This window comes from Streptomyces sp. NPDC051310 (genome assembly GCF_044455245.1).
Classification (GTDB): domain Bacteria; phylum Actinomycetota; class Actinomycetes; order Streptomycetales; family Streptomycetaceae; genus Streptomyces.
Genome location: NZ_JBITEO010000005.1, coordinates 167280 through 363570 on the forward strand (window position 1 = coordinate 167280; position 196291 = coordinate 363570).

Annotated in this window: 187 protein-coding genes and 3 pseudogenes (1 of these 190 running past the window's edge); 76 read left to right on the plus strand and 114 right to left on the minus strand. The window is 72.6% G+C overall.

From position 1 onward, the window contains the following. Positions 1-313, minus strand: the 5' portion of a protein-coding gene (gene mshB, locus ACIA79_RS09840; protein ID WP_399427643.1) for an N-acetyl-1-D-myo-inositol-2-amino-2-deoxy-alpha-D-glucopyranoside deacetylase. It extends 572 nt beyond the left edge of the window; only the first 313 of its 885 coding nucleotides appear in the window; the start codon lies at positions 311-313; its stop codon lies off the left edge, out of view. A gap of 73 nt (positions 314-386) precedes the next feature. After that, on the minus strand, positions 387-581 hold the full coding sequence (locus ACIA79_RS09845; RefSeq protein ID WP_031078461.1) for a hypothetical protein: 195 nt from the start codon (positions 579-581) through the stop codon (positions 387-389). Between the two features lie 157 nt (positions 582-738). Here ACIA79_RS09845 and ACIA79_RS09850 point away from each other — a divergent pair, with 157 nt between their 5' ends. Continuing rightward, positions 739-2865 (plus strand): prolyl oligopeptidase family serine peptidase, encoded by a 2127-nt coding sequence (locus tag ACIA79_RS09850; RefSeq protein ID WP_399427645.1) that lies wholly within the window; start codon positions 739-741, stop codon positions 2863-2865. Positions 2866-2896: 31 nt separating this feature from the next. Here ACIA79_RS09850 and ACIA79_RS09855 read toward each other — a convergent pair whose 3' ends face one another. The 12 genes from ACIA79_RS09855 to ACIA79_RS09910 form a co-directional block, all read right to left on the minus strand. Next, complete coding sequence (locus ACIA79_RS09855) at positions 2897-4006, minus strand: ABC transporter ATP-binding protein (protein WP_399427646.1); 1110 nt, start codon at positions 4004-4006, stop codon at positions 2897-2899. Next, complete coding sequence (locus ACIA79_RS09860) at positions 3987-4973, minus strand: ABC transporter ATP-binding protein (protein WP_399427647.1); 987 nt, start codon at positions 4971-4973, stop codon at positions 3987-3989. The genes ACIA79_RS09855 and ACIA79_RS09860 overlap by 20 nt, the downstream gene beginning before the upstream one ends. 6 nt (positions 4974-4979) lie before the next feature. Then, on the minus strand, positions 4980-5942 hold the full coding sequence (locus ACIA79_RS09865; protein WP_399427648.1) for an ABC transporter permease: 963 nt from the start codon (positions 5940-5942) through the stop codon (positions 4980-4982). Beyond that, positions 5935-6858 carry an ABC transporter permease gene (locus tag ACIA79_RS09870; RefSeq protein ID WP_399427649.1) on the minus strand — a complete coding sequence of 308 codons (924 nt, stop codon included), beginning with the start codon at positions 6856-6858 and terminating at the stop codon, positions 5935-5937. Before ACIA79_RS09870 ends, ACIA79_RS09865 begins: the two co-directional genes overlap by 8 nt. Before the next feature lie 28 nt (positions 6859-6886). Then, positions 6887-8503, minus strand: a complete 1617-nt coding sequence (locus ACIA79_RS09875) for an ABC transporter substrate-binding protein (protein ID WP_399427650.1) — start codon at positions 8501-8503, stop codon at positions 6887-6889. Positions 8504-8688: 185 nt separating this feature from the next. Further along, positions 8689-9837: an ABC transporter ATP-binding protein gene (locus ACIA79_RS09880; protein ID WP_399427651.1), complete on the minus strand. Its 1149-nt coding sequence runs from the start codon at positions 9835-9837 to the stop codon at positions 8689-8691. Next, positions 9830-10885 (minus strand): ABC transporter ATP-binding protein, encoded by a 1056-nt coding sequence (locus ACIA79_RS09885; protein ID WP_399427652.1) that lies wholly within the window; start codon positions 10883-10885, stop codon positions 9830-9832. Before ACIA79_RS09885 ends, ACIA79_RS09880 begins: the two co-directional genes overlap by 8 nt. A gap of 13 nt (positions 10886-10898) precedes the next feature. Then, complete coding sequence (locus ACIA79_RS09890) at positions 10899-11828, minus strand: ABC transporter permease (RefSeq protein WP_399427653.1); 930 nt, start codon at positions 11826-11828, stop codon at positions 10899-10901. A 31-nt stretch (positions 11829-11859) separates the two neighbouring features. Next, positions 11860-12783 carry an ABC transporter permease gene (locus tag ACIA79_RS09895; protein WP_399427654.1) on the minus strand — a complete coding sequence of 308 codons (924 nt, stop codon included), beginning with the start codon at positions 12781-12783 and terminating at the stop codon, positions 11860-11862. Positions 12784-12958: 175 nt separating this feature from the next. After that, positions 12959-14602: an ABC transporter substrate-binding protein gene (locus ACIA79_RS09900; RefSeq protein ID WP_399427655.1), complete on the minus strand. Its 1644-nt coding sequence runs from the start codon at positions 14600-14602 to the stop codon at positions 12959-12961. A 652-nt stretch (positions 14603-15254) separates the two neighbouring features. Beyond that, positions 15255-17162, minus strand: coding sequence for a translational GTPase TypA (typA, locus tag ACIA79_RS09905; RefSeq protein WP_399427656.1), 1908 nt, complete (start codon positions 17160-17162; stop codon positions 15255-15257). Between the two features lie 362 nt (positions 17163-17524). Beyond that, positions 17525-19822 carry an ABC transporter family substrate-binding protein gene (locus tag ACIA79_RS09910; RefSeq protein WP_399427657.1) on the minus strand — a complete coding sequence of 766 codons (2298 nt, stop codon included), beginning with the start codon at positions 19820-19822 and terminating at the stop codon, positions 17525-17527. A gap of 257 nt (positions 19823-20079) precedes the next feature. Here ACIA79_RS09910 and ACIA79_RS09915 point away from each other — a divergent pair, with 257 nt between their 5' ends. From ACIA79_RS09915 to ACIA79_RS09940, 6 genes are all read left to right on the plus strand, one after another. Beyond that, positions 20080-20310: a hypothetical protein gene (locus ACIA79_RS09915; protein ID WP_399427658.1), complete on the plus strand. Its 231-nt coding sequence runs from the start codon at positions 20080-20082 to the stop codon at positions 20308-20310. A 141-nt stretch (positions 20311-20451) separates the two neighbouring features. After that, complete coding sequence (locus ACIA79_RS09920) at positions 20452-21291, plus strand: hypothetical protein (RefSeq protein ID WP_399427659.1); 840 nt, start codon at positions 20452-20454, stop codon at positions 21289-21291. A 15-nt stretch (positions 21292-21306) separates the two neighbouring features. Beyond that, positions 21307-23214: a fumarate reductase/succinate dehydrogenase flavoprotein subunit gene (locus tag ACIA79_RS09925; RefSeq protein ID WP_399427660.1), complete on the plus strand. Its 1908-nt coding sequence runs from the start codon at positions 21307-21309 to the stop codon at positions 23212-23214. Further along, a complete protein-coding gene (locus ACIA79_RS09930; protein ID WP_399427661.1) occupies positions 23211-24002 on the plus strand; it encodes a succinate dehydrogenase/fumarate reductase iron-sulfur subunit in 792 nt (263 codons plus the stop codon). The genes ACIA79_RS09925 and ACIA79_RS09930 overlap by 4 nt, the downstream gene beginning before the upstream one ends. A gap of 10 nt (positions 24003-24012) precedes the next feature. After that, positions 24013-25254, plus strand: a complete 1242-nt coding sequence (locus ACIA79_RS09935; protein ID WP_399427662.1) for a hypothetical protein — start codon at positions 24013-24015, stop codon at positions 25252-25254. Beyond that, positions 25251-25967 (plus strand): PspA/IM30 family protein, encoded by a 717-nt coding sequence (locus ACIA79_RS09940; protein ID WP_399427663.1) that lies wholly within the window; start codon positions 25251-25253, stop codon positions 25965-25967. Before ACIA79_RS09935 ends, ACIA79_RS09940 begins: the two co-directional genes overlap by 4 nt. A 135-nt stretch (positions 25968-26102) precedes the next feature. On the opposite strand, the gene ACIA79_RS09945 is transcribed toward ACIA79_RS09940, so the two are convergent. The 5 genes from ACIA79_RS09945 to ACIA79_RS09965 all read right to left on the minus strand — a co-directional run bounded on the left by ACIA79_RS09945 (position 26103) and on the right by ACIA79_RS09965 (position 31127). After that, the gene (locus tag ACIA79_RS09945) at positions 26103-28604 is read right to left on the minus strand and encodes a SpoIIE family protein phosphatase (protein WP_399427836.1); all 2502 of its coding nucleotides are present in this window, start codon (positions 28602-28604) and stop codon (positions 26103-26105) included. Positions 28605-28786: 182 nt separating this feature from the next. Next, positions 28787-29233: an ATP-binding protein gene (locus ACIA79_RS09950; protein WP_399427664.1), complete on the minus strand. Its 447-nt coding sequence runs from the start codon at positions 29231-29233 to the stop codon at positions 28787-28789. 312 nt (positions 29234-29545) lie between these two features. Next, positions 29546-29950 carry a (deoxy)nucleoside triphosphate pyrophosphohydrolase gene (locus ACIA79_RS09955; protein WP_399427665.1) on the minus strand — a complete coding sequence of 135 codons (405 nt, stop codon included), beginning with the start codon at positions 29948-29950 and terminating at the stop codon, positions 29546-29548. 43 nt (positions 29951-29993) lie between these two features. After that, positions 29994-30173 carry an SPOR domain-containing protein gene (locus tag ACIA79_RS09960; RefSeq protein ID WP_399427666.1) on the minus strand — a complete coding sequence of 60 codons (180 nt, stop codon included), beginning with the start codon at positions 30171-30173 and terminating at the stop codon, positions 29994-29996. Between the two features lie 201 nt (positions 30174-30374). Continuing rightward, positions 30375-31127 carry a GntR family transcriptional regulator gene (locus ACIA79_RS09965; RefSeq protein WP_399427667.1) on the minus strand — a complete coding sequence of 251 codons (753 nt, stop codon included), beginning with the start codon at positions 31125-31127 and terminating at the stop codon, positions 30375-30377. Between the two features lie 284 nt (positions 31128-31411). Between ACIA79_RS09965 and ACIA79_RS09970 the strand changes: the two genes are divergently transcribed. Then, complete coding sequence (locus tag ACIA79_RS09970) at positions 31412-32755, plus strand: glycoside hydrolase family 18 protein (RefSeq protein ID WP_399427668.1); 1344 nt, start codon at positions 31412-31414, stop codon at positions 32753-32755. Positions 32756-32803: 48 nt separating this feature from the next. Here the strand turns inward: ACIA79_RS09970 and ACIA79_RS09975 are convergent, their stop codons facing one another. Together ACIA79_RS09975 and ACIA79_RS09980 are read right to left on the minus strand one after the other, a co-directional pair. Beyond that, on the minus strand, positions 32804-33910 hold the full coding sequence (locus ACIA79_RS09975; protein ID WP_399427669.1) for a DUF4190 domain-containing protein: 1107 nt from the start codon (positions 33908-33910) through the stop codon (positions 32804-32806). A gap of 442 nt (positions 33911-34352) precedes the next feature. Further along, positions 34353-35927 (minus strand): S8 family peptidase, encoded by a 1575-nt coding sequence (locus ACIA79_RS09980; RefSeq protein ID WP_399427670.1) that lies wholly within the window; start codon positions 35925-35927, stop codon positions 34353-34355. A 199-nt stretch (positions 35928-36126) separates the two neighbouring features. Between ACIA79_RS09980 and ACIA79_RS09985 the strand changes: the two genes are divergently transcribed. The 5 genes from ACIA79_RS09985 (at position 36127) to ACIA79_RS10005 (ending at position 39331) form a co-directional block, all read left to right on the plus strand. After that, a complete protein-coding gene (locus ACIA79_RS09985; RefSeq protein ID WP_399427671.1) occupies positions 36127-37227 on the plus strand; it encodes a pyridoxal-phosphate dependent enzyme in 1101 nt (366 codons plus the stop codon). Positions 37228-37372: 145 nt separating this feature from the next. Next, positions 37373-37621 (plus strand): SCO4226 family nickel-binding protein, encoded by a 249-nt coding sequence (locus ACIA79_RS09990; protein WP_399427673.1) that lies wholly within the window; start codon positions 37373-37375, stop codon positions 37619-37621. A gap of 776 nt (positions 37622-38397) precedes the next feature. Next, positions 38398-38667, plus strand: coding sequence for a type II toxin-antitoxin system Phd/YefM family antitoxin (locus ACIA79_RS09995; RefSeq protein ID WP_100828042.1), 270 nt, complete (start codon positions 38398-38400; stop codon positions 38665-38667). Next, positions 38660-38923, plus strand: coding sequence for a type II toxin-antitoxin system RelE/ParE family toxin (locus ACIA79_RS10000; protein ID WP_399427675.1), 264 nt, complete (start codon positions 38660-38662; stop codon positions 38921-38923). The genes ACIA79_RS09995 and ACIA79_RS10000 overlap by 8 nt, the downstream gene beginning before the upstream one ends. 96 nt (positions 38924-39019) lie before the next feature. Then, complete coding sequence (locus tag ACIA79_RS10005) at positions 39020-39331, plus strand: DNA-binding protein (protein WP_399427676.1); 312 nt, start codon at positions 39020-39022, stop codon at positions 39329-39331. Between the two features lie 125 nt (positions 39332-39456). On the opposite strand, the gene ychF is transcribed toward ACIA79_RS10005, so the two are convergent. Next, positions 39457-40545, minus strand: a complete 1089-nt coding sequence (gene ychF / locus ACIA79_RS10010) for a redox-regulated ATPase YchF (protein WP_391812976.1) — start codon at positions 40543-40545, stop codon at positions 39457-39459. Between the two features lie 174 nt (positions 40546-40719). On the opposite strand from ychF, the gene ACIA79_RS10015 reads away from it, so the two are divergent. Then, complete coding sequence (locus ACIA79_RS10015) at positions 40720-41361, plus strand: DUF6542 domain-containing protein (protein ID WP_399427677.1); 642 nt, start codon at positions 40720-40722, stop codon at positions 41359-41361. A gap of 193 nt (positions 41362-41554) precedes the next feature. Here the strand turns inward: ACIA79_RS10015 and ppgK are convergent, their stop codons facing one another. Together ppgK and ACIA79_RS10025 are read right to left on the minus strand one after the other, a co-directional pair. Continuing rightward, positions 41555-42298: a polyphosphate--glucose phosphotransferase gene (ppgK, locus tag ACIA79_RS10020; protein ID WP_399427678.1), complete on the minus strand. Its 744-nt coding sequence runs from the start codon at positions 42296-42298 to the stop codon at positions 41555-41557. Between the two features lie 30 nt (positions 42299-42328). Then, a complete protein-coding gene (locus ACIA79_RS10025) occupies positions 42329-43375 on the minus strand; it encodes a 4-hydroxy-3-methylbut-2-enyl diphosphate reductase (RefSeq protein ID WP_399427679.1) in 1047 nt (348 codons plus the stop codon). A 178-nt stretch (positions 43376-43553) separates the two neighbouring features. Here ACIA79_RS10025 and xseA point away from each other — a divergent pair, with 178 nt between their 5' ends. The 3 genes from xseA to ACIA79_RS10040 all read left to right on the plus strand — a co-directional run bounded on the left by xseA (position 43554) and on the right by ACIA79_RS10040 (position 45840). Beyond that, positions 43554-44783, plus strand: coding sequence for an exodeoxyribonuclease VII large subunit (xseA, locus tag ACIA79_RS10030; protein ID WP_399427680.1), 1230 nt, complete (start codon positions 43554-43556; stop codon positions 44781-44783). Positions 44784-44905: 122 nt separating this feature from the next. Further along, complete coding sequence (locus tag ACIA79_RS10035) at positions 44906-45151, plus strand: exodeoxyribonuclease VII small subunit (protein ID WP_399427681.1); 246 nt, start codon at positions 44906-44908, stop codon at positions 45149-45151. 98 nt (positions 45152-45249) lie between these two features. Next, the gene (locus tag ACIA79_RS10040) at positions 45250-45840 is read left to right on the plus strand and encodes a malonic semialdehyde reductase (protein WP_399427683.1); all 591 of its coding nucleotides are present in this window, start codon (positions 45250-45252) and stop codon (positions 45838-45840) included. Positions 45841-45918: 78 nt separating this feature from the next. On the opposite strand, the gene ACIA79_RS10045 is transcribed toward ACIA79_RS10040, so the two are convergent. Next, on the minus strand, positions 45919-46455 hold the full coding sequence (locus tag ACIA79_RS10045; protein WP_399427684.1) for a DUF4245 domain-containing protein: 537 nt from the start codon (positions 46453-46455) through the stop codon (positions 45919-45921). A 130-nt stretch (positions 46456-46585) separates the two neighbouring features. On the opposite strand from ACIA79_RS10045, the gene glpX reads away from it, so the two are divergent. After that, positions 46586-47617, plus strand: a complete 1032-nt coding sequence (glpX, locus tag ACIA79_RS10050) for a class II fructose-bisphosphatase (RefSeq protein ID WP_399427685.1) — start codon at positions 46586-46588, stop codon at positions 47615-47617. 129 nt (positions 47618-47746) lie between these two features. On the opposite strand, the gene ACIA79_RS10055 is transcribed toward glpX, so the two are convergent. Together ACIA79_RS10055 and ACIA79_RS10060 are read right to left on the minus strand one after the other, a co-directional pair. Beyond that, positions 47747-48121, minus strand: a complete 375-nt coding sequence (locus ACIA79_RS10055) for a WhiB family transcriptional regulator (RefSeq protein ID WP_399427686.1) — start codon at positions 48119-48121, stop codon at positions 47747-47749. 229 nt (positions 48122-48350) lie between these two features. Then, positions 48351-49016: a DUF1707 domain-containing protein gene (locus ACIA79_RS10060; RefSeq protein WP_399427687.1), complete on the minus strand. Its 666-nt coding sequence runs from the start codon at positions 49014-49016 to the stop codon at positions 48351-48353. A 185-nt stretch (positions 49017-49201) separates the two neighbouring features. On the opposite strand from ACIA79_RS10060, the gene ACIA79_RS10065 reads away from it, so the two are divergent. Continuing rightward, complete coding sequence (locus ACIA79_RS10065) at positions 49202-50869, plus strand: fumarate hydratase (protein WP_399427688.1); 1668 nt, start codon at positions 49202-49204, stop codon at positions 50867-50869. Positions 50870-50932: 63 nt separating this feature from the next. Here the strand turns inward: ACIA79_RS10065 and ACIA79_RS10070 are convergent, their stop codons facing one another. Continuing rightward, a complete protein-coding gene (locus ACIA79_RS10070) occupies positions 50933-52471 on the minus strand; it encodes a ricin-type beta-trefoil lectin domain protein (RefSeq protein ID WP_399427689.1) in 1539 nt (512 codons plus the stop codon). Between the two features lie 106 nt (positions 52472-52577). On the opposite strand from ACIA79_RS10070, the gene ACIA79_RS10075 reads away from it, so the two are divergent. The 3 genes from ACIA79_RS10075 (at position 52578) to ACIA79_RS10085 (ending at position 57222) form a co-directional block, all read left to right on the plus strand. Beyond that, positions 52578-53978 (plus strand): class II fumarate hydratase, encoded by a 1401-nt coding sequence (locus ACIA79_RS10075; RefSeq protein WP_399427690.1) that lies wholly within the window; start codon positions 52578-52580, stop codon positions 53976-53978. Between the two features lie 82 nt (positions 53979-54060). Then, entirely contained in the window at positions 54061-54765 is a 705-nt protein-coding gene (locus ACIA79_RS10080; protein WP_399427691.1) for a DUF402 domain-containing protein, read from the plus strand. 234 nt (positions 54766-54999) lie between these two features. Further along, positions 55000-57222: a SpoIIE family protein phosphatase gene (locus tag ACIA79_RS10085; protein WP_399427692.1), complete on the plus strand. Its 2223-nt coding sequence runs from the start codon at positions 55000-55002 to the stop codon at positions 57220-57222. 73 nt (positions 57223-57295) lie between these two features. Here ACIA79_RS10085 and ACIA79_RS10090 read toward each other — a convergent pair whose 3' ends face one another. Beyond that, positions 57296-59518, minus strand: coding sequence for a transglycosylase domain-containing protein (locus ACIA79_RS10090; protein ID WP_399427693.1), 2223 nt, complete (start codon positions 59516-59518; stop codon positions 57296-57298). A gap of 220 nt (positions 59519-59738) precedes the next feature. On the opposite strand from ACIA79_RS10090, the gene ACIA79_RS10095 reads away from it, so the two are divergent. The 5 genes from ACIA79_RS10095 to ACIA79_RS10115 all read left to right on the plus strand — a co-directional run bounded on the left by ACIA79_RS10095 (position 59739) and on the right by ACIA79_RS10115 (position 63207). Continuing rightward, a complete protein-coding gene (locus ACIA79_RS10095) occupies positions 59739-60689 on the plus strand; it encodes an SPFH domain-containing protein (RefSeq protein WP_399427694.1) in 951 nt (316 codons plus the stop codon). Next, complete coding sequence (locus ACIA79_RS10100) at positions 60635-60901, plus strand: hypothetical protein (RefSeq protein ID WP_399427695.1); 267 nt, start codon at positions 60635-60637, stop codon at positions 60899-60901. The genes ACIA79_RS10095 and ACIA79_RS10100 overlap by 55 nt, the downstream gene beginning before the upstream one ends. A 64-nt stretch (positions 60902-60965) precedes the next feature. Next, positions 60966-61955, plus strand: coding sequence for an endonuclease/exonuclease/phosphatase family protein (locus tag ACIA79_RS10105; protein WP_399427696.1), 990 nt, complete (start codon positions 60966-60968; stop codon positions 61953-61955). A 44-nt stretch (positions 61956-61999) separates the two neighbouring features. Further along, a complete protein-coding gene (locus ACIA79_RS10110; RefSeq protein ID WP_399427697.1) occupies positions 62000-62533 on the plus strand; it encodes a PadR family transcriptional regulator in 534 nt (177 codons plus the stop codon). Then, complete coding sequence (locus tag ACIA79_RS10115; protein ID WP_399427698.1) at positions 62530-63207, plus strand: ABC transporter ATP-binding protein; 678 nt, start codon at positions 62530-62532, stop codon at positions 63205-63207. The genes ACIA79_RS10110 and ACIA79_RS10115 overlap by 4 nt, the downstream gene beginning before the upstream one ends. Positions 63208-63551: 344 nt before the next feature. Here ACIA79_RS10115 and ACIA79_RS10120 read toward each other — a convergent pair whose 3' ends face one another. Next, complete coding sequence (locus tag ACIA79_RS10120; protein ID WP_399427699.1) at positions 63552-63683, minus strand: hypothetical protein; 132 nt, start codon at positions 63681-63683, stop codon at positions 63552-63554. Positions 63684-63815: 132 nt separating this feature from the next. On the opposite strand from ACIA79_RS10120, the pseudogene ACIA79_RS10125 reads away from it, so the two are divergent. Beyond that, positions 63816-64073: pseudogene (locus tag ACIA79_RS10125) on the plus strand (FtsX-like permease family protein); the annotation flags it as partial. A gap of 454 nt (positions 64074-64527) precedes the next feature. Continuing rightward, complete coding sequence (locus ACIA79_RS10130; protein WP_399427700.1) at positions 64528-64719, plus strand: hypothetical protein; 192 nt, start codon at positions 64528-64530, stop codon at positions 64717-64719. Positions 64720-64747: 28 nt separating this feature from the next. On the opposite strand, the gene ACIA79_RS10135 is transcribed toward ACIA79_RS10130, so the two are convergent. Next, positions 64748-65698, minus strand: coding sequence for a hydrogen peroxide-inducible genes activator (locus ACIA79_RS10135; protein ID WP_399427701.1), 951 nt, complete (start codon positions 65696-65698; stop codon positions 64748-64750). Positions 65699-65829: 131 nt separating this feature from the next. Here ACIA79_RS10135 and ACIA79_RS10140 point away from each other — a divergent pair, with 131 nt between their 5' ends. Continuing rightward, complete coding sequence (locus ACIA79_RS10140; protein ID WP_399427702.1) at positions 65830-66384, plus strand: peroxiredoxin; 555 nt, start codon at positions 65830-65832, stop codon at positions 66382-66384. Between the two features lie 19 nt (positions 66385-66403). Next, on the plus strand, positions 66404-66937 hold the full coding sequence (locus ACIA79_RS10145; RefSeq protein ID WP_399427703.1) for an alkyl hydroperoxide reductase: 534 nt from the start codon (positions 66404-66406) through the stop codon (positions 66935-66937). A gap of 89 nt (positions 66938-67026) precedes the next feature. On the opposite strand, the gene ACIA79_RS10150 is transcribed toward ACIA79_RS10145, so the two are convergent. From ACIA79_RS10150 to ACIA79_RS10165, 4 genes are all read right to left on the minus strand, one after another. Beyond that, entirely contained in the window at positions 67027-68358 is a 1332-nt protein-coding gene (locus tag ACIA79_RS10150; protein ID WP_399427704.1) for an AI-2E family transporter, read from the minus strand. A 117-nt stretch (positions 68359-68475) separates the two neighbouring features. Next, positions 68476-69183 carry a transglycosylase SLT domain-containing protein gene (locus tag ACIA79_RS10155; protein WP_399427705.1) on the minus strand — a complete coding sequence of 236 codons (708 nt, stop codon included), beginning with the start codon at positions 69181-69183 and terminating at the stop codon, positions 68476-68478. 371 nt (positions 69184-69554) lie between these two features. Next, positions 69555-70877 carry a PhoH family protein gene (locus ACIA79_RS10160; RefSeq protein WP_399427706.1) on the minus strand — a complete coding sequence of 441 codons (1323 nt, stop codon included), beginning with the start codon at positions 70875-70877 and terminating at the stop codon, positions 69555-69557. Positions 70878-71150: 273 nt separating this feature from the next. Beyond that, positions 71151-71912, minus strand: a complete 762-nt coding sequence (locus ACIA79_RS10165; RefSeq protein ID WP_399427707.1) for an isoprenyl transferase — start codon at positions 71910-71912, stop codon at positions 71151-71153. A 158-nt stretch (positions 71913-72070) separates the two neighbouring features. Between ACIA79_RS10165 and mgrA the strand changes: the two genes are divergently transcribed. Further along, positions 72071-73108, plus strand: coding sequence for an L-glyceraldehyde 3-phosphate reductase (gene mgrA, locus ACIA79_RS10170; protein ID WP_399427708.1), 1038 nt, complete (start codon positions 72071-72073; stop codon positions 73106-73108). A 354-nt stretch (positions 73109-73462) separates the two neighbouring features. Here mgrA and ACIA79_RS10175 read toward each other — a convergent pair whose 3' ends face one another. Both ACIA79_RS10175 and ACIA79_RS10180 read right to left on the minus strand, forming a co-directional pair. Then, entirely contained in the window at positions 73463-74971 is a 1509-nt protein-coding gene (locus ACIA79_RS10175) for a DUF2079 domain-containing protein (RefSeq protein ID WP_399427709.1), read from the minus strand. A gap of 90 nt (positions 74972-75061) precedes the next feature. Beyond that, entirely contained in the window at positions 75062-75898 is an 837-nt protein-coding gene (locus ACIA79_RS10180) for a prepilin peptidase (protein ID WP_399427710.1), read from the minus strand. 80 nt (positions 75899-75978) lie between these two features. On the opposite strand from ACIA79_RS10180, the gene ACIA79_RS10185 reads away from it, so the two are divergent. Beyond that, positions 75979-76344: a DUF192 domain-containing protein gene (locus ACIA79_RS10185; RefSeq protein WP_399427711.1), complete on the plus strand. Its 366-nt coding sequence runs from the start codon at positions 75979-75981 to the stop codon at positions 76342-76344. On the opposite strand, the gene ACIA79_RS10190 is transcribed toward ACIA79_RS10185, so the two are convergent. The 23 genes and pseudogenes from ACIA79_RS10190 to ACIA79_RS10300 all read right to left on the minus strand — a co-directional run bounded on the left by ACIA79_RS10190 (position 76331) and on the right by ACIA79_RS10300 (position 94842). Then, complete coding sequence (locus tag ACIA79_RS10190; RefSeq protein WP_399427712.1) at positions 76331-77152, minus strand: hypothetical protein; 822 nt, start codon at positions 77150-77152, stop codon at positions 76331-76333. The genes ACIA79_RS10185 and ACIA79_RS10190 overlap by 14 nt on opposite strands. A 56-nt stretch (positions 77153-77208) precedes the next feature. Beyond that, on the minus strand, positions 77209-78339 hold the full coding sequence (locus tag ACIA79_RS10195; RefSeq protein ID WP_399427713.1) for a hypothetical protein: 1131 nt from the start codon (positions 78337-78339) through the stop codon (positions 77209-77211). Positions 78340-78347: 8 nt separating this feature from the next. Then, the gene (locus tag ACIA79_RS10200) at positions 78348-79223 is read right to left on the minus strand and encodes a hypothetical protein (RefSeq protein ID WP_399427714.1); all 876 of its coding nucleotides are present in this window, start codon (positions 79221-79223) and stop codon (positions 78348-78350) included. After that, positions 79220-79552 (minus strand): hypothetical protein, encoded by a 333-nt coding sequence (locus ACIA79_RS10205; protein WP_399427844.1) that lies wholly within the window; start codon positions 79550-79552, stop codon positions 79220-79222. The genes ACIA79_RS10200 and ACIA79_RS10205 overlap by 4 nt, the downstream gene beginning before the upstream one ends. Positions 79553-79676: 124 nt before the next feature. Then, positions 79677-80021, minus strand: a pseudogene (locus ACIA79_RS10210) (polymorphic toxin-type HINT domain-containing protein); the annotation flags it as partial. Positions 80022-80195: 174 nt separating this feature from the next. Further along, on the minus strand, positions 80196-80564 hold the full coding sequence (locus ACIA79_RS10215; RefSeq protein ID WP_399427715.1) for a hypothetical protein: 369 nt from the start codon (positions 80562-80564) through the stop codon (positions 80196-80198). Between the two features lie 7 nt (positions 80565-80571). Beyond that, positions 80572-82110: a restriction endonuclease fold toxin-2 domain-containing protein gene (locus ACIA79_RS10220; protein ID WP_399427717.1), complete on the minus strand. Its 1539-nt coding sequence runs from the start codon at positions 82108-82110 to the stop codon at positions 80572-80574. Positions 82111-82299: 189 nt separating this feature from the next. Next, positions 82300-82653 carry a hypothetical protein gene (locus ACIA79_RS10225; RefSeq protein WP_399427718.1) on the minus strand — a complete coding sequence of 118 codons (354 nt, stop codon included), beginning with the start codon at positions 82651-82653 and terminating at the stop codon, positions 82300-82302. Positions 82654-82712: 59 nt separating this feature from the next. Continuing rightward, positions 82713-83144 (minus strand): protein-tyrosine phosphatase family protein, encoded by a 432-nt coding sequence (locus ACIA79_RS10230; protein WP_399427719.1) that lies wholly within the window; start codon positions 83142-83144, stop codon positions 82713-82715. Positions 83145-83209: 65 nt separating this feature from the next. Continuing rightward, positions 83210-83851, minus strand: coding sequence for an OmpA family protein (locus ACIA79_RS10235; protein WP_399427720.1), 642 nt, complete (start codon positions 83849-83851; stop codon positions 83210-83212). Then, positions 83851-84444, minus strand: a complete 594-nt coding sequence (locus tag ACIA79_RS10240; RefSeq protein WP_399427721.1) for a hypothetical protein — start codon at positions 84442-84444, stop codon at positions 83851-83853. The genes ACIA79_RS10235 and ACIA79_RS10240 overlap by 1 nt, the downstream gene beginning before the upstream one ends. A gap of 32 nt (positions 84445-84476) precedes the next feature. Next, positions 84477-85130: a pilus assembly protein TadG-related protein gene (locus tag ACIA79_RS10245; RefSeq protein WP_399427722.1), complete on the minus strand. Its 654-nt coding sequence runs from the start codon at positions 85128-85130 to the stop codon at positions 84477-84479. Further along, entirely contained in the window at positions 85127-85369 is a 243-nt protein-coding gene (locus ACIA79_RS10250) for a hypothetical protein (protein WP_399427723.1), read from the minus strand. Before ACIA79_RS10250 ends, ACIA79_RS10245 begins: the two co-directional genes overlap by 4 nt. Before the next feature lie 171 nt (positions 85370-85540). Next, on the minus strand, positions 85541-86470 hold the full coding sequence (locus tag ACIA79_RS10255; RefSeq protein ID WP_399427724.1) for a response regulator: 930 nt from the start codon (positions 86468-86470) through the stop codon (positions 85541-85543). Positions 86471-86491: 21 nt separating this feature from the next. After that, positions 86492-87760 (minus strand): sensor histidine kinase, encoded by a 1269-nt coding sequence (locus ACIA79_RS10260; protein ID WP_399427725.1) that lies wholly within the window; start codon positions 87758-87760, stop codon positions 86492-86494. Further along, positions 87760-88650: a DUF5936 domain-containing protein gene (locus ACIA79_RS10265; protein ID WP_399427726.1), complete on the minus strand. Its 891-nt coding sequence runs from the start codon at positions 88648-88650 to the stop codon at positions 87760-87762. Before ACIA79_RS10265 ends, ACIA79_RS10260 begins: the two co-directional genes overlap by 1 nt. A gap of 15 nt (positions 88651-88665) precedes the next feature. Continuing rightward, on the minus strand, positions 88666-89604 hold the full coding sequence (locus ACIA79_RS10270) for a type II secretion system F family protein (protein WP_399427727.1): 939 nt from the start codon (positions 89602-89604) through the stop codon (positions 88666-88668). A 143-nt stretch (positions 89605-89747) separates the two neighbouring features. After that, entirely contained in the window at positions 89748-91088 is a 1341-nt protein-coding gene (locus ACIA79_RS10275) for a CpaF family protein (protein ID WP_399427728.1), read from the minus strand. A 16-nt stretch (positions 91089-91104) separates the two neighbouring features. Then, the gene (locus ACIA79_RS10280) at positions 91105-91467 is read right to left on the minus strand and encodes a TadE family protein (RefSeq protein ID WP_399427730.1); all 363 of its coding nucleotides are present in this window, start codon (positions 91465-91467) and stop codon (positions 91105-91107) included. A 3-nt stretch (positions 91468-91470) separates the two neighbouring features. Continuing rightward, positions 91471-91848 carry a TadE family protein gene (locus ACIA79_RS10285; RefSeq protein WP_399427732.1) on the minus strand — a complete coding sequence of 126 codons (378 nt, stop codon included), beginning with the start codon at positions 91846-91848 and terminating at the stop codon, positions 91471-91473. A 41-nt stretch (positions 91849-91889) separates the two neighbouring features. Further along, entirely contained in the window at positions 91890-93140 is a 1251-nt protein-coding gene (locus ACIA79_RS10290; RefSeq protein ID WP_399427733.1) for a CpaE family protein, read from the minus strand. Positions 93141-93147: 7 nt separating this feature from the next. Further along, on the minus strand, positions 93148-93867 hold the full coding sequence (gene cpaB, locus ACIA79_RS10295) for a Flp pilus assembly protein CpaB (RefSeq protein WP_399427734.1): 720 nt from the start codon (positions 93865-93867) through the stop codon (positions 93148-93150). Between the two features lie 114 nt (positions 93868-93981). Continuing rightward, on the minus strand, positions 93982-94842 hold the full coding sequence (locus ACIA79_RS10300) for a hypothetical protein (protein WP_399427837.1): 861 nt from the start codon (positions 94840-94842) through the stop codon (positions 93982-93984). A gap of 340 nt (positions 94843-95182) precedes the next feature. Here ACIA79_RS10300 and ACIA79_RS10305 point away from each other — a divergent pair, with 340 nt between their 5' ends. Next, complete coding sequence (locus ACIA79_RS10305; RefSeq protein ID WP_399427735.1) at positions 95183-96877, plus strand: chitinase; 1695 nt, start codon at positions 95183-95185, stop codon at positions 96875-96877. A gap of 4 nt (positions 96878-96881) precedes the next feature. On the opposite strand, the gene ACIA79_RS10310 is transcribed toward ACIA79_RS10305, so the two are convergent. Next, positions 96882-97307 (minus strand): hypothetical protein, encoded by a 426-nt coding sequence (locus ACIA79_RS10310; protein ID WP_399427736.1) that lies wholly within the window; start codon positions 97305-97307, stop codon positions 96882-96884. A gap of 11 nt (positions 97308-97318) precedes the next feature. Next, positions 97319-98611 (minus strand): Nramp family divalent metal transporter, encoded by a 1293-nt coding sequence (locus ACIA79_RS10315; RefSeq protein ID WP_399427737.1) that lies wholly within the window; start codon positions 98609-98611, stop codon positions 97319-97321. A gap of 186 nt (positions 98612-98797) precedes the next feature. On the opposite strand from ACIA79_RS10315, the gene ACIA79_RS10320 reads away from it, so the two are divergent. Next, the gene (locus ACIA79_RS10320; protein WP_399427738.1) at positions 98798-100141 is read left to right on the plus strand and encodes a M14 family metallopeptidase; all 1344 of its coding nucleotides are present in this window, start codon (positions 98798-98800) and stop codon (positions 100139-100141) included. A gap of 97 nt (positions 100142-100238) precedes the next feature. Here the strand turns inward: ACIA79_RS10320 and ACIA79_RS10325 are convergent, their stop codons facing one another. The 3 genes from ACIA79_RS10325 to ACIA79_RS10335 are packed head-to-tail and all read right to left on the minus strand — an operon-like array spanning position 100239 to position 102501. Beyond that, the gene (locus tag ACIA79_RS10325; RefSeq protein ID WP_399427739.1) at positions 100239-100643 is read right to left on the minus strand and encodes a RidA family protein; all 405 of its coding nucleotides are present in this window, start codon (positions 100641-100643) and stop codon (positions 100239-100241) included. After that, entirely contained in the window at positions 100640-101401 is a 762-nt protein-coding gene (locus tag ACIA79_RS10330) for an IclR family transcriptional regulator (protein WP_399427740.1), read from the minus strand. Before ACIA79_RS10330 ends, ACIA79_RS10325 begins: the two co-directional genes overlap by 4 nt. Next, positions 101398-102501, minus strand: a complete 1104-nt coding sequence (locus tag ACIA79_RS10335; RefSeq protein ID WP_399427838.1) for a sugar kinase — start codon at positions 102499-102501, stop codon at positions 101398-101400. Before ACIA79_RS10335 ends, ACIA79_RS10330 begins: the two co-directional genes overlap by 4 nt. 166 nt (positions 102502-102667) lie before the next feature. Between ACIA79_RS10335 and ACIA79_RS10340 the strand changes: the two genes are divergently transcribed. Further along, a complete protein-coding gene (locus ACIA79_RS10340; protein WP_399427741.1) occupies positions 102668-103948 on the plus strand; it encodes an amino acid deaminase in 1281 nt (426 codons plus the stop codon). A gap of 12 nt (positions 103949-103960) precedes the next feature. Next, positions 103961-105580, plus strand: coding sequence for an amidohydrolase family protein (locus ACIA79_RS10345; RefSeq protein WP_399427742.1), 1620 nt, complete (start codon positions 103961-103963; stop codon positions 105578-105580). 51 nt (positions 105581-105631) lie between these two features. Here ACIA79_RS10345 and mptB read toward each other — a convergent pair whose 3' ends face one another. Both mptB and ACIA79_RS10355 read right to left on the minus strand, forming a co-directional pair. Beyond that, complete coding sequence (gene mptB, locus ACIA79_RS10350) at positions 105632-107050, minus strand: polyprenol phosphomannose-dependent alpha 1,6 mannosyltransferase MptB (protein WP_399427743.1); 1419 nt, start codon at positions 107048-107050, stop codon at positions 105632-105634. 102 nt (positions 107051-107152) lie between these two features. Further along, positions 107153-107956 (minus strand): SDR family NAD(P)-dependent oxidoreductase, encoded by an 804-nt coding sequence (locus ACIA79_RS10355; RefSeq protein WP_399427744.1) that lies wholly within the window; start codon positions 107954-107956, stop codon positions 107153-107155. Between the two features lie 90 nt (positions 107957-108046). On the opposite strand from ACIA79_RS10355, the gene ACIA79_RS10360 reads away from it, so the two are divergent. Together ACIA79_RS10360 and ACIA79_RS10365 are read left to right on the plus strand one after the other, a co-directional pair. After that, the gene (locus tag ACIA79_RS10360; protein ID WP_399427745.1) at positions 108047-109258 is read left to right on the plus strand and encodes a pyridoxal phosphate-dependent aminotransferase; all 1212 of its coding nucleotides are present in this window, start codon (positions 108047-108049) and stop codon (positions 109256-109258) included. A gap of 82 nt (positions 109259-109340) precedes the next feature. Continuing rightward, positions 109341-109757: a hypothetical protein gene (locus ACIA79_RS10365; protein ID WP_399427746.1), complete on the plus strand. Its 417-nt coding sequence runs from the start codon at positions 109341-109343 to the stop codon at positions 109755-109757. A gap of 317 nt (positions 109758-110074) precedes the next feature. On the opposite strand, the gene ACIA79_RS10370 is transcribed toward ACIA79_RS10365, so the two are convergent. Further along, positions 110075-111901, minus strand: coding sequence for a phosphoenolpyruvate carboxykinase (GTP) (locus tag ACIA79_RS10370; RefSeq protein WP_399427747.1), 1827 nt, complete (start codon positions 111899-111901; stop codon positions 110075-110077). Between the two features lie 203 nt (positions 111902-112104). Here ACIA79_RS10370 and ACIA79_RS10375 point away from each other — a divergent pair, with 203 nt between their 5' ends. Both ACIA79_RS10375 and ACIA79_RS10380 read left to right on the plus strand, forming a co-directional pair. After that, positions 112105-112845 carry a hemolysin III family protein gene (locus ACIA79_RS10375; RefSeq protein ID WP_399427748.1) on the plus strand — a complete coding sequence of 247 codons (741 nt, stop codon included), beginning with the start codon at positions 112105-112107 and terminating at the stop codon, positions 112843-112845. Positions 112846-112854: 9 nt separating this feature from the next. Beyond that, on the plus strand, positions 112855-113505 hold the full coding sequence (locus ACIA79_RS10380) for a TetR/AcrR family transcriptional regulator (RefSeq protein ID WP_399427749.1): 651 nt from the start codon (positions 112855-112857) through the stop codon (positions 113503-113505). Between the two features lie 13 nt (positions 113506-113518). On the opposite strand, the gene ACIA79_RS10385 is transcribed toward ACIA79_RS10380, so the two are convergent. The 5 genes from ACIA79_RS10385 to ACIA79_RS10405 all read right to left on the minus strand — a co-directional run bounded on the left by ACIA79_RS10385 (position 113519) and on the right by ACIA79_RS10405 (position 122385). Further along, entirely contained in the window at positions 113519-115897 is a 2379-nt protein-coding gene (locus tag ACIA79_RS10385; RefSeq protein ID WP_399427839.1) for a galactose oxidase-like domain-containing protein, read from the minus strand. A 77-nt stretch (positions 115898-115974) separates the two neighbouring features. Next, the gene (locus ACIA79_RS10390) at positions 115975-117177 is read right to left on the minus strand and encodes a glycosyltransferase (protein WP_399427750.1); all 1203 of its coding nucleotides are present in this window, start codon (positions 117175-117177) and stop codon (positions 115975-115977) included. Next, positions 117174-118808, minus strand: a complete 1635-nt coding sequence (locus tag ACIA79_RS10395; protein ID WP_399427751.1) for an ArnT family glycosyltransferase — start codon at positions 118806-118808, stop codon at positions 117174-117176. The genes ACIA79_RS10390 and ACIA79_RS10395 overlap by 4 nt, the downstream gene beginning before the upstream one ends. Beyond that, the gene (locus ACIA79_RS10400; protein ID WP_399427753.1) at positions 118805-120061 is read right to left on the minus strand and encodes a glycosyltransferase; all 1257 of its coding nucleotides are present in this window, start codon (positions 120059-120061) and stop codon (positions 118805-118807) included. Before ACIA79_RS10400 ends, ACIA79_RS10395 begins: the two co-directional genes overlap by 4 nt. Positions 120062-120333: 272 nt before the next feature. Beyond that, entirely contained in the window at positions 120334-122385 is a 2052-nt protein-coding gene (locus tag ACIA79_RS10405) for a thioredoxin domain-containing protein (RefSeq protein ID WP_399427754.1), read from the minus strand. Between the two features lie 147 nt (positions 122386-122532). Between ACIA79_RS10405 and ACIA79_RS10410 the strand changes: the two genes are divergently transcribed. Next, complete coding sequence (locus ACIA79_RS10410) at positions 122533-125796, plus strand: tetratricopeptide repeat protein (RefSeq protein ID WP_399427755.1); 3264 nt, start codon at positions 122533-122535, stop codon at positions 125794-125796. Between the two features lie 88 nt (positions 125797-125884). On the opposite strand, the gene ACIA79_RS10415 is transcribed toward ACIA79_RS10410, so the two are convergent. Next, on the minus strand, positions 125885-126106 hold the full coding sequence (locus ACIA79_RS10415; RefSeq protein ID WP_399427756.1) for a hypothetical protein: 222 nt from the start codon (positions 126104-126106) through the stop codon (positions 125885-125887). 1 nt (position 126107) lies between these two features. Further along, positions 126108-126989 carry a mycothiol conjugate amidase Mca gene (gene mca / locus ACIA79_RS10420; RefSeq protein ID WP_399427757.1) on the minus strand — a complete coding sequence of 294 codons (882 nt, stop codon included), beginning with the start codon at positions 126987-126989 and terminating at the stop codon, positions 126108-126110. 120 nt (positions 126990-127109) lie between these two features. Here mca and ACIA79_RS10425 point away from each other — a divergent pair, with 120 nt between their 5' ends. Together ACIA79_RS10425 and greA are read left to right on the plus strand one after the other, a co-directional pair. Beyond that, a complete protein-coding gene (locus ACIA79_RS10425) occupies positions 127110-127520 on the plus strand; it encodes a DUF4307 domain-containing protein (protein ID WP_399427758.1) in 411 nt (136 codons plus the stop codon). 173 nt (positions 127521-127693) lie between these two features. Beyond that, positions 127694-128191: a transcription elongation factor GreA gene (gene greA, locus ACIA79_RS10430; protein ID WP_399427760.1), complete on the plus strand. Its 498-nt coding sequence runs from the start codon at positions 127694-127696 to the stop codon at positions 128189-128191. A 111-nt stretch (positions 128192-128302) separates the two neighbouring features. Here greA and ACIA79_RS10435 read toward each other — a convergent pair. Beyond that, a pseudogene (locus ACIA79_RS10435) lies at positions 128303-128419 on the minus strand (ABC transporter permease); the annotation flags it as partial. A 242-nt stretch (positions 128420-128661) separates the two neighbouring features. Further along, positions 128662-129891: a threonine ammonia-lyase gene (ilvA, locus tag ACIA79_RS10440; RefSeq protein ID WP_399427761.1), complete on the minus strand. Its 1230-nt coding sequence runs from the start codon at positions 129889-129891 to the stop codon at positions 128662-128664. 123 nt (positions 129892-130014) lie between these two features. Between ilvA and ACIA79_RS10445 the strand changes: the two genes are divergently transcribed. From ACIA79_RS10445 to ACIA79_RS10455, 3 genes are read left to right on the plus strand one after another with little or no spacing between them, the layout of a single operon-like run. After that, entirely contained in the window at positions 130015-130575 is a 561-nt protein-coding gene (locus tag ACIA79_RS10445) for a MarR family winged helix-turn-helix transcriptional regulator (RefSeq protein WP_399427762.1), read from the plus strand. Between the two features lie 31 nt (positions 130576-130606). Then, a complete protein-coding gene (locus ACIA79_RS10450) occupies positions 130607-131098 on the plus strand; it encodes a sigma factor-like helix-turn-helix DNA-binding protein (RefSeq protein WP_399427763.1) in 492 nt (163 codons plus the stop codon). Next, positions 131095-131343, plus strand: a complete 249-nt coding sequence (locus ACIA79_RS10455) for a hypothetical protein (protein WP_399427764.1) — start codon at positions 131095-131097, stop codon at positions 131341-131343. The genes ACIA79_RS10450 and ACIA79_RS10455 overlap by 4 nt, the downstream gene beginning before the upstream one ends. Before the next feature lie 210 nt (positions 131344-131553). Here ACIA79_RS10455 and ACIA79_RS10460 read toward each other — a convergent pair whose 3' ends face one another. Continuing rightward, complete coding sequence (locus tag ACIA79_RS10460; RefSeq protein WP_399427765.1) at positions 131554-132708, minus strand: cystathionine gamma-synthase; 1155 nt, start codon at positions 132706-132708, stop codon at positions 131554-131556. 57 nt (positions 132709-132765) lie between these two features. Between ACIA79_RS10460 and ACIA79_RS10465 the strand changes: the two genes are divergently transcribed. Both ACIA79_RS10465 and msrA read left to right on the plus strand, forming a co-directional pair. After that, the gene (locus ACIA79_RS10465; RefSeq protein WP_399427766.1) at positions 132766-133869 is read left to right on the plus strand and encodes a hypothetical protein; all 1104 of its coding nucleotides are present in this window, start codon (positions 132766-132768) and stop codon (positions 133867-133869) included. Positions 133870-133965: 96 nt separating this feature from the next. Continuing rightward, positions 133966-134625, plus strand: a complete 660-nt coding sequence (gene msrA, locus ACIA79_RS10470) for a peptide-methionine (S)-S-oxide reductase MsrA (protein ID WP_399427767.1) — start codon at positions 133966-133968, stop codon at positions 134623-134625. Here msrA and ACIA79_RS10475 read toward each other — a convergent pair. Next, on the minus strand, positions 134565-134963 hold the full coding sequence (locus tag ACIA79_RS10475; protein WP_399427768.1) for a DUF1330 domain-containing protein: 399 nt from the start codon (positions 134961-134963) through the stop codon (positions 134565-134567). The two genes, msrA and ACIA79_RS10475, sit on opposite strands and share 61 nt — an antisense overlap. 71 nt (positions 134964-135034) lie before the next feature. Continuing rightward, positions 135035-136084, minus strand: coding sequence for an NAD(P)-dependent alcohol dehydrogenase (locus tag ACIA79_RS10480; RefSeq protein WP_399427769.1), 1050 nt, complete (start codon positions 136082-136084; stop codon positions 135035-135037). 127 nt (positions 136085-136211) lie between these two features. Between ACIA79_RS10480 and ACIA79_RS10485 the strand changes: the two genes are divergently transcribed. Beyond that, complete coding sequence (locus tag ACIA79_RS10485) at positions 136212-137072, plus strand: helix-turn-helix domain-containing protein (RefSeq protein ID WP_399427770.1); 861 nt, start codon at positions 136212-136214, stop codon at positions 137070-137072. Positions 137073-137142: 70 nt separating this feature from the next. On the opposite strand, the gene ACIA79_RS10490 is transcribed toward ACIA79_RS10485, so the two are convergent. Both ACIA79_RS10490 and ACIA79_RS10495 read right to left on the minus strand, forming a co-directional pair. Next, positions 137143-138405 (minus strand): Ig-like domain-containing protein, encoded by a 1263-nt coding sequence (locus tag ACIA79_RS10490; protein ID WP_399427771.1) that lies wholly within the window; start codon positions 138403-138405, stop codon positions 137143-137145. A gap of 190 nt (positions 138406-138595) precedes the next feature. Further along, a complete protein-coding gene (locus ACIA79_RS10495; RefSeq protein WP_399427772.1) occupies positions 138596-138910 on the minus strand; it encodes a hypothetical protein in 315 nt (104 codons plus the stop codon). Positions 138911-139055: 145 nt separating this feature from the next. On the opposite strand from ACIA79_RS10495, the gene ACIA79_RS10500 reads away from it, so the two are divergent. Continuing rightward, positions 139056-139376 (plus strand): hypothetical protein, encoded by a 321-nt coding sequence (locus ACIA79_RS10500; protein ID WP_399427773.1) that lies wholly within the window; start codon positions 139056-139058, stop codon positions 139374-139376. 42 nt (positions 139377-139418) lie between these two features. On the opposite strand, the gene hutH is transcribed toward ACIA79_RS10500, so the two are convergent. From hutH to ACIA79_RS10525, 5 genes are all read right to left on the minus strand, one after another. Next, on the minus strand, positions 139419-140960 hold the full coding sequence (gene hutH / locus ACIA79_RS10505; RefSeq protein WP_399427840.1) for a histidine ammonia-lyase: 1542 nt from the start codon (positions 140958-140960) through the stop codon (positions 139419-139421). A gap of 64 nt (positions 140961-141024) precedes the next feature. Then, positions 141025-142257, minus strand: a complete 1233-nt coding sequence (locus ACIA79_RS10510; protein WP_399427774.1) for a diguanylate cyclase domain-containing protein — start codon at positions 142255-142257, stop codon at positions 141025-141027. A 110-nt stretch (positions 142258-142367) separates the two neighbouring features. After that, on the minus strand, positions 142368-143156 hold the full coding sequence (locus ACIA79_RS10515; protein ID WP_399427775.1) for an enoyl-CoA hydratase/isomerase family protein: 789 nt from the start codon (positions 143154-143156) through the stop codon (positions 142368-142370). Positions 143157-143194: 38 nt separating this feature from the next. Beyond that, complete coding sequence (locus tag ACIA79_RS10520; protein ID WP_399427776.1) at positions 143195-144448, minus strand: adenylate/guanylate cyclase domain-containing protein; 1254 nt, start codon at positions 144446-144448, stop codon at positions 143195-143197. A 108-nt stretch (positions 144449-144556) separates the two neighbouring features. After that, on the minus strand, positions 144557-145447 hold the full coding sequence (locus ACIA79_RS10525) for a biotin--[acetyl-CoA-carboxylase] ligase (RefSeq protein ID WP_399427777.1): 891 nt from the start codon (positions 145445-145447) through the stop codon (positions 144557-144559). A gap of 109 nt (positions 145448-145556) precedes the next feature. On the opposite strand from ACIA79_RS10525, the gene ACIA79_RS10530 reads away from it, so the two are divergent. The 4 genes from ACIA79_RS10530 (at position 145557) to ACIA79_RS10545 (ending at position 148391) form a co-directional block, all read left to right on the plus strand. Beyond that, positions 145557-147161: an acyl-CoA carboxylase subunit beta gene (locus ACIA79_RS10530; protein WP_399427778.1), complete on the plus strand. Its 1605-nt coding sequence runs from the start codon at positions 145557-145559 to the stop codon at positions 147159-147161. A gap of 11 nt (positions 147162-147172) precedes the next feature. After that, a complete protein-coding gene (locus ACIA79_RS10535) occupies positions 147173-147382 on the plus strand; it encodes an acyl-CoA carboxylase epsilon subunit (protein WP_399427779.1) in 210 nt (69 codons plus the stop codon). Between the two features lie 207 nt (positions 147383-147589). Further along, on the plus strand, positions 147590-147718 hold the full coding sequence (gene mmpB, locus ACIA79_RS10540; RefSeq protein ID WP_399427780.1) for a morphogenic membrane protein MmpB: 129 nt from the start codon (positions 147590-147592) through the stop codon (positions 147716-147718). Between the two features lie 67 nt (positions 147719-147785). Next, positions 147786-148391 carry a Maf family protein gene (locus ACIA79_RS10545; RefSeq protein ID WP_399427781.1) on the plus strand — a complete coding sequence of 202 codons (606 nt, stop codon included), beginning with the start codon at positions 147786-147788 and terminating at the stop codon, positions 148389-148391. A gap of 100 nt (positions 148392-148491) precedes the next feature. Here the strand turns inward: ACIA79_RS10545 and ACIA79_RS10550 are convergent, their stop codons facing one another. Beyond that, positions 148492-148920, minus strand: a complete 429-nt coding sequence (locus tag ACIA79_RS10550; RefSeq protein ID WP_399427782.1) for a hypothetical protein — start codon at positions 148918-148920, stop codon at positions 148492-148494. Positions 148921-149265: 345 nt separating this feature from the next. On the opposite strand from ACIA79_RS10550, the gene ACIA79_RS10555 reads away from it, so the two are divergent. Together ACIA79_RS10555 and ACIA79_RS10560 are read left to right on the plus strand one after the other, a co-directional pair. Further along, positions 149266-151026, plus strand: a complete 1761-nt coding sequence (locus ACIA79_RS10555) for an acetyl/propionyl/methylcrotonyl-CoA carboxylase subunit alpha (protein WP_399427784.1) — start codon at positions 149266-149268, stop codon at positions 151024-151026. Between the two features lie 116 nt (positions 151027-151142). Then, a complete protein-coding gene (locus ACIA79_RS10560) occupies positions 151143-151727 on the plus strand; it encodes a TetR/AcrR family transcriptional regulator (RefSeq protein ID WP_399427785.1) in 585 nt (194 codons plus the stop codon). 276 nt (positions 151728-152003) lie between these two features. Here the strand turns inward: ACIA79_RS10560 and ACIA79_RS10565 are convergent, their stop codons facing one another. Both ACIA79_RS10565 and ACIA79_RS10570 read right to left on the minus strand, forming a co-directional pair. After that, a complete protein-coding gene (locus tag ACIA79_RS10565) occupies positions 152004-152936 on the minus strand; it encodes a DeoR/GlpR family DNA-binding transcription regulator (RefSeq protein WP_399427841.1) in 933 nt (310 codons plus the stop codon). A gap of 214 nt (positions 152937-153150) precedes the next feature. Continuing rightward, entirely contained in the window at positions 153151-154731 is a 1581-nt protein-coding gene (locus ACIA79_RS10570; RefSeq protein ID WP_399427786.1) for an NAD(P)H-quinone dehydrogenase, read from the minus strand. On the opposite strand from ACIA79_RS10570, the gene ACIA79_RS10575 reads away from it, so the two are divergent. The 4 genes from ACIA79_RS10575 (at position 154730) to ACIA79_RS10590 (ending at position 159618) form a co-directional block, all read left to right on the plus strand. Beyond that, the gene (locus ACIA79_RS10575) at positions 154730-155167 is read left to right on the plus strand and encodes a gamma-glutamylcyclotransferase (RefSeq protein ID WP_018889198.1); all 438 of its coding nucleotides are present in this window, start codon (positions 154730-154732) and stop codon (positions 155165-155167) included. The two genes, ACIA79_RS10570 and ACIA79_RS10575, sit on opposite strands and share 2 nt — an antisense overlap. A gap of 238 nt (positions 155168-155405) precedes the next feature. Further along, positions 155406-156230, plus strand: a complete 825-nt coding sequence (locus ACIA79_RS10580; protein ID WP_399427787.1) for a purine-nucleoside phosphorylase — start codon at positions 155406-155408, stop codon at positions 156228-156230. A gap of 271 nt (positions 156231-156501) precedes the next feature. Next, positions 156502-158142: a phospho-sugar mutase gene (locus tag ACIA79_RS10585; RefSeq protein WP_399427789.1), complete on the plus strand. Its 1641-nt coding sequence runs from the start codon at positions 156502-156504 to the stop codon at positions 158140-158142. A 276-nt stretch (positions 158143-158418) separates the two neighbouring features. Then, complete coding sequence (locus ACIA79_RS10590; protein WP_399427790.1) at positions 158419-159618, plus strand: hypothetical protein; 1200 nt, start codon at positions 158419-158421, stop codon at positions 159616-159618. Between the two features lie 17 nt (positions 159619-159635). Here ACIA79_RS10590 and ACIA79_RS10595 read toward each other — a convergent pair whose 3' ends face one another. The 3 genes from ACIA79_RS10595 to ACIA79_RS10605 all read right to left on the minus strand — a co-directional run bounded on the left by ACIA79_RS10595 (position 159636) and on the right by ACIA79_RS10605 (position 161684). After that, complete coding sequence (locus ACIA79_RS10595; protein WP_399427791.1) at positions 159636-160223, minus strand: PH domain-containing protein; 588 nt, start codon at positions 160221-160223, stop codon at positions 159636-159638. Positions 160224-160238: 15 nt separating this feature from the next. Next, a complete protein-coding gene (locus ACIA79_RS10600; protein ID WP_399427792.1) occupies positions 160239-160874 on the minus strand; it encodes a class F sortase in 636 nt (211 codons plus the stop codon). Positions 160875-160991: 117 nt separating this feature from the next. After that, entirely contained in the window at positions 160992-161684 is a 693-nt protein-coding gene (locus tag ACIA79_RS10605; RefSeq protein ID WP_399427793.1) for a hypothetical protein, read from the minus strand. Positions 161685-161943: 259 nt separating this feature from the next. Between ACIA79_RS10605 and deoC the strand changes: the two genes are divergently transcribed. The 3 genes from deoC to ACIA79_RS10620 are packed head-to-tail and all read left to right on the plus strand — an operon-like array spanning position 161944 to position 165222. Beyond that, the gene (gene deoC / locus ACIA79_RS10610) at positions 161944-162888 is read left to right on the plus strand and encodes a deoxyribose-phosphate aldolase (RefSeq protein ID WP_399427794.1); all 945 of its coding nucleotides are present in this window, start codon (positions 161944-161946) and stop codon (positions 162886-162888) included. 5 nt (positions 162889-162893) lie between these two features. Continuing rightward, entirely contained in the window at positions 162894-164327 is a 1434-nt protein-coding gene (locus ACIA79_RS10615) for an aldehyde dehydrogenase family protein (protein WP_399427795.1), read from the plus strand. Beyond that, positions 164320-165222: an aldehyde dehydrogenase family protein gene (locus ACIA79_RS10620; RefSeq protein WP_399427796.1), complete on the plus strand. Its 903-nt coding sequence runs from the start codon at positions 164320-164322 to the stop codon at positions 165220-165222. The genes ACIA79_RS10615 and ACIA79_RS10620 overlap by 8 nt, the downstream gene beginning before the upstream one ends. An 83-nt stretch (positions 165223-165305) precedes the next feature. On the opposite strand, the gene ACIA79_RS10625 is transcribed toward ACIA79_RS10620, so the two are convergent. Beyond that, entirely contained in the window at positions 165306-165653 is a 348-nt protein-coding gene (locus ACIA79_RS10625) for a hypothetical protein (RefSeq protein WP_399427797.1), read from the minus strand. A 67-nt stretch (positions 165654-165720) separates the two neighbouring features. Between ACIA79_RS10625 and ACIA79_RS10630 the strand changes: the two genes are divergently transcribed. Next, entirely contained in the window at positions 165721-166437 is a 717-nt protein-coding gene (locus ACIA79_RS10630; RefSeq protein ID WP_399427798.1) for a uridine kinase, read from the plus strand. A 201-nt stretch (positions 166438-166638) separates the two neighbouring features. Here the strand turns inward: ACIA79_RS10630 and ACIA79_RS10635 are convergent, their stop codons facing one another. Then, entirely contained in the window at positions 166639-167361 is a 723-nt protein-coding gene (locus ACIA79_RS10635; RefSeq protein ID WP_399427799.1) for a SigE family RNA polymerase sigma factor, read from the minus strand. A gap of 148 nt (positions 167362-167509) precedes the next feature. On the opposite strand from ACIA79_RS10635, the gene afsQ1 reads away from it, so the two are divergent. The 5 genes from afsQ1 (at position 167510) to ACIA79_RS10660 (ending at position 171248) form a co-directional block, all read left to right on the plus strand. Next, the gene (afsQ1, locus tag ACIA79_RS10640) at positions 167510-168187 is read left to right on the plus strand and encodes a two-component system response regulator AfsQ1 (RefSeq protein ID WP_199819673.1); all 678 of its coding nucleotides are present in this window, start codon (positions 167510-167512) and stop codon (positions 168185-168187) included. Continuing rightward, positions 168184-169713, plus strand: a complete 1530-nt coding sequence (locus ACIA79_RS10645) for an ATP-binding protein (protein ID WP_399427800.1) — start codon at positions 168184-168186, stop codon at positions 169711-169713. Before afsQ1 ends, ACIA79_RS10645 begins: the two co-directional genes overlap by 4 nt. Then, on the plus strand, positions 169700-170335 hold the full coding sequence (locus ACIA79_RS10650) for a hypothetical protein (RefSeq protein ID WP_399427801.1): 636 nt from the start codon (positions 169700-169702) through the stop codon (positions 170333-170335). The genes ACIA79_RS10645 and ACIA79_RS10650 overlap by 14 nt, the downstream gene beginning before the upstream one ends. 100 nt (positions 170336-170435) lie before the next feature. Continuing rightward, positions 170436-170978 carry a VanZ family protein gene (locus tag ACIA79_RS10655; RefSeq protein ID WP_399427802.1) on the plus strand — a complete coding sequence of 181 codons (543 nt, stop codon included), beginning with the start codon at positions 170436-170438 and terminating at the stop codon, positions 170976-170978. 69 nt (positions 170979-171047) lie between these two features. Continuing rightward, positions 171048-171248 carry a PspC domain-containing protein gene (locus tag ACIA79_RS10660; protein WP_399427804.1) on the plus strand — a complete coding sequence of 67 codons (201 nt, stop codon included), beginning with the start codon at positions 171048-171050 and terminating at the stop codon, positions 171246-171248. 69 nt (positions 171249-171317) lie between these two features. Here the strand turns inward: ACIA79_RS10660 and ACIA79_RS10665 are convergent, their stop codons facing one another. Both ACIA79_RS10665 and ACIA79_RS10670 read right to left on the minus strand, forming a co-directional pair. Further along, positions 171318-171638, minus strand: coding sequence for a hypothetical protein (locus ACIA79_RS10665; protein ID WP_399427805.1), 321 nt, complete (start codon positions 171636-171638; stop codon positions 171318-171320). 145 nt (positions 171639-171783) lie between these two features. Continuing rightward, positions 171784-172920, minus strand: coding sequence for an adenosine deaminase (locus tag ACIA79_RS10670; RefSeq protein WP_399427806.1), 1137 nt, complete (start codon positions 172918-172920; stop codon positions 171784-171786). A 100-nt stretch (positions 172921-173020) separates the two neighbouring features. On the opposite strand from ACIA79_RS10670, the gene ACIA79_RS10675 reads away from it, so the two are divergent. Further along, positions 173021-173794 carry an alpha/beta hydrolase gene (locus ACIA79_RS10675; protein WP_399427807.1) on the plus strand — a complete coding sequence of 258 codons (774 nt, stop codon included), beginning with the start codon at positions 173021-173023 and terminating at the stop codon, positions 173792-173794. A 32-nt stretch (positions 173795-173826) separates the two neighbouring features. Here ACIA79_RS10675 and ACIA79_RS10680 read toward each other — a convergent pair whose 3' ends face one another. Further along, entirely contained in the window at positions 173827-174798 is a 972-nt protein-coding gene (locus ACIA79_RS10680) for a LysR family transcriptional regulator (protein ID WP_399427808.1), read from the minus strand. Positions 174799-174860: 62 nt separating this feature from the next. Here ACIA79_RS10680 and ACIA79_RS10685 point away from each other — a divergent pair, with 62 nt between their 5' ends. From ACIA79_RS10685 to ACIA79_RS10695, 3 genes are all read left to right on the plus strand, one after another. Continuing rightward, positions 174861-176150, plus strand: a complete 1290-nt coding sequence (locus tag ACIA79_RS10685) for an MFS transporter (protein WP_399427809.1) — start codon at positions 174861-174863, stop codon at positions 176148-176150. A gap of 55 nt (positions 176151-176205) precedes the next feature. Beyond that, positions 176206-176880: a L,D-transpeptidase family protein gene (locus tag ACIA79_RS10690; protein ID WP_031068684.1), complete on the plus strand. Its 675-nt coding sequence runs from the start codon at positions 176206-176208 to the stop codon at positions 176878-176880. Between the two features lie 70 nt (positions 176881-176950). Beyond that, positions 176951-177925, plus strand: a complete 975-nt coding sequence (locus tag ACIA79_RS10695; RefSeq protein ID WP_399427810.1) for a sigma-70 family RNA polymerase sigma factor — start codon at positions 176951-176953, stop codon at positions 177923-177925. On the opposite strand, the gene ACIA79_RS10700 is transcribed toward ACIA79_RS10695, so the two are convergent. From ACIA79_RS10700 to ACIA79_RS10760, 13 genes are all read right to left on the minus strand, one after another. Continuing rightward, the gene (locus tag ACIA79_RS10700) at positions 177858-178211 is read right to left on the minus strand and encodes an STAS domain-containing protein (RefSeq protein ID WP_399427811.1); all 354 of its coding nucleotides are present in this window, start codon (positions 178209-178211) and stop codon (positions 177858-177860) included. The genes ACIA79_RS10695 and ACIA79_RS10700 overlap by 68 nt on opposite strands. 92 nt (positions 178212-178303) lie before the next feature. Continuing rightward, the gene (locus ACIA79_RS10705) at positions 178304-178636 is read right to left on the minus strand and encodes a Uma2 family endonuclease (RefSeq protein ID WP_399427812.1); all 333 of its coding nucleotides are present in this window, start codon (positions 178634-178636) and stop codon (positions 178304-178306) included. 189 nt (positions 178637-178825) lie between these two features. Beyond that, positions 178826-180103: a thymidine phosphorylase gene (locus ACIA79_RS10710; protein WP_399427813.1), complete on the minus strand. Its 1278-nt coding sequence runs from the start codon at positions 180101-180103 to the stop codon at positions 178826-178828. Between the two features lie 25 nt (positions 180104-180128). Further along, positions 180129-180521 carry a cytidine deaminase gene (locus ACIA79_RS10715; RefSeq protein WP_399427814.1) on the minus strand — a complete coding sequence of 131 codons (393 nt, stop codon included), beginning with the start codon at positions 180519-180521 and terminating at the stop codon, positions 180129-180131. Then, on the minus strand, positions 180518-181789 hold the full coding sequence (locus ACIA79_RS10720) for an ABC transporter permease (RefSeq protein WP_399427816.1): 1272 nt from the start codon (positions 181787-181789) through the stop codon (positions 180518-180520). The genes ACIA79_RS10715 and ACIA79_RS10720 overlap by 4 nt, the downstream gene beginning before the upstream one ends. After that, entirely contained in the window at positions 181786-182895 is a 1110-nt protein-coding gene (locus tag ACIA79_RS10725; protein ID WP_399427817.1) for an ABC transporter permease, read from the minus strand. The genes ACIA79_RS10720 and ACIA79_RS10725 overlap by 4 nt, the downstream gene beginning before the upstream one ends. After that, a complete protein-coding gene (locus ACIA79_RS10730; protein WP_399427842.1) occupies positions 182892-184478 on the minus strand; it encodes an ABC transporter ATP-binding protein in 1587 nt (528 codons plus the stop codon). Before ACIA79_RS10730 ends, ACIA79_RS10725 begins: the two co-directional genes overlap by 4 nt. A 192-nt stretch (positions 184479-184670) precedes the next feature. Then, positions 184671-185714 carry a BMP family protein gene (locus tag ACIA79_RS10735; protein WP_399427818.1) on the minus strand — a complete coding sequence of 348 codons (1044 nt, stop codon included), beginning with the start codon at positions 185712-185714 and terminating at the stop codon, positions 184671-184673. Positions 185715-186008: 294 nt separating this feature from the next. Beyond that, entirely contained in the window at positions 186009-187235 is a 1227-nt protein-coding gene (locus tag ACIA79_RS10740) for an amidohydrolase (RefSeq protein WP_399427843.1), read from the minus strand. A 182-nt stretch (positions 187236-187417) separates the two neighbouring features. Beyond that, entirely contained in the window at positions 187418-188470 is a 1053-nt protein-coding gene (locus tag ACIA79_RS10745) for a hypothetical protein (RefSeq protein WP_399427820.1), read from the minus strand. After that, positions 188467-189354: an N-acetylneuraminate synthase family protein gene (locus ACIA79_RS10750; protein ID WP_399427821.1), complete on the minus strand. Its 888-nt coding sequence runs from the start codon at positions 189352-189354 to the stop codon at positions 188467-188469. Before ACIA79_RS10750 ends, ACIA79_RS10745 begins: the two co-directional genes overlap by 4 nt. A gap of 12 nt (positions 189355-189366) precedes the next feature. Beyond that, positions 189367-190602 carry a cytidylyltransferase domain-containing protein gene (locus ACIA79_RS10755; RefSeq protein ID WP_399427822.1) on the minus strand — a complete coding sequence of 412 codons (1236 nt, stop codon included), beginning with the start codon at positions 190600-190602 and terminating at the stop codon, positions 189367-189369. After that, positions 190599-191870 (minus strand): DUF6716 putative glycosyltransferase, encoded by a 1272-nt coding sequence (locus tag ACIA79_RS10760; RefSeq protein WP_399427824.1) that lies wholly within the window; start codon positions 191868-191870, stop codon positions 190599-190601. The genes ACIA79_RS10755 and ACIA79_RS10760 overlap by 4 nt, the downstream gene beginning before the upstream one ends. A 166-nt stretch (positions 191871-192036) precedes the next feature. Between ACIA79_RS10760 and ACIA79_RS10765 the strand changes: the two genes are divergently transcribed. Beyond that, on the plus strand, positions 192037-193011 hold the full coding sequence (locus tag ACIA79_RS10765) for a glycosyltransferase family 2 protein (protein WP_399427825.1): 975 nt from the start codon (positions 192037-192039) through the stop codon (positions 193009-193011). Further along, entirely contained in the window at positions 193008-194408 is a 1401-nt protein-coding gene (locus ACIA79_RS10770) for a polysialyltransferase family glycosyltransferase (protein WP_399427826.1), read from the plus strand. The genes ACIA79_RS10765 and ACIA79_RS10770 overlap by 4 nt, the downstream gene beginning before the upstream one ends. 24 nt (positions 194409-194432) lie before the next feature. Here the strand turns inward: ACIA79_RS10770 and ACIA79_RS10775 are convergent, their stop codons facing one another. The 3 genes from ACIA79_RS10775 to ACIA79_RS10785 all read right to left on the minus strand — a co-directional run. Then, complete coding sequence (locus tag ACIA79_RS10775) at positions 194433-195254, minus strand: MerR family transcriptional regulator (RefSeq protein ID WP_399427827.1); 822 nt, start codon at positions 195252-195254, stop codon at positions 194433-194435. Between the two features lie 37 nt (positions 195255-195291). Next, positions 195292-195951: a leucine efflux protein LeuE gene (leuE, locus tag ACIA79_RS10780; protein WP_399427828.1), complete on the minus strand. Its 660-nt coding sequence runs from the start codon at positions 195949-195951 to the stop codon at positions 195292-195294. Positions 195952-196012: 61 nt separating this feature from the next. After that, a partial coding sequence (locus tag ACIA79_RS10785; protein WP_399427829.1) for a methylmalonyl-CoA mutase family protein occupies positions 196013-196291 on the minus strand: 279 nt, incomplete at its 5' end.

Genomic DNA, 196291 nt, shown 5'->3' on the forward strand with positions numbered 1-196291 from the left:
GGGGGGCACCCATCATGCCCGAGTCGCGGAAGCGGCCCGGGCCGCCCAGGAAGCGGTGGTCGGTGACGCCCAGCTCCTTCATCGCGGCGGCCAGTTCGCCGACGCGATGGGGACCGAGCCGGTCCTCCCGGTCGGGTGCCAGGTGGGCGAGGCCGGGCGGGATGACCTCGCCCTCCTCGCCGCGTGTGCAGGTCACGAGGGTGACCTGGGCGCCCTCGGCCGCGTACTTGGCCATGGTGGCGCCGTTGTTGATCGACTCGTCGTCGGGGTGCGCGTGCACCAGCAGCAGACGACGGGCGGGCAGTTCCGTCATACGGACACCCTAGGCGGTGTCCCGCCGGCCCGGCCCGACCGACGGGGCACCCCCGAGAAGCCGTCCGGGGGCCTCAGAACTTGATGCCACCGATCATGCTGGCCACGTTGGTGGTCAGCTCGCTGATGGTGGGGGCGATGGAGGAACTGGCCAGGTAGAACCCGAGCAGCATGCAGACCGCCGCGTGCCCGCCCTTCAGGCCGGACTTCTTGATCAGCAGGAAGACGACGATCGCCAGCAGCACCACCGCCGAAATCGAGAGTGCCACGGCGGTTCACCTCCATACATATTCGGTCCGGACCGGGCAGCGAGCATGTGCCGGATGGTTCATACCCACCCGGTGCTACGGATCATAACTATCCGTTCCCAGGCATCGATCGGTGCACAGCAGCACATGGGGGCGCACGACCGCTAGTTTCGGACGCATGACCTCCAGGCAGCAGCTCTCGTTCCCCCGCCAGTACGCCAGGACCCAGCGCTACTCACTGGGCGCACCCCGGGCGTTCACCGTCTCGCCCGACGGCCGGCGCGTGGTCTTCCTCCGCTCCCCCGGCGGCACGCAGCGCGCGCACCACCTGTGGGTGCTCGACCTCGACGGCGAGGTGCGCGAGCGCCCGGCCGCCGACCCCGGGGCCCTGCTGGGCGGCGCCGAGGAGGAGTTGTCCGAGGAGGAGCGGGCGCGCCGCGAGCGCAGCCGGGAGGGTGCGGGCGGCATCGTGGCCTACGCGGTGGACGCGGCCGTGGAGTTGGCGGCGTTCGCGCTGTCCGGGCGGCTGTTCGCGGCGGAGCTGCGGGCCGGCACGGCGCGTGAACTGCCCGCGCGCGGACCGGTGATCGACCCGCGCCCCTCGCCGGACGGGCGGCACATCGCGTACGTGGCGCAGGGCGCGCTGCGGGTGACCGGTGCGGAGGGCGAGGGCGACCGCGCGCTGGCGGAGCCGGAGGAGGCGGGTGTCACCTACGGGCTCGCGGAGTTCGTCGCGGCGGAGGAGATGGGCCGCTCGCGCGGTTTCTGGTGGGCGCCGGAGTCGGACCGGCTGCTGGTCGCGCGGGCCGATGACAGCGCCGTGCGGCGCTGGTGGATCCCGGACCCGGCGCATCCGGACCGCGCGCCGGCCGAGGTGGCGTACCCGGCGGCCGGGACGGCCAACGCGGAGGTGCGGCTCTTCCTGATGGGTCTGGACGGGTCGCGCGCGGAGGTCGGGTGGGACCGGGAGCGCTACCCGTACCTGGCGCGGGTGCACTGGTCGCCGGCCGGGGCGCCGCTCCTGCTGGTGCAGAGCCGCGACCAGCGCACACAGCTGTACCTGGCCGTGGACACGGAGTCCGGGACGACGCGGACGGTGCACGTGGACGAGGATCCGGACTGGCTGGAACTGCTGGCCGGTTCGCCGGCCTGGGCGCCGGACGGGCGGCTGGTGCGGATCGCGGACGAGGGCGGGGCGCGGGTGCTGGCGGTGGGCGACCGCACTCTGACCGGCGCCTCGACGCACCTGCGGGCGATTCTGGACATCGGGGACAACGACGTCCTCGTCCAGGCGTCGGCGGGCGAGGAGGCCCGCGACCCGGAAATTGGCGAGATTCATGTGTACCGGGTCAATGAACTCGGCGTCGAGAGACTGTCGGAAGGCCCGGGTGTCCACACGGCGGTGCGGTGCGGCGCGGTCACCGTGCTCGCGTCGGCGCGCCCCGCCTCGCCGGGGTGGGAGGTGCGCGTGCTGCGGGACGGCCGGCAGGTGGCCGGGATCGCGTCGTACGCCGAGACCCCGGTGCTCTCGCCCCGGCTGACGCTCACCGAGTCGGGCCCGCACCGCATCCCGTGCGCCGTGCTGCTGCCGAGCACGTACGAGGAGGGTGACGGACCGCTGCCGGTGCTGCTGGACCCGTACGGCGGGCCGCACGGGCAGCGGGTGGTGGCCGCGCACAACGCCTACCTGACGTCGCAGTGGTTCGCCGAGCAGGGCTTCGCGGTGGTCGTGGCGGACGGGCGGGGCGCGCCGGGCCGCTCACCCGCCTGGGAGAAGGCGATCAGGGACCGGCTGACGCTGGCGCTGGACGACCAGGTCGAGGCGCTGCACGGGCTGGCGGACCGCTTCCCGCTGGACCTCGGCCGGGTGGCGATCCGGGGCTGGTCGTTCGGCGGCTACCTGGCCGGGCTGGCGGCGTTGCGCCGGCCGGACGTCTTCCACGCGGCGGTGGTGGGCGCGCCGCTGACCGACCAGCGGCTGTACGACACGCACTACATGGAGCGGTACCTCGGCCTGCCGCAGGAGGCACCGGAGGTGTACGAGGCGAACTCGCTGGTGTGGGACGACGGTCTGGTGCAGCCGCAGGAGCCGGCGCGGCCGATGATGCTCGTCCACGGCCTGGCGGACGACAACGTGGTGGTGGCCCATACGCTGCGGCTGTCGTCGGCGCTGCTGGCGGCGGGGCGGCCCCATGAGGTGCTGCCGCTGACGGGCGTGACGCACATGACGCCGCAGGAGCAGGTGGCGGAGAACCTGCTGCTGCTCCAGGTGGACTTCCTGAAGCGGAGCCTCGGGATGACGTAGGCGGGCAGCGGGCGGCGCCCCGGCCGGTCCGTCACCCGGGATCGAGGACCGGTCCGGCGAGCCGGCCGGGCAGGCTCCCGGCGGCCGGCTTCTCCTCCGCGAAGTGGCACGCGGAGTCGTGCCGCGCCGGGCCCGGCAGCGGCGCCGGCCACGCCGGGACCGCCAGCGGCGGGACCTCCGCGGCGCACTTGTCCCGCGCCTTCCAGCAGCGGGTGCGGAAGCGGCAGCCGGACGGCGGATCGGCGGGGGACGGCACGTCACCGGTGAGCAGGATGCGGTCGCGCCGGTCCCGGGCCGCCGGGTCGGGCACGGGGACGGCCGACAGCAGGGCCTGGGTGTACGGGTGCGTGGGGTGGTCGTAGATCTCGGTGTCGGTGCCGATCTCGACGATCCTGCCGAGGTACATCACGCCGACCCGGTCGGAGATGTGCCGCACGACGGACAGGTCGTGGGCGATGAAGAGGTAGGAGAGGTCGAACTCGTCCTGGAGCCGGGCCAGCAGGTTGATCACCTGGGCCTGCACCGACACGTCCAGGGCGGACACCGGCTCGTCGGCCACGATGATCTCGGGCCGCAGGGCCAGGCCGCGGGCGATGCCGATGCGCTGGCGCTGGCCGCCGGAGAACTGGTGCGGGTAGCGGTTGATGTGCTCGGGGTTGAGGCCCACCACGTCGAGCAGCTCGCGCACCCTGCGGCGCCGGTCGCCCCTGGGGGCCACCTCGGGATGGATGTCGAAGGGCTCGCCGATGATGTCGCCGACGGTCATCCGGGGGTTCAGGGACGTGTACGGGTCCTGGAACACCATCTGGATGTTGCGGCGCACCGCCTTCAGCGCGCGCCCGGACAGCCTGGTGATGTCCTCGCCCTTGTAGAGGATCCGCCCGGCCGTGGGGCGCTCCAGGTGGACGAGCATCCTGGCGACGGTGGACTTGCCGCAGCCGGACTCGCCCACGATGCCGAGCGTCTCGCCCCGGTCCAGGGTGAAGTCGACGCCGTCGACCGCCCGGACGGCGCCGATCTGCTTCTTGAGGACGATGCCCCGGGTAAGGGGGTAGTGCTTGACGAGCCCGCGCACTTCCAGCAGCGGCGTCCCGGGCGCGGTCGCCCCCCGCACGGGCGGCTCAGGGGGCGGTGGTGTCATGGAGGGTCTCCTTCCAGAAGTGGCACGCGCTGCGCCGGTCCTCGGAGACCTCGTACAGCGGCGGTTCCTCGGTGCGGCACACGTCCTGGGCGCGCGGGCAGCGGGGGTGGAAGGCGCAGCCGGGCGGGATGGCGAGCAGGTTCGGCGGCAGGCCCTGGATGGCGTACAGCTCCTTGCCCTTGTGGTGCAGGCGCGGGATCGAGTCGAGCAGGCCCTGGGTGTACGGGTGGGCGGGTGCCTGGTAGACGTCGTGGACGGGGGCGGTCTCGACGATCCGGCCCGCGTACATGACCGCGATCCTGTCGGCGACGTCGGCGACGACGCCCAGGTCGTGGGTGATGAGGATCAGGCCCATGCCCAGCTCGCTCCGCAGCTCGGCGAGCAGGTCCATGACCTGGGCCTGGACGGTGACGTCCAGGGCGGTGGTCGGCTCGTCGGCGATGATCAGGTCCGGTTCCAGCGCCATGGCCATCGCGATCATGATCCGCTGGCGCATGCCGCCGGAGAACTGGTGCGGGTACTGGCCGGCCCGTTCACGGGCCGCGGGGATGCGGACCCGGTCCATCAGCTCCACGGCCCGGGCGCGGGCGGCCTTCTTCGACATGCCCCGGTGGACCACGAACATCTCGCCCAGCTGGTCGCCGACGCTGAGCACCGGGTTCAGCGCCGACAGGGCGTCCTGGAAGACCATCGCCATCCCGGCGCCGCGGATCCGGCGCCGGGCGTCCTCCTTGAGCGGGAGCAGGTCGCGCCCCTGGAAGAGGATCTCGCCGCCCGTGATACGGCCGGGCGGGGTGTCGAGGATGCCCATGACGGCCTGGGCGGTGACGGACTTCCCCGAGCCCGACTCGCCGAGCACGGCCAGGGTCTCGCCGGAGTCGACCGCGAAGGAGACGCCGTTGACGGCGTGCGCCACCCCGTCGCGGGTGCGGAACTCGACGTACAGGTCGCGGACTTCGAGCAGCATGGGGGCCTACCGGAGCTTGGGGTCGAGGGCGTCGCGCACCGCGTCGCCGAGCATGATGAACGCGAGCACGGTGATGCTCAGGGCGCCGGCCGGCCACAGCAGCATGTGCGGCGCGTTGCGGATCTGCGGGGCGGCGTTGGAGATGTCGATGCCCCAGGAGACGGTCGGCGGCCGCAGCCCGACGCCCAGGAAGGAGAGCGTGGCCTCCAGGGCGATGTACGTGCCCAGGGCGATGGTGGCCACGACGATGACGGGTGCGACGGCGTTGGGCGCGACGTGGCGCAGCAGCATGCGCCCGCTGCCCGCGCCGAGCGCCCGCGCCGCCTGGACGTAGTCGTGCTCCCTGGCGGTGAGGACGGCGCCGCGGGCGATGCGGGCGACCTGGGGCCAGCCGAGCAGCACGATGAAGCCGACGACCGGCCACACGGTGGAGCTGGTGACGACGGAGAGGAAGACCAGGCCGCCCAGGACGACGGGGATGCCGAAGAAGACGTCGGCGGCGCGCGAGAGCAGGGCGTCCCACCAGCCGCCGTAGAAGCCGGCGAGCCCGCCGAGGAGGCTGCCGAGCAGCGCGGCGCCGAGGGTGGCGCAGACGCCGACGGTGATGGAGGCGCGGGCTCCGTGGATGGTGCGGGTGTAGACGTCGCAGCCCTGGGTGTCGTACCCGAACGGGTGGCCGGGGGCAGCGCCCGCCTGCGACTTGGACAGGTCGCACCGCAGGGGGTCGCCGCCGGCGAGGATCTGCGGCCAGAGGGCGATCAGGACGAGGAGGACGATGAGGAGGGCGGAGACGAGGAAGACGGGGTTGCGGCGCAGCTGGTGCCAGGCGTCGCTGCCCAGGGACCGGGGGCGGCCGGTGGCGTCGGGGGCGCCGGCCTCCAGGGTCTCCGCCTCGCTCAGCGCCAGGTCCATGGCGCCTCCCGCGCCGGCCGGGGCGATGATGTCCTTCGCGGGGTCGCGCTCAGGCATAACGGATCCTCGGGTCCAGTACCGCGTACAGCAGGTCGACGAGCAGGTTGGCCACCAGGAACACGATCACGAGGATCGTCACGAAGCCGACGACGGTGGGTGAGTTGTTGCGCAGGATGCCCTGGTAGAGCTGGTAGCCGACGCCGTGGATGTTGAAGATCCGCTCGGTGACGATGGCGCCGCCCATGAGGGCGCCGATGTCGGCGCCGATGAAGGTGACGACGGGGATGAGGGAGTTGCGCAGCACGTGGCGGGTGATGACCCGGTGGCGCGGCAGGCCCTTGGCGACGGCGGTGCGGACGTAGTCGGCGCGGACGTTCTCGGCGATGGAGGTGCGGCTGAGCCGGGTGACGTAGGCGAGCGACACGAGGGCGAGGACGGTGCCCGGCAGGATCAGCTCGTCGAGGCGGGCGTCGATGGAGACCGACGGGCTCACCCAGCCCCATTTCACCCCGAACAGGAACTGCAGCAGGTATCCGGAGACGAACGTCGGCACTGAGATGACGACGAGGGTGAGCACCAGCAGGCCGGTGTCGAGGGGGCGGCCGCGCTTGAGGCCGCTGATGACGCCGAAGGTGATGCCGATGACGATCTCGATGGCGACGGCGACGAGGGTGAGCCGCAGGGTGACGGGGAAGGCCGACGCCATCAGCTCGGTGACCTGCTGGCCGTTGAAGGCGGTGCCGAAGTCGCCCTGGAAGATCTGCCCCATGTAGTGCAGGTACTGCTTCCACAGGGGCTGGTCGAGGTAGAGGTCGTGGCGGATGCGGGCGGCGGTGGCCGGGTCGGGGGCGCGGTCGCCGAAGAGGGCCGCGACCGGGTCGCCGAGCGCGTACACCATGAAGAAGATGAGGAAGGTGCTGCCGATGAACACCGGGATCATCTGGAGCAGCCGCCGGATCACGTAGCGTCCCATGGGGGCTCCGGTCGTCGGTCGCGGGGGTTCAGCTGACCTTGATCCGGTCGTAGACCGGGACGCTGAACTGGTTCAGGGCCACGTCGGAGAGCCGCTCGGAGTAGCCGGCGCTGCCGTTCTGGTACCAGAGCGGGATGACCGGCATCTGCTCGCCGAGGACCCGTTCGGCGGCCTGGAAGTCGTTCACCGCCGCGGCCGGGTCGGATGCGCGGTTGGCCCGGTCGACGAGGGCGTCGAACCGTGGGTCGCTGAACTTGCCGTAGTTGGCGGAGCCGCCGGTGTAGTACAGCGGCTGGAGGAAGTTCTGGATGAGCGGGTAGTCGGCCTGCCAGCCGGAGCGGAAGGGGCCGCTCATTTTGTAGGTCGTCGTGCGGTTGCGGTAGTCGGCGAAGGTGCCGACGGGGTCGACCGTGCAGACCGCGCCCTTGCCCAGCGTGTTGTTGACGCTGTTGCAGACGGCGTCCATCCAGGCGCGGTGGGAGCCGGTGTCGACGTTGGAGCTGAGCGTGAGCCGGCCGCCGGGCAGGCCGCCGCCCTCCTCGATGAGCCTCTTCGCCTCGCGGGGGTTGTACGTGCAGGCGTCGCCGCACAGGTCGCGGTAGCCGCCGTCGCCACCGAGCGCCGGGGAGGTCCAGTCCTTCGCGGGGGTGCGGGTGCCCTGGTAGATCTGCCGGGTGATCTCGGCCCGGTCGATGGCCATGGACAGGCCGCGGCGGACCTTCTCCATGCCCGGCTTGGACCACTCCGGCCGGTACATGGGGAAGGCGAGGGTCTGGATGATGAGGGCGGGCTGGTTGATGTAGCGGTCGCCGAGGTCGCTCGCGACGTTCTTGAGCGCTTGCGCGGGTACGTCGTCGACGAGGTCGAGGTTGCCGGCCATCAGATCGGTGTAGGCGGTGTTGTTGTCGGTGTAGACGTTGAGGTCGACGCCGCCGTTGCGCGCCTTGTCGGGGCCCGGGTAGGCGTCCCAGCGGCGCAGCTTCATGCCGGCGCCCTTCCGGTAGGACGTCACCGTGTAGGGGCCGTTGCCGACGGGCTTGTTCAGCCAGCCGGCGTGGTCGGTGAAGAAGGAGCGGGGCAGGGGTACGAACGCCTGGTACCCGAGGGTCTCCGGCCAGGTGGAGAACGTGTCCTTCAGGGTGGCGGTGAAGGTCCGGGCGTCCTTGACGACGAGTCCCTTCATCGTCCGGGCCCGGGGGTCGCCGGAGGCGGGGTGGACGTCGTCGTAGCCCTCGATGTTGCTGAAGAAGGGCGCGTTGTTCTGCTTGTTGTCGATGTGGGCGCCGTAGTTCCAGGCGTCGACGAAGGAGCGGGCGGTGACCGGCTCGCCGTTGCTGAAGGTCCAGCCCTTCTTGAGGGTGACCGTGAAGGTCCGGGAGTCGGCCGTCTCGATCTTCTCGGCGACCATGTCCTCGGCCTCGCCGGTCACGGGGTCGTACCGCTTGAGGCCGCGGAAGAGGAGGTCGAGGACCTTGCCGCCCTGGACCTCGTTGGTGTTGGCGGGCTCGATGGGGTTCTGGGGGTCGCCCCAGGAGGAGCGCACGATGCCGTCGGCACCGCCGGCTGTGCCGCCGCCGCAGCCGGTCGCCGCGAGGACGACGGCCACGGCGCAGGCGGCCGACCTGACGTGCGTGGCTCCGCGCATGGGGTGCCTCCCGGTGGTCCTCGGTCTCGCCCTAGGCCCACATACCACCCCATACGGTGCGCGAGCGCACGCCGTACCCGTCCGTCCGGGCACGGCACCACCCGCATGCGGGAGGGTGCCGTACACGCGCGGGTGCCCCGGGCCGCTGACGGCCCGGGGCACCCGCGTTCACGTGGACCGGTGGGTCACGCCGCGTGGACGACGTCCTTCTCCTCGGCGAAGTGGCACGCCGACTCGTGCGCCGCCGGGGTGTCGGCGCCGCGGAATCGCTCCGGGATCGCCAGCAGCGGGACCTCGGTGGCGCACTTGTCCTGCGCCTTCCAGCAGCGGGTGCGGAAGCGGCAGCCGGACGGCGGGTTCGCCGGCGAGGGGACGTCTCCGGTGAGGATGATCCGCTCGCGGCCCTCGCGGGCCTCCGGGTCCGGCACGGGCACCGCCGACAGCAGCGCCTGCGTGTAGGGGTGCGTCGGGTGGTCGTAGATCTGCGTGTCCGTACCGATCTCGGCCATCTTGCCGAGGTACATCACGCCGACCCGGTCGGAGATGTGCCGCACGATCGACAGGTCGTGCGCGATGAAGATGTAGGACAGGTTGAACTCGTCCTGCAGCTTCTCCATCAGGTTGATCACCTGCGCCTGCACCGACACGTCCAGAGCGGACACCGGCTCGTCGCAGATGATGATCTCGGGGTTGAGCGCGAGGCCGCGGGCGATGCCGATGCGCTGGCGCTGACCGCCGGAGAACTGGTGCGGGTAGCGGTTGATGTACTCGGGGTTCAGGCCGACCACGTCGAGCAGCTCCTGCACCTTGCGGCGCCGGTCGCCCTTGGGGGCCACCTCGGGGTGGATCTCGAAGGGCTCGCCGATGATGTCGCCGACGGTCATCCGGGGGTTCAGGGACGTGTACGGGTCCTGGAACACCATCTGGATGTTGCGGCGCACCGCCTTCAGCGCGCGGCCGGACAGCCTGGTGATGTCCTGGCCCTTGTAGAAGATCTCGCCCGCGGTGGCGGTCTCCAGCATCATGAGCACCTTGGCGACCGTGGACTTGCCACAGCCGGACTCGCCCACGATGCCGAGCGTCTCGCCCTGGTAGAGGTCGAAGGAGACCCCGTCCACGGCCTTGACCGCGCCGATCTGCTTCTTGAACAGGATGCCCTGGGTCAGCGGGAAGTGCTTGACCAGGTTGCGTACCTGCAGGATCGGCTCGCCGCGCTCGACGGGGGCCTCGATCGCCTCGACGGCCGCCGTCTCGCCGGCCGGCTCCACGGTCTCCACCTCGGTGACGTTCGGGGTCGGGTCCACGGCGTCGTCCTTCTTGCTGATCTCAGCCATGGATCGTCTCCTTCCAGAAGTGGCACGCGCTGCGGCGGCCCGGCAGTTCGGAGCCGTCCTGCTCCGTGACCGGCACCAGGGCCGGGGAGTCCGTACGGCAGATGTCCTGCGCCCGGATGCAGCGCGGGTTGAAGGCACAGCCGGACGGCACGTGCAGCAGGTTGGGCGGCAGACCCTTGATCGCGAAGAGCTCCTGGCCCTTCTGGTCCAGGCGCGGGATCGAGTCGAGCAGCCCGCGGGTGTACGGGTGGGCGGGCCGCTTGTAGAGCTCGTGGATCGGTGCCTGCTCGACGATCCGGCCCGCGTACATGACCGCGATCTTGTCCGCGACGTCGGCGACCACGCCGAGGTCGTGGGTGATCAGGATCAGACCCATGTTGTACTCGCGCTGGAGCTCCGCGAGCAGGTCCATGACCTGGGCCTGGACGGTCACGTCGAGCGCCGTGGTGGGCTCGTCCGCGATGATCAGGTCCGGCTCCAGAGCCAGCGCCATGGCGATCATGATGCGCTGGCGCATACCGCCGGAGAACTGGTGCGGGTAGTCGTCGACGCGCTGCCTGGCCGCGGGGATCTTGACCCGCTCCATCAGCTCGATGGCCTTGACCTTGGCGTCCTTCTTGGACATCCCCTGGTGGACGCGGAACATCTCGCCCAGCTGGTTGCCGACGGAGAAGACCGGGTTCAGGGCCGACAGGGCGTCCTGGAAGATCATGGCCATCTTGGGCCCGCGGAGCTTGCGGCGCTCGTTCTCGGGCAGCGTCAGGATGTCCTGGCCGTGGAAGAGGATCTCCCCCTTGGCGACCCGCCCGGGGGGCGAGTCGAGGATGCCCATGATGGCCTGCGCGGTGACGGACTTGCCGGAGCCGGACTCGCCGAGCACGGCGAGCGTCTCACCCGCCCGCACGCTGTAGTTGACGCCGTTGACCGCCTTGACGACGCCCTCACGGGTCTTGAACTCGACGTGCAGATCGCGCACTTCGAGCACGGGGGTCTCGTCGTCCGCGTCCGGCCGGCGGGGCACTTCAGCGGTGACCTCGGTAGCAGTCATGTGTGCCGCCCTCCTAGCGCAGCTTCGGGTCAAGGGCGTCACGCAGCCCGTCGCCGACGAAAACGAAACCGAGGACCGTCAGCACGATCGCGATACTCGGGTAGACCCACAGGTAGTCCTTGACTCCCAGGAAGTCCTTGGCGGCGGCGAGCATGTTGCCCCACTCCGGCACCTCCGGGCTGACGCCGACGCCCAGGAAGGACAGCGACGCCTCGGCCACGATGGCGCTGCCGACGCTGAACGCGGCGTAGGCCATCACGGCGGAGATGGAGTTGGGCAGGATGTGCCGCAGGATGATGCGCCTGGTCCCGGCGCCCAGTGCCCTCGCGGCCAGTACGTAGTCGGCCTCGCGCACGGAGAGGATCGAGCTGCGCAGAAGTCGCGAGACGGTCGGCCAGGAGAACAGGGCCAGCGAGATGATCACCGGGGCCACGCCGCGGCCCATGGCGATGATGATGACGATGGCGCCGATGAGCAGCGGGAAGGCGAAGAAGACGTCGGCGACGCGCATGAGCACCGAGTCGGTGGCCTTGCCGAAGTAGCCGGCCAGCGCACCGACGATGATGCCGATGGTGCAGGCCAGGAAGATCGACGCGAGGCCGACCTGGACGGCGATGCGGGAGCCGTAGACGATCCGGGAGAACTGGTCGCGGCCGAGGGCGTCGGTGCCGAGCCAGTGCGCACCGCTGGGCGCCTGCAGCGTCGCGTTGAGGTCCTGGTGGTACGGGTCCTGCGGGGCGATCAGCGGAGCGAAGATCGCGGTGATGAAGAGTGCCGACACCAGCACCAGGCCGACGACGGCCAGCTTGTTGGCCATGAAGCGGTGGCGGATCTCGCCCAGCTGGGTGATGCGGGCGACGGCGGGCTCGGCCCCGGTGGATGCGGCTGCCGTTTGAGCGGTCGCTTTCCCCGGCCCGGCTGTGCTCTTGGTGAGCTCGGTCATGGGTGTGACTCCTAGAACGGGCTGCCTGGTATCAGGCGAGACGGATGCGTGGGTCGAGGACCGCGTACAGCAGGTCGACCAGCAGGTTCAGCAGGACGAACACGGCGACGCCGAAGGTCACCACGCCGATGATGATCGGGTTGTTCTGCTGCTGGACCGCTTGCACCAGCGCGAGCCCGATGCCGTCCCAGTTGAAGATCGCTTCGGTGATGAGGGCACCACCGAGCAGCGTGCCGAAGGAGATGCCGATGTAGGTGACCACCGGGATGATCGAGTTGCGCAGCACGTGCTTGAACAGGACGGTGCGCTTCGGCAGGCCCTTGGCGATGGCGGTCTTGACGTAGTCCGCCTTCAGCACCTCCAGCATGGTGCCGCGCATGAGCCGGGCGACCAGGGCCGCGTCGAGGATGGCGAGTGTCACGGCTGGTAGCACCAGGGAGTTGAGTGTCCCGTCGGAGATGAGCGGGAACCACTCCAGCTTCACGACGAAGGCGGACTGGAGGATCATGCCGATGACGAAGGACGGGAAACCCACGGCCAAGGTCGTGAGCAGCGTGATCAACACGTCCCAGAACGAGTACCGGAACAGCGCCGCGATGAGTCCCGCGAACGTACCCAGCGCGATGTCGATGATGATGGCGGCGACGGCCAGCTGCGCGGTGTTCCCGAGCTTCGGCTTCAGCACCTCCGTCACCGGCCGCCGCTGGGTGTAGTCCTCACCCAGGTCGCCCTGGGCCAGGTTCTTGACGAAGTTTCCGTACTGCACGGGGAGCGGGTCGTTGAGTCCGTAGCGCTCCCGCAGCTCTTCCACGACGGCGGGATCTCGCGCCTTGTCGCCTCCGAGTGAGCCCACGGGGTCGCCGGGGAGGACGAACAGACAGCCGAAGAGGACAACAGTCGCACCGAAGAGAACGACCACCATCTGCCCGAGCCGCCGGATCACGTATCTGCCCACGATGCCTCCTTCACATACTGAGCGGGGGGTTGGCGGCTTCATCCGATCGGGAGAGCGGCCGCTGCGGGCGCCGGTCACGGAATGCGCCCGTGGCTGAGCGAAGGCCGTGGGGGGCCGGAGAAGTTACTCCGACTCCCCCACGACCTTCGCTGGACTTGCTATGAGGAGGTGTTCGCTACTTGAGCGTGATCTCCGCGAGGGTCGGGTCCTCGAAGAAGTCCATCTGGACGTTGTCGAACTTCGTGGTGTTGGCCAGGCGGTACTGCGAGCGCTTCCAGAGCGGGATCAGACCCTGCTCGGTGTCGATGGCCAGCTTCTCGGCCTCCTGGTACAGCTTGGCGCGCGCGGCGTCGTCCTTGGTCGCACGGGCCCGCTTCAGCAGGTCGTCGAACTTCGGGTTGCTGTAGCGGCCGCGGTTGTCACCGAGGGCCTTGCCCGTGCCCGGCTCCGGGTTGATCGAGCCGGTGGAGAGCAGCGGGTACAGGAAGTTGTCCGCCGTCGGGTAGTCCGCACCCCAGGCCGAACGCCACAGACCGTTGGCGCTCTTCTCCTGCTGGGTGGCCAGCGCCTCCTTGAACGGCTTGCCGTCCAGCTTGACGTTGAGGCCCAGGACGTCCTTCAGCTGCTGCGCGATGGCCTGGACCCACTCTTCGTGGCCGGCACCGGTGTTGTAGCCGAAGTTGATCGTGGTGCCCGGCTTCAGGCCGGCCTTGGCGGCCAGCTCCTTCGCCTTCGCCTTGTCCTGCTTGACGCAGGTGGTGCAGACACCGTCCTGGTACACGTCGGCGAACGACGGCGGCAGGACCGAGGTGGCGGGCTTCATCATGCCCTGGAAGACGCCCTTGGCGATGGCCTCGCGGTCGATCGCGTACGAGATCGCCTTACGGGCGTCGACCGAGTTGAGCGGCGCGTTGTGGTTGAACGACACCAGGTAGTTGATACCGCTGGTGTCCGCCTCGACCCACTGGTTCTTCGGCGCGTACTTGGCCTTGGCGACCGGCAGCTGCGGCGTGGGCATACGGGCCCAGTCGAACTGGCCCGACTGGAAGCCCTGGTACTCCAGGTTGGCGCTGTTGGCCGGGTTCAGGATGCTGAGCTCGACCTTGTCCAGCTTGGCCTTGGTCAGACCGTAGTCGTCATTGCGGACGAGGACGATCTTCTTGTTGTGCTCCCACGAACCCTCCATCTTGAAGGGACCGTTGCCGATGGGGGCGTCGTTGTACTTCTTGTTGTCGCCGGCGCCGGCGACCTTCGGCACGGGGCTGAAGACCGGGTGGACCGTCTTCTTGTCGAACTCGAAGTCCGCCTCGGTGAGGACGACCTTGAGCGTGTTGGCGTCCACGGCGGTCACGCCGGCGAACTTCTCGGTCTTGCCGCCGTTGAGGTCCGCGTAGCCCTGGATACCGGCGAGGTGGTACGAGACGTCGGAGGCCGTGGCCTTGGACGCTACGCGCGTCCAGCCGCGGACGAACGCCTCGGCGTCCACCGGCTCACCGTTGCTGAACTTCGTGCCGGCCTTGACCTTGAAGGTCCAGGTCTTGCCGTCGTCGCTGGTGGTCGCCGACTCGGCCAGGGCCGGGACGAGCTCACCGTTCGCCTTGACCTTGTACAGGCCGGTGAACAGGTTGTGGGCGACCAGCATGCCCTCGGATTCCTGGGCGTTGGCCGGGTCAATAGCGACAGGCTCCGTGATACCGAGGCGGAAGACACCCCCGCCCTTGCCCTTGTCTCCATCACCGCTGCCACCACCACAAGCCGTGGCGGCCAGGGCGACGACTATCGCGCCCGTGACCCACTTGGCGCTCTTGGCACCGCGCATGGGCTCCTCCTCATGAGTCCACTTTTCACTACAAGAGAGGCACTTCAGGCGTCGCCGACACCCCTGACGGCAAGGACCCAAGTGCCCGAGTGTGCTCGTGAGTCGGCGCTCCCCACAGCGCATGACCCATTGACCCGAGCTCAACGGAGCCAACTATTGAGTACGCCCGGGCCGTAAACCACACTTAAAGGGTCTCGTTTTGACAACATCACCAAGGGTCCGAAGCCCGAAATCCGGACAAAGTGAGCACAGACAGACACCCGCGAAACGGACCGTTAACACATGTTCCGGAGAGCGACGGCCGATATCCGGACGCTTCGGTAGCGAAAACGCGTTGACGCGACGCGCGGCGGGATCCCCGCCGGCGGACCCCCGCGGGGCACTCCCCGAGGACCGGAACGGCTCTCTTCCGGGCCGCTCCGGCGCCCCTCGGAACGACTTCCGCCGAGGCCGCCGCAGGGTGCGCGGCAGCAGGTGAACGGCCCTGCAGGCACGGGTGTTGGCGCGGCCCGCCACCACCGGACGGGCACCGTCGTGGCGGAGGCGCCGCGCGAAAGGTACGGGCGAGGCGCGGGAAGGCCCCGGACGGCACGGCGCCCGGCTCCCGGGCGGAGTGCCGGGGGCCGGGCGCCGTGAGGGCGGCGGAGAGCCGTCAGCCGTGCTTGGCGCGCGAGGCGGCGCGGGCGCGCTCGCGCTGGTCCAGGTTGACCTTGCGGATGCGGACCGCCTCCGGGGTCACCTCGACGCACTCGTCGTCGCGGCAGAACTCCAGCGACTGCTCCAGCGAGAGCTTGCGCGGCGGGACGATCGCCTCGAACGAGTCGGCCGAGGACGACCGCATGTTCGTGAGCTTCTTCTCCTTGGTGATGTTGACGTCCATGTCGTCGGAGCGGGAGTTCTCACCGACGATCATGCCCTCGTACACCTCGGTGCCCGGCTCCACGAAGAGGACGCCACGCTCCTGGAGGTTCGTCATCGCGAAGGCGGTGACCGCACCGGAGCGGTCGGCGACGAGCGAGCCGTTGTTGCGGGTCTGCAGCGTGCCGAACCACGGCTCGTGGCCCTCGTGGATGGAGTGGGCGATACCGGTGCCGCGCGTCTGGGTCAGGAACTCGGTACGGAAACCGATGAGGCCGCGGGACGGCACGACGAACTCCATGCGCACCCAGCCCGAGCCGTGGTTGGACATGTTGTCCATGCGGCCCTTGCGGACGCCCATGAGCTGTGTGACCGCGCCCATGTGCTCCTCGGGCACGTCGATGGTCATGCGCTCGACCGGCTCGTGGACCTTGCCGTCGATCTCCTTGGTGACCACCTGCGGCTTGCCGATGGTCAGCTCGAAGCCCTCGCGGCGCATCTGCTCGACCAGGATGGCCAGCGCCAGCTCACCGCGGCCCTGCACCTCCCAGGCGTCGGGACGCTCGGTGTCGAGGACGCGCAGCGAGACGTTGCCGACGAGCTCGCGGTCCAGGCGGTCCTTCACCTGGCGGGCGGTGACCTTGCGGTCCTTCACGGCCGCCTTGTTGTCCGCGCCCTTGCCGGTGGCGCCCCGGCCGACCAGCGGCGAGGTGTTCGTACCGATGACCATCGAGATCGCCGGCTCGTCGACCGTGATCAGCGGCAGCGCGATCGGGTTCTCCGGGTCGGCCAGCGTCTCGCCGATCATGATGTCCGGGATGCCGGCGACGGCGCAGATGTCACCGGGGCCCGCCACCTCGGCCGGCTTGCGGGTGAGCGCCTCGGTCATCATCAGCTCACTGATGCGGACGTTGGCGATCGTGCCGTCGCGCTTGATCCAGGCCACGGTCTGGCCCTTGCGCAGCTCGCCCTGCTCGACGCGGAGCAGCGCGATGCGGCCGAGGAAGTTGTCGGCGTCCAGGTTGGTGACGTGGGCCTGGAGCGGGGCCTCCTCGTCGTACACCGGGGCCGGGATGTGCTCCAGGATGGTGGAGAAGAACGGCTCCAGGTTGGTGGAGTCGGCCGGGACGGTGCCGTCCTCCGGCTTGGTCAGCGACGCGATGCCGTCACGGCCGCAGGCGTAGACGATCGGGAACTCGATCTGCTCCTCGTCGGCGTCCAGGTCGAGGAACAGGTCGTACGTCTCGTTGACGACCTCGTCGATCCGGGAGTCCGGACGGTCCGTCTTGTTGATGCAGAGGATGACCGGCATCCGGCGCTGGAGCGCCTTGCGGAGCACGAAGCGGGTCTGCGGCAGCGGGCCCTCGGAGGCGTCCACGAGCAGCACCACGCCGTCGACCATCGACAGACCGCGCTCGACCTCGCCACCGAAGTCGGCGTGGCCGGGGGTGTCGATGATGTTGATCGTGATCGGGGCCCCGCCGTCCTTGGGGTGGTACTTCACCGCCGTGTTCTTGGCGAGGATCGTGATGCCCTTCTCACGCTCCAGGTCGTTCGAGTCCATCATGCGGTCGTCGACCGAGTCGAGCTGGTGGGCGGCGAAGGCACCAGCCTGCTTGAGCATGGCGTCGACGATGGTCGTCTTGCCGTGGTCGACGTGGGCGACGATGGCGACGTTACGGATGTCGTGGCGCGTGGGCATGAGTGGCTGGCGCTTCTCTCAAAATCGTGGGTGCGGCGTCTCTTGTTCCTCGTACGCCCGCCGGGCGGTCGCGCCACGGCTGTGTTCCATGGTACGGGCCATGGGCGCAAGAGGCTTCCCGACCCATTCGAGAAGCGGGAACACGTGTCCGATCACACGGACCGCGGGGAGCGCACTGGGGGGTGCGCGGGAGGAGGAGCAGCCCGGGCCGGGACACCTGACGCAGCTTGCCCGCGGGCGGCCCGGCGGGCAAGCGACTTGAGCGGATTCTGAGGTTGACCTGCGGCTTTACGGTGACCCGGCCGGTGGTGCCCGCCGGCGCGCCGGGCGTCGCGGGCCCGGCGTGCTCGGCAGGACACCGCCTAGCGGCGCTGGAAGCCGATGTCCTCGTAACGGGGCGTCGCGAAACCGAACGCCCCGGCGTTCACCACCGCCGGCCGGACCGCCACGAGCTGCGGCCGCTGGTACAGCGGGATGGACCCGGCCGCGGCCCAGATACGGGCGTCGGCCTGCTTCACCAGCTCCCGCGCCGCCTTCTCGTCCAGCTCGCCGGCCGCCTGGTCGAAGAGCTGGTCGATGTGGTCCGTACCGACCCGGGTGTAGTTCTGCTCCACCAGCAGCGAGCCGTCGGTGGCCGGCTGCGGCTTGGCGAAGATCGGCCGCCCGTCGGTGGCGGGGTAGGCGGTCGCGGGCCAGGAGTACAGGGCGAGGTCGTAGTCGCCGGCGGCGACGTGGTCCTTGAAGTAGCTCTCGTCGGAGACCTTGACGACATGGGTGCGGATGCCGATCCGCTCCAGCATCCGGGCGATCCTGCCGCCCACCGCGCGCAGCGACTCGGAGCCGGGCCCGGACGGCAGGACGAAGCGCAGGCTCAGCTCCTTGCCGTCCTTGCCGAGCGGTCCGGCCGCGGCGGCCTTCGCCGACGGGGAGGCCGGCCCGGGTGCGGCGGTGCCGCGCGGCGCGTAGGCCCCGGGAACGCCGCCCTTGGCCTTGTCGGCGTTGTTTGCGTTGTCGGCGTCGGTGTCGCCGACGGCCCGGGCCTGCCGCAGCAGCGCGCCCTGGACCGCCTCGACGGGAGCGGGGGCGAGGACGTACGTACGGTCGGAGCCGCCCGTGGCCGCCGCGCCGCTGGCCGGCCCGGCGGAGGCGGGCTTGTCGTCGCCCACGATGTAGAGGCCCTCGTTCGACGGGCGGTCGGCGCGGCTCTGCGCCGCGCGGGCCGCCGGGGAAGCGGCGGCGGCGCCGGGGGCCGCGGGCCGGGAGGCGGCGGCGGACGCCCCGGCGCCCGCCTTGGTGCCGTCCTTCGGGGCGGCCGGCTTGCGGGCGCCGCCCGGGGTCCAGCCCGCGTCGGCCAGCAGGGCCTGCGCCTCCTCGGTGTCCTGGTCGCCCAGGGCGCCGCTGCTGTCGGCGTACGCCCACTGGCCCGCCAGCGCCAGGTGGCTGCCGACCGGGTGGGCGGGCAGGCCCAGCGGCTTCAGGACACTCTCGGCGAGCTCGCGCCGGTCCAGCGCGCGGGCGACCGCCCGCCGCACCCGCTCGTCGGCGAGGGGCCCGGACTCGCCGTTCAGCGCGAGCTGCGTGTAGGCCGGCTCCAGCGACTTGCGGACGACGAAGCCGCGCAGCGCCTTCTGTTCCGCCGTGAGCGCCGCGGGGGCCCGGACGTCCTGCGGGGCTCCCGCCCCGGCACCGGCGGCCGCGGGGCCGGAGCCCGGCGGCACGGCCGAGGCCGGGGCCGGGGCGGACGGCGCGGCGGACCCGTCCCGGGCCGGTCCTGCCACCCCCTTCCGCGCGGCGAGCGCGATCCGGTCGGCGGTGGCGCGGTCGACCTCGGCGAGGTCCACGGTCCCGGCGGCGAGCGCGGCGGGTCGCTGGGCGCGCGGGACCGCCCGCAGCACGAGCGCGTCGAGCTTCGCGGGCCGGCCCCACCAGCGCGGGTTGCGCGCGAGGGTGGCCGTGCCGGCCTTGGTGTCCAGCGCCTTGACCTGGAAGGGACCCGCGGTCACCGGCAGCTTCGTGCGGGCACCGTCGTTGAAGGTGTCCGGCTTGCCCATCACGTCCTTGGGGTACAGCGGCGTGAACAGGGCGCGCCAGTCGGCGTACGGCCGGTTGAAGGTGACCCGGACCTCCAGGTCGCTCGCGCCGCGCTCGATCTTCTCGATGCGCTCGTAGCCGGCGTTGCGGGCGGTCCAGTAGGCGGAGTCCTTGCCGCCGAGCGCCCGCCACTGGGCGGCGAAGTCGGGTGCGCCGATCTCGCGCCCGTCGCTCCACACGGCCTGCTGGTGCAGTTTGTAGAGGACGACCTGCTTGGGCTCGGTCTCGACGATCTCGGCCGATTCCAGGTAATCGGGGTTGCGCTGGGGCCGGCCGCGTTCGTCGAGGGTGAAGAGGGCGGGCAGCACGGCGCCGGCGATCCGGCCCGTGGTGCTGTCCGCGTCGGCCTGGAAGGTGTTGAGCGTGGCCGGCATCGTGTCGACGGCCCAGCGCAGCGTGCCGCCGTCGGCGATGCGGTCGCGGGCGGCGGGTGCGATGTCCTGGGGGACGGGCCGCGCCGTCTCCTCCTCCTCGCCGGAGCCGCATCCGGTCAGGGTCAGTACGGAGACGGCGATGACGCCCCCGGTGAGGAGGGCGACGGACCGGAGAGGGGCGCCGACGTGGGACATGTCCTGTACCTCTTCGTCCAGCTATGTCGAATTGAGGAATTTAGAGATGATCAGACCTATTGCACCTACACTGAAAACGACACAGCGGGCCACGTGACGGCGACACGGCGGAATCGCCCGCGAAAAACCACCCGTGCGGCCCAACCCCGACTCCGGACGAGTGGAATCCGTGCACACGGCTTCCCAATGAGCGATGTGACGCGCAACACTCGCAGGCGCGTGTTTGCCACCCCGCGATCGCGAAGTGAGGGCAATCCATGTCACTTCAGGACGATTTGACAGAGGTCAAGCGCAACCTCGAAGAACTGGCCCGTTCGGTCATCCGGCTGGAGCAGAGCCTCGCCCGGGAACGCGAGGGCACCTCCGTACCGACGGCGGTCGGCAGGCCGGAGGGCCTGGTGTCCATCCCGGACACCCCGTACGACTCGTCCCTGTGGACGGACTCGGACGACGAGGGCCTGGGCGCCCGCGACCGCCGCGCTCCCTGACGGGGCCCGGCACGCCCGCCCACGACAGGCCCGCTCCCCGGGGGTGCCGTGCGGGTCCGGCCGGGCTGCGGCGGCCCGGCGCGGATCCGATCACGCTCCCCGGTCCGGCCTGACCCACAAGACACCCCCTCGGAGACCTCGTTGGCCACAGGCACCCGACCACCCGACACCGATCCGGCGGAACCCCCGCGCACCGGCGTGCGCAGCGCGAGGCGCGCCGCCATCGCCCCGGGCCACCTGCGGACCGACCGCTGGTGGCTCGCGCCCGCCGCCACCGCGGCCGGGCTGCTGGCGTTCATCGCCTACTCCACCTGGCGGGCCTTCGCGAACAGCGACTACTACGCGGCGCCCTACGTCTCGCCGTTCTACTCGCCCTGCCTCGCCGAGAACTGCGCGCCGATGAAGGGCGGGCCCAACTGGGAGATCTTCGGCAGCTGGTGGGGCCTGTCCCCCGCCCTGCTGATCCTGATCTTCCCGCTCGGCTTCCGGCTGACCTGCTACTACTACCGCAAGGCCTACTACCGGGGCTTCTGGGCGTCGCCCCCGGCCTGCGCGGTCGCCGAACCGCACCGGACGTACACCGGCGAGACCCGCTTCCCGCTGGTCCTGCAGAACCTCCACCGGTACTTCTTCTACGCCGCGGTGCCGGTCGCGGGCATCCTCACCTACGACACCGTGCTGGCCTTCCGCGACGCGTCGTACGCGTGGGGACACATGGGGCTCGGGACGCTGGTCTTCCTCGTCAACATCGTGCTGATCTGGGCGTACACCCTGTCCTGCCACTCCTGCCGGCACATCGTCGGCGGACGGCTGAAGCACTTCTCGAAGCACCCCGTCCGCTACCGGCTGTGGGGCTGGGTCGGCCGGCTGAACGCACGGCACATGCAGCTGGCCTGGGCGTCGCTGATCAGCGTGGCGCTCGCCGACCTCTACGTGTACCTGCTCGCCACGGGCGCCTTCGAGGATCCGCGCTTCTTCTAGAAAGGGTGCTCACCGATGAGTCAAGCGGAACGGCAGCAGTGGGACGTCGTCGTGGTCGGTGCCGGCGGGGCCGGCCTGCGGGCCGCCATCGAGGCGCGCGAACGGGGCGCCCGCACGGCCGTGGTCTGCAAGTCGCTGTTCGGCAAGGCCCACACCGTGATGGCGGAGGGCGGCATCGCCGCCTCCATGGGCAATGTCAACGCCGGCGACAACTGGCAGGTGCACTTCCGCGACACGATGCGCGGCGGCAAGTTCCTCAACCAGTGGCGCATGGCCGAGCTGCACGCGCAGGAGGCGCCGGACCGGGTCTGGGAGCTGGAGACCTGGGGCGCCCTGTTCGACCGCACGAAGGACGGCCGCATCTCGCAGCGCAACTTCGGCGGCCACGAGTACCCGCGCCTCGCCCACGTCGGCGACCGCACCGGCCTGGAGCTGATCCGCACGCTCCAGCAGAAGATCGTCTCCCTCCAGCAGGAGGACAAGGAGCGGTTCGGGGACTACGAGGCCCGGCTGAAGGTCTTCCAGGAATGCACGGTCACGCGCGTCCTCAAGGATGACGGCCGCGTCGCCGGCACCTTCTGCTACGAGCGCGAATCCGGCCGCTTCTTCGTCCTGGAGGCGCCGTCCGTGGTCCTCGCGACCGGCGGCATCGGCAAGTCCTTCAAGGTCACGTCCAACTCGTGGGAGTACACCGGCGACGGGCACGCGCTGGCGCTGCTCGCGGGCGCCCCGCTGGTGAACATGGAGTTCGTGCAGTTCCACCCGACCGGCATGGTCTGGCCGCCGTCGGTGAAGGGCATCCTCGTCACCGAGTCCGTGCGCGGTGACGGCGGCGTGCTGCGCAACAGCGACGGCAAGCGGTTCATGTTCGACTACGTCCCCGACGTCTTCAAGGAGAAGTACGCCGAGACGGAGGAGGAGGGCGACCGCTGGTACGAGGACCCGGACAACAACCGGCGCCCGCCCGAGCTGCTGCCCCGCGACGAGGTCGCCCGGGCGATCAACGCCGAGGTCAAGGCGGGCCGCGGCTCCCCGCACGGCGGGGTCTTCCTGGACGTGTCGACGCGCATGCCGGCCGAGACGATCAAGCGGCGGCTGCCGTCGATGTACCACCAGTTCAAGGAGCTGGCGGACGTCGACATCACGGCCGAGCCGATGGAGGTCGGCCCGACCTGCCACTACGTGATGGGCGGTGTCGCCGTCGACTCGGACACGGCCGCCGCGGTCGGCGTACCTGGGCTCTTCGCCGCCGGTGAGGTCGCCGGCGGCATGCACGGCTCCAACCGGCTCGGTGGGAACTCCCTCTCCGACCTGCTGGTCTTCGGGCGGCGGGCCGGGCTGTACGCGGCCGAGTACGCGGCGGGGCCGGGCGGGCGCCCGGTGGTCGACGAGGCCCAGGTCGACATGGCGGCGGCGGAGGCGCTGCGGCCGTTCGGCACGGAGGACACCGATCCCGCGGAGGTGCCGGAGAACCCGTACACGCTCCACCAGGAGCTGCAGCAGACGATGAACGACCTCGTCGGCATCATCCGCCGCGAGGAGGAGATGGCGCAGGCCCTGCGCAGGCTCGCCGAGCTGCGGCAGCGGGCCCGGCGCGCGGTCGTCGAGGGCCACCGGCAGTTCAACCCCGGCTGGCACCTGGCCCTGGACCTGCGCAACATGCTGCTGGTCAGCGAGTGCGTGGCGCGCGCGGCGCTGGAGCGCCGGGAGAGCCGCGGCGGGCACACCCGGGAGGACTGCCCGGGCATGGACCGCGAATGGCGGCGGGTCAACCTGCTGTGCCGGCTCGCGGCGCCCGACTCCGCCCGCGGCCAGATCTCCCTGGAGCGCACGACGACCGAGCCCATCCGTACCGACCTGCTCGCCCTCTTCGACAAGGAGGAGCTGGTCAAGTACCTCGCCGAAGAGGAGCTCTACGAGTGACCACGTACGACGCGAGCTTCCGGGTGTGGCGGGGCGACACGGCCGGGGGCGGTCTGAAGGACTTCACCGTCGAGGTCAACGACGGCGAGGTCGTGCTCGACATCATCCACCGGCTCCAGGCCACGCAGGCGCCGGACCTGGCGGTGCGGTGGAACTGCAAGGCCGGCAAGTGCGGCTCGTGCAGCGCCGAGATCAACGGCCGGCCGCGGCTGATGTGCATGACCCGCATGTCGACGTTCTCGCGCGACGAGACGATCACAGTGACACCGCTGCGGGCCTTCCCGGTCGTCCGCGACCTGGTGACGGACGTGTCCTTCAATTACGAGAAGGCCCGGGAGGTGCCGTCCTTCGTGCCGCCCCCGGGTGTGGCGCCGGGCGAGTACCGGATGCAGCAGGTGGACGTCGACCGTCCGCAGGAGTTCCGCAAGTGCATCGAGTGCTTCCTGTGCCAGGACACCTGCCACGTGGTGCGCGACCACGAGGAGAACAAGACGGCCTTCGCCGGCCCGCGCTTCCTGATGCGGATCGCGGAACTGGACATGCACCCGCTGGACGCGGCGGCGGAGTCGGGCCTGGACCGCAAGCGGACGGCCCAGGACGAGCACGGTCTGGGCTACTGCAACATCACCAAGTGCTGCACCGAGGTCTGCCCCGAAGGCATCAGGATCACGGACAACGCCCTGATCCCGCTGAAGGAGCGGGCCGTGGACCGCAAGTACGACCCGCTGGTGTGGCTGGGGAACAAAATCGGCCGGCGTCCGGTCGCGAAGGGCGACCAGGCGACTTAGCCTCACTCGTGTGACGCTGATAGCCGAAGGGAGCTGGGCGACGGACCTGATACTGCCGATCGCCCTGCTCATCGGGGTGGGAGCGGTCGCGGCGTACGCGTACACCAGGCGCCGCGGGCGTACCGCCACCCGCACCACACCGCACGGGGGTGCTCCGCGCGCGCCGCGGCCGGACGGGCTCGACGCCCGCGCGGACGCGGCGCTCGTCGCGGCGGACGACGCCGTGCGGACGCGTGAGGAGGAACTGCCGTCCGCCACGCTGCAGTCGGGCGAGGAGGCCGTGAAGGCCTTCGCCGAGACGATGGCGTACGCGCGGGGCGAGCTGGCCGCGGCCTTCCTGCTGCGGCAGCGGCTCGACGAGGGCGTGCCCGAGGACGAGGTGTCGCGGCGGCAGGCCCTGGAGGAGATCGTCGCGCGCTGCGAGGAGGCCGTACGGCGGCTGGGCGCGGACGCGCCCGTACCGGCGGCCCCCGCCGCGCAGGCCGCGCACGCCGCCGGGGACGCGGCGGCCCGGCAGACCGTCCCCGCGGACACGGCCCCCGCGGACACGGCCGCTCCGGACACCGCCTTCGACTCCGTGGAGGCCACCCGTCTGGAGCTGGCCGGCCGGGTCACGACCGCGCACGCGACACTCGCCGCCCTCCGGGAGCGGTACGGGGAGTCGGCGACCTGGCCCGTGGCGTACGCCCCCGACGCGGCCGGCGAGCGGCTGCGGTTCGCCGCCGGGGCGCTGGAGCGCGGGCGCGTCGGGGAGGCGGAGGGCGCCGTCGGGCAGGCGGCGCGGCTGGTGGAGGCCGTGGAGCGGCGGGCGCTGGAGCTGGCGGAGGCGGCGGGCCGGCTGCCGGGCGCGCTGGTCGAGGCGGAGCAGTCCCGCGGCGAGCCGGCGCTCGCGGACGTACGGCGGGCCGTGGAGGCGGGCAGGTACGACCCGCTCGACGCGCTGCGCCGGGTCACGGAGGCGGATCCGGAGCTGCGCGGGGCGCCGGACCTGGCGCTGCTGTGCGCCCGCTCGGCGGCCGGCGCGGCGGACGTGCACATCGCGGCGCACCGGGCGGCGGTGGGGCGGCGGGCGCGCACCCGGCTCGCGGAGGCGCGGCGGCTGCTGGCCGGCGGCGGCTCCGTCCGGGAGGTCCTGAGGGCCGGGGAACTCGCCCGGGAGGCGCAGGGCCTCGCCGAGCAGGACGTCCGCGTGCACGGGCACACGGAGGGGGGCGGGTACGGGGGGCCACGTCACCGAGGAGAGGCGCCATGACCACCAAGCAGACCGTCCTGGGCCGGGTCGCCCAGCTGGCCAAGGCCGACGTCACCGCGCTGCTGGAGCAGGCGGAGGATCCGCGCGCCATGCTGGACCAGCTCATCGGCGACTACACCGTCCACCTCGCCGAGGCCGAGCGGGCGGTGACGGAGACCCTCGACGGCCTCCGCCTGCTGGAGCAGGACCACCGCGAGGACGTGGCGGCGGCCCGCGGATGGGGCGAGAAGGCCGGCGAGGCCAGCCGCCGGGCGGACGAGCTGCGCGGGGCGGACCGGAGCGGGCTCGCGGACAAGTTCGACACCCTCGCCAAGGTGGCGCTGGGCCACCAGCTCCAGTCCGAGGAGGACGCCCGGGCCGCCGAGCCGACGATCGCGGCCCAGCGGGAGCTGGTGGCGAAGCTCGGGGAGGGCCTGGACCGGATGCGGCGGAAGCTGGCGGAGCTCGAATCGGCCCGCGACCGCGCGGCCGCCGCGCGGGCCGCGGGCGACCGGAGGCTCGACGCGGTCCGCAGCATCGACGTGCTGGACCCGACGAGCGAGCTGAGCCGCTTCGAGGACAAGGTGCGGCGCGAGGAGGCCAAGGCGATGGGCAAGCAGGAACTGGCCGCCTCGTCGCTGGACGCGGTGTTCGAACGGCTGGACCTGCCCGACCTCGCCACCCGGCGCGCCGAGATCGAGGCGCGGCTGGCCGCGCTGAAGGCGGCGGCCTGACCCGGGCGCGGTATCGCGGCGGCGCACCCGGCCTGTCCGACCGCCTCTCCCGGCGGCGCTCATCCCCCCGCCGTCCGTCGGCAGCCTCCGGGCGCCTTCCGCCGCCCGCGGTCGTAACGTGCGGGTGGACGCAGGTCAGAACATGCTCAGCAGCTGGTCGACGGTCGGCTCCGACGGGGCGGAGTCCGAGGGGAGCGGCAGGTCGAACCAGACGGTCTTGCCGCGGGGTGTGCGGCGCGAGCCCCAGGCGGTGCTGAGCAGGCCGACGAGCTGGAGGCCGCGGCCGCCCTCGTCCGTGTCGCGGGCCCGCCGGCGGCGGGGCTGGACCAGGCCCGCGTCCCACACCTCGCAGACGAGGGTGCGGTCGCGCAGCAGGCGCAGGCGGATCTCGCCCTCGCCGTACCGCAGGGCGTTGGTGACCAGTTCGCTGACGAGGAGTTCGACGGTGTCGATGAGCGGGTCGAGCTCCCAGGTGGTCAGCTGGGCGCGGGCCAGTTCCCGGGCGCGGCCCACGGAGCGGGGCTCGCGCGGGAGGCGCCAGTCGCCGACCGCCTCCTCGGGCAGGCCCTGGATCCGCGCCATGAGCAGGGCGATGTCGTCCTCGCCGTGGCGCGTGTCGAGGGTGTTGAGGACGTGGTCGCAGACGTCCTCGAGGGGCCGCGCCGGATCGGTCAGCGCGCTGCGGAAGGCCTGCAGGCCCTCGTCGAGGGGATGGTCGCGGGATTCGACGAGGCCGTCGGTGTAGAGGGCGAGCAGCGCGCCCTCGGGGAGCTCGATCTCGACCTCCTCGAAGGGCTCGCCGCCGACGCCGAGGGGCATGCCCGGCGGTACGTCGAGCAGCAGCGCCGCCTCGCCGGGCTCGACGAGGACGGGCGGCAGGTGGCCGGCGTTGGCGAAGGTGCAGCGCCGGGTGACGGCGTCGTACACGGCGTACACGCAGGTGGCGAGGTAGACCTCGGAGCGCTCGGGTCCGCGGGCCGTCCGGCCGGGGCTGCCGGCGGTGCCGAGGCCGCGGGCGATCTCGTCCAGGTGCGAGAGGACCTCCGCGGGTTCCAGGTCGAGCTGCGCGAGGGTGCGTACGGCGGTGCGCAGCTCCCCCATGGCGACGGCGGCCCGCAGCCCGCGTCCCATCACGTCGCCGACGACGAGCGCGGTGCGGTGCCCGGGCAGTTCGATGACGTCGAACCAGTCACCGCCCACCTCGGTGGCGGTGTTGCCCGGCAGGTAGCGGCAGGCGATGTCGAGGCCGGCCGCCTCGGGGTCGCCGGGCGGCAGCAGGCTGCGCTGGAGGATCAGCGCCCGCTCGTGCTCGCGGCGGTAGAGGCGTGCGTTGTCGATGCAGACGGCGGCGCGCGCGGCGAGCTCGACGGCGAGCGCACGGTCCCGTTCGCCGAAGGGCTCGCTGCCCTTGGTGCGGGAGAACTGCACCAGTCCGACGACGGTGTCGTGCGCCACCATCGGGACGACGAGGGTGGACTGGACGAGGCTGCCGTCGGCGCCCGGCAGGCTCCGCGGGCGGCCGGTGCGCAGGGCACCGGCGCAGGGCGAGTTGAAGGGGTAGCGGTGGACCGCGCCGACGTCGATCGGCACGGTGTCGCAGCAGCCGGGCGTGCGGCCCGGGTTCACGCTCTGGTTCACGAGCGGCGCGTCCGAGACGGCGCTGGCGAAGGCGACGCGGCGCAGTTCGGCGCCACCGTCGGCCGCCCGGCCCGGCGGGGCCTCGTCGCCGGTGAGCAGGCCCTGGTAGAGGTCGACGGAGGCGAGGTCGCAGAAGCCGGGGACGGCGACGTCGAGAAGCTCGCGCGCGGTGGTCTCCAGGTCGAGGCTGTTGCCGATCCGGGCGCTGGCTTCGTTGAGGATGGCGAGGTTGCGCCGGGCGCTGGCCGCCTCGCGGGCGGCGATGTGGCGGCGGGTGACGTCGGTGCCGACCCCGGCGACGCCGACGGGGCGGCCGGAGCCGCTGTGCACCCGGTAGAGGTTGACCGACCAGTGGCGGCGCTCGCTGCTGCCGGGCACCGAGCCGGTCAGCTGGAGGTCGGTGACGGCCTCGCCCGTGCGGAGCACCCGTTCGAGCGCGGCGGTCATCCGCTCCGCCTCGGGGCGCGAGAGGTAGTCGTGGACGGTACGGCCCCGGTGCTCGTCGACCGAGCCGCCGAAGACGGTGGCGAAGCGCCGGTTGGCCCGCTGGACCGTCAGATCCGTCCCGAAGAGGAGAAAGCCGAACGGGGATTGACCGAAAATCGCCTGCGAGGCGGCGAGGTCGGTCTCGATGCGCCGCAGGGCGCGGACGTCGACGACGATGCAGAGCGCGCCGCGCTCACCGTCCGCCGTCTCGCTGGGCATCACGTACAGCTCGGCGATGCCGCGCGTACTGCTCTCGCCGGGGACCCGGAAGGGGACGAGGCCCGTCCACTCCCGGCCGTCGAGGATCTCGGCGACCTTGCGGTGGCCGCGCGGGCGCAGGTCGGGGGGCATGAACGCCTCGACCGGGTCCTTGCCCTTGACCTCGTTCGCCGGGATGCCGAACAGCTCGGTGGCACGCGCGCTCCACTGGTCGACGAGCCCGTCGGGGCCTATCGAGAAGGAAGCGACTCTGATGTAGTCATAGATCGAGCCAGGCGGGTTGCTCTGCCACATGACGCCGCTGACCGTCTCAGGTATCTCGCTCACGCGACCGTCCCCTCCAGCTCACCGCACCGGACCGGCCATTCCCGCAGTATTCAGCACTACGGCCCCCGTCGGCACGCCGTTCACGATCACAGGGTGGTCTCGGTCGTTTTGAGCCTGGCCCGGAAAGTGATCGTTGTCCCTTCACTCTTCTAACCAGGCAGAGCCAGCTCGAACCACACGGTCTTTCCCGCCCGGCCCTTACGGGTCCCCCAGCGGCGGGCGGAACAGGCCACGAGCTGAAGCCCGCGGCCCCCTTCGTCATCGGGTCCGGCGGGGCGCTCCAGCGGCGGATCCGGAAGCGGATCGGAGACTTCCACCATGAGGGCGGGCGGCGGCGGGAACACCGCGCCGGGCCCGCCGGGCCCGTCGTCCCGGGACCGCAGGCTCAGCCGGAGCCCGATCGGGCCGGCCGTGTACCGCAAGGAATTGGTCACCAGCTCGCTGACCAGCAGGACCGTCACATCGCCGAGCGTCGCGTCGAGGTCCCAGGCGCGGAGGGTCTCGCGGACCACATGACGGGCCGAGCGTACGGCGCCCAGCTCAGCCGGGAAGGTCCACTCGGCGCACGCGCCTTCGGTCTCGATCACGCCGACCACTTCCCGGACCCAGGCAGACCCACGTCCCTTTTCGGGGGGTTAATCGGCACATACCCGATATTGGGGACGCCCTATCGCCGCCCCGGTCGCACGGTGGCACGAACGGCGTACACGCCGCCGCCACGCGCCGCCTCCGCCCGGGTCTCCCGTGCGGCGATCCGCCCGTCGCCGGCGCGGGGGACGTCGGGGCGCCGAGGTGGGGCGGGCGAGCCCGGTGCGGGGCGGTCGAGCGAGCGGCGCCGGGGCGCGGGGCTCGGGCGAGCGGCCCGGGGCGGGTCGGGTCGGGTCGGGTCGGGACAAGTGGCGCCGGGGTCAGGCAGGCGGCGCGGGCGGAAGGTGGCGGGCCGCGCGGGAGACGGCGGGACGGTCCTGATCCAGCCAGTCGACATTGTCCAGTTCCCGACGGTCCAGCCAGCGCAGCTCGTCGTGGTCCTGGAGGGGGCGCGGTTCGCCCGACACCAGCCGGGCCGTCCAGACGTGGAGGACGTAACCGGGCGCCAGGGGCCACTCGCCGGGGATCCGCTCGCCGGGCTCGATCTCCACACCCAGCTCCTCGCGCAGTTCGCGCACCAGCGCCTCCTGCGCCGTCTCCCCCGGTTCCAGCTTGCCACCGGGCAGCTCCCAGCGGCCTGCCAGCGCCGGAGGGGCGCTGCGGCGCGCGGCCAGCAGCCGCCCCCCGTCGAACACAGCCCCGGCCACCACCACACGATCCGTCATGCGCCGGAGCGTAACCGGTGGCAGCCGGATGCCGTACCGGGCCTCAGCTCGTGGTCTGGCCGATGCGCTCGACCCAGTAGAGCTGCTCGTGCCCGCGGGAGTCGAGGCTGTCGGCCATCTTCTGCGCCTCGTCACGGGTGGCGTACCTGCCCACCCGGTAGTGGTTGCCGTTGTCGTCCTGGCGAATGACCAGCCAGGGGAGTACCGCACCGCTGTCACTCATCGCACCTCTCCCCCCTCCTGAGTGCATTTCTCTAAGGATCCCGAGGAAACCGCAGACTGCATATGCCTGAGCTTACGCCTGACCTTCACGCAGCGGATACGTGTTTTTACGAAGAGATAAGCTTCCGGCCAGTAACCGGGTGCGAAAAGGGGGCGCACTCGACCGAGCGCGCCCCTTGCGCAGACCTGAGAAGCCGTCAGCTCACCGTACCGGCAGATGGTAGGTGAGCCGGTAGCGGTCCGCCGGGACCACCACATCGGCCGTCTCCACGGGCCGCCCGGAGGCGAAGTACGTCCGCTCCACCACGATCACCACGTGCCCCGGCACACCCCCGAGCGTCAGCAGTTCCTCCGCGAGACCCGGCCGCGCGCCGACCTCCTCCACCACGTTGTCCACGACGACGTCGATCGCCGCCATCCGCTCCACCACGCCGCAACCGCCCAGCGGCCCCTCCTCCGGGAGCATCACGGGCGTACGCCCGGTGATGGCGAGCGGCTCCCAGGAAGTGGAGACCATCATCGCCTCGCCGCCCTCGCGGAAGACGTACCGCGTACGCATCACCCGCTCGCCCGGGCCGATGCCGAGCCGCTCGGCGATCGCGACGCTCGCCCGCCCCTGCTCGCTGCTGGACTCCCACGTGCCCCGCACCTCCTCGTCCGCCTGCTCCTGACGGAAGGGGCTGGCGCCGGCGGGCGGGCGGTAGCCGGAGCGGGCGATGCGGCGGGGCACCGGCCTCTCCCGCACATAGGTCCCCGAGCCCGAGCGGCCTTCGACCAGCCCCTCGGCCATCAGGACCTTGCGGGCCTCCAGGGCGACGGTGTCCGAGACCCCGTACTCCTCGCGGATGCGGGCCTGCGAGGGGAGCCGGGTGTGCGGCGGCAGCGAGCCGTTGACGATCTTCTTCCGGAGATCGCTCGCAACGCGCAAATAGGCGGGCTGCTCACCGAATGTCACGGGCCACTCCCATCAGGTTGACAGACAGCTACAGCGTCGCAACCGACGGTTGAGCGCCGCAAGCATGGGCCAGAGTTTCACCCGAAGTGATGACGGCCGGCTGCCCGCCCTTCCACCGGCACACGGGAGCCGGATCCCCCGCCCCGCCGCACCCGCTTCCGCACCCTTCCCCAGCGCAGGCGCACCGCCCCCTTGACCGTAATGGTCCAGACCAATACGTTCCTGGCGGCACCATCAGCACGGCTCACCGACCCGACACGCCTCCACGCACAGGAACGAGCCTCATGCGCCGAAGCACCCTGTCCCGGCTGGCCATCGCCACCTGCTCCCTGTCCCTGCTGGCCGGCCTCGCCCCCGCGGCCACCGCCACCGCACCCGCGTCCCCGTCCTCGCCGGCCGCGCACTCCCCGTCGTACAAGCGGGTCGGCTACTTCACCCAATGGGGCGTTTACGGGCGGAACTTCCAGGTCAAGGACCTGGACACCAGCGGGACCGCCGCCAAGCTCACCCACGTCAACTACGCCTTCGGCAACGTCGGTCCGGACGGCAGATGCTTCACCGGCAACGTCCCCGGCGAGGCCGACGCCTGGGCCGACTACGCACGGCCCCTCGACGCCGCGGGCTCCGTGGACGGCGTCGCCGACACCCCGGACCAGCCGCTCGCCGGCAACTTCAACCAGCTGCGCGAGCTGAAGGCCGCGCACCCGCACCTGAAGGTGATGATCTCGCTGGGCGGCTGGAGCTGGTCCACGCACTTCTCGGACGCGGCCCGCACCCCCGCCTCCCGCAAGGCGTTCGTCGCCTCCTGCCTCGACCTCTACATCAAGGGCAACCTGCCCGTCGACGGCGCGCGCGGCGGACCGGGAGCCGCCGCCGGGGTCTTCGACGGCATCGACCTCGACTGGGAGTGGCCCGGCTCGGCCGGCGACACGGACACCGTCTTCCGCCCCGAGGACAAGCGGAACTTCACCGCCCTCGTCCATGAGTTCCGTACCCAGCTCGACGCGTACGGCAGGTCCCTGGACACCCCGCGGCGCTTCGAGCTCTCCGCCTTCGTGCCCACGGCACCGGCGAAGATCGACGCGGGCTTCGACGTGCCCAGGATCATGAGGGACTTCGACTTCGTCAATCTCCAGGGGTACGACTTCCACGTCTCCGGCGAGAGCAGGACCGCCCAGCAGTCGGCCCTGCGCGCCCGGGACGACTTCAGCGTGGAGCAGACCGTCCGCGACTGGCTCCGCCGCGGGGCACCCGCCCGCAAGCTGGTCGTCGGCATGCCCTTCTACGGCCAGGGCTGGACGGGCGTCACGGGCGGCGGCGACGGCATGGGACAGCCCGCGGCCGGCCCCGCTCCCGCGACCTGGGCACAGGGGTACGAGGACTACAAGGCGCTGAAGCTGCTGGCCGATTCGGGCGCGTACACGCTCCACCGCGACCACCGGGGCGGCCACGCCTGGCTGTTCGACGGCACCACCCTGTGGACGTACGACGACCCGCGGGTGCTGCGCACCAAGGCGGCGTACGTACGGGCACGGGGTCTGGGCGGAGCCATGTTCTGGTCCCTGGACGGAGACACGGCCGACGGCGAACTGATCACCGCCGTCGACCGCGGGCTCGGCCGCCGCTGACCGTCCGCGGCACCCTGCCCCGCACCGCGCGGCACGGGCCGCCGTCGCTCAGACGGCGGCCCCTCCCGTCGCGGTGCCCGCGCCGCCGTCCTCGCCGTCGCCCGGGGCCTCCGGATCGCCTTCCGGGCCGCTTCCCGGAGCGCCCGGCTCGTCCGGCCCGTCCGGAGGTGTGTCCGCGAGGCCGAGCGTGCCGCGGACCGTGCTCCCCAGGTCGTACGGCAGCGCGTCGTACCCGGGGTCGTAGTGCTCCCAGAACGCCTCCGGGTCCGCGGCGGCCGCCGCCTTCGCCCAGTGCTTCCGAGCTCCCTCCAGCTCCTCCACCAGTTCGGCCACGCCCTTGCGGGAGGCGGCCGGCCACGCGTGCTCGCCGAGCGCCGAGACGGACGCCGCGAGGGCCTCCTCCACGTCGCCCGCCCACGCCGTGTTCGCGGCCAGGTTCTCCTCCACGTCCTCCTCCGGCTCGTCGGCGAGGACGCCGTCGATCGGGTTCACGGCCTTCAGGTAGGCGAGCTGGTGCGGGTCGAGGACGGTGGCGTCCCTGCGCAGCGACCCGGTCAGCTTGTCCTTCTCGGCGGCGAACGAGCAGCTCACGGTGCGGTCGCCGAGCCGCCAGCTCCGCTTGCTGGGCTGGTAGTAGAAGAGCAGGGCGTTCTCCGGCACGGCCCAGGCGTCCATGGCGTACCGCTGGTTGACGGACGCGCAGCGTTCCTCGGCCGCCGTCTCGATGGGCTCGTCGCCGGGCCAGTCCTCACCGAGCCCGGTGAGCTTGAAGGAGCCGGTGATCTCGCCGTCGTGGGGCGCGGAGCAGGGGACGACCTCGACGTCCGCGGTCTCCGCCTCCACGGCGCCGCCCGGCGTGTTGAAGCACTGCCCCGTGCGCAGGTCGAAGGTGGAGCGGGTCCGTGACGCCTCGTCGGCGGCGTCCCGGAAGCCGTCGTACGCCTCGCGCAGGACGCCGGTGGCGAGTCCGGCCGTCAGCAGGAGCGTGCCGACCAGCGACAGGATCATGCCCGAGACGGCCAGCCCCCTGCCCCGGTCGCCCTTCTTCCTGATCCGCACGAGGGCGACGGCGCCCAGGACCATGCCGAGCGGCGGTACGCAGCACAGGATGCCGGTGACCAGGGACGCGATGGCGAATCCGTCGGTGTTCGGCACGGCCGGCGGGAGGTGCCCCGGCGCCCCCGGCGCTCCGGGGACGCCGTGGGCCGGAGGGTACTGCTGGGGCGGAGGCCACCCCTGGGCGGACGGTTCCACGGGTCAGGTGCTCCTGTCGGGGCGGGCGGAATCGATCATATGAACGGACCGCGCGGCATGGTACGCCGTCGGGAGCGGGGACGTCATACGGGCGACGAACAATGCGCGGGGCGGCCGGCGGTCCGACGGCACGCCAGGCGGCCACGCCGGTGCGGCAGGCACGCGGAAGGGCGGCCGCCATGGCGTGGCGGCCGCCCTCCGTGTCGCGCTGGTCCGTGTCGCCCTGATCCGTGCGTGCTGTCGGATCAGAGCCGGGGTCGGGTCGGAGCTGCTGTCCGAACCCGCTGTCCGGTCGGAGCTGGTGTCGGGTCGGAGCCGCTGTCCGGCCCGAACCGCTGACGGGTCAGAACTGCAGGGCCCAGGAGTCGATCTTCCCGGTGTCGTAGTTCGCGTTGTCGCTCACCCGCAGCTTCCACGTGCCGTTGGCCACCTCGGAGGAGGCGTTGACGGTGTACGTGGTGTTGATGTTGTCGGCGCTGCCGCCGGTGCCGTAGCCCTTGAGCGTGTACGCCGTGCCGTCGGGCGCGATGAGCTGCACCTGGAGGTCGCCGATGTACGTGTGGACGATGTTCACCGGCACCTGGAGGGCCGCGGGGGCGTTGCCCGTCACGCCGCTGACGGTGACCGGCGACTCGACGGTGGAGTTGTCGCTGATCGCGTAGTCGGCGGTGTTCTCGAAGCGCTTGCCGGGCGGCGGGGTGGTGCCGCCGTCACCCACGTACAGCAGGCGGTTCGGGGAGCCGGTGCCCGGGTTCCCGACCACGCCGGTGGTGGCGGCGGAGGTCAGGGCCGAGGCGACCTGGGACGGGGTGGCCGTCCGGTTGTTGGCCAGGTAGAGCGCGGCGGCGCCGGCGACGTGCGGGGCGGCCATCGACGTGCCCGAGATGGTGTTGGTGGCGCTGTCGCCGGTGTTCCAGGCGGAGGTGATGGACGAGCCGGGCGCGAAGATGTCCACCACGCTGCCGTAGTTGGAGAAGCTGGAGCGCGCGTCGCTGCTGGTCGTGGAGCCGACCGTGAGGGCCTCGGTGACGCGGGCCGGCGAGGTGCTCGACGCGTCCCGGCCGTCGTTGCCCGCGGCGATGGCGTACGTGACGCCGGCCGCGATGGAGTTGCGCACGGCGTTGTCGAGCGCCGTGTCCGCGCCGCCACCGAGGCTCATGTTGGCGACGGCCGGCTTCACGGCGTTGCGGGTCACCCAGTCGATGCCGGCGACGACCTGCGCGGTGGTGCCGGAGCCGGAGTTGTTGAGCACGCGGACGCCGACGATCCTGGCCTTCTTGGCCACGCCGTAGGCGTTGCCGGCGACGGTCCCGGCGACGTGCGTGCCGTGGCCGTTGCCGTCCTGCGCGGTGTTGTCGTTGTCGACGGCGTCGTAGCCGTAGGAGGCCCGTCCGCCGAAGTCGCTGTGGGTGATGCGTACGCCGGTGTCGATGATGTAGGCGGTGACACCGTCACCTGCCGGCTCGGGGTAGGTGTAGCTCTGGTTGAGCGGCAGGGCGCGCTGGTCGATGCGGTCCAGGCCCCAGGACGGCGGCGACGGCTGGGTGCCGCTGATCGTGAAGACGCGGTTCTGGACGACGGAGTCGACGGCCGGGTCGGCGGCGAGCTTCTTCGCCTGCGCCTCGGAGAGCTCGACGGCGTAGCCGTTGAGGGCCGCGGTGTACGTCTTCTCGATCTTGGCGCCGTACTTGGCGGCGATCGCCTTGCCCGCCTTGGACTCGGCGTCGGCGGCCGCCTCGTCCAGGGTGACGATGTAGCTTCCCGCGACGGCGTTGGGAGCGCCCGCGTACTGGATGACGCCTTCCGGTGCCGGGGCCGCGGTGGCCGGCAGGGCGGACAGGGTGCCGAGCGCCAGGGCGGCGACGGCTATGGCGCTGGCCGTGGCCAGTCTTCGCCGCGGGGTACGCATCACTGACATGTGAGGGGTCCTCCTCATCGGGTGGTGCGTTGCTGTGGGGGTGTGGCAGCTAGGCGTGGGCATGACAAACAAGCGCCGCCGGGTACGCGGCGTTTCCCGTGCGTGACTGCCAGCGAAAGATTGGCTGATCCATAGGAATCGCACAAGGGTGCCGACGGACCGGTAACACGGCCGCCATACGCCTGTCATGCTGGCGTCCATGGCCACGGCGGCGTCCTACCGGTGCGCGCGATGCGGAGTCCGATCACCCGTATCAGCGCTGACCTGGTGCTGCCCCCGTTGCCGCGGCCCGTGGGACCTGGACTTCGAGGCGGGGCCGGTTCCCCTCGGCGCGCTGTCCGGCAGGGCCGGTTCGCTCTGGCGGTACGAGGAGGCATTGCCCCTCTCCGACCCGTACGCCTCGCTCGGCGAGGGCCGGACGCCTCTCGTCCGCCTCACGGACACGGTTTCGGCCAAACTCGACTACCTCATGCCGACCCTGTCCTTCAAGGACCGGGGCGCCGTGCTGCTGGCGGAGCTCGCCCGCCGCCTCGCTCCGCGCCGCGTGGTAGCCGACAGCAGCGGCAACGCGGGCACCGCCGTCGCCGCGTACTGCGCCCGCGCCGGGCTCGACTGCACGGTGTACGTCCCCGGGACCGCGGCACCGAAGAAGCTGGAGCAGATCCGGGCGCACGGGGCGCGGCCGGCCGTCGTGGAGGGCGACCGGGAGGCGGCCGCGCGCGCCGCCCGGCGGGCCGCCGACGAGCCGGGCGCCTTCTACGCCTCGCACGTCTTCAACCCGTACTTCCTGCACGGCACGAAGACGTACGCGTACGAGCTGTGGGAGGACCTCGGCGGGCGCCTGCCCGGCACGCTCGTGCTGCCCGTCGGCAACGGGACACTGCTGCTGGGCGCCGCCCTCGCCGCCGAGGAGCTCCACGCGCACGGCCTGATCGAGGACCGGCCCCGCCTGGTGGCCGTCCAGGCGGAGGCGGTGGCGCCCCTGGCGGCGGCGTTCCGCGCGGGCGCCGAGGAGGTCCTGGAGCCCGCGTCCGCGCGGGCCACCCTCGCCGAGGGCATCGCCATCACCGACCCGCCCCGGGCCCGCGCCGTCCTGCGCGCCGTACGCGCCTCGGGTGGCGCGTTCCTGACGGTGCCGGAGGACGCGATCCGCGCCGCGCAGCGCGACCTGGCGGAGCGGGGCCTGTTCGTGGAGCCGACGGCGGCGGTGTGCTGGGCGGCGGTGCGGGGCGGGCGGCCGGAGGGCGACGTGGTGATCCCCTTGTGCGGCGCGGGCGCGAAGACCGGCCTGGCGCCGTGACGGCTCCCGTGGGTGCCGCGCCGGGCGACGAACTCGGCGCAGGCCCGCCGGCGCGGTGACGGCCCTTGGGCGTGCCGCGCCGGGCGGCGGGCGCGGGTGCAGCATGGAAGGGGAAGCCGCACATCACGACCCGGAGGTGTGAGTCATGGCCACGTTCATGGACGTCCACCGCGGCATGAACGGCATCACGTCCGAGCAGCTGCGCCAGGCCCACGAGGCCGACCTCGCCATCGAGAAGGAAGAAGGCGTCCACTTCGAGAGGGCATGGGCGGACCCTGCGTCCGGCACCGTCTACTGCCTGTCCACCGGCCCGTCGGCGGACGCGGTCCAGCGCATCCACGAACGGACCGGCCACGCGCCCGACGAGATCCACGAGGTCCCGCTGTCGATCTGACCCACGAGCCCCACGAGACCCGGGGGCCCTGCCTCCCTGCGGGGGCGGCGCCCCGCGGGAGCGGCCCGAGCAGGCGCTCGGCCGACGCCTCACTTCGCCCGGTAGCACGCCGATTCGACGGTCACTTCGAGCAGGTCCGGCGCATTGCCCACCTTGCCGGCCCTGTGCAGCCGCACGTCCAGCGCGAAGGCCCCCCTCCGATTCGGCGACGATCTGCGGGCTCTTCGCCGCGCTGCCGTCCACCCCGTCCTTGACGATCTTCCAGCCGTTCTTCGCGAGCTCGCCCCGCAGGCGGTCCATGGCCTTCTGCATCTCGGCGAAGGGGGCCTGGTGAACGCTCCAGGGATGGCGGGCCCGGTAGACCTCCTCATCGGCGTCGCAGTCGGCACACCGCGAGGTCATCGCCCCCGACTCCGTGACCTTGCCGTTGAGGGCGAGCATTTCCAGGACCCGGCTGGACGTCTTCTCGACGTCCGCCGTCACCGCTGCCTCCGCCCGGCTCCCACTCCCCGGCCCCTTCGTCATGCCGTCCGAACACGTGGTGGCCAGCGCCGAGGCCACCACAACGGCCCACACACGCAAAGTCTCGCCTGCCCACGTTCGCCCTTGCCGCGTCCGCCGGCGACGGCAGCGCTGGTTCCGGATATCGAGCACGCCGCCGAAGCAGCCGTCACGATCCCCGGACTCGACGGCCGGAATCAAAAGAGGAGTGAGGCTCCACGGTGACGGGGCGCTTCGCTTTGTGTACACATGAAACACTCGGTACTCTTGGGCGCATGACACAGCCACTGCCCATAGAGTCCATCCGCGATGTCCGGGCGCACCTGGCCGAGGTCGTGGAGCGGGCCGACCGGGACGACGTACCCACCGTCATCACCCGACGCGGCAAGCAGGTCGCCGCCGTGGTGTCCATCGAGGTGCTGCGCAAGTACCAGGAGTGGGAAGAACGCGAAATCAACCGGATCATCGACGAGCGCATGGCCAACCCGGCACCCGGCATCCCGATCGAGGACATCATGAGGGAGACGCTGGCACGCAGTGAGTGAGTACCGCACCGTCTTCCGCCCCGAGGCTCAGGCCGAGCTCCGCAAGGTTCCGCGAGACGTGGCCCTCCGCATCCTGGCCAAGCTGACCGAGCTGGAGAGCGACCCACTGGGGTTCAACACCACGGCCCTCGTCTCCCAGCCCGACCGGCGCCGCCTACGGGTAGGCGACTACCGCGTGATCTACACGATCGACAACGGCGAGCTGGTGGTCTGGGTCGTGCACGTCGGCCATCGCTCCACCGTCTATGACACGTGAGCGCTCCTGACATCGGGGCAGAACGCAGCACCGATCCGGCCGGGGTCGACGAAGGGGCCGGGCTCCAACGAGCCCGGCCTCTTCTGCACTGCATGTTTGACGGAGTGGGCGCGGTCCCGACAGGCCGGCGGGGCCGCCGCAACTCTTGAGGCCGACCACGAGCGCATCCACCCGGCCCGCATCAAGTGGGTCCTCTCCCGCGTCGACGTCCACGACGTCACCAAGGAGATCACCGACCAGGCCGCCGCGCTTCTGCGCGCCCATCACCTCCACGGCCACAAGTACGCCATCGATGCCGCCTTCGCCGTCATTGCCCGCAGCGCACCCCGGCCGGTCACCGTCCTCACGTCCGACCCCGAGGACCTGACACCCCTGTGCGGCCCTTCCGTGGAGATCGTCAAGGTCTGAGGCAGTCTCACTGCCAGGTCGACCAGAGCTGCCACTCCCCTCATCACGAGGGCGAGGACTCCTGCGGACACAAGTCTGCGCCCGACCCACCGACAAGCGGGTCGGGCGCAGCTCCTGCCGAGACGTCACACGTTGAAGCGGAACTCCACCACGTCGCCGTCCTGCATCACGTACTCCTTGCCCTCCATGCGGGCCTTGCCCGCCGCGCGGGCCTCGGCGACCGAGCCGGTGGCGACCAGGTCGTCGAAGGAGATGACCTCCGCCTTGATGAAGCCCTTCTGGAAGTCGGTGTGGATCACACCGGCCGCCTCGGGAGCCGTCGCGCCCTTCTTGATCGTCCAGGCGCGGGACTCCTTCGGGCCGGCCGTCAGGTAGGTCTGGAGGCCCAGCGTGTCGAAGCCGACGCGGGCCAGGGTCGCGAGACCCGGCTCCTCCGCGCCGACGGACTGGAGGAGCTCCATGGCGTCCTCCTCGTCGAGCTCGGCGAGGTCCGCCTCCAGCTTGGCGTTGAGGAAGATCGCCTCGGCCGGGGCGACCAGCGCGCGCTGCTCCTCCTTGAACGCCTCGTCGACCAGCTCGTCCTCGTCCACGTTGAAGACGTACAGGAACGGCTTCGTGGTGAGCAGGTGCAGGTCGTGCAGGAGCTCGGCCTTCTCGGAGCCCTGGACGATGCCGTGCGAGAAGAGGGTGTCGCCCTTCTCCAGGATCTCCTTGGCCGCCTCGACCGCCGCCACCTTCGGGGCGACGTCCTTCTTGATCCGGGACTCCTTCTGGAGGCGCGGCAGGACCTTCTCGATCGTCTGGAGGTCCGCGAGGATCAGCTCGGTGTTGATCGTCTCGATGTCGTCCTTCGGCGAGACCTTGCCGTCGACGTGGACGACGTTCTCGTCCTTGAAGGCGCGGATGACCTGGCAGATCGCGTCCGACTCGCGGATGTTCGCCAGGAACTTGTTGCCCAGGCCCTCACCCTCGCTCGCGCCGCGCACGATGCCCGCGATGTCGACGAAGTCGACCGTGGCCGGCAGGACGCGCTGGGAACCGAAGATCTCGGCCAGCTTCGTGAGGCGGGCGTCCGGGACACCGACGACGCCGACGTTCGGCTCGATGGTGGCGAACGGGTAGTTGGCCGCCAGCACGTCGTTCTTGGTCAGGGCATTGAACAGGGTCGACTTGCCGACATTCGGCAGGCCGACGATTCCGATCGTGAGCGACACGTTGGCGACTTCCCTAGAAGTGTGGATGGTGGGCCGACCCCCCAGTTTAGGGGCGCGGCGGTGCGGGCAGCGACGGCGGCCGGGGGACGGCCACAGGGCGAACTCTCGGCCAAGGTCGTATAAAAGGCGTGTCCCATGCCGGATTCCTGCCCACTTGCCACCTACGTTGTCCGGGTGGAGCAGCAACGGAACAGTCCTCCCCGGCGCCGGCCACGGCCGCGCCAGCGTCCCCCGGTCGCGCCTCAGGGCGCCCTCGCCGAGGGTCCGCCGCACGCGGCGGGGCGGCGGAGTCCGCGGCCGGGAGCCCGGCCCGAGCACCCGCGCGGAGGCGCGGGGCGCCCGCCCGGCCGGCGGCCGGTACCGCTGGTCGTCCTCGCCCTGCGACGGCTGCGGCGGCTGCCCGACCCGCGGCTGACCGGGCTCGGCGCGGGGCTCTTCGCCTGCGGGACGATGTTCGTCCTCGGCTGCCTGGACCTGCTGCTGCTGGACGGCTCACTCCTGGTGTACGGGCTGCTCTTCCTGCCCGTCAGCGCGCTGACCGCGCTGTGGGTACGGGAGGCCGACGTGGTCACCGCGCCGATCAGCGTGCCGATCGCCTTCGCCGTCGGTGTCGTACCGATCGCCGGCGGGGTGGGGGGCGTCGGCGGCCGCACCATGGCCGTGGTCACCGCGCTCGCCGTGCACGCGGGCTGGCTGTACGGCGGCACGCTGGTGGCGGGACTGATCACCTGCGTCCGCAAGGTGCGGGAGATGGGCCGGCGCCAGCGGGCCGCGGCGGCCGCGGCCCGCGTCGCCCAGCGCCGCACCACGCCCTGACCTGCACATCTGTACGCGCGCCCGGGCCGCCGCCCCGGCCCGTCGTCCACCGGCCCGGGCAGCCGCCCAGGGCCGCGCCCTGCCTGTACGCACGGCCGGGCCGGGACCGCCCGCGCCGGGGACGCCCGCCGCCGCGCCGCCCACGAGGGAGGGCCGGCCCCGGACGAGGCGGCCCGCCCTCGCGAGCGGGAGGTCAGCGTGAGGCCGCGGCCATCGCCGCGCCGACGATACCCGCGTTGTTCTGCAGCTGCGCCGGGACGATCTCCGCCCGTACGCCCTTGATCAGGGGCAGGAACTTCTCCGCCTTGCGGCTCACGCCGCCGCCCACGATGAAGAGCTCCGGCGAGAACAGCATCTCCACATGGGCGAGGTACTTCTGGACCCGGTGGGCCCACTCCTCCCAGCTCAGGTCCTTGTCCTCCTTGACCTTGGTCGACGCCCGCTTCTCGGCGTCGTGGCCGTCCAGCTCGAGATGCCCCAGCTCCGTGTTGGGCACGAGCTGCCCGTCGGTGAAGACGGCGCTGCCGATGCCCGTACCGAGCGTCAGCACGATGACCGTGCCCTTGCGGCCACGGCCCGCGCCGAAGGTCATCTCGGCGATGCCGGCCGCGTCCGCGTCGTTCAGCACCGTGACGGACACGCCGTCGCCGAGCTGCTCGCGCAGCAGCGCCGCCGCGTCGACGCCGATCCAGCCCTTGTCGACGTTGGCCGCCGTGCGGATGGTCGAGCCGGTGACGACGCCCGGGAAGGTGACGCCGACCGGACCCGACCATCCGAAGTGGCCGACCACTTCCGCGACGCAGCCCGCGACACCGTCGGGTGTCGCGGGCTGTGGGGTCAGTACCTTGTGACGGGCCTCGGCCAGATCGCCGCGCTCCAGGTCCACGGGAGCGCCCTTGATGCCGGACCCGCCGATGTCCACTCCGAAGACGTTCATGGACTCAACGTTACGACTCCGGGCGGACAGTTACTCCGTCGCGGTGTCCGCCGCGCCCCCGCCGGCCGCCGCGCGGGCCTCGGCCCGGGCCACGAGTTCGGCGGCCTCGGCACGCAGATCGCGGCGCAGCTCCTTGGGGAGCGAGAAGGTGATCGACTCCTCGGCCGCCTTGACGGTCTCGACGTCCTCGAAGCCCCGCTGCGCCAGCCACTCCAGCACGCCGTCGACCAGCACCTCGGGCACGGACGCGCCCGAGGTGACGCCGACCGTCGAGACGCCGTCCAGCCAGGACTCGTCGATCTCGTCGGCGAAGTCCACCAGGTGGGCGTCGCGCGCGCCCGCGAGCTTGGCGACCTCGACCAGCCGCTTGGAGTTGGAGGAGTTGCGGGAGCCGACCACGATGACGAGGTCCGCCTCGGCGCCCATCTGCTTCACGGCGAGCTGGCGGTTCTGCGTCGCGTAGCAGATGTCGTCGCTCGGCGGCGAGACGAGCAGCGGGAACTTCTCCTTCAGCGCGTCGACGGTCTCCATGGTCTCGTCGACGGAGAGGGTGGTCTGCGAGAGCCACACGACCTTCGACGGGTCGCGCACCTCGACCTTCTCCACGTCGTCCGGGCCGTCGACCAGCGTGATGTGGTCGGGGGCCTCGCCGGAGGTGCCGATGACCTCCTCGTGGCCCTCGTGGCCGATGAGGAGGATGTCGAAGTCCTCGCTCGCGTACCGGATGGCCTCCTTGTGCACCTTGGTGACCAGGGGGCAGGTCGCGTCGATGGTGGCGAGCCGGCCGGCCGCCGCCTCCTCGTGGACGACGGGTGCGACGCCGTGCGCGGAGAACATCACGATCGAGCCCGGCGGGACCTCGTCCGTCTGCTCGACGAAGATGGCGCCCTTCTTCTCCAGGGTCTGCACGACGTACTTGTTGTGCACGATCTCGTGGCGTACGTAGATGGGGGCGCCGTACTGCTCCAGCGCCTTCTCCACGGCGATCACGGCACGGTCCACGCCCGCGCAGTAACCGCGGGGGGCGGCGAGGAGGACGCGGCGGGCGGCAGGCGTAGCGGCAGTCATGGGTCCCATCGTACGGGCGCGCCGGGACGGCACATGATCCGCCGCGTGCGGGGACGGGTCGGATGGCGGGCACCGGCGCACGGGGGACGGAGCGGCCGGACGACTGGACCGGCGGTGTCCCGGTTCCGGCTCGGGACGTCTCCGTGCCGGGGCCGGGCTGTCGGCGGCGGCGCGTAGGCTCCCTCGCATGGGTCTGAATACGTCTGCCGAAGCTCCGCTGCCCGTCGGTGAGGTGTCGCGGCTCATCGGGGGGTGGATCGACCGGCTCGGCGCCGTCTGGGTGGAGGGGCAGATCACGCAGCTGTCGCGGCGGCCGGGTGCCGGGGTGGTCTTCATGACCCTGCGCGACCCGTCGTACGACATCTCCGTGAGCGTGACCTGCTACCGGCAGGTGTTCGACGCGGTCGCGGACGTCGTCGCCGAGGGCGCGCGGGTCGTGGTGCACGCCAAGCCGGAGTGGTACGCGCCGCGGGGCCAGCTGTCGCTGCGGGCGGCGGAGATACGGCCGGTGGGGATCGGGGAGCTGCTCGCGCGCCTGGAGATGCTGAAGCGGTCGCTGGGGGCGGAGGGGCTGTTCGCGCCGGACCGCAAGAAGCCGCTGCCGTTCCTGCCGCAGCTGGTCGGGATGGTCTGCGGCCGGGCCTCGGCGGCCGAGCGGGACGTGCTGGAGGTCGCGCGGCGGCGCTGGCCGGCGGTGCGGTTCGAGGTGCGCAACGTCGCGGTGCAGGGCGTGCACGCGGTGCCCCAGGTGATCCAGGCGGTCAAGGAGCTCGACGCGGTCCCGGACGTCGACGTGATCATCGTGGCCCGGGGCGGCGGCAGTGTGGAGGACCTGCTGCCGTTCTCCGACGAGCAGCTCGTCCGGGCGGTCGCCGAGTGCCGTACGCCGGTGGTGTCGGCGATCGGCCACGAGCCGGACGCACCGCTGCTGGACCTGGTCGCGGACCTGCGGGCGTCCACGCCGACGGACGCCGCGAAGAAGGTCGTGCCGGACGTGGGCGAGGAGCTGGAGCGGGTGCGGGCGCTGCGGGACCGCGCCCTGCGGACGGTGCGGGGTCTGCTCGACCGCGAGGAGCGGGGCCTGGCGCACGCGCTGGCCCGCCCGGTGATGGAGCACCCGCGGCGCATGGTGGAGGAGCGGGAGGCCGAGGTGGACGCCCTGGTGGCGCGCAGCCGCCGGGTGCTGGGCCACCTGCTGGACCGGGCCGACTCGGAGCTGTCGCACACCCGCGCGCGCGTGGTGGCCCTCTCCCCCGCCGCGACCATGGAGCGGGGGTACGCGGTGCTGCAGCGGGCGGACGGTTCGGTGGTCCGCTCGCCGGAGGCGGTCGCCGCGGACGAGGAGCTGCGGGCCAGGGTCGCGGAGGGCGAGTTCCGCGTGCGCGTGGCCGGCGGCGCTGTCGTACCGCGCCCTTAGGCCCTGTCGTCAGATTCCCGTCGTCGCGGGGCAGACGGGAATGTGACGACAGGGCCTAGGGGGCGTCGTGCCGATCAGCCGCGCGCCCGGCGATCGGCAGGACACCCCCTAGGGTGGACCGCATGGCAGCAGACACCACGGGCACGGGCACCGACACGGCGATCGGGTACGAGCAGGCGCGCGACGAGCTCATCGAGGTCGTCCGCCGGCTGGAGGCGGGCGGCACGACGCTGGAGGAGTCGCTGGCCCTGTGGGAGCGGGGCGAGGAGCTGGCGAAGGTGTGCCGCCGGTGGCTGGAGGGTGCGCGCGCCCGTCTGGACGCGGCGCTTGCCGAGTCCCACCCCGAGGAGGAGCGGGGCGGCCAGTGAGGTGGATCACGCGGACCCCGCTTTAGTTGAAAGTTAACCTATCCCGGGCGTACGGTCGGGACATCGCCTGATCCTCCGCACCTGCGAAAGGTACGAGCATGTCCCTCGTTCTTGACCCCGCCGCCCAGGACCTCCTCTTCCGCGAGGCCCGCACGGCCAACACCTTCACCGACGAGCCGGTGACCGAGGAGCAGGTCCAGGCGATCTACGACCTGGTGAAGTACGGCCCCACCGCGTTCAACCAGACCCCGCTGCGCGTCGTCCTCGTGCGCTCCGCCGAGGCCCGCGAGCGGCTCGTGCCGCTCATGGCCGAGGGCAACCAGGCCAAGACGGCCTCCGCCCCGCTGGTCGCGATCCTCGCCGCGGACAACGAGTTCCACGAGGAGCTGCCGCAGCTGCTGCCGCACTTCCCGCAGGCCAAGGACCTGTTCTTCGCGGAGCGCCCGGCGCGCGAGCAGTCCGCCGCGCTGAACGCCGCCCTCCAGGCCGCCTACTTCATCGTCGGCGTCCGCGCCGCGGGCCTCGCCGCCGGCCCGATGACCGGCTTCGACTTCGCCGGCGTCCAGAAGGAGTTCCTGGACGACGACCACACCCCGCTGATGGTCGTGAACATCGGCAAGCCGGGCGACGACGCCTGGTTCCCGCGCAGCCCGCGCCTGGCGTTCGAGGACGTCGTCACGACGGTCTGACCGGCGCTCGCCGCCCCACCCGGGCGGGAAGCGGACCGGCGGCCCCGGGCACCATGTGCCCGGGGCCGCCGTCGTCGTTCACGGCTTCGGCGCGTCCTTCGACGGCTTCAGCGCGGCGGCCATCTCCGCGAGCTGCTCGTACGGCGCCGTACCCGTCACCACGGTCGTGACGCCCTTGTCGCGCAGGACGAGGGCGTCGTACTTCGGGCCCTCCCAGCGCTGCCAGGCCCGCCCGGCGACCTGCTGGGTGCGGCCCGTGTCGGCCGCCTCGTGGGTGACCTCGGCGATGTACTTCCGCGGCGCCGCCGTGGACTGCTCCACCGCCACGTACTGCCGGTCCGGGGACAGGAAGCCCAGGTGCCAGGCGTCGCCCTCCTGGCGCTCGTACGTCACCGACGTCGGCGTCCAGCCCTCGGCCAGCCCCTCCGGCACCAGCACGGCGTACGGAGCGGCGCGCTGAGCCGTCAGCAGCTCGACGCGGTAGTCCACCGGCTTGATCGGGTCGGCCTTCTCGTCGTGCGGGACGAAGAGGTAGATCACGCCGGCGGCGGCACCGATGACCGCCATCGACTGGAACATCCCGCGTACTGTCCGCTTGCCTCGCATACCTGCCACGCCCCCTATGGTCGCATCAGCCTGGCCTGCTCATACGTGGGCCCCTCTGCTCAATATGTCGACCTACCGATAGAGTCGCAGCACCCTCTTCACCACTTGCGGCCGTCGCCGTACAGAAAGGTGCGTACCGATGACCGACAATCATCTGCCGTCCGAGCTCGAGGTCTCGCCCGAGGCTCCCGACCGCAACCTCGCCCTGGAGCTGGTCCGGGTCACCGAGGCCGCCGCGATGGCGGCCGGCCGCTGGGTGGGCCGCGGCGACAAGAACGGCGCCGACGGCGCGGCGGTCCGGGCCATGCGGACCCTCGTCTCCACCGTGTCGATGAACGGTGTCGTCGTGATCGGCGAGGGCGAGAAGGACGAAGCCCCGATGCTGTTCAACGGCGAGCGGGTCGGTGACGGGACCGGCGCCGAGTGCGACATCGCCGTGGACCCCATCGACGGCACCACGCTCACCGCCAAGGGCATGCCCAACGCGATCGCCGTGCTGGCGGCCGCCGACCGCGGCACGATGTTCGACCCCTCCGCGGTCTTCTACATGGACAAGCTGGTCACCGGCCCGGAGGCCGCCGACTACGTCGACATCAACGCCCCGGTGTCCGTGAACATCCGCCGGGTCGCCAAGGCCAAGCACTCCTCGCCCGAGGACGTCACGGTCGTCATCCTGGACCGCCCGCGCCACGAGGGCATCGTCAAGGAGATCCGCGAGACCGGCGCGCGCATCAAGTTCATCTCGGACGGCGACGTGGCCGGCTCGATCATGGCGGTGCGCGAAGGCACCGGCGTGGACCTGCTCATGGGCATCGGCGGCACTCCCGAGGGCATCATCAGCGCCTGCGCGATCAAGTGCCTGGGCGGCGTGATCCAGGGCAAGCTGTGGCCCAAGGACGACGAGGAGCGCGGGCGCGCCATCGACGCGGGTCACGACCTGGACCGGGTGCTCTCCACGAACGACCTGGTCAGCGGGGACAACGTGTTCTTCGTGGCGACCGGCATCACCGACGGCGAGCTGCTGCGCGGCGTGCGCTACCGCGCCGAGACGGCGACGACCTCGTCACTCGTGATGCGCTCCAAGTCGGGCACCATCCGGCAGATCGACTCGACGCACCGCCTGTCGAAGCTGCGCGCGTACAGCCAGATCGACTTCGACCGCGCCAAGTGACACCTCCGGGGGCGTGACCCCCGGGACCCTCGACGGGCCTGCGGCCCGTCCCCGTCGGAACACGAACAGGGGCGCCCCCATGTGCGGTGGGAGCGCCCCTTCCCGTACGGGCCGGGCCGGCGGGGCCCGTCAGCCCGCGGCGGCGATCGGCCCGGTGGAGGCCGCCGCCTTCCTGAGCTCGACCTCGCGGCGGCGCCGCCGGGCGAGGACGACACGGCGCTCGGCGGCGGTGAGCCCGCCCCACACGCCGTACGGCTCGGGCTGGAGCAGCGCGTGTTCCCGGCACTCGACCATCACCGGGCAGCGCGCGCAGACGCGTTTCGCGGCTTCCTCGCGCGCCAGCCGGGCGGCCGTCGGCTCCTTGGAGGGGGCGAAGAACAAGCCTGCTTCGTCCCGGCGGCACACCGCCTCGCTGTGCCACGGCCCGGCCTGGTCCTCTCGCGCGGGAAGGCGCGGGGCAGGGACGGCGGCGACCTGGAGGGGCTGATGCGGCAGTTGCAGCACGGTCTACTCCTGACGACGGCTTCGCGAGCGAGAGACGATGCAGCAAGGCCTACCCGTTGTGCGCGCGCCTATGCACTGCGTGGCGCTCCGGTCCGGCAGGCGGGACGGCGGGTCGGCCGAAAGCCGACGCACGCCCGGAGCGGGGGCCGGGCGCGGGCTGGTTCACAGGCCGGGTGCGGGCCGGACCGCAGGCCCGGGGACGGGAGCGGGGCCGCGCCCGGTACGGGCGTCAGGCGCCGAGGTGCTTCCGCATGCGCTGGTGGAGGTCGGCGATGCGCTTGCCGCGCCTCGGCTTGGCCTCGACGCTGCCGAGCACCGCGTAGCCGTTGACGACGACGACCGGGGCCTCGGGGTCCGCGGCCTCCAGGCTGACGACCTCGAAGTTGCCGAGCACGCCGGTGCCGCTGCCGCGCAGGGTGATGTTCTCGGGGACGCGGATCTCGACGTTGCCGAAGACCGACGTGGCGTTGATGGTGGTCAGGCGCTGCGCGAAGATCGCCTCGGTGAGGTCGATCTCGACGTTGCCGAACAGCGAGAAGGCGTGGGTCCGCCGCCCGACGCGCCAGCGGCCCTTGCGGGTCGTGCTGGAGAAGACCGCCACCAGCTTCTCGGCGGGCACGGCGACCTCGTCCGGGCCGTACGCGTACGAGGGGGCGGGGTCGCGGGGCGCCCGGGCGGCGGGCAGGTCCCGCACGAGGGGCTCCAGCTCTCCCATGGTCTTGGCGCGGTAGACGGCATCGATCCGCTCCGCGTGCTCCTCCGCGTCGATGCGCCCCTCGGCGAGGGCCTCCCGCAGGATGGACGCGATCCGGTCGCGGTCGGCGTCCGAGGCGCGGAGGGCTTCGGCGGGCGCGGGCGCGGCGGGCGGCTGCTGGGGCTGCTTCTCGAGGTCCACGGTTCCAGCGTAGCGAAACGCGATAGATCGCGACCAGGGTCACGACCGGACCGCGCCGGTACGGCGCAAGGGCGCGGGGAACTGAGCCTTACCTCACAGGTTCGGGCGGCTTCGGGCGTTCTACGCTTGTGGGCGCGCTGCCAATGGAGGCCGCGTCGCTGTCTGCCGAGTGAGGAATGGCCGTCATGCCAGAGTTTGCGTACTCCGATCTGCTTCCCCTGGGAGAGGACACCACGCCCTACCGCCTGGTGACCGCCGAGGGGGTCTCCACCTTCGAGGCCGACGGCCGTACGTTCCTCAAGGTCGAGCCGGAGGCGCTGCGCAAGCTCGCCGCGGAGGCGATCCACGACATCCAGCACTACCTCCGCCCCGCGCACCTCGCGCAGCTGCGCAAGATCATCGACGACCCCGAGGCGTCGGGCAACGACAAGTTCGTCGCGCTCGACCTGCTGAAGAACGCCAACATCGCGGCGGCGGGTGTCCTGCCCATGTGCCAGGACACCGGCACGGCGATCGTCATGGGCAAGCGCGGCCAGAACGTCCTCACCGAGGGCGAGGACGAGAAGGCCCTCTCGCGCGGCATCCACGACGCCTACCAGAACCTGAACCTGCGCTACTCGCAGATGGCTCCGCTCACCATGTGGGAGGAGAAGAACACCGGCTCCAACCTGCCCGCGCAGATCGAGCTGTACGCGACGGACGGCGGCGCGTACAAGTTCCTCTTCATGGCGAAGGGCGGCGGCTCCGCCAACAAGTCGTTCCTGTACCAGGAGACGAAGGCGGTCCTCAACGAGGCCTCCATGATGAAGTTCCTGGAGGAGAAGATCCGCTCGCTGGGCACGGCCGCGTGCCCGCCGTACCACCTGGCGATCGTGGTCGGCGGCACCTCCGCCGAGTACGCGCTGAAGACGGCGAAGTACGCCTCCGCGCACTACCTGGACGAGCTCCCGGAGGAGGGCTCGGTCCTCGGCCACGGCTTCCGGGACAAGGAGCTGGAGGAGAAGGTCTTCGAGCTGACGCAGAAGATCGGCATCGGCGCGCAGTTCGGCGGCAAGTACTTCTGCCACGACGTGCGCGTGGTGCGCCTGCCGCGGCACGGCGCGTCCTGCCCGGTGGCGATCGCCGTGTCCTGCTCGGCCGACCGCCAGGCCGTCGCGAAGATCACCGCGGAGGGCGTCTTCCTGGAGCAGCTGGAGACGGACCCGGCGCGCTTCCTGCCGGACACGACGGACGAGCAGCTGGCGGAGGAGGGCGACGTCGTCAGGATCGACCTCAACCAGCCGATGGACGAGATCCTCGCCGAGCTGTCGAAGTACCCGGTCAAGACGCGGCTGTCGCTGACGGGCCCGCTGGTCGTGGCGCGCGACATCGCGCACGCCAAGATCAAGGAACGGCTGGACGCCGGCGAGGAGATGCCGCAGTACCTGAAGGACCACCCGGTCTACTACGCCGGTCCGGCGAAGACGCCGGAGGGCTACGCCTCCGGTTCGTTCGGCCCGACGACGGCCGGCCGCATGGACTCGTACGTGGAGCAGTTCCAGGCGGCGGGCGGCTCCAAGGTCATGCTGGCCAAGGGCAACCGCTCCCAGCAGGTCACGGACGCGTGCGCGGCGCACGGCGGCTTCTACCTGGGGTCGATCGGCGGCCCGGCGGCGCGTCTCGCCCAGGACTGCATCAAGAAGGTGGAGGTCGTCGAGTACGAGGAGCTCGGCATGGAGGCGGTCTGGAAGATCGAGGTCGAGGACTTCCCGGCGTTCATCGTCGTGGACGACAAGGGCAACGACTTCTTCCAGGACCCGGCCCCGTCCCCGACGTTCACCACCATCCCGGTGCGCGGCCCCGGCCTGGCCTGACCCCGCGGCACGACACGGGCCCGGTCGCCGTCACGGTGACCGGGCCCGTCGCCGTGCGCGCCGCTATGCGAAACGCTGCTTCGCCGAGCCGTCGCACGGCTGGAGGCGCAGGGGGTCCTCGGCCGCCGCCAGCGTGAGGCAGAGGGACGGGGCCGCCGCGGGGCGCAGCGTGGCGCCCTGGCGGACGAACCGCTGGTTGGCCGCGCCGGAGCAGTTCCACAGGAGCAGGGCCTTGCCGGCCTGGTAGGCGGCGCCGGGGACGTCCAGGCACCGGTCGTGGGTGAGCTGGGTCCGCACCGACGACTGCGCGGCGTCGTACCACCAGTTCTGGTTGCGTCCGCCGTGGCAGTCCCAGCCGCCCACCGCGGTGCCGTTGCGCGTGACGGACCCGGTGACGTCGAGGCAACTGCCGGTGGCCTCGTTCCGCAGCGGGGCGAACAGGTCGTCCCAGGCGCCCGGCTGGAGCACCGGCCTGCCGGTGGACGCCGGGTCGGCGCAGCTCGCCTCGCGCAGCCCGGAGGCGTACAGCTGGGTGAGGCAGGAGGCGAAGGCCGCGTGGCCGGCGGCGTTGGGGTGGAAGGACTGGCGGACGGAGTTCCCGTCCGGCAGGCCCGGCTTGGACAGGTCGATGTACAGCCCGCGCGCCCACGCGGAGTCCATGCAGACCTCGTGCCCGTGGAAGAGGCGGGAGTTGTCGAGGTAGACCGCGCCGGTGTTCGCCGCCGCGCGCCGCATGCCGCGCTCGAAGGCGGGTACGGCGGTGTTGCGGCCCCAGACGGTGTCGGAGTCGTGGCCGAGCCCGCCGCAGGCGAGCTTGGTGGAGAAGTCCGGGTTGTCGCGGAAGTCGGGGCCGATGGGGCTCGGGTAGCCCATGACGACGAGCCGGTAGTCGCCGTCGGCGTACCCGGCGTCGCGCATCACGGTGCGCAGGTCGCGCACGGTCTGCTCGACCTTGGGCACCAGGCCGTCCACGCGGGCCTGCCAGCCGGGGGCGTACGTGGGCTCGCACGGGCCCTGGAGGGTCAGGTAGCGGGTGACGCAGTCGGTCATCACCGGGCCGAACTGGAGGTCGTCGTTGGCCCCGGCCACGAGCAGCACCATGGTGATGCGGGTGTTGCGGGCCTTGACGGCGAGGCTGTCGCTCTGGACCGGTTCGTCGGCGTACTGCTTGCTGCCGCCGATGCGGATGTTGGCGGTGGAGGCGCCCGAGCAGGAGATGTTGTACGTGACGTCGGCGGGGATGGCGGTGCGGTGGATCGCCGCCTGGGGCGAGCGGTGGCACCAGTTGTCGGGGCCGTTGGTGCCGGGCTCGTACGTGCCGACGCCCTCGCCGGATATCTCGCTGTCGCCGAGCGAGATCAGGCCGGTCTTCCGCTCGGCGAGCGGCCGCTCCTCGGGGCTGCCGTACAGCGCGGTGGCCTCGGCCGCGCGGATCCGCTCCAGTTCGGGCGGCAGCGGGACGGATGGGGCGGTGGCGGCGGTGCGCGGCCCTGTCGCGGCCGCGCTCGCGGGGGCCGTGGCGGCGGTCGTCCCGGCGAGTGCCGCGGCGAGGACGGCCACGGCCGCGACGGGTCCTCGCAGCCTGGTTCTGGTGCGCGTCATGGCGCCTCCTGGAAGTGGGGTTACCCACGGTTTTTACTGGCCGGTAGTCGCCTTGGGAATACGCAGAACAAGACAAGTGCTCACCTTTCACAGGAGGTTGACGACCATGAACGACGTACCGGAGTACCGGACCGAGCACGACTCCATGGGCGAGGTGCGGGTCCCCGCCCACGCCAAGTGGCGGGCCCAGACGCAGCGGGCGGTGGAGAACTTCCCCGTCTCCGGGCAGCGCCTGGAGCGCGCCCACATCGAGGCACTGGCCCGCATCAAGGGCGCCGCGGCGAAGGTCAACGCGGAGCTCGGCGTGCTGGACGCGGAGATCGCCGGGGCCATCCAGGAGGCGGCCGCCGAGGTCGCCGAGGGCCGCTGGGACGAGCACTTCCCCGTCGACGTGTTCCAGACCGGCTCGGGCACCTCCTCCAACATGAACGCCAACGAGGTGCTGGCCACGCTCGCCGGCGAGCGGCTCGGCCGCCCGGGCGCCGTCCACCCCAACGACCACGTCAACGCGTCCCAGTCGTCCAACGACGTCTTCCCCTCCTCCATCCACATCGCCGCCACCGCCGCCGTCACCCGCGACCTCGTCCCCGCCCTGGAGCACCTCGCCGCCTCGCTGGAGCGGAAATCGGCCGAGTTCGCGGACGTCGTCAAGTCCGGGCGTACGCATCTGATGGACGCCACCCCGGTGACACTGGGCCAGGAGTTCGGCGGGTACGCCGCCCAGGTGCGGTACGGCGTCGAGCGGCTGCACGCCTCGCTCCCCCGCCTGGCGGAACTGCCGCTCGGCGGCACCGCGGTCGGCACCGGCATCAACACCCCGCGCGGCTTCTCCGCCGCCGTCATCGCCGAGGTAGCCGCCGCCACCGGGCTGCCGCTGACCGAGGCGCGCGACCACTTCGAGGCGCAAGGCGCCCGCGACGGGCTGGTCGAGACGTCCGGCCAGCTCCGCACCGTCGCCGTCTCCCTCACCAAGATCGCCAACGATCTGCGGTGGATGGCCTCCGGTCCGCGCACCGGGCTCGCCGAGATCAACCTCCCCGACCTCCAGCCCGGGTCGTCGATCATGCCGGGCAAGGTCAACCCGGTGATCCCGGAGGCCGTCCTGATGGTCGCCGCGCAGGTCGTCGGCAACGACGCCACCGTGGCGGCGGCCGGCGCCGCCGGGAACTTCGAGCTGAACGTGATGCTCCCGGTCATCGCCAAGAACCTGCTGGAGTCGGTACGGCTGCTCGCCAACGCCTCCCGCCTGCTGGCCGACCGGACCGTCGACGGGATCACCGCCAACCGCGACCGGGCCCGCGAGTACGCCGAGTCGTCGCCGTCCGTCGTCACCCCGCTCAACAAGTACATCGGGTACGAGGAGGCCGCGAAGGTCGCCAAGAAGTCGCTCGCCGAGCGCCGGACCATCCGCGAGGTCGTCCTCGCATCGGGGTACGTCGAACGCGGCGACCTGACGCTCCAGCAGCTCGACGAAGCGCTCGACGTCCTGCGGATGACCCGGCCCTGACCTGCGGTTCCGTACGCCGGCGCCCCCGCCGCCCGTGATCTGCGCCGCGGCGGGGCCCGCGGCGCACCCCTAAGATCTGCGCATGACAGCCGAGACGACGGGACGACACCAAGCGGGGACGGGAGCGGGAGACGGACGGGGCGCGCGCTGGGCGCCGGGCACGCAGATCCTGTGGCGGTACCGGGACAACGGCGGCGACGCCGTCCACATCTGCCGGCCGGTGACGGTCGTCCAGGACACCGACGACCTCCTCGCCGTCTGGATGGCGCCGGGCACCGAGTGCGTCAAACCGGTGCTCGCCGACGGCACCCCCGTGCACGAGGAGCCGCTCGCCACCCGCTACACCGCGCCGCGCACCACCACGCGCGCCCGGTGGGCCGGCAGCGGGGTGCTGAAGCTGGCCCGGCCGGGCGACCCCTGGTCGGTGTGGCTGTTCTGGGACGACGACTGGCGCTTCCGCAGCTGGTACGTCAACTTGGAGGAGCCCCGCCTGCGATGGTCCGGCGGCGTCGACTCCGAGGACCACTTCCTGGACATCTCGGTCTACCCGGACCGTACGTGGCTGTGGCGCGACGAGGACGAGTTCGCGCAGGCCCAGCGCAGCGGCCTGATGAGCCCGGACCGGGCGCGGCGCGTCCGGGAGGCCGGGCGGGCGGCGGTCGAGGTCATCCGGGCGTGGGGAACGCCGTTCGCGGACGGCTGGGAGGACTGGCGGCCCGACCCGCGCTGGACGGTACCGGAGCTGCCCGGGGACTGGGATCGCGCCCCGGCGCGGACCGCTCCGTGAGACCCTTGATGCGCCCCTGGGGGGCAAACGTAGGATCGTCCTCCGCAAGTCCGCGCGTCAGTAACGACTGAGCACACAACAGGACCTGACCGTAAGTCATCCAAGAGGGGGTGGAGCCGTGCCCGATCCGCGCACGGACCCCCGGCCCCCTGTCGGCGGGGCCCGCAGAGCGGGTATAGCGCCTGACAGAGCGATTGCATCGCCCCACCGGCCCGGACGGACGGAATCCCACGCGTGACGGAGCATCCCACCTCCCACGACGGCAGGCAGCCGCGCGCTGCCCGCCCGCAGGAACGCAGCAGGCCGCGGCAGGAGGCGCCCCCGGCGGCGCCCGCCGCGGCCCCCGCGGTGCCTGCGCCCGCGCCCCCCGGTGCGCCCGCGGGGCGCGCCCGCGCCCAGGGCCCCGCTTCGGCGGCGGCTCCGCGTGCCGCGTCCGGGGCCGGGCCGGCGGCGGGCACGGATGCCGCGCACGGACACGCCGCGGCGGCCGCCGGCCCCGCGGTGCCGGGGTGCCGGAGCGCGCACGCGCCCGACGCGGAGGCGGCGGCCGGGGTCGCGCGGGCGGCGGGCGGCGGCGCACCGGCGGGCGGGCGCGGGGACCGGGTGCGGGCCGGCGCGCCCGCGGACGGGCACGGCAGTGGTGGACGGAGCGGGAGTGGGCCCGCGGGCGGGGATGGAGGCGGAGCCGTGGTCGCGGCGGCAGGAGGGCTCGGGGGCGTGCCCGCGCAGATGGGGCACGAGCCGGTCGGGACCGCGCGGCGCGAGGGCGACCGGCTGCGGTTCGTGGGGGCCGCGACGCGGCGCATCGCCCGCGGGATAGACCTCGACGAGATCGTGCTGGGGCTGTGCCGGGCGACCGTGCCCACCTTCTCCGACGCGATCCTCGTGTACCTGCGCGACCCGCTCCCGGTCGGTGACGAGCGGCCCGTGGACCCCTTCGTCCTGCGGCTGCGCCGCACCGACCGGCTGCGGTTAACGGAGGACGACTCCGACCTGGGGCTGTCGGCGGCCGATCCGGACACCGACCTCGACCTCGGCCCGGCCGCCGAGCTGTGCGAGGTGCGGCCCGGTGGCGCCCTCGCCGAGGTGCTGCGCGGCGTGCGGCCCGTCTTCGGGGACTCCGCCGCGGCGCGCGCCGCGCTGCCCGAACTGCTCGGTGACGGGCGGTCCGTACCGTCCGGGCACCGGGCGATCCTCGCGCCGCTGCGGGGCCGGCGGCGGGTGATCGGCGCGGCCGTGTTCCTGCGCCGCCCCGACCGGCCCGCGTTCGAGGCGAACGACCTGCTGGTGGCGGCGCAGCTCGCGACGCACACCGCGCTCGGCATCGACAAGGCGGTGCTGTACGGGCGCGAGGCGTACATCGCCGACGAGCTGCAGCGGACGATGCTGCCGGAGAACCTGCCGCGGCCGACGGGCGTCAAGCTCGCCTCCCGCTACCTGCCGGCCGCCGAGACGGCCCGCGTGGGCGGCGACTGGTACGACGCGATCCCGCTGCCCGGCAGCCGCGTCGCCCTGGTCGTCGGCGACGTCATGGGCCACTCCATGACGTCCGCGGCGATCATGGGCCAGCTGCGCACCACCGCGCAGACCCTCGCCGGGCTGGACCTGCCGCCGCAGGAGGTGCTGCACCACCTCGACGAGCAGGCCCAGCGGCTCGGCGAGAACCGCATGGCGACCTGCCTGTACGCGGTGTACGACCCGGTAGCGCACCGGATCACCATCGCCAACGCGGGTCATCCGCCGCCGGTGCTGCTCCACCTGGGCGGCCGCGCCGAGGTGCTGCGCGTCCCGCCGGGGGCGCCCATCGGCGTCGGCGGGGTGGACTTCGAGGCGGTGGAGCTCGACGCGCCCGCCGGGGCGACGCTGCTCCTCTACACCGACGGGCTGGTCGAGTCGCGGCTGCGGGACGTGTGGACGGGGATCGAGCAGCTGCGGGAACGGCTGGCGGCCACCGCGCAGTTGACCGGGCCCGACCACTCGCCGCCGCTGGAGGCGCTCTGCGACGACGTGCTCGACATGCTCGGCCCGGGCGACCGGGACGACGACATCGCGCTGCTGGCCGCCCGGTTCGACGGGATCGCGCCGAGCGATGTCGCCTACTGGTTCCTGGAGCCGGAGGAGCAGGCCCCCGGCCGGGCCCGGCGGCTCGCCCGGCGGGCACTGGCCCGCTGGGACCTGGAGGAGCTGTCGGACAGCGTCGAGCTGCTGGTCAGCGAGGTGGTCACCAACGCCGTGCGGTACGCCGAGCGGCCGGTGACGCTGCGGCTGCTGCGGACGGACGTACTGCGCTGCGAGGTCGGTGACGACTCGCCGCAGCTGCCGCGCCAGCGGCGGGCCCGGGACACCGACGAGGGCGGGCGCGGGCTGTTCCTGGTGAACCGGCTGGCCCGGCGGTGGGGCGCGACCCGGCTGTCGACGGGCAAGGTGGTGTGGTTCGAGCTGCCGACGCGCGTGTGACGCGTCGCCGTGCGCGAGGACGAGGAAGGCCGGGCCCGATCGCGGGGCCCGGCCTTCCTCGTACGGTGTCACGTCACGGCTGCGGCGGCTTCAGGTCGCCGGTGCCCGGCTCGTCCGGTTCGCCCGGGTCGCCGGTGTCGCCGCCCGGGCCGCCGTCGGTCGGCTCGCCGGTCGGCAGGGTGGGCGTCACCGGGGGGCGCGGCACGGTGGGCTTCTGCGTGGGGGTGGACGGGTCGGCCGGTGCGGGGTCCTGGGGGGTCGGCTGCTGCGTCGGCTCGTCCTCGGTGGGCTCGCCGGTCGGCGTGGGCGTCGGTTCCGGCGTCCGCGCCGGCAGCGGGTCGGACGGTACGGAGTCGGCGACGTCCAGGTCGAACCGGGCGTCGGAGCCGCCGTCGAGGGCGCCGGTCGTGTACTCGTGCCAGATCTTCGCGGGGACGCCACCGCCGTTGGCGCGGCCGGGGTTGATCGTGTCGGTGAGGGTGGTCTGGCCGGTGCCGTCGGGCTTCTCGCCGAAGAGGCCGACCGCGGTGACCAGTTCGGGGGTGTAGCCGACGAACCAGGCCGAGCGGTTGTTCTCCGACGTACCGGTCTTGCCGGCCGCCGCGTAGTTGCCGGCGGCGTTCACGCCGGAACCGCTGGAGACGACGCCGGTCATGGCCTTGGTGACGGTGTCCGCAGCCTCGCGGCTGATCACCTGGTCGCCGACCGGCTCCACCGGCTCGGCCGTGCGGTCCTTGTGCTCGGCGGACTTCACGATCGTCGGGGTGACCTTCTTGCCGTGGTGCGCGAAGGACGCGTACACGCCGGCCATGTCCCAGGGGGAGGCCCCCATGGTGCCCAGCGACATCGCGGGCTGCTCCACGAATCCCTCGCCGTCCTTCATGCCGAGGTCGAGCGCGGTCTTCTTCACCTTCTTGGGGCCGACGTCCACGATCATCTGCGCGTACACGGAGTTGATCGAGCTGTTGGTGGCCTTCTGGACGGTGACGGGGCCGTAGCTCCGGTTGTCCTCGTTCTCGGGCGCGAAGGGGGTGTCGCTGCCCTCGACCGGGCGCTTGCTGGTGCCGTCGTAGACGGTGCCGAGGCCGATCGTGCGCCCGTCCTGGGTCCTGGCCCCGTTCTCCAGGGCGGAGGCGAGGACGACCGGCTTGAAGGTCGAGGCCGGCTGGTAGTCGCGGCGCGTGGCGTTCGACAGCCAGTGCTCGGTGGCGCCGATGCCGCCGTACAGCGCGACGACGTGTCCCGTCCTCGGGTCGACGGAGGTGGCGCCGGCCTGGACGGTGGCGTCCGCCGCGTCGCCCTTGCGGTCGAGCTTCTCCTCCAGCTGGTGGTCGACGGCGGCGACGAGCTCCTTCTGGCGCTTGGAGTCGATGGTGAGGGTGATGGTCCAGCCGCCGGCCTTGAGCTGCTCCTCGGGGACACCCCGGCGCATGAGCTCCTGGTTGGCGGCCTCGATGAGGTAGCCGTTGGTGCCCTCCATGCCGGGCGCGGGCTTGGGGGCCCGGGGCACGGGGAACTTCTGCGCCGCGCGCTCGGACGCGCCGAGCCAGCCCTCCTCGACCATGTTGTCCAGGACGTAGTTCCAGCGGTCCGTCACGAGCCCGCGGCCGGTGGCGGAGGCGAAGGTCCAGTCGTACTGGCTGGGCGCCTGGAGCACGGAGGCGAGGTACGCGCCCTGGGCGACGGTCAGCTTGCCGGCGTCGACGCCGTAGTACGCCTGGGCCGCGGCCTGGATGCCGTACGCGCCCCGGCCGTAGTAGCTGGTGTTCAGGTAACCGGCGAGGATCTCGCTCTTCTCCATGCGCTGGTCGACCTTGAGGGAGATCACCAGCTCCTTGAGCTTGCGGGTGACCGTCCGGTCCTGGTCCAGGTAGTAGTTCTTGACGTACTGCTGGGTGATGGTCGAGCCGCCCTGCTTGCCCTTGCCCGTGAGGGTGTTGAGCGCGCCGCGGGCGGTGCCCTTGATGTCGACGCCGGAGTCCTGGAAGAAGGTCTTGTTCTCCGCGGCGACGAAGGCGTACTGGACATCCCTGGGGATCTTCTCCAGGCCGACGATCTCGCGGTTGACCTTGCCGGTGCGGCCGAGGAGCCTGCCGTCGCTGTACTTGTAGACGTTGCTCTGCATCGTCGCCTGGGCGTTGGCGTCGGGGACGGGCACGAGCAGGTAGACGACGTAGAACGCGCCCATGGCCAGCAGGCAGAGCAGGAAGAACGTGCCCAGCAGCTTCTTCCAGCTGAAGAAGCGGCGTATACCCGCGCCCCGGCTCTTCGCCTGGCCCGCTCTGCCTCGGCCCATCGCTTCGTCGCTCCGCATCGTCGTCGATCAGATCAGCTCAGCAAACTAACACCGGTGCTACCGACAAACGCCAACGGATCCTGTCTTTTCCGGACGTGACAATCAGCACCTCTTCCAAGGGAACCGACTCCCCAGGGGTGCGCAGGGTTGCGGCGCGCGCTAAAGTGATATCACTTTGCTAGAGCATGAACGGGGGAGTCCGATGTCTGTGACGTCCGGAATGTCCGGGATTTCGGGGGATGGTGTCCAGCGGCCCGAGCCGGCCGGCGTGCCGGAGATGCCCCGGCCGCGGGTCACGGAGTTCGCCGCGCGCAGCATCGGCGGCGGGCTGGCGCTGCTGCTGGGCCTGGCCGGTCTGGCGGCGGGCGTCTGCCTGGTGGTGGCCGGCGCGACGGCCGGGGCGGCCGGCGCCAAGGCGGCGCTGATCATCACCGGGGTCGTCGTCGCCTTCGGCGCGTTCCTCGCGATGTGCGGCCTGAACATGGTGGCGCCCGGTGAGGCGCGGGTGGTGCAGCTCTTCGGCCGGTACCGCGGCACGGTCCGCACGGACGGCCTGCGCTGGGTCAACCCGCTCACCTCACGGGTGAAGATCTCCACGCGGGTGCGCAACCACGAGACGCCGGTGCTGAAGGTCAACGACGCGTATGGCAACCCGATCGAGCTCGCCGCGGTGGCGGTGTGGCGGGTCGAGGACACGGCCCAGGCGATGTTCGAGGTCGACGACTTCCGGGAGTTCGTCTCCACGCAGACGGAGGCGGCGGTGCGGCACATCGCGATCGAGTACCCGTACGACGCGCACGACGAGGGCGAACTGTCGCTGCGCGGCAACGCGGAGGAGATCACCGAGAAGCTCGCCGCCGAGCTGCACGCCCGCGTGGAGGCGGCGGGGGTGCGGATCATCGAGTCGCGCTTCACGCATCTCGCGTACGCTCCCGAGATCGCGTCCGCGATGCTGCAGCGCCAGCAGGCGGGCGCGGTGGTGGCGGCGCGCCGGCAGATCGTGGACGGCGCGGTCGGGATGGTCGAGGCGGCGCTGGAGCGGCTGGAGGAGCGGGACATCGTGGAGCTCGACCCGGAACGGAAGGCGGCGATGGTGTCCAACCTGATGGTGGTGCTGTGCGGCGACCGCGCGGCGCAGCCGGTCCTGAACACGGGCACGCTCTACCAGTGACCGGGCGCCCGCAGCGCAAGCAGATGCTGCTGCGTCTGGACCCGGCGGTGCACGAGGCGCTCGCGCGCTGGGCGGCGGACGAACTGCGCAGCGCGAACGCCCAGATCGAGTTCCTGCTGCGCAAGGCCCTCACCGAGGCGGGGCGCCTGCCCCGCTCACCGGCGCCTCTCCCGCGCCGGGGGCGGCCCCCGAGCACCCCGCCCCCGGAGTAGCGGGCCGGCGGCGCGGCACGGGGGGCCGGGAACCCGTTCCACCGGCGCCGCGTCGTCCTGGGGTATGGATCCGGATCGGAAGGCGGGACCGGGGGCGCCGGCCGCGCGCGGGTGCCGGCCGCGGCGGCACTGGGGATGGCGGCGCGGGCGGGTGCTCGCGGGCCTCGCCGCGGTGGCGGCCTGGCTGCTGGTGTTCCCGCGGGCGGTGCCCGATGCGCCCGGGCGGCCGGGGAGCCTGCTGGAGACGTTCCTGCCCTGGCTGGGCCTCGCCGTCCCGTTGCTGCTGGTCCCCGCCCTGGTGCGCCGGTCGCTGACCGCCCTCGTGGCCCTGGCGCTGCCGATCGCCGGGTGGCTCGGCCGGTTCGGCGGCGCGCTGCCGCCGCCCGGGGCGGCCCCGTACGACCTCACCGTCGTCCAGCACAACGTCAGCGACGAGAACCCCGACCCGGCGGGCACGGCGCGCGCCCTGATGGCGGCCGGCCCGCAGCTGGTCGCCCTGGAGGAGCTCACGCCGGCCGCGCTGCCGGCGTACCGGGCGCAGTTCGCGGCCCGCTACCCGCACCACGCGGTCCACGGCACGGTGGGGCTCTGGTCCGCCTACCCCCTGCGGGACGTACGGCCGCTGGACATCGCACCCGCCGGGTTCGGCGCCGACTGGCAGCGCGCGCTGCGCGCCACCGCCGTCACGCCGCACGGCGAGGTCGCGGTCCTCGTGGCGCACCTGCCCTCGGTACGGCTCGGCGCCGCGGCGGGTTTCGGCTCGGGGCCCCGGGACGAGAGCGCCGCGCTGCTCGGCGGGGCGATCGCGGCGGAGGAGCGCGAGGCGCTGATCCTGCTCGGCGACCTCAACGCCACCGTCGACGACCGCGGGCTCGCCCCGGTCGCCTCGCGGCTGCGGCCCCCGCCGCCCTCCTTCGCCCTCAGCTGGCCGGCCGCCTTCCCGCTCGCCCGGATCGACCAGGTGATGACCCGCTCCGCGGACGTCACCCGGCTGTGGACCCTGCCCGCCACGGGCAGCGACCATCTCCCGGTCGGTGCGCACATACGTCTCTGACCAGCGTATACATCGTGTGTATACGGGAGCTGTACAGTGAGGCCATGTCCATCGGTCACACCCTCCTCGGGCTCCTGGAGTCCGGGCCGCGCCACGGCTACGACCTCAAGCGGGCGTTCGACGAGACGTTCGGCCTCGACCGGCCCCTGCACTACGGGCAGGTCTACTCGACCATGTCGCGGCTGCTCAAGAACGGCCTGGTGGAGGTCGAGGGCATCGAGCCCGGCGACGGCCCCGAACGGAAGCGGTACGCCATCACCGAGGCGGGCGTCACCGATGTGGAGCGGTGGCTCGCCCGGGCCGAGAAGCCCGAGCCGTACCTCCAGTCGACGCTGTACACCAAGGTCGTCCTCGCCCTGCTCACCGGGCGCAGCGCCGCGGACCTGCTGGACACCCAGCGCGCCGAGCACCTGCGCCTGATGCGGGAGCTGACCCGGCGCAAGCAGCAGGGCGACCTCGCCGATCAGCTGATCTGCGACCACGCGCTGTTCCACCTGGAGGCCGACCTGCGGTGGCTGGAGCTGACCGCCGCGCGGCTCGGCCAGCTCGCCGACGTGGTGCGCGGGGGCGCCCGGTGACCGCGCTCCTGCGGGCGGACGGCATCACCAAGGCGTTCGGCCCGACGCCCGCGCTCGCCGGCGTCTCCCTCGCCGTCCGCGCCGGCGAGACCGTCGCCGTGATGGGCCCCTCGGGCTCCGGCAAGTCGACGCTGCTGCACTTCCTCGCCGGGATCGTCCGCCCGGACAGCGGGACCGTCTCGTACGACGGCCGCGAGCTGACCGCGCTGTCCGACGCCGAGCGCAGCGCGCTGCGGCGGGGCGACTTCGGGTTCGTGTTCCAGTTCGGCCGCCTCGTCCCTGAGCTGACCTGCGTCGAGAACGTCGCCCTGCCGCTGCGGCTGAACGGCGGGCGCCGCCGGCCCGCCGAGCGCACGGCCCGCGCGTGGCTGGAGCGCCTGGAGGCGGACGCGGTGGCGGACCACCGACCCGGCGAGGTCTCCGGTGGCCAGGCCCAGCGCGTCGCCGTGGCCCGCGCGCTGGTCACCGCCCCGCGCGTGGTCTTCGCCGACGAGCCCACCGGCGCGCTGGACTCCCTCAACGGCGAGCGGGTGATGCAGCTGCTGACCGGAGCCGCCCGCGGCACCGGTGCCGCGGTCGTGCTCGTGACGCACGAGGCCCGGGTGGCCGCGTACGCGGACCGCGAACTCGTCGTGCGCGACGGGCTGATACGCGACCTGACGGGTGCTCCGTGATCCACGACCTGCTGCTCGGCGCCCGGTTCGCCGTCACCGGCGGCCGGCCCGGCTGGGTGCGCACGCTGCTGACGGCCCTGGGCGTGGGCGCCGGGGTGGCCCTGCTGCTCGTCGGCGCGTCCGTGCCGAGCGTCCTCGACGGGCGCGACACCCGCCACCAGGCCCGCGATCTGACCTCCAGCGAGTCGGACGCGCCCCGCTCCGACCGCTCCTTCCTGTTCGCGGCCACGTCCACGCTCTTCCACGACCGGCCGGTGCGCGGGCTGCTCCTGCGTCCCGACGGTGCGCACGCCCCGGCCCCGCCGGGGGTCGCCGCCGTGCCGGGCCCCGGCGGGATGGTGGTCTCACCGGCTCTCGGACGGCTCCTCGCCGCACCGGAGGGCGCGCTGCTGAAGGAGCGCCTGCCGTACGAGATCACCGGCCTGATCGGCGACGCGGGGCTGGTGGGCCCCGCCGAGCTGGTCTACTACGCCCACGGCACGGGCCTCACCGAGGCGTCCGCCGACGGCCGCGGCGCGGGCTTCGGCCACAACGTCGGGGCCGGCCGGCCCTCCAGCGCGTTCCTGCTGCTGCTCGTCGTGGTGGCGTGCGTGGTCCTGCTGCTGCCGGTGCTCGTCCTCGTCGCCACCGCCGCCCGCTTCGGCGGCGAGCGGCGCGACCGGCGGCTGGCCGCCCTGCGGCTCGTCGGCGCGGACATCGCCATGACGCGGCGGATCGCCGCCGGCGAGTCGCTGGCGGGTGCGCTGCTGGGCCTGCTGGCCGGTGCCGGGCTGTTCGCCCTGGCGCGGCGGAACGCGGGCCGGGTGACGGTGTGGGACGTGAACGCCTTCCCGGCCGACGTCACGCCGGTGCCCGCCCTGGCGGCCGCGGTGGCGGTGGTGGTCCCGCTGTGCGCCGTGGTGGTGACGCTGGTGGCGCTGCGCGGCGTGACGATCGAGCCGCTGGGGGTCACGCGCGGGACGGCGCCGCGGCCGCGCCGCGTGGGGTGGCGCCTGGCGCTGGTCGCCGCCGGCCTCGCGCTGCTCCTGGCGGCGGGCCCGGTGACCTTCGCGGAGACCTCCCTGGACGTGGCGCCGGTCGCGGCGGGCGCGCTGCTCGCGCTGACCGGTGTGACGACGCTGCTGCCGTGGCTGGTCGAGACGGTGGTGCGGTCCCTGCGGGGCGGTCCGGTGCCGTGGCAGCTGGCCGTGCGCAGGCTCCAGTTGAGCAGCGGCACGGCGGCCAGGGCGGTCAGCGGCATCGTGGTGGCGGCGGCCGGGGCGATCGCGCTCCAGATGCTGTTCGGGGCCGTGGCAGACGGCCGTACCGGTGGTGCTGGGCATGGCCCTGGCGGTCGCGGGCGGGCTGGGCGTGGGCACGCTGCTGCTGCGCATGATCGGCAAGCGTGTCTCCGACTGGGGGGTGTTCCTCCCGGTGCTCGGCGTCGGTACGGGGCTCGTCCTGGCGGTCACGCTGCTGAGCCTGGTGCCGCTGTGGCGCCTGATGCGGCCGGACGGCCTGCGGACCGAGTGACCCCCGGTGCGGTACGCCCGGACGGGCGTCACTCCTCCGGGGGAAGTATCCGCACCGGGAGGCCCGCCATCGCCTCGCGCATCGCGCCCGCCAGCACCTCGAACTCGGCCTGCCGCGCCGCACCCGTGCGCATCGCCAGCGCGATCCGCCGCGACGGGGCGGGAGCCGCGAACCGCCCGGTCTGCAGCCGCTCCGCGCGGCCGGTCTCCACCTCCACGGCCGTGCACGGCAGCAGGGTCGCCCCCAGCCCGCCCGCGACCAGCTGGACCAGCGTCGACAGGCCGGCGGCCGTGGTGGTGACCGCCGCGCCCTCCTCGCGCCCGGCCTCCCGGCAGATGTCGAGCGCCTGGTCGCGCAGGCAGTGCCCCTCGTCCAGGAGCAGCAGCCGCAGCTCGCGCAGCGCGTCGCGCGGGATGTCCTCGCGCCCGCCCAGCGGATGGCCCTCCGGCGTGACCAGCACGAAGTCCTCGTCGAACAGGGGCAGCTCGGTGACCCCCGGCACGCCCAGCGGCACGGCGAGCAGCAGCAGGTCCAGCCGTCCGGCCGCCAGGCCCTCCAGCAGCGAGGAGGTCTGCTCCTCGTGGACCTGGAGGTCGAGCTGCGGGTAGCGCTGGTGCACCAGCCGCAGCACCGTCGGCAGCAGGTACGGCGCCACGGTCGGGATCACCCCGAGCCGCAGCACCCCGGTGAACGGCGCCTGCGCCGCCTCGGCCTCCTCCATGAGCTCGGCCACGGCGTCGAGCACCGCCTTGGCCCGCACCGCGAGCCGCTCCCCCGCGGGGGACAGCAGCACCTTGCGTGTCGTACGCTCCAGCAGCTGGACACCGAGTGCCTCTTCGAGAGCCGAAACCGCGCCCGAAAGCGCCGGCTGGCTCATCCCGATCGCCGCCGCCGCATCCCGGAAGTGCAGATGCTCGGCGACGGCCGCGAACGCCCTGAGCTGCGCCAGGCTCGGCTGCTTGCTTTTGTGTACGGACACCACTGATAACCACCTTCGATCAACGCGACCCAGTCTAGCTATTTCACTGATCAATGCACTCCGTGCCACGATGAGCCACGTCCACCCCCACGGAAGACCCCAAAAAGGACTTCTTACTGCAAGGAGAGCGCGTGCTCACTGTCGGTGACCAGTTCCCCACGTACGACCTGACCGCTTGTGTGTCGCTGGAGAGCGGCAAGGAGTTCGAGCAGATCGACCACAAGTCCTACGAGGGCAAGTGGCGCGTGGTGTTCTTCTGGCCGAAGGACTTCACCTTCGTCTGCCCCACCGAGATCGCCGCCTTCGGCAAGCTGAACGACGAGTTCGCCGACCGCGACGCCCAGATCCTCGGTGTCTCCGGCGACTCGGAGTTCGTGCACCACGCCTGGCGCAAGGACCACGACGACCTGCGTGACCTGCCCTTCCCGATGCTCGCGGACTCCAAGCACGAGCTGATGCGCGCGTGCGGCGTCGAGGGCGAGGACGGCTTCGCCCAGCGCGCCGTCTTCATCGTCGACCCGAACAACGAGATCCAGTTCTGCATGGTGACCGCCGGCTCCGTCGGCCGTAACCCCAAGGAGGTCCTGCGGGTGCTGGACGCCCTGCAGACCGACGAGCTGTGCCCGTGCAACTGGACCAAGGGCGAGGACACCCTCGACCCGGTCAAGCTGCTCTCCGGCGAGTGACGAAAGCGACTGATCCGACATGGCTCTCGACGAACTGAAGTCCGCCGTACCGGACTACGCCAAGGACCTGAAGCTGAACCTCGGCTCGGTCATCGGTAACAGCGAGCTCCCCCAGCAGCAGCTCTGGGGCACGGTCCTGGCCTGCGCGATCGCCTCGCGCTCGCCCCGGGTCCTGCGCGAGCTGGAGCCGGAGGCCAAGGCGAACCTCAAGCCCGAGGCGTACCAGGCCGCCAAGTCCGCCGCCGCGATCATGGCGATGAACAACGTCTTCTACCGGACGCGTCACCTGCTCTCCGACCCGGAGTACGGGACGATGCGCGCCGGTCTGCGGATGAACGTCATCGGCAACCCCGGCGTGGAGAAGGTCGACTTCGAGCTGTGGTCGCTCGCCGTCTCCGCGATCAACGGCTGCGGCATGTGCCTCGACTCGCACGAGCAGGTGCTCCGCAAGGCCGGCGTGGACCGCGAGACGATCCAGGAGGCCTTCAAGATCGCTTCGGTGATCCAGGCGGTCGGCGCGACGCTCGACGCCGAGGCCGTCCTCGCGGAGTAGTACCGGAGCGGTCCGGACCTCCGTACACGGAGAAGGGGCCCGCCGACGGATGACGTCGGCGGGCCCCTTTCGTGCGTCCGCGCCCGGGGTCAGGACTCGGGCGCCTCCCGCGGCACCACCGGCGGGGCGTGCCGCAGGGCCTGCTCGTAGCTGAACGCCCGCAGGTAGCCGACGACCGTGTTGGTGACGGCGACCAGCGGGACGGCGACCACCGCGCCGCCGATGCCGGCGACCAGGCCGCCCGTCGCCACGGTCAGGACCACCGCGAGCGGATGCACCCGCACCGCGCGGCCGAGGATGAACGGCTGCAGGACATGGCCCTCGATCTGCTGCACGGCGAGGACGACGAGCAGCACCATCAGCGCGGTGAACATGCCCTGCGTGACGAGGGCGACGACCACCGCCAGCGCGCCGGAGACGACCGCGCCGACCAGCGGGATGAAGGCGAACAGGAAGATGAAGACGCCGAGCGGCACGGCCAGCGGCACGTCGAGGAAGTAGATGCCGAGGCCGATGAAGATCGCGTCGATCAGGGCCACCACCACCGTGCCGCGCACGTAGGCGGTCAGCGTGCGCCAGGCGCGCGGACCGGCGCCCGCGACTCCGGGCCGCGCCTGCGCCGGGACGAGCTTCAGCACCCACCTCCAGACCTTCCTGCCGTCGTACAGCAGGAAGAGGGTGGAGAACATCGTCAGCAGTATGCCCGTGATCACCTCGACCAGGACGGTCACGCCCTGCAGACCGGCGGTGGTGATCTCCTCCGTGTTGGTGCCGATGGTGTCGCTGAGGTTCTTGGCGATGTCGTTGATCTGCTGCTCGGTGACGTGGAAGGGGCTGTCCAGGAGCCACTGCTTGAGCTCGTCGATGCCGTCCCGCACGCGGTCCGAGATGTCGCCCAGGTTGTCCAGCACCTGCCAGACGACGAACCAGCCGACCAGGCCCATGATGATGAAGCCCGTGATGGCGGTGAGGGCGGTGGCCGGCCCGCGGGGCAGGCCCCACCGGGTCAGCCGGGCGACGGTGGGCTGGAGCAGCGCGGTGATCAGCAGTGCGGCGACGAAGGCGAGCACCACCAGCTGGACGGCGCTGATGACCTTCATCAGCACCCAGAGGGTCCCGGCGAGGACGAGCAGCCGCCAGCCCGCCTCGGCGGCGACGCGGATGCCCCAGGGGATGGCGGCGACGGGATCGGGGCGGGCGGCGACGGCGGGCGCGTACGTGGGCGGCGCGGGAACGCTCTCCGGACCGTTCCCGGCACCCTCACCGGAATCGGCGGACCGGTCCGGCAGGTCCGGCAGGTCCGGCCCGGGCACGCCCGGCCCGTCGGACTCGCCCTCCGCGCGGTGGCGTTCCCCCAGGCGCTGTCCCAGCCGCGACAGGCCGGCACCCAGCCGGTCGAGCCACCCTGGCTTCTTCGTCATGTTCTTCTCTCTCCCCCCACCGCTCCCCCTAGGAGTCACGGGTTCCCGACGGTACACGCACTAAGCCCCTCACCGAAGGACGGTGAGGGGCTCAGCGGGGCCGGCGAGGCGAGTGGCCTAGTACCAGTGGTTGGCCTGCCAGAAGTTCCAGGCGCCGCACGGGCTGCCGTAGCGGTCGTTCATGTAGTTCAGGCCCCACTTGATCTGCGTGGCCGGGTTGGTCTGCCAGTCGGCGCCGGCGGACGACATCTTGGAGCCGGGGAGCGCCTGGACGAGGCCGTACGCGCCGGACGAGGGGTTCGTCGCGCGGTAGTTCCAGCTGGACTCGTGGTCCACGATGTTGCTGAAGCACTGGAACTGGTCGCCCGGGACCATCTGACGGGCCATCGCCTGGACCTCGGCGATGGAGTACGAGGACTGCGGCGCGAAGCTGGTCGCCGAGCGGACCTCGGTGCGGCTGGCGCGCTCGCGCTCCTCGCGCTCCTCGCGTTCCTTCCGCTCCTGCTCGGCCTTCTCCTCGGCGGCTTCCTTCTTCGCCTGGGCGTCCTTGGCGGCCTGGAGGCGGGCGGCTTCCTCGGCGGACTTCACCGCGGCGGAGTCGGCCGCGGCGGCCTGCGCCTCGGCCTGCTGCGTCAGCGACGAGACCTGTACCTGGGCCTGCTGGCCGACGGGGATGTCCGCAAGGAGCGTCGTGTCGGCGGCAGCGGCCTCGAAGTTGTTGTCCGAGGGCTGGGCGTTGCCCGAGGCAACTCCGACGACGGCGCCGACAGTGGTGACCGCGGTGGCCGACGCCACCGCGAATCCCCGGACCGAGATCCGGCTCACACGGTTTCCTTCCAGCATCGCCCGCTTAGGTGACCTCGCGGACGAAATCGTGCCCCTGGCGCTGGTCCCCCCACTGCTGGGTCACGGGGGACACGGGCCCGGTGGGCAACTCCCTTGCGGGAGTGCCGCGTGGTGCTCGGGCGGCATACGGCGAGCAAGTCTTGAGTTGTTACAGGTGTGCCGTATGCGGGGCCTGACGGAAGCAAGACTCTGCCCGACGGCGATACCGCAAGGCAATTCTTCGTTGCGTGTGAAAGCTCACACGCCGCTCCGCCGGGACGATTTACGGAAAGGGGTCGCACGGCGCGGCGCCGCCCGGCTAAGCTCTCGCGCTTTGCCGGGCGGCGCAATTACCTTTCGGACAGGAGAGGTTAAATCGCCCCGTCCTCCAGCATTTCAGTCACGAGCGCCGCGATCTGCGAGCGCTCGGAGCGGGTCAGCGTCACGTGCGCGAAGAGCGGATGGCCCTTCAGCTTCTCGACGACGGCGACGACTCCGTCGTACCGGCCGACCCGCAGGTTGTCGCGCTGGGCGACGTCATGGGTGAGGACGACCCGGGAATTCGCCCCGATACGGGACAACACGGTCAGCAGGACGTTGCGTTCCAGCGACTGGGCCTCGTCCACGATGACGAACGCGTCATGGAGGGAGCGGCCGCGGATGTGGGTGAGCGGGAGCACCTCCAGCATGCCCCGGCCGAGGATCTCCTCGATGACCTCCTTGCTCGCCACCGCTCCGAGCGTGTCGAACACCGCCTGCGCCCAGGGGCCCATCTTCTCGGCCTCGGTGCCCGGCAGGTAGCCGAGCTCCTGGCCCCCGACGGCGTACAGCGGCCGGAAGACCATCACCTTCTGGTGCTGGCGCCGCTCCAGGACGGCCTCCAGCCCCGCGCACAGCGCGAGCGCCGACTTGCCCGTACCGGCGCGGCCGCCCATGGAGACGATGCCGACGTCCGGGTCGAGGAGCAGGTCCAGCGCGATGCGCTGCTCGGCGCTGCGCCCGCGGATGCCGAACGCCTCCCGGTCGCCCCGTACCAGGCGTACGCCGCCGTCCGCCGAGACCCGGCCCAGCGCCTTGCCCCGCTCCGACTGGAGCACGAGACCGGTGTGCACCGGCAGCCCGGCGGCCTCGGGGACGTACAGCGACTCCTCGCCGTACAGCAGGTCGATCTGCTCCGCCGTCAGGCGCAGTTCCGACATCCCGGTCCAGCCGGAGTCGGTGATGGCGAGCTCCGCCCGGTACTCCTCGGCGAGCAGGCCGACCGACGACGCCTTGATGCGCAGGGGCAGGTCCTTCGACACGACCGTGACGTCGTACCCCTCGGCCTGGAGGTTGCGCGCGACCGCCAGGATCCGCGAGTCGTTGTCCCCCAGGCGGTAGCCGGCCGGGAGGACCCCCGGATCCGAGTGGTTGAGCTCCACCCGCAGGGTCCCGCCGAGATCGCCGATCGGCAGCGGGGCGTCGAGGCGGCCGTACCGGACCCTCAGGTCGTCCAGGAGGCGCAGGGCCTGCCGGGCGAAGTAACCCAGTTCCGGGTGGTGCCGCTTGGCCTCCAGTTCCGTGACCACCACGACGGGGAGCACGACCTCGTGCTCGTCGAAGCGGGCCATGGCCCCGGGGTCGGCCAGCAGGACGCTGGTGTCGAGAACGTAGGTGCGCCTGTCGTTGAGGCGGCGCTTTGAGCTGTTCACCACGGAAGGACCTACCCCCTCAGGTGAGGTCGGGTGCGACTGCGACGGCGTCGCGGGGGGATGGGGCCGGGCTCTGGCCACGATGCGCGGGCCGGGCTCCGGCCCTCCGCGCCGCCCGTACACGTCCTGCACGGTCGTCCTGGTGCAAAGGGCCTCCCGGGCGAGCGGGCTTGATTACCGCTCACTCTGGAAGGGATATGCCCGCGAACGCGCGGCGCCATGCCATGGCATATGACGACGCGCCGGTGAACAGGTGGTGACAGCCGTGAGCGGGGGTCAGGTGCCGTAGCGGCGGTGGCGCGCGGCGTAGTCGCGCAGGGCGCGCAGGAAGTCGACCTTGCGGAAGGCCGGCCAGTGGACCTCGCAGAAGTAGTACTCCGAATGGGCGCTCTGCCAGAGCATGAAGCCCGACAGGCGCTGCTCGCCGCTGGTGCGGATGACCAGGTCGGGGTCGGGCTGGCCGCGGGTGTAGAGGTGCTCCGCGATCAGGTCGATGTCGACGACCTCGGCGAGCTCCTCGAAGCTCGTCCCCTTCTTCGCGTGCTCCAGCAGCAGCGAGCGGACCGCGTCGGCGATCTCCTGCCGTCCGCCGTAGCCCACGGCGACGTTCACGAGTATTCCGGTGCGCCCGCGGGTGACCTCCTCGGCCTCCTTCAGCACGGCCTGCGTCCGGGCGGGCAGCAGGTCCAGCGTGCCCACGTGGTGCACCCGCCAGCGCCCGTCGGCGGCGAGGGCGCGGACCGCGTCCTCGATGATGCCGAGCAGCGGCACGAGCTGCTCCTCGGGACGGTTGAGGTTGTCGGTGGACAGCATCCACAGGGTGACGACCTCGACGTCCGTCTCGTCGCACCAGCCCAGCAGCTCCTGGATCTTGCTCGCGCCGGCCTTGTGCCCCTGCTCCGGCGTGCCGCCGGACGCCTTCGCCCAGCGCCGGTTGCCGTCGAGGATGACGCCGATGTGCTTGGGCACCTGGGCGTGATCGAGGCGGCCTTCCACCCGGCGTGCGTAGAGCCTGTACACCAGGTCGCGCAAGTTCACCGATCTCACCTCTCGATTGCGTGGGGGCCCGCAGCGGCGTCGGCCCGGGGGGATCGATCCCGGCTCATGCGCGGCTGTCCCCGAAGCGGCCACATTACTGCGCGGGGGTCACGGCGGCCCAACCCGGTCCGTCACAAGTCCGTGATAAGGAGAGAGCTGTGACTGATACCCCCGCATACCGCCCCGCCGACGACCGTTACGACACCATGGAGTACCGCCGGACCGGCCGCAGCGGCCTGAAGCTGCCCGCGATCTCGCTGGGCCTGTGGCACAACTTCGGCGACGACCGCACGCTCTCCTCGCAGCGCGCGATCCTGCGGCGCGCCTTCGACCTCGGCGTGACCCACTTCGACCTGGCCAACAACTACGGGCCGCCGCCCGGTTCCGCCGAGCTGAACTTCGGCAAGATCTTCGCCCAGGACTTCACCCCATACCGGGACGAGATGGTCATTTCGACCAAGGCGGGTTATCTGATGCACCCGGGCCCGTACGGCGAGTGGGGCTCGCGCAAGTACCTGCTGTCCTCGCTGGACGCCTCGCTGCGGCGGATGGGGCTCGACCACGTCGACATCTTCTACTCGCACCGCTTCGACAAGGACACCCCGCTGGAGGAGACGATGGGCGCCCTCGCCTCCGCCGTGCAGCAGGGCAAGGCGCTGTACGCCGGCGTCTCCTCGTACAGCAGCGCCCAGACCGCGGAGGCGGCGCGGCTGCTGCGGGAGATGGGGGTCCCGGCGCTGATCCACCAGCCGTCGTACTCGATGATCAACCGCTGGACCGAGGAGGACGCCCTCCTCGACACCCTGGAGGAGGCGGGCATGGGCTGCATCGCCTTCGCGCCGCTCGCCCAGGGGCTGCTGACCGACAAGTACCTCACCGGCATCCCCGAGGGCTCCCGGGCCACCCAGGGCAAGTCCCTCGACCCGAACCTGCTGTCCGAGGAGGTCGTGCGCCGGCTGCGGGGCCTGGACGAGATCGCCCGCCGCCGCGGCCAGTCGCTGGCCCAGCTGGCGCTGACCTGGGTGCTGCGGGACGAGCGGATGACCTCGGCGCTGATCGGCGCGTCCAGCGTGACGCAGCTGGAGCAGAACATCGCCGCGCTCGCCGGGCCCCCGCTCACCGAGGAGGAGCTGAAGGAGATCGACTCGTACGCGGTGGACACCGCCGGTACGAACATCTGGGCCGCGCGGAGCTGAGCGGTCCGGCCGCGGGGCGCCCGGAGGGCCCGCCTCCTGCGCCGGTGCGCCGGTGCGCCGGTGCGCCGGTGCGCCGGTGCGCCGGTGCGCCGGTGCGCCGGTGCGCCGGTGCGCCGACGGAAACGGGCCGGTCCGTGGGGGGGATACGGACCGGCCCGAGGGGGGGTTTCCACCATAACCCTTCGTAAGGGATGCTGCGTGCCACGACAGGCCGCAACTACGCTGCGAATGCGCGGGGCGGCGCTGCGGACACGGCATGCGGCCGTAGGGCCCCCGGTTCCCGTCCTCCCGAAGGGGGACCCCGGCCCCGCGGCGCGGCGTTGACGGCCCGGGCCGGGCCTCGCCCTCACGCCCTCAGGGGCGGCCGCGCCGCAGGAGGGTGATGCCGTCGCGGTGGGCGACGCGCTCGTAGCCGTACTCCTTCTGCGCCGCCGACAGTTCGGCCAGCTGCTGCTGGAGCGGGTAGGGCCAGTGGCCGCTCCGGTACGGCCAGGCCTCGGGCGGCCGGCGGTCGAAGACGATCCACTCGGCGGTGGGGCGCGGCAGGCGTTTCCTGTCGTACTCGTAGAGCCGGCCCGCGACCGGGAAGGCCGGGAAGACGACGACCGTGCAGCGCGAGGTGAGCTGGGGGACGAGCCGGTTCGACGCGGCGACGGTCGCGCCGTCGGGGATCCTCGCGAGCAGCGCCCGGGCCGCCGCGACGTGGGGGGTCGTGCGCCAGGTGGCGCGCTGGGCGAGCAGCGCCAGCGGGAACGACGGCAGCATGACCATCGTCACCGCGAGGACGGTGGCGAGGGAGGCGCGCACGTGCCGGGCGGCGAGCGGGCCGGCGTCGCGCCGCCACGGGGTCAGCGCGTCGATCAGCCCGGCGAGGACGACAGGCATGAGCACGGCGCTGTAGTGGAAGGCCGTGCCCCAGTGGAAGGCGTTCTGCGACAGCATCCGCCAGGCGAGCGTCGGCACCGCGATCAGGGAGAGCGGGGAGCGCAGGGCGAGCAGCGCGGACGGGGCGAAGACCAGCACCAGGGTCATGGCCTTGATGTCGGGGCGCAGCGCGTCGAGCGGGGCGTGCGCGAGCGTCGAGAGCAGGGAGCCGCGCCCCTCGTCGAGGTTGCCGCCGTGCGCGTACGAGCCGCCGGGGTGGAAGGCGGGCAGCAGCAGCATGACCTCGACGGCCGAACCGGTGATCCCGGCCAGGGCGGTGGCGATGCCCAGCCGCCGGGGACCGCCGCGCCAGGCGATGTACGCGCCGACCGCGGCGACGGTCAGGCCCAGGTCCTCCTTGACCAGCAGCATCGGCGCGGCCCAGGCGACGGCCGCGCGCCAGCGCCGGCGGCCCAGGGCCTCCAGACAGAAGGAGAGCAGCGGAACGGCGAGCGCGACCTCGTGGAAGTCGAAGGCGGCGGCGGAGGCGATGCCCCAGCTCAGCCCGTAGGCGGCGGCGACGGCGTGGGCGGGCCGGCGGCCGAGCGCGCGATCGGCCCAGCGGGCCAGCGGGACGACGGCGACCGCGAGCAGCGCGGACTGCGCGACGAGCAGGCACAGCGGCGAGGGCCACAGCCGGTACAGCGGTGCGAGGGCCGCCAACAGCGGGTGGAAGTGGTCGCCCAGCAGGTTGAACCCCTCGCCGCGCAGCGGGACGACGGGGGCGCGGAGTTCGGCGTACGCCCGTACGGCCTGCTCGAAGATGCCGAGGTCGTAGCCGGTGGTCCGCAGGAGCTGGTGGCGGCGTACGGCGACGGTCGCGTACAGCGCGCACAGCGCCGCGGCCCATCCCCAGGTGAGGAGCCGGGGGGTGGTGGGGCGCGCGGTGACCGGGACGACGACGGGCAGCGAGGCCTTTTTGTCGAGGAGTGTCCGCATACGCCGGATGCTAGGCGCCGACGGGCCCCGCCCCGGTGAGGCGGTCGCCCAGGTCGCCGCCGTCCACGGGGAGCCCGGCGCGGCCGGTGGTCACCCCGCGGCCGGTACGGCGGTGAACGCCCCCAGCAGCAGCGCCGGCAGCGCCCCGCCGATCATGAACGGCCCGAACGGGATCGCACTGCGGCGGTTCGCCCGGCGCAGCACGATCAGCACCACCCCGTACACCGCGCCGAAGAGGAAGCCGGCGAACGCGCCCGCGAAGAGGATCCCCCACCCGTACCAGCCGAGGGCCGCCCCCAGCGACAGCGCGAGCTTCACGTCGCCGAAGCCCATGCCGTCGGGGTGGATCACGAACAGGGCGAAGTAGGCCGCGCCGAGGGCGAGCCCCCCGAGCAGCGCGGCGGGCCAGGACCCGGCGTGCCCCGGCAGCAGCGCGGCGACGCCGAGGAGTCCGGCCGCGGCGCCGGCCAGCGGCAGCGTCACCCGGTCCGGCAGCCGGTGCACCCGCACGTCGACGGCGGCCAGCAGCACCGCGAACGGCGCCAGCAGCAGCCACACCGCCAGCTCCGGCCGCGGTCCCGTCGCGGCGGCGAGCGCCGCGCACGCGAGGGCCGTCACCACGGGCAGGGCGGGAGCCCCGGCACCGGCCGGGGAGCCGGCGCGGCGCTCGGGCCGCACGCCGCCACCGCCCACCGGCACGGCCACCGCGCAGGGCGCGCACCGCGCGGGCCCGAGCCAGCCGCGGGCGGGACCGGTGAACGGGTGCCCGGCGGGGCAGGCGTCGCGCCACGCCTCCTCCGGCTCGACCGACAGCCGGTACGCGGCGCGCGGCACGAGCAGCCCGGCGCAGGTGCCCCACAGGGCGGCGAGGGCGATCAGCGTGGCGTACACGCAGCGAACCCTAGGACGCGGCGGACGGCCGGTCATGGGCCCGTGGGCCCACTCCGCCCCGGCCGGGCCCACGGCCCACTCCCGCACCGGCCGGGCCCGCGCTACGGTCGTCGCCCATGGGGAGGTCCACGGCGAAATGGCGCAACGGAACGGCCCGCTTGACGCTGCCCGGCGGTGCCGCGGTCCCGGTCGAGGTGGCCGCGTCGTACGGCACCCGGCGGCGGGGGCTGCTCGGCCGGGACGGCGTCGACGGCGCGATGCTGCTGACGCCCTGCAACAGCGTTCACACCTTCCGGATGCGCTTCGCCATCGATGTCGCCCACCTGGACCGGGAGATGAACGTCCTCGCCGTGACCACCATGCCACCCGGCCGCCTCGGCCTGCCGCGGCCGCGCGCCCGGCACGTGCTGGAGGCGGAGGCGGGCGCCATGGAGCGGTGGGGGCTGCGCCCGGGCGTGCGGCTCGCCATCAGCCGCGGCTGAGCTTCGCCGCCTGCGCCGTGACCAGCGCGGCGGGCATCACCGGGGTCGCCGGGCCCTCGAAGTTGGCGGTGTAGAACGTCGCCACCGTGCCCCCCGAGCGGACCACGTGGAAGACCAGCGGCACGGGATCGCCCTCGAAGGATGCGGTCAGCTGGAACGCCAGGCTGTCGTCACCCGTCTTCACCGGCGGCAGCTCCCGCACGCCGCGATACGCCGACGGCCCGGTCGGACCGGTGGTGGTGAAGCCGTCGCCGCACGCCGTCATCGCGGTGCGGAGGCGGTTGAGGACGGTCGCGGCGCCCTGTCCGCCGTGGCTCGTGAGGAACATCGAGACGGCGGGGCGGCTCTGCGGGTTGGCGCCGGTGATCTGGCGGTACGCGGCGGTCCGGGCGGCCGGTTCGGGCCTGCCGCCCAGGAGCTCGGTGATCGGCCGGCACGCCGCCTCGTCGGGTGTCTCGCCCCGCGCGGGCGGCGGGTCCATGGGCCCGACGGTGTAGCCGGGGACGTCGGCGGTCGTGAGGATCGCCTGTTCGAGTCCGGCCCCGGTGCGCGGCGTCGGGTCACCCGGCCCCTGCGTGGCGGGCGGTGCGGAGGGGGCGGACGGCCGGGGTGAAGGGGTGCCCGTGGCCGGGGCGGACGGCACGGCGCCGGCCCCCTTGCCGCCCGCGGTGCCCTCGTCGGCGCTCGCGCTCCTGCCGGCGTCCGGTTTCCGCTCCGGTTGCTCCGGGTTCCCGGGCCCGCACGCCGCCGACACCGCCATGAGGGCGGCGGCGGCCGCGGTCGTCCCCCGCCTGGTGCGCCTGGTCATGAGCGGACGCTAACAACGCACCCCCGGCCGGGGCATGGGCCCACGGGCCCAAACCCCTACGGAGGCCCGGGTCCGAGCAGGGTGAACGCCCCGTACGCCCCGGAGGCGAGCGCCAGCACCGTCAGCACCAGGACCAGGGTGCGGTCGCGGAGCCGGGCGAGGGCGACCGCGGCCGGCAGCAGCAGCGGGAACGCGGGCATGATCAGGCGGGGCCGGGACCCGAAGTACGCGGCGCCGACGAGCGAGATGACGACCACCGCGATGCCGTACACGAGCACCGGCAGCGGCTGGCGCTGCCGGACGCACAGCCACACCAGCCAGCCCAGCAGCGCCAGCGCGGCGCACAGCCCCACCCCGGCGAGCGGGTTCGGCCCGGTGAGGTTCTCTCCGACGAAGCGGGCGAGGGCGACTCCCCCGTCGATGCTGTTGCCCCACGCGGCCTGCACGTCGAAGTACGCGGTGGGGCTGCCCTCCCGCACGGCGACGAAGACGACGTACCCCAGCCAGCCCAGCGGCGCGAGCAGCACGCCCGCCGCCATCCGCAGGGCGGGGCGGCGGTCCCGGAGGACCGCGGGGTCCCGGAGGACCGTCACGACCGCCGTGACGCAGAGGGCCGCGATCAGCGCGGCGGCCGTCGGCCGGGTCAGCCCCGCCGCCACCGCGAGAGCGCCCGCCCCGATCCAGCGGCCGCGCAGCACGGCGTGGAGCGACCAGGCGGCGAACGCGGTGAACAGCGTCTCGGTGTACGCCATCGACTGCACGAACGCCGTCGGGTACACGCCCCAGAGCACCGCCAGCACCACACCGGCGCGCCGCCCCGCCACCCGCGCCCCGACCGCGTAGATGCCCCAGGCGGCGGCGAGCGAGGCGGCCCACGCCACGACCAGCCCCGCCCCGGCCGCCCCGATCGGCAGCACGGCGGCGAGACCCCGCTCCAGGGCGGGCAGCAGCGGGAAGAACGCCAGGTCGGAGTGGACGCTCCCGTCGGGGAGCCGGACCTCGTGCCCGTAGCCGTGCTCGGCGATCCGTACGTACCAGACGGCGTCCCAGCGGCCCTTGAGCCGGTGCAGGGCGTCCTCACCGGCGACGGCGGCGGCGATCCCGAAGACCGCCAGACCCACCGCCCGTACCGCCGCGTACCCCCACAAGGCGGGCGCGGCCCCGCCGGTCAGTCTGCGCTCGGACATGCGGTCGATTATGTCCAGGGCAGGCGCACCGGCCTGCGGTGCCACCACCAGGCGCGGTCGAGGACCGCCGCGCCGGACCGCGTGAGCCGCCCGGGCAGCTCGCCGCCGTCGTCGCGGGTATGGGCGCGGAAGACGCCGTCGAGCTCCTCGGCGGCGCGGGCCGGCGGTTCGCCGAGCGGGGGAGGTACGGTGGCCAGCTGCTCGGCCAGGACGTCCCGGGTCCGCAGGTCCTCCAGGTACAGGTCCAGCGGGTAGCGGCCGACCGGCGCCCAGCCGGCCGCCATCCGGCGCACCAGCCGCTCCCAGAGCAGCAGCGCGTCCCGCGACCGGCCGGCCGGGCCCTGCGCGGGCGCGGTGCCGTCGGGGCCGAGGGCGGCGGTGACCGCCTCGGTGGCCGGGACGGGGATCCGCTGCGCCCGGTACACCTCGGCCAGCAGCTCCACACGGGCGTCCGGCAGCTGGGGCACCGGCGCTTCGACGGCATCGACGGTGTGGACCGGCTCCTCGTCGTCCGACGCGTACAGGCGGGCGCGGGTGACCGTGCCCGCGGGGGTGGCGGCCCAGTACGCCGACGGATGCGGCACGTCCGTCGCCGGGTACAGCACGGTGGTACCGGTCGCGGCGGCGACGCGGCGGGCCGCCGCCGGCTCGTCCGGCGCCCCGGGGACCGCGTCGTCGGAGACGTACACGTCCCAGGACAGCGCCACGTCCCCGAGGAGCTCCCGGTAGCCGCAGAGCACGGGTGCGTCCCCGTTCCGGCCCGCCGGGTCGGTGTCCTCGTCCGCGACGTCCACGTCCGCCACCGGCACGCCGACCGCACCGGCCGGCGCCGCCGCCATGCGGGCGGGCTCGGGCCGGTGGACGGTCAGGAAGGGGTAGATCACGGATAGGTCCCGTCATAGATCTTCTTGGCCTTCCCCACGATCCCAGGGTTGTTCGCGAACCGCGGGTTGCGTGTCAGGGCGGGCACGTCGGTCCTGCCGACGGCCTTGGCGATCTCCTTGAGCGCCGCGTACTCGTTGCGGTCGAGTTCGACGAGCCCGTTGCCGGAGATCGGGAAGGTCCGGCCGTTCTCCTCGACACCGTACTTGTGCCCGTTGATCTCGTACGCGCTGCCGTTGTCGACGAACTTGCCCCTGCCCTCGGCGATGCCCTTGATGTCGGCGTCGACCTCGGCCTCCCGGCCCTTGAGGATGACGGTGTTCTTCTCCATTCACCATGCCGTTCCTGGCACCGGCGACGGTGTGGCGCCGGTGCGGCGGCTTCAGCTTCTCGCCCGCCGCGGGCCCCTTCACGCTCGGGTCGGTCTCCCACTCGCACTGGTTGTTGTGCACGAGGGCGTACGCCGCACCGCCGACGCCCGCGTAATAGGTGTGGAGGCCCTCGACCGTGAGGTCGTGCGTGGTCCGCCGTTCGGTGAACCGTGCGACCGACGTGACCTCCAGCGCCGCGCCGCCGGGCAGCCGCAGCGTGTCACCGGCCGCGATGTCCCCCGCGTCCGCCCACCGATCGGAGCCGGCGAGCCGGAACGGGTGCGTGTCGGTGGCGGTGAGGGTGCCGGCGGGCGTGGTCAGCCGCGTGAAGTGTTCGTCGTCGTACGTCGTGAAGGAACGGGTGACGGTGCGCGGGAGGGTGAGCCCGGTGTCCGGGTCGCTCGCGAGAACCTGGTCCCCGATGCGCACCGACTCGATCGGGGCACCGACACCACCGGCGAGCAGGACCCGCGTACCGGGCGGGAAGCTGTGGCTGACGGGGCAGGTGGTAGGTGGCCGACGCTAAAAGCGCCGGCCATTGAAGTCGTGGGCCCGCGGGCCCAGTCCGGGTCTCGCTTCCCCCGCACCGGGCGATGCGCCGGACTACGCGCCCGAGGCGGCCACCAGGTCGTCCTTCGTCGTGGTGTCGTCGATCGTGGTGTCGAAGCTGTAGCCGTCGTCGCAGAAGACGACGCCGATGTCCTTCGGGACGAGCTTGCGGTACCAGAGGGCGAGGTCGGCCACCAGGCCGATGTCGCCGTCCAGGTAGATGCACCGGCCGTCGACGTGGGTGTGCCCCTCGACCTGCTCGCCGCCCCGCTCCAGCTGCCACTCGATGTCGCGCACCTTGGAGCCCTCGGGGGGCTGCCGGCGGTGGATCGCGGCATCGGGCCACTCCGCCGCCAGCGACGCGACGAGCACGTCCTGGCCGACACTCCACTCGTCGCTGTCGAACACCACCAGATACGTCATGCCTGCCTCACGGTTTGACGTCGACCTGACCAGGGATCCCGTACTTGCGCAGCTTCTCCTGGAAATACTGCACCGCACGGGGGTCATTGGTGACGATACGCAACGTGCTGACCGGAGTGTTCTTGTCCTTGATGACCGCCGCGTAGCGCCGGAACTCGTCGTCGATCTCGTCGTCGACCTTCTGGCGGATGAAGTCGGGCGCCTTGGAGTCCTTGATGAACGGGCTGCGGTCCGGGTTGTCGACGAACTTGGCGTCGATCAGGTCACCGGTGTTCGAGTCGAAGCCGTCGGCCCAGACCTTCTCGCCGCCGCCCTCCACCTGGTACTCGGTGTCACCGGCGTGCCGGCGCTGGTAGGCGCGCTGGTTGGGGTTGCCGTAGTTGGCTCCGCGTGTCTTCAGCTTGAGCTTGTACTTGGTGACGCAGTCGTTGTTGTGGACGAGCGCCGAGCTGCCGGCTCCGATGGCCACGTAGTAGGTGTGGACGCCCGCGACGGTGAGGTCGTGGGTGGTCAGCCGCTCGGTGAACCGCTCGACCGCGCCGACCTGCACGGCCGTCCCGGCGGAGGTGCGCAGCAGCGCCCCCGGGCGGATGTCGCCCGCGTCGACCCAGCGGTGCAGGTCCACGGACCAGAAGGGGTGGGTGTCGGTGGCGACGACCGTGCCCGCGGTCGTGCCGAGCCGGGTGAAGTGCTCGTCGTCGTGGGTGGTGATGACGTCCGTGACCGTGTGGGGCCCGGTCGTGCCGCGGACCGGATCGGTGGCGACGACCCTCTGCCCGACGCGTACGGTCTCGATGGCGACGCGCCGCCCGTCGGCCAGCAGCACCGGGGTGCCGGGCAGGAAGCTGTGCTTGACAGGGCAGTTGATGGGTTTGTCGTCGGGTTTCTTCTGCTTCTCCGGGTCCCACTTCTTCTTGGCGTCGTCGAGCCGGTCCTGCGCCTCGGAGACCTTCTTGCGGTTCTTCACCAGGCCCGTCAGCCCGTCGTACAGATCACCGCCATGCTTCCTGATCTTCCGGACCAGCTCAACGGCCTTCTTCCACTTCCACGGCGCCCCGTACTTCGCCGCAAGCTTGCCCACCGCACCACCGATCAGACTCGTCAGAACGTTGACCAGCGTCTCGGTGCACGCCCCCATGTCCCCCTTGGTGATGCAGTCGAACGCATCGGTGATCCCCAGCTCCTCGGCCAGGATCTTCCCCAGCTCCCTGGCCGCCGCGATCGCCTTGTCCCGATCCGCCTTCTCCGCCGCCTGCGCATCCTGAAGGTCCTTCAACGCCTTCTCATACGCCAACTGCTCCGGCGACTTCCCCTCACCCTCACCGTCCGACGCCGCCCGCTGCCCACCACCCCCGTCCTCACCCTCGTCACCCTCGTCACCGGCAGGCTCACCCTGCGCCTGCGACGGCTCCTGCCCACCACCCCCGCAGTTGTCCCCACCGGTCACCCGGCACACCTGCACACGCAACTCACCGGCGATCGTCGGACCCATCCCCGTCGCCAGCAAAGCCCCCACGATCGCCACCACAACCGCGACCAGACCCACGTACTCCAACGTCGACTGACCCGACTGCGCCCTGCGCAACCCCAGCAGCCGAGCCCCCGTACGCGGCCATCGGGCCCACACCCGACGACGAATCCGACGACGCATCCGACGCACCATACGACCGACGCTAAAAGCACCGGCGTCTCACGTCATGGGCCCACGGGCCCAGTTGGGGGCCCGGCGGGCGGCTCAGCGGAACTCGTGGACGACCTCGATCGTGCCGACGATGTGCCGGTTGAACTCGTCGAGCTCCTCCGCCGGGACCCACAGCTCCAGGATGGTCCGGCCACCGGCCTGCCGGACCGGGTACCGGGTGAGGAACTCGGACTCCACCTGAAAGCGGGTCACGAAGCCGGCGCCGTCGTGCTTCACGTTCCAGTCCCGCGCGATCCTGATCGCGTAGTCCTCGTTGAGGACGGGGTAGAAGATCGGCTGCTCCGGCAGCCGGGGCGGCCAGGCGCGCCACCCCGACTCCTCGACCAGGCGGAGCTCCACAGGGCCGGTCGGGCGCCACAGGGTCGTCGTCGCAGGCGGGAGAGTCATGGGCTGGACGATAGCCGCAGCCGAGGACGCCCGGCGAGGCGGTTCCGGCGTCGGCTGCGTCAGCCGGTGAAGCGCCGGACGTAGCGCTTCTGCCAGGGCGTCTCCACCGCGTGGCGGTCGTACTCCCGGCGGACGAACTCCACGGCCCGGTCGGCCGGGACGCCGTCCAGCACGGCGAGGCAGGCGAGGGCGGTGCCCGTACGGCCGCGGCCTCCGCCGCAGGCGATCTCGACGCGCTCGCCGGCCGCCCGCTTCCACGCCTCGCGCAGGACGGTCAGGGCGTGCGCGCGGTCGGCGGGCAGCCGGAAGTCGGGCCAGCGGATCCACTCCGCCTCCCACGGGACCTCTGGTGGCCGCTTGCCGAGCAGATGGACGGCGTACGTCGGCGTGGGGCCGGCCGGGAGGGGTCGGCGGAGCCCACGGCCCCGGACGAGCCGCCCGGAGGGCAGGCGCAGGACGCCGGAGTCGCCGGCGTTCCAGGTCTCGGTCACCCGTCCACCGTAGATCCTGCGCGGGACGGCCGGGCCGCATTCGGCAATGCGGCCCGGCTCCGCCGCTAACCGCCGGCCGCGCCGCGCTGGAAGGAGACCTCCACGCGGCGGTTCTTCTTGCGGCCTTCCTCGGTGCTGTTGTCGGCGATCGGGTACTGCTCGCCGTAGCCCCGGATCTCGAAGGTGATGCCCTCGGCGGTCAGCTCCTTGGACAGGGCGTTGTGCACCGCCTCGGCGCGCTGCTTGGACAGCACGTCGCCGTGGGCGGAGGAGCCGAGGTTGTCGGTGAAGCCGAAGACGCGGACCTTCCGGGCGTCCTGCTTCTTGATCTCCGCGGCGATCGCGGCGATACGGGCGCTGGCGCTGCCGGAGAGGGCGGCGCTGTCCTTGCCGAAGAGCACCTCGGCCTGGAGGGCGAACTTGATGTCGGCGTTCGTGTCCTCCCGGCGCTCCTCGCCGGCCAGGTCCTCGACGACCGACTTGATGTCGAGCACCTTGGGCGGCGCGAGGGTGGCCCCGTCGGGCAGCTTCAGGTCGGCGTCGCCCGGATCGACCTCGACGGGCGGCGTGGCGGACGCGGACGGATACGGACTGTCCTCGGCCATCGCCTCGGGTGCGACCCCGATCCCGAACGCGAGCGCCCCGGCGACGGCACTGACGGCGACGCGGGCGCGGATTCTCCGGTGGGTGGTGGTGGCCGTGCTCATCAGGAGATCTCAATCGGAGCGTTCGGGAAGCCGGGGAACTGGAGGTCGACGGTGGTGGTGGAGGTCGGTGGCGCGGGGAACTGGGCGAAGAATCCCAAAGTTTCTCCCGCTCCGATACGGGACGAGTAGCCGGTCGTCGTAAGTGGACGATTGTCCGTGTCGCGCAGCACGTAGTAGCGCTTCTTTTCCTTGGAGTCGACCAGTGTCATGGCGGCTACCGAGTTGCCCTGGGCCGCGACATCTTTTTCCAGTCCATTCCATTGGATCGGGACGGTGTAGGACTGGCCGGTAGGATTCTTGAACTGCCCCTGAACAGTTACGAAGCCACCGTCGTCACGCTTGGCTTCATGAATCACCATCTCGATACCACGCTCTCCCTTGAGCGTGGCTAGGACGGTGCTGGTGTCCGGCAGGGTCTGGCCACCCTCGGCAGCGGAGCTCTGGTTGGCTGCAGGTACGGAGCTCTGCTTATTGCCCCCTTCCTGCCCGCCAGCCTCTTCGCCGCCTCCACAAGCCGCGGTGAAGATCAACGTCGCTGTCAGCAGGGCGGCCGCGCCCGTTCGACGCACTGTCCTCGGATGCCGAATGTTCATCACTGCCATTCCTTTGCGCTCGTCATTCGTGGTCAGTCCTCGGCCAGCCTGACGGTGAAGAGATCCGACATGTCCGGGAGGAGGTCCAGGTTCTCCGGATCTATATCCCATGTCCCACCGTCACAGACGAGCTCGCCGGGCGACACGGGTTTGGCGTCTCCTTCACCCGCGTCACCGTCGCCCCCGTCATCCGGATTGCCATCCTTTTCCGCTGCCTCGAAGGTGCACAGGGGTTCGACCACGGCCGTGGCTGTGGTCTCCGCGTGCTTCTCGTCCGTTCCCTCGATGATGCTGGTGCCCATGGGCTCCTGGGACCGGACCTTCACGGTGAACGCCCAGCGCCCGTCGCCCGTCCGGTTGCACGTCAGCAGTTCCGCCTCGTTCCGTGTGGCGTAATGACCGGCGGCGCTGCATCCGTTCACCATGCCGATGAAGCGGCCGCCGAAGATGTCGTCGAGGTAGCCGGGTGTGAGGAGGTTCCCGAGGAAGTCGCCCTTGAACTGGTCCCTCGACTCGCGGGCCGCGGCCAGCGCAGCTGCGTCGGCTGCGGATTGGGTACCGTTCCGGGTGACGTCCGCCTGACCGAAGGCGAAGAAGACGAACGCAAGAAAGAGCAGGCCGACAACCGCCGTAAGGTACAGCGGTGCAGCCTGCCCTGACTCACTACGGGGATGAAGGCAATTCACCCGCCGTTGCCGAGCACCTCGTTGATCTTGTCGCGGAACGTGTTGGCGATTTCCGTCCCCATCTTCGTGTTCATCACGGCCACCACGATCGCCACCACCAGAATCGTGATGCCCACGTACTCGATCGCGCCCTGGCCGCGGTCCCGGCGGGACTTCATCTTCTCGACGCGGGTGTTCGCCCAGTGGCCGATGTAGACCTGCGTCGCGGCGACGGCCTTCAGCGTGGCGTCCTTCATCATGGTGTGCCCCTCCCGTGTCGGCGTGCGTCCTCGTGGTGCCGTGGGCGGGACCGGGTTCCTCCTGGCCGGTCCCGCCGGTGACACCGGGAACGTACGTCCCGGACGGGCGAGCCCACATGGGCCTCAGGGCCCAACCGCGGGCCCATTCACGGGTGTGGGCCTTCGGGGTCCTCATGCCGGGCCCCCTCGGCGGACGCCGTGCCAGATGGCGATGGCTTCGCCGCGGCTCGTGGCGTTGAGCTTGGCGAAGATGCGGTTGATGTGGTTCTTGACCGTCTTCTGGCTGATGAAGCAGGTGGCGGCGATCTGCTGATTGGTCAGGCCCGACGCGATCAGGTCCATCACCTCCACCTCCCTCTGACTCAGCTCGGTGAGCACGCCTGGAGACGAATGTGCCACATCTGCTTGCGAAAGCGAAGGCTTTTGAGCAAACCGTTGCGCAGTCAACTGAGGGCTTGCTAAAGCCTCCTGGGCGGCGGGATTCTGCGCCGGATGTGCGGGTGCAGACGGTTGCTGCGATGCGGTGAACGCCGCGCCGAGCCCGTCCGGCAGCGGACCCGCGCCCTGCGGCGGCGTTCCGTCGCGGACCGTGGCCAGCAGGGCGCCCGCGGCCGTCGGGGTGAAGTGGGGGCGGCCCTGCCTGACGTCGCGGACCGCGGCCACCAGCTGGTCGGCCGTGAACTCACCGTGGACGAGGTAGCCGCCCGCGCCCAGGCGCAGGGCCTCGTGGACGATGGCGCTCTCACGGCTGTACGTCATCATCAGCACCGGTGCCAGCCGCACCAGGTGCGGCAGCGCCGAGATGCCGTCCACGCCCGGCATGCGGACGTCGAGCAGCACCACGTCCGGGCGCAGCCGTACCGCCGCGTCGTACGCCTCGCGGCCGTCGCCCGCCTCCGCGACGACCTCGATGTCGTCCCGGCCCGACAGCAGGACCGTCAGGCCCGCGCGGACCACCGGGTTGTCGTCGGCGACGACCACCCGGAGCACGGGCGGGGTGGGCAGTGAGGGGAACTCCCCCGACGCCGTGGAGGTGTGCTGCGACACCTGCGTCTGGTGGGTCCAGGGGTGACCGGAGCTCTGCGAGATGTCGTCCGGCATGGTGCGGCCTCCTTCCTCGTCTCAGGTGGTGATGGGCTGTTTCGGGATGTACGGCAGCGGTGGCGGGTCCGGGGTCAGGGCGCGGACCGGGATGTCCAGGCGCACTTCCGTGCCGCGCGCCGCGCGGCCCCGGCCGATGCGGATGCGCGCCCCGATCGAGGCAGCCCGCTCCACCATGCCGACCAGGCCGAAGTGGCCGGCCTGCTTCAGCTGGTCGAGGCTCGTGCCGGCCGGGAGACCCCGCCCGTCGTCGTACACGCTCACGCGCAGGACCTCGCCGACCACGCCCGCCGAGACGTCGACGTACGTGGGGCGGGCGTGGCGGTGGGCGTTCTCCATGGCCTCGGAGGCGATGGTGAGCAGGTGGCGGGCGACGACCTGCGGCACGGGGGGCGGCGGCGCGGCGCCCAGCCGGCGGAACTCCGCGCGGACGTCGTGGCGGCGGGCGAAGTCGGCCGTGCGGGCGGCGAGCTCGGTGAGCACGTCGACGCCCCCGTCCAGGCCGGATTCGCGGCGCAGGTCGGAGAGCAGCTCGCGGGACTCGGCGGCGGCCCGCCGCGCCGAGCGGGCGACGAGCTCGGCCTGGCGTCTGAGCGTGTGCGGGTCCATCCGGTCGGCCGAGCCGGCGAGCCCGTCGGCGGCGAGCGCGATGCCGTGCAGGGTCTTGGCGACGGAGTCGTGCATCTCGCGGGCGAGCCGGGCGCGTTCCTGCTCGATCGCCTCGTGGACCGCCAGCCGCGCCCGCGCCTCCGTCAGCGCCTGGCTGGCCGCCCCGAAGCCGAGGACCAGACCCCGCAGCGTGCTGCCGGCCGCGCCGGTGATGAGGCACAGTCCCGGCAGCAGCAGGGCGTCCGCGTTGAGCTCGACCTTGTCGCTGACGCCGTACGCGCCGGCCAGCACCAGGGACTGGCAGACGGCGAAGAACGCCGCGCCGCGCCAGCCGTAGACCAGGCCCGCGAGCAGCGGTGTGCAGATGGTGACGTACGCGAGCGTCGATGCCGGGGAGGCGGTGATCAGCAGCAGCGCGCCGAAGAGCATGTCGACGGCGAGCAGGGCGGGGTGGCGCAGCAGGACGGGGCCGAACCGCTCCCAGTCGCGCAGCAGGGCGTACGACACCATGAAGGTGACGGTCACGGCGGCGACGACCAGCCAGGTGCCGAGGCGCGAGGTGGTGCCCCCCAGCGAGAAGGGGACGGCCAGCGCGATCATCGCCATGCGGAAGCCGAAGACCTGGCGGCACATCGCCTGCAGGGCGTTGACCTGGAGGGGCAGGGAGGGCGCGGCGTCCATCAGGAGCCGCCGAACATGTCGTCGAAGTTGACGCCCGAGGCGTAGTAGAAGCCGACCGCGATGAGGATCATCGTGCCGGGCAGCATGAAGCTGGTGACGATGAGGGTGGCCTTGGGGACGGCCTTGGCGGCCTTGCGGCGGGCGTTCTGCGCGTCGGTACGGCGCATGTCCTCGGCGATCTGGATCAGCGTGTCGACGATCGGCGCGCCCAGCTCCTCGCCCTGCTGGAGCGCGGAGACGAACATCGAGACCTGCTCGGACCGGTTGCGTCGGCGCAGCTGCTCGAAGGCGTCGCGGCGGCTGACGCCCATGTCCATCTGGCGCAGGGTGATGCGCAGTTCGTCGGCCCACGGGCCTTCGTACTTCTCCGCCACGCGTTCGAGGGCCTGCCGGAAGCCGAGGCCGGCGGAGACGACGACGGCGAGGACGTCGAGGAAGTCGGGCAGGGTGCGCTCGATGTCGTCCTTGCGGCGGCTGATGGCCGACCGGATGATGACGTCGGTCCAGAACCAGCCGTAGACGAAGAGCAGCACCGCCAGCACCAGCTGGCCGTTCATGAGCATGGCGAGCGCGGAGACCGTGCCGAGGCCGGTGTACACGGCGCGCCGGGCGGCGTACCGGTCGACGGTCATGCCGCCGGGGTTGCCGGCCATGTCGAGCTTGCGGCGCACCTTGTCGACGCGCTTGGGGCCCATCATGCGCAGGACGCGCGGCGCGTACCGCATGCCGATGCGGTCGATGGCGGAGCCCGCGGCGGTGGTGCGGGTGGCGCCGACCTCCAGGGCGAGGGCGAGGTCGCCGGGGAGCTTGGCGTCGGCGCGGTACATGCGGATGCCGTGGAAGGCGCCGTACACGGCGAGTCCCGCGACGGCGGCGAGGAGCAGTTCCACAGGTGTCGTCCCCTCTCAGATCCGTACGCGGGTGAGGCGGTTGATGAGGAAGAAGCCGAGGGCGTACAGCCCGGCCGAAATGATCACCGCGACCTTGCCGGCGAAGGCGCCGGTCATGTCGTCCAGGGCGCCGGCCCGCATCGAGTTGATGATCATCAGGAAGCCGAGGCCGAGGACGGGCACCATGATCGCGGTGACCTTGACCTGCGAGAGCAGGGTGGAGACCTCGCGCCGGGTCTCCTTGCGCTCCTCCAGCGTCTCGGTGAGGTTGCGCAGGGAGGAGACGATGGTGCCGCCGGCGCGGTTGGACAGGATGAGGGTGGTCACGAGGACGGTCAGCTCGCGGGACGGGAGCCGTTCGACGAGGTCGCCCAGGGCGTCGTCGAGGGACCGGCCGACGGCGAGCTGGTCGGCGACCCGCTTGAGCTCCTCCCCGGCCGGGTCGTCGAGCTCCTCGGCGGCCATGGCGATGGCGGTGCGCAGGGCCAGGCCGGCCTGGGTGGCGTTGGCGAGGACGCGGGTGAGTTCGGGGAGCTGGTTGATGAAGCCCTCGGTGCGCTTGAGGAGCTGCCAGTCGAGGAAGGCGTTGGCGCCCCACAGGCCGATGACGGCCGCGATCAGGCCGAAGAAGGGGGCGAAGACGGAGCCGGCGATGAAGTAGAGGGCGAGCAGCGCGGCGACGACGTACACGGCGTACTCGCCGACCGTCAGGTCCAGTCCCGTCGTCGTGATCTTGCGTTCGATGCGCTTGCCGAAGGCGGTGCGCCGCAGCCGCCGGTCGATGCCGCCGAAGCGGCGGCGGCGGCCCGGGAGGGCGATCTGGCCGGTCTGGGACATCCGCTCCAGGAGGGCCTGCTGGTGGGCCTTGCCCGAGGTGTAGACGTGCACGCCGATGACGGCGGTGAGGCAGGCCAGCAGGGTGACGCCGAGGGTCAGGAGGGGGAGATCGTCCATGTCGGGTGTCCAGGTGGGTCGGGGACGGGGTGGGCGTCGGCGGACGCGGGGCGGGCGGTCCCGGTGGCCGGGGCGGGCGGAGGGGGCGGGCACGGTCCGGGCGCGTGCCGGGTACGGGCCCGCGTGACGGGGCGTCCTCCGGGTCAGGCGATCGCTCTGCGCAGCGCCAGTTGCTCCTCGGACTGGGCGACGCCGAACGCCGCCGGGATCGCCTCCCCCTTCATGTAGAGCCGCTCGGCGGTGCGGCGCGGCAGCGGGAAGTACTCGAAGTGGCCGTGGATCCGCCCGTCGGCGGTCATCGGCCGGGCCTGGAACCGGCAGACGGTCACGATCCGGTACTCCTCACGGCCGTGCGAGTCGACCACGGCGATCTCGGTGATCCTGCGGGCGCCGTCGGCGTTGCGGGTCAGCTGGACGATGACGTCGACCGCGCTGTTGATCTGGTCCTTGATCGCGACGAACGGGATCTCGACCTCGGACATGGAGCCGAGGGTCTGCAGACGCATCAGCGCGTCCTCGGCGCTGTTGGCGTGGACGGTGGCCAGCGATCCGTCGTGACCGGTCGACATCGCCTGGAGCATGTCGAGCGTCTCACCGCCGCGGACCTCGCCGACGATGATGCGGTCGGGGCGCATGCGCAGCGAGTTGCGGACGAGGTCGCGGATGGAGACGTGGCCCTTGCCCTCGACGTTCGCGGGGCGGGACTCCAGGGTGATGACGTGGGACTGCTGGAGCTGGAGCTCGGCGGAGTCCTCGATCGTGACGATGCGCTCGCCGTCGGGGATGAGGCCGGAGAGGGCGTTGAGCAGGGTGGTCTTGCCGGTGCCGGTGGCGCCGGAGACGATCAGGTTGAAGCGCGCCCGGACGAGTCCGGCGAGCAGCATCATCATGTGCTCGTCCAGCGACCCCAGGCCGATCATCTCCGGGAGGGTGAAGGCCCGGGGGAAGCGGCGGATGGTGAGGATGGGGCCGCTGAGCGAGAGCGGCGGGATGATGACGTTGACGCGCTCGCCGCTGGGGAGGCGGGCGTCGACCATCGGGTTCGCCTCGTCCACGCGGCGGTTGACGGTGGAGACGATGCGCTCGATGGTCTGCATCAGCTGCTCGGTGGAGGAGAAGCGCAGCGGCAGCTGCTCCAGGCGGCCGCCCCGCTCGACGAAGACCTGGTCGGGGCCGTTGACCATGATCTCGCTGATGGAGGCGTCCTCCAGGAGCGGTTCCAGGATGCCGAGCCCGAGGGCCTCGTCCACGACGCGGCGGATGAGCTGGGAGCGCTCGACGGTGGAGAGGACCGGACCTTCGCGGCTGATGATGTGGCCGAGGACGCGCTCCAGACGGGCGCGGCGCTCGGCGGCCGCGAGGGCCGACATCTCCGCGAGGTCGATCTCCTCCAGCAGCTTGGCGCGGTAGACCCCGACGAGGTGGTCGCCCTCGGTGTGGCCCTTCGCCGGCTCGGGGCTGCTGATGCGCGCCCGCAGGCTCATCCCGTCCTCAACTCCCTCATCGGTCCATGGGCATGGTGGTGCTCTTGTGCACGGGGCCGAAGTCGATGCCGGGCACGACGGAGGGGATATCGACCGTGACCTCGACGGTGACCTCGTCGCCCGCCGGGCCGCCCCGGAAGGAGGCGCCCTTCTCCAGCCAGTCGCTCATGGCCGCGCTGCCCGCCTGCTGCGCGCTGCCCTGCTCCATCGACACCGCCCTGGCGGCCGCCCGCGACGCCGTGCCCGCCTGCTGGGCCGCGTACACGGCGAGGCCGAGCTGGACGACGGCCATGGCGACGAAGAGCAGCAGGCCGAGCATGCCGACGTACTCGATGGCGGCCTGGCCCCGCTCACCGCGCTTCTCACGCACCACGCGCACGGGTCACCACCCCCTGTCCTCGTGGGGGACCGCGGCCTCGCCGTCGATGCTGATCGGCAGGTCGAACCCGCCGGGGAAGAGCAGCGGGACCTGCACCCGCGCCGTCGTCCGGTAGAGGTCGCCGTCCGCGCCGCAGTCGTACTCGGCGGCCCACGCGCCCGGCATGTCCTCGCCCGCCGCGGCCCGGCAGGCGGCCGCTCCTCCGACCGTGCCGGCGCGCACGCCCTTGTCCGCCGCGTTGCCCGCGAGCGAGAAGGTGTAGCCCACCAGCGCCGCCTGCCACAGGAGTGCCAGTGTCACCAGGATCAGGGGCAGCGTGCCGGTGAACTCGATGACCGTCTGCCCCCGGTCGTCGAGGCGTTCCGTCCTCCGTGGTGCCATGACCCGACGTGCCCCCCTCCAGGCGATGCCGTCGTTGCCCGTCACTTGTTCCTGCTACGCAGCATGCCGATCGAACCGCGGTCGCCCCGGAACTTTCCCGGTTTCTCCCCGCCTTCGGGCGCCTTCACCAGTCCGAGCTCCCCGGCCAGCGCCCACATCGCCTGCTTCACCGCGGACTTGGCCTCCAGGTCCTGCATCCGGCCCGCGTCGACCGCCGACTGGAGCTCCTTGAAGCCGGCGGGCACGGCGGTGCGGGTGACGCGGGTGCCGGTGATGCGTTCGATGAGCGGGGGCTGGATCTCGGTGTTGCGGGTGTGGCGGTTGACCACGGTCACCGTCTCCTCCGCCTTGCGGATCTGCAGCCGGTCCCAGAGCCGCACCATCCGCTTGGCTGCCCGTACGGTGACCACGTCGGGGGTGGTGACCAGCAGGGTGAGGTCGGCCATCTCGACGGCCGCGGCGTTGGCGCCGTTCATGTGGGTGCCGCAGTCGACGACGACGATCTCGTAGCGGTGGCGCAGCGCGCTGACGACCTGGCGTACGGCGCGGTCGTCGACCTCCTCTCCCCGCTCGCCCTCGGCGGGGGCGAGCAGCAGCCCGATGCCGGTCGGGTGGGAGAACAGCGCGTCCTGGAGGACGCGCGGCGAGATGTCCTGGATGCCGGCGAGGTCGACGACGGAGCGCCGGAACTGCACGTCCAGGTAGGAGGCGACGTCGCCGGCCTGGAGGTCGAGGTCGGCGAGCGCGGTGTTCATCCCGGAGGCGCGGGCGGCGAGCGCGAGCTGGACGGCGAGCACCGTCGTCCCGACGCCGCCCTTGGCCCCGCTGACGGTGACGACCGTGCCGCCGGGCCCGGTGTGGAGGTCGCTCGCGCCGTGCCCCAGGTGGCGCCGGACACCGGTCGACCAGGAGGCCGCGGCCTGGACGCGCTGGGCGAGCTCCTCGTACGACATCGGCAGGACGACCAGGCCGCGGGCGCCGGAGTCCATGGCGGCCGAGTACAGCCCGGGGCTCGCGTCGGACGTGACGAGGATGACCCCGACCGCCGGAAAGCGGAGGGCGACCTCCCGGATCAGCTCCAGGGCTGGGACCGGACCGATCCGTTCGTGGACCAGTACGACCTCGGGCAGCTCGTCGAGCGACTCGGCGGCGAGCCGGGCCAGGGTGTCGAGCAGTGAGGTCGAGTCCCCCACCGGCCCGGCCGGCTCCGCGTCGGGGAGCTGGCTGAGCAGCGTGGTGACGGATCGGGCGGCGTCGGCGTCACCGACGGCCGGGAGGATGCGTGTGGTCATCCGGCCCTCACTTGTTCTTGTCTTCTTCGAGGGTGTACGTGCCGTCGCCGGGGCGCAGGGTCGTCGGGCTGCCGTCCGCGATCAGGGCCAGCCGTACGTGCACGGCGAAGGACTCGGCGAAGGCGACGCGCTGGGCGTCGAGGGTGTTGAGCGCGAAGGTGATGGGCACGGCCTCGGTGGCGCGGCTGCCGCGGTCGTCGCGGCTCGGCTCCAGCGGGGTGAGCTTGCCGACGTCGATGACGCGGGCGTTGGTCACGATGATGCGGGACTCGGCGATCTCCCCCTTGCCCTTCCCCTCGTCGTCGAAGGTGGCGAAGATGTTCACCAGTGAACCGGGGGTGATCTTGCCGGCGACGCCGGTGGCGGCGTCGATCATGATGGCGATCTCCTGCTGGCCGTTCTCCAGCGCGGGCCTTTTGACGATCATGTCGTTCTGCAGCAGCGAGCCTTTGCGGAGCTGGGTGACGGCGATTTTCCCGTCCAGTACGCCGAGGTCGGTCACCGCGTTGTCCGAGAGCCATCGCTCCGGCATCTTGATCTTCTCGAACTGGGCGGGTTGCAAGGCCGTGTAGGCGGCCACGTCGGTCTTGACGCGGTACGCGGTGACTTCCGGTCCGACCTTGGAATTCACATCGCTGATCACCGAAAGCACCCCGGCGAACGCGCCCAGTGCGCACAGCACGGAGAGGAGGAGCAGAATGACGCCGCGGCGTTGCCGTGAATTCATGAGCGGGACAACCTCGTTGGGAGACGGTGGCTGGCGTGCACGTGCGGGCTTTCTCGCGGGGTCGTACGCGGCCGCGGGGCTTTCGGGGGCGGCATCGCTGCCGTGGCGTGCGTGCTACGACCCGTGGCGCATCGGTGTTCCATGGTTCAGGACACCGTCGGGCCGGTTCCGGTTCTCGGGCGGTGCGAGCGGCGCGGAGCAGAATCCGCAGCGGTCACCGATGAGTTCGATTCCGCACCAGGTGCACACCTCCCGTCGCACCGAGGAGACCAGCTGGTAGAGGACGGAGATGTCGGGCAGAAAGGCGGCGAATTCGATCATCTTGGCCGTGCCCCACCAGCCCGGGGAATCGGCCGGCAGCGGGGCCTCCTGCACACCCTGGACCCGCCAGGCCGGCGCGAGCACGGTGGTGGCCCAGTCCGACGGCAATTGCCCTTTGGCGACCAGAAGATGGGTGCCGAATTCCGGTCCGGCGAGTTCACCGGTGCCGATCTTCACCAATTGCGGATGGGGATTGGCGAGCACCCCGAACTGCGAACCGGGCACCCACGACTTGGCGTGCGTCTTCAGACTGACCGGCACCCGGTCGAGCTTGGTCACGGAATTGAGCAGGGCGCCCGCGTAGATGTAGTGCGACAGCAGCCGGGCGGCCGAGGCGATGACGCCGGCGCTGAAGTCGCAGACCGACAGCTGCCGCAGCTGCCGGACGAGTACCGCGACCCCGAGCGGCGGCAGGTCCAGCTTGAGCAGGGCGATCCGGTCGCTCTCCAGGACCGACCGGACGGTGTGCAGCCGCCGCTCGTGCGCGACCGGCACGGACGCCGGGTACAGGGCGATGACGTAGCCGTGCTGCTCCACCAGGACCTGCATGTCGGCGAGCGCGGCGTCCAGCGGCTGGGCGCCGGGCGCCTGGAGCAGCGCCGCGATGGGCGTGTGGTGGTCGGTCGGCGGCAGCACCAGGTCGGCGCTGGTCACGGCTATGGCGGTCGGCACGCTGGTTCCCCGTTCGGCTCCGGCCGCCGGGGGCCCGGCGGCCGCAGTTACGCTCTGCTACGTGGTGCTTCCCTGCTGCTTCTGCCCTGCACTTTATCCACGTCCTACGAGGCAGAGAACACCTTTCGGGACGCTTGCGGGACGGGAGTTCCGGAGGAGCCGCGGCTGCCGCCGGTCATTCGAATCATCCGGACGGGTGATGGGCCCTCACCGGGCTTCGGCGCCGGGGGCCTTGACAACGGGATTGGTCTGGACCAACTTTACGCCAGCGGTGGCCACCGTTCTCCTTCCGTACCCCCGACTCCCCCACCGGAGGCAGCAAGTGGACCGCTCACGCTCACGCAGATGGCTCGGCGGTGCCCTGGCACTCGCCGTCGGATCCGGCCTGGCGGTCACCGGCGGAGCCGGCACCGCGTACGCCGCCGACGTCAACGTCGCCAGGAACGCCGGCTTCGAGGCCGGGCTCGCCGACTGGACCTGTTCGGCGGGCAGCGGCGCCACGGTCTCCTCCCCCGTGCGCACCGGGACCGCCGCGCTCAAGGCCACGCCCGGCGGGCAGGACAACGCCCGCTGCGCGCAGACCGTGGCAGTCCGGCCCAACTCCACGTACACGCTGAGCGCCTGGGTGCAGGGCGGGTACGCGTACCTCGGCGCCACCGGCACCGGCACCACCGACGTGTCGGCGTGGACGCCGGACTCGGCCGGCTGGAAGCAGCTGACCACCCGCTTCACCACCGGCGCGAACACCACGCGGGTGACGGTCTACACGCACGGCTGGTACGGGCAGGCCGCCTACCTCGTCGACGACGTCTCGGTGTTCGGACCCGACGGGGGCGGGGGCGGCGACCCCGACCCGGTGGTCCCCGCCACGCCCGCCGGGCTGACCGCCGGCGCGGTGACCCCGTCGTCGGTCGCCCTGAGCTGGAACGCCGTCCCCGGCGCCACCGGCTACCACGTCTACCGCGACGGCACCAGGGTCCAGTCCGTGACCGGGACCTCGGCGACGGTGACGGGCCTGGCCGCGAACACCTCGTACGGCTTCCAGGTCAGCGCGTCCAACGCGGCGGGCGAGTCGGCGAAGTCGGCGGTGGTCACCGGCAGGACGTCGGACGGCGGGACGAACCCGAACCCCGCGGTGCCGCGGCACGCGGTGACCGGCTACTGGCAGAACTTCGACAACGGCGCGACCGTGCAGAAGCTGCGGGACGTGCAGGCGCAGTACGACATCATCGCCGTGTCGTTCGCCGACTCGACGGCGACGCCCGGCCAGATCGTCTTCAACCTCGACCCGGCCGTCGGCTACGCCTCGGTGGCCGACTTCAAGGCGGACATCGCGGCGAAGAAGGCCGCCGGCAAGTCGGTGATCATCTCGGTGGGCGGCGAGAAGGGCAACGTCACCATCAACAGCGACGCGTCGGCGACGGCCTTCGCGAACAGCGCGTACGCGCTGATGCAGGAGTACGGCTTCAGCGGGGTCGACATCGACCTGGAGCACGGCATCAACTCCACGTACCTGACGAAGGCACTGCGCCAGCTGTCCGCGAAGGCGGGGCCGGGCATGGTGCTGACGATGGCGCCCCAGACCATCGACATGCAGAACACCGGCACCGAGTACTTCCGGACGGCGCTGGCCGTGAAGGACATCCTCACGGTCGTGAACATGCAGTACTACAACAGCGGCTCCATGCTCGGCTGCGACGGCAAGGTGTACGCGCAGGGGTCCGTGGACTTCCTGACCGCGCTGGCCTGCATCCAGCTGGAGGGCGGCCTGGACGCCTCGCAGGTGGGGCTCGGCGTCCCGGCCTCGCCGCGGGGCGCGGGCAGCGGGTACGTCGACCCGTCGGTGGTGAGGAACGCGCTCGACTGCCTGACGCGCGGCACCGGCTGCGGCTCCTTCAAGCCGTCGAAGACCTACCCGGCGCTGCGCGGCGCGATGACCTGGTCCACGAACTGGGACGCGACCGCCGGCAACGCCTGGTCCAACGCGGTCGGCCCGCACGTGCACAACCTGCCGTAGCGCCTCAGACGGGCGGACGGTTCGCCAGGTAGTGGTGCAGTACGGGACCCAGCTCGGCCAGCCACTGGTCGAGCTGGGCCCTGCGGCGTGCGGCGACCCGGCACTCGTAGAGCATGCCGCCGGGGTGGCGTACGGCCACCATGAGCACATGGCCGTGGGGCGCGGGGGCGAAGTGCGCCGTCGCGACCCCGGCCCACGGGAAGTCCATGGTGTGGCCGTTGACCTCCAGGCCGATTCCGGAGGCATCGACGACCACGGAGTTGTGCCGGTCGTGCGCGACGAACTCCGGGCCGTCGGCCGGGGCGGCCGGCTGCGGCGGCTGGTACGGGTGCGGCTGCGGCTGCGGCTGCTGATAGGGGTGCGCGTGCGGGTACGGCTGTGTCACGGGTATCGGGGGCCCGAAGCCCGGCGGCGGTGGCGGCATGCTCATGCCCGCAGTATCTACCAGGGCAGCTCGCGCACCTGCTGCACGCACAGCACGACGAACAGCAGCCCGGCCGCGACCAGCACGGCGTTGCTGAGCACGCCGTTGCGCCACTCCCGCGGCGTGCGCTCCGAGTTGAGCAGCCAGACCAGGGTGAGCGCCAGGAACGGCATGAAGAACGCGCCGATCACGCCGTACACGATCACCAGGCCGAACGGCTGGTCCAGGAAGAGCAGGCTGATCGGCGGGAAGGTCAGCCACAGCAGGTACGCCCGGAACGGCAGCGACTTCTCGCGCTCCACGACCACGGTCGCGTCACCGCCGCCGCGCTGTTTGCGGAAGCGGGTGACGAAGTCGGCGAACATCAGGCTCACGCCGTGCCAGACGCCGATGAGGGAGGTGAAGGAGGTGGCGAAGAAGCCGACCAGGAAGAGCTTGGCGGTCGCGGTGCCGTACCGGGTCTCCAGCACCTCGCCGAGGTCGAGGAGCCCCTTGTCGCCCTTGGCCAGCGCCACGCCGGAGGAGTGCAGCAGCTCGGCGCCGACGAAGAGCATGGCGACGACGAAGATGCCGGTGGTGATGTAGGCGACGCGGTTGTCGAGCCGCATGACCCTGATCCAGCTGATGTCGTTCCAGCCCTTGGCGTTCACCCAGTAGCCGTACGCCGCCAGCGTGATGGTGCCGCCGACACCGCCGATGAGGCCCAGGGTGTAGACGAGCGAGCCCTCCGGCAGGACCGGTGCCAGGCCGGCCACCGCGGACCCGAGGTGCGGGGTGACCCGGACGGCGAGGTAGACGGTGACCACGAACATCACGCCGACCAGGACCGTCATGACCTTCTCGAAGACGGCGTACCGGTTGAACCAGACGAAGACCAGCCCGGTCAGGCCGCACAGCACGGCCCACCACTTCAGGTCCATGACGTCCGGGAAGAGCGCGCTCAGCGGCAGTGCGCTGGAGGACATGGCGGCGGCGCCGTAGACGAAGCCCCAGACGACGACGTACCCGACGAAGTAGACGGTCGTCCAGGCACCGAGGCTGCGCCAGCCGTCGAAGAGGGTGCGGCCGGTGGCCAGGTGCCAGCGGCCGGCGGCCTCCGCGAGCGCGATCTTGACGAGGCAGCCGACGACGGCGGCCCACAGGAGCGTGTAGCCGAACTTGCTGCCGGCGATGAGCGTCGCGACCAGGTCGCCGGCACCGACGCCGGTGGCCGCGACGACGATCCCCGGGCCGATGGAGCGCCAGCTCGGCCTGCGGGGCGGGGCGCTCCCGCCGGCCTCCTCGCTCCGTACGGTCTCTGCACCTGCCATGTCCGCCCACCTTCCGCTCGTGATCGTCGACGTTCCGTCACGAAAGCGGGTCCCCGGCGATCCCGCAAGGGGACCGGCCGGACGTGACCTTGGCCGGAGGCGCCCCTTGACGCGGTCATGCCAGGGCCTCACGATGCCTCGCACGGGGAGAGCCACCCCGTACCCCCCACCCAGGAGACGACAAGCATGCGACTTCGCATACGCGGCGCGCGCGGCAGAAGGTCCGCCACCCTCACGGCCTTACTGGCGCTCGCCGTCGCGGCACCGCTCGCCGCCACCACCACGACGGCCGCCGACGTGCCGGCCACCCCCGCCGCCACCACGGAGGAGGTCATCCGGCAGTACGAGATCCACGGCCCGTCCACCGCGGCCGAGCGCACCGCCCTCGCCGCGACCGGCGTCTCGATCGACGAGGCCGATTCCCACGCGGTCGTGGTCAGCGCCGACGCCCGGCAGGCGAAGCGGCTGCGGGCCCTCGGCTACGAGCTCGAAGCCCTGCCCGCGCCGCCCGACCGCTCCGGCGGGAAGTCCGTCGGCGCCATGGACTTCCCCTCCGCCGACGCGCGGTACCACAACTACGCCGAGATGAACGCGGAGATCGGCCAGCGGCTCCAGCAGTACCCGAACATCATGAGCCGCCGGGTCATCGGCAAGACGTACCAGGGCCGGGACATCGTGGCCATCAAGATCAGCGACAACGTGGCGACGGACGAGAACGAGCCCGAGGTGCTCTTCACCCACCACCAGCACGCCCGTGAGCACCTCACCGTCGAGATGGCGCTGTACCTGCTGCGCGAACTCGGCGCCGGGTACGGGAGCGACGCCCGGATCACCAGCGCGGTGAACAACCGCGAGATCTGGATCATCCCCGACCTCAACCCGGACGGCGGCGAGTACGACATCGCCTCCGGCTCCTACCGCATGTGGCGCAAGAACCGCCAGCCCAACTCCGGCTCCTCGTACATCGGCACCGACATGAACCGCAACTGGAACTTCAAGTGGGGCTGCTGCGGCGGCTCCTCGGGTTCCCCGAGCTCCGAGACCTACCGCGGCCCGGCGCCCGAGTCCGCCCCCGAGGTGAAGGTCGTCGCCGACTTCGTCCGCTCGCGCGCCGTGGGCGGCAAGCAGCAGATCCGGGCGGCCATCGACTTCCACACGTACAGCGAGCTCGTGCTCTGGCCGTACGGCTACACGTACAACGACACGGCTCCCGGCCTGACCCAGGACGACCGTGACGCCTTCGCGGCGGTCGGCCGCAAGATGGCCGCGAGCAACGGCTACACCCCGCAGCAGTCGAGCGACCTGTACGTCACCGACGGGTCGATCGACGACTACCTCTGGGGCGTGCACAAGATCTTCGGCTACACCTTCGAGATGTACCCGAGGGGCTCCGGCGGTGGCGGCTTCTACCCGCCCGACGAGGTCATCGAGCGCGAGACCAGCCGCAACCGGGACGCGGTGCTGCAGCTGATCGAGAACGCGGACTGCATGTACCGGTCGATCGGCAAGGAGCAGCAGTACTGCGCCTGATGGCGTGAGGACCGTCGTGGCACGCGCGTCGCCGCCGTGCCACGACGGCTCCGTACGCGGCCGCGCCGAGCCGCCCGGCGCCGCCGCCGCACGGTCCTCAGCCCAGGACGGCCAGCGCGTCGATCTCGATGAGCAGGCCCGCGGGGAGGCCGACGTACACCGTGGTGCGGGCGGCCGGGGGCACGGTCAGGTCCCGGAAGTACGCGTCGTAGATCTCGTTCATCTCGGCGAAGTGCGCCGTGTCCGTGAGGTAGACGCGGATCATCACCACGTCGTCCCAGGTGGCGCCGCCCTCCGTGAGGACCGCCTCGACATTGGCCAGGGTCTGCAGGGTCTGCTCCCGCAGGGTGGGGCCCGCGACGGCCGGGGCCCGGCCCTCGACCGCCGGGAGGAAGCCGACCTGGCCGGCGACCTGGAGGATGTTGCCCTTGCGCACGCCGTGGGAGAAGGCGGCCGGCGGCGCGGTGTGGGTGGCGGGGGTGAGCGCGGTCTTCTCGGTCATGGGGTGTCCTTCGGTGGTGTGGTGCCGGAGTAGTCCCGGGTGATCGCGTCGGCGGTCCGGCGCACCAGCGGGAGCAGGGCGAGGAGTTCGTCGGCGGTGACGACGACGTTGGGGGCCGACACGGACATGGCGGCGGCGACGCGGCCGTCGGGGCCGCGCACGGGGGCCGCGACGCAGTTGATGGACTCCTCGTGGCCGCCGAGGTCGGTGGCCCAGCCCTGTTCGCGGACGGCCGCCAGCTCCGTGAGGAAGGCGGCGGCGTTCGGGATCGAACGGGGCGTGTACATGGGGTAGTCGAGCTTCGCGGCGAGGGCGCGGCGCTCGGCCTCGGGGAGGTCGGCGAGGAGCAGCTTGGCGACGGCGGCGACGGTGATCGCGACGGGCTTGCCGATCCGCGAGTACATCCGCACCGGGTAGCGGCTCTCGACCTTGTCGATGTAGAGCACCTCGCCCTCCTCGTACACGGCCAGGTGGACGGTGTGGCCGGTCTGCTCGCCCAGCCGTACGAGGTGGGGGTGGGCGATCCCGCGGATGTCGAGGTTCTCGACGGCCTCCTGGGCGAGCGCGAAGAGCCGGGCGCCGAGGCGGTAGCGCTGGTCCTCCTGACGGTAGACCAGTCCGTGCTCGTGGAGGGTGCGCAGCAGCCGCAGGGCGGTCGACTTGTGCACGCCGAGCGCCTCGGCGACCCGGCCGAGGTCGGCGGGGCCCTGCGCGAGCAGCGGCAGGATGCTGAGCGCGCGGTCGACTGTCTGGCTCATGGCGTGCGTACCTCCTGGTCCTCCCCGGTCCGCGTCCAGCCGGGGCCGAGGTGCAGTCTCCCCCAGGCGTCGTCGTCCAGGGCCGCGAGCCGGTCGGCGAGTGCGGCACCGGGCGGCGCGGCGAGGTCGCCGGGCACGGTGAGCGCGGCGGCGGCCATGAGGTGACCGTGCCGCAGCCGTGCCGCCAGGCCGAGCCCGCGCAGGGTCGCGCCGAGGAACCCGGCGGCGAAGGCGTCGCCGGCGCCGACGGCCGCGACGACGTCGACGCGGGGCGCGCTGACGGAGACGACGACGTCGGCCGCGGGGGCGGATGCGGGTGCGGATGCGGGCCGGTCGTCCCGCGCGGGGGCGGGGTCGGGCGTGGGTGCGCGGGCGGGTGCGGGCCGGTCGTCCGGCGCGAGGGCCGGGGAGTGCGCCGGGCGGCGGGCGAAGGCCGTGGCGCCCCGCGCGCCCTGCTTCACCACCAGGACCTCCGGCTCGGGGAGGGCCTCGCGGATCGCGGACGGCCCGCGCACGGACCACGCCGCGGCCGCCTCGTCCTCGCCGACGAAGACGACGTCGGCCCCGCGGGCCAGGTCGAGCAGCACGGAGGGGGCGGCGGGCGCGGCGCGCCACAGCCCCGGGCGGTGGTTCACGTCGAAGGAGACCAGCGGCCGCCCGGGGCGCCGGCGCGTCAGGTCGCGCATCAGCGCGAGGCAGCCCGGGGAGAGGGCGGCCGTGATGCCCGACAGGTGCAGCACGCGGGTGGACCGCAGGTCCTCGTACGGGACGGTCTGCGGGGACATGGCCGACGCGGCCGAGCCGGCGCGGTGGTAGACGACCTCGTGGGCGTCGGTGCCGCGGTCGGCCGCCGTGCGGAAGTAGACCCCGGTGGGGCGCAGCGGGTCGCGCCGCACCGCGGAGGTGTCGACGCCGTACGCCGCGACCGCCTCCACCAGGTGGTCGCCGAAGCCGTCCGCGCCGACCCGGCTGACCCACCGGACCCGGTGCCCGGCGGCGGCCAGGGCGCAGGCGACGTTGGACTCGGCGCCGCCGATGGCCCGGGTGAACGAGGGCACGTCGGCGAGGCGGCCCGGGCGGGAAGGCAGGAAGGCGACCATGGACTCGCCGAGACAGACGACGTCGCTTCCGGTCACGCTGGGCTCCTCAGGGGCGCGGCGGATCCATTGACCCGGCGTTGCGCCGGATGTTAGACAGCGGCGAGCGTTATACGCAACGACCGTTGCAACAACTGCAACTGTGCACCACAGAGAGGGAGGGGCGCGCATGACGGACGCCGCCGACACCATCGACCGCCTCCGGGACGAGCGTGTCGACCACCGCTTCAAGGGGCTGCCGTTCGACGCCGAGGGCCTGACCGTCGGCGAGCTCGCCGCCCAGCGCCGCAACCTCTTCACCGGTGGTTTCACCACGCCCGTGCTCGCGCTCTCCGCCGAGTCCGTCGAGCACAACCTCGCCGTCCTGGAGGCGTACTCCGAGCGGCACGGCCTGGCCTTCGCCCCGCACGGCAAGACCTCCATGGCGCCGCAGCTCTTCGCGCGCCAGCTCGCGTACGGCGCCTGGGGCATCACCGCCGCCGTACCGCACCAGGCGCGCGTCTACCGGGCGTTCGGCGTCCCGCGGATCTTCCTCGCCAACGAGCTCGTCGACGCCGCCGCCCTGCGCTGGCTCGCGCGGGAGCTCGCCGAGGACCCCGGCTTCCACTTCGTCTGCTACGTCGACTCGGTGCGCGGCGTGGAGCTGATGGACCGGGCGCTCGACGGCGCGGCACGCCCCGTCGACGTCGTCGTCGAGCTGGGCGCGGGCGACGGCGCCCGCACGGGGGCGCGCACGGAGGCCGACTGCGACGCCGTCGCGGAGGCCGTCGCCACGGCCCGGCACCTGCGGCTGGTGGGCGTCGCCGGATACGAGGGCGAGGTCCCGCAGGCGACCGGAACGGCCGTCCGGGACTGGCTGCGCCGGCTCACCGCGCTCGCGGTCCGCCTGGACGAGGCGGGCCGCTTCCCGGCCGGCGTCGAGGAGATCGTCGTCAGCGCCGGCGGCAGCGCCTGGTTCGACACGGTCGCGGAGGTGTTCGCCGACCTGCCGCCGCTGTCGCGGCCGGTGCTGAAGCTGCTGCGCTCCGGCGCGTACGTGTCGCACGACGACGGCCAGTACCGCGCCCTCACGCCTTTCAACCGGGTCCCCGACGAGGGCGCCCTGCAGCCCGCGTTCCGCCTGTGGGCCCAGGTGGTGTCCCGCCCGGCCCCCGGGCAGGCGTTCGTCAACGCGGGCAAGCGGGACGCGGCGTACGACCTCCACCTGCCCGAGGCGCAGGTCGTGCGCTCGGCGCGGGACGGCTCGGTCCGGCCGGCCACCGGGATCACGGTGAGCCGCCTGTCCGACCAGCACGCCTGGCTCGACACGGCCGACGGCGCGGAGCTGGAGGTGGGCGACTGGGTCGGGATGGGCCTGTCCCACCCCTGCACGGTGTTCGACAAGTGGCAGCTGATCCCGCTCGTGGAGGCGGACGGCACGGTCACCGACTTCGTCCGCACCTTCTTCTAGGGGCCGGTGGCCATGGACCTCGTCATACGGGACGTCCGCGTCGTCGACGGCACGGGCGGGCCCTCCGTCCGCGCCGACGTCGGCATCGAGGGCGGCAGGATCGCCGCCCTGCGCGCCCCGGGCGAACCGGCGCTGCCGGGCCGGCGCGTCCTGGACGCCCACGGACTCGCGCTCGCCCCCGGCTTCATCGACATGCACGCCCACAGCGACCTGGCGCTGCTGCGCGACCCGGACCACAGTGCCAAGGCAGCGCAGGGCGTCACGCTGGAAGTGCTCGGCCAGGACGGCCTGTCGTACGCACCCGTGGACGACCGCACCCTCGACGAGGTCCGCACCGCCATCGCCGGCTGGAACGGCGGCGGGCCCGGCGACACCTCCGTGGACTTCGACTGGCGGACCGTCGGCGAGTACCTCGACCGCCTCGACCGGAACTTCGGCGGGCGGGGCATCGCGGTGAACGCCGCGTACCTGATCCCGCAGGGCACGGTGCGCGCCCACGTCATGGGCTGGGAGGACCGCCCGCCCACGGACGCCGAGCAGGCCCGGATGGAGGCGCTGGTCGCCGAGGGCATGGAGCAGGGCGCGGTCGGCATGTCCTCGGGCCTCACCTACACGCCCGGCATGTACGCCGACGACTCCGAACTCGCCGCGCTGTGCCGGGTCGTCGCGGCGCACGACGGCTACTACTGCCCGCACCACCGCAGTTACGGGCAGGGCGCCCTGCGCGCCTACGCGGAGATGGTCGCCCTCGCGCGGGCGGCCGGCTGCGCGCTGCACCTGGCCCACGCCACCATGAACTTCGGCGTCAACGAGGGCAGGGCGCCCGAGCTGCTGGCGCTGCTCGACGCGGCGCTGGCCGAGGGCGCGGACATCACCCTGGACACCTACCCGTACACGCCCGGCTGCACGACGCTGGTCGCGCTGCTGCCGAGCTGGGCGAGCGAGGGCGGCCCGGAGGCGGTCCTGGCCCGGCTGCGCGACGACGCGACCGCCGAGCGCATCCGCCACCACCTCGAAGTCGTCGGCTCGGACGGCTGCCACGGCGTGCCCGTCGCGTGGGACACCGTCGAGATCTCGGGCGTCGGCGACCCCTCGCTCGCCGCCTTCACCGGCAGGACGGTCCGGCAGTCGGCGGACGCCCGCGGCGAGGAGCCGTGGACCGTCGCCCGCCGCCTGCTGATCGGCGACCGGCTCGGGACGACGGTCCTCCAGCACGTGGGCCACGAGGAGAACGTCCGCGCGATCATGCGCCACCGCGTCCACACGGGCGGCTCCGACGGCATCCTCCAGGGCGCCAAGCCGCACCCGCGCGCCTACGGCACCTTCCCGCACTACCTGGGCCGGTACGTGCGCGAGCTCGGCGTGCTGTCCCTGGAGGAGGCGGTCGCGCACCTCACCTCCCGCCCGGCGGCCCGCCTGCGGCTCCCCGACCGGGGCCTGGTCCGCGAGGGCTACCGAGCCGACCTGGTGCTCTTCGATCCGGCGACGGTCGCGGCCGGCTCGACCTTCGACGCCCCGCGCACCCTGCCGGCCGGCATCCCGCACGTGCTGATCGACGGCCGTTTCGTGATCGAGGACGGCCGCCGCACGGACACCCTGGCGGGCCGCGCCGTCCGCCGCACTCCGCGCTGACCGGGGCCCGGCCGGCGCGTCACACGCCGACCGGGCTCCTCTCCCGGCGCGTCACACGCCGACCGGGCTCCTCTCCCGGCGCACGAGCCACACCCCGAGCAGGCAGGCGGCGCCCGCGAGGGCGAAGCCGTACGCCGGGGTGTGGCCCGAGGGCTGCGTCTCGTACGGCAGGGCCAGGGACAGCACCACGAGGACCCGGGTGGCACGGCCGTCCCGGGCGGCGGTGGCGGCGACCGCGGTCATGCCCCACAGCAGGTACCAGGGCTGCACCATCGGGGAGAGGGCGACCAGCGCGAGCAGGGACAGGCCGAGGGCGTGCACCGGGTCGGGGCGGCCGCGCAGCGAGCGCCACGCCAGCCGGGCGATCAGCGCGAGGGCCACCGCGAGTCCCAGGCGCTGGACGGCGGCCTTGACGGGGTCGGGGTCCGTGCCGAGAAGCAGGTGCAGCAGCTCGCCGAGGGCGAGGCCGAGATCGCTGGTGGCCGACAGGGCCGTGTGGATCGTCCCGGCGACCCCCTGGGTGCGCAGCCACCCGAAGCCGGTGCCCGTGAGTAGGGTGGCGGCGACGGCGACCGCTGCGGCCACCAGGCCCGGGGCCAGCAGGCCCTTGGCGACACGGCGGGCGCACGGCCCGGTCGCGGTCCGCGCGACCGCCACGCCGACGAAGAGCAGCGCCACCGCGGCCGGGGACTTCACCATCGCGGCGAGGCCGATCAGCGCGCTCCCCACGATCCAGCGGCCGCGCAGCGCCCACACCGCCCCGGCGAGCATGAGGCCGGTCATCAGGCCGTCGTTGTGCATCCCGCCGACCACGTGCATCAGCAGCAGCGGGTTGAGCGCCCCCAGCCACAGGGCGCCGCTCTCGCTGCGGCCCCGGTCGCGGGCGAGGTTCCGCAGCGCCCAGACGACGAGGGCCAGCGAGGCCACGGCGACGAGCCGCATGCCGAGCACGGCGGGCACGATCGTGCCGCCGCCGGTCAGCCAGGTGACCGCCTGGGCGAGGACGAGGAAGACCGGGCCGTAGGGGGCGGGTGTGTGCGTCCAGTGGCCGCCGACGCTCGCCGCCGCGTCACCGCCCGGGCCGCCGGGGTCGAGCACCGCGGGCCCGGCCGTGTAGACGTCGTGCCCCTCCAGGACCATCGCGCCCTGCGCGATGTAGCTGTAGACGTCCGCGCTGTACAGCGGGGGCGCGAGCAACAGGGGTGCGGTCCACCAGGCGAGCGTCGTCAGCGTCTCGCGCACGGGCGCCTCGCGGGCGATCCGCCCGTACCCCCACCAGGCGGCGAGGAGCAGCGTGAGCCCGGCGTACGCGAGGACGGCGGCCGCGGCGGTCGCCGCCGTGCCGTGCGGCACCCACAGGTTCCACGGGTCACGGGCCGGGAGGCTGCCGGCGGCCCAGCCGCCCGCGGCTGCCGCGAGCGACCCGGCCGCACCCAGCCGGCGGTACCCGGCCGCGCTCATGTCCCACATGACCGGCCAACCTATCGGCCCGGCCGGCCGGCCCCGGCGGCGGATCGGCCGCGGCCGCGGAGCGCTTCCCCGCCCTCACAGTGAGCGACCGGCGCGGGTTCCTCACCCGCGGAGCTCTCCGTCCTCGTCCGTCGCGTCCAGTGCCCGGCGGAAGCCGGTGTTCACCGCGAGCAGCCCGCCGTCCACGGTGAGGGCGGTGCCGGTGATCCAGGAGGCGTCGCGGGACGCCAGGAACGCCACGGCCGCCGCGATGTCCTCGGGCTCACCCACCCGGCCCAGCGGATAGACGCGCTCGGCCAGCGCCCGCAGCCCGCGCTCGCGGCCCGCCCACGCGCGGGTGCGCACGGTTCCCGGGTCGATCTGGTTCACGCGGACGCCCCGCCCGGCGGCGTGGGCCGCGAGGGTGCGGGTCAGCGAGCCGAGCCCGGCCTTGGCCGCGCTGTAGGAGTGGTTGCCGAAGGACTGCAGGCCGTTGACGGTCCCGATGTTGACGATCGCGCCGCGGCCGGAGGCCTCCAGATGGGGCAGCGCGGCCCGCGCGCACCGCATCGCGCCGCCGAGGGTGACGTCCAGGTCGCGCCGCCACCCCTCGTCCGTCTCGTCCTCGAAGCGCCCGGCGTCCGGGGTGCAGGAGGAGGCGTTGTTGACCAGTACGTCGAGCCGGCCGAAGGTCTCGGCGGCGCGGGCGACCGCCGCCTCGACGGCCGCCCGGTCGCCGACGTCGCACGCCTGCCCCACGGCTCCCGGAATGGTGCCGGCCACCTCGTCCGCGAGCTTCCCGTCGAGGTCGGCGACCAGGACCCGGGCGCCCTCGGAGGCCAGCCTGCGGGCGGTGGCCTCGCCGATGCCGCGGGCCGCGCCGGTGATCAGTACGCCGTATCCGCCGAAGCGCTGCAGAGATTCCATGGGCGGATGGTGCCCCGCGCACGCCGCTCGTACGGTCCCAGTGGCGCAAAACACGAGGCGTCCCGCGAGCCGCCGCCGTAAGCTCGCGGCATGCAGGTGATCCAGTCCACGAAGCTCGCCAACGTCTGTTACGAAATCCGGGGCCCGGTGCTCGAGGAGGCGATGCGGCTGGAGGCTGCAGGTCACCGCATCCTCAAGCTGAACACCGGCAACCCCGCCGCCTTCGGTTTCGAGTGCCCGCCCGCGATCCTCGAGGACATGCTGCGCAACCTCGGCGAGTCGCACGGCTACGGCGACGCGAAGGGGCTGCTGTCCGCCCGGCGGGCGGTCATGAGCCACTACGAGACCAAGGGCATCCCGCTGTCGGTCGAGGACATCTACCTCGGCAACGGCGTCTCGGAGCTCATCCAGATGTCGATGCAGGCGCTGCTCGACGACGGCGACGAGGTGCTCGTACCGGCACCGGACTATCCGCTGTGGACGGCGTCCGTGTCCCTCGCCGGCGGTACGGCGGTGCACTACCGCTGCGACGAGCAGGCGGACTGGATGCCCGACCTCGCCGACATCGAGCGCAAGGTCACCGACCGGACCAAAGCCATCGTCATCATCAACCCGAACAACCCGACGGGTGCGGTGTACGACGACGAGATGCTGCGCGGTCTGACGGAGATCGCCCGCCGGCACAACCTGGTCGTCTGCTCGGACGAGATCTACGACAAGATCCTTTACGACGGTGTCACCCACACCCCGACCGCCGCGCTCGCCCCCGACCTGCTGGTGCTCACCTTCAACGGCATGTCGAAGAACTACCGGGTGGCGGGCTACCGCAGCGGCTGGATGGCCGTGTGCGGACCGAAGGCGCACGCCTCCTCGTACATCGAGGGCCTGACCATCCTGGCCAACATGCGGCTGTGCGCCAACATGCCGGCGCAGCACGCGATCGCCGCGGCGCTGCAGGGGCGGCAGTCGATAGAGTCCCTGGTCCAGCCGGGCGGGCGGCTGCTGGAGCAGCGGGACGTGGCGTACGAGCTGCTGGTGCAGATCCCGGGTGTGACGTGCGTGAAGCCGAAGGGCGCGCTGTACCTCTTCCCGCGGCTGGACCCGGCCGTGTTCAAGATCAAGGACGACCGGCAGATGGTGCTGGACCTGCTGCGGGCCGAGAAGATCATGGTGGTGCACGGCACGGGCTTCAACTGGCACGAGCCGGACCACTTCCGCATCGTGACGCTGCCGAACGCCACGGATCTGGCGGACGCCGTGACGAGGATCGGGAACTTCCTGGACGGCTACAGCCAGCCCTGACCCCCTGGCTTGACCCCAGCTCAACTTTAGACAGAATCCAATGTAGGATGGTCTCCTGACGCAGAGCAGGAGGCCGTCCACCATGTACGAACCGATCCGCACCAAGTCGGTCCACCGGATGGCCGACGACGCCCAGGACCGCATCCCGCACCGCTCGCGCGAGGAGGAGCTGGACATCCAGCTCGCCGGACACCTCGCCGCGCTCCTCGCCGTCACCGACGAGCTCAGCGACGACGTGGCGGCGGACCGGATCGCCCAGCAGGTCGCCCGGCTGCGCGGCGCGCCGCCCGCGCGCCACGCGGGCCTCACCGGCGCCGACCCGATGGCCCTGCACCGCCGGGCGCACGCCCTGGCCGGCCGGGCCCTGGTCGTCGCCGCCTCCCGGGCGGACACGGCCGCCGCGATCCTCGCCGCCGAGCGCATGGACGCGCACACCGCCGCCCTCGACGAGCTGCGGGACGGCCGGCGGAGTCCGGTCGCCGCGGCGGGCGCCGCCTGAGGGAGCACCGTCCGGGCGGCCACCGCGCCGGCCCGGTCCGTCAACCGGCCCCAGGGGCCGGGAGACCCCATGTCGGCCCCGGTCCGCGCCCGCTGCGGCGCGCGGACCGGGTGCCACCCATTCCGGCCCGGTCCGGCGCGACCCGGGTGTTGCCACGCGCGGAGGTCACGACGCCGGGCCCGGTCCGGGAAGAAAGCGAAAAGGGGTCGGCCCCCGAAGCCTGAGGGAGCTTCGGGGGCCGACTGCATCGCGGCGGGTCATTCGTGAACCCACAGGTCAGGGCGGATGTCGGGCTGACCCGCCACGAGGTCCACGGGTCAGCCCAGGCGGGCGACCAGGGCGCGGTACTCGTCCCACAGCTCCTTCGGCGTGTGGTCGCCGAAGGTGTTGAGGTGGTCGGGCACCAGGGCGGCCTCCTCGCGCCAGACCTCGGTGTCGACCTTGAGCAGGAAGTCGAGGTCCTCCTCGGGCAGGTCGAGACCGTCGGTGTCCAGGGCCTCCTTGGTCGGCAGGATGCCGATCGGCGTCTCGACGCCCTCGGCCTTGCCGTCGAGGCGCTCGACGATCCACTTCAGGACGCGGCTGTTCTCACCGAACCCGGGCCAGACGAACTTGCCCGCGTCGTTCTTGCGGAACCAGTTCACGTAGTAGATCTTCGGCAGCTTGGCCGGGTCGGCGTCCTTGCCGACCTTGATCCAGTGGGCCATGTAGTCGCCCATGTTGTAGCCGCAGAACGGCAGCATCGCGAACGGGTCGCGGCGCAGCTCGCCGACCTTGCCCTCGGCGGCGGCGGTCTTCTCGGAGGCGACGTTCGCACCGAGGAAGACGCCGTGCTGCCAGTCGAAGGACTCGGTCACCAGCGGGACGGCCGAGGCGCGGCGGCCGCCGAAGAGGATCGCCGAGATCGGCACGCCCTTGGGGTCCTCCCACTCGGGCGCGATGATCGGGCACTGCGAGGCCGGGACCGTGAAGCGGGCGTTGGGGTGGGCGGCCGGGGTCCCGGAGTCCGGCGTCCAGTCGTTGCCCTTCCAGTCCGTGAGGTGCTTGGGCGCCTCCTCGGTCATGCCCTCCCACCACACGTCGTTGTCGTCGGTGAGCGCGACGTTGGTGAAGACGGCGTTGCCCCACAGGGTCTTCATGGCGTTGGCGTTGGTGTGCTCACCGGTGCCGGGCGCGACGCCGAAGAAGCCCGCCTCGGGGTTGATGGCGTACAGCCGGCCGTCCTCGCCGAACCGCATCCACGCGATGTCGTCGCCGATCGTCTCGACCGTCCAGCCGGAGATCGTGGGCTCCAGCATGGCGAGGTTGGTCTTGCCGCACGCCGACGGGAAGGCCGCGGCGACGTACTTCGCCTCGCCCTGCGGCGGGGTGAGCTTGAGGATCAGCATGTGCTCGGCGAGCCAGCCCTCGTCGCGGGCCATGACGGACGCGATGCGCAGGGCGTAGCACTTCTTGCCGAGCAGGGCGTTGCCGCCGTAGCCGGAGCCGTACGACCAGATCTCGCGGCTCTCGGGGAAGTGCGAGATGTACTTGGTGGTGTTGCAGGGCCAGGGCACGTCCTCCTGGCCGGGCTCCAGCGGGGCACCGAGGGTGTGGACGGCCTTGACGAAGAAGCCGTCGTCGCCGAGCTCGTCCAGGACGGCGCGGCCCATCCGGGTCATGGTGCGCATGGAGACGGCGACGTACGCGGAGTCGGTGATCTCGACGCCGAGGGCGGCGAGCGGCGAGCCGAGCGGGCCCATGCAGAAGGGCACGACGTACATCGTGCGGCCCTTCATGGAGCCGCGGAAGATGCCCTGGTCACCGGTGAAGATCTCCCGCATCTCGGCGGGGGCCTTCCAGTGGTTGGTCGGGCCCGCGTCCTCCTCCTTCTCGGAGCAGATGAAGGTGCGGTCCTCGACGCGCGCCACGTCGGAGGGGTCGGACGCGGCGTAGTACGAGTTCGGGCGCGACGTCGGGTCCAGCTTGCGGAAGGTGCCCTTGGCGACGAGCTCCTCGCACAGGCGCTCGTACTCGGCTTCGGAACCGTCGCACCAGACGATGGCGTCCGGCTGCGTGATTGCTGCGATCTCGTCGACCCAGGAGATCAGTTCCTGGTGGTTGGTCGGGACGACGGTGGAGGGAGCCGCGTTGTCGCGCGCCACGATTGCTCCTTGTTGAGGGGTTTTAGGTTTTCTGCCCCGTGGGGGCTGCGACCCGGACGCTTCACGTGGTTGATCTGGCGCTCATCCGGTGCCGACCGCACTCATCTGATCATCCGCGTCCGATGCGCATATGTCCAGAGGGCCTCTCACGTGAGCATTGCCACTCAGGTCCCCACCTACTCATGCGTAGGTAGCATTCCGGTATGACTGCATCGGCCATGCCCGAAGTGACCGACGACGACCCGCGCCCGTCCGCGCAGACCTCCGCGACCAGCTCGGTGAGCGCCTCCGTGTCGGCCGCGGCAGCCGTACTGAAGCCGCGGCTGCGCGGCTGGCTGCACGCCGGCATGTTTCCCGCGGTCCTGATCGCGGGCATCGTCCTCACCGCCCTGGCCGAGTCCACGCGCGGCCGGATCGCCTGCGGCATCTACGTGCTGACCGCCTGCGCCCTGTTCGGGGTGAGCGCGCTGTACCACCGGGGCGACTGGGGCCCGCGCGCCACGGCCGTCCTGCGCCGGCTCGACCACGCCAATATCTTTCTGATCATCGCGGGCACCTATACCCCGCTGACGCTGCTGCTCCTCCCCGACTCCACCGCTCGGGTGCTGCTGTGGGCGATCTGGGCGGCTGCGGTGGCGGGGATCGCCTTCCGGGTGTTCTGGGTCGGCGCCCCGCGCTGGCTCTACACGCCCTGCTACATCGCGATGGGCTGGGCGGCCGTCTTCTTCCTGCCGGACTTCCTGCACAAGGGCGGCGTCGCCGTGCTGGTCATGGTGATCGTCGGCGGGGTGCTCTACAGCCTGGGCGGCGTGGTGTACGGCTTCAAGCGGCCGGATCCGTCACCGCAGTGGTTCGGCTTCCACGAGGTCTTCCACTCCCTCACGCTGGCGGCGTTCATCGTCCACTACGTCGGGATCTCGATCGTGGCGTACCGGCACGCGTGAGCCGGAACAATGGGTTCCATGGCCGCACGCCCCTCCCTCGCCGACGCGCATCCGCCCATGGGCCTGCGTGAGCGCAAGAAGCTCAAGACCCGTCTCGCGATCCGGCGGGCCGCGTACCGGCTGATCGCCGAGCGGGGGTACGAGGCGACCACGATCGAGCAGATCGCGGAGGCGGCGGAGGTCTCGCCCAGCACGGTGGTGCGGTACTTCCCGGCCAAGGAGGACATCGTCCTCACCGACGAGTACGGTCCGGTCGCCGAGGCGCTGCGGGCCCGGCCCGCCGGGGAGGAGCCGCTGGACTCGCTGCGCGCCGTGTTCACCGAGGCCGTGGCCGGCGTCCTGCGGCGCGAACCCGAGCTGCTGCGGCAGCGGGCCGTGCTCCTGGCGCGGGTGCCGGCCGTGCGCGCCCGGATGACCGAGGCCATGGCGGAGTCCTCGCGGCTGCTGTCGCAGGTGCTGGCCGACCGGACCGGACGGGCGGCGGACGACCTGGAGGTGCGGGTCTTCACCGCCGCCGTGATGGGCGCCCTGCGGGAGGTGACGGTCCACTGGGCCGAGCGCGACCAGCAGGACGATCTGGTCGCGCTCGTCGACCGCGCGTTCGACACCCTCGCCGCCCGGCACCCCCTCGAGGGCGCCCGGGCCGTGTCCGCTCCCTAGGTCGGTCCGCTCCCTAGCGCCTGCGGACATCCCCCTTTCCGCAGGTGAGGCCGTCCCGGTCCGGGTCCAGCCGCAGCGGGTCGTCCGCGCCGTTGACCTTCAGGCGCCCGTAGTCGTGGGACGCCAGCCACTCGCAGCGGGCCTTCGTCGTCGCCTTCACCGACCGCGGGAACACCGTCGGTACGCACACCCCGGCCGCTCCGTAGTGCCGGTCACAACCGGCGATCCGCGGGCTCACCGGGGCGGAGTCCCGCTTCTTCAGCGGCTTCTTCGGGGCCGCGGCGAGCTCACCGGCGAAGTCGTGGACGTGCGCCGTCCGCTCCGCCTCCGCCGCCATCGCGGCCGGTCCGCCCAGGTGCACCCACTGCGCGACGGACGGGATGCCGTTCGCGTCGACCGCGAAGAGCATGTACCAGCCGGGCGGGGCGAGGTTCGGGTTGCCGGTGACGTTCAGGTCGACCGCCCGGTCGTCGATGACGCTCAGCGGCAGGTCGACGAACCGCTGGTTGGGGTCCGAGGAGTGCGTCACGGCGGCCGGGCGGATCAGCTCCGCCTTGGCGATCGGCCGGTCGACGGTGATGCGCTGGGTGTCGCCGTAGTTCCAGCGGCCGTCGATCACCGAGGTGATCCGCGGGCGCGCGCCCTTGAGCAGGTACGGCGGCGTGTAGAGCGACACGTCGTGGTTGTACGAGCCGTTGCCGGGGTTGTCGCCGACCGCCATCACCCGGCCGTCGGGGAGCAGGAACGCCGACGAGTGGTAGCCGCGCGGCACCGGGTCGGCGGCCATGCCCGCCCGGTAGGTGTCGGTGGCCGGATCGAACAGCGACGCCTCGTACACCGGGTCGGCCCGGTCGTGCAGGGCGCCGCCGGTCTCCAGCACCTTGCCGTCGGGCAGCAGCACCGCCGAGACGTACATCTTGCCCTCGTCGCCGGTCTGCGGCCGCTTGCCCGCGCCCTGGTCGACCAGGCCCTGCGGGAGCGGCGGGCCCGCGACGTACCGCGGGTCCGGCTGCTTGAGGTCGATGATGTCGGTGAGCCGGTTGGCGGCGGGGTTGCGCTCGTTGTTGCCGCCGCCGATGGTCAGCACCCGCTGGTCCTGGGCGGGCGGCAGCAGGACGCTCGCAGACTCGTCCCGCTCGTCCTTGTTCCGCAGGCCCGGTACGTCGGTGATGGTGTTGGCGTCGTAGTCGTAGATCGACGCGCCCGTGCCCGGTGTGCCGTTGCCGAAGGTGTGGCTGCCGGAGTAGAACAGCCGCCCGTCCTGCATCAGGATCATGGACGGGTACAGGCCCCAGTACGACCAGGTCTGCTTGACCTCGTTGACCGGCAGCCACTTGTTCTGCGCGGCCGAGAACTTCTCCGCCGTCACATTGCCGGTGGAGTCCTCCTTCAGGCCCCCGAAGGAGATCACGTCGCCGTTGCCGAGGATCGTCGCCGACGGGTACCAGTGCCCGTCGTGCATGTCGTTGGTCCTGGTGTACGTCTCGGTGACCGGGTCGAAGACGTAGGAGTCCTTCAGGCCCTGGTAGCCGATCCGCCCGTCGGCGGAGGGGTACCCCTTGTTGCCGCTCATCACCAGCACCCGGCCGTCGGACAGCTGCACATGGCCGGCGCAGAACATGTCGGCGGGGGTGGGGATGGTCGTGAAGGAGCCGTTCGCCGGGTCGTACACCGCGGAGGTGAAGGTGCCCGCCTTGAACATCTCCGGGTCGTTGCCCGAGCCGGCGATCAGCAGCACCTTGCCGTTGTGCAGCACGACCGAGTGCATGGAACGGACGGGGTTCCTGGTCGGGAGGACCTCCCACCTGCCCCGGGCGCACTCCTCCGCGGTGCCGGTGCACACCGGGTCGGGCGCGGGCGGGGTGACCTCCTCCATCACGTAGTCGTCGGTGGTGACGCTGCCGGTGCCGAAGACGGAGACGCCCCAGGCGATCTTGTCGGTGCCGGGCGGCACCACGGGGGTGCGCACCTCGGCGCGGGTGTACGCGCCGGCCGCCGGGAGGGTCTTGAGGTCGGTCCAGTACTGCCAGCCGGCCGTGGTGTCGCGCCGGAAGAGGGTGATCGCCGCGTCCGGGGTGGTCGACTTGTACCAGAGGGACAGGTCGTACTGCCGCTCGGCGACGACGGCCGGGGCGCAGGCGTCCGATTCGGTGATCAGGGCCTTGCGGTCGCCGTCGACCCGGCGGGTGAGCTCCACCTTCATGGCGGCGGTGCCGGAGCGGGCGTCGGTGGTGGTGGAGAAGGCGAAGTCGTTGTCGCCCCAGCCGGACCTGGACCAGCACTCCGGCATGCCGGTGTGATCGGTGCCGGGGGTCTCGAAGCCGGGGTTCTTGATGAGGTTGATCCCGGCGGCGGCCGGGGGCTGGGCGGCCAGGAGGAGTCCGGAGGTCATGGCGCCGACGGCGAGCAGCGCGGCCGTTCTCCTGCGCCGGGGGGTGCGGGGCGGGGCGGGCGGGCGTCCGGGTGGTGTCATCGAACGTTCCTTCCTGTGCGGCTCGCGGCCGTGGGGCCGGTACCCGTGCGGCCCTTGCGCGGCAGGTAGACCAGCGCCTCGGTCCCGGCGAAGCGCAGGACGAAGGTGGTCAGCAGCGCGAGGGCGGTGGCGGGCAGCACCGCGAGGTGGAGCTGCCCGACGAACAGGGCGATCAGCGGGATGCGCAGGACCAGGTCGGCGTTGGCGAGCAGCGCGAACCGGCCGATCCGGTCCGCCCGGTGCCGGTGGTGGCGGCGGTCGCGGAACAGCAGCACCTCGATGAGGAGGAAGTTCCAGGCGACGCCGAACTGGTTGGCGACGATCTCGGCGGGCAGGTAGTGCAGTCCGGCGCCGGTCAGGACGTACAGGGCGGCCAGGTTCGGTACGAAGCCGGTAAGGCCGATCAGTCCGAAGGCGGCCATCCGGGCGAGCGGGGAGGCGGTGCGCAGTTCGACGAGGTGGCGCAGGAAGCGCAGCCCCTCCTTGGCCGTGGACTTCGACGCGCCGGCGAACCGGTCCTGGAAGACGAACGGCACCTCGGCGACCCGGCGCGGCCGGCACCGCACCGCGAGCTCCAGCAGGATCTTGTAGCCGAGGGGCTTGAGGGCGCCGGTGGTGACGGCGTCGCGGCGGATGGCGAAGAAGCCGCTCATCGGGTCGCTGATGCCGCGCAGGGCGCGCGGGAAGAGAGCCTTGGCGAGCCAGGTCGCGCCGCGCGAGACGGCGACGCGGTAGCCGCCCGCGAGTCCCGCGCGGCTGCCGCCCGGCAGGTACCGGCTGGCGACGACCAGGCCGGCGTCCTCCTTCTCGCCGATGGCGACGAGGTCGGGGACGAGGGCGGGCGGGTGCTGGAGGTCGGCGTCCATGACGACGACCCACTCCGAGGCGGCGGCCTTCAGCCCGGCGACGACGGCGCCGCCGAGGCCGCCCTCGGGGGTGTCGCGGTGGATGACGGAGACGGGGAAGGCGCAGTCCTGCGCCGCGTCGGCGATCACGGCGGGGGTGTCGTCGGTGGAGTCGTCGACGAAGACGACCTCGCAGGGGATCCGGGCGGGCACCGCGTCGGCGATGCGCCGCAGCAGCTCCCGTACGTTGGCGGACTCGTTGTAGGTGGGGATGACGACGGTGACGGCGCCCTGCCCGGCGAGGTCCGCCGTGACGGGGGCGGCCTGTTCGGCGCCGGTGGGCTGGATGGTCAACGGGCCTCCGCTCCGGTGATCTTCCGGATCTCGATGCGTTCCTCGCCCTCGCCGAAGGTGGCGACGGGCGTCGAGTGCTGCAGCGCCGCGGCGACGTTCGGCAGGTCGCGGGCGTCGCGCCGTACGGTCGGGGAGGCGACGACGTAGTCGAGGTCGCGCCAGCCGCGGGGCATGGTCCTGGTCACCGCCGGGTCGAGGTCGGCCTTGTAGAACCAGATGACGCCGAGCCCGGGCCGGTACCCGGCGTGGACCAGGTCGAGCCAGAGCGCGTCGTCGACCAGCACGCGCGCGCCGGCCGGGTCGTCCACCTCACGGCCGAGCCAGGAGGCGGCGGCGCGGTAGGGGGCGTTGGCGTCGGCGGTCATGGCCGTGCGGTCGCCGTCGTACCAGCGCGGCAGGACGTACGCGGCGGCGCCGGCGGCGAGCAGCACCGCGGCGGCCTTGCGGACCGGCACCAGCCGGGGCAGGGGCCGGCCCTTGCGGAGCACGGCGTGGGCGACGCTCGCCGCGCCCCCGGCGAGGACCAGGGCCAGGAAGGGCAGTGCCTGGATGACGTACATGGCGGGCAGGTAGCCGGAGGGGCGCATCGCGACCAGCGCCAGGATGGCGACCGCCAGCGCGGGTCCGGCCAGTGCCCGCGCGGTGACCGACCAGCGGACGGTGGCCAGGAGCAGGGCGGCGCCGGCGAGGCCGCCGAGCGGCAGCACGCGGTCGTAGTACAGCCAGGAGTCCAGTACGCCGTTGGAGCCGGTGCCGTCGGTGAGGATGAACCCGGATCCGGGCCGGCTCATCTGGTAGGTGACGCCCTCCCACAGCGAGACGTGGCCGGCGCCGGGCAGCAGCTCGCCCTTCAGCAGCGCGAACAGCGGGTACGACAGGCCGATCAGCGCGCAGGCGGTGATGGCGCCGGTGACGGCGAACTTGCGGGTGTCGCGGTGGCTGTAGCGCCACATGGTCACCAGCAGCGCCGGCAGGACGACGAGCATCGTCTCCTTGGTGAGGACGGCGACGGCGGCGGTGAGCCCGGCCCCGAAGTGGTGCCACAGGTGGCGGCTGGGCGAGGCGGCGAGGCAGAACGCCAGCAGCATCCACATCACGGCGAGGTTGTCGAGGAAGATCTCCCGCTGGAGGACCACGGAGAGCGGGGAGAGCCCGAACAGCGCCATGGCCAGCCCGGCGGCCCAGCGCGGCAGCCACAGCCGGCGCGCCAGCACGTACAGCATCACCGCGGAGGCGGCGCCGACCAGCAGCATCGCGCAGCGCATGGAGGCGACCGTCATCGACTCGGGGGCGATCAGGGAGGGTATCCAGGTGAGCGCCGCGAGCTGCATCCAGCCGAGCGGCGGATGGTCGTACCAGTAGGTGTAGTGGGCGAGGCCGTGGCCGTTCTGCACGGCCCAGGCCTGCGCCAGGTAGGTGCCCTCGTCGTCGCTGAGGGTGGGGTACTGCTGGATGTTCCAGCCCTGCACGAGAAGGATCGCGACCAGCAGCACACCGCACAGGACGAGGTCGGGGCGTGAGCCGCGGAAGCGGACTTCGGGCCGGGTGAGCAGCCGTCTCTTGTCGAGCGGGGCGGGTGGGGCGGTGGTCTGGGGGGCCGCGGGGCTCGCGGCCGGCAGCGTGGCGGTCATCGGGTGGCTTCCTCCCGGACGAGGTGCGCGCCGACATGGCTGGTGAGCTCCCACTCGTTGCGGCCGCGCTGTTCGCGCCAGACCGCGCGGACGGCCGCGCCCGCCAGCAGCAGCTGGTAGAAGGGGCCGCCGACGATGAGCTTGAGGTAGTGGACGAACCGGACCCGCAGTCCGTACTGCCGGCCGAAGTCGTGCAGCCCGACGATCTCGAAGACGAACGTCACCAGGGCGGTGATCAGGGGGAGGAAGGTGATGAAGGCGATGCCGACGGGCACGTCGAGGAAGAACGCGACCGCGGCGTTGAGCGGGATGACGACACCGGTGAAGGCCTGCATGAACGGTGTCATCAGGGTGTAGCGGGCGAGCATCCGCTGCCCGAGGGTGGGCAGCTGGCGCCAGTCCTTCTTCCGGTAGACCTGGAGGAAGCCCTGGTTCCAGCGGGTGCGCTGTTTGAGCAGGCTCATCAGGGTGCCGGGGGTCTCCTCGCGGGTGACCATGTCGGCGTCGTACGCGACCACGACCTTCTTGCCCTTGCTGGACAGGCGGACGCCCAGGTCGCAGTCCTCGGCGAGGCAGTTCTGGTCCCAGCCGCCGGCCTCGCGCAGCACGTCGGTGCGGACGAAGACGGTGTTGCCGCCCAGGGGGATGAAGCCCTTCGCGGCGTGCAGGTGGAGGCGGGAGCGGAACCAGAAGAAGTACTCCAGGCAGTTGCGCAGGGAGTACCAGCTGGAGTGGAAGTTGATGAGCTGGACCCCGCCCTGGACGACGTCGGCGCCGGTGGCGGTGAAGGCGTGGTCGACGTGGGCGAGCAGCTCGGGGTGGACCTGGTCCTCGGCGTCGAAGACGCCCACCACGTCGCCGCGGCAGTACGGCAGCGCCGTGTTGAGCGCCTTGGGCTTGTTCTTGGTGGCGTGGGTGTCGACGACGACCCGTACGCGGCCGGGGTCGCGGGCGGCGGCCCGCTCGGCGACCTCGGCGGTCTCCGGGTCGTCGTGACCGACGATCACGATGATCTCGAAGTCGCGGTGGCTGGACTCCCGGAGCCGGTCGATGGTGTGTTCCAGGACGAGCTGTTCGTGCCGGGCGGGCAGCAACAGCGAGAACGACAGGCCCTGTCGGCCGTCAGGACTGGCGAAACGGGTGGCGGCGAGCGTCTCCGGCGTGCGCCAGGCGTGCATCTGCCACCAGAGCGTGAACGCGGCCATCCAGAACAGCGCGAGCGAGACGACGGCGACGAACAGCGATACGAGCACGAAAGGTCCCCCCTCGGACCCGTCACGACGGCGCGGGCGCGCAGACAGGCACGGCGCTGCCACCGCAGGACGAGTCAATCCCCAAAGGCACTTCGGTCGGTGCAAAGGCACTTCGGGGCGAATCGCGGCAGGACCCCCCTGGCCGTCGACGCCCCCCTACGACGTCCGCCCGCGCCCTCCCCAGAACGCGCGCGGAGTCTTCTCAACTCCTCGTGCCGACGAGGATAGAGGCCAGGACCGACACTCAGGGGGCTATCCCGATAAAAACATCGTTAGCGGGGTCCGCTGGACAGTTTCCCCTCGAGGCCGGCCACGTCCGTGGTGGGCGCGTCGCAGACGAAGTGGCGGCAGACGTACGCGGCCGGCCGCCCGCCCACCAGCGGACGGTCCCTGAGCAGCGGGAACTCCACGTCGGCACGGTCCCCCTCGCCCGGCCGCCCGTACGCGACGACGGCGCCGGGAGCGGCGGCGACCAGCGCCGCGCGGTGCAGCGCGCGGGCGCCCGGGTCGTCCGGGTCGCCCACCACCGCGACCTCGCGCGGCCCGTCGAGCAGCGCCTCGGCGACGGCGAGGCCCCAGCCGATGAAGCGGGGCGCGCGCGGGCCGAGCGCCTTGACCACCCCGAGAGCCCCCTCGGCGGCGGTGCGGTGCGCCTCGGAGCCGGTGTGCGCGGCGTACGCGAGCAGCGCCCCGGCCGCGGCGGTCCAGCCGGACGGCGCGGCGTTGTCGGTGGGGTCCTGCGGGCGGCGGATCAGCTGCTCGGCGTCGTGGGCCGTGTCGTAGAGCGCACCGTCCTCGCCGGTGAACCGGTCCAGCACGATGTCCAGCAGGAACCCGGCGAACTCCAGCCACACGCCCTCGCCGGTCACGGCCGCCAGGGCGAGGAAGCCCTCCGCCACGTCGCCGTAGTCCTCCAGCACCCCGGCGTTGGCGCCGGCCTGTCCGTCCCTGGAGGTGCGGCTGAGGCGCGCGGTGCTGTCCATGTGGAGCCGTACGAGCAGGTCGGCGGCCTCGGTGGCCCGCTCGACCAGATCGGGGCGGTCGAAGCAGGCGCCGGTCTCGGCGAGGGCGGCGATCGCGAGCCCGTTCCAGGCGGCGACCACCTTGTCGTCCCGGCCGGGGCGCGGGCGCCGGTCGCGGGCGTCGAGGAGCCGCTGCCGGATCCGCCCGACCCGCTCGGCGTCGGCGACCCCGGCGTTCTGCGGCAGCTGGAGGACGGAGGAGCCGTGCTCGAAGGTGCCCTCCTCGGTGACGCCGAAGTGCCGGGCGGCGTACGCGGCGTCCTCCTCGCCCAGCACCTCGCGCAGCTGCTCGGGGGTCCACACGTAGAAGACGCCCTCGACGTGCCTGCCCGTGCCGTCGTCGCTGTCCGCGTCGAGCGCGGAGGCGAAACCGCCCTCCGCGGTGCGCAGTTCGCGCACCATGAAGTCGGCCGTCTCCAGCGCCACCCGCCGGGCCAGGTCACTGCCGGTGGCCCGCCACAGGTGCGTGTAGACGCGGCACAGCAGGGCGTTGTCGTAGAGCATCTTCTCGAAGTGCGGCACGACCCACTCGCGGTCCACCGAGTAGCGGGCGAACCCGCCGCCGAGCTGGTCGTAGATCCCGCCGCGCGCCATGGCCTCGCACGTGTCGGCGGCCATCTGCAGCGCACCCTCCGCCCCGGTGCGGGCATGGTGGCGCAGCAGGAACTCGATCACCATGGACGGCGGGAACTTGGGCGCCCCGCCGAAGCCCCCGTACCGCGCGTCGTAGTCGCGGGTCAGCCCCAGCAGCGCCTGCGCCTGCTCCTGCTCACCGGGTGCACCGGCCCCGCCGAAGGCCAGGGAGCGCCCCGACAGCTCCCGCACGATGTTGCCGGCGACCTCGCCGACCTCCTCGCGGCGGTCCGTCCAGGCCGCCCGGACACCTTCGAGGACCTGCTGGAAGGAGGGCATGCCGTGGCGGGGCGACGGCGGGAAGTACGTACCGAAGTAGAACGGCTCGGCCTCCGGTGTGAGGAACACCGTCATGGGCCAGCCGCCCTGGCCGGTGGCGGCCTGCACGGCCTCCATGTACACGGCGTCGACGTCCGGCCGCTCCTCGCGGTCGACCTTGACCGGCACGAAGTGCTCGTTGAGGTACGCGGCGGTCGTCGCGTCCTCGAACGACTCGTGCGCCATGACGTGGCACCAGTGGCACGAGCTGTAGCCGACGCTCAGCAGCACGGGCACACCACGCCGCCGGGCCTCCGCGAAGGCCCCCTCCGACCAGGGCCACCAGTCGACCGGATTGTCGGCGTGCTGGAGGAGGTACGGGGACGTCTCATGGGCCAGTCGGTTCGCCATACCACCCATCCTGCCGGACGGGACGGGGGAAGCGGACCCGGCGCCCCGGCCCGGCCCGGGGTTGTCCACAGGCCCTCGCGCCGATCGTCCGTACGACGGACACTTGTCGCCGGGCCTGCTGACGGAACGCGGCGGAGGGGGACGCACATGCGCGACGAGCGGATGCGGGACGGACACCTGCGGGACGGCCATCGCGGGGAGGCGGAGCGGCTGTTGGTGCGTGCCGTGGAGGAGGAGGTCCGGCGCTCGGGCGGCCGGGCCGACGCGGCCGTGCTGCTGGCGCGCGGGCGGGCCGCGCTGGAGGCGCTGGCCGCGCCCGCGGCCGAGGAGTACGAGGCGTACGTACGGGCGCTGGAGGAGGCGCAGGCCGGGCGGCAGCCGCTGGCGGAGCGGCTGCGCGGCCCGGTCGTGGGCACGTCCGCGCTGGTGACGGCCGTCGCGGCGGCCGCGGCGGTGGGCGCGGACCTGGCCCTGGGCACGGCGGCGGGCACGGCGCTGGGCGCCGGTGCGGTGGTGGCGGCCGCCGGGGCCGCGACGACGGTGCTGAAGGCGACCGCGGGACACTGGCCGGCCGCGCAGCGCAGGGCGGCCGCCCTGAGCCGGCCGGGCGGTGCGGAGCAGTTGCGGCTGGAGTGGCTCACGGCGCTGGAGGTGCGGGGCATCCGTCCGTTCCTCGACCAGCAGCGGATGCTGGCGGCGGCCGCCCCGAAGAAGCCGGGGCCGAAGGCGGCGCCGCAGCTGCGGGGGCTCGACCGCAGCGCGGTCTCCCGCCGGCGCGCGGCCCTGGAGCAGTCCTACGGACACCTTCCGGAGCCGGACGCGCCGTTCGCGGGGCGGCGCGCGGAGCTGGAGCAGATCGAGCGGTGGGTGCGGGCGGCGCGCGCCTCCACCGAGACCCGTCCCGTGGTGGTGGTGCTGCACGGCGAGCCCGGCGCGGGCCGCACCGCCCTGGCCGTGCGGGCGGCGCACCGGCTGCGCGACCTGTTCCGCGGGGCGTGCCTGGTCGACCTGCGCGGCGAGGGCGGCCACGAACCGCCCCTGACGACGCGGGACGCGCTGCTGAACCTGCTCAACCGGCTGGGCGCGCCGCGCGAGCAACTGCTGCTGCGGGACTCCTCGTCGGCGGAGCACCAGGTGCGCAGGCTGGTCGAGGTGTACCACCAGCACCTGACCGGGCTGCCGGTCACGGTGGTGCTGGACGACGCGCACGACGCCCGCCAGGTGCGCACCCTCCTCCCGGAGCGCTCCGACAGCCTGGTGCTGGTGACGGCGCGCGAACCGCTGGAGCTGGGCGAGGACGTGCCGGCGTGGGTGCACCGGCTCGCGGTGGGCGGCCTGGACGAGGCGGGGGCCGAGGAGCTGCTGCGGGAAGCGGCCCGGGACCGGGAGCCCGGCCCGTACGACGCGCGGGCCACGGAGCGGCTGCGGGAGCTGTGCGGCGGGCTGCCGCTGGCACTGCGGGTGGCGGGGGCGGCGGTCGGTGCGGAGGCGCCGGCGGGCGAGGTCGCCCGGCTGCTGGCGCGGGGGCCGGGAGGCGCGGGTCCGGTGGAGCGGGTGGTCGCCGCCCGGTACGCCACGCACCTGGACGAGGAGGAGCGGCGGCTGCTGCGGCGGCTGGCGTTGGCGGGCCGGGCCTCACTGGGCGCGGCGGCGGCCGCCGCGCTGCTGGGGGCCGGGGAGGAGGAGGCGCAGCAGCTGCTGCGGCAGCTGGCGCGGGCCGGCCTGCTGGACCAGGTGCGCGGTGACCGGTTCCGGCTCCACGACGCGGTGCGGGCGTTCGCGGCGGCGCGGCTGCGGGAGGAGGAGGACGCGGGCGAGGTCACCGCCGCGCAGGAGCGGCTGATCCGCAACTACGCGGAGCTCGCCGACGCGGTGATCCGCATGGTGGACGGCAAGATGTCCACCCGTGTCGGCCGGACCCGCTTCGACGGGCACGGCTTCGCGTCGCTGGACGCGGCGCTGCGCTGGCTGGACGACGAGTCCGGGTCCATCACGGCGGCGCTGCGGCACGCGGAGGGCGTCTCCCGGCAGACGGTGCTGCACCTGCTGGGCGCTCTGTGCGACTACTGCCTGCTGCGCGGCGACCTGTACCGGCTGGGTGAGCTGCAGCAGCTCACCGAGGCGGTGGACCAGGGGCTGCTGGTGCGGTCGGTGCAGTGGCGCACGGGCATCGCGGCGCGCCAGCTGGGCGAGCTGGACACCGCCCGGACGACCCTGACGTCGGTGGTGTCGCTGTACCAGGAGGCGCAGCAGGACGCGGGCGCCGCCCTGGCCCTGTGCTCGCTCGGCATCACGCTGCACCACCAGGGCAACCTGCCGGAGGCGGCGGCGCGGCTGCGGGAGGCGCTGGCGCTGCAGGGCGCGCCGGAGCTGGCGGCGGACCGGGCCTGGACGATGCACGCCCTGGCGGCGGTGGAGCGGGACCGGGGGAACGTGGCCGAGGCGCTGAGCCTGCTGGACGGGTCGCTGGCGCTGCACCGGGAGGGCGAGTCGCTGCACGGCGAGGCGTGGGCGAGCTTCCAGCTGGGCCAGGCGCGCCTGCGGACGGGCGAGGTGGGGCCGGCGGAGACGGCCCTGCGCGCGGCGCTCGACCTGTACGGGCGGACGCACGACGGGCGGGGCGAGGCGTGGGCGCTGACGCAGCTGGGCCGGGTCCGTCTGGTGGCCGGCGACGCGGGCGAGGCGCTGGAGCAGCTGCGCACCGCCCTGGCGCGGCACCGGGAGAACGAGGACGTGCGCGGTGAGGCGTGGACGCTGTACTACCTGGGCCAGGCGCTGGAGGAGCGCGGCGACGTCGACGAGGCTGTCCGGGAGCTGGAGCGGGCGCGCGGGATGTTCTCGCGGATGCGCGACGTCTACGGTCTGGCGTGCGCCCGCCACCACGCGGGCCGCCTGACCCGGGACCAGCGCGCCGCGCAGACGGGGAACCTGCGCAACTCGGGCTTCGCCCGCCAGCTCCTGGTGGACGCCCGCGCGGACTTCCGCCGCATCGGGGTCGCCCACGGCGAAGCGTGGACCTGCCTGGAGCTGGCCGTCATCGACGCGGGCAACGGCAAGGCGCCCCAGGCGCTCGCCCTGTGCGACGAGGCGGCGGAGCTGTTCGCCTCGTACGAGGACCGCCGCGGCGCGGACTGGGCGCGCTTCCTGCGCTGCACGCTGCTGCCGTACGCCTCACCGGGCGGTGTGGAGGTGGGCACGGTCGTCGCCCAGCAGGAGCTGACCGCCCTGCGGGACGGCAAGCACCCCGCGCGCGACCCGCGACTGGACGAGAGCCTCGCGGCCTGGGCCCTGGTGCTGGAGCGCGGCATCCGCCTGGAGTCCCCCTGGCAGGCCTGGCCGCTGGGCCTCACGCCGGCGCGCCCGGCCCGGGAGGTGATGGGCGTCCCGGCCCCGGCGGAGCCCCGCCCATGACCCGCGCGCGACACCCGCGGCCGCGGTCCTCACGGCAGCGGTCCGCCCGCGGCCCCCGTGCGCGGGGGCCGCGGGCGGGCGGCGGGGTCTATTCGGCGGCCTCGGCCGTCCTGGCGGTCTTCGCCGGCTCGGGGGCCTCTTCGAAGTCGACCTTGCCCATGTGGCGGTTCATCGACTTCATCAGCATCCATACGGCCAGCGCCATGACGGCGAAGACGATGAACCCGAGGACGCCGGGGGTCACCTTGTTCTCGTCGAACTCCTTGGCGGCGATCGGGACGAGCTGGGTCAGTGCCTGGTGTGCGCTCATGTCAGGCATTGTCCCGGATGCCCGCGAAGAGGTCGTCCTCGGGGAGGGAGGTGTCCACCACAGACCTGGCGAGCTCGTAGTCCTCGGTCGGCCAGACCTCCTTCTGGAGCTCCAGGGGGACGCGGAACCAGCCGCCGTCCGGGTCGATCTGCGTGGCGTGCGCGATCAGGGCCTTGTCGCGGATCTCGAAGAAGTCGCCGCAGGGGACGTGCGTGGTCAGGGTCCGCTCGGCGCGCTCGAACTCCTTCCAGCGCTCCAGCCACTCGCCGTACGGGGACTCCAGGCCCCGGGCGAGGAGCGCCTCGTGCAGCGCGACCGTGCGCGGCCGGTTGAAGCCCTGGTTGTAGTAGACCTTCGACGGCTGCCAGACGGGACCGAACTCGGACTCCGGGTACTTCTCCGCGTCCGTCGCACCGTCGAACGCCACCATCGTGATCTTGTGGGTCATGATGTGGTCGGGGTGCGGGTAGCCGCCGTTCTCGTCGTAGGTCGTGATGACCTGCGGGCGGAAGCGGCGGATGGACCTCACCAGCCGGCCGGCCGCCTTGTCGACGTCCTCCAGGGCGAAGCAGCCCTGCGGCAGCGGCGGCAGCGGGTCGCCCTCCGGGAGGCCGGAGTCGACGAAGCCGAGCCACTCCTGGCGGACGCCGAGGATCTCGCGGGCCTCGTCCATCTCCTTGCGGCGCACCTCGTGGATGTTCTCCTCGATGTACTTGTCGCCCTGGAGCTTCGGGTTGAGGATGGAGCCGCGCTCGCCGCCCGTGCAGGTGACGACCAGCACGTCCACCCCCTCGGACACATACTTGGCCATGGTGGCCGCGCCCTTGCTCGACTCGTCGTCGGGATGGGCGTGGACGGCCATCAGTCGCAGCTGCTCAGTCAAGACGGATCCTCATCGATTGGTCGCATCGGCGGCTTCTATAGTGACGGAATCGGCGCGCGGAAAATTCCGTCGCCCGGGGGTACGGAACCGCCGCAGGGACCGGCGCGGGAAAGGACGATCATGAGCGCGGTACGGGAAGGGCTGCCCGAGGGCCGTTACGGCCGCTCGGCGGACGAGCGTGCCGACCGCAAGCTCAAGATCGTCGGCTCGGTCCTGGGCGCCAGCCTGCTCGCCCTGATCGGCTGGTTCGGGTACGACTACGTCGCCGGCCAGAAGATCAGCGCCGAAGTGATCAAATTCGACCTCTCCGCGGAGGACCGGGTGGCCGTCCACCTGGAGGTCCGCAAGGAGCCGTCGGCCCGGGGCTACTGCACCCTGCGCGCGCTCGCGGAGGACGGCAGCGAGGTGGGCCGCAAGGAGGTCCGCTTCGACCGGGCCGCGGACCGGATCGACGAGATCGTCACGGTCCGCACGACGGCCAAGGCGACCAGCGCCGAGCTGCTCGGCTGCACGTCCGAGGCGTCGCAGTAACCGGATCGGCCCTGTCGGATTCCGCTCTGACCTGCGGAGACGAAAGATACGTGACTTTCGTCCTCCCCCTTTCCCCATGAAATTGTTAGGCTCGTGGTTTCGCCCATCCAGGAAGGCAGAATCCTTCTGGGTAGGGCGATGCTTTGTATTCCCAGTACCGACGAGGAGCACCTGTGACCCAGACCAGCGAGAACGTCACCTGGCTCACCCAGGAGGCGTACAACCAGCTCAAGGCCGAGCTGGAGTACCTGTCTGGTCCCGCGCGAACCGAGATCGCCGCCAAGATCGCGGCGGCGCGCGAGGAGGGCGACCTGCGCGAGAACGGCGGGTACCACGCGGCCAAGGAGGAGCAGGGCAAGCAGGAGCTGCGCGTACGCCAGCTGACCCAGCTCCTGGAGCACGCGAAGGTCGGCGAGGCTCCCACGGAGAGCGGCGTCGTCGCGCCCGGCATGGTGGTCACGATCGCCTTCGACGGCGACGAGGACGACACCCTCACCTTCCTGCTGGCCTCCCGCGAGTACGCGAGCTCCGACATCGAGACGTTCTCCCCGCAGTCGCCGCTCGGCTCGGGCGTCAACGGCAAGAAGGTCGGCGAGGACGCGGAGTACGAGCTGCCGAACGGCAAGAAGGCGTCCGTCACGATCCTGGAGGCCAAGCCGTACCAGGGCTGACCGGCCCCCACGAACGGCGAAGGGGCCGGACCGCATGACGCGGTCCGGCCCCTTCCTCGTGCCCGCGTCCGGCCCGGCGGCCGGGTCGGACGATCAGGTCGGGCGATCGGGTCAGGCGGCCGCCGAGCGGTACTTGCGGACCGCCAGGGTGCGGAAGACCACGAGGATCAGCAGCGACCACAGCACCGAGGCGAGGACCGGGTGCTGCATGGGCCAGGCGTTGTACGGGCGGTGCGGTGGGTTGCGGCAGTTTTCGGCCGATGCACTACCCAGAGCCTAGGGACGCCGGGCATGCGGCGCCCGGCGAACGAGACAGCCCGTTTCACCCTAACGCGATACATCGCGTCCTACAAGGAATCCCACTCGCGATACCCGAGGGGCGCCTGTCGCGACACCCCGGGGACGCCGACTCGCGATACCCGGCACGAGCCGCCTCAGCCGATGACTCGCGATACCCGGCGCGTCCCGCCTCAGCCGATGACCACGTACCCGGCGTCCCGCAGCGCCGCCCCGACCTCCCGGCAGTGCTCGGGACCCTTGGTCTCCAGGTGCAGCTCCACCTCGACCTCGGTGAGTCCGAGGCGCGGGTCGGTGCGTACGTGACCGACGTCCAGGACGTTCGCGTCGACCACGGACAGCACGCCGAGCAGCGTGGCCAGCGCCCCCGGCCGGTCCGTGAGCCGCAGCCGCAGGCTCAGGTAGCGCCCCGCCGCCGACATGCCGTGCCGCAGGATGCGCTGGAGCACCAGCGGGTCCACGTTCCCGCCCGACAGCACCGCCACCACCGGGCCCTGGAAGCTCTCCGGGGCGGAGAGGAGCGCGGCCACCGGGCTCGCCCCGGCCGGCTCCACCACCAGCTTCGCCCGCTCCAGGCACAGCAGGAGGGCCGACGACAGCTCGTCCTCGGAGACCGTGCGGACCTCGTCGACGAGCTCCTCGACGATCGCGAACGGCACGTCCCCGGGGCGGCCCACCTTGATGCCGTCCGCCATCGTCGGCGCGGTGTCCACCACGACGGGGCGCCCGGCCTCCAGCGACGGCGGGTAGGCCGCCGCGGCCCGCGCCTGCACGCCGATCACCTTCACGTCCGGACGCAGCGCCTTCACCGCCACCGCGATGCCCGCCGCCAGCCCGCCCCCGCCGATGCCGACGACGATCGTGCGCACCTCGGGGCACTGCTCCAGGATCTCCAGCCCCACCGTGCCCTGCCCCGCGATGATGTCCGGGTGGTCGAAGGGGTGGATGAACACCGCGCCCGTCACCCGGGCGTACTCCTCCGCGGCGGCCAGCGTCTCGTCCACCACGTGTCCGTGCAGCCGTACGTCCGCGCCGTACTCCCGGGTCGCCGCCACCTTCGGCAGCGGGGCGCCGACCGGCATGAAGACGGTGGAGCGCACGCCGAGCAGCGAGGAGGCGAGGGCGACGCCCTGCGCGTGGTTCCCGGCGGACGCGGCGACGACCCCGCCCGCCCGCTCCTCCGGGCGCAGCCCGGAGATCCGCACGTACGCCCCGCGCAGCTTGAACGAACCGGTCCGCTGGAGGTTCTCGCACTTGAGGTGCACGGGCGCCCCCACCAGCGCGGACAGGTGCCTGCTGCCCTCCATCGGCGTCATGCGGGCCACGCCCGACAGCATCTTCTGCGCCCCGCGGACGTCGTCGAGGATGAGCGGGTGTGAGGGGCGTGACGTACGGAAGCTCATGACGGCCAGTCTCGCAGCTCATGCCGCGGCTCATCACGTTCGTGCAGCGCTGGTACGGACGCGCGCGGGTCCGCGTACTCTGTCCCCCACCAACCGACCACCACGCACGAGAGAGCCCCAGCCATGCCCACATCACAGGACATGACGACTGATCTTGACCAAGGTCTCCTCGATGCCCTCCAGCACCAGGTGGCCGTCTTCGCCCGGCGGGCCGAGCAGACCCGCCTCGGCGGCACCGGACAGCTCCGCAACTCGATGGACCGGGCCGCGTACCTGCTGCTCAACCGGCTCGACCAGGAAGGCCCGATGGGCGTCAAGGCGCTCGCGGCCGGGATGGGCATCGACTCCTCCACGGTCACCCGCCAGGTCGCGCCGCTGGTCGACACCGGTCTGGTCAAGCGCACCTCGCACCCGGAGGACGGCCGCGCGGTCGTGCTCCAGCTCTCCCCGCGCGGACAGGCCCGGCTCGAAGAGGTCCGCTCCTCGCGGCGCGAGCTGATGGCCCAGGTGACGGACGGCTGGACGGAGGCGGAGCGCGAGTCGTTCTGCGCGCTCCTGACCCGCTTCAACTCCGCGCTCTCCGCCCGCCAGGCCGGTCTGCCCCCCGCCGAGGCCGCGGCAGAGGCCACCGCCCCGGCACCCGCGGAGGGGGCCGCCGCGACCGAGGCCGCGCCGACGTCTTGACCCCGGCCGCCCGGTCGTCTCGTATGAAGGCGTGCGAGAGCGGCGGCAGGCGACGGCACCACACCACCGCGCCCGGGGCTTCGCGGAGTTCGCCGGGGGCGCGGCCGGGCGGCTGCTCCATGCCGCGACGCTCCTGACGGCCGAGCCGCCCGCGCGCAACCCGCGGGCGCAGGAGCTGCTGACGGCCGCGCTGGCCGCGACGTACGCCCGCTGGGACCGGCTGCGCGACGACGATCCGTACGACAGGGCGCGCCAGGAGCTGGTCGCCCGGTTCGCCCGCGCGGCCTGGCGCTTCCACCGCCCCGCCGCAGGCGGCCTGCTGTCCCGGCTGACCCCTCAGGAGCGGCTCGTCCTGGTCCTGCGGCTGTACGAGGGCGTCGCCGAGGAGCAGGCGGCGGCCCTGCTGGGCCTGCCGGTGGAGCGGGTGCGCGCGGTCTGCACGCGCGCGGTGGCCGCCCTGCGCCACGGTGCGGCCACGCCCGTGGCCCCGCCGGGGGCACCGGACCGGGCGGTGACGCCGTGAACGACCGCAAGGAGGCCGAGGTCCGGCGCCTGCTGGAGGCGCCACCGCACCCCCGTGTCCCGGATGACCTCGTGGCGCGGGCGGTCGCGCGGGGCGGCCGGCGGCTGCGTCACGCGCGCGCGGTGCGGCGGGCGGGGTGGCTGCTGCTCACCGCCGCGGGGATCGCGTTCGCGGTGTGGGCGTCGGCCGCGGAGCCCTGGACACCGCCGCCGTCGGGGACCACGCCCGTGGTCGAGGGCTTCTGAGACCGGGCGGCCCGGGCCCCGGACCGAACCGCCGCCGGGCGGGACGGCACGGCCGGAGCGGCACGACCGCCCGCCCGCCCCATCCGGCACGCGCGGTACGGGTCCGGCCGCGCGGCCGGGCCCGTACCGCTGAGTCGCCCCCGGAGGCGGAGCCGGGCTCACCCCGAGCCAGCGCTCGGCCCAGGTCCGCGCTCAGCCCGAATCGGGGGCTCAGCCCAGCGCCTGGGTCAGGTCCGCGAGCAGGTCGTCGACGTTCTCGATGCCGACCGACAGCCGCACCAGGTCGCCGGGCACCTCCAGCAGCGAACCCGCCACGCTCGCGTGGGTCATGCGGCCCGGGTGCTCGATGAGCGACTCGACGCCGCCGAGGGACTCGCCCAGCGTGAACAGCTGCGCGCGGTCGCACACCTCGACCGCCGCCTCCTCGCCGCCCGTCACCCGGAAGGAGATCATGCCGCCGAAGTCCTTCATCTGCTTGGCGGCGACCTCGTGCCCGGGGTGCTCCGGCAGGCCCGGGTAGAGGACCTGCGTCACCTTGGGGTGCTGCGTGAGCATCTCGGCCACCCGGGCCGCGTTGCTGCTGTGCCGGTCCATGCGGACCGCGAGCGTCTTGATGCCGCGCAGGACGATCCACGAGTCGAAGGGACCGGCCACCGCGCCCATGGCGTTCTGGTGGTAGGCCAGTTCCTCGCCGAGCGCCTCGTCCGCCGTGACCAGCGCGCCGCCGACGACGTCGGAGTGACCGCCCATGTACTTGGTCAGGGAGTGGACGACGACGTCCGCGCCGAGCGCGAGCGGCTGCTGGAGGTAGGGGCTGGCGAAGGTGTTGTCGACGACCAGCTTGACGCCCGCGGTGCGGGCGACGTCGGCGACGGCCGCGATGTCGGTGATGCCCAGCAGCGGGTTCGACGGGGTCTCGACCCAGATGGCCTTCGTACGGTCGGTGATCGCGTCCCGGACCGCCGCCGGGTCGGAGGTGTCGGCGACGGACCACTCCACGCCCCAGCGCGCGACGACCTTGGCGAACAGCCGGAAGGTGCCGCCGTAGGCGTCGTTCGGGATGACCACGTGGTCGCCGGGCACGAGCAGCGCGCGCAGCAGGCAGTCCTCGGCGGCGAGGCCGGAGGCGAAGGCCAGGCCGCGGCGCCCGCCCTCCAGCGCCGCGAGGTTCTCCTCCAGCGCGGTACGGGTGGGGTTGGCGCTGCGGCTGTACTCGTAGCCGCCGCGCAGTCCGCCCACACCGTCCTGCTTGTAGGTGGACACCTGGTAGATGGGCGGGACGACCGCGCCGGTCAGCGGGTCGGCGGTGTTGCCCGCGTGGATGGCGCGGGTCTCGAAGCTCTGGTGGGTGTGCTGGTCGCTCATGGGCCCGAGCGTAGTCCGGGCCCACGGGGTGTCCGAGCCGTCCGGGACAATGGGCACATGGAGATTCTCTGGTTCCTGTTCACCGTCGGCCTGATCGGCGTGATCGTCGTGCCGTGGCTGAGGCGCCGCCGCGACGGCATCCGGCTGGTCGACCCCGGCGCGCCCGACGCCGCCGACCCGAGCGCGTACGGCTTCCTGCGCCAGGAGGAGCTCGACGTGCGGATGCCGGGGCCGGACCAGGACCTCGTGGACGTGCTGGACGTGGTGCAGCGGACGCAGGACTGGCGGGCCGCCTCGCAGCTGCTGGCCGGCACGGACAGGGACGGCGAGGTGCGCTGGCAGCGCGTGCAGGCGTTCGCGGGCGCCGCGTCGCTGGAGCTCCAGCAGCAGCCGGGCACCGGCGGCGCGTGGCTGCGGGCCTGGCGGGCGGAGAAGCCGAAGGACCCGGGCGGCGCGGCGGTGCACGCGGAGTTCCTGGTGCAGCAGGCGTGGCGTTCGTCGTCGGCGGGCACGGACGACTTCCGGATCATCCTGGAGGAGGCGCGGACGGTGTGCGGCGAGGCCGCGCTGCTGGCCCCCGGCGACCCCGTGCCGTACATCATCGAGCTGGCCGTGGCGCGCGGACTGGGCTACTCGCCCGAGCAGTTCGACCAGGTCTGGGCGAAGATCATCGACCGGGCGCCGCACCACATGGGGGCGCACCTGGCCGCCCTGCACTACTGGTGCGAGAAGTGGCACGGCTCGCGCCGGGACGCGGACCAGTTCGCGACGGCGGCCGCCGCGCGCGCCCCGCAGGGCTCGCTGCTCGCCGCGCTGCCGCTGTTCGCGGTCTTCGAGCACCTGCCCGAGGTGGCGCTGGTGCAGGACTTCTACGGCACCGAGGTGGTCTCCAAGGCCATGCGGGGCGCGCTGTACGCGGTGCACTCGGCCCGCCCCGACGACCCGATGCTGGCGCACGTGCGCCACCTGCTGATCCACTTCCTGGTGCGGGCGGAGCGGTGGGCCGAGGCGATGCACCAGCTGGTGCACGTGGACGGTCATGTGGGCGCGCTGCCGTGGACGCTGAGCGAGGACCCGGCGGCCGAGTACGCGATCCACCGTGCGCTCGCGGTCGCGGGCTACGAGGCGAACGGCGGCAGCCCGGCGACGCTCCCGCACTGACCCGCGGCCCTCCCCGCGGCAGCCGCTCGCCGTCCAGGAATCGGTGCGCCGGTCCGTACGTTGTACGGGTCGGCAGCCACCGACGAGGAGACCCGCATGTTCCACGGCCGCACCCCCGTGCTCCCCACCCCCGAGCAGGCCCTCCCGGGCCGCCCCGCGCCGCAGTTCGCCCTGCCCGACCGCCACACGGTCCTCGGCAACCCCCTCGCGGGCCCCTACCCCGACGGCCTGGAGGTGGCGGACTTCGCGCTGGGCTGCTTCTGGGGTGCCGAGCGGAAGTTCTGGCGGACGGACGGCGTGTGGACGACCCTCGCCGGCTACCAGGGCGGCCACACGCCGCATCCGACGTACGAAGAGGTGTGCTCGGGCCTGACGGGCCACACGGAGGTGGTCCGTGTCGTCTTCGACCCGTCGGTCGTCGCGTACACGACGCTGCTGAAGCTGTTCTGGGAGTCCCACGACCCGACGCAGGGCTTCCGCCAGGGCAACGACGTGGGCACCCAGTACCGTTCGGCGCTCTACACCCACTCCCCCGCCCAGGCCGCGGCCGCGCGGTCCTCCCGCGACGCCTACCAGGAGGTGCTGGCGGGCTCCGGGTACGGCGCGATCACCACGGAGATCCTCCCGGCGGACGGCCGCCCCTTCTACCCCGCGGAGGCGTACCACCAGCAGTACCTGGACAAGAACCCGGGCGGTTACTGCGGCATCGGCGGCACAGGCGTCTCCTGCCCGGTCGGTGTCGTCCGGGCCGACTGAGCCGCGCGCAGCCGGGCGGCCGTCGCCGCCGCTTCGTAGCCGGGGGCGACGCCGTCGACCAGGATGATGTCGCCCTGCATGTGGCGCGTGCGCAGCGGGATGAGGGCCTGGTAGGCGTCGGAGTCGTACCACCGGCGGGCGTGGTCCATGGACGGGAAGCCGATGATCACGATCGCGGTCTCCCAGCGGCCCTCGCGCACCTCGAGGGCGGGCGCGCCGTGCACCAGGAAGTGGCCCCCGAAGGGGTCGAGGGTGCCCTGGATGCGCTCCATGTACTCCAGCACCTCGTCGTGCACGACGGCGGTGGGACGCAGGCTGCCGATGGCGTACGCGGTCATGGGGTCCTCCTGTGTGGTCCGGATGACCCCATGCTCCCGGCGCCGGCGGACGGGGTCGATTACCCCGGAGGTCATGACCGGATGGTCGAGGCGTCGATCACGAAGCGGTAGCGGACGTCGCTGCGCAGCACCCGCTCGTACGCCTCGTTGATCCGCTCCGCGCTGATCAGCTCGATCTCGGCGCCCAGTCCGCGCTCGGCGCAGAAGTCGAGCATCTCCTGGGTCTCGGCGATCCCGCCGATCATCGAGCCGGCCAGCGTCCGGCGGCCGCCGATGAGCGAGAAGAGGTTGAGCGAGACGGGCTCCTCGGGGGCGCCCACGTTCACCAGCGCGCCGTCGGTCTTCAGCAGCCCGAGGTAGGCGCTGAAGTCCAGCGGTGCCGACACGGTCGAGACGATCAGGTCGAAGGAGCCGGCCAGCTTCCGGAAGGTCTCGGGGTCGCCGGTCGCGTGGAAGTGGTCGGCACCCAGCCTCAGCCCGTCCTCCTGCTTGCGCAGGGTCTGGCTGAGCACGGTGACCTCGGCCCCGAGCGCGTGGGCGATCTTCACGCCCATGTGGCCGAGGCCGCCGAGGCCGACGATGGCGACGTGCTTGCCGGGGCCCGCCTGCCAGCGGGCGAGCGGCGAGTAGAGGGTGATGCCGGCGCACAGCAGCGGTGCGGCGACGTCGAGGGAGAGGCCGTCGGGGATGCGGACGGTGTAGTTCTCGTCGACGACGATGTGGGTGGAGTAGCCGCCGTAGGTGGGCTCGCCGTCGCGGTCGAGGGCGTTGTAGGTGCCGGTCATGCCCTCGGCGCAGTACTGCTCCAGCCCCTGGAGGCAGTAGTCGCACCGGCGGCAGGAGTCGACGAAGCAGCCGACGCCGACGCGGTCGCCGACCTGGTACCGGGTCACTCCGGGGCCGGTCTCGGCGACGATCCCGGCGATCTCGTGGCCGGGCACCATCGGGAAGATGCCCTCGCCCCAGCCGTCCCGGGCCTGGTGGATGTCGGAGTGGCAGATGCCGGCGTACTTGATCTCGATGAGGACGTCGTGCTCGCCGACCGCCCGGCGGGGGATGGTCGTACGCTCCAGCGGGGCGTTGGCTGCGGGGGCTGCGTATGCGGTCACGTTCGTGGTCATGACGGCAAGACTGTCGTCATCTGCGCAGGTCACCCAGGCCTCTGTCGTACGTACGACCCGTGTGCGTACCACTGGCAGGATCAGGGACGGCGGCCTGTCCCGGCGTACGACCCGGAATACTTGCGGTATGGACCAGCGTGCCGAACTGAGCGAGTTCCTCCGGTCCCGGCGGGCCCGGCTGAAGCCGGAGGACGTCGGGCTGCCCGACTTCGGGCGCCACCGCCGCGTGCCGGGGCTGCGCCGGGAGGAGCTGGCGCAGCTCGCCGGGGTCTCCGTCGCGTACTACACGCGCCTGGAGCAGGGCAACGGCCGCAACGTCTCCACCGAGGTCCTGGACGCCATCGCCCGGGCGCTGCGGCTGACGGAGGCCGAGCGCGCCCATTTGACGCACCTCGCCAAGCCGATGCACAAGAAGAAGAGGCGCGCGGCGGCCACCCGGGCGCACGCGGTGCGGCCGCAGCTGCAGCACCTGCTGGACGCGATGGAGGGGGTGCCCGCCTATCTGCTGGGGCGGCGGCTGGACATCGTGGCGTGGAACCGGATGGCCCGGGCGCTGCTGGGCGACTTCGCGGCCCTGGAGCCGGACGAGCGGAACATGGCCTGGCAGGTGTTCCTCGCCCCGGGCGCCCGGGACCTGTACGCCGACTGGGACGCGAAGGCGACGGAGGTCGTGAGCGTGCTGCGGATGTACGCGGGCTGCTCGGCGGACGACCCGCGGCTCTCGGCGCTGGTGGGCGAGCTGTCCGTGAAGAGCCCGGAGTTCCGGACGCTGTGGGCGGCGCACACGGTGCAGGACAAGGGCCACGGCACCAAGAGGCTGCGCCATCCGCTGGTGGGCGAGCTGACGCTCACGTACGAGACGCTGCGGGTGCCGGACGACCACGACCTGGCCCTGGTGACGTACACGGCGGAGCCGGGCTCGCCGTCGGCGGACGCGTTGCGGCTGCTGGCGAACTGGGGTGCGGACGAGGTCGCCGGGGCGCGGTGAGCCGCGCACGACGAGGGCGGCGGCCCTCCCGGGAGGAGGACCGCCGCCGTCGTCGTCGTGCCGGGGAGGGTCAGAGGGCCGAGCCGGCCTTCCACTCCGACCAGCTCATGTTCCAGCCGTTGAGGCCGTTGTCCGGGGCGATCGTCTTGTCCTTGGAGTTCTTCACGACGACCACGTCACCGATGAGCGAGTTGTCGTAGAACCACGCGGCCGGCTGGCCCGGGTCGCCCGCGCCCTTGACGTCGTTCAGGCCCACGCAGCCGTGGCTGGTGTTGACGTTGCCGAAGACGGAGTCGGCACCCCAGTAGTTGCCGTGGATGAAGGTGCCGGAGGTGGACAGCCGCATGGCGTGCGGCACGTCCTTGATGTCGTACTCGCCCTTGCCGTCGTCGTCCGTGAAGCCGACCGTCGCGCCGTTCATCCGGGTCTCCTTGAACTTTTCGGAGATCACCATCTGGCCGTTGTAGGTCGGGTTCTCCGGGGAGCCGGCGGAGATCGGGATGGTCTTGAGCGTCCTGCCGTCCCGGACGACCTTCATGGTCTTCGCGGCGACGTCGACGGTCGACACCTGACTGCGGCCGATCTTGAAGGTGACGGTCTTCTGCTGGACGCCGTACACGCCGTCCGCGCCCTCGACGCCGTCGAGGTTGAGCTTCAGCGTGACCGTGGAGCCCGCGGTCCAGTACTGCTCGGGCCGGAAGTCCAGCCGCTGCCCGTTGAACCAGTGGCCGACGACCTCCTGGCCGGCGCTCGACGTCACGGTGATGCCGGACTGGACGGCCTTCTTGTCCGTGATCGCCTTGCTGAAGTTGATCGAGACCGGCATGCCGACGCCGACGGTGGAGCCGTCCTCGGGCGTGAAGTTGCCGATGAAGCTGTTGGCCTGCGAGACGGTCGTGAAGGAGGAGTTCTCGTGGGCCTCGCGGCCCTCGGCGTCCTTGGCGGTCGCGGCGATCTTGTACGTCGTGGCACGGTCGAGCTGCTCGCCGGGCTTCCAGCTGGTCCCGTCGGCGGACATCTCGCCCGGGACGGCCTTGCCGTCCTGCGTGGTCATGATGACCTGGGTGAGCTTGCCGTCGGTGACGGTGACCTTGGCGTCGTCGTTGATGCCGGCGTTGATCGCGCCGTTCTTCGGCGAGATCGCTATTCGGGCCTGCGACGCGTCCTTGGCCGCTGCCTCGTCGACCTGGGCCTGCGAGGAGCCGCCGGAGGTGCCGTTGCTCTCGGCCTCGCCCTCGTTGCAGCCCGTGAGGACCAGCACGCCACCGAGCAGGGCGGACGCGGCCATCAGGCCCTTGCGCCGCTTGCCGTCCGTCATCACACGCTTCTCCATCGTCACCGAATCCCTGCCCACTGTCTCAACAACACCCATCACAACCCGTCCGGTTCCGAATCCGCGAAGGATGTGGGGAACACCACTGATCGACGCGCGGAGGACGGGTGCCGGTTCCCAGGATGCGGGTACGGGCCCCGGACGAGTGATCCGGGGCCCGTGAACCGGCTCGCCCCCCGGTCCCCGGCGCCTACACCCGCTCCTCCTCGTCCGCGCTCTCGTACTCGTCGTCGTCGTTGTCGTCGTCCAGATCCCATTCCCCGGCCTCGGGGTCGTACTCGACCTGCTCGCTGGTCCAGGAGGCCTGGACGAGGTCGGTGCCGGGCAGGTCGCCGAGCAGATCGGCGGGCTCGACGAGGTACGCGAGAGCTTCCGCTTCGTCCTCGCGGACGGCCGCGCGGGCGTGCGTGCGCTCGTCGTCCGGCATGAATTCGTCGGCGTCGATGCGGTCCAGGGCGGCGGCGGTGAGTTCACCGGTGTCCGTGATCTCCAACGTCAGTTCCACCCGAAGCCGCACATACCGTGATGTCTCAGAAGGGGTCATATGACGGAGCGTAAGCTGCCGGGGCACCCGACTTTCCTGCGACCCGCTGTGTTCATTAGCATCGGCGCACCCACCAATTCTCGGTTCCGCAAGGGGATCTGAATCTGTGTCCGTCGCACGTCGACCGCTGCTGACCGCCACCGCCGCCGGGAGCCTGCTCTGTGCGCTGTGGTTCGTCCCTTCGGCCAACGCCACCGTCGACACGGTGGAGCAGTCGTCCGCTCCCGGACGGACGGAACCGTCCGCCGCACCCGCCCCGTCGCAGGTCCCCGCCGGGGCCCGGGCACAGGCCCGGGACGGTCTGGTGCTCGCCGACACGGGCAGCGTGGACACCACCCCGTACCTGATCGGCGGCACGGCCTTCCTGGGCCTCGGCGCGGGCCTGGTGACGTTCGCGGTACGCCGCGGGGCGCACACCGCGCTCTGACGGCGTACGCCCCGTTCGTCCCGGTGGCCCGGGCGGTGCCGGTCAGGCCAGCGGGCCGGTGACCTGCTCCACGGCCTCGACGAGCTTCCCTTCCCGTACGAAGGCGTCCGCGGCCTCCAGATCGGGCGCGAGGAAACGATCCGGCCCGGGGCCCTGGACGCCGGCCGCGCGCAGGGCCTCGATGGCGGCGCGGGAGGCGGGGGCCGGGGTGAGACCGTCGCGCAGCTCGATGGCGCGGGTCGCGGCGTACAGCTCGACGGCGATGATCCGGCCCAGGTTTGCGACGGCGGTGCGCAGCTTGCGGGCGGCCGACCAGCCCATGGAGACGTGGTCCTCCTGCATGGCGGAGGACGGGATGGAGTCGGCGGAGGCCGGGACGGCCAGTCGCTTCAGCTCGCTGACCAGGGCCGCCTGGGTGTACTGGGCGATCATCAGGCCGGAGTCGACACCGGCGTCGTCGGCCAGGAACGGCGGCAGGCCGTGGCTGCGGTTCTTGTCCAGCAGCCGGTCGGTGCGCCGCTCGGCGATCGAGCCGAGGTCGGCGGCGGCGATGGCGAGGAAGTCCAGGACGTACGCGACGGGCGCGCCGTGGAAGTTGCCGTTGGACTCGACGCGCCCGTCCGGCAGGACGACCGGGTTGTCGACCGCGGAGGCGAGCTCGCGCTCGGCGACGAGGCGGGCGTGGGCCATGGTGTCGCGGCCGGCGCCGGCGACCTGCGGGGCGCAGCGCACGGAGTAGGCGTCCTGGACGCGCGGGGCCTCGTCCTCCTGGAAGTGGCCGGTCAGGCCGGAGCCGCGGAGGACGGCGAGCATGTTCGCGGCGGCGGCGCCCTGGCCCGGGTGCGGGCGGATGGCGTGCAGCTCGGGCGCGAGGACCTTCTCCGTACCGAGCAGCGCCTCCAGCGACAGGGCGGCGGTGATGTCGGCGGACTTGTAGAGCCTGTCGAGGTCGTGGAGGGCCATGATCAGCATGCCGAGCATGCCGTCGGTGCCGTTGAGGAGGGCGAGCCCCTCCTTCTCGCGCAGCTCGACGGGCTCGATGCCGTGGGCGGCGAGCAGCTCCCCGGCGGGGCGGACCACGCCGTCGGGGCCTTCGGCGTCGCCCTCGCCCATGAGCGTGAGGGCGCAGTGGCTGAGCGGCGCGAGGTCGCCGGAGCAGCCGAGCGAGCCGTACTCGTGGACGACCGGGGTGATGCCCGCGTTCAGCACGTCCGCCATGGTCTGCGCGACCTCGGGCCGGACGCCGGTGTGCCCGGAGCAGACGGTCTTCAGCCTCAGGAACATCAGCGCCCGGACGACCTCGCGCTCGACGGGCGCGCCCATGCCGGCGGCGTGCGACCGCACGATGTTGCGCTGCAGCTGGGCGCGCAGCTCCCGGCTGATGTGCCGGGTGGCCAGGGCTCCGAAGCCGGTCGACACGCCGTACACCGGCTCGGGCTTGGCGGCCAGGGCGTCGACGATCTCCCGGGCCTTGGCGAGGGCGGCGAGCGCGTCCTGCGACAGCTCGACGCGGGCGTTGCCGCGGGCCACGGCGATGACGTCCCGTGCGGTGGTGCCGGACGTCCCCACCACGACTGTGTGCATATCCATATTCAGCAGCGTACGGACTGAATCCCAACGTGTCACTACCCTGCTTGCCCGGCGCTCCTTACGTTCCGCCGGACCCACCACCCGGAGCGTCCGGCTCGTCCGGCCCCGCGGGCGCCGCCGGCTCGGGCAGCGGCCCGGGCTCCGGGAGCAGCACCGGGTCCGGGCGGGCGTCACGGAAGCGGCGGCGGTCGCGGGCCGCGGCCGGCGGGTGGTCCGCCAGGGCGATCACCGTGCCGTCGCGGCCCGCCACCACCGGTTTCGGGGAGCGCGCCGCCTTCGCGCGGTACTGTGCGGCGTCCGCGAGCCGGAACAGCCGCCGGGCCGAGGGGACGGGGCCGATCGGGTCGCCCGTCGACGCCACACCGCAGGCCACGCCCTCACCGAGCTCCAGCTCCCCGGCCCGGACGCACAGCTCCTCCGCGGCCGCGACCACCTCGTCCGCCTCCGGCCCCACCGAGACCAGGCAGAACTCGTCGCCCCCGAGCCGCGCCGCCAGCGCGCCCGGCAGCATCGCCCCGCAGTACGACAGCACCGAGCCGAACCGCTCCAGCAGCCGGTCGCCCACCGCGTGGCCGTGGGTGTCGTTGACCTTCTTGAGGCCGTTGAGGTCGCAGACCACCAGGGAGACCACCGAGCCGTCCAGCAGGAAGCGCTCCACCGCCTCGTCCAGCCGCATGTCGACCGCCCGCCGGTTCGCCAGACCCGTCAGCGGGTCCGTGAAGGCCAGCTTGCGGACCTCCTCCAGCCGCTCGGTCTGCGCGATCCCGGCCGCCACGACGGACGCCAGCACGGTGGCGAACTTGGCGTCGTCCCGGTCGAAGACCGGCGCCCCGGCCGGCCGGGCCACGTACAGCTCGCCCCAGGCCCGCCCGTGCAGCACGATCGGCGCGACCACGCAGCAGCCGCGCCCCCGCCGCCGCAGGGCGGCCACCCGCTGCTGGCAGTAGCCGTGCGCCCCGGGGCCCGGCCCGTCCGCGGTCTCCACCCAGGCGTGGGGCTCACCACCGCCGGCCCACTGCTCGTGCAGGAACTCGGTGATCTCGGAGAACTGGTGCACCGGGTACGTCTCCGCGTCGGGGAACTCCTCCTCCCCGGCGTCCCGCTCCCCCGCGTTCACCAGCACCCTCAGCCGGCCCAGGTCGCGCTCCCACGTGGAGAGCGCCGCGAACGTGCCGCCGAGCGCGTCCCGCGCGCCCAGCGCCGCTGCCCGCCACGACTCGCGCGGAGTGTGCGCCGCCGCCATCGACTGCGCCAGCGCCACTACAGCGCGTAGCCGGACATCCTCACCCATTCCTCAAGCTTAGGGACGCCCCTGAACTTTTCACTCGGCGGGCCCGCTCACGCACCGCCCCGGGGCCGCGGCGCACGGGCCGCCCGCGTACCGGCCGTCCGCGGAACCCGTCACTCCCCCGGCCACTGCGGTGTGCGCTTCTCGTTGAAGGCCGCCACGCCCTCCGCCCGGTCGCCCGAGAAGGCCACCGACCGCCACGCCGCGTCCTCGACCTCCAGGCCCGCCCGCAGGTCCAGCCCCTGGCCCAGGCGCATGGCCCGCTTGGCGGCCCGCAGCCCGACCGGCGAGTTGGCGGCGATGCGCGCGGCGAGCTCCAGCGCGCCCGTACGGGCGTCGTCCACGAGCCCGTCGACCAGCCCCCACCGCTCGGCCTCCTCCGCCCGCAGGCGCTCCGCCGTGAAGACCAGCTGCGCCGCCCGCGCGGCCCCGACCCGGCGCGGCAGGAGCTGCGTACCGCCGCCGCCCGGGATCACGCCCACCGACACCTCGGGCAGCCCGATGACCGCCGTCGGGTCGGCCAGGATGATGTCGCACGCGAGCGCCAGCTCGTACCCGCCGCCCAGCGCGAAGCCGTGCACCGCCGCGACGGCCGGCATCGGCAGCTCCAGCACACCGGTGTAGGCGGCGCGCGCCACGGGGCGCTGGCGCACCAGCTCGGCGTCGGTGAAGGAGTTGCGCTCCTTGAGGTCGGCGCCGACGCAGAACGCCTTGTCGTTGGAGGAGGTCAGCACGGTCACGCGCACGGACGGATCGGCCCCCAGCGCGGCGCACGCGGCGCCGATCGAGCGGGCCATCTCCGTGGAGACGGCGTTCATGGCCTTGGGCCGGTCGAGCACCAGCTCCGCCACGTGCTCATGACGGCGTACGGCGACGAACTCCCCGAAGCGCTGCTCCGACATGTCTTCAGACCCTCCCGGTTAACGAGCGTTAGCGACCGCTACCCGGGGATCTTAGGCTCCCGCCGCGTCAGCAGCCAGGGTTCGATCACCCCGAGCCCGCGCACCGGCCGCTGCCACATCGGCTGGAGCGCGAAGCGGTACGACGGCGGAGCCTCGCCCTCCTTCTCGGCGCGGGCGATCTCCTCCGCCACCTGGGCCTCCGACACCGGGGCCTCGCCCGTGCGCGACAGCTCCTCGGCCAGCGCGCCGTCCACGAGGACCGCGTCCTTCGGCGCTATCGAGGTGAGGCGGCTCGCCAGGTTCACCGTCGTACCGAAGACATCGCCCATCCGGGTCGTCACCGTCCCGAAGGCGATGCCGACGCGCAGGGCGGGCATGGTCTCGTCGTGCGCCAGGGTCTCGATGAGCCGCAGCGCGATCTCGGCCGCGGTGCCGGCGTCGTCCGCCGCGTAGAGGACCTCGTCGCCGAGGGTCTTGATCAGCCGCCCGCCGTGCGCGGCGACCAGGTCCGCGCAGGTCGTCTCGAACGCCTCGACGAGCTCGCCGAGCTCCTCCTCCTCCAGCCGCCGGGTCAGCCGGGTGAAGCCGACCAGGTCCGCGAAACCGACCGCGAGGCGCCGGTCGACCATCTCCTCGTCGTCGGCGGCCTGCACCACGCGCCCCGTCGCCGCGGCCAGCTGCCGCCGCCACACGTACACCAGGAACTCCTGGAGCTCCGGCAGCAACAGCTCCACCAGGGGATACGTCACTTCGGTCCGGGTCATGCCCGGCTCGGGCGGCTCGGTGAGGCCCTCCAGGAACGAGTCGATCTGCCACTCGGCGAGCCTCGCCGTGGTCTGGCCGGTGGAGCGCGCCACCTGCACCGCCATCGGCTCGCTCAGCAGCCCCGCCTCGACCAGACCGGCCAGCCGGCGCAGCGCCAGCACGTCCGCCTCCGTGAGCGCCTTGGCCTGGCCGATGTCGGCGAAGCCCATGGCCCGCCAGAAGCGCGAGGCGAGGTCCATGGAGACGCCGGCCGTGCGGGCGGCCTGGAACGGCGTGTAGCGCCGGTCGGCGCCGAGGATCAATTGCTCCAGACGGATGGCGAGAGGATCGTCGGTCGGCTCCGCCGTGTGGTCGACGACGTGGTGGGGGGTCGGGTACTCGGCACCGCCGCCCCCCGGTCCGGCGTCGCGGGACCCACCGGGCGCATGGCCCGGCTCCTGGGAGTCGCCCGGCCCGCCCGGCCCGGAATCACCGGAGCCCGACCCGCTGGATCCGGACCCGCGCGAATTCGCGTCGTCGACGGTCACCGGCCGCCTCCTGCCCGTTCCCTGCGCACTGCCCTGCCGATCTGTCGCTGGATCGCCTCAACGATACGGCAGGTGTGCCCTGGCTCACGTCCGCGTTCGGCAGCGCGTTCAGTCCACCGGGCGCAGATGGACGATGTCCCCCGCGCCGACCGCCTCCCGTTCGCCTCCGTCCGCGCGGGCGACGACCAGCCTCCCGCCGCCGTCGATCGCGACGGCCTCGCCGGTCAGCGTGCGGCCGCCGGGCAGCTCGGCCCGTACGCCGCGCCCCAGGGTCGCGCAGCCCGCTGCGTACGCCTCCTGGAGCCCGCTGGCGGCCGGGTCCCCCTCGGCCGCGGTCCACCGGCCGTACCAGTGCTCCAGCGAGCGCAGGACCGCGCGCAGCAGCGGGTCCCGGTCGGTGGAGACGGCGTTCGCCAGGGCGAGCGACCCGGCGGCCGGGACGGGCAGTTCGTCGGCGCGCAGCGTGACGTTGAGCCCGAGACCGACGACGATGCCGTCGTCCCCGGCGCGCTCGGCGAGGATGCCGCCGGCCTTGCGCTCCTCCTTGCCCTGCGGCCCGGGAACTTTCACCAGCAGGTCGTTGGGCCATTTCAGCGACATGTCGACACCGGCCGCCCGGGCCAGCCCGGTGGCGGCGGCGACCCCGGTGAGCAGCGGCAGCCACGCCAGGCGCTCCGCGGGCACCCGCGGCTTGAGCAGCACGGAGAAGAAGAGGCCGGAGCGGGCGGGCGCGGACCAGGTGCGGTCGAGGCGGCCGCGGCCCGCGGTCTGCTCCTCGGCGACGAGCACGGCCCCCTCGGGCAGCGCCCCCGCCCGGGCCGCCAGGTCGGAGTTGGTGGAGCCGGTGGCGGCCACGACGTCCAGCGAGGTCCACAGGCCGCCGGGCAGCACGAGCGCGCGGCGCAGCGCGGCGGCGTTCAGGGGAGGCCGTTCGAGATCCGACCAACGGTTTCCGGAACGCGGGGACGGGCCGTGCGATGGACCAAAGGAGGGCGTCATGCAAGCCAGCGTAGGTGTGGCAAACACCGCACTGCCGAACGGTATCCGCGCCGATACGCTACGGGTCAGTAGCCAACAAACCCGTGACCAGGCAGGGAGCCGCATCCCGATGTCCGAGCCGGCAGAGCGCCAAGAGTCCCAGCCCCAGATCGACATCCACACCACCGCGGGGAAGCTCGCGGACCTGCAGCGCCGTATCCACGAGGCGACGCACGCCGGCTCCGAGCGCGCCGTCGAGAAGCAGCACGCCAAGGGCAAGCTGACCGCCCGCGAACGCATCGAGCTCCTCCTGGACGAGGGCTCGTTCGTGGAGCTCGACGAGTTCGCCCGGCACCGCTCCACCAACTTCGGGCTGGAGAAGAACCGCCCGTACGGAGACGGTGTCGTCACCGGATACGGAACCGTGGACGGGCGGCCCGTCGCGGTCTTCTCCCAGGACTTCACGGTGTTCGGCGGGGCCCTCGGCGAGGTCTTCGGCCAGAAGATCGTCAAGGTGATGGACTTCGCGCTGAAGACCGGCTGCCCGGTGGTCGGCATCAACGACTCCGGCGGCGCCCGCATCCAGGAGGGCGTCATGGCCCTCGGCATGTACGGCGAGATCTTCCGCCGCAACACCCACGCCTCGGGCGTGATCCCGCAGATCAGCCTGGTGGTCGGTCCGTGTGCCGGCGGGGCGGTCTACTCCCCCGCCATCACGGACTTCACGGTGATGGTCGACCAGACCTCGCACATGTTCATCACCGGCCCCGACGTCATCAAGACGGTGACGGGCGAGGACGTCGGCTTCGAGGAACTGGGCGGCGCCCGCACCCACAACACCACCTCGGGCGTCGCGCACCACATGGCCGGCGACGAGAAGGACGCCATCGAGTACGTCAAGTCGCTGCTGGCCTACCTCCCGTCGAACAACCTCTCCGAGCCGCCCGCCTTCCCGGAGGAGGCGGACCTGGAGCTGTCGGACGAGGACCGCGAGCTCGACACCCTCATCCCGGACAGCGCGAACCAGCCGTACGACATGCACACCGTCATCGAGCACGTGCTGGACGACGGGGAGTTCCTGGAGACGCAGGGGATGTTCGCGCCGAACATCCTCACCGGCTTCGGGCGGGTCGAGGGGTACCCGGTCGGCATCGTCGCCAACCAGCCCATGCAGTTCGCCGGGTGCCTCGACATCGACGCCAGCGAGAAGGCGGCGCGGTTCGTCCGCACCTGCGACGCGTTCAACATCCCGGTGCTGACCTTCGTCGACGTGCCGGGCTTCCTGCCGGGTGTCGGCCAGGAGCACGAAGGCATCATCCGGCGCGGCGCCAAGCTCATCTACGCGTACGCCGAGGCGACGGTCCCGCTGATCACCGTCATCACGCGCAAGGCGTTCGGCGGCGCGTACGACGTCATGGGCTCCAAGCACCTGGGCGCCGACCTGAACCTGGCGTGGCCGACCGCGCAGATCGCGGTGATGGGCGCGCAGGGCGCGGTGAACATCCTGCACCGGCGCACCATCGCGGAGGCCGAGGACGTCGAGGGGACGCGGGCGCGGCTGATCCAGGAGTACGAGGACGCCCTGCTCAACCCGTACACGGCGGCCGAGCGCGGCTACGTCGACGCGGTGGTCATGCCGTCCCAGACGCGGTCGCACCTCGTGCGCGGCCTGCGTCAGCTGCGTACGAAGCGGGAAAACCTCCCTCCGAAGAAGCACGGCAACATCCCCCTCTAAGGAGCCCCCCGATGATCAAGGTTCTGCGGGGCAATCCCACCCCGGAGGAGCTGGCCGCCGCCCTGGCGGTGGTCCAGGCGCGCGCCGCCGCTACCGCCTCGGCGGCCTCCGGCGGCGCGGAGAGCGTCCCCGAGGGCTGGTCCGACCCGTCCAGGATCGCCCGCACCCGCGGCCCGCAGCCCGGCCCGCGGTCGTGGACGCGCTCCTACTGGCCGCTCTAGGAGACGGCCCGGCACCGGGCACGGCCGGCACTGGCACCGGCACCCGGCACGGCGGCCCCCACCGACGGGTGGGGGCCGTCGCCGTACGCGGCCGGGGCCGGGCGCCACGGCCGGCGTGCGTGCGGCAGGCGAATAGTCCGACGGCACCGGGGCCCCTGAGTACGGATACTCAGGCGTGGAGCGCTTTCCGGCCTCAGGATCGAAGCCATGCTGTGGTCCGACCCGGAGAACGAACCCCCACCGGAAATGCGGGACATGCAGGCGATGCTGCGCCGCGCGGGGATCCTGCTGGCACTGGCGATGGTGCTCGCCATGTTCGTCGCGGGCCTGCACTGACGGCCGGCGCCCCCGGCACGCCGCCACGACCTGCGCCGCCCGGCGCGCCTTCCGTACGATGACGCCCATGACTGATCAGCGCCGCCGCCTCGTCCTCGCGTCCGCGTCCCCCGCCCGCCTCGGTCTGCTGCGGCAGGCCGGACTCGCCCCCGAGGTGATCGTCAGCGGCGTCGACGAGTCCAAGGTCACCGCTCCGACCCCGGCGGAGCTGGCCCTCGCCCTCGCCGAGGCCAAGGCCGCCCACGTCGCCGCCCGCCCGGAGGTCTCCGGCGCGCTGGTCATCGGCTGCGACTCGGTCCTGGAGCTCGACAAGCAGGCTCTCGGCAAGCCGGCCGACGCGGAGGAGGCCACGGCCCGCTGGAAGGCGATGCGCGGGCGCGTGGGCGTCCTGCAGACCGGCCACTGCGTGTACGACACGGCCGCCAAGCGCTACGCGTCGGCCACCGCCTCCACCCTGGTCCGGTTCGGCGAGCCGACCGACGACGAGATCGCCGCCTACGTGGCCAGCGGGGAGCCCCTCCACGTGGCGGGGGCCTTCACCCTCGACGGCCGCTCGGCCCCCTTCATCGACGGCATCGACGGCGACCCGGGCAACGTCATCGGCCTGTCCCTGCCGCTGCTGCGCAAGCTGCTGGGGCAGCTGGGCGTCGAGATCACCGCCCTGTGGGCGTGACGTCCCCCGTTCGCCGGACCCCCCGGGCCGCCCGCCGCGACGGTTTCCCCGCAGGGAGGGCGGCCGGGGCTCGCCGTCAGGCGGTGGCAGGGGCGGGCGGCTACGCCGTCGCCTCGCCCGCGCCCGGCGCCACGGTCTCCCGCGCGTACAGCACCAGCGAGGCCACGAGGAGCCCCAGCATGGCCATCATGAACGCGAAGGCGGCCCAGCCCAGCAGGCCGACCGCCAGGGCCCCCAGGACGCCGTGGGTGATGGCGCAGGAGATCAGCACGATGCGCACGGCGCGGCCGGGCGAGCGGTCCCGGAAGCACAGGACGAGCAGCAGGACGCCGCTCAGGGCCAGGAACGCGCCGAGGACGCCGCCCATCGCCCAGGTGCCCGCGATCATGGCGTCGGGGTCCAGGCCGGCCAGCGACATCCGCTGGTTGCCGAGGACCTCGGTCAGCACCGCGTGGACCGCGACGGCGCCCACCGCCTCGATGAGCAGCGCGATCCCCGCCGCCAGGGCTATCGGTCTGCGGGCCACCACGGGTACCCCCTGACTGTTACCAGCAGTACGGACGACGACGCGAAGGCTACTGACTGGTAAACCTTTGGACAAGGGTCCTGACAGCGCCGCAAAGAATCATTCGCCCATTCGTAGGGACTCCACAAAGAAACGGGATACCGCGCTGGCCCGCCGGACAGAGACCTTGACCACACCCCGGGGCTACTGTGCCGGGAAGAAGCCCTGCGTAACGTGGTGCGACAAGGGGTTTCCCGCCTCGGTACCGCCTCGGATCACGCTCCGTGTGGGCAAGCTCACTAGTGGGGACGGGTCGAAAGGCCGTGTCGGCAGTCCCTAAACTCAGCTTGTTTCAAGGAGGGAGCCATCGTGCGCAAGGTGCTCATCGCCAACCGTGGCGAAATCGCTGTCCGTGTCGCCCGTGCCTGCCGGGACGCCGGGATCGCGAGCGTAGCCGTCTACGCCGATCCGGACCGGGACGCCCTGCACGTCCGTGCGGCCGACGAGGCGTTCGCTCTGGGCGGTGACACCCCGGCCGCCAGTTACCTGGACATGGCCAAGGTGCTCCAGGCCGCAGCCGACTCCGGCGCGGACGCCATCCACCCCGGATACGGGTTTCTCTCCGAGAACGCGGAGTTCGCCCAGGCGGTGATCGACGCCGGACTGACCTGGATCGGCCCGCCGCCGCAGGCCATCCGCGATCTGGGGGACAAGGTCGCCGCCCGGCACATCGCCCAGCGCGCCGGTGCGCCGCTGGTCGCGGGCACCCCCGACCCGGTGTCGGGCGCCGACGAGGTCGTCGCCTTCGCCGAGGAGCACGGGCTGCCCATCGCGATCAAGGCGGCGTTCGGCGGTGGCGGGCGCGGCCTGAAGGTCGCCCGCACGCTGGAGGAAGTGCCGGAGCTGTACGACTCGGCCGTCCGTGAGGCCGTCGCCGCCTTCGGCCGCGGCGAGTGCTTCGTCGAGCGCTACCTCGACAAGCCGCGCCACGTCGAGACGCAGTGCCTGGCCGACCAGCACGGCAACGTCGTCGTCGTGTCGACGCGTGACTGCTCGCTCCAGCGCCGCCACCAGAAGCTGGTGGAGGAGGCTCCCGCGCCGTTCCTGAGCGCCGAGCAGAACGCCGAGCTGTACCGCGCCTCCAAGGCGATCCTCAAGGAGGCCGGCTACGTCGGCGCCGGCACCGTCGAGTTCCTCGTCGGCATGGACGGCACGATCTCCTTCCTGGAGGTCAACACCCGTCTCCAGGTCGAGCACCCGGTCACCGAAGAGGTCAGCGGCATCGACCTGGTCCGCGAGATGTTCCGCATCGCGGACGGCGAGGAGCTGGGCTACGACGACCCGCCGCTGCGCGGCCACTCCTTCGAGTTCCGCATCAACGGCGAGGACCCGGGCCGCAACTTCCTCCCCGCCCCCGGCACGGTGACCACCTTCGCGCCGCCGTCGGGTCCGGGCGTGCGCCTGGACGCGGGCGTGGAGTCCGGCAGCGTCATCGGCCCGGCGTGGGACTCGCTGCTCGCCAAGCTCATCGTCACGGGTGCCACCCGCGAGCAGGCGCTCCAGCGCGCGGCGCGGGCGCTGGAGGAGTTCCAGGTCGAGGGCATGGCCACGGCCATCCCCTTCCACCGCAAGGTCGTCACCGACCCGGCGTTCGCCCCGGCCGAGGGCCCGTTCACGGTCCACACCCGCTGGATCGAGACCGAGTTCGTCAACGACATCAAGCCGTTCGCCGCGCCCGCGGCCGGCGAGGCCGAGGAGGAGCCGGGCCGCGAGACGGTCGTCGTCGAGGTCGGCGGCAAGCGTCTGGAGGTCTCCCTGCCCTCCTCGCTCGGTATGAGCCTGGCCCGCACGGGCCTGGCCGCCGGCGCCAAGCCCAAGCGCCGCGCCGCGAAAAAGTCCGCCTCCGCCGCCTCCGGCGACACCCTCGCCTCCCCGATGCAGGGCACGATCGTCAAGGTCGCCGTGGAGGAGGGCCAGGAGGTCAAGGAGGGCGACCTCATCGTGGTCCTGGAGGCCATGAAGATGGAGCAGCCGCTGAACGCGCACCGCGCGGGCACGGTCAAGGGCCTGTCCGCCGAGGTCGGCGCCTCGGTGACCTCCGGCGCCGCCATCTGCGAGATCAAGGACTGACCCGGCGGGTCAGCAGCGCCACCGGCAGGGGGCCTGCCCGGAATCTCTCCGGGCAGGCCCCCTGCCGTCGCAATGGCATGCTGGAGGCACGAGGAGGAGCCAGGGAGGACGGCGCCATGACGACGAGCACGGCAGCGGGCGCTGCGGTCCGGCCCATGCGGGCCGACGCGCGCCGCAACTACGAGCGCCTGCTGGCCGAGGCCCGCTCCGCCTTCGCCGAGCACGGCACCGACGCGGCGCTGGAGGACATCGCGCGGCGCGCCGGGGTGGGGATCGGCACCCTGTACCGGCACTTCCCGAACCGGCACGCGCTGATGAGCGCGGTGTTCCAGGAGGCGCTGGCCGCGCTGCTGGAGCGGTCGCGGCAGCTCGCCGACGCGGACAGGCCGTGCGAGGCGCTCGTGGAGTGGCTGCGCGCCATCGTCACGCACGCGGGCGAGTACCGGGGCCTGGCGAGCGCGCTCATGTCGGCTTCGCACGACCGGAGTTCGGCCCTGTCGGCGTGCAACGTACCGCTGCGGGAGGCGGGCGCCCGGCTGCTGGATCGGGCGGTGGTCAGCGGTGCCGTACGGGACGGGGTCTCGATCGACGACCTGATGCAGCTGACCAACGCGATCGCCCTGGCGGCCGAACAGTCACGGGAGGATCCGGAGTTGGCCGACCGCCTGCTGATGCTGACCCTGCGCGGCCTGAAGGCCTGACCCCTGGCGGCCTGAACCCGCGCGGGCCGCACCTCTGCGTGGGCCGGCACCCGCGCAGGGGGACGCCGTGCGGGCCGGCACCCTCGGTGGCGTGCCCTTGCGGGCTCGGCCCTCGCAGACCTGAGCTCCCGCGGGCCGACAGCGTGCCGGCCGGCGCCGGGCGCTTGCCCCGTGCGGCCCGACACGGTCCCTGCCCGCGGTACCTCGCCCGATCCCGGGTCCCGGCCCCGGCACCTCGCCCGGTCCCGGTCCCGGATCGTGCCCGGTCCCGCCGCGTCAGCGGCGCCGCAGGTCCGCCACGCGGGCGCCGCGCTCGGACGCCCGGTCCTCCGCCGCCAGGGAGGCCGCCGCGGCCGAGCGCAGGGTGCCGCCGCCGGGGTGCCGGGTGCCGCCGCGCTGGCCGGGCAGCGGAACGTCACGGCGGTGCTGGCGGCCCGGTGGGGCGCCTTCGGTGCCGGAGGGCCCGGTGCCGGCGACCGTGATCTGGACGCCCTGGTCGGCGAGGGCCTGGAGCTCGGTGGCGGCCCGCTCGTCATGGGCGGGCGGCTCGTCGGTGACCAGGCGCGTGATCACGTCCGTCGGCACGGTCTGGAACATCGTGTCGGTGCCGAGCTTGGTGTGGTCGGCGAGCACCACGACCTCCGCGGCCGCCTGGACCAGCGCCCGGTCCACACTCGCCGAGAGCATGTTGGAGGTGGACAGGCCCCGCTCGGCGGTCAGCCCGCTCCCGGACAGGAACGCCCGCGAGACGCGGAGCCCCTGGAGGGACTGCTCGGCCCCGCTGCCCACCAGCGCGTAGTTGGAGCCGCGCAGCGTGCCGCCGGTCATGACGACCTCGACACGGTTGGCGTGCGCCAGCGCCTGGGCCACCAGCAGCGAGTTGGTGACCACGGTCAGCCCGGGGACGCGGGCGAGCCGGCGGGCCAGCTCCTGGGTGGTGGTCCCGGCGCCGACGACGATCGCCTCGCCCTCTTCGACGAGAGCCGCGGCCACATCGGCGATGGCCGTCTTCTCCGCGGTCGCGAGATGGGATTTCTGCGGGAAGCCGGACTCTCGCGTGAAACCGCCCGGCAGTACCGCACCGCCGTGCCGGCGGTCGAGGAGTCCTTCCGCCTCCAGGGCCCGCACGTCTCGCCGTACGGTCACTTCGGAGGTCTGGACGACGCGGGCGAGCTCCCGGAGCGAAACCGCCCCGTTGGCGCGCACCATTTCGAGGATCAACTGACGACGTTCTGCAGCGAACACGAAACTGACAGTAACCCCAGCCACCGCGTGTTTGCAGCAGTATGCGCCGATTACGAGAAGTTGCGAACAGACGGGACCGCCCAGTGGTAATGGGCGGCCCCGTCCGTGTACGTACCGCGACCGGCCGATGTCCCGACTTGCCAGGGGTTGCCGGGTGTTGTCCCTGCGCGGGCCGGTCCTAGACCTCGGCCGACGTCTTCCGGGTGTGCAACTGCCGTGCCACCTCGGCGATCGAGCCCGACAGCGACGGGTACACCGTGAAAGCGTTTGCGATCTGTTCGACGGTCAGATTGTTGTCGACCGCGATCGAGATGGGGTGGATCAGTTCGCTGGCCCGCGGCGAGACCACCACGCCGCCGACCACGATGCCGGTGCCCGGACGGCAGAAGATCTTGACGAAGCCGTCCCGGATGCCCTGCATCTTGGCGCGCGGGTTGCGCAGCAGCGGCAGCTTGACGACCCGGGCGTCGATCTTGCCGGCGTCGACGTCGGCCTGGGTGTAACCGACCGTGGCGATCTCCGGGTCGGTGAACACGTTGGACGACACGGTCTTCAGGTTCAGCGGGGTGACCGCGTCGCCGAGGAAGTGGTACATCGCGATGCGGCCCTGCATGGCGGCGACCGAGGCGAGGGCGAAGACACCGGTGACGTCACCGGCCGCGTACACGCCGGGCGCCGAGGTGCGGGAGACCTTGTCGGTCCAGATGTGGCCGGAGTCCTTGAGCCGCACGCCGGCCTCCTCCAGCCCCATCCCGTCGGTGTTCGGGATGGCGCCGACGGCCATCAGGCAGTGCGAGCCGGAGATGACCCGCCCGTCGGCGAGGGTGACCTCGACCCGGTCGCCCACCCGCTTGGCGGACTGGGCCCTGGAGCGGGCCATGACGTTCATGCCGCGGCGCCGGAAGACGTCCTCCAGGACCGCCGCCGCGTCGGGGTCCTCGCCGGGCAGCACCCGGTCGCGGGACGAGACGAGCGTGACCCGGGAGCCGAGCGCCTGGTAGGCGCCGGCGAACTCGGCGCCCGTGACACCGGAACCGACCACGATGAGCTCCTCGGGGAGCTCGTCCAGGTCGTACACCTGCGTCCAGTTGAGGATGCGCTCGCCGTCCGGCAGGGCGTCGGGGATCTCGCGCGGGTGGCCGCCGGTGGCGATCAGGACGGCGTCGGCGGTGAGCGTCTCCTCCGTGCCGTCGGCGGCGGTGACGACCACCTGGCGGGAGCCGTCCATGGCCTGGCGGCCGTCGAGCCGGCCCCGGCCGCGCAGCACGCGTGCGCCCGCCCGGGTGACGGAAGCGGTGATGTCGTGCGACTGGGCGAGGGCCAGCCGCTTGACGCGCCGGTTGACCTTGCCGAGGTCGACGCCGACGATCCGGGCCGCCTGGTCGATGTGCGGGGTGTCGTCCGCGACGATGATGCCGAGCTCCTCGTGGGAGGAGTCGAAGGTGGTCATCACCTCGGCCGTGGCGATGAGGGTCTTCGAGGGTACGCAGTCGGTCAGGACGGACGCTCCGCCGAGGCCGTCGGTGTCGACGACGGTCACCTCCGCGCCGAGCTGGGCGGCCACCAGGGCCGCCTCGTATCCGCCGGGTCCGCCACCGATGATCACGATCCGGGTCACAGGGGTTACGCCTCGCGCTCTCGTCACGGCAGGGATGCAAGTACGTACCCCATTGTCCCGCACGGCCGGGCGTGCTTCCCGCCGGGTCCCCTCCCCGGGGAACAGCGCCCGCACCGGCCGCTCCCGTACCCTCGGACCCATGTCGCTCTACGCCGCGTACGCCGGCAACCTCGACGCGCGGCTGATGACCCGCCGCGCACCGCACTCCCCGCTGCGCGGCACGGGCTGGCTCAACGGCTGGCGGTTGACGTTCGGCGGTGAGCAGATGGGCTGGGAGGGGGCGCTGGCCACGATCGTGGAGGCGCCGCGCTCGCAGGTCTTCGTCGCGCTGTACGACATCGCCCCGCTGGACGAGGACTCCATGGACCGCTGGGAGGGCGTCGGCCTGGACATCTACCGGCGCATGCGCGTGCGCGTGCACACGCTGGACGGCGAGGAGCCGGCCTGGGTGTACGTGCTCAACGGCTACGAGGGCGGGCTGCCCTCCGCGCGCTACCTGGGGGAGATCGCGGACGCGGCGGAGTCGGCGGGCGCGCCGCACGACTACGTGATGGAGCTGCGCAAGCGCCCCTGCTAGAAGGGGGTCGCGCCGGCCGCGGCAGGCCGACGGGACGCCTCCCGAGGGGGTCCGCCCCGGGCTTTCGTCGGAAACGACAAGGCAACGATCGCGGCTCCGTGGGCATCGTCATCTACGCGCGTAGGCAATCTCGGGCTAGGCTTTTGCCGTACTGCATTTCTCCGGGGCCGGCCCCCGGACCCCCGGGTCCTCAGCGAGCGGTCCGGGGCGACTGTTACTTCGCGAGGCGAGAGACTCTGTGAACGCAACTGCCACCCCGGACCACCTCCAGGGCGACCCCTACGCCGCCGCCGCCGACGCCGCCGTGCGCCTGCGCGAGCTGACCGGCGCCGAGACCCACGACGTCGCCCTCGTGATGGGCTCCGGCTGGGCGCCGGCCGTCGACGCGCTCGGCGCTCCCGAGGCCGAGTTCCCGGTCACGGAGCTCCCGGGCTTCCCGCCACCGGCGGTCGAGGGCCACGGCGGCCGCATCCGCTCGTACCGGATCGGCGCCAAGCGGGCCCTGGTCTTCCTGGGCCGCACCCACTTCTACGAGGGACGCGGCGTCGCCGCCGTCGCCCACGGCGTGCGCACCGCGGTGGCCGCCGGCTGCAAGACCGTCGTGCTGACCAACGGCTGCGGCGGCCTGCGCGAGGGCATGCGCCCCGGCCAGCCGGTCCTGATCAGCGACCACATCAACCTCACGGCCACCTCCCCGATCGTGGGCGCCAACTTCGTCGACCTGACGGACCTGTACTCGCCGCGGCTGCGCGCGCTGTGCAAGGAGGTCGACGAGACGCTGGAGGAGGGCGTGTACGTCCAGTTCCCCGGCCCGCACTACGAGACCCCGGCCGAGATCAACATGGTCCGCGTGCTGGGCGGCGACCTGGTCGGCATGTCCACGGTCCTGGAGGCCATCGCGGCCCGCGAGGCGGGCGCCGAGGTCCTCGGCATCTCCCTCGTCACCAACCTGGCCGCGGGCCTGTCGGGCGAGCCGCTGAACCACGAGGAGGTCCTCCAGGCGGGCCGCGACTCCGCCGCCCGCATGGGCGAGCTCCTCACCCGGGTCCTGGACCGCATCTAGGTCTCCGGGCAGGGCCGGACCGGTCCCGCGAACCGGCGGAATCCGGGAAGCAGGCTCGGCCCCCGGCCCCGCCGCCCGCACGCACGGCCGTGCGGGGCACGCCTCCCCGAGGCCCGGCCCCGGAGCCCTCGCGGGCCCCGGGGCCGCGCCGTGCCGCCGCCGGACGCCGGTGTGCGCGGCCATCCGGGCCCACGGGCCGCGGCCGCAAAGACGGCGCGGGGTACCCGTAGCGCAGACACATCCCGTACGACACCCAGAGAGGCAGACCACCGTGCAGCAGAACCTCATCGCGCAGGCGGAGGCGTGGCTGGCCGAGGACCCGGACAGCGAGACCCGCGACGAGCTGGCCAAGCTCATCGAGGCGCGGGACCTCGACGCGCTCGCGGACCGGTTCGGCGGCACGCTCCAGTTCGGGACGGCCGGGCTGCGCGGGGAGCTCGGCGCCGGACCCATGCGGATGAACCGGGCCGTGGTCATCCGGGCCGCCGCCGGGCTGGCCGCGTACCTGAAGGCGCAGGGCCACGCCGGCGGCCTGGTCGTCATCGGCTATGACGCCCGCTACAAGTCCGCCGACTTCGCGCGGGACACCGCGGCCGTGATGACCGGCGCCGGGCTGCGCGCGGCGGTCCTGCCCCGCCCGCTGCCGACGCCCGTGCTCGCGTACGCCATAAGGCACCTGGGCGCGGTCGCCGGCGTCGAGGTGACCGCCAGCCACAACCCGCCCCGCGACAACGGCTACAAGGTGTACCTGGGCGACGGCTCGCAGATCGTGCCGCCGGCCGACGCGGAGATCGCCGCCGAGATCGCCGCGGTCGCGAGCCTGCACGACGTCCCCCGGCCGGAGAGCGGCTGGGAGACGCTCGGGGACGAGGTCCTGGCGGCCTACCTGGAGCGTACGGACGCCGTGCTGACCCCCGGTTCCCCGCGCACCGCGAACGTCGTCTACACCGCCATGCACGGCGTCGGCAAGGACGTGGTCCTGGCGGCCTGGGAGCGGGCCGGCTTCCCGGCGCCCGTGCTGGTCGAGGAGCAGGCCGAGCCGGACCCGGCGTTCCCGACCGTCGCCTTCCCCAACCCCGAGGAGCCGGGCGCGATGGACCTCGCGTTCGCCCGGGCACGGGAGACGGGGCCGGACATCGTGATCGCCAACGACCCCGACGCCGACCGCTGCGCCGTCGCCGTCCCGCACGAGGGCGACTGGCGGATGCTGCGCGGCGACGAGGTCGGCGCGCTGCTCGCCGCCCACCTGGTCCGCAAGGGCGTGACCGGCACCTTCGCCGAGTCGATCGTGTCCTCGTCGCTGCTGGGCCGGATCGCGGAGGCGGCCGGGCTGCCGCACGAGGAGACCCTGACCGGCTTCAAGTGGATCGCCCGCGTGGAGGGCCTGGCCTACGGCTACGAGGAGGCGCTGGGCTACTGCGTCGACCCCGGGGGCGTGCGCGACAAGGACGGCATCACGGCGGCGCTGCTCGTCGCCGAGCTGGCCTCCGTGCTCAAGGAGGAGGGCCGGACGCTCTGCGACCTGCTGGACGACCTGGCCGTCGCGCACGGCCTGCACGCCACCGACCAGCTGTCGGTCCGCGTGGAGGACCTGAGCGTCATCGCGAACGCCATGCGCCGGCTGCGCGAGCAGCCGCCGGCCGCGCTCGCGGGGCTGACGGTGACGTCCGCCGAGGACCTGACGCGGGGCAGCGCCGCGCTGCCGCCCACCGACGGTCTGCGGTACCACCTGGACGGCGCCTTCAAGGCCCGTGTCATCGTCCGCCCCAGCGGCACCGAGCCGAAGCTCAAGTGCTACCTGGAGGTCGTCGTGCCGGTCGCCGACGCGAGCGGGCTCGCCGCCGCGCGCGCCGAGGCCGACCGCGTGCTCGGGGCGGTCAAGCGGGACCTGGCGGCCGCCGCCGGGATCTGACGGCCCGCCCCCGCGGGGATCCGGGATCCGACAGCCCGCGCCGGACCCTGGATCCGACGACCGCCCCGCGGGGACCCTGGATCCGACAGCCCGCCCCCGCGAGGCCCCGCGCCCTTCCCCCGCCTTCACGTGCCCGTACGGAGACGCTCCGTACGGGCACGGCTTTTCCCGTAGGGGTGAATCTCGTACGGCAGGTGACGCACGGCTCCGGTACGCGGCCCGGTCCGCCGAGCAGGGTGACCCGGTACCGCAGCCGAGCAGCCCCTGGAGCCCGCCGTGCCGCCGTCGGTGACCACCGCACGTCCGACCGTCCCCGCGTCCCGGCGGCCCCCGTCCCCCGTGGCCGGGCGCGTCCGCGGCGGGGCCGCCCGCTCGGCCCGCTCGCTGCGGTACGCCGCGCCCGCGCTGACGGGGTACCTGGTGGTGCGCCTCTTCGGGCTGCTGGTGCTGGCCCGCTGGGCGCACCTCAAGGGCCACGGCGTGTGGCCGACGCTCGCCACCTCGTGGGACTCCAACTGGTACCTGGGCATCGCGGACCACGGCTACCAGCACGGGCTGGGCACCCGGATGGACTCCAACAACCTGGCGTTCTTCCCGCTCTACCCGGTGCTGGTGAAGGCGGTCGCGGGCGTCACGCCCGGCTCGCGCGCGTCGGTGGGGCTGGTCCTGGCGGTCGGTTTCTCGCTCGTCGCGGCCTGGGGCGTCTTCGCGGTCGGCGACCGGGTGTGCGGGCGCCGGACCGCCACCGTCCTCACGGTGCTGTGGGGCGCCCTGCCGGTCGCGGTCGTCCAGTGGATGGGCTACACCGAGTCGCTGTTCACGGCGCTCGCCGCCTGGGCGCTGTACGCGGTCCTCACCGGCCGCTGGCACACGGCGGCCGCCCTCGCGGTGCTCGCCGGGCTGACCCGCCCCACCGGGATCGCGGTGGCGGCGGCGGTGTCCGTCACGGGCCTGCTCGCGGCGGGGAGCACCCGCGCGCGGGCACCGCTGGCCGCGGCGCTCACCGCGCCGCTCGGCTGGCTGGCGTACGTGGCGTGGGTGGGCGCCCGGGTGGGGCGCTGGGACGGCTACTTCGCGGTGCAGCGGCTGTGGCGCAACGAGTGGGACGGCGGCGCGGGCACCCTGCGCGAGCTGCGGGACCTGCTCGTCTACGACCGGAACCCGCAGCTGTTCCTGGTCGCCGTGTCGGCGGTGCTGGTGATGTCGGCCGCCGCGTACGTCCTGTGCCTGGCCGACCGGCAGCCGCCGGCGCTGCTCGTGTTCAGCGGGGTCCTGCTGCTGGTGGTGCTGGGCAGTGACGGCGTGTACTTCCCGCGCGCCCGCTTCCTGGTGCCCGCCTTCCCTCTGCTGCTGCCGCTCGCGGCGGCGGTGTGCCGGGCCGGGCGGGTGGCGGCGGTGCTGGTGCTGGGCGGGGCCGCGCTGTCGTCGGCGTGGCTGGGCGGGTACATGCTGCTGGTGTGGCCCGGGCCGCCGTAGGACGCGGCGCGGCGCCGTCAGCCGGTGACGACCAGCACGAGCAGCAGCACCAGGCCGGCGAGCGAGGGCCCGAGGATCTCGTACGCCCAGCGGACCCGGGGCTCGCCCTGCGCGGACGGCCGGGACGCGCACCGCTCCGCCAGCTCCTGGAGGTCGGCGACGGTCTGGTCGGCGCCCGCGGAGCGCACGGGCGGGGCGTCCGCTCCGGCCCGCGCCTGGCGGCGGGCGGCGCGCTTGCGCTCGCGCAGCGAGACGGGCACCGACCAGAGCTGGTACTTGGTGCCGTCCTGGGTGAAGACCTCGCTGGAGTACCCGGCGCGCACGCCGGCGACCGACGCCCAGGGCAGGTCGATCGTGCGGAACGGATTGCGGACGCGCATGCGGTCCTCGCTGGCGCGCACGACGGGCCGGAAGGTGAACGCGACGACGAGCGGGACGACGAACAGCAGCCCGGCGAGCGCGATCCAGGGCGTCCGCCCCTCGCCGGTGACCAGCGCGTCTCCGCCGAGCCAGGCGGCGAACCCGAGCAGCAGAAGACCGCCCACGATGCCGTGGGGCGAGCGGTAGGACCGGTCGGCGTACTCGGGCTTGGGCGGGGTCGTCATGCGGCCGATTCTGCCTCACCCGTCATGGGCCCACGCGACGAGATCGGCGTACAGGATGATGTTGTCGGGCCGGTGCCCGTCGACCAGTTCCCCGCCGCAGGTGATCAGCCGCAGCTCGGGGTGCGTGGTGTCGCCGTACACCTTCCGGGTCGGGAACTCCTTCTTGTCGACCTGCTCCAGCTCCCGCACGCGGAAGACCGCGGTGGTGCCGTCGGCCCGGCGGACGCTGATCTCGTCGCCGGTGCGCACCTTGGCGACGTCCCTGAGCACGGCGGGGCCCTTCACGGTGTCGAAGTGGCCGATGAGCACGGCGGGGCCGGTCTCGCCGGGCGTGACGCCCTTGTCGTACCAGCCGATCCGGTCCGCGTCGGCCACGGACGGCACCTCGACCGTGCCGTCCGCGGCGAGGCCGAGGGCGAGTACGGGGCCGGTGTCGACCCCGGCGGCGGGCACCCGCACCCGTACGGGCTCCGAGCGGGCCATGGGGGCGGCGGGTCCGCCCTGCGCGGCCGCCGGAGCGGCGGTGGCCGGCTCGATGTGCGCGGGCGGCGAGTCCGGCGGACCCGTCGTGGCGGAGCCGCAGCCGGCCAGGGCGGCCGGGGCGGCGAGTGCGAGCAGCGCGGTGGCGGAGCGGCGGGCGAGGGGAGGCATGGGCAGGGCTCCAGGGGACGTAGCGAGGCGGGCCGTCGCTGGGTGCGGCGGCCCGCCCGGCTCGGGGTGGGGTGGTGGTGCTCCTGCTCGGGTCGGCAGGGTCGTACGGGGAGGAGGTCAGGCGCGGGTGCCGGACGTGCGGCGGCGCAGGGCGACGAAGCCGAGCCCGGCCGCGCCGAGGGCGGCGGCGCCGGCACCGGCGACGAGCACGAGGTGGTCGCCCTCCTGCACCTCGGCGCCGGCGGCGACACCTCCCTCGGGAACGATGGTGGTCTGGGTGGTGGAGGCCGGCGCGGTCTGCCCGGTGCCGCCCTCCGGCGTGGCACCGCCTGTCGAGCCGGAGCCGGAGCCGGAGCCGGCGCCGGAGCCGGAGCCGGCGCCCGTGCCGGGGAGGGCGGGGGCGGGGGCGGCCTGCTGGCCCGTCCCGTCGAGCAGGCGCCACGTGAGGGCGCCGTCCGCCGCCAGGGTCACCTCGACGCCGCCCACGACCTCGTGGCCGTCGGGATCGCGCTCGACGCCCGCCCGGGCGAAGCGGCCGCGGACGGCCTCGTCACCGCTGGTGAGCCTGGAGAGGAGCGTGCCGTCCCGGAAGACGTCCGCCACGAAGCGGCCGTCGCCGGTCGTGAATATCTCGGCGACCAGGCCGCCGGCCGGCTTCTCGGTCCGCAGGTGCTCGCGCTCGGCGGAAGCGGTTCCGGCGGCGGGAGCGGTGCCGTCCGCCGCGAAGGCGGGTGCCGCGGTGACGGCCGGGGTGAGGGCGACACCGGCGAGGACGGCGGTGGCGAGGGCGCTGCGAAGGTCGGAACGCATAACGACTCCTGGAACAGGTCGGTTGCGAGGGAAGAGCCGCATGCCTGCCTTGCCTCCTCGGTGTGGCCGCTGAGTGCGGGGCGGGGCTGCACGAACCAACGCTATGGATCTTGTGTACGTGAGGGATGCGCTCCGCGTCACAGGCATGTGACAGGCCTCACGGACCCTCCGGCACGCGTGCCCACCAGGGGTTTCGCACAGACCTCCGAGCCGGGGCTGTACAGGCAGCTACGCGCGTAGATATGCTCGAGTGGTGACCATGCCCACCGCATCTGCATTCGCTGACGTGACCGCGTCCGACAGCACACTGCGCCGCTTCCTCCACGGGCTTCCCGGCGTGGACCCCGTCGGCCTCGAAGCGCGCGCCGCGTCTCTCGGTACCCGTTCGATCAAGACGACGGCCAAGGCGTACGCCATCGACCTGGCCATCTCGATGATCGACCTGACGACGCTCGAAGGCGCGGACACCCCGGGCAAGGTCCGGGCGCTCGCCGCCAAGGCCGTCCACCCCGACCCGACCGACCGCTCCACCCCGCGCACCGCCGCGGTCTGCGTCTACCCGGACATGGTGGCGACCGCGAAGGCCGCCCTCGCCGGCAGCGACGTCAAGGTCGCCTCCGTCGCGACCGCCTTCCCGGCCGGCCGCGCCGCCCTCGACGTCAAGCTCGCCGACACGCGGGACGCCGTCGCCGCCGGGGCGGACGAGATCGACATGGTGATCGACCGCGGCGCCTTCCTCGCGGGCGACTACCTGAAGGTGTACGAGGAGATCGTGGCCGTGAAGGAGGCCTCCGGCGACGCGCGCCTGAAGGTCATCTTCGAGACCGGCGAGCTCTCCACGTACGACAACATCCGCCGCGCCTCCTGGCTCGGCATGATCGCCGGGGCGGACTTCATCAAGACCTCGACCGGCAAGGTCGGCGTCAACGCCACCCCCGCGAACACGCTGCTCATGCTGGAGGCGGTGCGCGACTTCCGCGCCCAGACCGGGGTACAGGTCGGGGTGAAGCCCGCGGGCGGCATCCGGACCACCAAGGACGCCATCAAGTTCCTCGTGCTGGTCAACGAGACCGCGGGTGAGGACTGGCTGGACAACCACTGGTTCCGGTTCGGCGCGTCGAGCCTGCTCAACGACCTGCTGATGCAGCGTCAGAAGCTGGCCACCGGACGTTACTCCGGTCCCGACTACGTGACGGTGGACTGATCACCATGACCAAGTTCGAGTACGCACCCGCTCCCGAGTCCCGCTCGGTCGTCGACATCGCGCCGTCCTACGGCCTGTTCATCGACGGAGAGTTCACCGAGGCCGCCGACGGCAAGGTCTTCAAGACCGTCTCGCCCGCCTCCGAGGAGGTGCTCTCCGAGGTCGCCCAGGCCGGCGCCGAGGACGTGGACCGGGCCGTGAAGGCCGCCCGCAAGGCGTTCGAGAAGTGGTCGGCCCTGCCGGGCGCCGAGCGCGCCAAGTACCTCTTCCGCATCGCCCGGATCATCCAGGAGCGCAGCCGCGAGCTGGCCGTCCTGGAGACGCTGGACAACGGCAAGCCGATCAAGGAGACCCGCGACGCGGACCTCCCCCTGGTCGCCTCGCACTTCTTCTACTACGCGGGCTGGGCCGACAAGCTCGACCACGCCGGCTACGGGCGCAACCCGAGGCCGCTGGGCGTGGCGGGCCAGGTCATCCCGTGGAACTTCCCGCTGCTGATGCTGGCGTGGAAGATCGCCCCGGCGCTCGCCACCGGCAACACGGTGGTGCTCAAGCCCGCCGAGACGACCCCGCTGTCGGCGCTGTTCTTCGCGGACATCTGCCGCCAGGCCGGCCTGCCCAAGGGCGTCGTGAACATCCTCCCCGGTTACGGGGACGCCGGCGCGGCGCTCGTCGAGCACCCGGACGTGAACAAGGTCGCCTTCACCGGCTCCACGGCGGTCGGCAAGGCCATCGCGCGCCAGGTCGCGGGCACGAGCAAGAAGCTCACCCTGGAGCTGGGCGGCAAGGGCGCCAACATCGTCTTCGACGACGCGCCCATCGACCAGGCCGTCGAGGGCATCGTCACCGGCATCTTCTTCAACCAGGGCCAGGTCTGCTGCGCCGGCTCCCGCCTGCTGGTCCAGGAGTCGGTCCAGGACGAGCTGCTGGACGCCCTCAAGCGCCGCCTGTCCACGCTGCGCCTCGGCGACCCGCTGGACAAGAACACCGACATCGGCGCGATCAACTCCGCGGAGCAGCTGGCCCGGATCACGGCCCTCGCGGAGACCGGCGAGGCCGAGGGCGCCGAGCGCTGGTCCCCCGCCTGCGAGCTCCCGTCCACCGGCTACTGGTTCGCGCCGACGCTCTTCACGAACGTCACGCAGGCGCACACCATCGCCCGCGACGAGATCTTCGGCCCGGTGCTGTCGGTGCTCAGCTTCCGTACGCCCGACGAGGCCGTCGCCAAGGCCAACAACAGCCAGTACGGCCTGTCCGCCGGCATCTGGACGGAGAAGGGCTCCCGCATCCTCGCGGTGGCGAACAAGCTCCGCGCGGGCGTCGTGTGGGCCAACACGTTCAACAAGTTCGACCCGACCTCGCCCTTCGGCGGCTACAAGGAGTCGGGCTTCGGCCGCGAGGGCGGCCGCCACGGCCTGGAGGCGTACCTCGATGTCTGACACGACGAACCGTCTGAGCGTCTTCAAGACCTACAAGCTGTACGTCGGGGGCAAGTTCCCCCGCAGCGAGAGCGGCCGGGTGTACGAAGTGCAGGACCACAAGGGCAAGTGGCTGGCCAACGCGCCGCTCTCGTCGCGCAAGGACGCGCGGGACGCGGTCGTGGCGGCGCGCAAGGCGTTCGGCGGCTGGTCCGGGGCGACGGCCTACAACCGGGGCCAGATCCTCTACCGCGTCGCGGAGATGCTGGAGGGCCGCAGGGGCCAGTTCGTGCACGAGGTGGCGCACGCGGAGGGCCTGTCCAAGTCGCAGGCGGCCGGGGTCGTCGAGGCGGCCATCGACCGCTGGGTCTGGTACGCGGGCTGGACGGACAAGATCGCGCAGGTCATGGGCGGGGCGAACCCGGTCGCGGGCCCGTTCTTCAACCTGTCCACCCCCGAGCCGACGGGCGTGGTCGCGATCGTGGCCCCGCGGGAGTCGTCCTTCCTGGGCCTGGTCTCGGTCGTCGCCCCGGTGATCGCCACCGGCAACACGGCCGTCGTCGTCGCCTCCGAGAAGGCGCCGCTGCCCGCGCTGTCGCTCGGCGAGGTGCTGGCCACCTCCGACCTGCCCGGCGGTGTCGTCAACGTCCTGTCCGGCAAGGCGGCGGAGATCGTCGGCCCGCTCGCCGCGCACCAGGACGTCAACGCCCTCGACCTGACGGGTGCGGACGCGGAGCTGGCGCGGGAGCTGGAGATCGCGGCCGCGGACAACCTCAAGCGCGTCCTGCGTCCACAGGCTGTGGACGGCGAGGACTTCACCGGGGACCCGGGCACGCACCGCATGACCGCGTTCCTGGAGACCAAGACGGTCTGGCACCCCACGGGCTCCCTGGGCGCCTCCGGCTCCTCCTACTGAGCCGGCCCACGCCGAACGGCTCCGCGTCCCCTCCGTCCGGGGGGCGCGGAGCCGTTCTCGTACGCCGCGACAGGGGGACTGTCCTAGCCGGGCAGCGCGCCGCCCAGCACCGGCCCGGCCACGGGCAGGTTCGGGGCACTGGTCAGCGAGCCGGTCATGCTGGTCGTGTCCACCGGCCGGAAGTCCGCCACCTGCGTGCCCACCCCGTTGTCGAGCGGGTCGACCCCGGTCTGCGCGAGCGGGTTGATCTTCAGGTTCTTGGCGGTGCCCAGGACGTGCGGGGCCGCCGCCGACACCCCCTGCATCGCGGACGCCGCGTCGAGGTCGCCCACCGGCGAGGGGACCGCCTGGGCCGTGCCGCCGGTGGCACCGAGGGCGGCGCCGAGGGCCGAAAGGGCCAGCCCGGCCTTCAGAAACGTATGACGTGCCATGAACGAGGGCTCCTGCCGCGCAGCGTGAGACGGTGATCGGTCGAGCACGCAGCGTATTTGAGGTGTGATGCTCGATACCAACGGGTCCCGGACGGGGTCCCCCGACCGGGTGCATGCCTCAGACTGGTGTCCCGTGAGTTCCCAACCCATCCCGGCCCGCGTCGTGCTGCTCGCGGGGCCCTCCGGCTCCGGCAAGTCCTCCCTCGCGGCCCGCACCGGCCTGCCCGTCCTGCGTCTCGACGACTTCTACAAGGAGGCCGGCGACCCGACGCTCCCGCTCGTCCCGGGCAGTCCGGACATCGACTGGGACTCCCCGCTGTCGTGGGACGCCGACGCCGCCGTGGCCGCGATCGCCGAACTGTGCGGCACGGGACGCACGACGGTCCCCGTGTACGACATCGCCACCAGCAGCCGTGTGGACCGCGAGACGTTCGCCATCGGGCGCACCCCGCTCTTCGTGGCGGAGGGCATCTTCGCGGCGGACATCGTGGCGCGGTGCCAGGAGCTCGGGCTCCTCGCCGACGCCCTGTGCCTGCGCGGCCGCCCCTCCACCACGTTCCGCCGCCGGCTGCTGCGGGACCTGCGGGAGGGCCGCAAGTCGGTGCCGTTCCTGCTGCGGCGCGGCTGGCGCCTGATGCGCGCCGAGCGCTCCATCGTCGCCCGCCAGACCGCCCTGGGCGCGCACGCGTGCGACAAGGCCGAGGCGCTGGGCCGCCTGGCGGCCGCGGCGGCCGGCCGGCACCGTACGCCCACGGCGACGGCGGCGGACCGGGAGCACGCGTAACGCACGCCGGTCCGGCGGCGCGTGCCGCCCCGGACGACGCGCGAGGCCGGACAAGACCCCCCGTCCTGTCCGGCCCGCTTCCCCCGTTGCCCCGCTACCCCCGGTTCCCCCCGTGGTGGGCACCCCCGTACCCCGGCCCGCCGCCGTCTCCCCCGAGACCGCGGCCGGCCGCCCCCCGTTCCCCCGTGTTTCCCCCGTGCCTCAGGCCACGAGCTGGCCGAAGGACTCCTCCTCGTCACGGCCGAAGCTGAGGACGTCGTCCTCGCGCAGCCGGCGCAGGGAGCGCCAGATGCTCGACTTCACCGTGCCGACACTGATGTCCAGGATCTCCGCGATCTCCGGGTCCGTACGGCCCTCGTAGTAGCGCAGCACCAGCATCGTGCGCTGCAGTTCGGGCAGCCGGGCCAGCGCCTGCCACAGCACCGCGCGCAGCTCCGTGCCGCGCATCGCGTCGGTGTCGCCGGCGGACTCGGGAAGCTCCTCGGTCGGGTACTCGTCGATCTTCCGGCGCCGCCAGGCACTGATGTGCAGGTTGGTCATGGTGCGGCGCAGGTAGCCGCCGACCGCGGCCTTGTCGCTGATGCGGTCCCAGGCGCGGTACGTCGAGAACAGCGCGCTCTGGAGCAGGTCCTCCGCCTCGAACCGGTCACCGGTGAGGTGGTAGGCGGTGGCGTACAGAGAGGCGCGGCGCTCCTGCACGTACGTGGTGAACTCCACGTCCGTACGGCTCGACCGGTCCCCCGGTGCCCCTCCGTACGCCTCTCCCCCGTCAGGCACGGCCGCCATGTACGGCGACTTGTGCTGACGCCCGGCGCCGCGAACGCACCCCCGCCCGTTCACGGCGCCGGACTTCTCGGTGCTCCGCGTGACGTCGTGGAGACGCGTGACAACTGCGTTTGAGGTGCTGCTGTGCAGTGCGTTCATCTCACGCCCCCCGTCGGTTGGAGTCTGGCTCGGTCCGGTGCGAAAAAGCTTGCCGGGGGGACTTCATGGCGGTGTCCGCCGACTGTCACAGACCTGTCACAGGGCCGAGCGGTCGAACTCCCCCTCCACCATGGGACAGAATGACGGCGTGCCTTTCCTGTTGCTGATCGAGGACGACGACGCCATCCGCACGGCCCTCGAACTCTCCCTGTCACGCCAGGGCCACAAAGTGGCCACCGCGGCGACGGGTGAGGACGGCCTGAAACTGCTGCGCGAGCAGCGGCCGGACCTGATCGTGCTGGACGTGATGCTGCCCGGCATCGACGGTTTCGAGGTGTGCCGCCGCATCCGGCGCACCGACCAGCTGCCGATCATCCTGCTGACCGCCCGCAGCGACGACATCGACGTCGTGGTGGGTCTGGAGTCGGGCGCGGACGACTATGTGGTCAAGCCGGTGCAGGGACGGGTGCTGGACGCCCGTATCCGGGCGGTGCTGCGGCGCGGCGAGCGCGAGTCGACGGATTCGGCGACGTTCGGCGCGCTGGTCATCGACCGGTCGGCGATGACCGTGACGAAGAACGGCGAGGACCTCCAGCTGACGCCGACCGAGCTGCGGCTGCTGCTGGAGCTCAGCCGCAGGCCGGGCCAGGCGCTGTCGCGCCAGCAGCTGCTGCGGCTGGTGTGGGAGCACGATTACCTGGGCGACTCGCGCCTGGTCGACGCGTGCGTGCAGCGCCTGCGCGCGAAGGTGGAGGACGTGCCGTCCTCGCCGACCCTGATCCGTACGGTCCGGGGTGTGGGCTACCGGCTGGACGTCCCTTCGTGACCGAGTCCGCGAGGAAGGGACCGGGGGCGGGACTTCGCTGGACGAGCCTGCGGCTGCGCCTGGTCGTCGTGTTCGCCCTGGTGGCGCTCACCGCCGCCGTGTCCGCGTCCGGCATCGCGTACTGGCTCAACCGCGAGGCCGTGCTGACCCGTACGCAGGACTCGGCGCTGAACGACTTCCGGCAGGAGATGCAGAACCGGGCCGCGTCGCTGCCGCTGCGGCCCACCGAGGAGGAGCTGCGGCGCACCGCCGAGGAGATGTCGTCCAACGGCGTCGGGTACGGCGTGGTGCTGCTGGCCGAGCGGGCCGAGGGCAAGCCGATCGTGGGGGTGTCCGACCCGGACCGGTTCACGCTGGAGGACGTGCCGCAGTCGCTTCGGGCCGCGGTGGACAAGCAGCACGAGGTCGACGAAGCCAACCCGTACCCGTACCACCTGTTCTGGCAGCGCACGGAGCGCGGCCGGACGCCGTACCTGGTGGGCGGGACGCGGATAGCGGGCGGCGGGCCGACGGGGTACATGTTCAAGTCCCTGGAGCCCGAGCGGCAGGACCTCAACTCGCTGGCCTGGTCGCTGGGGATCGCCACGCTGCTGGCGCTGCTGGGCTCCGCGCTGCTGGCGCAGGCCGCCGCCACGACCGTGCTGAAGCCGGTGCACCGGCTCGGCGAGGCGGCGCGGCGGCTGGGTGAGGGCGAGCTGGACACCCGGCTCCAGGTGTCGGGCACGGACGAACTGGCCGAGCTGTCCCGGACGTTCAACGCGGCCGCCGAGAGCCTCCAGAAGAAGGTCGCGGACATGAGCGCCCGCGAGGAGTCCAGCCGGCGCTTCGTCGCCGACATGTCGCACGAGCTGCGCACGCCGATGACCGCGCTGACCGCGGTGACGGAGGTCCTGGAGGAGGAGCAGGACGGCCTCGACCCGATGATCGCGCCGGCCGTGGCCCTGGTCGTCAGCGAGACGCGGCGGCTCAACACCCTGGTCGACAACCTCATGGAGGTCACCCGCTTCGACGCCGGTACGGCCCGCCTGGTGCTCGACGACGTGGACGTGGCCGACCAGGTCACCGCCTGCATCGACACGCGCGCGTGGCTGGACGCGGTGGAGCTGGACGCCGAGCGCGGGCTCGTGGCGCGGCTCGATCCGCGCCGGCTCGACGTGATCCTCGCCAACCTCATCGGCAACGCCCTCAAGCACGGCGGCTCGCCGGTGCGGGTGGCGGTGCGGACGGAGGGCGACGACCTGTTCATCGAGGTCCGCGACCACGGGCCGGGCATCCCCGAGGACGTCCTGCCGCACGTGTTCGACCGGTTCTACAAGGCGAGCGCTTCCCGCCCGCGGTCCGAGGGCAGCGGTCTCGGACTGTCGATCGCGATGGAGAACGCGCTGATCCACGGCGGTGACATCACGGCGGCGAACTCGCCCGACGGCGACGGCGCGGTGTTCGTGCTGCGGCTGCCGCGCGACGCGTCGCGGACGGTCGACCCGCAGGAACAGCAGCAGAAGGGTGGCGGGCATGAGGGTGCGTGAGCTGCGCCGGGGCATGACCGCGATCGCGGCGGCCACCGTGATCGCCGCCGTCGCCGCGGGCTGCGGCATCCGCCCGACGGTCCCGGTCGACGCCGGCGCGGCGCCCTCGCGGATGCCGTGCAGCCTCTCCCAGGACGCGGAGGCGGACGGGGACGGGCAGGGCATGCCGGTGACGGTGTACCTGGTGTGCGCGTCGGGGCTGGAGGCGGTGCAGCGCCCGGCCGGTCCGGCGCTCACGGATCCCAAGGGCAGTGACGGCCGGCTGCCGGTGGCCAGGGCGCTGCTGGCGCAGCTGACGGCGGAGCCGTCGGCGGACGAGCGGCAGGCGGGCTTCCTGACGTACGTGCAGCCGCCGCTCAGCGTCTCGGCGGGCCGCGAGGGCGACCCGGCGGGGACGCTGCGGCTGAGCCGGCAGCCGGACGACCTGCCGCCGGCCGCGCTGTCCCAGCTGGTGTGCACGTACGCGGAGAACGGCGCGACGGCCGCCGGGGGCGGGACGGTGGTGCTGGGCGGTCCCGGGGACTACCCGGCGCGCCGGTACACCTGTACGACCGAGGTCAAGGAGCGCCCGGACTCGGCGGTGCCGACGGGCTCGTCCCGCGCCGGGGTGCCGGCGGCGTGAGCCCTGCCGCGGGGCCGTCCGCCGCGCCGTGAGGGCGTGTGCGGCGAGACCGCGGGTGCCACGCGGAACCGATCCTGCCGCTCCGCACGTCTTGGAGGGCGTGCAGCGTCATGGTTCGGGCGGCAGTGCCGCCAACGGCTTCCGCATCGGCTTCCGCGCGGCGGGGCTCGTCCTCCTCCTCGCGCATATGGTGCTGGTGGGCTGGCTGACGCTGCGGCCGCTGGATGTGATGTGGGTGAACGCGGACAACCTGGAGCTGTTCGCGGGCATCAAGGCGGATCTGGCGCTGGGGCCGGCCGAGGCGGCCCGGCGGATCGGCGAGGGGCTGCTGCTGCTGGCGCCGCTGGGGGTGCTGCTGCCGGTGGCGGGCGGCCGGCTGGACGTCTCCCCGTGGGCCTCGCTGGCCCGCACGGTCGCGGCGGGTGCCCTGGTGTCGCTGGCGATCGAGCTGCTGCAGACCGTGGTGCCGGGGCGGGTGGTGGACGTCGACGCGCTGCTGCTGAACACGGCGGGGGTGGCGCTGACGCACCTGGCCGTGGTGCCGGCCGCGCGGGCGCGGCTGCGCCGGGGGCCGGTGGTCCGGCGGGGCGATGTTCCTCAGGGTGCGACCCCGACGATTCCCAGGGTCGGCATCGCCCCGTAGTCCGACGCTTTGTCCCCGCGTGCCGGGTGAGTATGGACGCAACGACGACGACTCACCAAGGAGGCCACCATGGCCGCACTGACCCGCCCCCGTGACGGACGCATGATCGGTGGGGTGTGCGCGGCGCTGGCACGGCGCTTCGGCACCTCCGCGACGACGATGCGCGTGATCTTCCTCGTGTCCTGCCTGCTGCCCGGTCCGCAGTTCCTGCTGTACCTGGCGCTGTGGATGCTGCTGCCGGCGGAGGGGTCGGCGAAGCCGGCGTGGTGACCTGCCGGGGCGTACGGCGACGGGGCGCACACCCCGGGGAGGGTGCGCGCCCCGTCGTCGTGCGGAGTGTCAGGCGCCGACGCCGGCGGTGCCCAGGCTGCCGCCGACGGGCAGGCCGCCGACCAGGCTGGTGACCATGCTCGGGTCGACGGGGAGCCCCTGGACGGCTCCGGTGAGACCCTGGGCGGTGGCGAGCACCTCGGGGAGCTGGCTCGGGAGCTGCTGGACGGCGGAGCCGGCGAGCGGCATGGCGACCGGCATCACCTTGTTGGTGGTCTCCAGAGCGGCGTTGGAGGGGCCCACGACCGCGGAGGCGCTTCCGGCAGCAGTGGCGGCGAAAGCGGCACCGAGAGCGGCGACACCGAAAGTCTTGGCGGCGGACTGCTTCATCGAAAATCGTCCTTGGGGGATCTCGGGGGAGGTTGAGCGGCTCTGCAAGCTAGTCAGCCGGTGGCGATCTCCGCAAACACCTGAAACGGCCGGGTCGCGCTCCCCCCGGCCGTTCCTGATAAGGTCCGCGGACTTTCCGGTCGGCTTAACCCCTGGTCGCAGCCGTCTGCGTGAACAGCCATTCGGACTTCAGCTCGGCGTAACCCGGTTTGATGACTTCATTGATCATGGCCAGGCGTTCGTCGAAAGGAATGAATGCTGATTTCATCGCATTGACCGTGAACCACTGCATGTCATCGAGCGTGTAGCCGAACGTCCCGATCAGCCGCTCGAATTCATTGCTCATGCTGGTGCCGGACATCAGGCGGTTGTCGGTGTTGACGGTGGCCCGGAAGTGCAGGCGGCGCAGCAGGCCGATGGGGTGCTCGGCGTAGGAGGCCGCGGCGCCCGTCTGGAGGTTGGACGTCGGGCACAGCTCCAGGGGGATGCGCTTGTCGCGCACGTACGCGGCGAGGCGCCCGAGCGTGACGGTGCCGTCCGCGGCGACCTCGATGTCGTCGATGATGCGGACGCCGTGGCCGAGGCGGTCGGCCCCGCACCACTGGAGGGCCTGCCAGATGGAGGGCAGCCCGAAGGCTTCGCCGGCGTGGATGGTGAAGTGGTTGTTCTCCCGCTTGAGGTACTCGAAGGCGTCGAGGTGGCGGGTGGGCGGGTAGCCGGCCTCGGCGCCGGCGATGTCGAAGCCGACGACGCCGCTGTCCCGGTAGCGGTTGGCGAGTTCGGCGATCTCCAGGGCGCGGGCCGCGTGGCGCATGGCGGTGAGCAGGGCGCCGACCCGGATGCGGTGGCCGCTCTCGCGGGCGCGCCGCTCACCGAGGCGGAAGCCCTCGTTCACCGCCTCGACCACCTCCTCCAGGGTGAGGCCCTTCTCCAGGTGCTGCTCGGGGGCGTAGCGCACCTCGGCGTAGACGACGCCGTCCTCCGCGAGGTCCTCGGCGCACTCCGCGGCGACGCGGACGAGCGCCTCCCGGGTCTGCATGACGGCGCAGGTGTGGGCGAACGTCTCCAGGTAGCGCTCCAGGGAGCCGGAGTCGGCGGCTTCGCGGAACCAGATGCCCAGCTTGTCGGGCCGGCTCTCCGGGAGCGCCGTGTAGCCCGTCTCGCGGGCCAGGTCGATGATCGTGCCGGGCCGCAGACCGCCGTCGAGGTGATCGTGGAGCAGCACCTTCGGGGCGCGGCGGATCTGGTCGGTGGTGGGGAGGTCGGTGGTGGGGCTCGTCATTGTCGAACTCTAGCCCCTACGCGCGTAGAAGGCGCGTCGATACGCAACAGTGACCGCACGTACGGCTGGCGGACATCTCGTCTTCTGAGACTGTTCTGCCATGGCGAACCAGGCACTCGTGGGGACGGGCAGCGCGCGGGGGCCCCGGCTCGGCCGGGCCGCGGGGACGGATGCGGGAGCGGTGGGTGGCGTGGTGCTCCTGCTCCCGGACGGCGAACCGGAGTCGGGGCGCGGCCCCTCGGCGGTGGCGCACGCGGCGGCCCTGCCACTGGCCCGACGGCTGGTGCGCGAGGGCCGGGACGAGGGGCTCGTCGCGCATGTGGTGCGGTACCGGGGCCGCGGGTGGAACGGCGCCGACGCGCGGCTCGCGGCGGACGCGGCGTGGGCGGCGTCGGAGGTGGTGCGGCGCTACGGCGACGTGCCGGTGTGCCTGGTGGGCCGCGGCATGGGCGGCCGGGCGGCGCTGCGCGCGGCGGGCCACACCGCCGTCGGATCCGTACTGGCGCTGGCTCCCTGGCTGCCGGAGGACGACGTGGCTGCCGCCCCGGAACCGGTGCGGCAGCTCGTGGGCCGCCACGTGATGATCGTGCACGGCACCAACGACGCCCGTACGGACCCGGAGTTGTCCTACCGGCTGGCCGTGCGGGCGAAGAAGGCGAACCGCGACACGTGCCGCTTCGAGGTCCACTCGGACGGCCACGCGCTGCGCGAGCACCGCGCCGAAGTGCTCGCGCTGGCCGCCGACTTCGTGCTGGGCACGCTGTTCGGCCGCCCCTGGTCGCGCCCGGTCGCCGACGCCCTGGCGGCCCCGCCGCCGCTGGGCCTGCGCATGCCCCTCGCCTCCGGCTTCGGCCACGCGCTGGGGCGGCGGTAGCGCGCCGGGGATGCCGGCCGGCTGCCCGCGCCTCACAGGGGGAGCTGCGCCGCCTCGTTGAGCAGCCGCCCGCGGCGGGAGAGCAGGAACCGTTTGAAGGCGGCCACCGGCGGGGTGTCGGGGTGGCCGTCGAGCCAGGCCACACCGATCTCGCGGGCCGCGCGCGGAGCCGTCACCGTCAGTTCGACGACACCCGGGCGCGGGACCGCCGGGGGCGGCAGGAGCGCGACGCCCAGACCCGCGGCGACCAGACCGCGCAGGGTCTCGGCCTCCTCCCCCTCGAAGGCGACGCGCGGCGCGAAGCCCGCCTCCGCGCACAGCGCGTCGGTGATGCGGCGCAGCCCGTAGCCGGGCTCCAGGGTGACGAACGTTTCGTCGGCGGCCTCCGCGAGCCGGACGCGCTTGCGGCCGGCCAGCCGGTGGTCGTCGGGGACGACGAGCCGCAGCCGCTGCTCGTCCAGGCGGCGGGCGACGAGGTCCGGGGCGTCGGGCACCGGCGAGGTGAGGCACAGGTCCAGCTCGCCGGAGCGCAGGCGCTCGATCATGGCTTCGCCGTAGTTCTGCACGAGCGTGAAGCGGACCTTCGGGTGGTCTACCCGGAAGGCGCGGATCAGCTCGGGTACGGTCTCCGAGCCCATGGTGTGCAGGAAGCCGAAGGCGACCCGCCCCGCGGAGGGGTCCGCGTCGGCGCGTACGGACTCGGCGGCGCGCTCCACCTCGCCCAGCGCCCGCTCGGCGGAGGCGAGGAAGGTCCGGCCGGCCGGGGTGAGCGAGACCGTACGGCCCTTGCGGGCGAACAGGGCGACGCCCAGGTCCTCCTCCAGCCGCACGACCGCCCGTGACAACGTCGACTGCGGGACGCCGAGTTCCTGCGCGGCGCGCGTCACGTGCTCGTGGCGGGCGACCGCCGCGAAGTGTGCGAGGCGCGGCGCGAGCAGCAGCCCCATGTCTTCTTCGTTACTGTTCGGTGACAGCCAATCCTGTGAGCTGCGTTGATGCACCATGGGAACGATTAAAGCCGTTCCATGCATTGGACGCATCAAACCCCGGTGCCTACGGTCGGGGTATGCCTTCCGCCAGTACCAAGGCGGCCGCCACCGACGCGGTCGCCGACACCCGCCTTGCCCCCGGCCACCCCGGCCACCGCCGGATGAGCTTCGCGCTCTTCGCCGCCGGAGTCGCCGCCTTCGCCCTCCTCTACTCGACGCAGGCCCTGCTCCCTGCCGTCTCCGCCGACTTCGGCGTGAGCGCCTCGGCGGCCAGCTGGACCGTCTCGGCCGCCACCGGCGCGCTCGCCCTGTGCGTGCTGCCGCTGAGCGCCCTGTCCGAGCGGTTCGGGCGCCGCGCGCTGATGACGGCCTCGCTCGCGGTCGCCGTGGCCGTCGGCCTCCTCGTGCCGTTCGCGCCGGACCTGCCGTGGCTGGTGGCACTGCGCGCGGTGCAGGGCGCCGCGCTCGCGGGCCTGCCCGCGTCGGCGATGGCGTACCTGGCGGAGGAGGTACGGCCCAAGGCGCTGATCGCCGCGATCGGCCTGTTCGTCGCGGGCAACAGCATCGGCGGGATGAGCGGGCGGATCGTCACCGGCTGGGCGGCGCAGCTGTGGGGCTGGCGGGCGGCGCTGGCCGCGGTCGGCGTGCTGGCGCTGGTGTGCGCGGTGGTCTTCCGGCTGCTGCTGCCCCGCGCGCAGCACTTCACCGCCGGCTCGCTCCGGCCCCGCGCGCTGGCGCGGACCGTGCGCACCCACCTGTCGGACCCCCTGCTGATGCGGCTGTACGCGATCGGCGCGCTGTTCATGACCGTGTTCGGCGCCGTCTACACGGTGATCGGCTACCGGCTCGTCGAGGCGCCCTTCTCGCTCCCGCAGGGCGTGATCGGCTCGATCTTCCTCGTCTACCTGGTCGGCACCGTGTCGTCGGCCGCGGCCGGCCGGCTCGTCGGGCGGCTCGGGCGGCGCGGGGCGCTCTACCTCGCGGTGACCACCACCGCCGCCGGGCTGCTGCTGTCGCTGGGGGACACCCTGACCGCCGTGCTGGCCGGACTGGTGCTGATCACGGCCGGGTTCTTCGCGGGCCACGCGGTCGCCTCGTCCTCGGTCAGCCGTACGGCGAAGACGGGCCGCGCCCAGGCGTCGGCGCTCTACCAGTCCGCGTACTACCTGGGCAGCAGCGCGGGCGGCACGCTCGGCGCGGTCGCCTTCCACGCCGGCGGCTGGGCCGGAACGGTCCTGCTGGGGCTGGTCGCCGTGCTCGGTGTCGTGTCCCTCACGCTGTACGGGACGCACGCCGCGCGGGTGCGGGAACGCGCGTCGCGCGAGACGTACAACCACGCGGCGTCCCCGAGCGTCCTAAGGGCATGACAGTCGCATGGGAGCAGAGGGGGAACACGTGGGTGGGACACGCATACGCGGACGGATGGGGACCGTCCTCGGCCTGACCGGACTGGTCGTACCGCTGACGGTCGCGCTGGGCGCCTCGCCCGCCCAGGCCGCGTCCTGCACGACGTCGGCGGGGCCGTACCAGAAGCAGGTGGAGAAGTTCCTGGGGCGGCCCGTGGACGGCCGGCAGTCGGCGGCCGACTGCAAGGCGATCCAGACGTTCCAGAAGACGCACGGCATCACGCCGTCCGCCGGGTACGCCGGGCCGCTCACCTGGCGCACGATGGACACGATGCTGAAGCAGCGGGCGGCCGGGAAGACGCCCAACAAGGCGGGCCTCTGCCCGACGAACAAGGGCCGCATCGCCTGCGTCGACCTGACCCGGCAGCTGAGCTGGATCCAGGACGGCGCGAAGCTGACGTACGGGCCGGTGCCGGTGCGCACCGGGCGGGACGGCTCCGAGACCCGGACCGGTGCGAAGAAGATCTACCACCGCAACATCAAGCACTGGTCGACCCTCTACAAGGTGTGGATGCCGTACGCGCAGTTCTTCGACGGCGGGCAGGCCTTCCACTCGGTGAACAAGTCCATGTGGAACCCGCCGGGCTCCGCGGGCTGCGTGAACATGCGGGACGCGGACGCCAAGGCGTACTGGAAACTGCTGCGCAACGGCGACGACGTGCACGTCTGGGGCCGCAAGCCGGGAACCTGACACCCGTTGTCAGTGGGCTCCTGTAGCTTCCGTGAGTGAGGCACGGGGAAGCGCGACAGGGGTGGACACGATGGGCGACGTGGCACAGCGGGAGCGGCTGGACGAGCTGGAGCGGTACCGCACCGAGCTGACCGGGTACTGCTACCGGATGCTGGGCTCCGCCTTCGAGGCGGAGGACGCCGTGCAGGACACGATGGTGCGGGCCTGGCGCAGCATCGACAGGTTCGAGGGCCGCTCCAGCCTGCGCTCCTGGCTGTACCGCATCGCGACGAACGTCTGCCTCGACGCGCTGAACGCGGGGAACCGGCGGGCCCGCCCGATGGACCTGACGGCGGCGACACCGGTGGCGCAGGCGCAGCTCAACGCCCGCCCGGAGGTCACCTGGCTGGAGCCGGTGCCCGACGGGCGGGTTCTGCCGTCCACGGCCGACCCGGCGGAGACGACCGTGTCGCGCGAGACGGTCCGGCTGGCGTTCGTGGCGGCCCTGCAGCACCTGCCGCCGAAGCAGCGGGTGGTGCTGATCCTGCGCGAGGTGCTGGCGTGGAAGGCCAGCGAGGTCGCCGAGCTGCTGGACACCTCGGTCGCCTCGGTGAACAGCGCGCTGCAGCGGGCGCGGGCGACGCTCGCGGAGTCGGCGCCGGCCGACACCGACGTGGCCGACCCCCTCGACGAGGAGCAGCGACAGCTCCTGGAGCGGTACGTGGCGGCCTTCGAGGGCTACGACATGGCGGCGCTGACCGCGCTGCTCCACGAGGACGCGACGCTGTCCATGCCGCCCTACGACCTGTGGCTCCGGGGCCATGACGACATCACCGGCTGGATGCTGGGAGTCGGCGAGGTGTGCCGGGGCTCGCGGCTGCTGCCGGTCGTGGCGAACGGCACACCCGCCTTCGCGCACTACCACCCGGACCCGGACGGCGGCTTCAGCCCGTGGGCGCTCATGGTCATCGAGATCACGGGCGGGAAGGTCGCGGGGATCACGTCGTTCCTGGACGTGCAGCGCTGGTTCCCGTTGTTCGGTCTTCCGGAGCGGCTGGAGGCATGAGGACCGCGTCCAGCCCGACGAGCTCCAGCAGCGCATGCAGGGCGGGCGGGGCGTTCCTCACGGTCAGCGGGTGACCGAGACGCTGGGCGGTGAGCCCGAGCCGGGCGAGGGCGTCGAGCAGGGCGAGGTTCGGCCGGGTGACCCCGCCGACGTCGCACTCGACGGGTGCGCAGGACCGCGGCTGCCGGGCCAGCAGGGCGCCCAGCTCCTCGCAGAGGCGCGGCACGTCGCCGGGCTCGACGAGCCCGGCGACCAGGAAGACGATGGCGCCATCGGTGGTGTCCACATGGAGGGAGACCCGCGGCGGGGGCGGAACTCATCGGTGGCCGCCGTGTGCGCGGGCGGATCAGCCGACGGGGAAGGCGCTGGTCTCCAGGGTCAGGTCGAAGGGGCGGGAAGGTGGATGTCCTCGCCGAACTTCACCGAGCTGAGGGCGCGGTAGACGTCGCCCTCGGGCTCACCGTAGAGGGTGACGGCCGGTCCGGCGGGAGCGAAGCGGTCGATGAGCAGGTGAAGCGGGACCTCGGCCTCCGCGTAGGCAGCGGCTTTGTTCAACCGGTCGTGGCTCGCGTTGGAGAGGGACGTGATCTCCACGATCAGTTCGGCCGCCATGAGGGGAGCGGACTCGCTCCCCTCCAGCTCGGCCACGGCACCTTCCGCGATGACGACCAGATCCGGAACGAAGAGGCCCCCGCGCGAGGGGTGGACCACTCCCAGCGTCCGGTAGACGCCCCAGCCGTCGGGGACCCCCAGAAGCGGACCAGCTCGTCCCAGTGGAGACCCGGAGCGGGATCGGCCGGGAGTGCACTCATGGAGGTCTCCTGCTTCGGCTGTGACACCGATCCCAGCATGCCGAACGGGACCGACGGAGGTCCATCGGTCCCGTTCGTCCGTACGAGGTCAGGCGATACGTTCCAGCACCACCGGGGCCGGCTCGTGGGCCGTGCCCTCGGCGGCGATGTCGTAGCTGCCGTCCAGGGACTTCAGCGCGTACTCGAAGCGCTCCGGGGTGTCCGTGTGGAGGGTCAGCAGGGGCTGGCCCGCCGTGACGGTGTCGCCCGGCTTGGCGTGGAGTTCGACACCCGCGCCCGCCTGGACCGGGTCCTCCTTGCGGGCGCGGCCCGCACCGAGGCGCCAGGCGGCGACGCCGACGCCGTAGGCGTCCAGGCGGGTGAGCACGCCCGAGGAAGGGGCGGTGACGACGTGCTGCTCGCGGGCGACCGGGAGCGCGGCGTCGGGGTCGCCGCCCTGCGCGGCGATCATGCGGCGCCAGACGTCCATCGCCGAGCCGTCCGCGAGGGCCTTCGCCGGGTCGGCGTCCTTGATGCCGGCCGCGTCCAGCATCTCGCGGGCCAGGGCGACGGTGAGCTCGACGACATCGGCCGGGCCGCCGCCGGCGAGGACCTCGACGGACTCGCGGACCTCCAGGGCGTTGCCCGCGGTCAGGCCGAGCGGCGTGGACATGTCCGTCAGCAGGGCGACCGTCCTCACCCCGCTGTCGGTGCCCAGCGCCACCATGGTGGAGGCCAGCTCGCGGGCGTCCTCGATGGTCTTCATGAAGGCACCGGTGCCGACCTTCACGTCCAGGACCAGCGAGCCCGTGCCCTCGGCGATCTTCTTGGACATGATCGAGGAGGCGATCAGCGGGATCGCCTCGACCGTGCCGGTGACGTCGCGCAGCGCGTACAACTTCTTGTCGGCCGGCGCCAGGCCGTCGCCCGCCGCGCAGATCACGGCGCCCGTCGTGTCGAGGACGTGCAGCATCTCCTCGTTCGACAGCAGCGCCCGCCAGCCGGGGATGGACTCCAGCTTGTCGAGCGTGCCACCGGTGTGGCCGAGTCCGCGGCCGGACAGCTGCGGCACGGCCGCGCCGCACGCCGCGACCAGCGGCGCGAGCGGCAGCGTGATCTTGTCGCCGACGCCGCCCGTGGAGTGCTTGTCGGCGGTCGGGCGGGAGAGGGACGAGAAGTCCATGCGCTCGCCGCTCGCGATCATCGCGGCGGTCCAGCGGGCGATCTCCGTCCGGTTCATGCCGTTGAGCAGGATCGCCATCGCCAGTGCCGACATCTGCTCGTCGGCGACCTCGCCGCGCGTGTACGCGTCGATGACCCAGTCGATCTGCTCGGGGCTCAGCTCGCCCCCGTCCCGCTTGGTGCGGATGACGGAAATCGCGTCCATGGGTGAGGTGTTTCCTTCCAGTGGCTTACTGGGCGAGGTGCTGCGGCCCGAAGGCCTGCGGCAGCATCTCGCCGAGGGTGAGCACCCCGGCGGGGGTGTCCAGCAGCAGCTCGTCGCCGCCGAACTCGTACAGCAGCTGACGGCAGCGGCCGCACGGCACCAGCACCCGGCCCTGGCCGTCCACGCACACGAAGTGCGTGAGCCGGCCACCACCGGTGGCCTGGAGCTGCGAGACCAGCCCGCACTCGGCGCACAGGCCGATGCCGTACGAGGCGTTCTCCACGTTGCAGCCGGTGACCGTGCGCCCGTCGTCCACGCGGGCGGCGGCACCGACCGGGTAGCCCGAGTACGGGGCGTACGCCCGGGACATGGCGTCCCGGGCCGCCTCGCGCAGGCCGTTCCAGATCTCGGGCGTCACTTGCCCTGGCCCCTCTTGTAGGGCAGGCCGTCCGCCTTCGGCATGCGCAGCCGCTGCGCGGACAGGGCCAGCACCAGCAGGGTGGCGACGTACGGCGCGGCGTCCACGAACTGGCTGGGCAGCCGGTCGGTGTTGACGTACCAGAGGAACAGCGCGGCCGCGACGACCGCGGAGACGACCGCGGCGGTGTACTTCTTCTTGTACAGCTGCCAGGCGACGAAGGCGACGAGCAGGATCGCCAGCAGCAGGAGCATGGCGTGGACGTTCTCGGCGCCGCCGCGCAGCTTGAGGCTGTCGGTGAAGCCGAACAGTCCGGCGCCGAGCGCCATGCCGCCGGGCATCCAGTTGCCGAAGATCATCGCGGCGAGGCCGATGTAGCCGCGGCCGCCGGTCTGGCCCTCCTGGTAGATGCCGGTGGAGACGATGGCGAGGAAGGCGCCGCCGAGGCCCGCGAGGCCGCCGGAGACGATCACGGCGATGTACTTGTACTTGTAGACGTTGACGCCGAGGGACTCGGCGGCGACGGGGTTCTCACCGCAGGAGCGCAGGCGCAGGCCGAAGCCGGTGCGCCACAGGATCCACCAGGTGGCCGGGACGAGCAGCAGCGCGACCACGGTCAGCAACGACAGGTTGGTGACCAGGCCGCCGAGCACGCCCGCGAGGTCGGAGACGAAGAACCAGTGCTTCGCCTGGAGGTCGGCCAGCCCGTCCGACAGCCCCGGGACGGTGATGTCGGTGACCCGGTCGATGCGCGGGGACTGCTTGGAGGAGCCGCCCGGGGCCTCGGCGAACGTGAAGTTCGACAGGTAGCGGGTGGCACCGGTGGCGAGGATGGTGATGGCCACACCGGAGACGATGTGGTTGACGTTGAAGGTGACCGTCATGAGCGCGTGCAGCAGGCCGCCGAGCGCGCCGCCGGCGATGCCCAGCAGGACGCCGGACCACGGCCCCCACTGGTAGCCGGCCCAGGCACCGAACCAGGTGCCGATGATCATCATGCCTTCGAGGCCGATGTTGACCACGCCGGCCCGCTCGGACCACAGACCGCCGAGGCCCGCCAGACCGATCGGGATGGCCAGCTGGAGGGCGCCGGAGACCTGGCCCACCGAGGTGAGGTCGTTGGCGCCGCTGATCACGCGGACCAGGGAGAACAGGGCCAGTCCGCCGGCGATGATCAGCAGGACGACGGGCAGGGAGAGCCGGCGGCGGCCGCCGCCCTTCTTGGGCGCCGCGGCAGCGGCCGTGACAGTGCTCGTGGACTCGCTCATGCCGCCACTTCCTCCTTGTTCTTGCGGGCCTGGGCGGCAAGCTCCTCGCCGACCTTCTGCTGCTGACGGCGCAGCCCGTACTGGCGGACGAGTTCGTACGCCACGACGACGGAGATCACGATCAGGCCCTGCATGATCGTGGCGATCTCCTTCTCGAAGCCGTACTGGTCCAGCGACGCGGACGCCTTGTCGAGGAAGGCGATGAGCAGCGCGGCGAAGAAGATGCCGACCGGGCTGTTGCGGCCGAGCAGGGCGATGGTGATGCCCGTGAAGCCGACGCCGACCGGGAAGCTCAGGCTGTACGTGTGGGTCTGGCCCAGCAGCATCGGCATGCCGGCGAGACCGGCGACCGCACCCGAGATCAGCATGGCCGTGAGGACCATGCGCTTGGCGTCCACGCCGCTCGCCTGGGCGGCGGAGCCGCTGGCGCCGGTGGCGCGCAGGTCGAAGCCGAAGCGGGTGCGGTTGAGGACGAACCAGTAGACGATGCCGAGGGCGAAGGCGACGAAGGTGAAGCCGTAGATCGTGCCGCCGTCCACGTCCAGGCCGGGCATCCAGCCGGACTCGGCGATCTCACCGGTGGTCAGGTCGTTGGAGCCGGGGGGCTGCACGCCGAGGTTGGCGGGCAGGATCATCCAGGCGATGAGGCTGGTCGCGATGGCGTTCAGCATGATCGTGGAGACGACCTCGCTGACGCCGCGGGTGGTCTTCAGCACGCCCGCGATGCCGGCCCACAGGGCGCCGACGAGCATCGCGACGAGGACGATCAGCAGGATGTGCAGCGGGCCGGGCAGCTCGACGGCGGCACCGACGACCGCGGCGAGCATCACGGCGAGACGGTACTGGCCGTCCACACCGATGTTGAACAGGTTCATCCGGAAGCCGATGGCGACCGCCAGCGCGGCGAGGTAGTACGTGCCGGTCTGGTTGAGGATGAGGACCTGGATGTCGGTGAACTCCAGGCTCTGGAACATGATCCGGTACGGCTCGAACGGATCACGGTCCGAGGCCAGCAGCACCACCGAGGTGAGCAGGAAGGCCACGACCAGGGCGAGCGCCGGGCCCGCGAGGCCCAGGATCAGCCGGTCCTTGTCGAACTTCTTCATCGGCCCTCACCGTTCGGGTTCTCGTCGTGGTGCTCAAGGTGGCCGGTGGCGGCGCCGGTCATGGCCGAGCCCAGCTCCTCCGGAGTGATGGTGGCGGGGTCGGCGTCCGCGACCAGCCGGCCGCGGTACATCACCCGCAGGGTGTCGGAGAGCCCGATGAGCTCGTCCAGGTCGGCGGAGATCAGCAGCACCGCCAGGCCCTCGCGGCGGGCCTCGCGGATCTGGTCCCAGATCTGCGCCTGCGCGCCGACGTCCACGCCGCGGGTGGGGTGGGCGGCGATGAGCAGCTTGGGGTCGTGGCTCATCTCGCGGCCGACGATCAGCTTCTGCTGGTTGCCGCCGGAGAGGGAGGCCGCGGTGACCTCGATGCCGGGGGTGCGCACGTCGTACTCGCGCACGATCCGCTCGGTGTCCTTGCGGGCGGCCTTGATGTCGAGGATGCCGCGCTTGCTGTTGGGCGCCTCGGTGACGTGGCCGAGGATGCGGTTCTCCCACAGCGGGGATTCCAGCAGCAGGCCGTGGCGGTGGCGGTCCTCGGGGATGTAGCCGATGCCGCCCTCGCGGCGCTTGCGGGTCGGTGCCTGCGAGATGTCGGCGCCGTCGAGGGTGATCACCCCGCCGTCGAGGGCGCGCAGGCCGATCAGGGCCTCGATGAGCTCGGTCTGGCCGTTGCCCTCCACACCGGCGATGCCCATGACCTCGCCCTTGTGGATGGTGAAGCCGATGCCGGCCAGGACCTCGCGGACGATGCCGTCGGGGTCGGTCTCGGTGAGGCGCAGGTCCTCGACCGTCAGCATGGGGACGTCGGTGACCGTGGACTCGCGGGTCTCGGGCGACGGCAGCTCGGCGCCGACCATCAGCTCGGCGAGCTGCTTGGTGGTGGCGGTGCGCGGGTCGGCGGTGCCGACGGTGGTGCCGCGCCGGATGACGGTGATGTCGTCGGCGACGGACAGCACCTCGCCCAGCTTGTGCGAGATGAAGATGACCGTCAGGCCCTCGGCCTTGAGCTCGCGCAGGTTGGCGAAGAGGGCGTCGACCTCCTGCGGGACGAGCACGGCGGTCGGCTCGTCCAGGATGAGGGTGCGCGCCCCGCGGAACAGGACCTTGAGAATCTCCACGCGCTGGCGGTCGGCGACGCCGAGCTGCTCCACGAGGACGTCGGGGCGGATGTTCAGCCCGTACGCGTCCGAGATCTCCATGATCTTCTTACGGGCCTTGGCGCCGATGCCGTACAGCTTCTCGCTGCCGAGGACGACGTTCTCCAGCACGGTGAGGTTGTCGGCCAGCATGAAGTGCTGGTGGACCATGCCGATGCCGATGGCGATGGCGTCGGCGGGGCTGGAGAAGGAGACCTGCTTGCCGTCGATCGTGATGGTGCCCTCGTCCGGCTTCTGCATGCCGTAGAGGATCTTCATCAGGGTCGACTTGCCGGCACCGTTCTCACCGATGAGGGCGTGGACCGTGCCCTTGCGGATGGTGATGTCGATGTCGTGGTTGGCGACGACGCCGGGGAAGCGCTTGGTGATGCCGCGCAGTTCTACGGCGGCGGCAGCCGGCGGCGATGACGGACTGGACGCGTTGATGACGCACTCTCCTTGGCGGGAAAGGAGTTCAGGAGCGGGAGGGCGGGCAGGTGCCGAAGTTACCGCGCGGCGCTGGGCTCTACGCGCGTAGCGACAACGAGGGGGAAAAACCGGGGCGGAACATGGTCCGGGTCCGGAGAGGCGGCTCGCGCCGCACTCTCCGGACCCGCGGTACCGGTACCGGCCGCGCGGTTACGGGGCGGTCTTGACCTTGATGGTGCCGGCGATGATGTCCGCCTTGGCCTTGTCGACCGCGGCGGTCACGTCGGCCATCTTGGTGAAGGCCGGGTTGGAGGTGGCCAGGCCCACGCCGTCCTTGTCCAGGCCGTAGCGGATCTCACCGGACTGCGGCTTGCCGTCCTTGACCGACTTGATCAGGTTGTAGACGGAGTCCGCGACGTCCTTGGTCACCGAGGTGAGGATGTACTCCTTGTAGGCCGCGAGGCCCTTCTGGTTGTACTGGTCGGAGTCGACGCCGATGGCCCACTTCTTGGCCTTGGCGGCGGCCTCGATGGAGCCGGAGCCGGCGAGACCGGCGGCGGCGTAGATCACGTCGGCGCCCGCGTCGATCTGGCCCTGCGCGGCGGCCTTGCCGAGGTCCGGCTTGGAGAAGCCACCGAAGTCCGGCGGCTGCGTCAGGTACTGGACCTTGACGTTGACGCTCTTGTTGGTGTCCTTGACGCCCTGGACGAAGCCCGCCTCGAACTTCTTGATCAGCGGGGTCTCCACGCCGCCGATGAAGCCGACGGTCTTGGACTTGGTCACCTTGGCGGCGGCGACGCCGGCCAGGTAGGAGCCCTGCTCCTCGTTGAAGACGAGGTTGGCGATGTTCTTGCCGGTCTTCGAGGTGTCGTCGATGAGGCCGAAGGTGGTCTTCGGGAACTTCGGGGCGACCTCGGCGATGGCCGGCGCGTAGGCGAAGCCGACACCGATGACCGGGTTGTTGCCGGCGCGGGCCAGCTCGGTGAGGCGCTGGACCTTGTCCGGGTCGCCCTCTCCCTCGCTGGGCTCGGCTTCGGCACCCTTGACGCCGAGGTCCTTCTCGGCCTTCTCCAGGCCCGCGAAGGCGGCGTCGTTGAAGGACTGGTCACCGCGGCCGCCGATGTCGTACGCGATGGCTGCCTTGGGCTCGCCGTCGGAAGCGGTGTCCGACGACTTTCCGCCACACGCGGTGGCGCTGAGCGCGAGTGCCGCGGACGCGACGCTCACGGTTGCGATCCTGGTGATCCGGCGCAAGGGGGGCTCCTTCGACCTGACCGAAGCGCCACTTCGGCGCTGGTTTCGCGGCGATCGTAACGCGCGTAGATGTCAGGTAAAGGCCTGTTCGGTAGCCGTTACCAGATCGACGCGAACAGCGGATGGCCATGGCCGATCGAGGACGCGGCGACACGCGTTCGAACCCTTTCGGCCGTGCGGCGCAGCGTCACGCGTCGGCCACGGCGTGTGTCGCCCGGCGGGCGCGCGGGCACGTATTCGGGCCCTCCGGAACCGGGCCGGGAGCCGGCCGGTCCGGAGGCCCGGAGCGCCGCGTCAGGACGGGCGGCGGCCGTCGAGGAGGGCCGCGGCCGTGAAGAGTTCGACACCGACCTTGATGGCGGACTCGTCCACGTCGAAGTCGCCGCGGTGCAGGTCGTGCTTGGCGGGGTCGCCCGGGCGCCGGACACCCAGACGCGCCATGGCGCCCGGCACGTGCTCCAGGTACCAGGAGAAGTCCTCACCGCCGAGGCTCTGCTCGGTGTCCTCGACGGCGTACGCCCCGCACCGCTCGGTCATCGCGTCGTGCAGCAGCTCCGTGACCCCCGGGTCGTTCACGACCGGCGGGACGCCGCGCACGTACTCGATCTGGCACTTGGCGCCGTGCAGCGTCGCCACCTCGTCGATGGCGGCGTACACCTGGTCGGGGGCCTCGCGCCAGGCCGCCAGATCCAGGCAGCGCACGGTGCCGCCGAGTTCGGCGTGCTGCGGGATGACGTTGGGGGCGTGACCGCACTCGATGCGGCCCCAGGTGAGGGCGAGGCCCGCGCGGGCGTCGATGCGGCGTGCCAGCACGGCGGGCGCGTCGGTCGCCACGCGAGCGGCCGCGGTGACCAGGTCCGTCGTCAAATGGGGGCGCGCGGTGTGGCCGCCGGGGCCGGCGAGGGTGACCTCCAGGCGGTCGCACGCCGAGGTGATGGCCCCGGTGCGCAGTCCGATGCGGCCGGCGTCGACCCGGGGGTCGCAGTGCACCGCGATGATCCGCCCCACGCCGTCCAGGACGCCCGCCTCGACCGCGTCGACGGCGCCGCCGGGCAGCACCTCCTCGGCGGGCTGGAAGACCACCCGGACCGCGTTCGGCAGCAGGCCCTGGCGGTCGAGGTCGGCGAGGACCAGGGCGGCGCCCAGGGCGCACGTGGTGTGCACGTCGTGGCCGCACGCGTGGGCGCGGTCGGGCACGGTCGACCGGTACGGCACGTCGGTCTTGGTGTCGGGGATGGGCAGCGCGTCGATGTCCGCCCGGATGGCGAGCATGGGGCGTACGCCGTCCCAGGTGCCGATGTCACACGTCAGCCCCGTACCGCCCGGGAGGACCCGGGGGCGCAGCCCGGCCGCCTCCAGGCGGGTCTTGAGCGCGGCCGTCGTACGGAACTCCTGGAAACCGAGCTCGGGATGCATGTGCACATCCCGGCGGAACGCGATCAGCTCGGCACGCAGCTGCTCGGGCAGCGTACCGAGGAGAGGCGTTTCGCCGGGAACGTCGGTTTCGGGGTCGCGGGACATCAACTTGTTCACCCATGAAAGGGTAGGCGCGTTTCGCCCTCAACTAACGTGTGATCTACAAAACTTCAGCCCGATAGGGGAAAGAAACCTGGTTGGACGGGCTTGAGCGGCATGCCAAGTGGGTAAGCTCACGGTTTTTCGCCCTTTTGTCGATCTTTCGTTCGGTGGTAGGCGCGCGGCCCTCACGCCCCCGTCAGTGACAGCCCGTGCGCACGGCGTGCCGACTCCGTCACCCCGGCCAGGAAGCCCCGCGCCCGGGGCGAGGAGGTCGCGCGCAGCCACTCCGGCGCGATCGCGCACACCGTGATGGTGATCCCGGTGCCGGCGAGCGCCGGCGGCAGGGTGTGCACGACCGTGGACGGGAAGCTGAGGACCGTACGCCCGATCGGGCCGCGCCGGGCGATCAGCTCCAGCGGCAGCTCGGGGCGGACGATCTCCAGCCCCGTCGTGACGGCGATCCGGTGCAGCTTCTCGACGCCCTCCCGCCGGTGGGCGAAGTACCGGGTGGCGCCGTGCGCCGCCGCGAGGGCGGCGACCGCCTGCGCGTACCGGTCGGGGTCCACCACGCCGGTCTCGACGAGCGAGGTGCCGACCAGGTCCGCGCCCCGGGTGAGGCGGGGCGGCCCGAAGCGGGCGCGGGTCCAGGCGAAGCGGTTGGCGGTGACGGTGGTGCCCGGCGGCGCCTCGACCGGCAGCGCGGTGAAGACCTCCACGCTGCGCCGGCCCGCGGGGGCGAGCCGCCGCCGCGCCAGCGCCGTGACCGGGGCGAGGGCCAGCTCGCGCGGCGGGCGCAGGCCGCCGGGGCGGTGCCAGCGCACGAGCCGCTCGCCGCGCGCGAGCTGCGCGGTGAACTCCATCGTCGCGGTGCCGTCGTCCACCACGGTGAGCGCGCGCGGCCCGAAGAGCGTCAGCAGCAGCTGCACGTACCGCGAGAACGGATCGCCGATGATCACGCGCTCCGCGGCGCGGAGCAGCGGCGCGAGGTCCCGCAGGGTCCGCGGCAGGGAGCCCCGCCCGGCGCGGGCCTCCTGCCACCGGACGGCCACGCCCTCGTCGCGGGCGATCCCGGCCATGCGGCGCAGCTGGCCGCGGGACATGGGGTCGGCGGGCGACAGGACGACGACGGTGAGGTCCCGCCGCCCGGTGTGGTGGCTCCACTCCAGGACGTTCAGGAGCTGGACGGGGCTCTCGACGAAGGCCAGGTTCGCGGCCGCCGCCGGGTCGGCGGCCGTCATACCGCGGCCGCGACGCGGCGCAGCTTCTTCATGGGGGCCAGCTCCGACTCGTACACCCGCTTGACGCCGTCGCCGAGCGCCGTCTCGATGGTGCGGATGTCGCGTACGAGGCGGGTGAGGCCCTGCGGCTCCACGGAGGCCGCCTGGTCGGAGCCCCACAGGGCGCGGTCGAGGGTGATGTGCCGCTCGACGAAGCAGGCGCCGAGGGCGACGGCGGCGAGCGTGGTCTGCAGGCCGGTCTCGTGGCCGCTGTAGCCGATGGGGATGTTGGGGTAGTCCCGCATGAGCGACTCGATCACCCGCAGGTTCAGCTCCTCGGCCTTCGCGGGGTAGGTGGAGGTGGCGTGGCACAGCAGGATGCCGTCGCTGCCGAGCACCTCGACCGCGTGCCGGATCTGGCGCGGGGTGGACATGCCGGTGGACAGGACGACCGTGCGGCCGGTGGCGCGCAGGGCGCGCAGCAGCTCGTCGTCGGTGAGGGACGCGGAGGCGACCTTGTGGGCCGGCGGGTCGAACTTCTCCAGGAAGGCGACGGCCTCGGTGTCCCAGGGGGAGGCGAACCAGTCGATGCCGCGCTCGCGGCAGTGCGCGTCGATGGCGCGGTACTCGTCCTCGCCGAACTCGACGCGGTGGCGGTAGTCGATGTACGTCATCCGGCCCCAGGGGGTGTCGCGCTCGACGTCCCACTGGTCGCGCGGGGTGCAGATCTCGGGGGTGCGCTTCTGGAACTTCACGGCGTCGCAGCCGGCGTCGGCGGCCGCGTCGACGAGGGCGAGGGCCTTGTCGAGGTCGCCGTTGTGGTTGATGCCGATCTCGCCCGTGATGTAGACGGGGCTGCCGGGGCCGACGGTCTTGCCGCCGAGGGTGCGCAGGCGGGAGTTCACGGTCACGGTTCCTTACGTGGTGGGGAGGGTGTGGAGCTCGGGTCCGAGGAGCCAGCCGGCGATCTCGCGGATCGCCCCGGCCCCGCCCGGCGCGCCGGTGACGGCACGGGCGGCGGCCCGTACGGCGTCGTGGGCGCTCGCGACGGCGACGGGCCAGCCGACGAGTGCGAAGCAGGGCAGGTCGTTGACGTCGTTCCCGGCGTAGAGCACGCGCCGGGGGTCGATGGCGTGGTCGTCGCACCACTGCTTGAGGGCGAGGTCCTTGCGGTCGACGCCGTGCAGGACGGGCACGGCGAGCTTGCGGGCGCGGGCGGCCACGACCGCGTTGCGCTCCGTGGACAGGATCAGCAGCCGCACGCCCGCGCGGCGCAGCGCCGCGATGCCCAGGCCGTCGCCGCGGTGCACGGCGACGAACTCGTGGCCGTCGGCGTCGACGAGCACCCGGTCGTCGGTCTGGGTGCCGTCGAAGTCCAGGACGACGGCGTCGACGTCCGCGGCGGTCGGCGTGGCCGGCTCGTCCAGCAGCGGGGCGAGCGCGCGGGCGCGGGCGAGGTCGTGCGGGTCGTCGACCTCCAGCACGCGCGCCGGGTCGGTGACGACGAGCGCGGTGCGCCCGAAGAACCGGTGCCGGTGCGTGCGGAAGCCGCCCGCGTCCATGCCGTACGCGGCACCGGTCTCCAGGTACTCCGGCTCCCGCTCCTGGCGGCGGAGGCGGCGGGCCTTGTCGTGGTTGACGCCGACGGCGTCGCGGGAGCCGTCCGGGCCGGCGGCGGACCGCCGCCACAGGAAGGCGTGCGAGGGGGCGGCGGTCAGGGCGGTGTCGGCGCCGCGGTCCAGGATCTCGGCCGCCACGCCGTCGACGTCCGCCGCCGTCAGGAACGGGCTGGTGCACTGGACCAGCAGGACCACATCGACGCGGCGGCCGTGCAGCGCCTCGAAGGCGTCCATGGCGTGGAGCACCGCCGACTCGCTGGTCGCCGTGTCGCCGGACAGGGCCGCCGGGCGCGGTACGGCCCCGGCGCCCGCGGCGCGGGCCGCGGCGGCGGTCCCGGGGTCGTCGGTCGACACGACGACGTCCGTCACGAGGCGGGCGGAGCGGCAGGCGCGCACGGCACGCGCGACCAGCGGGGCGCCGCCCACCGGGGCGAGGTTCTTGGCCGGCACGCCCTTCGAACCGCCGCGGGCGGGGATCACGGCCAGCACGGTGGGGCGCCCGGCCCCCGCGTCCCGCGTCCCGGGGCGGCTCACAGCTCCCCCAGCCGGCGGATCACCGGGGCCACGCGCTGCACCCCGTGGCGGTACACCGAGCGCGCCGCCTCGCGCAGGGCGCGCCGCACCGGGCCGGCGGCGGGCGCCGCGCCGGCGGTGTCCAGGCGGTGGCGTGCCAGGATGCCGGGCAGGTAGCCGGGGGCCGTGGCGGTCGTGTACCAGGGCGCGGGGGGCGGCAGCGGCGGCCCGGCGAGCAGGTCGCGCACCCGGGCGCGGGCCGTGTCGAAGGCCCGCTCGTACCCGCCGTGCGGCGGGACGCCCTGTGCCGCCAGCCACGCCTCGTCCGGCACCGGGCGGTGCCCGCCGTCGAGGGCGTCCCACGACGTGAGCAGCCCGGAGCCGATGAAGTGGTGGTTGCCCAGGGCCTCCCGCACGCCGAGGTCGGTCAGCACCGCGGTCGGGACGCGCCGGTGCAGGGCCTCCAGCGCGGCCGTCGAGGAGACCGTGACCAGCAGGCCGGCACGGTCGAGGACCTCGCCCATGTGGCCGTGGACCAGTTTCAGGTTGGACGGCAGGGGGCCGCGCGCCAGCTTCTGGTAGGGGTGCTCCTCGACGTGCGTGGTGTGCTCGCCGGGCCGGGAGCGCAGCTTCAGCAGCACCTCGCGGTGGGGGTGCAGCCGGGCGTGCCCGGCCAGCCGGCGCAGCAGGTACGCGCGTTCCTCGCGGGACGCCGGTACGGAGGGCTGTGCGGCGAAGACCACCGTGTCGCGGCCCTCGCGCGGCGCGTACGGCGCCCCGCCGAGGAACGGCAGCGCCGCCTCGACCACCGCCGAGGCGTCGGCGCCGACGCCCTCGTACACGGCGCGGAACCGCTCGGCGTCGTGGCGCGAGTTGGCGAGGACGAGGTCCGCGCCGTGCCGCAGCAGCAGCCCGTCGGCGAGCTTCTCGTACACGACGCCGACGTACCCGGTGACGACGACCGGCCGGGGGTGCGGGGGCGCGTCGGCGAGGGCGTGCAGCATCGCCTGCACGGTGCCGCCGACGAGCGCGAGGACGACCACGTCGTACGCCTCCTCCCGCAGCACCCGCAGGAAATCGGCTCCCGTCACCTCGCGCGGCGCGCCCGTGCCGGCGCCGGTCTCGGCGAGCTGGCGCGCGGTCGGGGTGGCGCGGCCGCGCAGCACGAAGCCGGTGACCCGGCTGTCCTCGGGGGCGATGCGGCGCGCGGTCAGCGCGCCCCACTTCCATCGGGTGTCGGAATCCGCGAGAACCGCGATCCGCACCGCTTCACTGGTACGTGATGGCACGCCGAGGACGTTAGGAAGGCGTTCCGCTTCGCGGCCCAACTGGGCGGCAACAAACGGTGAACAGCACCCGGCGGCAATCCGGTTAATAAGCGCGCCGCTCAGTGTTCACCACGCATCCGTCCACCGGCCAGGACGAATGCCAAGGCGGCCCCCTACCGTCTCGCGAGTGGTCAAGCTCTCCGTCGTCGTGCCGTTCTACAACGTGCAGACATACGCCCCCGACACCCTGGAAAGTCTGCGTGCCAATGCACGGGACGACTTCGAATTCCTCCTGGTCGACGACTGTTCGGCCGACGGAACGGAGGAGATCCTGCGGCGCGCGGCCCGCGAGCTGCCGGGCGCGGTGCTGCTGAGACACTCGCGCAACGCCGGGCTCGCCACCGCCCGCAACACCGGCATCGACGCGGCGCGCGGCGAGTACCTCGCCTTCCTCGACGGCGACGACTGGACCGCACCCGGCCACTTCGCCCGACTCCTCGCCACCATCGAGGAGTTGGGGTGCGACTTCGTCCGTACGGACCACGTGCAGTGCACCGGCAGGACGCGGACGGTGCACCGCGTCCCGGTGGGCCGGCGCGGGGAGGTGCTGCGGCCCAGGGACGCGATCCTGCCGGCCGGGCGGTCCACTTCGGTGGACTATCCGTACGCGTGGGCCGGCCTGTACCACCGGCGGCTGGCCGAGCGGGGGCTGCTGCATTTCACCGACGGACTGCGGACCGCGGAGGACCGGCCGTGGATATGGCGGCTGCACCGGGAAGCGGATTCCTTCGCGGCGGTGAGCTCGCTCTCCCTCTTCTACCGGCGCGGAATCCCCTCGTCCCTCACACAGATCGGAGACATCAGGCAGCTCGATTTCATCCGCGCTTTCGACCAGGTTCTCGAAGAAACCGCGAAGGATCCGGATTCCGCTCGGCTGCTGCCGAAAGCGGTGCGCACGTATTGCGCGATCATCGCCCACCACCTGTGTTCCGGCCGGTTCGAGGCGCGGGTCGTCCGCACCTTGCGCAACCGGAGCGCGGCGGCCCTGCGCCGGATGCCGCAGGACGTCCTGAGGGACGCGCTCGCCACGATGGACGGCGAGAGGGCGGCGCTGCTGCGCGCCCTGCGCCGCCGCCCGGTGATGCCGGGAGCGGCCGCGTGAGCACGCAGATCTTCTACGCCTCGACGCTGTACGGCGCGGTGACGCTCGCCGCCGCGATCGACAGCGGCTGCTTCGAACCCGCCGACCGCCGGCTGCTGCTGGTTGCCAACAACGCTGCGACGCCCGAGACGGCCGTCCCCCTCGACCGGATGCCGGGTTTCGACCGGCTGAGCCACCGCTTCGACGCCGTCCTGTCGTGGAACGACGCCGTCGCGCCGTTCCACCCGGGCGGCTGGTCCCCGCGCCCCGACGACGTACCGCTGTGGGAGCGGTACCTGCGCCTGCTGTGGGGGCTGGGCGACGACCGGGTGGCGCTGGCCGTCGAGTCGCTCCAGGTCCCGCCCGCGCTGACGGTGGCCCAGCTGTTCCCGGACGCCGTGATCGACGTGTACGCCGACGGGCTGATGAGCTACGGCCCCACCCGCAACCGGATCGACCCGCTCGTCGGGGAGCGGGTGCGCAGACTGCTGCACCTGGATCTGGTGCCGGGCCTGCGGCCCCTGCTGCTGGCGGAGTTCGGGGTGGTGCCCGAGGTGGTCCCGGCGGAGGCGTTCACGAGGGTCGTGGACGAACTCGCCGAGGGCGGGACCGGGGAGGCCGGGTGCGGGGGCGCCGCGTGCGGGGAGACCGGGACCGGGGAGGCCGGGTCCGGGGACGCGGCATACGGGCAGGCCGGGTCCCGGGACGCCGGGGAGGGCGTCGCGCTGCTGCTGGGGCAGTACCTGTCCGCGCTCGGCATCCTCTCCCCCGCCGAGGAGGAGGACCTGCACGTACGGATGGTGCGCGGCGCCGTCGCGCGCGGGCACCGCCGGATCGTCTTCAAGCCGCACCCGGTCGCACCCGCGTCCTGGTCGCGCACGCTGGAGCGCCGGGCGCGGGAACTGGGCGCCGAACTGACCGTGGCCGCCGGTCCCGTCCTCGCCGAGTTGCTGTTCCGGCGGCTGCGGCCGGCGCTGGTCGCCGGGTGCTTCTCGACGGCGCTGTTCACGGCGAGCGGTTTCTACGGACTGCCGGTCGCGCGGCTCGGCACCGCCCCGCTGCTGGACCGCCTGACGCCGTACCAGAACAGCAACCGGGTGCCGGTGACCCTCGCCGACGCTCTGCTGCCGGACCTGGAGAGCGGCGAGGCGGACGGGGTGACGGACCTGGCGGGCCTGCTGGACGCCGTCGGCTTCGCGATGCAGCCGCAGGTCCGCGCGGACCTGCGGCCGTCGGCCGAGCGGTACCTCGCCACCCGCCTTTCCCCCGCCACCCGCCGGTACTTCAAGCGCCGCCGCCTGACGGCCCTCGGCCTGCCGGGCGGCCTGCCCGGCGGGCTGAAGGTGCCGCGCAACGCGGTGACCCGCCGTCTGCTCCGCCGGGCGCGCCGCCTCAAGCGGGCGGCGCTGCGCCGGTGACGCGGCGCCGGCCGGGGGCGCGGGTCAGGCCCGGACGACCGGTTCCTGGAGCTCGGTGACCCACTGCGAACGGTCGTCGGGGACCTCCAGGTACAGCTCGCGGGTGTAGCCGGCGGAGCGGTAGCCGTTGGTCCCGATCCAGGTGGCCAGGGTCTGCAGGGTGGGCAGCAGATGGTCCATCGACCCCCGGTGGACGACGGTCGCCGCCTGCTCCAGCCCGGGCAGGACGACGACGTCCACGCCGGGCACGCCCACCCCGTCCGGCACGGTCATGCCCGCGTGGACGACGATCGAGCCGTCACCCGCCGGGGCGTCCTCGTAGTACGCGATGCCCGGGCCGCACGGCGTGACCCCCGCGGCCTCCAGCCGGGCGCAGAGCTCCTCGTACAGGGGGGTGATGACCGGGCCGATCCCGGCCGGCTCGAAGCCGGCGGCGGTGCCGCTCAGCTCGGCCAGCCGCACGGCCGGAACGCTCTTCAGTACGACGTCCTGCGTGGACATGTGTCCCTCGCTCTCGATGGCCCGGAGCCTCGCCGCGACCTGCGCCAGGCGCGCGGCCGCCTCGCTCATCGCCGTCTCCAGCTCGGCCTGCCGCAGCCGCAGCATCCCGCGCAGCTCCTCGGCGCCGACCTCCTCGTCGAGGATCGACCGCACCTGGTCGAGCGTGAAGCCGAGGTCCTTGAGCGCGATGACGCGGTTGAGCCGGGCGAGCTGGCCGGCTTCGTAGAAGCGGTAGCCGCTGAACGGGTCGACGCGGGCGGGGCGCAGCAGTCCGATGGCGTCGTAGTGGCGCAGCATGCGGACCGACACCCGGCCGTGTCGGGCGAAGTCTCCGATGGTGAACATGACGCCCCCTACGCCACGGCCTCACACGGTGTCAGGGTCAAGCGGTGCTGCTGAGGGACAGTTTGACCGCGAAGCCGAGGAACAGCGCGCCCGCCGCCGAGGTGGCGCCGGCGGACAGCCGCTTGCGGCGGCGGAACGCGGCGGCCAGGTGGGTGCCGGTGAAGATCAGCAGGGTGAGGTAGAGGACGCTCGCGGCCTGGGCGAGGCTGCCGAGCACCACGAAGGAGAGCGCGGGGTACTGGTAGGCCGGGTCGACGAACTGGACGAAGAACGCGATGAAGAACAGGATCGCCTTGGGGTTCAGCAGGCTGATCACGAAGGCCCGCCGGAACGGCCGCTCGGTGGCCGGTGCCGGGGCGGCCTCGCCGAGCTCCTCCGCCACCCGCTCCCTGCGGGTCCGCCACATCGACCAGGCCGCCCGCAGCATGCCCACGGCGAGCCACGTCAGGTACCCGGCGCCGGCGAACTTCACGATCCCGAACAGCAGCGCGTTCGCCTGGAGCAGGGAGGCCACGCCGGCCGCGGACAGCGTCATCAGCACCGTGTCGCCGCACCACACGCCGGAGGCGGCGACGTACCCGGTGCGTATGCCGCGCCGGGCGGCGACGGACAGTACGTACAGCGAGTTCGGCCCCGGCAGGAGAATGATCAGGACGAGGCCCGCGAGATAGGTCGGCAGATCGGTGACACCCAGCATGAGGCGGAGTGTCGCACGTGGGTACGACACTCCGCCCGGGTGTTTCGTCACGCGGGACGGGTCAGAACGCGTCCGTCGGGACGTACGTCCCCCACACCTCACGCAGCGCGTTGCAGACCTCGCCGACCGTGGCCCGGGCCTTGAGGGCGTCCTTCATCGGGTAGAGGACGTTGTCGGTGCCCTCCGCGGCCTTCTTGAGCTCCGCGAGCGCCGCGTCGACGGCCGCCTGGTCGCGCTCGGCCCGCAGCTTGGCGAGGCGCTCGGCCTGCTGGGCCTCGATCGCCGGGTCGACGCGCAGGGGCTCGTAGGGCTCCTCCTCGTCGAGGGTGTAGCGGTTGAC

Bases quoted from the DNA above. Each gene is read 5' to 3' on its own strand.
- ACIA79_RS10670 (WP_399427806.1), bottom strand. From the start codon at position 172,920: ATGACGAGCCCCACCACCGACCTCCCCACCACCGACCAGATCCGCCGC.
- ACIA79_RS10360 (WP_399427745.1), top strand. From the start codon at position 108,047: ATGCAGGTGATCCAGTCCACGAAGCTCGCCAACGTCTGTTACGAAATC.
- ACIA79_RS10515 (WP_399427775.1), bottom strand. From the start codon at position 143,156: ATGTCGGAGCAGCGCTTCGGGGAGTTCGTCGCCGTACGCCGTCATGAG.
- ACIA79_RS10485 (WP_399427770.1), top strand. From the start codon at position 136,212: ATGGACCAGCGTGCCGAACTGAGCGAGTTCCTCCGGTCCCGGCGGGCC.
- ACIA79_RS10625 (WP_399427797.1), bottom strand. From the start codon at position 165,653: ATGGCACGTCATACGTTTCTGAAGGCCGGGCTGGCCCTTTCGGCCCTC.
- ACIA79_RS10095 (WP_399427694.1), top strand. From the start codon at position 59,739: ATGTCCGGGATTTCGGGGGATGGTGTCCAGCGGCCCGAGCCGGCCGGC.
- msrA (WP_399427767.1), top strand. From the start codon at position 133,966: ATGTTCCACGGCCGCACCCCCGTGCTCCCCACCCCCGAGCAGGCCCTC.
- ACIA79_RS10290 (WP_399427733.1), bottom strand. From the start codon at position 93,140: ATGACCACACGCATCCTCCCGGCCGTCGGTGACGCCGACGCCGCCCGA.
- ACIA79_RS09865 (WP_399427648.1), bottom strand. From the start codon at position 5,942: ATGCCTGAGCGCGACCCCGCGAAGGACATCATCGCCCCGGCCGGCGCG.
- ACIA79_RS10395 (WP_399427751.1), bottom strand. From the start codon at position 118,808: ATGACCGCCACGCTGCCGGCCGCGAGCCCCGCGGCCCCCCAGACCACC.
- ACIA79_RS09960 (WP_399427666.1), bottom strand. From the start codon at position 30,173: ATGAGTGACAGCGGTGCGGTACTCCCCTGGCTGGTCATTCGCCAGGAC.
- ACIA79_RS10570 (WP_399427786.1), bottom strand. From the start codon at position 154,731: ATGGGTCCGAGGGTACGGGAGCGGCCGGTGCGGGCGCTGTTCCCCGGG.
- ACIA79_RS10690 (WP_031068684.1), top strand. From the start codon at position 176,206: ATGGGGACCGTCCTCGGCCTGACCGGACTGGTCGTACCGCTGACGGTC.
- ilvA (WP_399427761.1), bottom strand. From the start codon at position 129,891: ATGAGCTTCCGTACGTCACGCCCCTCACACCCGCTCATCCTCGACGAC.
- ACIA79_RS10685 (WP_399427809.1), top strand. From the start codon at position 174,861: ATGCCTTCCGCCAGTACCAAGGCGGCCGCCACCGACGCGGTCGCCGAC.
- ACIA79_RS10595 (WP_399427791.1), bottom strand. From the start codon at position 160,223: ATGACGACCCCGCCCAAGCCCGAGTACGCCGACCGGTCCTACCGCTCG.
- xseA (WP_399427680.1), top strand. From the start codon at position 43,554: ATGGGTCTGAATACGTCTGCCGAAGCTCCGCTGCCCGTCGGTGAGGTG.
- ACIA79_RS10335 (WP_399427838.1), bottom strand. From the start codon at position 102,501: ATGGTCGCCTTCCTGCCTTCCCGCCCGGGCCGCCTCGCCGACGTGCCC.
- ACIA79_RS10510 (WP_399427774.1), bottom strand. From the start codon at position 142,257: ATGGGTGAGGATGTCCGGCTACGCGCTGTAGTGGCGCTGGCGCAGTCG.
- ACIA79_RS10040 (WP_399427683.1), top strand. From the start codon at position 45,250: ATGTCCCTCGTTCTTGACCCCGCCGCCCAGGACCTCCTCTTCCGCGAG.
- ACIA79_RS10560 (WP_399427785.1), top strand. From the start codon at position 151,143: ATGACGACGAGCACGGCAGCGGGCGCTGCGGTCCGGCCCATGCGGGCC.
- ACIA79_RS09990 (WP_399427673.1), top strand. From the start codon at position 37,373: ATGGCCACGTTCATGGACGTCCACCGCGGCATGAACGGCATCACGTCC.
- ACIA79_RS09945 (WP_399427836.1), bottom strand. From the start codon at position 28,604: ATGTGGCAGAGCAACCCGCCTGGCTCGATCTATGACTACATCAGAGTC.
- ACIA79_RS10185 (WP_399427711.1), top strand. From the start codon at position 75,979: ATGGGGAGGTCCACGGCGAAATGGCGCAACGGAACGGCCCGCTTGACG.
- ACIA79_RS09900 (WP_399427655.1), bottom strand. From the start codon at position 14,602: ATGCGCGGTGCCAAGAGCGCCAAGTGGGTCACGGGCGCGATAGTCGTC.
- ACIA79_RS10215 (WP_399427715.1), bottom strand. From the start codon at position 80,564: ATGACGTATCTGGTGGTGTTCGACAGCGACGAGTGGAGTGTCGGCCAG.
- ACIA79_RS10660 (WP_399427804.1), top strand. From the start codon at position 171,048: ATGGCCGCACTGACCCGCCCCCGTGACGGACGCATGATCGGTGGGGTG.
- deoC (WP_399427794.1), top strand. From the start codon at position 161,944: ATGCCCACCGCATCTGCATTCGCTGACGTGACCGCGTCCGACAGCACA.
- leuE (WP_399427828.1), bottom strand. From the start codon at position 195,951: ATGCTGGGTGTCACCGATCTGCCGACCTATCTCGCGGGCCTCGTCCTG.
- ACIA79_RS10775 (WP_399427827.1), bottom strand. From the start codon at position 195,254: ATGTTCACCATCGGAGACTTCGCCCGACACGGCCGGGTGTCGGTCCGC.
- ACIA79_RS10725 (WP_399427817.1), bottom strand. From the start codon at position 182,895: ATGAAGAAGTTCGACAAGGACCGGCTGATCCTGGGCCTCGCGGGCCCG.
- ACIA79_RS10175 (WP_399427709.1), bottom strand. From the start codon at position 74,971: ATGCGGACACTCCTCGACAAAAAGGCCTCGCTGCCCGTCGTCGTCCCG.
- ACIA79_RS10380 (WP_399427749.1), top strand. From the start codon at position 112,855: ATGGGTTCCATGGCCGCACGCCCCTCCCTCGCCGACGCGCATCCGCCC.
- ACIA79_RS10275 (WP_399427728.1), bottom strand. From the start codon at position 91,088: ATGAGCCTGCGGGCGCGCATCAGCAGCCCCGAGCCGGCGAAGGGCCAC.
- ACIA79_RS10345 (WP_399427742.1), top strand. From the start codon at position 103,961: ATGGACCTCGTCATACGGGACGTCCGCGTCGTCGACGGCACGGGCGGG.
- ACIA79_RS09940 (WP_399427663.1), top strand. From the start codon at position 25,251: ATGACCACCAAGCAGACCGTCCTGGGCCGGGTCGCCCAGCTGGCCAAG.
- ACIA79_RS10285 (WP_399427732.1), bottom strand. From the start codon at position 91,848: ATGGCACCACGGAGGACGGAACGCCTCGACGACCGGGGGCAGACGGTC.
- ACIA79_RS10205 (WP_399427844.1), bottom strand. From the start codon at position 79,552: ATGGAGAAGAACACCGTCATCCTCAAGGGCCGGGAGGCCGAGGTCGAC.
- ACIA79_RS10545 (WP_399427781.1), top strand. From the start codon at position 147,786: ATGACTGATCAGCGCCGCCGCCTCGTCCTCGCGTCCGCGTCCCCCGCC.
- ACIA79_RS10710 (WP_399427813.1), bottom strand. From the start codon at position 180,103: ATGGACGCGATTTCCGTCATCCGCACCAAGCGGGACGGGGGCGAGCTG.
- ACIA79_RS10190 (WP_399427712.1), bottom strand. From the start codon at position 77,152: ATGACCAGGCGCACCAGGCGGGGGACGACCGCGGCCGCCGCCGCCCTC.
- ACIA79_RS10720 (WP_399427816.1), bottom strand. From the start codon at position 181,789: ATGAGCGAGTCCACGAGCACTGTCACGGCCGCTGCCGCGGCGCCCAAG.
- ACIA79_RS10320 (WP_399427738.1), top strand. From the start codon at position 98,798: ATGCGACTTCGCATACGCGGCGCGCGCGGCAGAAGGTCCGCCACCCTC.
- ACIA79_RS09925 (WP_399427660.1), top strand. From the start codon at position 21,307: ATGAGTCAAGCGGAACGGCAGCAGTGGGACGTCGTCGTGGTCGGTGCC.
- ACIA79_RS10745 (WP_399427820.1), bottom strand. From the start codon at position 188,470: ATGACGGCCGCCGACCCGGCGGCGGCCGCGAACCTGGCCTTCGTCGAG.
- glpX (WP_399427685.1), top strand. From the start codon at position 46,586: ATGACCGACAATCATCTGCCGTCCGAGCTCGAGGTCTCGCCCGAGGCT.
- ACIA79_RS10605 (WP_399427793.1), bottom strand. From the start codon at position 161,684: ATGCGTTCCGACCTTCGCAGCGCCCTCGCCACCGCCGTCCTCGCCGGT.
- ACIA79_RS10355 (WP_399427744.1), bottom strand. From the start codon at position 107,956: ATGGAATCTCTGCAGCGCTTCGGCGGATACGGCGTACTGATCACCGGC.
- ACIA79_RS10105 (WP_399427696.1), top strand. From the start codon at position 60,966: ATGGATCCGGATCGGAAGGCGGGACCGGGGGCGCCGGCCGCGCGCGGG.
- ACIA79_RS10475 (WP_399427768.1), bottom strand. From the start codon at position 134,963: ATGACCGCGTACGCCATCGGCAGCCTGCGTCCCACCGCCGTCGTGCAC.
- ACIA79_RS10415 (WP_399427756.1), bottom strand. From the start codon at position 126,106: ATGAGCGCACACCAGGCACTGACCCAGCTCGTCCCGATCGCCGCCAAG.
- ACIA79_RS10530 (WP_399427778.1), top strand. From the start codon at position 145,557: ATGTCCGAGCCGGCAGAGCGCCAAGAGTCCCAGCCCCAGATCGACATC.
- ACIA79_RS10145 (WP_399427703.1), top strand. From the start codon at position 66,404: ATGGCTCTCGACGAACTGAAGTCCGCCGTACCGGACTACGCCAAGGAC.
- ACIA79_RS10665 (WP_399427805.1), bottom strand. From the start codon at position 171,638: ATGAAGCAGTCCGCCGCCAAGACTTTCGGTGTCGCCGCTCTCGGTGCC.
- ACIA79_RS10375 (WP_399427748.1), top strand. From the start codon at position 112,105: ATGACTGCATCGGCCATGCCCGAAGTGACCGACGACGACCCGCGCCCG.
- ppgK (WP_399427678.1), bottom strand. From the start codon at position 42,298: ATGAACGTCTTCGGAGTGGACATCGGCGGGTCCGGCATCAAGGGCGCT.
- ACIA79_RS09980 (WP_399427670.1), bottom strand. From the start codon at position 35,927: ATGTCAGTGATGCGTACCCCGCGGCGAAGACTGGCCACGGCCAGCGCC.
- ACIA79_RS09915 (WP_399427658.1), top strand. From the start codon at position 20,080: ATGTCACTTCAGGACGATTTGACAGAGGTCAAGCGCAACCTCGAAGAA.
- ACIA79_RS09890 (WP_399427653.1), bottom strand. From the start codon at position 11,828: ATGACCGAGCTCACCAAGAGCACAGCCGGGCCGGGGAAAGCGACCGCT.
- ACIA79_RS10240 (WP_399427721.1), bottom strand. From the start codon at position 84,444: ATGAACATTCGGCATCCGAGGACAGTGCGTCGAACGGGCGCGGCCGCC.
- ACIA79_RS10250 (WP_399427723.1), bottom strand. From the start codon at position 85,369: ATGATGAAGGACGCCACGCTGAAGGCCGTCGCCGCGACGCAGGTCTAC.
- ACIA79_RS10575 (WP_018889198.1), top strand. From the start codon at position 154,730: ATGTCGCTCTACGCCGCGTACGCCGGCAACCTCGACGCGCGGCTGATG.
- ACIA79_RS10465 (WP_399427766.1), top strand. From the start codon at position 132,766: ATGGAGATTCTCTGGTTCCTGTTCACCGTCGGCCTGATCGGCGTGATC.
- cpaB (WP_399427734.1), bottom strand. From the start codon at position 93,867: ATGAATTCACGGCAACGCCGCGGCGTCATTCTGCTCCTCCTCTCCGTG.
- ACIA79_RS10490 (WP_399427771.1), bottom strand. From the start codon at position 138,405: ATGGAGAAGCGTGTGATGACGGACGGCAAGCGGCGCAAGGGCCTGATG.
- ACIA79_RS10150 (WP_399427704.1), bottom strand. From the start codon at position 68,358: ATGACGAAGAAGCCAGGGTGGCTCGACCGGCTGGGTGCCGGCCTGTCG.
- ACIA79_RS10460 (WP_399427765.1), bottom strand. From the start codon at position 132,708: ATGAGCGACCAGCACACCCACCAGAGCTTCGAGACCCGCGCCATCCAC.
- ACIA79_RS09955 (WP_399427665.1), bottom strand. From the start codon at position 29,950: ATGACGGATCGTGTGGTGGTGGCCGGGGCTGTGTTCGACGGGGGGCGG.
- ACIA79_RS09870 (WP_399427649.1), bottom strand. From the start codon at position 6,858: ATGGGACGCTACGTGATCCGGCGGCTGCTCCAGATGATCCCGGTGTTC.
- hutH (WP_399427840.1), bottom strand. From the start codon at position 140,960: ATGCACACAGTCGTGGTGGGGACGTCCGGCACCACCGCACGGGACGTC.
- ACIA79_RS10180 (WP_399427710.1), bottom strand. From the start codon at position 75,898: ATGACCGGCCGTCCGCCGCGTCCTAGGGTTCGCTGCGTGTACGCCACG.
- ACIA79_RS09875 (WP_399427650.1), bottom strand. From the start codon at position 8,503: ATGCGCGGAGCCACGCACGTCAGGTCGGCCGCCTGCGCCGTGGCCGTC.
- ACIA79_RS10330 (WP_399427740.1), bottom strand. From the start codon at position 101,401: ATGAGCCAGACAGTCGACCGCGCGCTCAGCATCCTGCCGCTGCTCGCG.
- ACIA79_RS10695 (WP_399427810.1), top strand. From the start codon at position 176,951: ATGGGCGACGTGGCACAGCGGGAGCGGCTGGACGAGCTGGAGCGGTAC.
- ACIA79_RS10410 (WP_399427755.1), top strand. From the start codon at position 122,533: ATGCGCGACGAGCGGATGCGGGACGGACACCTGCGGGACGGCCATCGC.
- ACIA79_RS10270 (WP_399427727.1), bottom strand. From the start codon at position 89,604: ATGGACGATCTCCCCCTCCTGACCCTCGGCGTCACCCTGCTGGCCTGC.
- ACIA79_RS10480 (WP_399427769.1), bottom strand. From the start codon at position 136,084: ATGACCACGAACGTGACCGCATACGCAGCCCCCGCAGCCAACGCCCCG.
- ACIA79_RS10110 (WP_399427697.1), top strand. From the start codon at position 62,000: ATGTCCATCGGTCACACCCTCCTCGGGCTCCTGGAGTCCGGGCCGCGC.
- ACIA79_RS10090 (WP_399427693.1), bottom strand. From the start codon at position 59,518: ATGGGCCGAGGCAGAGCGGGCCAGGCGAAGAGCCGGGGCGCGGGTATA.
- ACIA79_RS10565 (WP_399427841.1), bottom strand. From the start codon at position 152,936: ATGGTGCGCGCCAACGGGGCGGTTTCGCTCCGGGAGCTCGCCCGCGTC.
- ACIA79_RS09985 (WP_399427671.1), top strand. From the start codon at position 36,127: ATGGCCACGGCGGCGTCCTACCGGTGCGCGCGATGCGGAGTCCGATCA.
- ACIA79_RS10235 (WP_399427720.1), bottom strand. From the start codon at position 83,851: ATGAGCACGGCCACCACCACCCACCGGAGAATCCGCGCCCGCGTCGCC.
- ACIA79_RS09880 (WP_399427651.1), bottom strand. From the start codon at position 9,837: ATGGCTGAGATCAGCAAGAAGGACGACGCCGTGGACCCGACCCCGAAC.
- typA (WP_399427656.1), bottom strand. From the start codon at position 17,162: ATGCCCACGCGCCACGACATCCGTAACGTCGCCATCGTCGCCCACGTC.
- ACIA79_RS10620 (WP_399427796.1), top strand. From the start codon at position 164,320: ATGTCTGACACGACGAACCGTCTGAGCGTCTTCAAGACCTACAAGCTG.
- ACIA79_RS10740 (WP_399427843.1), bottom strand. From the start codon at position 187,235: ATGTCCCGCGACCCCGAAACCGACGTTCCCGGCGAAACGCCTCTCCTC.
- ACIA79_RS09850 (WP_399427645.1), top strand. From the start codon at position 739: ATGACCTCCAGGCAGCAGCTCTCGTTCCCCCGCCAGTACGCCAGGACC.
- ACIA79_RS10340 (WP_399427741.1), top strand. From the start codon at position 102,668: ATGACGGACGCCGCCGACACCATCGACCGCCTCCGGGACGAGCGTGTC.
- ACIA79_RS10130 (WP_399427700.1), top strand. From the start codon at position 64,528: ATGGCCCTGGCGGTCGCGGGCGGGCTGGGCGTGGGCACGCTGCTGCTG.
- ACIA79_RS10535 (WP_399427779.1), top strand. From the start codon at position 147,173: ATGATCAAGGTTCTGCGGGGCAATCCCACCCCGGAGGAGCTGGCCGCC.
- mptB (WP_399427743.1), bottom strand. From the start codon at position 107,050: ATGTGGGACATGAGCGCGGCCGGGTACCGCCGGCTGGGTGCGGCCGGG.
- ACIA79_RS09910 (WP_399427657.1), bottom strand. From the start codon at position 19,822: ATGTCCCACGTCGGCGCCCCTCTCCGGTCCGTCGCCCTCCTCACCGGG.
- ACIA79_RS10630 (WP_399427798.1), top strand. From the start codon at position 165,721: ATGCTCGATACCAACGGGTCCCGGACGGGGTCCCCCGACCGGGTGCAT.
- ACIA79_RS09855 (WP_399427646.1), bottom strand. From the start codon at position 4,006: ATGACACCACCGCCCCCTGAGCCGCCCGTGCGGGGGGCGACCGCGCCC.
- ACIA79_RS10325 (WP_399427739.1), bottom strand. From the start codon at position 100,643: ATGACCGAGAAGACCGCGCTCACCCCCGCCACCCACACCGCGCCGCCG.
- ACIA79_RS10070 (WP_399427689.1), bottom strand. From the start codon at position 52,471: ATGACGCGCACCAGAACCAGGCTGCGAGGACCCGTCGCGGCCGTGGCC.
- ACIA79_RS09860 (WP_399427647.1), bottom strand. From the start codon at position 4,973: ATGCTGCTCGAAGTCCGCGACCTGTACGTCGAGTTCCGCACCCGCGAC.
- ACIA79_RS10525 (WP_399427777.1), bottom strand. From the start codon at position 145,447: ATGACGCCCTCCTTTGGTCCATCGCACGGCCCGTCCCCGCGTTCCGGA.
- ACIA79_RS10405 (WP_399427754.1), bottom strand. From the start codon at position 122,385: ATGGCGAACCGACTGGCCCATGAGACGTCCCCGTACCTCCTCCAGCAC.
- ACIA79_RS10445 (WP_399427762.1), top strand. From the start codon at position 130,015: ATGCCCACATCACAGGACATGACGACTGATCTTGACCAAGGTCTCCTC.
- ACIA79_RS10365 (WP_399427746.1), top strand. From the start codon at position 109,341: ATGTACGAACCGATCCGCACCAAGTCGGTCCACCGGATGGCCGACGAC.
- ACIA79_RS10310 (WP_399427736.1), bottom strand. From the start codon at position 97,307: ATGAGCATGCCGCCACCGCCGCCGGGCTTCGGGCCCCCGATACCCGTG.
- ACIA79_RS10195 (WP_399427713.1), bottom strand. From the start codon at position 78,339: ATGTCCGAGCGCAGACTGACCGGCGGGGCCGCGCCCGCCTTGTGGGGG.
- ACIA79_RS10315 (WP_399427737.1), bottom strand. From the start codon at position 98,611: ATGGCAGGTGCAGAGACCGTACGGAGCGAGGAGGCCGGCGGGAGCGCC.
- ACIA79_RS10385 (WP_399427839.1), bottom strand. From the start codon at position 115,897: ATGACCTCCGGACTCCTCCTGGCCGCCCAGCCCCCGGCCGCCGCCGGG.
- ACIA79_RS10635 (WP_399427799.1), bottom strand. From the start codon at position 167,361: ATGAACGCACTGCACAGCAGCACCTCAAACGCAGTTGTCACGCGTCTC.
- ACIA79_RS10225 (WP_399427718.1), bottom strand. From the start codon at position 82,653: ATGACTCTCCCGCCTGCGACGACGACCCTGTGGCGCCCGACCGGCCCT.
- ACIA79_RS10255 (WP_399427724.1), bottom strand. From the start codon at position 86,470: ATGCCGGACGACATCTCGCAGAGCTCCGGTCACCCCTGGACCCACCAG.
- ACIA79_RS09995 (WP_100828042.1), top strand. From the start codon at position 38,398: ATGACACAGCCACTGCCCATAGAGTCCATCCGCGATGTCCGGGCGCAC.
- ACIA79_RS10615 (WP_399427795.1), top strand. From the start codon at position 162,894: ATGACCAAGTTCGAGTACGCACCCGCTCCCGAGTCCCGCTCGGTCGTC.
- ACIA79_RS10650 (WP_399427801.1), top strand. From the start codon at position 169,700: ATGAGGGTGCGTGAGCTGCGCCGGGGCATGACCGCGATCGCGGCGGCC.
- ACIA79_RS10680 (WP_399427808.1), bottom strand. From the start codon at position 174,798: ATGGTGCATCAACGCAGCTCACAGGATTGGCTGTCACCGAACAGTAAC.
- ACIA79_RS10065 (WP_399427688.1), top strand. From the start codon at position 49,202: ATGCCAGAGTTTGCGTACTCCGATCTGCTTCCCCTGGGAGAGGACACC.
- ACIA79_RS10425 (WP_399427758.1), top strand. From the start codon at position 127,110: ATGAGCGCGGTACGGGAAGGGCTGCCCGAGGGCCGTTACGGCCGCTCG.
- ACIA79_RS10035 (WP_399427681.1), top strand. From the start codon at position 44,906: ATGGCAGCAGACACCACGGGCACGGGCACCGACACGGCGATCGGGTAC.
- ACIA79_RS10600 (WP_399427792.1), bottom strand. From the start codon at position 160,874: ATGCCTCCCCTCGCCCGCCGCTCCGCCACCGCGCTGCTCGCACTCGCC.
- ACIA79_RS10080 (WP_399427691.1), top strand. From the start codon at position 54,061: ATGACAGCCGAGACGACGGGACGACACCAAGCGGGGACGGGAGCGGGA.
- ACIA79_RS10675 (WP_399427807.1), top strand. From the start codon at position 173,021: ATGGCGAACCAGGCACTCGTGGGGACGGGCAGCGCGCGGGGGCCCCGG.
- ACIA79_RS10075 (WP_399427690.1), top strand. From the start codon at position 52,578: ATGAACGACGTACCGGAGTACCGGACCGAGCACGACTCCATGGGCGAG.
- mmpB (WP_399427780.1), top strand. From the start codon at position 147,590: ATGCTGTGGTCCGACCCGGAGAACGAACCCCCACCGGAAATGCGGGAC.
- ACIA79_RS10025 (WP_399427679.1), bottom strand. From the start codon at position 43,375: ATGGGACCCATGACTGCCGCTACGCCTGCCGCCCGCCGCGTCCTCCTC.
- ACIA79_RS09885 (WP_399427652.1), bottom strand. From the start codon at position 10,885: ATGACTGCTACCGAGGTCACCGCTGAAGTGCCCCGCCGGCCGGACGCG.
- ACIA79_RS10260 (WP_399427725.1), bottom strand. From the start codon at position 87,760: ATGGACGCCGCGCCCTCCCTGCCCCTCCAGGTCAACGCCCTGCAGGCG.
- ACIA79_RS09970 (WP_399427668.1), top strand. From the start codon at position 31,412: ATGCGCCGAAGCACCCTGTCCCGGCTGGCCATCGCCACCTGCTCCCTG.